Raw genomic sequence first — 230,686 nt, 5'->3', positions numbered from 1 at the left:
CAAGAGGCCCTTGCTGCAGGCCCTTATGCTGCTAAGCGAGAAGAGTTGCGGGCATTATGGGAGCGATACATCAATGGAGAATTCAGTAGCGTTGGATCTTTGTGTCAACCGCCTGAAATGGTCTCTTTGACTAATTTAAGAAATGCCTTTGATAATAATGAACAAAATGTACAAAATGATCTCGAGCAGTGTGCGCCTGCAGCAAGTGTTATTGAAGAGATAGAGGGAAGAGTTAATCTGGCAAAAGAAGAATTAGCGCTTACTTTTAGCACGGTAAATTTTCAAACTCTCGAACTAAGATTTACAACCAAGGCACCGATTAACTGGAATGAAATCGAACTCGAAATTGAATTTGACCCAGCAGTTGATGAAGGAAGTTATTCTATTACTTTCAGAAAAGGTCAATATATCGTGAGAAGCAAGAGTGATAGTATCAACCATCGTATCGAAATGAAGTTTACAAGCGACTATGAAAGACAGCTAATGGAAAGACTGTTATTTCGAATTTCTAACTCTACTTATGGATATCATGTTGTGGATTATTTTGGTGGTGTCAAAGTGTTTACCCGAGATTTTACCGAGTCTCTTATCGGGGCCGACTATAACTATGCACAGGATGAGGCGATTGGTAACACGACCCAGTATCAAGGGAATAATTTTTCCCAATTTCAAATATTGGAGCTAGAGACAAGCCGCGGAACGACCGACTTTACGAGTTTATCATTTTAATATAGTGGTCATTCAGTTTTGAAAAGTCATGTGTATTTCATATAAATGAAACAGGAATCGCTTCTTATGAAGAAGAAGCTTGGAGAAAGCTAGTATGAAAAAAATTGGGTTTATTATATTTCTCAGCATATTCCTTTTTGCCAGTTCTGCGAGTTGTGAGGTTGAAATAGCTCTTAAAGCGAAGTTCGATGGTAGCGTTGTTAAGCTTCGTTGGTATCCTATGGATAAAAACTTAAACTATGAATATAAACTTTACCGCTCTGAAGGAGATAAGACAAAAACTGAACCCGTATTATTGCGTTCCTTAAAGATGGCCTCCTACCAAGAGGCTAAGGAGAAGGTCAGTGATGATGGCTCTTATGCTTTGAAACTCCTCTATCCATTTGAAACTGCGAAAAATGGTCAAGAAAAAAATGCCTACCTCACTCAGATGGAGAATCGACTTAATATGGTTGTCTTTATCTCTATGCAAAAGCCGGAGATAGCTGAACTCATAGGGCAATACTATCTGGATGAGCAGATAGAAAAGGACAAGGTTTATTTCTATACGATAAAGACCTATTCACAAGGCCAGGAAATCTCATCGAGAGAGATCAGAGTTTCTACCAAAAATCCGTATATCCCCACTGGTGTTTGGGGGGTGCAGGCGAATAAGTTTCCATGGGGGGTCGGATTAAAGTGGGAGGGTTACGCTGGATTCTTGGGTTTTAATGTTTTTCGTTCTGAACATTTAAACGGTGAATATAAAAAAATCAATCGCTCTCCGGTACAAGTCCAGGAAGCAGCCAACCCTGATGGAACTGTTGATGTTGCCCCCTATTTTTACACCGATAAAACGGTCAGGGAAGGGGAGATCTACTATTACAAAATTCAGGCATTAGATCTGTTCGGTGACCTTGGCCCTTATTCCGAGGTGGCCATTGGGCAGGTCAAGATAGACCATAAGCCAGCGCCGCCATCACGGCCAGAGCTTGAGATTAGTGAAGATAGCATTAGCTTGTCATGGAACAAGAATGATGGAAAAACCGTGGGCTATAATGTCTATCGGGCTCCCAATTCAGATGGCCCCTATACGCGACTAAATAAAACCATGGTGAATGATACTAGCTATCGAGACGACACCGTAACAGTCGACCACAATTATTTTTACGTGATCACCGCTATTAATGCTGGTGGCTATGAGTCGTTGCGTTCTCTGGCTGTTTTAGGTGTACCTGTGGATGTCACTCCACCACCAATTGTCCAAGAGTTGACGTTTGCTTTAGATCAAGCAACGGTGAATACGACTTGGTCTGAGGTTGTCGCCGATGATTTACTGGGGTACCGCGTCTATCGCACCATGGATCTGACAAATATTGATTGGCAACTGCTGACTCAGGACCCTGTTCCGAAACCAATGTACGCTGATGTGCTGACGAAGAATTTGTCACGTTATCCCTATTATTATCGGATCACCTCGGTTGATACCCACTTTAACGAATCGGCTCCATCCCCTCAGGTGAAGGTGCAACTGCCTGATGTGACGCCACCACGACCTCCATCCATCACCGGATCTTCGGTGCGTGAGGGGCAGGTGGCATTAACCTGGTCACAGGTGCATACCTATGACTTGGCAGGCTTTAATGTCTATCGTGAGGTTGCCGGGCAGCGGGCTAAGATTAATGAAAACAGCTTTGTTCACACCTCTTATGTTGATGCTCAACCGCCTGTGGCTGTTCCTGTTATTTATACCGTTGTTGCTGTTGATGAAAGCGGCAACGAGTCAGACCCTTCCTCCTCCGTGAATCTCAGTGTTCGCGATCACATCAAACCGCAAATTTCGTCGTTCAAAGCCGCGGTGGTCAATGGTGAGGTTATTCTTACCGTGCATTCTAAGGCGACCGATCTCGCCGGATTTGATGTCTTGCGTAGTCATAACAAGCGCGACTTTTTGAAAATCAGCCATGCGCGGATTATGGCAGATAAATTTGTTGATGCGCGGGTCAAGAAGGGGAAGCGATATTTCTACAAAGTTATCTTGTGGGACGAAGCTGCAAATTCCACTGAAAGTACTGTCCGTGTGGTCAGGGTGGCGAAATAGATCTTATTGGGGTTCTGCTAAATCTTCCTCGAGGGGGAGGGTCTTTTTAAGATGATAGTGTTGATTTTTGATGTGTCGCTGCAACGCCTCTATCCTGTCCTGCGGATGGGGGTGTGACGCAAGGATGTAGGGCAGCTTGTTGCCAGCATCTTTTGCCAGGCGGGAAAAGAAATCCGTTGCTCCTCCGGCATGGCCGTAACGTTTGGTGAGCAGATCCAGACCGAATTGATCGGCCGCCGATTCCTGAGCCTGAGAATATCTGACCTGAAAGGAGAGCAGCGCTTTCGAGGCCAGTTCACTGGCAGCGTTGTTTTCACCGAAGAGCAAGGCGGTCGCGACGGCAAGTCCTAAACCGCGTCCAAGGCTGCGCATGTGATCGCGATGGGCGAAATGGCCCAACTCATGAGCCAGCACCATCGCCAGCTCATTCTCCGATTTGACCTGTTGTAATAATCCGGAAAACACCACAATGTTTCCTCCCGGCAGCGCGATGGCATTCACTTCCGGCGTCTCAGACAGAAATATCCTGAATCGGTATTGGCGTAAGGGAGAGTCCAGTGGTAACTGGTCAAGAAGGGGCTGTAGGCGCTGTTGCAGCGCTGCACTTTCTGTGGCAGGGAACTGATTAAGCGCCAGCTTTCCCATCCATGTTTCAATTTTTACCGGCGTTTTTGAAACGGCCCAATCGGCAGTGACCCCAAGGACGATAAAGGTCAAGCCGACCAGTAAAATCAATCCACCAACCAGCCAGAGAAGCTCACTCAGTGGGTGAGATTTGGAGACATTGATATTGTCTTCCAGTTGTATCGGAGTGAATTTCATTATTTGTTCATGACGATAGCAGTTCCATAGGCAATCGCTTCAACGCTGCCGACACTTTTCTTTTTATTGGCACTTCTACCGATGGTCGCAGTTTCCAGGCGCATATTGATGATCATGCTGGCCCCCTGTTTTTTTGCGCTCTCTTTCATCCTCAGAATGGCTTCTCTGCGGGCACGATCAACTAGAGATTCGTAGGATTTGACCCGACCGCCGAAAATGTTGCGCAGAATGGCCAACAGTCGCTTAAAATAATCAATCGAAACGACGACACTTCCAGAGACCAGCGTCGAGTCAGCAACACGTCCGGGAGGGAAGTTCCCTTCAGCGGTGACAACTGCAAGCTTGATCAACTCTTTTTCCCGTTTATTGATTGAGCGATAATGTCGTTTTTCTGCCCACGTCCCAGCAGAATACCCCAAGACTATCAGGATGAGAAAGATGAGCAGATCAAAGTTCTGTAGCAGAATTTCCATTATTGACCTCTATTCAACTCTGACAGCAGTTCCATAGGCAAATAATTCTGCTGCTCCCTGAGCAACAGAAGAGGTGGCAAAGCGAATGTTGACAACCGCATTCGCCCCCATTTGCCGGGCTTGTTCTTCCATCCGTTTCATCGCTTCTTGACGCGAATCCTGAAGGAGTTCAGTGTAGCCCTTGAGTTCACCGCCAACCAGATTTTTTAAGCCAGCCATAAAGTCCCGGCCAAAATGTTTTGCGCGGACGGTACTGCCCTGCACAATGCCGAAATGTTCGACAATTTTCTTGCCGGGAACGGTATTGACGTTGGTCATAATCATCGTATCTGATCCTTTTCATTGAATGGGTAACAAAGCAAATTATTTTAGAATATTATGTTTAGGGTGCGCTAATGTCAATGGTGCTATGAGCTTGATCCCATTATTTGCTACGCATTAAGTTGTTCTTCTATGTCAATGTCGCATATTTCATAAGGTAAGGTTGAGTTTTTTTTATTAGATATGGTTTAAAAGTTGAAATTTACATAGACATTGTTTAATGTTGCAACGTTTTACAAAAACATTGATGTGGAAAATATCTACAGGAGATAAATCGTGTCCAGAATTGAGCAGATGAATAAATCTCTTGCAGATCTGCAAGCGAGTTCCAGCGATATCGAAGCCAGCGCTGTTGTTTCAGTGGATGGTTTGATCATTGCCAGTTCTCTGCCGCAAGGTCTTGAGGAAGAAAGAATTGCAGCCATGAGTGCTGCCTTATTGTCTATGGGGGAGCGGATAGCCGCAGAGTTGAAGCGGGGAGATTTGGATCAGCTCTATGTCAAGGGACAAGAGGGGTACTTTTTAAGCCAATATGCCGGCCCGCATGCAGTCTTGATCGCTATGGCCCGACAGAACGCCAAGCTTGGATTGATTTTTTTCGACCTGAATAAGGCCGCTTCTGAAATCAAAAATTGTCTTGTCTGACCGGTTGAATAGGGAGCGAGCATGCTAACGTTATTTGAAACAGCACAGCATAAGAATGTTTTTGTTGATAATTTAAGCAGCGGTCACATGGTACAGGCTAATCAGCATGTGATCGTTAGTAATGGCATCGGGATGGTTCTTGATCCCGGAGGGCACAAGGTTTATACCAAGCTGTTCTCGATGCTGTCATCGGAGATGGAAATTAGTGCATTGAAGCACATCTTTTTCTCCCACCAGGATCCTGACATTATTGCTTCGACCAACGGTTGGTTGATGGTCACCAATGCCGATGCTTATCTGTCTGAGCTATGGATGCGCTTTATCCCCCATTTTGGTGTTGATGAACTGGTCGTTGAGCGGATTAAACCCATTCCCGATGAGGGGATGATTATCACTGTTGGTGACGTCCCGTTGAAGGTTATTCCTGCCCATTTCTTACATTCGCCGGGGAATTTTCAACTCTATGATCCTGTCGCAAAGATTCTCTATACCGGTGACCTTGGCGCATCTCTGGATATGCCTTATTCCTTTGTGGAAGATTTTGCAGCCCACGTCCCCTATATGGAGGGATTTCACAAGCGTTATATGGCAAATTCAAAGGCGCTAAAAACCTGGGTAAACACCGTCAGACAACTCGATATTGAGATTATAGCTCCTCAACATGGGGCAATGTTTCCCAATAAAGAACTCAGTCAGCGATTTATTGATTGGATCGATGGACTGTCCTGTGGAACTGATTTTCTCCCGGATAAATATGCCATTCCAGCCTGATATTTGTGTGGTCAATCGTTTTATGGGGGAGTCGGGATGATTCATCAGCACGATCTGGGGGGAGCGCTTTTAGAACTGAAAAAATACCGCCGGATTCTCATTGATCATGACTTGCAAATGCGAGGGGAAGTCAATGATGGTTCAGGGCGTGTCTCTATTGAGGGGCAGGGTAATATTTGCGATCTCCTGTGTCAGGAAGATCAAGATAAGTTACGGCGAACAGTTGAGAACCTGAAGAACAATGACGTCGCTTCGTTGACATTAACAACGCTTGCAGAATCTCACTGCGAGATTATAGTCGTGCGGAATGATCAGGACTACGAACTGATTTATTGTGATCTGTCAGAATCTCTGCAGTTTATTGAAAAGTTAGCGACTTTTTATCGCTATTTTCGGAGTACGCCCATTGCGATTGCTATGACCGATTCCGAGGGGCAGATTCTTGAAGTGAATCCGTCGTTTCTTACCTTGTACGGTTATGAGCTCAAAGATGTTCTCGGAGAGAATCCACGTATCCTTAAGTCGGGACGTCATTTCCCGCAACTCTATGAGAGCATGTGGCAGCAGATTGCAGATCCGCAGGTGGGGCACTGGTCCGGCGAGGTGGTTAATCGAGCGAGTGACGGCGGCGAAGTCACCGTCATGCTCTCAATCTCCGCTGTGCGCCACGCCAATGGAACATTACAGGGCTATATTGCCAGCGCATTTAACATTTCCCAACAAAAGCGGTTGGAGCAGCAGCTTAAAAATTATAATAACGAATTGAAAGATTTGAATGCGTTAAAAAGTGAATTGACCGCGATCACCTCTCATGACCTGAAGGCGCCGATCAATGCCATCATCAGCAGGGTCAATCTGGTGAAAGCGAGTTTAGATACCATGACGACTGAGCAGATCTCTGCCCATTTGGACAAGATGGTGAGTGCCGGCCAGAAGATGGGGGAATTCATCAACCAGCTTCTCGACATGGAACGGATAGAAGCGGGCAGGGTCCAATTTGAGACTGAGCGGTTAAATCTGGATGCGGTGCTATATTCGACCGTTGAATTAAACCGACTGACGGCTGCAGACAAGCAGGTTGATATTCACTATCAGCAGGAAGGAACGTTTCTCCCTATCCGGGCGGACCGGATGAAGCTGGAACAGGTGTTTAATAATATTTTGTCCAACGCGATCAACTATTCACCCTCTGGATCATCTATCAGGGTGAGCTGTCGCAAGCTGGATGATGCGATACAGATAGAGATGACTGATCAGGGGCCGGGAATCCCTGCTGAAGAGATCGCAGGAATATTTGATCGCTTTTCTCAGGTTAAGAAGAAGGGGGCCCTGTCCATCCGGGCTCATGGCTCCGGGTTGGGTCTCAATATTGTTCAGAAATATGTTGAGATGCACAACGGTACGGTCGCAGTCCGCAATGGAGAGGATAAAGGCTGCACGTTTACCGTGACGATACAGGGCCGTGGCCAGATCACCTCAAGCGCCGATCTGGCTGCCTTGGTGGTTGATTCCAGAGATCAGATTTGCCCGTATTTAGAAACGGCTCTGAAAAATCGTGATGTCTGTTGTTACGTCTGTAAGACGCCACAGGAGATGCAACGGATTCTCGATAATGAACAGCCAGAGTTGGTCTTTTTTCTTGATAGTAATCCGCAATCAACTTCGGCAGATGATGGAGCCCCTTCTCTCAAGGTGATTTTGAATAACGTTTGTCTTTCCGCAGACAGTGGCCAATATTATCAATCCTTGCAGATGCCGGTACTCGATGTCGAAATCTACAACCTTTTGACTGACGTGATCAGGCATATCAACAGGACAGACGCATGACGGGTTATCGTATTAATATTATTGATGATGATCCCACGACCTATGAGATCCTCAACATCTATCTCAAATCGGCGGGATTTAGGGTTCAGGCAGCTTTTGATGGCCGTGCCGGGTTGGATATGATGCGCAATGCCCCTCCCGATCTGGCCCTTTTGGATATCCAGATGCCGGAACTGAATGGTTTCCAGCTCTTGGAGACGATGCGTCGGGATAACTCTCTTCGCGATATCCCGGTTCTGTTTCTCACCTCTCTTGATCGGACTAACCTGAAGATAAAAGGGTTGGAGCTTGGTGCCGATGATTTCATTGTCAAACCTTTTGAGCGTGCAGAACTCTTCGCGCGGATTAAAGCCGCTTTGCGGCGTAGTGAACGCTATCTGCAAACAGAAAATATTTTGAAGGGCAATCTCGCTGATATCAGCTTAACTGAGCTACTGCAAACTTTGGATATTGGTAAAAAAATTGCCCGGATCAAATTGCCGGAGATGCATGGTGAGGTTGTTGTTGATTCTGGAATACTCGTCGATGCAAGACAGGGACGGTTTTCTGGAGAAGCGGCGATGACAAGGTTACTGTTTCTTGACCGAGGATCTTTCATTGTTGACTTTAGCCGCGTGGCAGAGCCTGACGATGACCAAGCTATCAGTATTCAACATCAAGTTCTTAACTGCCTGACACAGATTGATAAAGCTAAAAATATATTGGCAGCTCTCCCGGGAGAAAATCCCATGATCGACGTGTTCCCCCCAACTCTTTCGGATGCGGGGTTGACCTCTCTGGCGGAATTGTTGCCCTGTGCGCTTAAAGATCTGCTGGTTATGATGCCGGGTGATCTCGTCGTCAATGCAGAAATTTTTGTCAAAGAATTCCGTTGATTTGAAACCAGTGAACCACATTGGAGAATGTTTGTATGGGTAAGATTGTGACAATTGCAAGTCAAAAAGGGGGAACGGCTAAAACGACAACAGCCCTCAACCTGTCCTATAGTCTGAGCTGCTTGGGTGACCGAGTCCTGTTGCTTGACGCCGACCCTCAGGGAGGGATGACGATTGCCACGACTATCAAGGGAAAAACTCCGGCGGGGCTGATTGACTATCTGGCTGGGAGGTGTCAACTAAAAGAGGTCGCTTTCTATACCAAAGAAAAGAAAATGGCGATAATGGGGATTGGGACCGTTGATCCTGATTCCGTTCGTCAACTTGAAGATTGGGCCAGAAAAGCGGTTATTGCTAAAGCGTTAAAGCGTTTTTCCAAACACTTTGATTATATTGTCATCGATGCCCCGACCGGTTTCGGAAGTGTCCCGGTGGCCTTACTGGAAGCCAGTCAGGGAGTCATCCTGACTTCTCAGTGTCAAAGCCTCTCATTGAAGAGCTTGCCGAAAATGTTGGGGGTGATTGATTGGGTGCAGAAGAGCAGCAATCCTGACCTGTCTCTGGAAGGCATCGTTCTGACCATGCGTCATCCAGACAATGAGACCGAGAATGAAATGTTTCAGGAAATCCACAGCGGCTTTCCTGCGGGGCTGTTTTTTTCTGAATATATTGTGTCTGATCCGGTTTTTGAACTGGCCAGTCTGCGCTCTGTTCCCGTTGGAATGTTGTCAGCAGGAAAAGTAGCCGCCCATAATTATCATCAATTGGCAACCGAGTATAAAGAACGAGAGTTGTTACGTTCCCTGTCGAAAGGAGCCGACGATGGCGCTGATTCTGGACTCTTCTGAAATCCGTGAAGCGATCGCCCTGGCATCAGGCTTGACTGCGACTCTGAACCTGCCTGTTGCGACTGATGCAGGTAAAGTCAGGGCCATCACGGTCGCTGATGTTCCGGCGAAGATCGCTCAAAAGACCACTCCCAAACCGAGCGCTGAAATCGATCCTGCTGGCTTAACCTATCGTGGTGACCAACTTGAGCAGGTGCTCCGGAATATGTGCCTGCGGAGTCATTTTGGCGGGGCTGTTGTCACCGATGCTACGGGACTTCCTTTTGCGGTGGTAAATCCTCCTGTATCGATGGAGGCCGTTTCCGCTTTTACTTCGGTGTTGGGGAGTGCGTTGGAACGTGCCGGATCGTTGCTAGGACAGCATGGAGCTGAATATCTGTCGTTAGATATCAATTACGAAGAAAAGATTATTTTGCGACGTTTCTTGATCCACGAGTTGCCCTATTTTTTGTTGGTGATATGCCCGCAAGAGGTAGATGAGCGCAGTGAAATAGAAATCTCTATCGATCAGATTGTCTCAATTCTGGATAAAAAATAAGCGTAATAGCTGGAGAAGAAACAGTGATTGTTGCCGTTGATGATGAACCCATTTATCTGGATCTGTTGGCTGAAACCCTGGTTGCAGAAGGCTATGAAGTTAAAACTTTTATTTCTGCTGTCCCAGCTCTTGAATTTGTTGTCCATACCGATCCACAGCTGATTATTTCTGACATCAATATGCCAAAGATGGATGGCTTTCAGTTCTATCAGGAATATCAACATCGTTTTTCTCACCGCCAGACCCCATTTGTTTTTCTCTCTTCACTTACTGATCCGAAAACGGTCATTAAAGGTTTGAATAGCGGTGTGGACGATTACTTGCAGAAACCTCTTCATCCACAAATTATTAAAGCAAAAGTGCAATCCATTCTAAAGTTGAGGCAAAAATATATCTCTCAGCTTTTTTCTGGGAATCTGGAAAAACTCCCTTTTACCAAAGTTCTTCAGTTTTGTGAGCTCAAAAAACTGACCGGCTGGGTTGATATCTTAGCCGATGGTTATGGTACCAAAATTAATTTTGCCGGTGGTGAATTGCAACTTGATGATTCAAATGAAGATTACGAAAAAGTTTTCGATCTTCACAGCGGACATTTTACCATTAATGTCCAACAAGTTGACTACCACGGTTTGCATACCACGAGCTTTGATTCTTCTGCTGGGGCAGAAGCTATGGCTGTCCAACAAGAAAAACCGATGGGGAAGCTGTCTGGGATTAAAATTCACAAGCGGCTGTTTCAAATTCAGACGGAATCAACAGATGAACAAGATCCTCAGATTGTTTCTATTGTTGTTCTGGACGGTCGGGTTATCTTGAAACGGAGCCACAAAGTTTCGCCTTCCATGGATAAACGGGAACAGGAGAAAATTATTGAGCAGCAACACCAGTCTGTTGAAGAAGAGGTCCGTGGCAAGCTGGATGACCTTCTGCTCAAGTCCACTAAGCCCGGTTTGGGGGGCAAGATGGATTTTCACCAGCTTTATGACGCCGGATATGATCAATACTGTAGCGGCAACTATTCAGAGGCCCTGAAATACTGGGAAAAAGCTGAAAATATGAATGCTGCCGATAAAACTCTTGCGATCAATTTATCCGTTGTCAGGAAAAAACTTTCAGCCAAGGGCTAAGTTGTTGATTGTGTGGGATGGGCTGTTTCCGCGATCCAGAAGAGCGTACCTTGACTGTATCTACAGCATCTAGAATCTGTTTATCTCCTTCTTTTCCCTTTTAGGTTTAAAACCGTCTGCTTCCGGTGGTCACGATAATGGTTCGACAAGCTGTCGGAAAATTTATCGGAAGCTCATTTTGAGATCATAATCTGCTAAAATCAAAGTGAAAGCAAAAACCTGGCGGTGCCAACTGTTATCAGTTCTTATGTGCCCCACATGAAGTATGGCAACACGAAGGTTGTAAAGAGTTTTACTGCAGAGGGTTTAGATGTCTGAATTTATCAATAAAGCAAAAATTGCCGATCTACAGCATGCCAATGCCGCACTCAACGACGAGATAGCCACTTTAAATGATGAGCTGGCGCGGTTGAATGATGAAATTAAGCGACAGGGGGAAGAGCCGTCCGATGAAATTGATCATCTTCGAGAGGTTATCAGCAACTATGAACACTGCGAAAAGGAGTTTAAAGAGCGGGTATTATCATTATCCACCGCCGTGCAGAATAACTCTCTCGAGGGAGATATCGTCAAAGAGTTGCTTGCGGCAATAGACCTGAGTGAAACCGGTAGCATCGAAGCGGCGATCAACCGTCACTTTAAAAATAAGTGGTGGCCTAAAGTCGTCACCGCCTTTCTGTTAGGAATCCTGTCTTCAATTATTTTTTGGATCATTGTTGCTTATTTGGAGAATATCCAGCACTACAATGCCATGCTTAAACAGCTGCTAGGTTGAGCTTTCTGCTCCGTTCCATCGGAAAACCGAGATGGATTTTTTGCTCTGCCTTGCAGTTGGAACCATCTATTTTAAACCTGTGACGCTGCGCACTTTCATCTGATCAGAAAAAACTGTTATGCTCTTTTTTTTCATGCCGTGCAGATTGCTCTGTTGCGGGCTTCAGGTGTTGAGTGATGGGTTATGACGAAAATTTTTCAAGGTCAGGATGAAGATGATGAAAACAATTGGCTTGCTCGGCGGGATGAGTTGGGAATCAACGGTCCTCTATTATCAACTGCTCAATCAGGGGGTGCGGGAGCAGTTAGGCGGTCTCCATTCGGCCAAGATTTTAATGCACAGTGTTGATTTTGCTGAGATTGAACAGTTGCAGGTTAACGGACAATGGCAACAGGCTGGTCTTCAACTCGCGGATGCGGCGCGAGGACTGGAAAAATCTGGGGCAGATATGGTGTTACTCTGTACCAACCTGATGCATAAAGTTGCCCCGGTGATTGCTGCGCAGATCAAGGTGCCATTGCTCCATATTGCCGACGCCACAGGTAGCGTGATTACATCTCAAGGGCTAAAAAATGTGGCGTTGCTGGGGACACGTTACACCATGGAGGAAGATTTCTACCGGCAACGCTTGCTGGATAACTTTGACCTCAATGTCCTTATTCCTGAGGCCGATGAGCGGGATTATATCCATACAACGATTTTCAACGAGCTGTGCCAGGGGATATTTACCTCTGCAACGCGACAGAATTACCTGGCGATCATTGACAAACTGCGGACTCAGGGAGCCGAGGGGGTGATCCTTGGTTGTACTGAAATCCCACTGTTGATTCGCCAGCAAGATACTGACCTGCCGTTGTTTAATACCGCCGCTCTACATGCTCAATTTGCGTTGCAGCAGGTTTTTACTGAGGATGAAAATAACCGTTCTTGAAACCTTTAATTCAGAAAAATGTGGATAAAGATGCCTTGCGTCAGCAGATTATTGCCCAATTAAAAGCTGATTACGCATTGCTTCTGCACGCAGCGAAAAGCTCCCACGCCGCTGCGACCCATGAGGAAAATATCCCTGATAATAAATATGCGACCCTCGGCCTTGAAGCCTCCTACCTTGCGCAAGGGCAGGCGAACCGGGCACAGGAAATTTTGCAGGCCATTCAGACCTTTGAAACGTTGACATTGATTGATTTCGCGGCAGATGCAGCCATCCGTTTGACAGCGCTGGTGCAGTTGGAAGATGACGCAGGGCAAGCACGACTGGTCTTCCTCGGACCTGCTGCCGGTGGATTGCTATTAGATAGTGACGGGGGTGAGGTGATGATCATCACCCCTGCATCACCTCTTGGTCGGGAACTGCTGGGAAAACAGTGTGGTGATCTGGTTGAACTGAACGGTCGCATGACGCGTGAATATGAGATTGTTGCCATCTGCTGAGAGGGCTTGATACCGCAGGATTTTCGGTTCTCCTGATATTGAAGTTAAGTTGTGTTGCTGTCTGAACGTGCTATCTGCGATACGAACCAATATAGATTGCCGAAAGAATCAGCAGGATACCAAAAACTTCGATTCCCTGGGTTGGGCGGTCAAATAAAAGGGTGTCCCAGATCAGAGCAAGGGTCGGTTGTAACAGCAGGATCAACCCGGCGACCGTCGCTGGGATGCGCTGGATTGCCGAAGAGATTAAAGACCAGCCGATGGTGGTACTGATGACGCCAACACCGATCAGGGCGAAGAGGGAACTGCCGCTGGGGATCACAAAGGTTGCGCCATTCAGAGGGGTCACAACGCCAAGAACCAGAGCTCCGGGGATGGCAACCATCAACATTGCCGGAACGCTGTTCACGGAACAGTCATCCATCGATGCTTTGACCAGCAGGATATAGAAGGAATAGAAAATAGCTGTGACCAGCCCGAGAAAAATACCTAATTTATAACCTTCTGCGAGATTGTTCCAATCGACACCTGTGATAAATAATAGTCCACAGAGCGCCATGATGATGGCAAGAATAAACATTTTGGAAATTTTCTGTTTTAAAAACAACCAGGAGAACAGGGCGGTAAAAAAGACTTGAAAATTGCCTAGTAAGGTTGAGAGTCCCGGTCCTACCAGTGCAATGCTACGGTGCCAAGCCATGAAATCTATGGCCAGAAATACTCCACCGAGGGCGAGAAGTAGTCTCGGCCTGAGTGCCATTTTCAAGTTCTCTCCGAGAAAAAACATCAGGATGGTTAAGGATATGGAAGCAAACGTCATCCGGTAAAACCCGGCACTGTCTGGGGGGACGGCTGCAATTTTTATAAAAATGGGGGAAAAGCTGATACAGACGGAACCAAGTAGTAGTTTTAACAGGGGCAATGGTGTCTGGATGGTGTGTGTCACTTTTTCTTAACTCCTCTGTCGTGCCGATTAGCGCGTATCTTTGGGGACCATAGCGGGAGAGTTTCTTTAAGGTGAAATGGCCGCAGACTGTTGTCGCGTAAAATTTGTTATTTGTCCAGTTTATAAACACGACTTTGTCCGCCGTTTGTTAACGGATTTTTCAAGTTTCATCGTTGTTGTGCTGGTGGAGCCTATGGGAGGAAGACGTTAATTCCTTGTTGACCCTTTCAAGGCAAGAGTGTATCAACAGCGCTTACGAAATATCGTCCAATTTTACTTATCTTCTATTGAGCCGCTATGAGCCATTTTAAAAGAAGACAATTCAAGCTGCTACGCACTGAGGCCGGCTTATTACTACCCCTGGCGGCACCGATACTGGCGGCACAGCTGGCGCAGCAAGCCCTTGCCTTTACCGATACGGTGATGGCCGGTCGGGTGAGTACTGCTGACCTTGCTGGTGTTGCCGTGGGTGGCAGTATCTGGGGACCGTTGTTTCTGTTTCTCTATGGCGTCCTGCTGGCGATCACCCCCATGGTTGCACAATTATATGGCGCTGGGAAAATTGCCGAGACGGGACCTCTGGCGCGTCGCGGAGCGCTTGTCTCTATCCCTTTGGTATTGATCATTATCCTGTTGTTACGCAACGCCAGCATTATCTTTTACCCTATGGGAGTTGAACCGCAGGTTGCGGTTATTGCTGCGAACTATCTCAAAGCAATTTCCTGGGGCGTCCCGGCGGTGACGTTGTTTTTTTTATTACGCAACTTGAGTGAAGGTCTCGGGTTAGCACGGCCGAGCATGTTGATTGGCCTTGCCAGCATCCCGGTCAACGTCGTTGGCAATTATCTGTTTATTTATGGAAAATTTGGTTTTCCAGCGATGGGCGGAGTCGGTTGCGGTTGGGCGTCAGCTCTTAGTCTCTGGTTTATGTGTGGCTGCATGTTGCTGACTATCTGGCGAGTCAGACGTTACAATATGACCCACTTTTTCGATCTTGGTAAAAAGTGTGGCGTCGAAGGCGCGGCGCAGTTTATTCGTTTAGGCTTGCCGATTGGTGTCTCCCTGCTGGTCGAAGCCAGTATCTTTGCTCTGATTGCTCTATTTTTGTCTCCCTTGGGAGCCATGACCGTTGCTTCGCATCAGATCACTTTGAACTACTCTTCGCTGATCTTCATGATCCCATTAAGTCTGTCCAGCGCGATCACGATTCGAGTCGGTCACGCTATCGGTCGGCAACGTTTTGACCGGGCTCGACTGGTGAGTGTTGCGGGGATATCATTGAATTCATTGATTGCTCTCTTTACGGCAACATTGACTATGGTTTTTGCCCGGAACATTGCTGAAATATACACACATGACCCGGAGGTCATCGCCATTGCCGTTGGTCTATTGTATCTCAACGCCCTTTATCAGTTCTCCGATGCCTTTCAGGTTGGAGCTGCTGCCGCTCTGCGTGGCTATAAGGATACACGTGTACCGTTGTTGATGGTTGTCGTTGCTTATTGGGTGATTGGGTTGCCGTTGGGGTACAGTTTAGCGCTGACCAATGTTTTCGGTTCGCCCATGGGCGCAAAAGGTTTTTGGCTGAGTCTGCTGATTGGTCTTAGTGTTGCAGCCGTATTGCTGGGGTTGCGGTTGCGTAAGGTTTCCCGCAAGGATGTTATTCTTGCGGAGGGATAACCGGATTGCTGGGCTCATTTGGCGTGGACGGAGATTATCTCATTTTTAAATGCAACGCTGTCGCCAGCGATAATTTTTTTCCGTTTCTGTGTTTCTGTCACTCCATTGACCAGAACCTGACCTTCAGCAATAACGGCTTTTGCCTCACCGCCACTGGAAGCCCATCCTGCAATTTTAAGAATTTTGTAGAGTTCTATGAACTCCCGGTCCTCCAGAATGAATTCTTTCATGCGTCTCTCCTCTGCTGTTGTGGGGAATTCTTCAGTGTCTTGTCGTCCTTGGTGGCGACCCAGACGGCATGCCGATAGCCACCTTTTCCGGGCCTTTCACAGCGGACCAAAAAACCGGCAGCGCGCAGACGGTTTTCAAAGTTAGGATCAGGGTTTTCGCCCCAGATCGAAAAGGTCCCACCGGGTTTGATCGCGGCATAAGAGCGGGCGATGGAACGACTGCCATAAATCGGGTCGTGCTGTGGATCTGTTTGTGGATGCGGCCCCCGGTAGAGATCCAGGATGATGGCATCGAAGTGTGCGGCTGAGGTTTTTCTGATCAGCTCAATGACGTCAATGATTTCGATGTTGACGCGGGGATCGCTTGCCGCTCCGTCGGTCAGCTTGGAGAGGAATTTGAGGCACCACTGACGAATGACCGGATTGAGTTCAGCAACAGTGACTTCCGCCGTATCGGGCAGCGTATCAAGAACAGCACGCAGGGTAATCCCCATCCCCAAACCACCGACCAGAACTTTTGGTTTCGGGTGGTTCCTCAGGTCGTGACAACCGAGTTTTCCGAGAGCGATTTCGGAGCGCTGGGCTTTGCTGTTCATCAAGACCTGAGAGCCGACAGTGATGAGATAATCCCCTTCGCCACGCTGACGCAGTTCGAGAATCCCCTCATCTTCTGTCGTGAATTGATCGAGAACCTGCCAGGGAATAGCCATATTTGCTCCTCAAATCTGAAGGATTGTCCAGAATGGTCGTTGCAATAAACTTGAATTACGGCTGAGCAACCAAATAAGTTGCGGGGTTGCGGCCCCGCTAACCGTTGCGGATTAAAGATTCAGATAGGTCTCGCCCTGATAATGCTCAGCGCGCATTTTAGAAACTTCAGTGCTTTCAAGATATTCGTCAAAAGTCAGCGTCCGGTCAATGAATCCAGCCGGGGTAAATTCGATGATGCGGGTGGCGACGGTCGAAAGAAATTTGTGGTCATGACTGGTAAACAGGATCACTTCCGGAAAAGCCATCAGACCGTTGTTCAAGGCCGTGATTGACTCGAGATCGAGATGATTCGTCGGTTCATCAAAAATCAGCGCGTTCGCCTCGGTGAGCATCATTTTGGAAAGCATGCAGCGCACCTTTTCGCCACCGGAGAGAACCGCCGTTTGCTTTTTTGCTTCGTCGCCGGAGAACAACATCCGCCCCAGAAAGCCACGGGCGAAACTTTCCCCTTCGGTCGGGGCGAACTGCAGCAACCAGTCAACCAAGGTTAGATCCTTTTCGAAATAGCTGCTGTTATCAATCGGGAAAAACGCTGTGGTGATGGTCACACCCCAGCGGAAGCTGCCGCTATCCGGTTTGATGACACCTTCGAGAATCTGAAACAAGGTGGTTTTAGTCAGACTGTCACCACCGATAAAGGCAACCTTGTCTCCCTTGTTAAGGGTCAGGCTGAAATTGTCCAACACTTTGACACCATCGATACTTTTGCTCAGATCTTTAATCTCAAGAATGATGTCTCCACAGGCGCGCTCCGGTTTAAACACCACGAAGGGGTAACGGCGTGAAGACACTGGCATATCTTCGATGGTCAATTTTTCCAACAGTTTTTTCCGTGAAGTGGCCTGCTTGGCTTTGGAGGCATTGGACGAAAAGCGCTGAATAAAGGCTTTCAACTCTTCGGCCTTGTCGCTGGCTTTACGGTTCTCTTCCTGCTTCTGATGCAGGGTTAACTGGCTGGCTTCGTACCAGAAATCGTAATTACCAACATAGACGGTGATTTTGCCAAAATCGATATCGGCGACATGGGTGCAGACCTGATTGAGAAAGTGACGGTCATGGGAGACAACAATCACGGTATTCTGAAACCGGGCGAGGAAGTCTTCCAGCCATTGAATCGATTTCAGATCAAGATGGTTGGTGGGCTCATCAAGGAGCAGGATATCAGGATTACCAAACAGCGCCTGAGCCAACAATACCCGAACCTTTTCACCGCCTTCGAGCTCCTTCATCTGTTTGCTGAGAAGATCGTCACTGATGCCAAGTCCACTGAGTAACACCGCCGCTTCCGATTCGGCTTCGTAGCCGTTCATTTCGGCGAATTCAGCTTCCAGTTCTCCTGAACGGACGCCGTCTTCATCTGTGAACTCTGCCTTGGCGTAAATCGCTTCACGTTCGGCTTTCACTTTGAATAACCGCTCATGTCCCATCATCACCGTGTCGATAACGCTGTGCTCGTCAAAAGCAAAGTGGTCCTGGCGCAACATGGCGATCCGTTCACCCGTTCCGACCGAAATTGTCCCTTTATCGGCCTCTGATTCCTTGGCCAAAATTTTGAGAAAGGTCGATTTTCCCGCTCCATTAGCTCCGATCAGGCCATAACAGTTGCCGGGAACGAACTTGATGTTGACATCTTTAAAGATGGTGCGTTTGCCATAGGCCAGACTAATATTTGTAGCACTGATCATGAGGGAGTCATTTCCTGAAATGAAAATATAAAAATAAAAGACCACAGGAACAAACCCTGTGGCCTTCGCGTAGCGAATCTATAGCATTGATTTCCCGCTCAAGCAATATTTTTCAGTGTCATCTTCTGGGATGAACAAAACGAACCTGAAACAAAACACCGGCTGTTTGTTGCTACAGTGCCTAAAATATTTGTCACGGAGAGACGCTGAGAAGCACGGAGATCGAGAAAAGTCTTATAAACGTTTTGTTTCCAGAGATAGACAAAAGAGAACCCATTTTTACAATTCTTAGCTCCTCTCCGTCTCAGCGTTACCGTTTAATGTTTTTATGAGAATCTTATTTCTGCTTGCTGCAGAAAGAAAAACTCCAAAATTTGTTTCGATTACAGTAAACTCTCCTCCTTGATATCTGTCATTCGACGCTGCCGTCGGCTGATGTTATTTTTTATGAGGACTGGGTTTTATGATCATCGGATTTGCTGGGAAGGCCGCTTCGGGGAAAACAACCGCTGCGAAATATCTTAAAGAGTTGGATGCCAATATCGTCATCCTGCCCATGGCTGTGGTGTTACGGCAGGAAGTTGAAGGTTTTATTCGTCAGGTTGGGGCCGAGGATAATGTGCCACTGATTTATGGCGATCAGGATGATAAGGTTCGGGTTTTTTATGTGGATACGCAAAAAGCGCTGAAACTTTGTCCCTTATGGACTGGATTTGTCACTTTGAACGCAGATATCCAGGATCGACCCGGACAGACCGCTGTCACCGTACGACGGATACTTCAGTGGTGGGGAACCGAATATCGCCGCGCCCAGGACCCTGACTATTGGACCAAGGCGTGGGCGCAAAAATTACAAGAATATGATCTGACGCAGACTCCGATTATTGTTGATGATGTCCGTTTTGTGAACGAACTGGAGATGATTAAAAAACAGGGTGGAATCTTTATCAAAATAGAACGACCGGGGTTCGATGGTGCCAATAATCATAGCAGTGAGAACTCTCTTGACCATTATGACAACTGGAACCTTGTGATTGCCAATGATGGTCGTTTGGAGGACTTTCTGCGCCAGGTGGAAAAACAGATTGTGCCCCTGCTCCATGATGATCTTATGACGACAAGATGATTTTTAGCGTTTTCCCACCGGAGCCATGTACACTGTAAATTCGTCAACCCCATCAACTCCCAGAAGTTGATCCATCAAGTCTTGATTGAACGCCGCGATTGCGCAGGTCCCACAATGGATTGCCTCGCAGGCCAGATAAAGATTCTGACAGATATGCCCCGCATCCAGCAAAATAACCCGGTGAGCTGCGGTGGTGTAGCGCCATTCGGTACGGTAAGGGATTGCGGCCCAGACAAATATGACTGGTGCGGCAGCGGTAAATGCTTGCCCTAATGTTGCTGGTGCGAGTTTCTCTACCAGATCCTCATCTCTCTTCTCCATGACTAACGCATGTTCAAGGGGAAGGTAACGATAGACGCCAACATCCAAACCCTCCACATTGGCAACTAACAGGTAGGTCTCAAACGGGTGGCGGCATCCAGCTGAAGGGACAGTGCGCAGAGCCGTACCTGGAGCCAGCTCCTTTTTTATCCCTTGGGTTGACCAGAGAAGAAAGGCCAGCTCTGCCAGCGTGAGGGGGGCGGAGCTGAAACGGCGCTGACTTTTTCGGTTGCTGATGGCATCCAAAAGGTCGGTACCGTGAAACGGGTTCCATTTTTCATGATTTGGCAGTGGAATTGATACCTGCTCTGGACGGGGAGGCTTCTCGACCGGAGGCGGTTCAACCCCTTGATGTTGGTCTGTGAAGCGAAAATTGATGGTTTGTCGCAATGAATCCTTGAGAAAATCCCGGTGTTCAGCAATTTTATTTTTGTCCATAATCCCTCTCATCTTTTCAGCGAATATAGGTTGATGCTTAAAATAACAGATATTTCTGAAATTTTCTCGACCTTGCCACTATTGTTGTTTCATCTATTCCATCTATACTAACTCTAACTCATGAAAGCATAAAGTTATCCTATGTGTTGCAAAAGGAGTATTCCAGTGAAGAACTTTAACGACAGATTCCGATTGGTGCAGAAAAGACGCTCTCTGTTGGTAGCGATTGCGGTTATCCTGATGTTGGTCTGGCCTTGCATGGCCTTGGCTTTTGACTGGTTAAAGGCGGGGAAAGATCTCTTCTCCGACTCCAGCTCGCAGGAAACAACGGTGAATACTTTGAGTAACAGTGATATTTCTCTGGGATTGCAAGAGGCATTACGGGTCGGAACGGAGCGGGTTGTCAGCCAACTTGGGCAGGTGGACGGTTTCAGCGCTGATGACCTGATCCATATCCCTCTCCCGGAGAACTTGCAAAAAGTTCGGTCTGTTCTGGAAACGGTTGGCATGTCATCGATGATGGATGATCTGGAGTTGAAATTAAATCGTGCAGCGGAACAGGCGACGCCACAGGCCAAAGCCCTTTTCTGGCAGTCGATTGAGGAGATGACCATTGATGATGTTCAGCGCATCTACTCAGGTGCTGAAAATTCAGCGACCCAATACTTTCAGGAGAAAATGAGTCAACCCCTGGCTGCAGCGATGCAGCCGCTGATCTCAAAGAGTATGTCCGAAGTTGGGGCGATCAGCGCCTACGATGCCGCTATTGGGCAGTACCGTTCTATCCCTTTTGTCCCTGATGTGAAGGCTGATTTAACCGCCTATGTGGTCGAAAAGGGGATGGATGGAATCTTTTTTTATCTGGGGAAAGAGGAGGCCGCTATTCGCAAGGATCCAGTGAAGCGAACCACAGAAATTTTGCAGAAAGTCTTCGGTGCAAAGTAACCATTTTTGCTGTGACTGATAATGAATTTTTTGCTACGAACGTCATCACCGTTATTCTCTTCACCGAAAAAGGATGAATATGAAGAATAAGACCATCCGTATTATCGGCGTTCCCATCGATCTGGGACAAAGTCAACGTGGTGTCGATATGGGGCCGAGTGCTCTTCGCTATGCCGGACTGTCGGCACGGCTTAAGTCTCTCGGTTATCAACTGCACGACGAGGGAAACCTTTATGTCCCGGTGCGGGATTCTGTCGCTGAGAAAAATAATGGTGGTTTTCTTGAGGCGGTGCAGCACGTTTGTCAGTCGGTCTATGACGCCGCAACGGAGGCTATTGCCGCTGGCGATATCCCGCTTTTTCTGGGGGGCGATCATTCGTTAGCTATCGGTACCATCGGTGGTGTCTCCGCTCAGGACAGGGTTGGGGTGATCTGGGTGGATGCCCATGGCGATGCAAATTCCCCGGCCACTTCACCTACGGGAAATATCCATGGTATGCCGATCGCGACATTGTTGGGTGAAGGTTATCCCGAGCTGATCAATATCGGTCGTGCAGGGGCAAAATTGTCGGGGCAGGATATCGTTATGATCGGTATCCGTGATCTGGATGGTGCTGAGCGTGACTGGCTTAAGCAGAGCGGTGTTAAGGTTTATACCATGCGCGATCTTGATGAACGGGGGATGGGATCTGTGACTCGCGAAGCTTTGGATTTTCTACACGGGCACACGCGGATTCATGTCAGTCTCGATATGGATGCTCTTGATCCCAATATCGTCCCCGGTGTTGGAACCCCATCTTCTGGAGGTTTAAGTTATCGGGAAGCACAATTGCTGATGGAGATCATTGCTGATAGCGGAAAGTTGACCTCAGCGGATATTGTTGAAATCAATCCGATACTTGACCACGAAAACTGTACCGCGAAGGTTGCTGTTGATCTGGCGGCATCGTTGTTCGGGAAAAGCATTTTTTAGTTTTTGATTCAATCTTCTCATTCCATCGGCACGAACGCATAGCCTTGATTCTGATAACCGATCAAAGAGGTATAGCCGTTGGCGACAACTTTGATATAGGGAAGAAAGTCATCCGTGTCGATTTTGGCCAGAGCTGCGGCGATTGCGCACTGTTCCAAGTTCAGACCCATTTCACTCAGGTGTTTCAGTTGCGTTTCAATCTGTTGTTTTTGCTCATAATCTTCCCGGTCGATATACGTCTCACCTGTGGTCATAAAATTGCTGGCTCCGCCGCGAAACGTCAGCACGAACTTTGGAACTGTTCCTGTCGATTTAAGTTGCTGGTAAGTTTTTTCAACCAATTGTAATCGCAACAGCAGAATATTGGGATTTCCCTGGTTAATGTCGAAAACCGCTTTGGTTGCAGTCAAACCTTGAAGTGCATCATGATTGTTCAGTTCAGCAGCAACAGCAATGTTGAGGGGAGCAAGTAGCAGACAGATGCAGAGGAGCAAACTTTTCATAACGGACTCCTATGGCTAGCAATTGAATTTATGCTTTAAACACCATAAAGTTACTCTAGCTGTATCGGTATCATAAAGACAAGGTTAGCTGCTTATTTCTCTTGTCTTGCTGAAATCATTGTTTCTTTGTGCTCAAGAGCCACTTGATGATTAAATGGGAATTTCGGTTTTTTTGACCACGGTCTTCAGGGCGAAGGACGATTGCACCCGCAGTACTCCAGGAATGCTGGTCAGTTGGTTGTGCAAGCGCATGTAGTCATTGTTATCACGGACGATGATGCGTAAGAGAAAGTCACTGTCGCCTGACATCAGGTAGCACTCCATGACCTCCTTAACTTTGCCAATCTCTTTTTCGAAGAGTTGTAGCTTCTCCTGCTGTTGTCCTTCCAGTGTGACCCTGACAAAGACATTTCCCGGTTTACCGATGGCTGCTTGATCGATAAGCATCACATACTTTTCTATAATTCCGTTTTGTTCAAGCAGACGGACCCGCCGCAAACATGCAGATTCTGAGAGCCTAACCTTTTCTGCGAGCTGGACATAGGTCAACCGGCCATCCTGTTGCAATGCCGAGAGGATTCTTTGATCAATGGCATCCATCTGATATTTTCGTGAAATCCGTGACATAATTGGATAATAGCAACGGAATCATGCAAATAACAGCTTTATATTTTTAATTCTGCAGGAAAATTTATTTTACCTGATGGTATGCTTTTAAAATATAACCATTAACCTGAATCTTGCTGGGAGGCCGCTTATGTTGATCGCAATACCTAAAGAAATTTTAGCTGCTGAAAAACGGGTCGCAGTGACTCCTGAGATCATCAAGAAATATATTGATCTGGGCTTCACGGTTAGTGTCGAAGCCGGAGCAGGCGAAGGGGTCTTTATCTCCGATGACGATTACCGGAATGCTGGTGCGACAATTGAAACTGATGTGGAAAAGCTGTGTGGCCAAGCTGATGTTGTCCTTAAGGTAAAACAACCTATCTTCAACGAGCAGAAGAACAAGCATGAAGTGGATATGTATCCTGATGATAGTATCCTGATTACTTTTCTCCATCCTGCCGCACCGGGCAGTCATGAGATGGTCAGACGGTTACAGAAAAAAAACATCACGGCGTTGACCATGGACGGTATTCCCAGAATCTCCCGTGCCCAAAGAATGGACGCTTTGTCCTCAATGAGCGCAGTGACTGGCTATAAGTCTGTGGTTATGGCTGCCGACACTCTGCCGGTATTTATCCCCATGATCGGTACCGCGATTGGCACGATCAAGCCGGCAACATTTCTGGTGATCGGGGCCGGTGTTGTGGGTTTACAAGCTATCGCTACCGCAAAGCGCCTTGGAGCCGTGGTGAAAGTTCTTGATATCCGAAAAACTGCGACCGTTGAGGGTGACAGTCTGGGAGCGAAAATTATCGACTTTGATATCCCGCAGGAACTCGTCACCGGTCGCGGTGGCTATGCCAAATCCCTGGATCCTGATTGGCTGGCGAAAGAGCAGCAGTTGATTGCCAGTGTCCTCAAGGATATTGATGTGGTTATCCTCAGTGCACTGGTGCCGGGTGAAGTTGCTCCGCTCCTCATTACGGCAGAGATGGTTGCAATGATGAAGCCCGGTTCGGTCATTATTGATGTCTCGGTGGATCAGGGCGGCAACTGCGCGCTGACAGAGCCGGGAACCTTTATGCAGAAGCATGGGGTTAATCTTTGTGGCATTCAGAATATCCCTGGACGAATGGCGGTTCACTCCAGTTGGTTATACGCCAACAATCTCTATTATTTCGTCGAAAACCTCTTTAAGAAGGGGCTTGATAAGCTTGATCTTGACGATGAAATTGTGACCAGTTCTCTGGTCACCTACCAATCGAAAATTGTCCATGAAGGCGCTCTCAAGGCCATGAAGTAACAATCATTTGCGGTGATATGAGTCCCTGGACAGGGACTCATCATCAGGAGGCGTGTCTATGTCGAATCTGCTTTTGATGGTCGTGGTTTTTATCGCCGCTTTTATCCTTGGTTACATCTTGATTTCGCGGATTCCACAACTGTTGCATACTCCTTTAATGTCGATGACCAATGCGATTTCCGCGATCACCCTGTTAGCGGCCCTCATTCTTTTTTCGGTTCCGACGACAGCGGGAGAAAAAATTCTCGGTTCCATCGCTATCATTGCTGCGACCTTTAACGTTGTAGGCGGTTTTGTCATCTCCGATAGGATGCTGAAATTTTTTAAGGAAAAGTAGGCGAGTTCCACTCTGAACGAAGGGATGCATCTCTATGGCATTGGTTCTTGATTTTTCTATTATCGCCGTTCTTTTCATCGGTATCTGGCTGTTTCGTGACCCTGTCGGGGCGAAACGCGGTAACTTGATCGCTGCACTGGCACTGTCTCTGGCTTTTATTCTGGTGCTGTATCGTCATGGTGTGATTGATATTGGCACCGTTGTCGTGTCGTTGCTGGTGGGTGGGGTTGCGGGATTTTACCTCGCCCGGGTTATCAATATGATCCAGGTTCCAGCGATGGTCGCTTTTCAGAATGGTGCTGGCGGTGTTGCCGCATTTTTAGTCTCGTTCGTTGAGTTGACTCGGACCGCTCAGACGTTGAGCCTAGAGAGTCAAATTTCAGGTGTTTTTGGCCTTGCTATCGGAGCCTTGACGTTTAGCGGCAGTATGATCGCCAGTGCCAAGCTCGCTAATAAAATGCGTCAGTCTCCTCAGGTATTGCCGCACCACAACTATTGCGTGTTTGTGAATGGCGCAGCTCTGATCGTTGTCGGCAGCCTCTCGCTGATGGTTCCCAGCCATATTGCCCCTTATCTGTTCATTCTTGAGATCCTGCTTGGTACCTGTTTCGGTATCCTCATTTCGATGCGTATCGGTGGTGCAGACATGCCGGTGTTGATCTCATCTCTCAATGCCACGACTGGGTTGGCTGCTTCTTTGTGCGGCATGGTTATTGAGAATCAACTGCTGATTGCATTCGGCGCGACCGTCGCTGCGTCTGGATCCATCCTGACCTATTTCATGTGTCAGGCGATGAACCGCAATATCGTCAAGGTGATTTTTCCTGACTATCAACCGAAAAGAGCGCCTGCAAACCTCTCTTCGCGGGGAGACACCGAAACCTTTACTGGCGTCGATGATCAAGCCTGGGCGGTTACTGCCATACGGGAAGCACACAAGGTCATTATTGTCCCTGGTTACGGAATGGCGCTGGCGAAGGCGCAGGAAGAGGTGGCGGCTTTAGCCACAGAACTGCTAACGATAGGCAAGGATGTTCACTATGCGATCCACCCTGTCGCTGGGCGTATGCCTGGTCACATGAATGTCCTGTTAGCTGAGGTCGGTGTGGATTATGACATGTTGGTCGAGATGGATCACATCAACCCTGAATTTCATGTCACTGATCTGGTCATTATTGTTGGTGCCTGCGATGTCGTGAATCCTGCGGCAGTAGAACACGAAGGGACCCCGATTTCAGGAATGCCGATTCTCAGGGCCTATGAGGCACAAAAAATCATTTGCTGTAATCTCGATAGCAATCCGGGCTACTCAGGCGTTGACAACTCTCTGTATGGGCAGAACAATGCGGTCTTGCTCGCAGGCGATGCCAAATTAACGGTGCGCTCGCTGCTGAACTCTTTGTCGTCTGCAGAGCCTGCCCCGGTTACGTCTCCTGCTGTCGATGCAGCCGTGACTCCAAACGCAATTGAGGTTCTTACTGCAGCAAGAAGCATCGTAGTTATCCCTGGTTACGGGATGGCGCTGGCGAAAGCGCAGTTCCAGTTAGTAGAATTAGCTACATTATTGGTTCAAGGAGGAGCACAGGTTCGGTATGCCATCCATCCGGTTGCCGGGAGAATGCCCGGACATATGAATGTTTTGTTGGCAGAGGCGAATGTGGATTATGACGACTTACTGGAGATGGACGATGTCAATCCTCTTTTTGCGACAACGGATGTTGCTCTGGTGGTTGGTGCTTGTGACGTGGTGAATCCTGCTGCGATCGAAAGTGAAGGGACGCCTATTTCGGGGATGCCAATTTTACGGGCTCAGGAGGCGAAAAACATTATTGTTTGCAATCTCGATGACAATCCGGGCTATTCAGGGGTTGCGAACCCCCTTTATGACAACAATAAAACCATTCTCCTTTTGGGTGACGCCAAGGAGACCATAACCAATCTGCTGATGGCGTTGCAAAAACAAAGCTGAGGCAAAGGGTTCTTTTCGTTATCTTTGTTTTTGCTGAGTGCGTCTTCACCGGGGACCAGTGAGCCCCTCTCGGTGTGGAGCTCACTGGATTATTCTTGATGTTAAGCCGCAGTTACAGTTTTTTCAGTGCATCCTGGGCGGCAAACATGTAGGTATTATCTGAAGGTTTAGCGGCCAGTTCTGGATGGGTTGCATACTGATATTTTAAAATATCATCAATAGTCGCCCCCATTTGGATCGCAAAAGAGATAAAGTCAACATTAGCTGCAGTGCAATGTCCCTTCCTTAAGACTGAACCTCCAAGTAATTTTCTTGATCCCTTGGCAAACACCAGCTTGGTTTTGATCATACTCACACCATCCATCATTGGGTACATATCCATGACTTCTGATGCGCCAGTAACATAGTCGAGTCCTTCACGTTCTGCCGCTTTGGCGATCAGTCCGGCTGAGCCGAAAGTGTACTCAAAAGCACTGGAAGCATTGGCATTGATGATTCCTGGGAAGACAGTGGGGGTACCAAGGATATTTGCAGCAATGACTTTTGCCATAAACACGGCGTTGGTTCCAAATTCTCCCAGACTCGGGGCCCCGGTGACAAAAGATTTCTTCTCGGCGCAATCACCCGCAGAATAGATATTCTTGACGTTCGTTTCCATGTGTTCGTTGGTTACGATGCCAAACTTGGAGGTTGCGATCCCGGATTTCTCAGCCAAAGCTGTGTTTGGCTTGACACCGACCGAAACAATTACAAAATCGGTCGGCAGAACGTTACCATTATCAAGGACCACTCCAGTGACATCGCCATCACGGCCTTCAAATGCTGTGACCTGAGTGTTGTTGTAGACTTTGACTCCGTTGTCGATGATATGGGCCTCAATCGTTTCGGCAAAATCATCATCCATTGTGGTTTGCAGGACATGAGGTTGCATCTCGACGACAGTGACTTCAATTCCCAGCTTTTTCATCACGACCGCGACTTCAATGCCAATATATCCACCCCCGACAACAACACACTTTTTATATTTTTTGGCAAATCCGCGCATCTGTTCCATGTCGGTTTTTGAACGAACATTGACGATGTTATTCAGATCAATGTTGGGGATCGGCGGGATGATGGGTTGTGAGCCTGTGGCAATGACCAGGTCGTCATAGTTGAATGTCTGGCCTGATCGTGTGGTGACGGATTGTCCGTTTGTATCAATTTTCTGGACGTCATCAAGGACCAGCTTAGCGCCGAAATCGGTGATAAGCTGGTTGGAGATATAAAATTTTTCTGCCGGCTTTTTGTCAGAAATGCCGTAGGGGACAGCGCAGCGATTGACATTGGTTTCTTCATCTTTGATTAAGGTGACGTCAAACTCCTGAGGGGATTTATGCAAAACATGAGTGATCAATCGACCCGCAGGACCACCACCAATAATAACGACCTTTTTCATGAAAGCCTCCGATTAAGTTAGATATATGGATATCTATATACTATACTCACAAATTAACCTGAAGGAAATCATTTTCTGCGGGTTGCAATTTGTTTTGTGGCGGCCTTATTGTGGAAAATTAAAAAGCATCGACATGACTTATGGATCAATTTTACCGAGTGAGGAACGATAGATGAAAAAAACGGCGAGATTAGAAAACTTCCCGATTATGATGTTTGCAATCGTTATGGGGCTGTCTGGGTTGAGCATCGCTTACCAAAAAGCTGCGCACCTTTTTCACTTTACCCGGCTTATCCCAGATTTTCTTGCGGGTCTGACGACAGTGGTGTTTATTGCTATTGCAGTGACCTATCTGAGTAAATTTTTCAAGTATCGGGATGAGGTCAAAAGCGAGTTCACCCACCCGGTTCGAATTAATTTCTTTGCCGCGATTCCGATCTCATTGCTCTTGATGTCGGTGATGTACCATGAGATAAATCTGCCGATTGCTGAGGGCTTATGGTGGGTTGGAATGTTGTTACAGGCTTATCTGACCTTGCATACGATCAGTTTTTGGATTAATAAAAACCTTGAGATTCAGTCATCGAATCCTGCCTGGTTTATCCCTATTGTCGGGAATGTCCTTGTCCCTGTCGGTGGCGTGGATATTGTCAACCGCGACTTCTTAATGTATTTTTTCGCGGTTGGGATATTCTTCTGGATCATTCTGCTGACCATTATCCTGAATCGGATCATTTTTCATAATCTTCTGGCACAGAAGTTTATGCCCACCTTATTCATTTTTATTGCTCCACCGGCGGTAGGGACGATCTCTTATGTTAAATTGACGGGTGAATTTGATCTGTTTGCCAGCTTTCTCTTCAATGTTGGCGTGTTTTTTACCCTGCTGTTGTTATTTATGTACAAAAACTTTATCAAGCTTGAATTTTTTATCTCCTGGTGGGCGTTTACTTTCCCACTCACGGCGATGACCATTGCTGCGATTTTGGCACACCATATGACCGGATCGATGTTTTGTTATTATGTCTCGATCGGATTACTGACGCTAGCAACCTGCGTGGTCATTTTTGTGGCCTACAAGACGGTGTATCACATGTTGAAGAAGGAGATATGTGTGATGGAATAGTCGCCTGTGACTGCACAATGGCCCCGAAATGGCCATTGTGCAGTCACAATATTTTCAGCTGTTAGATCCCGCTGCTTCGGGATAAAACCCACTTGCAAACAATAGCAACTGTCTCGATCTGACTTTTGCGTCGTCAGCAACTTTGTTGCATATACTTTTCACGCAAGAGCCGTTTATTCACCTTGCCAATGCTCGTTTTATCAATCGCCTCGACAAACTTGAATTTTAATAGAATAATTTGCTTTGAAATCATCCCCTTAGCAATAAAACTGCGGATATATTGGACTAAATCCTTTTCGTTGATTTCATAGTCTGGCTTTGTCACAATCAGCGCCAGAGGTTTCTCTCCCCACTTATTATCGGGTAGGCTGATAACCGCAACTTCCCCAATACCAGGATAAGCCGAAAGCAGATCTTCGACGCCAAGTGATGATATCCATTCACCGCCGATTTTGATCACATCCTTGATCCGGTCAGTAATTTTGATGTAATTATGTTTATCTCTGCAGGCAACATCCCCGGTATGGAGATAACCGCCGCGCCAGAGGTTTTCGGAGTTGCGCTGATCCTTCAGATAGCCCTGGCTTAACCAGGGAGCACGCACGACAATTTCCCCGACACTCTGACCATCGACAGGGACATTTTCCATTTTTTCGTCGACAATTTTAATATCAACCAGCGGGATCGGCCGGCCGGTTTTACAGCGGATATCCAGATCTTCGTCGTCGCTCAGATCTGCATCAGTGACGTGTGCAAGGGTCAAGACTGGGCAGGTCTCTGACATGCCATAACCGGAAAAGATGTCAATCCCTTTTTGCATTGCCGCTTTGCACATCGCTTTGGGCAGCGCTGCACCACCAATCAGAATTTTCCAGTTGGACAGGTCCAACTCATTGAACAGCGGGTGGCTCATCAACAGGTGGAGGATTGTCGGAACGCAGTGCGAGAAGGTGACTTTTTCTTTGTCGATCAGTTTGAGCAACATGTCTGGGGTATATTTCCCCGGGTAGACTTGTTTTATCCCCAGTGACGTGGCGATATAGGGAACTCCCCAGGCATGAACATGGAACATGGGGGTGATCGGCATATAGACATCCTGCTGATGGAAGCGGCCGTGATTGACGACGGTCCCCAGAGCAGCCATTCCGGACAGGGTATGCAGCACCAGCTGTCGATGACTGAAATAGACTCCCTTTGGCATTCCGGTTGTCCCCGTGGTGTAAAATGTTGTCGCTCGGGTACTTTCATCGAAATCGGGAAAGTCATAAGAGTCGCTGCTTTCAGCGAGCAGGCTTTCGTATTCCCCGGCAAAGGTGAGCGTTGTTTCAGGTTGCTGCTGACCATCTTGCAGGAGGATATACTCTTTGACTGTATCGATCCGTCCTTTAATCTGTTCCAGTAGCGGGAGGAACTCCTCATTGACGAGGATGAAGTCATCCTCAGCATGGTCAATGGTGTAGAGGATCTGCTCAGGTGAAAGGCGGATGTTGACCGTGTGCAGGACCGCTCCCAACATGGGGATGGCGTAAAAGCACTCCAGATAGCGGTGACTGTCCCAATCCATGACCGCCACAGTATCACCAGATTTTACCCCGATCTCGGTCAGTGCATTCGCCAACTGGCAAACTCGTTGCCTGAATTCTCCATAGGTGAAGCGAGCTTGATCGCGGTAGACAATCTCTTGTTGGGGATCATTGACTGCTGGAGCCTGTAAAAGGTTTTTTATCAGCAGGGGATAGGTATATGCGGACACCGTGCGCTGTATCAGGTTCTCGGACATGAAAGAACTCCTTGGTTATGAAGAAAGATCGGCAGTTAAGAAAAAGAGACTATACGATGACTATGATTTGATGCAAGAATTGTTCTGTCTGCGGACGACTTTCGAGAGATGAATACCGATCAGGAGATGAGATGGATTTACCCGCGCCTTTGTTAGAAGGGACCTTGCTGCGTCGTTACAAGAGATTTTTTACCGATATTGAGTTGGCCGATGGTCGTGTCGTCACTGCGCACACACCCAATACGGGCAGTATGAAACAATGTGCGCTCCCAGGCTCTCGGGTATTAATTTCGCGAGCGGATAATCCGCAACGGAAGCTGAAATATACGTTAGAGCTGATTATGATTTCTGGTCGTTGGGTTGATACCCATACCTTGAGGACCAATCGAGTGGTTGAAGAGGCTTTACGTCATAACCAGATTCAATCGCTGGAAAATTTTCAGGTGCAGCCAGAGTACCGCTTTGGAGAGAGTCGCATTGATTTTTATCTACATCAGGGGGATGTCAATGTTTTGCTTGAAGTTAAAAATGTCACCCTCTGCTGCCAACCCGAAACCGCCTGTTTCCCGGATGCCGTGACCACCCGGGGGCAAAAGCATCTGCGCGAATTACTCTTGGCTAAGCAACAGGGGTGTCGGGCTATTATATTTTTTCTGGTTCAACGCAGCGAAGCGAAGAAATTTTCCCCAGCTGATGCTATTGATCCCGAATATGGCCGACTGTTGCGCGAAGTTGTTGCCGCAGGAGTAGAAGTCTTGGCTTATAAAACCGTCGTCACTCCGAAGGAGAATCGGGTCGGAGAGCCGATTCCGGTTGTATTATGAGGGGCGTATGATTTTGTGAATGAGTTCTTTTCCCCAACATCTCAGAGTCGCAATGGAGAGTCTCTAATCTATGCAGGCAGTTGGTTTAATAACTGAATATAACCCGTTCCATAACGGCCACTTACATCATCTTCGTGAGAGCCTTCGGGTGACCGGTGCTGAGGTTGCTGTTGCGGTCATGAGTGGCCATTTTTTACAGCGCGGGGAGCCTGCTTTGCTGGATAAGTGGGGGAGGGCGGAGATGGCTTTGCGCAGCGGGGTTGATGTGGTCGTCGAGTTACCGCTGCCCTGGGCGTGCAGCAGTGCCCCCGATTTTTCTCGAGGAGGGGTTAAATCGTTAGCCCTTCTCGGTGTCGATAGCCTCTGTTTCGGGAGTGAGTGCGGAGAGATTGAGCCGCTTCAGTATTGTGCCGATTTTCTCCATGATAACGACTCTTTTGTGACCGGGAAAACCTCAGAATTGTTGCGTCAGGGGGTGAACTATCCTCAGGCGAGAGCCCAGGTGCTCACAGAATTATCCGCAGAACTTCTTGATCCCACTGTCATCACTGCGCCCAATAATATTCTCGGGATTGAATACCTGAAAGTTTTAAAAGAGCTGACCAGTACTATTCAGCCCGTGACAATTGCGCGGATTGGTGCTGGATATCACGATGTCGACGCGGGGGTTGACGGTATTGCTAGCGCGACAGGAATCCGCCAGAAGATGCTGGAATCAGAGGCGGTCGATACCCTTCTTCCCCCAACAGTCCAATCAATATTGCATCAAGCGACAGCGCATGGCCGGGTGGTATCGGTCGATAAATATTATCAATTATTATTGGCGCAGATTTTTCGCAGCCCGACAGAGTTGTCCGACTTGTGGTTGGTTGAAAATGGGATAGAGAACCGTCTTTTAACGGTTGCAGAAAATGCGACTTCTTTGGCAGAATTGGTGTCCGGTCTCAAATCCCGACAACTGACCCGTACCCGAATTCAGCGGCTGCTTGTCTCTGTTCTGTTGGGCCTGAAACGGGATATTGTCCCCCCGCTATTAGCTGTTGGGCCGCAATATCTCCACTTGCTGGCCGCCAGCGCCAAAGGGCAGAAATTCCTGGCTTCTCGTCGCAAGCAGAGATCGATCCCGCTGGTCCAGAATTTTTCACGGGTTTATGCAATCCTCAAGCGGCATTATGGTTTTGAGTCGGCAGCCTATCGCCTTGCACTAGAACAATTAAATCTGGAGTTGAAAGCAACGAAACTCTATACGTTGCTGTCCCAGGATTATACGGGGGGCAGCCGCAACCGCGATTTTTATGAGTCACTGAAAATATAAAGACGTGACCGATACACTTGATAAGGAGCTTGAAATGGCAGACACACCGATCACCCGGGACATGAAAATAGAGCAACTGGTCGAATTAAAACCTGACGCCGTCGCTTATCTCTTCCACAAGAAGATCCGCTGTATTCGTTGCGGCGAACCGGTTTGGGATACCATCGAAGAGGCCGCACGGTTAAAAAATTATAGTGATGCCGAAATAGATGAATTGCTCGATGACCTGAATCGCCTCAGTTAAGAATTCTGCTCTGATTCAATGATCAGGTTGGGTAACTCATCACTGTCATCATCTTTTCTGGGGAAATGTGTTTCGAGTAACTCGCCACAGCGCTCAACTGCCTGACAGATGGCGTTGCAACTGTCGCCGGTCTTCAGTCCGTGAATAATCGTATCCACGAGCTCATTCCAGGTGTTTTTAGGAACCTTTGCGTTGATACCGCTGTCAGCGAGTACCTGAACGCGGTGTTCAAACAGTGAGATCAAAATCAGGATACCGGTTTTGTCGCGGGTTTCATGTAAGCCCTGTTCGACAAAGCTGACCAGCGCTTTTTCCTTCACTTCAAGGTCAAATTCTGCTGGATTGATCAGTTTCCGTTTCAGATCAGGAAGGTTGCGGATCAGCAGTTGAAAGACGAAGAAACTGACGATAAACGCGGGTAAAAACCACCAGATTGACTCACCGCCCACAGCCCAGCTGAAAATCAATCCCACCGCTAACGCCAGAGTCCCGGCGCCAATGAGTTCAGCACGAGGGTATTCATAAGACGAGTTGACCAGCATGGGGACAATTTCACCGCTGGTTTTTGTTTCTGCCTTTCTGACGGCTGCTTCTATTTTCTGCTGTTCTTCATGACTGAAGAACTCACTTGCTGATTTCATCTTCATCCTGTCATCCCACTGAGATACGGAGTCTCAGAAAAGTACAATGTTTTTCAAGCCAGACAGAGAATGTGACCGTTTTCTCTGTTTCTCTAGTCTGCGATGGTGAATGTGCTCGGTTTTACCAACCACCGGAAGCACCGCCACCGCCGCCTCCGCCGCCGCCACCAGAAAAACCACCGCCACCAAAACCACCGCCGCCGCCACCCATAAAGGGGCCGCCGATAAAAACGCCACTACGACGACTGCTGCGACGACCACCGATACGGCTAAGAAATGGCCCAAGGAAAAAGAGGAGAAAAAGAAACCCCAGTGGGCTCCCTTTCTTTTTGCTGCTGCTGGCTTTACCCGTTCCTGTGTATTCACCACGGACAGCTTCGGCAATACCGATAACTCCTGCGACGATTCCACCATCAAAGTCCCTCTGTTTGAACTTCGGGGCGATCTCGTTATCAATAATCCGTCCTGCCAGCAGGTCGGTTAAGCGACCTTCCAGACCGTAACCGACTTCGATGCGAATTTTTCTTTCCTCCTTGGCAATAAGGAGCAGGGCGCCATTGTCTTTACCTTTTTGACCAATTTTCCAGTTTTCAAAAACTTTAATAGAATACTCTTCCAAGACTTCACCATCCAAAGTTGGGATGGTGAGGACGGTAATCTGAGTGGAATCGCTCTGCTCAAAATTGCGCAAAAACTCTTCAAGCTTCAGCTTGGTGGTTTGCTCAAGTAGAGCTGCCTTGTCATTGACATAGCCTGTTGGCGCAGGGATGTTCAGTGCGAATGCTGCAGAACAGGTCAACAGAAGAATAAACAGTAAACAGAAAATCTTACGCATTAGAATGTCACCTGAGGAGCGGCTTCAGCACCGGCGTCGGCCTTAAAAGCTTCTTTGCGTTCCAGATGGAGGAGGAAATTATTGGTCAGGCTATTTGGAAAGGTGCGGATCGAGGTGTTGAATATTCTGACCGCATCGTTGTAACGCTGACGAGCGACGTTGATGCGGTTTTCGGTTCCTTCCAACTGGTGCTGTAAGTCGAGGAAGTTTTGATTGGCCTTCAGATCAGGGTAACGCTCAACAACGACCAGTAATCGTGACAACGCTCCAGAAAGTTCACCCTGAGCTTGTTGAAATTGTTGCATTGCTGCTGCGTCACCTAATTTATCGGTAGAGATGTTGGTCTGCCCGACTTTAGCCCGGGCGTTAACAACTTCAGTCAGAGTCTCTTTTTCGTGAGCGGCATAGCCTTTTACTGTTGAGACCAGATTCGGGATGAGATCGGCGCGGCGCTGATAGGTGGCTTCAACATCGCCCCAGGCAGCAAAAACGGTCTCTTCGTTCTTTTGGATGGAGTTATAGCCACAACTGCTGAGTAAAAGACTGCTACAGAGCAAGATAAGCAGGGTGCGAATTCTCATTGTATTCCTCCAGAGGATTAGTTTTATCAATTTTTTGATCCGGGTATTATAACATAAAAAGAAGAAATATAGGTGTCCATCCGCAGAGAGTTCTCTTTGTTTTATGGTCAGGCTTCCGGCGGCTGTAAAGAACGAGGTCTCTTGTCAATCTGTTCAATCGGGTTAATCTCTTTACGACTTCCGGCCCCCAACTCTTTAAACTTGCGGGCCGAAGTTAAGACCCGGCTGTCAAGTGAGCCGATCGCCTTATTGTAACTGTCGACAGCGCGTTCCAGGTTCTTCCCCATCTGAGCAAAATGTTGGTTAAGGGTCGCCAGGCGATCATACATCTCCCGTCCTAACTGGCTGATGGCTTCAGCATTTTCGGTCAGCTGTTCCTGACGCCAGCCGTAGGCTACTGAACGGAGCAGAGCGATCAATGTGGTCGGGGTGGCGAGCAGAACTTTCTGATCTACGCCGGCTTCAATCAATCCCGGATCTTGAGTCAGCGCCGCAGAGAAGAAGGTTTCCCCCGGAAGAAACAGGACGACAAATTCCGGTGTCGGTTGGAACTGTTCCCAGTAGTTTTTTGCTGATAACTTTTGCAGGTGATCATGAATCTGGCGGGCATGATGGGCCAGACAAGCATTGCGTTGTTTGTCATCTGTTGCTTCTAGTGATTCGAGGTAAGCCTGCAGGGGGGCTTTAGAGTCAACGATAATATTGCGTCCGTTGGGGAGTTTGATAATCATATCGGGGCGAAGGCGGCCATGATCGGCTGTTTCCTGTTCCACAAAATCACAATAATTGACCATACCAGCCATTTCGACGACTTTGCGCAACTGAATCTCCCCCCAGCGGCCACGCACGGCGGGAGTCCTCAGGGCACGGACAAGGTTGCCGGTTTCCGATTCAAGCTTAATCTGGCTGTTCAGTAACGACTTCAATTGTTCATCCAAGCGGGCATAAGCGCCGCTGCGGGATTGTTCCAATTGTTCGATCTTGTGATCGACCTTGGTGAGAGACTCTTGCAGCGGCTGAACCAGTTGTCCAATCGCCTGGTGACGTGCGTCCAGATCGCCCTTGGCCTGCTGCTGAAACGATCCGAGAGTGGTCTTGGCCAGATCCAGAAAACTTTGATTGTTGGCTGCCAGCGCTTGTGCTGAAAGAGCCTGAAAGTTCTTTTCTACTTGCTGCCTCGTTTCGTCCAGGAATCTCAGTTTATCAGCATTTGCATGCCGTTCTGCTTCAAGTTGTGCTTCAACCCGGGCGACCTGCTGAAGCAGCTGGTCGCGCTCCACCTGGTCTTTGTGCCGTTCGCGGTGCAGGAGGAGGTGCGCTTGCAAGCGGGCGATTAACCAACCACAAAAGAGGCCAACGATAAGGGTCGCTGCGGGCAGTATCCAGATGTTGTCAGTCAGAGGCACGGTTGTATTCCTTCAATATATTGATAGGCTTCTATTGAGGGTACGATAGCAGAGCGTTACAGAATCGACAAGCGAGATGGTGCACTGGAGGGATAACCTTATTTGAGTTGTTGCGGATCGGAGACTAAAACCAATGGCTAATTTTGATTTTTCTCAACTACGACAACAAACCGAGGAGCGCTTCTCAGTTTTGAAAAACACAGCGATCACTGTTTCGCAGTTGCTTGAAGAATTAAGCACGCTCTGGTCAAGCGCGGAAGTGCAAATTGAACAGCACAAGGATGGAGACCGGAAATTGATCGCTTGTGCTCCGGGGTGTCAATTCTGTTGTGTGGTGAATGTTTCGACCACTTTGCTTGAAGGGATCGCTATCGCCCGGTTTTTGCGTCAATTGGATCCTGCGGTGTTGGCACAAGTCCACTCAAGAGTTGATAAACTCTGGCGTGATGTCCGGGGTCTCAATGATGAAGAACGGTTGCTGGCCCGTTGTAAGTGTGCCTTTCTCGATGATCGGGGCTGGTGTCTTATTTATCCGGTTCGGCCATTGTTTTGCCGCAGCGTCACTTCGACCGATGTCGAGAGTTGCCGCGCTGCAGTCGTCGGACAAGTGTTTGCTGAGGTTAAACCGGTGATGATGCATCAGTTTCAGTTACAGCTGTACAAAACATTATTCGCTGGGGTTGTCGACGGGTTGGAGCAGGCGGGTTTAGATGGCCGCTGTTTTCAGCTGAGTGGTTTGATCCGTTACCTTCTCAATCATCCTGATGACGAACAAGATCTGTTGACCGAATCTTCATTGGATTGGAATAAACTTTATCCGTAGCCGGGGCTTTTGCTGGATTAGTTTTGCATTGCGCTGTTCCGGTCATTTCATCCCTCCACAGTTTTTAGGAGCGGCAAAAAGTCGCGCTGTTACCCGCATCTCTTTGCCGCTCCTTTTTTTAATCAACGGTGTTTCTGACGACCGTGTTCCCTGTCCTGCAAGTTAACCCAGTTTTTTTACAAATTCTGATTTCAATTTCATCGCCCCGATCCCGTCAATTTTGCAGTCGATATCGTGATCACCATCAACCAGACGGATGTTTTTCACTTTTGTCCCCACCTTAACCACCAATGATGATCCCTTGATTTTCAGGTCTTTGATCACGGTGATGGTGTCGCCGTCTTGCAGTGGGTTGCCGTTGGCATCGGTTATGGTTGCTTCTGTCTCTGTTGCTTCTGGCTCCGCGGTCTGCAACCATTCATGGGCGCATTCGGGACAAACATACATCTCTCTGTCTTCATAGGTGTATGCAGATCCACATTCCGGGCAGTTTGGTAGGTTCTTCATCTTTTCCCTTCCTTTTATGTCTATCAAGGCTTGACCTGATCTGGTGTGTGCTTCGGACAATCTTTTTATCAAAACCAATCGCTTGTGTATACCTTTTACGTTCCACTCCGAAAGCTTTTCGAGCAGTTCCTTCGCTTCGGATGGAAATAACTTTATTTTTATTTTAGTAATTGCCTGATTGATATGGTTTCAGTTTGACGCTGGATCAGCATGTTGATCCGTTTAAACAGAGAACCTTGAGGTGACCTAATAGTTATCTATACTGAATTAATAATTCTAATCCACATAAGAAAATCCATTGAAGGAATATCTGATTCCTCGCTGTTTTAAGTATTGATACTTTGAAATTGGCACTTTTTACAGAGATCAAACAACTCAATTTGACTGACGGTAAAACTGTAAACTTACTTTAAGAGGTGTAAGCACTGATATGACAATTACCATGCCGTGGTTACAGCATAAGAATCATAATTAACGACTAAATACCTGAAATTTTCTTCTTTTCCCCTGAATTCATCAAATTAATCATAGTGGCATGCATTCTGCTAATCCTGATAAGTCGAATGCCTTAAGAGGGTGTCGACTTAGATCTTTCAGGCGGTTTTAAGGTCTTTTACGACTATCAGAACAACGTCATTGAATAGGCATTTGTTTATATATCTGTAAGTTTTTGTGACTTATGCGTGATGAATTGTTCTGTCCGATCTCTCTGTCTTAAACGGAGAGATTCTCATTTAAGTCGATCATAAATAAAGGAGAACGTAATGCAGAAAGAAATGGATATGTCAGTGAAGAAGGCAGCAAGTAAAGATGGAGTCGATCGTAGTATCGACTATTGGGTAAGTATTCCTGCAATTCTTATCGTTCTTGGTTTTGCAGGAGCGCTATTTACGAATCCTGAAGGCATGAATATTTTTATGACTGATACCTTCCATTTTATGAACCAGAATTTTGGCTGGATGCTCCTCGTATTTGAGTTTTCCTGTGTTGGGTTGTGTCTTTATTTTGCATTTGGGAAATATGCCAATAAACGCTTTGGTGATGAGAAACCAGATGGCAGCACATTTTCTTTTTATGCAATGCTTTTTGCTTATAGTTCCTCAGCCAGTATTGTCTATTGGGTGTTTATTGAATTTTACTACTATATCTCAGGACCTCCATTTGGAATTACGCCGTTTAGTGAAGAGGCGGTGAAGTGGTCAATGGCTTACCCGGTATTCCACTGGGGTATTCTAGGCTTTTCGTCTTATGCCATTATCGGGATTGCTTTAGCCTTTTTACTTTTTGTTAAGAAAAAAGACACTTCACGGGTTAGCGCTGCGTGTGAAAGTTTGATCGGCGCAAAAAGAGCTAATGGGAAACTTGGTAAAGTCATCGACTGCGTATTTTTAGTGGGCATTATTTTCTCCAATGCAGGCTACTCATTGGCTGTTAGTGTGCCGATCGTTGGAACATTTTTCAGCAAAGTTTTCGGTGTGAAGCATACGCTTTCACTTGATGTTTTAATTTTATTAGTCGTTGTTATTTGTATGGCTATTGCTATGTATACAGGCTTGAAAAAGGGGATGACTCTTATCAGTAACGCAAGGCTATTTATGTTCTTCGGTGTCGCTTTTTTTATCTTTTTAGTCGGAAATACAAGCCAATATTGTAACAATATTGTGGCTTCAACAGCGCTGTGGATACAAAATTTTATTCCTATGAGTTTGAATACCAGTCAGTGGTCACAATCTTGGACGATCTTTTATGCTCTTTTCTTCATTGCTTCTGTTTTGGGTGGTGGGCAATTTTACAGCAAGCTTTGTAAGGGGCGTACCGTCCGCCAATGTGTCCTTGGTATTGTGCTTGCGAGTTCAGCAGGTTGCGCAATCTTTTTCTGGACAATGGGTAATTTTGCCCTTGATACTTATCTTGGTGACCCAGCACAATATAAAGCTCTGGTTGATCAAGATGCTTATTCTGCTATTACCTATGTTATTGACCAACTTCCGTTCTCGAATCTGATTATGATCATTCTCCTGTTCTATGCGTTTGTTTCAGCATGGACTTTTATCCAGAGTGCTGTTTACGGCAATGCTCTAGTATCTCAACCGAATCTTCCGGCTAATGAGGACCCTTCAAAATTCACCCGGCTGTTCTGGTGCGTTGTTACTTGTATCCTGTCGATCGGTTTCCTCTATATTGGCGGAATACAAACAGTTAAGAACGCGATGGTGTGGGCAGGTTACCCCGCATTTGTCATTTCGCTATTAATTATTGGTGCTTTCTTCCGGGATATTAAAACCTATTGGGGTGATGATACAGAATAAGGGTTTGTAAAAAATGAAAAAAGCCCCTGAGATAAATTATTCTTAGGGGCTTTTTTTGTGGTTGTGGGGTTGATAAGAGGAAGGAATGTCGCTCTCAATGAAATGTACGACCATGCTTGATACTGGTTCATAGCATGAAAATCTTGAGAAGTTAGTCCTCGTATCTCTTCTCAGCCTTCAGTATTTCGTTAATAAATTCAAGTTACACGATTAAGGGAAAAGGTGATTTTATGAAAATTCGTCCCTTTCAGCTCAGCGCTTATGAAGCAAATTGCTATCTCATCTCAAATAAAGGGAAAGCTGTTCTTATTGATCCAGGCGACTACTCTATGGAAATCGCCAATATTATAAGAAATGAAGATCTCCAGGTGACACACATCCTGATCACTCATATTCATCTCGATCACTTTTACGCTGCTACTGCATTCTCAAAACTTACTGGGGCAAAAATTTACATTAATCCAGCCGATGGTTATTTGATTAAGGAAGAAGTCGACACATGGAAGGAGTGCATGTATTCACAGTCTTGTGGAATGGTGGATTATGAACCATTTGACCCGGGTATGTATGAGTTCCTTGGTGAAAAGTGTGAAGTGATAGCCACTCCAGGGCATACTCCGGGAAGTTTGACCCTGCACTTTCCCGATCATACCCTTGCTTTCGTAGGGGATGTTATTTTTTCCGGCTCTGTGGGTCGATCCGATTTTAACGGTGGTGATTATGAAACGCTTATGACGACGATAAAGAGTAAGATATTTAAATTTCCACCAGACACAAAACTCTATACAGGCCATGGCCCAGTAACGACAGTTGATTATGAAAGAAGAAATAATTCCTTTGTAAAATAGATTGTCAGAAGTGACTTTACGAAACTGTAAAACTCTTGCTAGCGAAGTGTTACAGGTTGATTTCAAGTGACCCTATATGGCTGTTTTTTTTGGTATGTCCCTTGCTTATTTGTAGAATATCAAAAAAATATGTTCCTATGAGGAGAGAGCCATGGCTGAAAAATTAGGTAAAACAATTGATCAATTTAAGGTAGGAGATACTGCCAGCGTTGTAAGGGAAATCACGCAGAAGACGTTGCACGCATTTGCGGATGCAATTGATGATCATGATCCGATTCATATGGATCCAGAATATGCAAAAACAACAATTTATGGCAAATGCATTGCACACGGTGTTTATCTCGATTGTATGGTTTCTGCGATGCTTTCAAAGCTTGTCGCTGGTGGCATTGATGCAAGACTCAGCATTAAATATACTGCACCGGTTTATGCTGGTGACACTGTGACAGTCACGGGCACAGTCAATGAAATAAATGTTGAAAGAAACAGGCTGTTTATTGGCACTAAGGGTATAAATCAAGATGGAGACGTTGTTGCTGTTGGGGATGCTGTTTGCCTAGCAAGGACAGATAATTGATCGTCGAATCAAATCAAAGACCACTACGCATGTTGTGGTCTTTTTTTATGAGTAGAGGTGAAGGGAATGATGAAAATTGAAAAACAATTTATGTATTGTGACATTGAGAATAAAATAGCTCATTTGGTTTTTAATCGCCCACCACTGAACCTCTTTACCTTAGGTGTCTTTGCAGAATTTAGCGAAATAAGTGAAGATCTTAAAGGGTTGGTCGGTAGGGATGAAGTGCGTGTGGTTGTGTTGTCTTCTGCGGTAGAGAAAGCTTTTTCTGCTGGTGATGATGTCAGGGAAGGGCCAAAAACGTCCGATGAAGCTGTAAAACAGAATGAAATTGCAAGGGCTGCTCTGAAAAAGATGAGTAGCCTGCCTGTCCCAATGATAGCGGCACTCAACGGCTATGTATTGGGTGGTGGAATGGTTCTCGCTTTAACGTGCGACTACGCCATTGCTGCAGATAATACGAAATATGCGTTTCCAGAAATCAATTTTGGAATGTTTCCGAATTGGGGGGGCAACGCTTGTTCTAGGTCAAAGATTTTCAATACCTAAGATCAAAAAGTGGCTTTATACGGGTGAGAGAATTACTTCTGAGGTCGCCAAAGAGTGGGATATCGTTCAGGAAGTAGTGGCTGAGGAAAATTTGCTTTCCAGAGCAATGGAGGTCGCTGGCTCCATTGCTGCGAAAGCTCCTATTGGCGTGCGGTGCTTGAAGGCATTGTTGGATTCAGCTGCAAGTGGAATGACTGAGGATGGAAGTTATCATTTAGAGACAACCTATACACGGTTGACTTTTGATTCAGAAGATACTGCCGAAGGAGTAAGGGCTTTTTCCGAAAAAAGAATCCCAGTGTTTAAGAATAAATAGAATTCGGTTTCCGTTCTGTTTTTGTTGGTATGAAGTGAATGTTAGAGATATTTCATTGGTTGTGCCGCAGTCTGCCTAGACAATCCATTAATTGAAAAAATCTTATGTGTGTCTTTTCCAATATGATTGAAGATTAACTCAATGCCGATCGCCAGTTGCGGGTTGGCATTGAGTTTGTTAGGTGTCCTTGCCTTTTATTTTTCATTTCTTCTCTAATTCTGAACCAATCAGACTCCCACCTGCTTTTATAGAATTATTGGGATGTGAATTGGAACATTTTATGCTGAATGTGATTTCTGTCACTCTAGATGAGTTTGATCATGAGTGGGCCCCCCTTAGCCGGATCATATTGTAACCGTTGTGGGGAGGTGCGATAGAGTCAATTTCAGGAATTTATTATGGATTTGATATTGCAAGTTTGGGGAGGGCTTTTTTACCTTTTAAGTAAAGTTTTTTTTGCGTTAGCTGAAGGGAAAAAATACAATAAAAAACGGCGTCTAAGGATTATAGGCTGGTCTGTTTATATGATGGGGGTTCCTGCTTGGACTGTGTTGTATATTGGGAGCCATAGTTGGATCGCTGCTTCGATCGAGGTTGGCAGTCTCCCTACGATGTACTTAGGACTTTATGCTTCCATAAAGGGACCAGATGCAACAAGTAAGACTTTTTCTCGTGTTATTACGTACTCAACTTATCTCTTCTTAGTTTTCGGTATCTCCTGTAGCCTTTATGATTTTGGCGGTCTTCATTCTTTTTCTCAATTCTTAGAGTTGACCATCTTATTCACCTTTTTTGTTGGTAGTAGTCTATTAGCTAAAGACAATCTCAATGGCTGGGTCTGCTTTATTTTGATGAATGGCAGCATTGCACTGTTGATGATGATTCAGGGCAAGCGTTTGCTGGTATTTCAGCAAATACTATCGCTCTGCTTTGTCGTCTATGGATTTATTGTCGCAGAGAAAATGTCTAAACCTGACGCCTCGAAGCCAAAAAAAGTTTAAATCTAAAGATTGTTGAATGTTGGTCGCCTTCTTTCGGTTTGCGGAAATTAACGAGCAAAAAACACTATTGCTAAACCTACTAAATGATTCTTCAGTGAAACAGCCTATCATTCACTTGCCATCTCATATTTGCTTATCATTTTCTTAACACCTCTTATTTTACTTCAGCTCGACAATTGCTAGTTCTCTATTGTCAATTGTCGCATGCCAGTTTACACGATGATGTCTGTTCTGAAAAAAAATGATTTAAAAACAGCTAGTTGTGATGCTCACGCGCAATGGCACACTGATTGCTAAATAGTGTGTCATGCGAAATTTAAATTCATGGATGGTAACGAAGACTAATCTAAAACAAGAGGTGAAGAAATGAACATTATTGCGTGTATTAAGGTTGTTCCAGAAGAGCAAGATATCGCGGTTTTGCCTAATCAGGAACTGTCATTCGATAAAGCTCAGTGGAAAATTGGTCAATATGATTTGAGCGCTTTGGAAGCTGGGAAGCAATTGGCAAAAGAAACCGGTGGCAGTATGAAGGTCCTGACTATTGGCGGAGACGCATTGAGTAAAACGAAAATCAGGAAAGACATTTTGTCTCGTGGCGCCGATGAATTAAATGTGGTCATAACCGATCAACAGTTTAACGATTCGTTAGTAACTGCAAAAGCCATTGTTAAAGCTGTGAAAACAATGAATGAGTTTGATTTGTTGATTTTTGGAACTGGTTCTTCTGACTTGTATTCTCAACAGGTTGGTAATCAGGTTGGTGCTATCATGGATTTACCAGTTGTCAATGAGATTAATGATATCAACCTCCAAGAAGGAATCATTAGAGTCGAGAGAGTCCTAGAGGGTGAAGTTGAAGTTCTTGAAATTCCCTTGCCTGCCGTAATTTCTGTTACCTCCGAAATTAACGTACCGACAATTCCGGGCATGAGAGACATCATGTCTGCAGGTAAAAAAAAGGTAAATGAATTATCTGTCGATCTCTCAGGAATAGCTGGGAGTACCGAAGTTCTGAACGATTTGGCTCCAGAGCAAAAAGATCGGAAACTGCAAATTGTTAAAGGCGATACCGATGAAATGGTTGATGCCCTTATCCAATTTTTGAACAAATAGGAGGTACATATCATGTCATATGTCAATACGTTTATAATTGCTGATACCGAAATGAGCATTAAAGAGCTTGCGAGTGGTGCATCTAATCTATCCACACAATTTTCTATTATTATATTTGACGAAGAGTTAAAGGATCTGGCGGCTTCATATGGGGCAAAAAACGTTTATGTTTATAGGTGTGATGCGTCAACAATGATCGAAGATTCCGCTAAGATGATTTCTGAAAAACTGCAATCAAATAATGCGGACTTGGTTTTGGTGAATAACTCTGTGCGGGGTAAGTTGTTGGCTGGCAAGCTTGCTGTTTACCTTGATACCTGCGTTGTTTCCGGGATCTCTTCACTTGAAGATAAAACCACTCAAAGAATGGTTTATGGTGGTGCAGCGTTCAGGAGTGAAAAACTTACCAGTAATACAGCTGTTATTACCAGTGGCGCAGGCGTCTTCGAGATTACTGATCCTGCTGTTTCTTCAGTTTCAGATACACATTTTGTTGATGTTGTACCAAGCAACAAAATCAAAAAAATTGAAACTCAGGCTAAGCAAGAAATTGTATCCAATCTCGCTATTGCTAAGAAAGTAGTTGACATGGGGCGTGGATTCAAAGAAGAGGCCGATGTTGAAATGTGCCGTGAACTGGCAACTCTGCTGGGTGCTGATCTGGGTTGTTCCCGCCCTGTGGCTGAAAACAACGGCTGGCTGCCGAAGGCTGTTTATATCGGTATAACCGGTATGATGCTGAAGCCGGAACTTGTCATTTCTCTGGCGACTTCTGGGCAGGTCCAGCATATGGTCGGTATCAATCAGGCAAAAACTATTGTTGCCATCAATAAGGACGAAAACTCCCCTATTTTTAAGTCTTGTGATCTCGGTCTCGTCGGAGATGTTTACGAAATTCTACCTAAGTTGATCGCGAAGCTTAGGTAGCTTCTGGTCTGAAGCTGGCAAAGGGATCACGGACGAAATTTTCTGATTTAACCATAGAGATGTTGTTTCTATGGTTAAATCGGAGTTCACATTTTCAAGTTCAAGCCGAATATATTCCCCTTCCAAATTTGATGCAAATTGGGTCAGCACTTCATTTGAAAGACAGATCGTCAGATTGAATATTCAATTCTTTATTGATTCGTTTGCTCCCATCAGGCTGCGGATTAAAGGGAAAAAAGCAGGTATTATCATGACTGTCAAGATGAACACTAGGGTAGATAAAAAAAATATTGGTGATTTATGGGAAGAGCGTTTCAAACTTGATAAAGATAACCTTTTTATGATCTATGAAACAAGAGAAGGCAGTGTTTCTCAGTTTACCTATGGTGATACCTATACAAATATAATTAAAGCAGCAAATCTTTTTTTGAGCTTGGGGCTTGAAAAGGGGGATCTGGTTGCTGTTCAACTTTATAATAGCCCTGAATTTTTGTATGCTATGTTTGGTCTGATGCGAATTGGAGCGATCATTGTTCCGATGAATGTGCACTATACGAATGTTGAGTGCCGCTATATCATGGACAAGTGTAAGGTCAGTATTCTGCTGACTGAAGAAAAATTTCTAGACTTACACGAAAAAATAGATTGCTCACACCTAAAACATAGAATTTTAGCTCGAAGCGACAGAGAAGTCGATGGTTACTTGAATTTTGCGAAGGAGTTATCGCGACAAACAGACACATTGAAGGAGCATCGTGAATTGCACCCAGGCGATGTCGCAGAAGTATTGTTTACATCAGGTACAACATCAATGCCTAAGGGGGCAACGTTTACTCATTATAACTTGCTTTATGCTGGGGAATTCCACGCGAATCAAATGGCATTAACTTCCGACGATAGATTTTTTACTGTCTTTCCTTGTTTTCATATCGACTGGCAGGCTATTGCCGTGATGCCAATCCTTACTAAGGGTGCTGTCGTGGTTGTGCAGGAGCAATACCACGCGACCAAATTTTGGCAGCAAATTCGTGATTACAAAATCACCATTGCTGAAGCAATCCCCATGATTATAAGAACCTTGATGCTGCAACCGAAAGCGGAAAATGAGCGTAAACATAGCTTACGCTTAATGTACTTTTCACTTTGTATGTCTACCGAGGAAAAGGAATCTTTTGAAAATCGTTACAATGTTAAACTTTTCAATTGTTACGGTTTGACCGAAACAATTGTTTGTAATATCGCAGATGTGTGTACGGGAGAAGCAAGGTGGCCGTCAGTTGGGAAAACATATGATCCATACAAAATAAAAATTGTAGATGATAATAATGATACTTTGCCTGCAACATGTGTTGGTGAAATTTGTCTTAAAGGTGTCAGAGGGGAAAATCTAATATTAGGGTATTATAACGACGAACAGGAAACTTATAAATTGTATGATGATAATGATTGGCTGCATACTGGTGATAAAGGCTTTTTGGATGAGGATGGGTGGCTGTATTTTGTTGATAGGAAAAATAATTTGATTAAGCGCTCAGGGGAAAATATTTCTGCAAGCGAAGTTGAAAATGTTTTAACCTCCCACAGTTTTATTGAGGAGGCGGCTGTTGTCGGTGTTCCGGACCCTATTAGGGAACAGGCAGTAAAAGCTTATGTGAAGTTTTATGAGGGAAAATCCCTTGAGATTGAAGACATTAGGCAGTTTTGCTCCGACAGGCTTGCTTCATTTAAAGTCCCTGAAATTATCGAAATTGTAGAAGACTTTAAGCATACCTGTACTGGGAAGATTCAGAAGAAAAACCTCAAAGGTGAATAGCTTCTGATGGAAATTTAACTAAGAAAACATGCTTATGCTTGTATTTTGTATTTTGTAACGAGTCCATGTAGGTGCTGTCTCGAAACATTAATTGCTCGAGCTGCTTTTGATATGTTGCCACTAAACTCTTTGAGCACATACGTCAAGTACTCAGTGTTAAATTTGTCGTTAAAATCATTAAGCGCCTTTTGATGGATAATCTTGTAATCCCCAATTTCATATTGACTAGGTTTAAGTTGCGGGTGGGGTGATGAGGGAGTGTTTATCCCACCTGACAGCGATTCGCTGATATAATATGGTAAGTGATAGGGCTCAATTAAACGCTCATTCTCATCAATCATATTCGCAGAGTGTTCTATTATGTGACTGAGTTCTCGACAATTGCCCGGAAATTTGTAATTGCTAAAAATATTTAAAGTGGCTTCAGAGCAACCCTCAATAGATAACCCCAACTTGTTGTTCATTAGTTTAATGAAGTGATTTGACAGGAGTTTTATGTCTGTGATTCCTCTCTCACTGAGAGGTGGAATTTGAATTGTGATAACGGCAATACGATAGAATAAGTCTGCTTTTAATTTGCTCTCCTTTATGGCTTTTATTGGATTTGTATTCATCGCGGAAATAACCCGAACATTGACGGGAATAGTCTTGTCGCCACCAACTTTTCTGATTGTTTTGGTTTCTAATACGCGCAAGAGTTTCGCTTGCATTTCAATGCTCAGGGTGTGTAATTCATCTAGGAAGATCGTACCTCCATGAGCTTCTTCAAATAAGCCTTGCTTGTCCACTGCGTCAGTATATGCGCCTTTTGTTGATCCGAACAGAATGCTTTCGAGTAATGTCTCTGGTATAGCAGCACAATTGACTGCAACAAAAGGTTGTGATTTGTCCTTGTAGAAAGAGTGTATACTTTGAGCTATTAGTTCTTTTCCCGTACCCGTCTCACCGACAATTAAGACAGAGGCGTCTGTTTTAGAAATTCTTTGAGCAAGTTTTATTGTTTTTGCCATCTGATCACTGCAACAAATTATATCATCAAAGGTGAATAGCTCATCCCTTCGAGGTTGCGTAATTGCTTTTGTGTTTATAACTTTAATTGTATTTGCTGTATCTATATAGTGAATGGCTCTCTTTACTTCGTCTAAATACTTGTAAATTGCAATGGCACCAATGATTATATTGTTACTTGTTATGGGAAATGAATGGTAAAGAAAACTTAATTCTTTGTTTTTTTTTGCTGATTTGTATTTTAAATGTACGTTTCTGTAAGGTTTTCCTGTGTTTAAAGTATTTAAAAGGATACTTGATTCTAAGGTTAAATCAAAAGCTTCTGTTGTGTGCTTCCCTAATAATTCTTCAGCTGTTGTAGAATCGTAAGTGCAGTTTGAAGAGATATAGGTATAATATCCCTTTTCATCTATAACTTCGAGAAAGTACCCCAAACCAGAAATGCAGTCTAGAAAAGCAAGAGTTTGGCTATTCAATTTAAGTCCTCTGTCTGATTCTTTTAACTTTTCTATGTACATAGTTTTATCATTCGTCCTTTATTCTACATTGAAGCTGTGTGTTGCAGGGCCTTTTAGTCTTCTGTGAGCTCAAAATTTATTATAAAGCAGAGACTTGTTTGCGCCTCAGTTTTTATCATGTCCTACCTACAAGATGCACGCCTTTTTTTTCGTTAGCTACTTCGGTTTGTGAAGCCAATATTGAGGCAAATATTATTGTCGATCTTGGTGTTAACGATGCATGCATCAATATATATTTTATTATTTAGGACAAATCTAAACTGAACAGGAGGAGTTACCATATGGAGCTTAAAGACGTTGTTATAGAGAGACATAGTGTTAGAAGGTATACCGATAAATCTGTTTCTGTTGAAACGATCAAGCAAATTGTTGATCTTGCTAAAAACTCCCCTTCTTGGGCTAATTATCAACCGATTCGTTATAACTGTATATTAAATAAAGAGATAAAAGCCAAACTTTCAGAAACATCTGATTATAATAGGCGTTATTTGGCTCGATCTTCAGCTGTTATTGTTATCAGTGCGGTTTTAAATTTATCAGGTGCCGATAGTTCTGGTACAGTTTATTATCATACGTCTAAAGAATGGACAATGTTCGATGCGGGAATTGCCAGTTACGGTTTTTGTTTAGCTGCTCAAGATGTTGGTGTTGGTTCGGTAATTTTGGGCGATTTTGATGGGACCGCAGTCAGAGAACTGATTGACCTTCCTACAGATGAAGATGTTATTGCACTTATCGCAATAGGTTATCCTGAGAATAATCCGCACGGCCCTGAAAGAAAACCAACGTCTAAACTTTTAAGATTTTTAAAGTAATTCTAGTTTATTCGGGAGAGATTTTTCTTTATTCATTTATGATGATGATTGATCTCTATTTTCAATAGAGATCAATTGATACTCGTAAGCTGCGCGCTTCTGCGTAGATTAGGTTACAGGGGTTGATTTGTCTGATTTATGTATTTTTGCATGAAAAACACCTTTGGTATTAACCAGTGCCTCTTTGAGATAAGAGTTCGTTTTTTTTGCTCTTAAAAGGGGCTAGGGTGTCAATTCTGGGTTGAGTGTGTCGTCTTGCGCTTTACAGATTTTTTCAATACTCATATCTTTTTGTAGATAACAGATCTCTAAATTATTAGCTAACAATGTTAACTCAATATTTTACCACACCCTCATCCTTACCCGTCCCCCAACGACCTGATGGGTAGCTTATTGGTGTCAACCCGAAGTTTTGTTTGAGCCTTATTTAACCCATGGAAAATTGTTGCTTTTTTCGATTGGAATATGTCTTGCTTTTGTTGATTTAACCTTACCTTTGAGGGGCAACAGGAGACGACATGAGTTGTGAGAAAACTACGCAGGTGGTGAATGAGAGTGATAGTGAACCGGAAAAAGAAAAGATTAATTTCCTTTTGGCGGGGGGAAGTGTCATTGCCTTGCTTTCCATTGTTATTTACGCTGCAATTGATCCAGCATTAATGAATGCCCATATGGGTTCAGTCAAGATGTTTATCGCCAGGTATTTTGGTTGGTGGTACATTGGTTTAGATGCTGTTTTTTGCCTTCCTATATTTATTATACCTTTTACTAAATATGGTTCGTTGAAGCTAGGTAAGCCAGATGACAAACCGGAATATTCAATTTTTTCATGGATGACTATGCTTATATGTTGCTCTTTTGCCGTCTCGGTTGTTGTTTGGGCGGTAGCTGAACCTGTGTATCATTGGATGCAACCGCCGCTAGGGGCTGAGGCGGGAACTATGGACGCATTAAGACAGTCGTTCCAGATCACAATTATGCATACGGGGTTGGGTGGCTTCGGCATTTTTGCTGTTGCAGGTGCTTGTATCGGACTTCCGGCTTTCAGGTGTGGTTTGCCTATTAATTACTCTACTGCATTTTATGGTTTGATGGGAGATAAAGCTTATTCAAAAGTTCCAAGCACGATCTTTGAATTGATTGCTATGGTTGTTAACTTTTTAGGTATTTCTACATCCATAGGGCTGGGGCTTATTTCATTACGGTTCGGTATAAATTATTTATTTGGTATTCATTTGGATACAACTCGGATGATCTTTGTGACCTGTCTGATTGGATTGGGGTTTTGCTGGTCTGTTTGGAGGGGACTAGACTCCGGTATCAAAACATTGAGTCATGTAAATGCATATATTGCAATAGCTGTTTTTTGTTATGTTTTGTTTTTAGGACCCACTCGGCATATTTTAGATTGGATGATCCAGATCCCTGGTGAATATTTCGGTAACTTAATATATTTAAGTTTATATACAGATGCGACAGAACAGGCTTTTGATGGTCAGTGGATGGGATGGTGGAAGGTCTTTTATTGGGGGTGGTGGTTTTCATTTGTTCCTTTTGTTGGAGGTTTTTTGGCAAGGATTTCTAAAGGGAGAAGTTTGCGGGAAATGCTTCTTGTTTGTACCTTTGTCCCTGTTTTCACTTGTATCGTTTGGTACACAACCTTTGGAGTCTCCGCTGTTTATACTGAGATGGCAGGCAATGTATCTTTATGGGCAGAGATTCAAAAAGATATTGGTGCTGGTTTTTACGTTATGGTCAGTCAATGGCCACTTGGTTATTTATTTTCAATAGTCACAATGTTTATGCTTTTTGTATTTATGATCACTTCTGCTGACTCAGCGGCTTTCTTTTGTTCAATGCAACTGACAAATGGTTCAGCAGAGCCTTGCCGACTCGTGCGAATGATCGCAGGTTTTTCTATTGTCATTCTCGCTGTAACTCTCATTTTGGTCGGTGGATTGAAAGCTTGTCAAACGGCAGCTGTTGTGGGTGGCTTGCCCATTTCCTTTTTGATGGCTCTTATGCTTATTTCCTTTTGGAAATATTTACATGAAGAGGGTGAACGACTAGGGTTTAAAAAGTACTTTTGAACCCCCAGTCCGCATGTTCTCCGCAGTATTCATGTAAAGGCAGGTACCCTTACAGACAAAATGTCACAATATGGTTAAGATTTGTTACTTTACGACAGCGTGTAATTCAAGGGGTTTTAATGTGAAAGAGAGGAACATTATCAATACCGGAATTATGGTAATGGTGGACAGCGCAGTGCCAACGCCATGAGCATCAGCCAGGGAGCCTAACAATGGTGTGACCCCTCCTCCAATAGAAAAGGCGACGCCAAGGGTCATCCCCGAGGATAAGCCGACATGGTTGGGGATGTATTTTTGCCCCATAACGACGGTTGGCCCATAGGTGAGTAAGAGAAATGCTCCCGTTAGCGCCAGCAATATAGCGGCAAAGTATACATTGTTGGTCAGAATAAAAGCGGGAATAGTTGGAACCAATAGCGTACATCCTGAAACAACAATTGTCTTATACCCAAAACGGTCTGCCAATTTTCCTCCGAGAAAATTTCCTAATATTCCCGCCACTGAGAAGAGGGTGAGTGCCATTCCCCCGGCAAGTTTGGTTTGTTGCAAAACCGTTGTCCAATAAAGTGGGATGAAGGTGAGAAAGGCGTAAAAAATAATTGATTTTCCAACGATGGTTAAAGTGAGTTTGCAGAAGGCTCCCCAATCGTCCTTGTGGTCTGCTCTTGTTTGTATCTTTTGTACTGTTTGGGGCGATTTATTACAGGCTGTTGACTGCCTGAGTTGTGCACGGAATATCAGCGCGACAATTGCAACAGGAACAAACATTACCATTGTACCATTCAGCCCAAAATAAAGAATAGAGGCGGTCATTAACAACGGGCCTAGAGAAAAACCAATGCTACCACCGACACCAAAATAACTCATGGCCGTTGCTTTTTTATGATCACTGTATAGATCGACGTGCCGGGCGGCCTCAGGATGAAAAGCCGCGCTGCCGATTCCACTCATGATGACGGCCAAAAGGATCATAGTATAGTTGGGCGATAGCCCAGTAAGAGCTAGTCCGCCACCGGCCATGATCAGCCCTGAAGGAATAAGCCAACTATTATTAAAACGATCGGCCAGATGGCCCAGCAGCGGCTGAATAACGGTTGAAGTAATGGTGAAAGCAAACATGATTCCCGCAGCAGCACTGTAGGACAGCGTGTGTTTGACAATCAAAAACGGTAAGAGCGCGGGAAGTGCGCCCTGATTAATGTCGTTTGCCAGATGGCTTAAAGATAATAAATTCAGCATGCGATAGTTCATGTCGTAGAATAGCTTTCATTTATGCTTGTCTAAAAAATCACTCTAACAGTTTTTGGTGAGTCCTGTTATCGAAATGAAGCCGAATGGTGTAGAGAAGAAGACAATTGTTGAGCCGGATGATTTTCTTGAACGATTTATGGAAAAGCCACAGAAGGTTCTAGCCAAAGCATTTAATTACCATAAAGGTTTAAGTTGTCCCTATCATCAGCACATCCCCATACAGTTTTTATACGCTTCCGAGGGAGTGATGAAAGTTACAACAGTGACAGGTCTCTGGGTGATTCCGAACCATCCCGCGGTTTGGATTCCGTCGAACACTCTTCATAAGATCGAGGCTGTTGGTGTTCTGGCGATGCGTAATGCATATTTTAAGCCTGATTTTTTTCCGAATTCCCTACCCAATGTTGCGTTGTATCTGTCACCCCTCTATTGAGGGAACTTTTCAAGCATGCGACAGAAATATCTCCCGATTATGCAGAAAACAGTCATGAGTCGAGAGTGATGGACGTTATTATTGATCAGGTTAAGCCTCTGGATACGGCTCCGATACTGCTTCCCCATCCTACGGACAGTCGTCTGCAGAAAATTACCCGGAGCATTGCTGAAAATCCCTGTGATACCCGTACGCTCGAGAGTTGGGCAAAAATAGCAGGACCAACGGAAAGAACCCTGGCCCGACTTTTTCCAAAAGGAACAGGGATGAGTTTTCGGCAATGGCGGCAACAGGCAAGGCTCATTGAGGCTCTTTGTCTCTTGGCGCGGGGGATGCCGGTTCAAGAAGTGGCCATAGATGTTGGGTGTGAAAGTGTAAGTGCCTTTATCCATAAGTTCTGAAAGTCGTTAGGTTGTACTCCGGGTCAATTCTTTGGATCGTAATCTTCTTGGTCATAAAATAGGTTGGTTCGAGTTACCGAAGCCGTTGTCTTGCAGGCATGATGTTGAGCGCTTCACCCTTCTCCTCGTTTTGAAAGTCGAAAACTGACTATCTTTACCAGCTTTCTATCGTTGTCAGTTATAGCCTGGAGCCCCTCCGTGAGCTTTCCTCGCTTACGTTAACGAATGTTCCATGCCGCGCTGACTCCCTTGCCGTAAAAAAATAAATCTTCAGTTTTCTCCTCTGAAAAATCATGACTGCTTTCTCTTTAGGGTTTCGGTCTAAATTGTCAAAGAGGTGTTTACACCTTTTGTGAAACTGTCAACAATGAGACCCATGTGGAATATGTTTTGTTTTTAAATAAACGTCTTATATCAGATGGTTGGGCGTTGGCATTTTAATTGCTCTATGAGTAAGTCGTCTTGATTATTTACAGTAATAAAACATGAAAAAAGGAGAAGCGCGATGTCTGTAAAACTAACTGAAGAACAAAATTTGATTGTTGCAAGTATGAGAGAGTTGATGACTAGGGAAAATTGGGATGATTATTTTAAGGAGTGTGATAACGAGCACAAATTTCCCGAAAGATTTTGCAAAGAATTATCTGAATTGGGCTTGCACCAAATTGTTAATCCTGTTGAATACGGCGGACTTGAAGAAAATGCAATGGTCACATTTGTTGCCGCTTGGGAGGAAGTTCTTCGGCTTGGCGGTAATGCAGCATGCATCTGGTTCTCATCAACTTATCCCGTTATCTTAAGGGAAGGGAATGAGAAGCAGAAAAAAATTGCTTTGGAATTAATGGAAACCGGTTTGACCAAGGTTGGAAACGCGGCTACTGAGCCGGGAGCTGGATCTGACCTAGGGGCTATGCAGACCACGTATACCCGTAAAGACGGTAAGGTTTACCTGAACGGCCAAAAAACGTTTTGTACCGATGCTACTTACAGCGACTACCTGATAGTTACAGCTCTTGATGCGGAAACCAAAACCAAATATACAAACTGGTTTGTTCCGACAAATGCAGAAGGTGTCACTATTGCTGGTCTGGAAAAATTGGGTCTTAAAACTAATAGTGCAGGCGAAATTTACCTGGACAATGTCGAACTAGAAGAAGACGACATGTTAGGGGCTGAAGGTGCAGGGTTTGATATGCAAAAGAACGATTTCAACACGGAACGTGTTGTTTCGGGTCTTTACTGTTATGGCTATGCTCTTTGCGCATTCGAAGATGCTGCCAAATACGCTAACCAACGGGTACAGTTTGGTGAGGCCATCGGACGCCAACAGCTGATTCAATTGAAGCTTGCAAATATGAAAGCCAAGCTCACCAATATGCGCAACATGATCTATGACGGTGCCGAGATGGTGGATGATGGCACCCTAGATAAAGGTTACGCTGCGATGTGTAAATACTACTGCGTTGTTGCTGCTCAGGAAGTTACTGATGACGCACTGCAGATTCTTGCCGGTGTAGGTATCTGCGGTGATCATCGTGCTAGCCGTGCTTGGAGAGACATCCGTGCTTCCCGTATTTCTGGTGGTACCGACGAAATGATGATCCTTACCTTGGGCAGATCCATAGTTAAAGAATACCGGAACAAATAGTTTCAATTTTAAATATCGAGAAGGGGGATTCCTCGTGAATCCCTCAACTTTAAAGGTAGAGCTTAAGAGGTCAGCGCTTTGTGAGAAGTTACTGAAGGGTATGCTCTTCGGTTTGAGGCATGCAGTCTATCATTTTATATAAACTACCAGATTGTCTAAATGGTTACTTATAAAGCGGCAGCTCTAAGTTTTTGCTACCAATTAAAAGGATATTATTATGAAAAATGACGTGAAGGAGTTTTTTGATAATTCTGAGCACAGACCTCCTAAGTTTGGTGTATTGCAAGGCGTAAAGGTTGTTTTCTCTGCTATTGAAGTCGCTGGGCCTCTAGGTCCCCATTTTATGGCTGAATGGGGAGCAGATGTTATTTGGTTGGAGAATGTCAACGGTGGAGATACTAACCGTAACTACCGACCATCAGAGCACGAGCATAGAAATGACCGATCCATGTCGCTCGATATCTTCTCTGAAGACGGAATGGCAGTTTTCAAAAAACTCGTTAAAGAGGCAGATGTTTTTCTTGTCGGTGGCAAGGGGCCCAGTTTCATCCGTAAAGGGATTACGGATGAGTTCCTATGGGCGATCAATCCCAAGCTTGTTATAACCCGTATCTCTGGTTATGGCCAGGAGGACGCAGATCCGAACTATATTGATAGACCTTGTTACGATGGTATTGCCCAAGCGATGTCTGGTTATATGAGCCAAAACGGGACTCCAGAATCGCCGATGCCAGCTTATCCTTATGTTGGTGACTTGTTTACGGCTATGTTTAGTTTGTCTTCAACTCTGGCAGCACTGATCCGGGCCCGTGAAACGGGTAAAGGGGAGAGTGTTGATATTGCCATGACCGAAGTTTTAATGCGCTTGTCGACCTATAATATGGTCGATTACTTGAACGATGGTCGAATGTACCCACGTCCTGGCGCAAAAGATCCTATTCAGGGGGCAACCGGAATTTATAAAACTAAAAATGGCTTTTTGTTCACCAATATTCTCGGTCGAAAGCAGATGAAGACGCTGTTTAATATGATTGGTTGTGAAGAGCTTTACGGTGTCGGTGATTTCAAAGAAGGCTTCTCCTTCATCAATTTGAACTGGGACAAAGCAGATTATGTTGAGTCAAAGGTTGAGGCTTATTTCAAAACTAAAACCAACGAAGAACATATTGAAATTTTCGATTCTATGAAGGTTGCTGCTGCACCAGTATTGTCATTCAAAGATGTTGTCGAGCATCCGCAATATAAAGCACGTGACATGTGGGTTGATTGGGACACGATGACTACGGAAGAAAAATATAAAGGAGTCAATGTGGTTCCTCGGTTCAAGGTCAATCCAACCAAGATTTGGCGTTCGATGCCACATATCGGCTATGACAACGATGTGATCCTAGAAGATTTGGGCTACTCCGAAGAACAAATTAACGAGCTATATCACAAAGGCGTTATTTTCAGGAACGACCGAGATAAATAAAGGGAAAATACCATGGCATATAAATACGAGACTATTAAGTGTGAAGTAAATAATAAGATCGCTTTGGTGACACTGAACTTGCCGAAATACAACATTTTGAATGGTCAGATGTTGCGAGATATCCGCGACGTTATGAACGAACTTAAGCAAGAAGCCGACTTGCGTTGTGCCATTTTTACCGGAGAAGGTGACAGGGCTTTCTGCGCCGGAGCTGATGTTGGAGAGTTTACCGATCCGACTATTGATGATCTGGAAGAGGTCGATGTTTGGGCCAGAGGGATTTTAACCAAACTTGCAAATTTCCCAATTCCAACGATTGCCGCCATTAATGGTTATGCATTGGGTGGCGGGCTTGAACTTGCTCTTGCATGTGATATTAGGGTTGCAAGTGAAACTGCAAAAATGGGGCTGGTTGAAACATCTTTAGGCATGATTGCAGGCTGGGGTGGTTCGCAGCGGATGGTTCGTACTATTGGAGCTGGTCAGGCTAAAAAAATGATGTTTACCGCGGATAAGATCAGTGCAGAAAAAGCTTTGCAGATCGGCTTGGTTCAGGAAGTTTACAAAGCCGAAGAGTTGATCGATCGAACGATGGAAATGGCGCAAAAAATTGCGGCCAATTCTCCTGTTGCCAACCGACTGACAAAGCAAGGTGTTAACTGTTATCTGAATCAGGGGATCAATGACGGTCTGGATTTGGAGCGTATGCTCGACAGGGCTGCTTATGAGTCAGAAGATTCTAAAGAAGGCATGAAGGCTTTTGAAGAAAAACGCACACCTGATTTCAAGAATAAGTAAATAAATGACGCTGCCCTGATAAGGATTGGCTTTCTTTCTGGGCAGTGTTCAAAAGAATAAGAACAATCTGGCCACAGGCCGTTTGCGAGGTGAAATATGTCTGAAGAAAAATTTGACGCGATTATCGTAGGTGCCGGTCTGGCAGGTTCCACCTGCGCGTATTTGTTGGCTCAGGCCGGGTTGGAATGCCTTGTCATTGATCGGGGTAATTTTCCAGGAGCTAAAAATATGACTGGTGGCAGGCTTTATGGTCACAGTCTGGAAAAAATCATACCGAATTTTGCAGAGGAAGCTCCGATCGAACGTTGTATCGTGCATGAAAAGATTTCTTTTATCGATGAAGAACGCTGTACCACTATGGAGCATACGACACCGGTAGCAACTGATCTGGAAAGTCGATCATATACTGTTCTGCGCTCTAAATTTGATCAATGGTTGGCAGAAAAGGCCGAAAATGAGGGAGCAGGTTACATCCCCGGTATTCGGGTCGATGACCTTATCGTTCGTGACGGCAAGGTGTGCGGTATCATTGCTGGTGACGAAGAGATGGAGGCCGACATGGTGATTCTTGCTGATGGCGTTAACTCTATTCTCGGAGAAAAGTTGGGTATGGTCTCTCAAGTAACACCACACCATTGCGCTGTCGGGGTCAAGGAAGTGATCCAGCTGAGCAAGCAACAGATCAATGATCGTTTCGGTTGCTCCGACAATGAAGGAGCTGCCTGGCTCTTTGCTGGTATGCCATCGGCAGGTCAGATGGGTGGAGGTTTCATTTATACCAACGAGGACAGTATCTCGCTTGGTGTTGTATTTGGTTTACATAACGCAGGTACTACCGATAAGAGCGTACCGCAGATGTTGGAGGATTTTAAAAATCACTCAGCAGTCAAGCCTCTCGTCGAAGGAGGGAAGTCTGTTGAGTATTCGGGACATGTTGTTCCCGAGGGTGGCTATGCAATGTTGCCGAAAATGGTTGCTGACGGAGTTATAATTACCGGCGATGCCGCTGGCCTTTGCCTGAACGTCGGTTACACAGTACGTGGCATGGATTTGGCTATAGCTTCTGGGGCAGCCGCTGCAAAGGCCGCAATCAAAGCCAAAGAGGATGGTGATTTCAGTGAGGCAACCTTGTCGACTTACACAACTGAGCTAACGAACAGCTTTGTCATGAAGGATATGAAACTTTACAAAGCTCTGCCGGAATTTCTCGATAATCCACGCATGTTCAATGAGTATCCGACAATGGTCACGGCAATGATGAATGATCTCTTTACAGTCAACGGACCTTCAATGCCGTTGCGCAAAACCTTCTTGCCCCACTTGAAAAAAGTAGGATTTATGAATCTGATCAAAGATGGTGTGAAAGGAGTGAGGTCGATATGAAAAATGTAGTGAATGTCGATGTAAAACTGGGTGTCAATAAGTTTTTTGTAGATGAAAATAATGCCCATATTGAACTGGTTGAGAATCCTGACTCGGTTGAATTTGCCAAATTGATTGCCGCCTGCCCAGCCGGTCTCTATAAAAAAGATGATGATGGCAGTATTCAGTTTGACTATGCTGGTTGCTTGGAGTGCGGAACCTGCCGAGTTCTTTGCGGCAAAACCATACTGCAAAAGTGGGAGTATCCAGTCGGGACTTTCGGGGTCGAGTATCGATTTGGTTGATAAGTATAAAAGTTAAGAGTTATCACTATATTGAAAAACAGCGATCCGTATCTCCAACTATGGTGAAGGTGGCTGTCTTTTACTGCAATCAATCTTTTTGCAGGAAGTGGATGTTTAATCATGTGTAAAAAGTCTAAAAATCCTTGTCGTAATATTGTCTCTTTTCGGGTCACCGATTTGGAGAGGCAAAGTCTTGAGCAACTTTCCCTTGATAGTGGGATGAATGTTTCGACGTTAATGCGTGAGATTGTGGGGACTTTGGAAGGCTCATTCAGCAATGTTTTGCTGAATGAAGGTAAACAGACCAAAATGATGTCCGCTGGAAAATAAACGTATATAAATGGAGTAAGTTATGCCTACCGCCAAGATAGAAGCAGCAATTAAGGATATTCGTGATGGTAAAATGGTTATTCTTTGTGATGATGAGGACCGTGAAAACGAAGGAGACTTAGTGCTGGCTGCAGAATGTGTTACCCCCCACGCAATTAATTTTATGGCGAAAGAGGGTCGAGGTCTGATCTGTCTGACTTTGACAGAAGAGCGAGCGGATCAACTTGATTTGCCTCCGATGGTTTCTAACAACACTGCCTCCTTCGGGACAGCCTTCACTGTTTCCATCGAAGCGCGTGTAGGAGTAACAACAGGAATATCAGCGGCTGACCGTGCTTGCACCATTGCAACCGCTATTGATGAAAATACCACCGCTACTGATTTGGCTCGTCCGGGCCACATTTTTCCGCTGCGAGCTAAAAAAGGCGGTGTTATGGTCCGTACTGGCCAGACCGAAGGGTCTGTTGATCTGGCCCGTTTGGCAGGGTTGAAGCCCGCTGGGGTAATCTGTGAAATTATGAATAACGATGGCACTATGTCTCGCATGCCGCAACTAATGGTTTTCGCAAAAAAACATAATTTGAAAATTGTTACTATTGCCGATCTGATTAGCTATCGGATGCATAAGGAACGCATAGTCCGCTGCGCTGCTGAGACAATCCTGCCAACTTCCTATGGAGGTGATTTTCAACTGAAGGTTTATGAAAATGATGTCGATAACTGCAACCATTTGGCTCTGGTCAAGGGGAATATCAATTCGGAACAACCAGTGCTTGTTCGGGTTCATTCCGAATGTATGACGAGTGATGTTTTTGGTTCACAACGTTGTGATTGTAGCCAACAACTACATGCCGCTATGGCTCGGATTGATGAAGAAGGCACTGGAGTTATCCTTTATATGCGGCAGGAAGGTCGTGGAATCGGACTGGTCAATAAACTAAAGGCTTATTCTCTTCAAGATAATGGCTGTGACACGGTTGAGGCGAACGAGGCTCTGGGCTTTAAAGCTGATTTACGTGACTACGGCATGGGTGCGCAAATACTGGCTGATTTAGGTGTGCGTAAGATTCGCTTGATGACGAATAACCCCAAAAAGATCATTGGGCTGGAGGGTTACGGTCTATCAATTGTTGAGCGGGTTCCGATTGAGATGGATGCTTGTAGTACTAATCTGCACTATCTGAGGACTAAACAAGAAAAACTGGGGCATATATTTGAAAATCTGCAAAAGACAACGAGTAACGTGAGTAAGGTTAGTTAGATAATGACTGAAATTATAGAAGGACAACTTAGGGCTGCTGGACAAAAGTTTGCCATCGTTGTCAGTCGTTTTAATAGTTTTATTTGTGAACGCCTTGTCGAGGGAGCACTTGATACCCTGAGTCGTCATGGTGCTGAAAAAACTAATCTGAAAGTCATCCGCGTTCCTGGTGCGTTCGAAATTCCCCTTGTGGCCAAGAAGTTAGCAGAACAATGCACGTATGATGCTATCATTTGTCTTGGTGCTGTGATCAAAGGAGATACACCACATTTTGACTATGTTTGTGCGGAAGTCGCCAAAGGTATCGCTTCTGTTTCTTTGGAATTAGGTGTGCCGATCTCCTTTGGTGTATTAACCACTAATTCAATTGAGCAGGCGATTGAGCGTGCTGGAACGAAATCGGGCAACAAAGGAGAAGATGCTGCTCTTACTGCAATCGAAATGGTCAACCTTTTGAAGAAGCTTTAGTGCTAAACAAAATTGTTATGAAGTCGCAATAAAATAGAGGTAATAGAATTTCACAATCGATTTTATTTTAGGAATGGTTCTAATATTCAATTTTGCTGGTGATGCTGAAAACTTTATGGAATCAAAAATCAGTATGAAACGGCCCCTAAAAGGCTAATCAAGAAATATTCAGTAGACGGTATTCCCTAATAACGTAAGCCCTTTGGTCAGATGACCAAAGGGCTTTGGGCTTTTTATAGGTGGTATCCTCCGATGAGGATTTGGAATGAATTTATTAATCTAAATAGAAAATCAAAATTTTGTTTCAGAGACCGAGCATTCGTCATGTTTTTTTGGGTTGCAGCCAAAGCAGTGAGCGTCCCGACTGATAATTTCTTCTAAATGCTCTTTATTCATGGATGTCCCTATCTTTTTTTAAAGGATCTCAACCAGTTCAAATTCGTAGGTTAATTCTTCACCGGCCAGGGGGTGATTTGTGTCAAAAGTGATCTCTTCATCGTCCATTTTCACAATTGTCACCATGTAAACTTCATCGTCGTCGCCGGTAACTTCGAGTTCCAGACCAATTTCTGGAGTGATATCATCAGCAAATTCACTGCGATTGATACTGAAAACATTTTCGGCATCGTACTCACCAAAAGCGTCATCGGGGGCGATAACAATACTTTTCTTTTCACCGACACGCATCCCGACTAATGCCTCTTCAATGGGCATGTAAAAATCTCCCTCACCAATCACAAGTTGCAGTGGGCCATGTTCGTGACAGCATTCATCGTCTTGGCATGGATCTGCGTGGGTTGTGTCAATAATGGTTCCGTCTTCCAGCTTACCAATAAAGTGGATGGAGACTTTATCTGCTTCTTTTGCCTGTAGCATTGATTATCCTCTCTTTGTTTAGAAATGAGTTTTCGGTTTTAGCACAAGGACATCATCAATGCACCCGATTTATATCAGCGTAACCAAAACTTCAAGTTGCGGCAGCGTAGGACTTTTCATATCGCAATCGGAGGCAAGGGGAGAGCGTATCGGCAAACTGAGTAGTCGATCCATCGCCTCATAGCAAATTTGGTGATTAGGTCAGATTATTTCTTCGTTCTTTGCCGTTTTTGGGCGTTAATTCAGGTCTGGGGAGAGTCTTCTACAATATAAAAAACGACGTAAAGCTCGATGAAATATCGGTCGCGCCTTACGTCGTTTTTGTTCTACAAGACAGTTTTATTTTATTGGAATATCACTTTGCTGACGGTCACACCTGTTATGCAAGAATTTCATCGATGGTGATATATTTACCAACATTACCTGTCATTTGTTCTACGTCGGTGTTAACAGGCAGTGTCTTTTTCCCTTTATGCCAGTTGGCGGGGCAGACTTCTCCTGTGCTGTAAGCATGCTGCCATGCCTCCAGTTGGCGGATCAATTCCATAACGCTACGGCCAACACTGTCGGCGACAGTTTCTTCTGCCACGACAACACCGTCAGGATTAATAATGAAGCGACCACGCAGGGCGACGCCTTCTTGCTCAATCCAAACCCCAAATTTACGGGCGACATTGCCGGTATTGTCGGCACCCATGGTCAGTTTTAACCCTTCGAGCAAAGGTTCTGTCTCAACAAAACGCTTGTGGCTGAATTTTGTATCTCCTGAAATAGGTACCACGACAACTCCCAGCTCATTCAGTTTGTCAAGTTGTGAATTCATGGCCGCGATCTCAGTTGGGCAGACAAAGGTGAAGTCGGCGGGATAGAAGCAGATGACACCCCACTTGCCTTTGAGTTGTTCACTGGAAATCGTTGTGTAATGACCTGTGGCAGCGTCATAAGCCTCCATTTCAAATTCTGGCATACGCCGCATAACTAAAGTTGAGCCCATTTTCTTTTCCTCCTGTTTTGGTTGGTTTTCGGCAACAATTGGTTCTGTGTCTTCAATAACTTTTGTTGTGTCACATGGCATGACTGGCCTCCTGAATAAGATCTGCTGCTAATGTGTGTGTTGTAAATTCTGCGTTGACTCCTGTTTTGGCAAGTCACGCGGATAAAAGGTGACAATTTGCAAGTCCAGCCAGGTTGACGTCGATCCATCTCTCTGACTGTCTTGATGGAAATCCTTTTTTAGCCCTTTGCAACTTGATTGCTTTTGTGTTGCTGTCTTCTTCTGCTTCTATTTAGCAATGGCTATGCCACTTTTGTTAAAAAATAATATTCATAGTAAAGACAGGCGCTTAGTTCAATGCTCGTTTTGAACGGGTGATCTGTGCCTTGACATTCACCGATATCTCGGTGATAAATAAACGAAATATCGGTGAATGTGGTTTGGTAACGAAATATCGGTTACGGAGAAAATATGGATAGACAGCTTCTTTCCCTGGGGTCAGCTGACAAAATTCTTGGACTGATTCTCACGGCTTTACGGGATCTGGTCGATTACGATCTTGCCGTTATCCTGAAAATAACTGGAGCGAATACTCTGACAGTACAGAAAGCTCTGGGGCCGCTGGTCAATGAACGCATCGAAAGCTTCAGTGTCGATCTGAACCGTCGCAAAGATCTCGCCCATATCCTCCGCTTTGATCAACCTTATTTGTTCGATGAGCATGAGGAGCATGAAGATACCTACGAAGACTTGTTGGCTTTGCCCGAGGATCATTCCTGCCTGGTCGCCCCCTTGTATGTTCAGGATACTCCCATCGGACTTTTGACTCTGGATCATTCGGCTTGCAGTATGTTTTCACCAGCTATCGTCAAATTTATCGGGACTATTTCACGTCTGATTGCCGTGATTATTGCCCAGAATGAGTCCAGTCAGTATCTCGACAGTCTCAGGCGTGATCTGACCCGGGAACGAAATATTTTACTCACTCGGGAGGCTTCTCATTTTCAAAACATGATGGGCAATTCACCGGCTTGGGCACGTGTCGTCGATCAGGTCAAAATTGTCGCTGAATCCGAACTCCCTGTCCTGATTCAGGGGGAGACCGGAACAGGCAAAGAACAGGTGGCGCGCATCATTCACCGACTCAGCCCGCGAAGTGACAAGCCGTTTATTGCTCTGAATTGCTCAGCGTTGAACGCCAGCCTGGCGGAAAGTGAGCTCTTCGGTCATGAGAAGGGTGCGTTCACCACGGCGATTGTCCAACGTAAGGGGCGTTTTGAAATTGCGGACGGGGGCACTTTGTTTCTGGATGAAGTCGCCGATTTGCCTATGGAGATTCAACCTAAGCTTCTGCGTACCTTGCAGGAGGGGACTTTCGAGCGGATCGGCGGTGAGGTCACGCGTTCTTGCGATGTGCGTATCATTGCGGCGAGCCACATGGATTTAAAACAAAGAGTTCAGGACGGGTTGTTTCGCGAAGATCTTTATTACCGACTCGGTGTCTATCCTCTGCTCCTTCCCCCTTTGCGCCAACGGCAGGAAGACATCATCCTTCTTGCCCATCACTTTATTCAGAAAGAGGCTCAAAAGTCGGGCACTGTCCCTGCCGCTATCAGCGAAGAGACGGTTGCGGGGCTACTCAGCTACCCTTGGCCCGGTAACGTGCGTGAACTTCAGAGTGCGATCAGCCGTGCGGTCCTTTTGTCTAAAGGAAATACGATAGAATGTCGTCATCTCGGGCTGAAAGAGACTCCACTCCCTGCAGAGATTTCAGCGCCTGACCGTCCTGTGGCTGCAGGTTCCGAACCACAGACGCCGTTTCCCAGCATGGTCAGTATGGAGAAGAGACACATTGAAGCTGCTCTCATCCGGACTGCGGGTAAAATATACGGCGAGAATGGCGCTGCAGATTTACTCCAAATGAAGCCGACGACCCTGCAGAGTCGCATCAAAAAACTCAATATCAACAGGCAGCAGCTGCTATCAAGTTGACGCGCTGTTTCCAGATTGAATCCGTGATCAGGCACAGGAAGAAGTTAATAACGATATGGAGATGGACAAAGCGATTCATTATGAGGCAGAGATTGTCCGGGATGTGTTTTAAGACCGCCGATCAAAAGAAGGGGATGGATGCTTTTTGCCCCGTGGCCAGTTGTATGGAAGAACCGCTGATTTTTGCTTGAGCTTCAGTTGTCTGCTGCTGACCCTGGCATGGCATTTTTTTATAATCGAAGTCTATACCAGTGGCAGGCAATCCCACCGCGTTGTATACGCTGGCGAAAGATTGGATTGGTTCATGAACCAATCCTGCTTCGGACGTTGCCCGCCGAACCAGATCTGCCCCTGTCCGCTGTGATTGATATCGTCAACCGTTTGCATCAGTTTGTCCCGGTGTGTGTTTTCGGCCGGCAGGTGAAACAGGTTGTACTGTAACTGTCGTGGTGAACAGAAATCCCCCAGCATTACCCCAGCCTTGGCGTAGCGGTAACCTTCTTTCCAGATGGCATCAAACAGCCTGACTGCTAACGCAAGAATGTCGCGGGTGTCAGAGCTGGGCTGAGCCAGTTTTCCTGTGGCAGAGTTGCTGTAGAGGGGATCTGTTTTCATAAATGGGCTGGTGCGGATAAAGACATTAACGGCGCGGGTGTATTGTTTTTCCTCCCGGAGTTTTTCTGCGGCTCTTGCAGCGAATTCACAAACGGTTTCCCGTAATGTTGCGTAGTCGGTAATTTTCTCACCAAAGGAGCGTGAGCAGATGATCTGCTGTTTTGCTGCCGGGCTGTGGTCAAGCTCAATACAAGCTTCGCCGTTGAGTTCCCGAACGGTCCGCTCCATCACCACGGAATAAAGCTTTCTCACCCGTCGGCTGTCCATCTGCGCCAGTTGCAGGGCCGTTGTGATCCCTATCCGCTTTAGTTTTTCTGTATGTTTGCGACCTACACCCCAGACTTCTGCGACGGGGGTGATCTGTAGCAATTTCTTTTGTCGGACGGGGTCGGATAAATCAACGACACCTCCGGTGGCCTGAAACTTTTTAGCAGCGTAGTTGGCGAGTTTCGCTAATGTTTTGGTTGGTGCCATACCAACACAAACTGGAACCCCGACATGTTGGTAGACGGTGGTTTTGATCTGCTGAGCATATTTTTCCAGATGGTTGAATCCCGTCAGGTCAAGAAAAGCTTCATCAATGGAGTAGATTTCCAGCTTTGGAGAAAATTGTTCCAGTGTCTGCATGACCCGGGAAGAGATGTCAGCATATAGCGTATAGTTGGATGAAAAGATCTGTACCTGATGTTGTTTAAGCTGATCGGCCACTTTAAATAAAGGGGTTGCCATCGAAATCCCCAGATCTTTGACCTCCTGAGAACGGGCGACAATGCAGCCATCATTATTGGACAATACGGCAACCGGGCGCTTCTTCAACTCCGGTCGAAACAGCCGTTCGCAGCTACAGTAAAAGTTGTTGCAATCGACCAAGGCAAACGTTGTCATGATTTGTGCAGAGAGTGAATTGAGGTGGTGACGACACCGAAGATTTCCAAATCAGATTCTTCCGGGATCTCTATCGGAGCATGTTGGTTGTTCATTGGTATCAGCCTGACGACAGGGGTCATCTCCAGTTTCTTGACCGTCAGCTCGCCGTTAAACTCAGCAATCACAATGTCGCCATGTTGTGCTGTGAGCGAACGATCCACCACCAGAACGTCACCGGGAAAGATCCCCGCATCAATCATGGAGTCGCCCTGCGCCCGGACAAAATAGGTCGCTGCCGGCTTGTTGATACAGAGTTCATTCAGGTCCAGTTTCCGTTCGCAATAATCCGATGCCGGGCTCGGAAAGCCTGCCGGAACATTATCGAGAAATAATGGGATGTCTAAAGGGGAGAAGCTTCCACTTTTGCCTATTTGTGTGACTGTCATTGGTTGTAACCTCTGTGACTGTTTCTTCTGGTTGTTGATGTTGTATTTGGTTATAATGACAGAAAAAGTCATGAGTTGAAATAACTTCCTTTCTGCATGATTCGGAATTGAGTGGAGGAGCTGGGCTTTAATTTTGTGACGTTGTCCTATAATGATGACTAGAATGGTTTCTTTTATCTTGTCTTTTCTTTGATGATTTATTACCCTTCTGGTCTTCTATTGTACTCAGAGGAGAAACGATGTTGGACGATAATATTAAAGTGAAATCTGCCCTTAACTCTTTAAGAAGCAATGCTCTCAATATCCAATCCTTGCTGGAACTGGCGCAGGATGGAAAAAATGCAGCGGCAATCCTCACCAGAATAACTGACGCAATTGAGAACCATTTTGAACGCGTGCAATCACTACCGCTAGAAATACCCGAAGAGAGCTTGGCTGATCACCAAGAGATTCTGCAACAATTTAAAATGTTTCGTGCCGACTGGGAAGATGGACGAATTTCTGATGCCGAGTATGCTGAAGCTTTGAACCTGAGGTTGTTTAACCATTTCTCAGCTTATTTCCAGACCCTGCTGAACGATTATCTGGGTGATGCCCCGACGCTTCAGTTTAGAGTTTGACCGATGTTTTCTGAGTGTGTAGAGCCGCCTGGGTAATTTTTTCCAGTTCATAGTTTTATTTTTTTATTTCGATGCTATGCTTATTAGCGTTATTGATCGTCGTATCCTTCTAATGTCCGTAGGGCATTCTCCAGAACAAACGTCAGCGACATCAGCAGAGACGGTGGGGAAGGCGACTTGCCTTTCTTGAAGATAACTTTTAGCTTTGTTTTTTGGGGGGGCTCAGTGGATGGTTGTTGTTTTATCTCTCTGTTGCTTCTAGGGAATAATTTTATATTTATATCAATATTAGCCGTTTTAACTGGCTCCTTAGCAGGAAGTAGACGGCGGATATTTATGCCGTTTTTACGCTTGTATGGTCGCCCGTTGCCATTTTCTAGCTGGGGCTATCGTTTTTTTAACTTTTGTTTTGATGTGTGATGAGATGACGGAAGAGAGTCGGAAGAAAAAAGTTTCGCTGAAGGTCATCCTGATCTGCCCCTATGTCGCCCTGGTGATCTGTCTGGCGGTTGCTATCGGGTTGCTTTCATACCGCACTGGCACTCATGCGGTCAAGACGGTTTCCGAGCATTTACTGCAAGAAACGGTCAGCCGGATCAGTCAAGCCGTGGATCGGCATGTGGTTGGATCGGTGGTGGCACTGAAGACAGCATTTCCTGAGGGGTTAGCGGCCCCGACTTCTATCGAGAGCGATTTTGATAATATTTTGACCCGGTTGTGGATTGCGACATCTCTGCATGCGGACCCCAATAATTACGTCTATTATGGCAATGTTGCCGGCCAGGCAATCGGGCTTTATCGCCACTCGGATCAGCTCGGGGAACTCAGAGTCAAATATCGGGCTGAAGATCATCGGAAACGTTTTCAAATTGCCGGACTTGGTGGCGTGCCGCAATTCCAATCGGTTGAAGAGAAACTGTTTGATCCCCGGGTCCGTCCCTGGTTTCAGGTCGCTACAACGACTCAAAAGGATATCTGGACCTCTGTTTATATCGATTTTGGAACTCTGGAGTTGGTTTCAACCCGAGCCCGCAGAGTTCTCGGTGCGGATGGCTCACTAGCTGGCGTTGTCGCGACTGATATGTCGTTACGCTCTCTCAATGAGTTTGTTGGCAGCCTCAATATTTCACCTAACGGACTTGCTTTTATTATTGAGCCGAACGGTGATCTGATTGCATCATCAGTGAGCGCGAACATCAGAACTCTGGAAGACGGTCAAAGGGTTCGCATTAATGCTGCGGATAGCGGTCATCCTCTGTTGAATAGGATCTATCAGCAGCTGCAATTGGAGCTCAGCGAAGGGACCGATAATTTAAGCGTTAAGACGTTCTTTTTTGTGGATGACAAAGGGGAGCGGATCAATGTCGCGTTTGACCTGTTTGAAGATAATGCCGGCCTCAAGTGGATCAATGTTGTGGCTCTACCAGACCGTGATTTTATGGGTGGAATCAGTCAGAATCTTATGCTCACAGTGATGCTCGCGGTTCTGGCAACGATTATTGTGGTGCTGATTGGTTTACGTATCCTTGCTTGGGTGACCACTGATCTCAATACCTTGTCTGTCGCAGTCGATAAAGTGGGCAGTGGGTTTGTCGAAGAGCCGATTACCATCCGTCGCAATGATGAGATCGGGATGCTGGCAAAAAGTTTTCAGGCGATGCAGTATCGATTGCAGACTGATCATTTGACGGGACTTCCGAACCGTTATGCGTTCGAACAGATGCTCAATGCCGCGATTGAAAAAGCAAAAGCCAACCCTGAAAGCGGGAAGTTTGCCGTTTTTTTCGTTGATATCAACGACTTTAAATTGGTGAATGACTGCTACGGTCATGATGCTGGTGACCAGGCCTTGATCGAATTGGCTTTGCGTTTACGCACCCATGTTCGGCAGGAGGATTTTGTTGCCCGTTATGCTGGCGATGAGTTTGTGGTGTTGTTGGCAGGGGTCGAATCCAGATCTGATCTGATCCCGGTTCGTAAAAATCTTGAAGTCGCTCTGGCGCAACCCCTCATATCTTTAGAGAAAACCATCTCAATTGTCAGCGGTGCTATTGGTGAGGCTTACTTCCCTGAGGATGGAGAAACGTCCAAAGATCTTCTGGTCTGTGCTGATAAAAGAATGTATTGCCATAAGGATGAGATTAAACGCCAGCGTAAAATGGATCTGTCACCGGAGTGCAACACAAAGGAGGCCGTAAGACCATAAGATCCGTTTTATGTAAGATTGATTCTCGTATCGGCAATCGTATGCTTTCTTGCATGGGAAAAAAAGAAGCTAGAAGCGTCGCCGAGTCAAACTAAATGAAAAGTATGGAGACAGAGTATGATTTTGCAGAAACATGCCGCGATAGCCGAAGGAATAGAGGCTGTCGAACAAGGTAATACCGCGCTGGCACTGGAGCTATTCAGTCAGGTCAAAACGACCGACATGACACCACTTCTGGCGTCCTATCAAGCTTACTGCTTGGCCTGTGAACAAAAGACCATCCCTAAAGCGATCAATATGGGCCTTAAAGCCCTGCAAGATGATGGCACCCATCCGTTGATCTATTTGAATCTTGGGCGCATTTATTATAGCGCTGGGAACAAGAACAAGGCCTTGGATTTTTACCGGCAGGGATTACGGTATCAAAAACACCCCCTATTGTTGCGGCGCATGGAGATGCTTAACGTGCGGCGAAGACGGCTGTTCCCTTTTCTCAGTCGTGCCAATCCTCTGAATGTTGTCGCTGGAAAAATCCTCGCAAAGATTTTTTAACCCTGCGCCGGAGAGGGGATTCTAGGATTTCAACGATCAATATTTTTCAAACAAGATCAGGAATTTGTCCGCTCTCAATTCAACCAATCCGCACTGCTCAAATCCATGGGGAGTGACGTTGGCGGCTATCGTTTCCGGTGACAGTCGCAAATGTAAAGGATGATCTGCGGGGGCTGATGCATTGCTTTTCTCAATGATGGCCAGTTTTCCCCCCTTTCGCAAACCACGTTGCAGCTCTGAAAAGAGAATCTGCCAACGGTCAGTCAGGCCGGGCATGTGGAGAACCGCGGAGATCATGACAGCGTCAGCCTGCTGGTCTCTGAGGGGGAGTGGCGCTCCGAGGTCAGCAACTTGACAGTGGATGTTAGTAATCGCTTGTGCTGCGATGGTCTGGCGTAGTTGCTCAATCATCCAGGGGTCGCGATCAAGAGCGATAACCGAGCCGGTTTCACCGATGAGCCTGGCTGCCAGAACCGAATACTCCCCCGGACCGCAGCCAGCATCCACAAGGCAACTGCCGACATCGAGTTCAAGTGAACTGAAGATCACCTCTGAATTCAGGGCGCCAAACCTGCAAGGGTCAACTGTGCTGTGAGTGAACGCGTCTGGGGTGGTGTTGACTCTCCATTTCATCTATTCCGATCTCCTTTGGCGGGCACATTATTGTTTCACTTAATTTCTCAGGTGTCACCGCTGGTGTGAGTATAGCGGATTCCGTAAGTTGATGTCGCGATTCTTACCTCTGTGGGACATTTTGCCCCGCTGGGTTATATTGCCCCGCTTATTATTTGCCTAACCTCCCGTTTTGTCTGTGTCTGGGGTTGGCACGCTGTCTGCATTAATGATTGATATAACATTTTTGGGGATGACAGGATGTTATCATTCTGCTTCATCCCGGTTGACCCGTCGCTCTGCTCAGCGCCAGGTGAACTCACAACAAATGACAGGACGCTACCTCCTTCGTCCTTCATGGGGAACCCACAGGGTTCCCCTTTTTTTTATGGTCAATTTTTCGATTGAGATCATCGTGTTGCCAAGGGTTGGGAACCCAGCGGCTTTTGGTGCCCGTAATCTCGGCTATGCCCCGGTGCGAGTTGCAGAGTTTGTCTACACAGCGATTTTTTGCTGGAAACCCCAATCCTGGTTTTTCCTGTGTCAATGGGCTGAAACCATTTTCTTCCCAGTCACAGAAAACACAATAAACCTAACAATAAATATCAAAAACCCCATTCTCTTCACCGGATCTACAAAACATAAAAAAAGTGTTTTTGTTCTCAGAAAAAGATTGAAGAACTATCATCAATACTATATCGTTAGCTTTGGTTAACTATTGTGCCGTTAAAAATCCCTTTTGTTTCCAGTCCTTGTGACGATAGATCAATTGTAACAATCTTTTGTCACCGTTGATTTGTGGAGAAAGTTGATAATCAGCAAAGGAGTTCGCTGTGAAGTTCTGTTTGACATTTAAACACAAAATGATCTTGGTTCTTGTTTTGGCCGTCCTCGGTTTCGTTGTCGTTACCACCCTGGCGATCACTGGCCTGTCGAAGATGAGTGATGCTCTGGTGAATGCGGATTCAGTTGCTCGGTCGATTGGTGAAGCGTCTCAGGTTCAGTTGACGTTGCTTAAAGTTGTTGATGACAGTCGCAACCTCCAACGTGATGGAGTGGCTTCATTCCTCAGGACAATGGATAACCTTTTCGAGGAACATAAAAACAATTTGGACCGAGAAATTGCTGCGATCGAAGGAACTGATCTGGCGAAGGATATTGCCTGGATCAAATCTTCAGGAGCAGAAATACAAAAAAATCTCCATCGTTATGCTGAACTTAAAACCAAGATGGGTTTCAATAATAAAGAAGGTCTATGGCAGACACTGATTAACGAGGGAATGACTCTGAAAAAAGAGATCTTCCTCGGGACGTTCAGTGAAGCGATTTTGAAACTGCAGGTTGAAAGTCAAAATTATGTTATCGAGGGCAATCCCGAAGAGGCGTCAAAGGTCACAGCTGACCTTGAGGCTTTCAAAAAACTTCTTGTTGATAAAAAGATGGATAGTTTTGAAACGAAAAGTGGAAAAACCTTTGCCTCTTTAATTGATCAATTTACCGCTGTATTTAAAACAGTTATAGCGCCGAGAGCAGAGTTACATGCGGTTGAAGCTAACATTGAACATTTGCTTGAAGCCATAAAGCAGCGCAGCGATGTTATGAAAATAAATGGAAATCAACTTCTTGATTCCAGTAGCCAGGAGGCTCTCTCTGCCAAGCAGTCGGCTTTAACAATGATGACTGTCGGTGCCGTTGTGATCGGGGTTTTACTCTGCTTGGTCTTGCTTTGGATCAGTCGCGATTTCTTAAGTTCCTTGAAAAAAGTGATTGGTGTTGTCAACCAGATTTCTGATGGTGATATCTATCTGGACGTAGCAACGGATCGTCAGGACGAGATTGGGATGCTCTTAGGGGCCATGGGGACGATGGTCGCAAAGCTCAAGCAAGTGTGTTCAGCGTTGGAGTCACTGGCTGATGGCGACCTTAGTTTTGAGATCGAAATTGATGAACATAAAAAGGATGAACTGAGGAAAACTTTACTGAAGGTGCGCAATGATTTGAGTTCGATGGTTGGACAACAGATCATGTCCAGCCAACAGATTTCTTCAGGCAGTGTGAACGTCAGCGACTTTTCTCAATCTTTGTCGCAAGGGGCAACAGAATCAGCCGCTTCGCTGGAAGAAATTTCCAGTTCATTGAATGAAATGTCGAACCAGACCAAAATCAATGCTGAACATGCGAACCAGGTCAATGACCTGTCAAGCGAAGCCAAAAATGATGCAGAAGAAGGCAATTCTCACATGGATAGTATGGTTGACGCCATGGCCTCTATCAGCGAAGCGGGTCAGAACATCAATAAAATCATCAAGGTTATTGATGAAATTGCGTTCCAGACAAATCTTCTGGCTTTGAATGCGGCCGTTGAAGCTGCCCGAGCCGGTCAACATGGCAAAGGCTTCGCGGTTGTTGCCGAAGAGGTGCGTAATCTGGCAGCGCGCAGTGCAAAAGCGGCTTCTGAAACCAGTGAGTTGATTGCCGGATCGGTGGAGAAAACTCAGAATGGAGTCAAGATTGCGCATCTCACCGCCAGCTCATTGAAAAAAATCTATGCCGGAGTCTCAAAGGTTTCTGCCCTTGCTGAAGATATCGCCACGGCATCAAACGAACAGGCTAGCGGGATCAGTCAAATCAATCAGGGTCTGGGGCAGATCGATACGGTTATTCAGCAGAATACCTCAACAGCACAAGAAAGTGCCGCATCTGCTGAAGAACTTTCAAGCCAGGCCGCAGAGCTATTGGGTATGCTCCAGCGTTTCAAGTTGGGCGACACAACGCAGGCTACGATCACTTATAAGGGCTAACAGAGGCTCGTAGACTATGACCGATCCATTGATTATTCATAACCTTGCGGGGTCCTTCCTCTACGCAGCTGCTTTGAGGAGCGACAAAAACTTGGGTTGTCAGCCGCACACATTTCCCGTTCTTGATCTCAAATCTTGTAGGAAGGCACTCCCTGTGGAGAATATTGCTAATATTTTGAGAGACTCTCAACCTGTTCCCACCCGACGAGTGGAAACAAGTTGATTGGATAGTGGCCCTGCTCGTGTCGGGGTTTAACCTCCGCTATGGGTGCTGCCCCGACAAGTCAAAGTGCGTTATTTGTCATATCGCTGTTGATAGGGGGTGATCATCAGATTGGTGATAACGTCACCTTCCGGTATGGTGAATTCGTAGTCCAGAAACCGGTCAGAATAATAAACATAATAATAGAAAGTTGTCCCTGACTGGCAGTAACCGATGGGCTCAGGGATGTCTTCTGCTCCTTTGTAGAGATTGTGTGTATCGAGGATCTTATAGGTGCCGGGCGTTAGATCGGGAGTGCTTGTCGTCAGAATATGTTGCGTGGACTCGAAGTATCCGGCGACAGTGGGATTACAGAGGATGATCTGGCCTGTTGGTGCAAGAGGTTCAAGCGTATAGTCTGCAGCGGATAAAGATGTGCCGCAAATCGTGCTCCCCATCCCCCAACATTCCTCAGTTTCGAGATAGGATTGATTAGTTGCGGCATTTTGGAAAAAGATCGCATCTCCTCCGGGATTATAATGTAGCGCGCGCTTGCGGATCCAGACCTCAAACTGGAGCCCGCTTTTATTTTGCAAACTGGAGAACATGTTTTGCATGCGCAACACCGTCGGGGATGGGGTTATCCCGCCGGTTTGCAGCCATTCACTTTCATATGCGCTACAGAGCATGATCTGTTCTACATACGGGCGCACCATTGCTGTTTGCGTATCCATACCGTTTTGTGAGACTTCGTCGGTTCCAAGGTAGAAGGCAAGATGTTGGGATGCGAGGGTTGTGTCATCGTCCGCATGGGCCTTTTCCAAAAGAAGGTTCAGGGCGATGGTTTCATAGTGGAAGAAATATGCCAGCGCTTTTTCCAGTTTGTCATAGTCGCAGGCGAATGTTTTCCCATAGAGATCAATCAGGGCATCCAGCTGATTCTGCGCCCCATTCGGTGTGGCCATATAGTCTTGAATCTCAATCAGGTCTTCGTATAGGCTCAGGTCGGTGAGGGTGGAATAGAGTTCCTGTGCATCTTTTTTGGCCTGCGGACTGGAGAGATCGTCCCGCTGGGTCAAATGGTAAAGCATTGCATTTGCCGCCTTCAAATGGACGATATGCTCATTCATGAAGTCAATGATGGTGTCATATTCACTTACTTGCACTGCGGTCATCAGCGCCGCCAGTTCTGTGTGGAGATCTTGTATCTGTGTTTGCAGACTAATCAGAGCGCTGTTGACCTGCTCTAGCTGGTTGCTGAGAGTTGTAAATCCTGCTGAGATTTCTTCGTCTACCCCCTCATTGTCATCCATTCCTAAAATGTTTTTCAGCGCCCAACCGGCGACTTGCGTTCCGATTTGTTTGCCCGCGCTTTTGGCAAGTTCCGAAGCCATGAACTTTGCCAGCCCTTCTTCGCCAGAGACAGCCATAAGCGGTGTGGGGCAGGACGTCGCAAGACTCCCCGATTGCGAAGCCACATAGATCTCCTCAGCCAACTGTTCGATGTATAGATCCAATCCTCCAGCGTCTTCGGCATCGGCATAAAAATCGGCTTTATCGTACAGATGCGAGTAAAAGTATAGGTCTGTCTCCAGACTCAGTTCCTCCGGTAGATGAAAACAGCTCTGTACCGCGTCGACGGCATTTGCAAAGGAAAAGTCCTGATACTCCTGAAGCTTTGCGCTGAGAGTTGTTGCGGCATTGATCGCGTAAAAAGAGTGCGGGGATGCATCATGGTCATCGACAATAAGTTTCAGTGTGTCGGTGAAGGCGACGCCATCTACAGTGCCATCAGTGACAGTGATAACAAACGCTTGCGGAAGGTCATCGATGCTTATGCTGCACGAACCGGAGCTGTCAGTTGCATTGATCTCCTGATAGAGCAGGGCGCCACTTGAATCATATAACGTCACGGTCGCTCCCTCCACTTGATCCGATGCCGTTGCAATAATACGTACAGATTGGGATGACGACGAGGAACTACCACAACTGGTGCAACTCAAAAGGACAAATATTGAAAAGATCAACAGTGAACGTAGTTTTTTAGCAACATTGTGCATAAGTGGACTCCAGAAGGTAAGAAAACAAGAACATAAAAAGAATTAATTATGTGGAAAGGATTAGCAATTTATAACGGATTGAAGCCTGTTCTGTCAAAGTTTTTGTGTTAACGGCTGACCTTCTTCCGAAATCTGGACAACTGAAAGAAATGAAGGAGTTGCAAGACAAAAATGAGCAAGATGTGTGGTCTCCGGCAAGGGAATCCCATCGCGTTATCAACCGAGAGAGGTCTTAAGAAACCCTTTTTATGACCTGTTTGCACTGCTCCGACATTAACTGCATCAGCCTGAACAAAGCATCACAACGATCCTGAGCAAAATTCCTTTCGAAAAGCTGCAATCGATTTGCCTCAATTTGTTTCGCAATATCAACAACACGGTTTAGCACCAGATGCGGCTTGATTTTGACTTCATCAGCGAAGGCTTGCCATTGCTTTTTTTGAATCAGATTTGGATTGCTTTCGCCCCCTATTTTCATGGCGAGCTTTTCGGTCAAACCATAATGACTATAAATGCGGGTCGAAAGTAGATCGTAAAATGGAGCGAGTACTGGGCCTGCTTCCAGAAGCAATAGGGAAATGTTCTTGGCGTGGGCATCGGAGTTGCCAATCAGGACATTGAAAATCACCCAGTTCAACAGCGACAAGACATCCTTAGCAGCTCGCGTACTGTTGTTGCGAACGAGGCTGAAGCATGCTGCCAAAGAAGGGCCACCTTCCACCTCATATTTGTATTCAGGGAGTACGCCTAACGCCTGGCAAAAATCCTCTTGATGTAAACGCTTAACGGTTGGGCCGTTTTGTACCCGATCATAACGTTTAATGACAAAAACCTTTTCTTTGCCATATCGATAGATGAATGATTCAGGGACATCGAGGCCGATAGTCTTGGCTAAAGCCATGCAAAAAGTTTCATTTTCTACCGTACTGTCAAAATCTTCAATGGGAGGCTTGATGATCGCGTTGCTGGGGACAGAGCCGATTGAAAGATGAAAGTCGTGTTCATCATAATAGATCGGTAATTTTTTCTGGGCACCGGCCAGAGAAAGACGGATTCCTTCTTCCCCCGCCAGAAAAGGTCGTTTAGAAAGTTCTTTGATGATCGTTGCCAGTTCCTCTGTAGATAGTTGGCGATATTCTCCTGTTGTTGTCTTTAACTCTGCGGTTTTTATATCGAGAGAGACAGCACCGGCACAGTCGCCACCGATCCGTTCCAATATCCCATAATCGTTATGGAGTGAGATCCCAAGGTTCCGCGCCAGGACCACTTTAATTTTTTCTTCCGGGAGCAGATTCGCAAAGAACGGGTGTGACAGGTCATCAAGAAATGGATCTTTTTGTAACGGTAGCGACAAAGATAGGGGTAATCTGAAATATTGCAACCAACTGGTGTTATATTGAAAACAAAAGTTTTTGTGCTTATCCAGCCACAGCCGACCGACAAGCCTCCCATCAATTTTGACCTGAAGATGATCTCTCATCGCTCATAATCCGTTGCTGCCCATGTTCGAACCTGGGCATCTAATTCAATACCGAGGCAATTGAGAACCTGCAAAACCTTGTTCAACTGTACACTCTCTTTACCGTTCTCAAGAGCCGAAAGAAAGGCATAGCTGACCCCACAAACGGCTGCCGCATCTTGTAGCGTCAGACCATCCTCTTTGCGTTTTTTTCGAATAGTCAGCCCGAGGTCTCGTGTTGTATCGATTTTCATCATGCCTCCAACGTTATCTACGTTCTTATATTTATAGTGCTAAAGAGGAAAATTCAAGATAAAAATCTATGAACGAATATATTTATAGGAGTGATGTTGTTTAATGCCTGAAATATCTACGATCGTAAATAACGTATTCGGCAGATAATAGGTAGCGGTTTACAGTGGCGTCCGGAAGAAGTCTGACACCTGATTGTTAAAGGGTTTCATCGAAAAATGAAATTGATTCAACGCAGAGCCTACGGATTCAGAAACTTTGAAAATTATCGGTTGCGAGTTAGAGTATTGTGCGGTTAAAACAAAATGAAATTTTGATCAATTTTCATGGCAGGGGAATCGGTCATCCCCTTTCTTTGGTGTAGATCCGGTTTAAGTGGCGGGATATTTGTCCATCCCCTTTCTTTGGTGTAGACCCCAAATTCTTCTGAAATAGCTTTAACCTTCCTTCACGGCGTAAACAAAGTAACCGCTCGGTATTTATTGTAATTTTTCGTCTACCCAGTTTAGGACGGCTCCGGACAAAGAAAAAGCCCCTGAAAAATCAGAGGCTTTATCTTCTTTTGGTACCGAAGGCCGGAATCGAACCGGCACGCCGTGAAGCAACGGTGTTTGAGACCGTCGTGTCTACCAATTCCACCACTTCGGCATGGATGGATGATTATATTGTTCCAGAGCGGTTTGTCAAGTGTCTATCCGTTGTCGGAGTATTTTTATGATAAATTGTTAGAGTGCCTCAGATCTTTTGGCCGAATTGATCTCTGTTCTCACCACATACCGTCAAACACGAAGGATCGAATAGGTGTTGTGATGTAACAGCTCGGCGTTGCAACGATTGATTGCAGAACCTGGCAGGTTTTCTCCTTGGCGTGAAACAGAACTCAAAGCTTTGAAATGAACTTTATTTGTTGGACGAGATTAATAAACGTTTACTGTTTTTGCCTGATCTTGTAAAATTGTATAGTTCGTGATTATGGAGGTGGATAGCCTCATTCTGATGAGGGCTTTCCAAGGAGTTTAACACTGTGAGGAGGTTGGATGCGGATTGCGTTACCGGAACTATTGATCAGCTTGCTGCTTTGCTTGTTTCCCCTGACTGTTGCTTACGGTCAAACATCAGGGATAGTGCTGTCGGCAGAAGAACAACAGTACCTTGAAACTCACAATCCTATCGTTTTTATCAGTCAAAACAGTTATCCGCCGTTTGAATTTAGCAATGATGATGGAATGTCCGATGGCATGACCATTGAGTTGGTCCGTTGGCTTGCGACTGAACTCGGTTTTCGCAGTCGTTTTAGAAATGTGTCCTTCCTCGAAGCTCAACAAGCGGTTTTGTCTGGACAGGCAGATGTTCTTACCAGCTTGTTTTACAGTAAGAAACGGGATCAACAGTTTGATTTTACCCAACCCCTTTTTAATGTCCCCGCCTCTATCTTTGTGTTGGCTGACCGTCCGGATATTGTCCGGCTGGAAGATCTGGATGGTAAACGTGTTGCTATCCAAGCGGGTGATTATGCCGCAGATTTCCTTGATGCCAAGGGAATTGATTTTACTCTGGTTCCAACCCAGAATTTTTCTGAAGCTGCCGATGCCGTTATCGACGGAACCGCTGATTTGCTTATTGGTGATGAACAAATTGTTCTTTATTACCTTTACAGCCATGGCTTGATTGATAAGGTTAAAAAAGTGGGTGTGCCCCTTTACAGCGGGATTAACTGCATGGGGCTCAAGGATGGTGACCGGGTTTTACAATCGATTTTGAATAAAGGGATTTCCCACGCTCGCGACAGCGGAGTATTGGATCGGTTAACGGGTAAATGGCTGGGGACGACTTATCCTACCCGTACGGATTACTGGGGTAAATATTGGCCCTATCTGTTGGCCGTTCTGGGTCTGGTGCTGTTTGTTGTCATCTGGAACCTTCGTTTGCGCCGGGCGGTCGAGTTGAAAACTAGAGATCTGCGCGAAAGTGAACAGAAGTTCAGGACTATTTTTGATCAGTCTTATGAGTTTATCGGATTGATGAAGCCGGACGGGACCGTGCTTGATGTGAATCGGACGGCCCTGAACTTTTCCGGTGAAGATAAAGAGAACCTGTTGAACCTCCCTTTCTGGGAGACTGTCTGGTGGCAACATTCCGAAGCGGCTAGAAAGCAACTGAAAGAAGCAATCCGGCGTGCTGGTGTTGGAGAGATTGTCCAGTTTGAAACCACAAATTACTCTAAGTCCGGAGAAGTCCGTACCCTCGATTGTTCGATCACCCCGCTTTTTAACGAGAAAGGGGAGGTGACGCTCCTGATCCCAGAGGGACGGGATATCAGTGAACGCAAGCAAATGGAAATGCAGCTGCAAGAGAGCAAGGAACGATTCCGTGAACTTATTGAGCAATCTCCCATCGGTCTTGCTTTGTGCACCATGGATGGTGTGTATGTTCAGGTCAGTTCCGCTTTCGCAAACATCCTTGGTCGTAATATTGATGAAACCCTGCAGCTGTCATACTGGGATGTCACCCCTGATGAATATGTTCCGTTGGAACAGCAGCAACTTCAGCAACTAGAGGTTGAGGGGAGATGTGGGCCTTATGAAAAAGAGTATCGTCACAAGGATGGTCATTTTGTTCCGGTCCGTCTGAACTGTATGGTTGTTATGCGGCACGGAGAACCCTTCATCTGGTCCAGTGTCGAAGATATAACCGCCCTTAAAAATGCTGAAAATGAAATGAAAGAGTTGGCTGATCGTTTGCGACAATCTCAGAAAATGGAGGCCATCGGGACTCTGGCAGGGGGCGTTGCCCATGATTTTAACAATATCCTCGCGGCTATTCTGGGTTATACGGAATTGAGCCTGCGCAATCCGAGCTGTGATGACAAATGTAAAAAGAATCTTAAGTATGTCTTGCGAGCCACAGAACGGGCAAAGGAACTGGTCAAGCAGATCCTGATGTTCAGCCGCAAAGGGGAGCAGAACCGAGAAATCATCAAACTGACCAGCGTGGTTGGCGAGAGTATCAAGTTGCTGCAGCAGACCATCCCTTCGACCATCTCCATTCGCGCGGAAATTGATGACAGTACCGGAGTTATTTTAGCCGACTCAACTCAGGTTCAGCAGGTTGTCATGAACCTCTGTACCAATGCCTATCACGCGATGCCGGAGCAGGGTGGAGAAATTCTGATAAGGGTAAAGCCGATAGTGGTTGATAACCTCATGGCTCATAAGTATCCGGGACTATTACCAGGTGAATACGGACAATTGACTATCTCTGATTCTGGCGCCGGAATGTCCCCCGAAGTTTTAACGCGGATATTTGATCCTTTCTACACCACAAAAAAACAAGGCGAGGGGACGGGGATGGGGTTGTCTGTGGTGCATGGAATTGTCCAGAATCATGATGGTTTTATCAGCGTGGAGAGTATTCCGGAAAAAGGGACGACTTTCAATGTCTTCTTTCCTCTGTCAACCAAAGAGGCTGAGCGTAAGGAAGCTGTTGATTCCCATAACGGCTGGCAGGGGACGGAGCATATTCTCCTGATTGACGATGAGAAAATGCTGGTTGAACTGTGGAAGGAAATCCTTGAATATATGGGCTACAGGGTCACGGCGACAACGTCAGCGGTCGCTGCTCTTGCCATGTTTCAAGCGGATCCCGCCAGCTATGACTTAATCGTCACAGATCAGACCATGCCGGAAATGGCCGGCGATGTTCTGACCCAGAAAGCGTTGCAGATCCGTTCCGACCTGCCGGTTATCATTTGTACCGGGCATAGTGCGGTATTAGATGCGGCAAAGGCTATGGAGATCGGAGCGAAAGCCTTATTGATGAAGCCAGTGAATAGCTTAGAATTAAGTCAGGCGGTCCGGGAAGTTTTTGATAAACGCGAATGATGCTGGTTTGATAGGGAACCGTGGCGTTCTAGCCATGACCGATGCACCAATCTAAAAACAATAGATCTTTTATCGATATTTCAACAAAAAAGCACTTAACGAATTAACGCTAAGTGCTTGATTTTTTTGGTGGAGCTACGCGGGATCGAACCGCGGACCTTTTGACTGCCAGTCAAACGCTCTCCCAACTGAGCTACAGCCCCTTAATAGAGTGGGCGATTTATAACAAAACTATGATTAATGTGTCAATCAGAAAAAGGTCGCGAGTTTTTCTCAATCAAAATTTTCCTTGTTAATCTCTATGGTTGTTCATTGATGAAATGCCATGGTAGACTCCTGTGCGAAAAATCTCAAAAATATTTAGAAGCACAAAGGAGAGTCTGTCTATGAGTGGTCGACAGGATTTGCTGCGAACCCTTCCGGCGATCGATCGAATATTACGTGAAGAGTCCATGCAGGATTTGGCTCAACAGTTACCACAAGATATTTTGTCCCAGGCGGTACAGGAATTGATTGCGTCTTTGCGTCAGGAAATTCTGAATACGGGGGAAAGTATCCCTCCAGAACGACTTCACCCGTCGTCGCTTGCAGCTGTTGCTGCAGCTCATTGCCGTAAGTTTCTGCAACCTTCGTTACGTAAAGTGATCAACGCAACAGGGACACTTTTGCATACCAATCTGGGCCGTGCTCCTCTCTCCTTACAATCGATTGAAGCCATCAATGACGTTGCTGTGGGCTATTCCAATCTGGAATTTGAACTTGACAGTGGTAAGCGGGGAGAACGTTTTTCCCATGTCGAAAGTTTATTGCAGCAATTGACAGGTGCTGAAGCGGCGTTGGTTGTTAATAATAATTCTGGAGCGGTTCTTCTTGCTTTAGCAGCGCTCGGGAAAGGGCGGGAAGCCATTGTCTCACGGGGGGAACTGGTTGAAATCGGCGGCGCATTTCGGATTCCTGAGGTAATGGAGGCCGGGGGGGTGATTCTGCGGGAAGTTGGCTCGTCCAATCGGACCCATTTGCGTGATTACCAGCAGGCAATCACCGCAGAAACCGCAATTCTACTGAAAGTTCATACTAGTAATTACCGCATTGTCGGCTTCACGAAGGAGGTGACCGCTCGGGAGTTGCTGCCAGTCGCCCGTGAACATGATTTGATTTTGATGGAGGATCTGGGGAGCGGGTTGTTGCTGGACCTAAGTGGTTATGGCTTGGAACGGGAGCCTACGGTTCCTGAGGTGGTCAAGGCTGGGGTTGATGTGATTACCTTTAGTGGCGACAAATTGCTCGGAGGACCTCAGGCGGGGTTGATTGTCGGCCGTGCTGACTTGATCAAGAAGATTCGTAAACATCCGTTGGCCAGGGCTTTACGGATTGATAAGTTGACCCTTGCAGCCCTTGAATCGACACTGCGACTTTATCTTCAGCCGGAACAAGCCCTGCGGGAACTGCCGGTGTTGAAAATGTTTTCGGCGGATCCAGAGGAGCAGAAGCAACGTTGTCAACGTTTGTATGAGCGACTCAAGGCCGAATCATTGGCTGCGGAGATCGCATTGATAGAGGATGTTTCCCGTGTCGGCGGTGGTGCCATGCCGCTGACGGAATTGACGGATTGGGCGGTTGAAATCAATCCATCAGGGAAACGAACAGCCGAGCTGGCGAAGCGTTTGCGAGCTTTTACTCCGGCGGTTGTGGTCAGGGTCCAGAATGATCGTCTGCTGGTGAATTTACGGGCTGTTTTTGCCGAAGAAGAGGCCGTGTTGACGCAGATCTTAATCACCATTTTAAAAAAAGAGGGTTAATACGTGGCGGCAGAAGGACACTTTATTATTGGCACCGCTGGTCATGTTGACCACGGAAAGTCAGCTCTGATCCGTGCTCTGACCGGGATCGAAACCGATCGTCTGGGAGAAGAAAAAGAGCGCGGGATTTCGATTGAGTTAGGTTTTGCCCCTTTAGATCTCGGGGGTGGACAGGTTGCCGGGGTCGTCGATGTTCCGGGACATGAAAAGTTTATTCCACAAATGCTCAGTGGGATTGCCGGGATTGATCTTGTCTTGTTGGTCATTGACGCCAATGAAGGGGTGATGCCACAGACCCATGAACATTTGCAGATTATGCAACTGTTGCAATTACAGAAGGGGATTCTGGTCCTTTCTAAGTGTGATCTGGTTGAACCTGATTGGCTCGATATTGTCGAGGAAGAAGTTCGTGAGCAGGTTGCGGGAACGTTTTTGGAGAAGGCTCCTTGTTGTCGGGTTTCGTCGGTCACCGGAGAGGGACTATCTGCGTTGATGGATGTTGTCCGGGAACAATTAAGTCATGTCGTTCCTCGCGATTCTGGAGGAGCGGTGCGCTTGCCTGTTGATCGTTGTTTCAGTATCAGTGGCTTTGGCACTGTTGTCACAGGGACTTTGACCAGCGGTCAGATCAAGACCGGTGACACGTTAGAAATTCTCCCTGCGGCTATCCTTGCGCGGGTTCGTGAAGCTCAGGTTCATGATAAGCCGGCGCCAGAAGTCTTTGCCGGACAGCGGGTGGCGCTGAATCTTTCCGGGGTTAATCGTGATCAGATTCCACGCGGCTCGGTTGTCGGTACGCCGGGTTTATTTCGCGCCAGCCAGAGGGTTGATGTCCGGGTGCAACTTCTTGAGGATGCTCCGCGAGCGATCAAGTTTCGCGACCCGGTGCACTTTCATCTCGGTACTGGCCGGAGTGTTGGTCAGGTCGTCCTGCTGGATCGAGACGAGTTAGTGCCCGGAGATGAAGCTCTGGTGCAGATTACCTTGGATCACCCCTTGTTGGTTCATCGGGGCGACCGCTTTATTATCCGCTCCTATTCTCCTATGATCACTATTGGTGGCGGGATGGTTATTGACGCCGAGCCGCAAAAACATAAGCGTTTTCGCGCTGAGGTGACGCAACGGTTACATGACCTTGCCTCGGGCGATCTGGGCTTCTGGTTGCAGAAGTTGGACGAGTTGGAAGTTGCCCGGGTCAAGGATCTGGAAAAACAGACCGGAACCGGACGTCAGCAGCTATTGCAAGGGTTGGAGAAACTTCAAGAGGCGGGGCAGGTTGAGTTATTAGCTGAACAATGGGTGCTTGCTGACAGGGTCAGGAGTTGGAAACAGCAATTCCCGCGGATTGTCGCTGAGTATCAGCAACAGCATCACTTGAGGCATGGAATTCCGCGTGCCACATTGCAAGCGCAGCTATCGAAAAAATTGGCTCCAAAGGGATTTGAAGTGTTGTTGCAGTGGGCCCTTGCTGAGAAGCTGATCGTCCTTAATCGTGATCTGGTGGCGACCCCGGACTGGCAACCGCAACCCACATCTGCAGAGCTAAAAATTCTCAAGCAATTGGACGATTGTTTTCGGGCCGCTGGTTTTCAGGTGAAAAACAACAAAGAAGTTTTGCTCAGTTTGGGCTTTGACGGGCTAGACAGCGAGGCTTATTTTTCCTATCTTGTTCTTGAGGGTTCACTGGTCCGTTTGAACCAGGAAAGTTCTCTGCATATGGACAGTTATCGGCAGGCCGAGCAGCTTCTGGTGACGACCTTTCAACAACAGGAGACGGTGACGCTAGCTGAGTTCAGAGACAAATTGGGCAGTGGCCGTAAGTTGACCCAAGCGATATTGGAATTATTTGATAGTCAAAAATATACCCGCCGAACGGGAGAAAACCGGGTGGCGTGGCAATTGCCCCGTCCGGTGTGATGCTTTTTGGGGATTAAAAATTAAGAAAGGGGATTAATAGATATGACAGTTCGATTGACGTCTCTATCTCGTAGCTCTGGTTGAGCGGCCAAAATAGGTCCAGAGACCCTGACTCAGGTGCTGAGTCAGCTACCACAAATTAATCATCCTGATTTGATATCTCAGGAGATCCCTTTTGCTGATGCCGCTATTTATCGCCTCAATGATTCTGAGGCATTGGTGCAGTCAGTTGATTTCTTCACCCCGGTGGTGGATGATCCCTATATCTACGGGCAAATTGCGGCAGCCAATGCCCTCTCCGATCTGTTTGCCATCGGTTCGAGGCCATTGACGGCGCTCAATCTGGTCTCCTTTCCCGTCGGTTGTCTGGATGCTGATATCCTGGTCAAAATTCTTCAAGGCGGAGCCGAGCGGGTTCATGCCGCTGGAGCGGTCGTCGCGGGCGGTCACTCCATCGAGGATGATGAACCCAAGTATGGTCTCTGCGTGACAGGTATTGTTGACCCGCAGAAGATGGTCACGACCTGTGGCTGTCAGGTTGGGGATCAACTTTATCTAACCAAGCCTTTGGGGACGGGGTTGTTGACCACTGCTTTACGCGGGGAGATCCTCACCGAAACGGATATCGCCGTAGCGATTGCCGGAATGGTGAGTTTGAACAAGGAGGCAGCCGAGGTCATGTTAAAGGTTGGTGTTTCCGCTTGTACTGACATTACCGGATTTGGACTGATCGGGCACGCTTCTGAGATGGCTGAAGCTAGTGGTGTCCGGCTCAAAATTTTCGTCAACGATCTCCCTGCCTATCCGCAAGCTTTAGATATGGCAGAAATGGGGCTGGTTCCGGCCGGATCTCACCGCAACCGGGATTTTTATTCCCCCTGTCTTGATGGTCGTGATGGCTGTGATCCGTTATCGCTTGATTTACTCAGCGATGCGCAAACCTCGGGCGGCCTGTTAATCGCGGTTGCCAAAGGAAAGGTTGATCTCTTTGAGCAGGAGTTGACGGCAGCTGGCCTTCCTGTTTATCGGGTTGGAGAAGTTGTTTCCGGTGCAAGTGGACGGCTCTTGTTGGAGGACCGATGATTCTTGGTCTTGGCCCTTGGGAATTAGCTCTGCTGGCAATCTTGTTCAGTGCCATCTTCGGCTTGAAACAGTTGCCGAAAGCCGCTCGAGAGTTAGGGCGTCTGCATGCTTGGAGTTTGCGACTTAAACAGAAGTTGCCTTGGGTATCACGGTTTTTTTAATCTCTGTCTCTGTCGGTATTCGGTCGGGGGACATGGATATGATGTCTCCCCTCTGAATCCTCGCCGTAGTTGTTCGCTGGGCGGCTTCACACCGGTTGGTGTTTAACTTCTTCGCTACAAACCTTCCATCTGCAAAGAAATCTCTTTGAGTAGCGGACGGTTAATTTCATTATCCGGTGTTTTGGGTAGAAATTTTGTCAGCCTGATTGCGTCAGGTAGGGCGATCTCTCCACTCTCTTCAATGATATGTTCCTTGATCGCCTGCAGTGATTCGTCCTTGTAACTTTCATCTTTGTAAGACTTTAAAACACAGAAGGCCAGTAACATGTAGCCATAAGTCGGGTGATCAATAAAGACGACGGCACACTCTTTAACCCGTTCATGTGAGAGGATCACGGCTTCAATTTCATTGATCTTACGATTCCCTGCTCCAGAACTGAGAGCGATGTCTGAGCGCCCGGTCAAAATATAGCTGCCATCCATATTTCTGATGGCTTCATCGCCGGTAGAATAGTAGTTTTTTCTTTTGAACTTATCCCAGTAGATGGATTGATAGGCCTTGGTGTCGCCGTATAAGTCGCTGCAAAGGGAGGGTAGCGGATTGGTCAAAACCAAAAATCCTGGTTCATCATGACCGGTGATGGTTTCCCCTTTTTTTGTCACCAGGCGGCATTTGACCCCGGGCAGGGGGCGCAACCGGGTATTCTGTTTGCTGCCGACTGTGCCGGGGACGTTAGCCATCAAGCTGCCGCCAGATTCCGTTTGTCCCCAGATATTGACCAACGGGATCTCCCCCTGTTTTGGCAGTGCGTGCAAAACCCAGTTGTAGAGGTCTGCTTTGATTTCACCGCCACCGCAGCCGATAAGTCGCAGAGAATTCGTTGCTTTGGCTTCCTCCCGGCGACTTTTCTTGGCACGCATGACGCTGCGTAGTAGTGCCGGGTTGCTGAACATTCTGGTGATATGAAAGCGCTCCAGAAAATCAAAAAATAAAGAGGTATTTGCATAACTGATGCTCCCCTCATAAATGAACACGGTACTGCCGAGAGAGAGGGGTCCATAGATCCCGTAGGTGTGCCCGGTGATCCAGGCGAGGTCAGCGGTACACCAGAAGATATCACGATCATCCATGTCGAACAGCAGTTCGGTTGTGAACTGTGCCCACATAAGAAAGCCGGCAGTGTTATGGACAACGGCTTTTGCGGTTTTAGTTTTAGACGAGGTGTAGAGCATAAACAGGGGATGATTTGCCGCGCGTACAGTGTCAACTGTGGCCCCGCGAGAGTATTTCTCGTCGGTGATCAGATCCTGATACCAGAGATCCCGTTTCGGGCGCATGTGGACCCGCTCACCGGTGCGTTCGATAACGATGCAATGTTTGATCTGGTGATCGATTTTGTTTAACGCATCATTCACTTTTTCTTTCAGCTTGTGGGATGTCTGCGGGCAACCGTCTGCAGTGACGATGTAGTTGGCCTGACAGTCTTGCAGTCGTTCGGCCAGGGATTCAGAAGAATAGGCCATGTGGTAATTAATATGGATGGCACCAATCTGGGCGCAGGCAAGCATCGTGACAATTGTTTCAGGTAAGTTAGGGGTGAATATGAGGACTTTATCCCCTTTTTTTGCTCCTAGATTGATTAAAGCCATTGCCAGTCGTTCAACTTCATAGGCGAGGGTATGGTAAGTGTAAATCCGTTCACGACCATCAACCCCAATCCACATTAATGCAGCTTTGTTGCGTCTCCGGGTATGGAGATGTTGACCTATGGTGTTTTGCCAGATATCAACCTTACCACCACTAAACCATTGGTAGAAGGGGGCGCGTGAAGAGTCGAGAACCTGTTTATAGGGGGTTTGCCATTGCAGGTATTTTTGTGCCAGGCGATCGACAAGTTCGGTCGTCCCCAGTTGCTGCAGAACTTCATATTCGTCAACTGATATAATTTTACGATCATAGTTACAGACAGGTTCGGACATCAGTCGCTATTCCTTTCGACGTATTTCATCTTGAGCACGGAATAAATCCCCAATGGTTTTGTAGGATGGTGGCAATTCGTCCATGATTTTTACGAAAACTTTAGCCGTTGCGACAACATCTCCGAGCGCTGTATGCCGCTGATCACACTGCACACAGTAGCGCTCCAGCAAGTGCTCCAGAGGTTGATGCTTCTGGTCTTCGTGGGCCATCTGGTAGAGAAACATGGTGTCCAGCCAGACCGTATGGGATATGCCGATGTTGTAGAATTCTTTAAGGTGCCGATGCAACATGCGGATATCAAAGTTGATGTGGTGACCGACGATGACACTATCACCTATAAACTGTAGCAGTTCTGGCAAGACCTCTCCGACCACCGGCTTATCAGCAAACATAGAGTCAACCATGCCATGGAATTCAGTTGATGCCGCAGGGATGGGGATGGGAGGCTTGGTGTAGGCTTCAAACAGTTTGGTGATTTTCCCTTTTTTCAGCTTGACCGCCCCGATATTAATAATGACATCGTTGATCATATCCAGCCCCGTTGTCTCCAGGTCAAGAACACAGAAGCTGGTTTCATGGATACTTTGTTTTAGGGAGGAGCGATCTTCAATTTTGCCGCATGCCTCTATGACATAAGCCAATAATGGGTCTGCTGACTCCTTTTTTTTACCCGTGAAGCCTTTGAGCAGTGATTTTAACATCAGCGTTGTCCCGTAAGTTTACAAACTCCCCGATCGCCCTTTTTTATTTTAGCCGAAAAACTTAGTACGATACCTTGGCAAAAGGTGATTGCGATGTTGCCGCAAGAGCATCAGCCAGGGTGTGGATCCCCTGAGCTTCAAGGAGTGGAATTAATTTCAGCATAATTTCCCCTGTCACGATCGCATCGCCAAGAGCGGTATGGCGACCAATAATGGTCACGTTGAGTCGTTCCGCTAGATCATCCAGAGAGTGAGAGTCCTGATTCGGGTGGACAATGGATGAGAGTAGCAGCGTATCAAGGACAGGGTTCTCAAAAACAATCCCGGTTTTCATTTCCTGTAACTGTAAAAAACGCATATCAAACGCGGCGTTGTGGGCGACCAATACCGAATTTTCAACGAAGGTTTGAAAGTGAGGGAGAACTTTGTCAAGCGTAGGTTGGCCTAACAATAATGCGGGTTGAATTCCGTGGATAGCGACTGATTCACGGGGGACAAATCGTTGCGGATCAATCAATTGGTCAATGACTTCATGATAGAGGAGTTGGCCGTTGACGATCCTGATGGCACCTAGTTGAATGATCTCGTCCCCCTTAGACGGATTCAACCCCGTGGTCTCTGTGTCAAAGACAACATAGGTTAGTTTGCGGAGGGAAATTTGGCTGAACTCCTGCCATTCATCACGTTTGAAGAGGTCAAACTCGTAGGAAATCGGGCGATGTTCGATTTCTGTATGGATTGCCGGGGTAAGGTCTTTATCGCTGCTGGGCAAGACAATGGTGAGTCCAGTACAGAGGCCCTCTGCCGCTTGAATGGGAATGATCTCTCCAGATAGATTGGCGATCGTGTCCTGAAAGTTCAAGGAGTTGCCGTTAGTGTCTGTTGTTAATGGGGTGAGCTGCCAGGTTGTCAGCAACTCAGAGCTGATTTCTTGCCCTGGCCAGGAAATTACCAGTTCCGACACAGATTTTGCGTCACAGGATAGGGTCATTAACAGTTCTGAGACGTTGTAGTGCATCTGCAACAGGCCTGCAAGATGAGATAGCGCCTGAACCATAGAGTAGCTATCGAGTTGTAACCAAGCTCCTGTAGGGGCAATCGGGGTGACTTTCATCGCGAATTGTTTGTTGATGTTGGTGCTGATAATCTCCAGCAGATTGTGAGCGAGGACATTCTCATTCTGGTTTAAAGCCCGCAAATGATGGGCATAGTTGATTTTTGCTTCATTGACATGAGCTTGTAATGACTGGGAAGCCTGGTCGATTCTCTGGCGGTAGCTTTGTAGCTCTTCATGCTCAAGGTTGGGACGGTCGAGAATAGAACTAATCGCGTCACGGATTGCATCGACGTCCTTTTGCTGTTCGTCGATGAGGGATTGTATGAGCAGGTCCCGGCGACTATCTGACTCAATCTGGCGAGTCATGTCTTCAAGGGTGAGGACGAAGCCGGAGATTGTTTGTACCCCCTCCTGCTCGGTAAAGAATGGTGCCATGTTGATCCGCAGGCAGAGAGCAGTGCGCAGGGTGATCATGGCGTTATTGACCATATTTTTGCGACCTGACATGTGACACTTATGCAACATCTCCAGACCATGCACGATGGGATCGCGGTCCAGTATACTGAAAATAGAGCGACCGAGACCAAGAAGTCCACGTGTTGGCGGCGGATCTGATGCTTTTGTCGCATCCCTCTTGAACAGTTCCTGGGCCTGCTGATTGTAGAGCAGGACCTGTCCATCGGTATTGCAGACAATGACCCCATGGGGCAGTTCTGACATCAGGGCGGCAAGGCGGGTCCGTTCTTCATCCAGGGTCATTTGCGCCGTGGCTATTTTGCCGGCGACATCTTTTTGTAGTTCGCTGAAGGCATCTGCCGATTGGTTAATAATATCAGCTAAATATTGAATCTCTTTTGATGAGTTTTTGATCTGGGCCCGATGTTTCGGATTGACGGACGAAATGATTCTGGCACTTTCAGCCAGCTTGAGAATGGGGACAATGTAGTCATTGAATAACAGATTAATCAGCGCCCCAATGATAAAAAAAATGGTGATCGTTCCCAGCAGCGGAAAGGGGGTCAAGGTGCTGAGCATTGCGCTTAATGTTGTTTGCTGAGCCTCGTTGAGGCTGGCCCATGAACCAATGAGGCTGGCGACAATAATACTGACGATAGCGAAGTAGATCGCACCGAGGAAAATCCAGTATTTAAAGCTCGGTTTCATCGTCTTGAAATCCTGTGCTTTGATGTTTGGTTCTAACGATTGTTGGCTTATGCTCTCTAGCTTCTTTATAAAATGACAAACAAAGCAAATATATGCCAATCAGCTAAGGATGGCAAACATTGTTGTATTTTTGCATCATGAGACTTTGGGAACAATAAAAAAGCCGCTGTCCACAGAGGACAACGGCTTTTGAAAAAATATAATTCGAGGCGTTGGAGGGGCTAAGCCGTAAGGCGTTTAAGGGCCTCCAGGTATTTTTCTCCGGTTTTACGGACGATTTCTTCGGGGAGTTTTGGAGCCGGAGCTTGTTTTCCCCAGTCGAGGGTTTCAAGGTAGTCACGTAAAAACTGTTTGTCGAAGCTGGGTTGAGCGCTTCCCGGATGGTATTGATCTTTAGGCCAGAAACGGGATGAATCCGGGGTTAAGGCTTCGTCAATCCAGATGAGTTTATCATCGAGAATACCAAATTCAAACTTGGTGTCAGCAATGATCAAACCTTTTTGATCGGCTAGATCACGGGCCCGCTCATAGATTTTGATGCTGCAATCACGAACCTGTTCGGCAATATCTTTGCCACACAGGTTGATTGTCTCCTCAAAGGAGATGTTCTCATCATGCTGACCCAAATCGGCTTTGGTCGAAGGGGTAAACAGGGTTTTGGGGAGTTTATCACTTTGAACTAAGCCTGCAGGCAAAGGAATGCTGGAAACAGAGCCGTTCTGTTGATACTCTTTCCATCCACTTCCAGAGATATATCCACGAACGATACACTCGACGGGGAGTGGCTTGGCTTTTTTGGTTAACATGCTGCGCCCTTCCAATTGATCCCGATATTGATGGGTGATTGCTGGAAAGTCAGCAACGTCCGTTGAGATCAGATGGTTAGGAATCAGGTCGCTCATTTGTTCGAACCAGAATTTTGAAATCTGGGTCAGAACATAACCCTTTTGTGGAATCCCTTCGTCCATAATAACATCGAAGGCGGAGATGCGGTCGCTGGCAACGATCAACAGGTGTTCTCCCAGATCGTAAATATCTCTGACTTTTCCACGGTTAATCAGGTTGAGTTCTGGGCAGTTGGTTTGGGTGATAATTGGTATCATGATTTGATGCTCCCATCGTTGAAAGAACTTATTAGATCTGGAATCATAATTTCAATTTCTGCTTGTTGCAACAATTGAGATATTTTTTCTGCAACGATCTGCCCCTTTTTCTCTTCAAGTAGCCGATTTTCAAGCTGCATGCGATCGTCATTGTTCAATTCATCAAAATTTGCAATGGTCATGTTTTTCAGGCTGGCAACGAGATATTTGTTATTGATGGTGAAAACCGTCTGCGCGACAGGTTTTTCAGTCGTTAAAGCAAAGGCCTCTTCGGCGAGTTCCTGAGAGGTGCCGATGCGAGGGATGAAGAAACCAAAGCTGCGGCTGAACTCACCTGACTCTTCAACTGTCAGCTTGAGGTCACGAGCTGCTTGGTTCAGACTTTTTTGCGTGGTTGCCTGCTCCAGGAGTTTATCCGCCAACTCTTTGGCCAGCGTTTGTGCTTGTTCGGTGCGATACTCCTGCTCAACGATGGCCTTGACTTCGGCCAGTTCTGGGAGGTGGCTCTCTTTTCGCTCTTTGAGCATAAACAAAAAGACCCCTTGGGTGGTTTGAATCGGCTTAGCGAGTTCACCAGGCTTTAAGGTGAGGGCGGCCTGGCTGATCTCTGCAACATTGCCAATACCATCAATCGGGGTATTGGCAGCGAATAATCCGGTCTCTTTAATCCCCAGATCGTTGTTGGTCGCAGCGGCATCCAGATCTGCAGTTTTGCGATTGATATTGTAGGCGTCCATCGCTTTTTCGTAAGCGAGTTGACGCGATTTCTCCAGCTTTAGCCCTGCTTTCACCTCAGCAATGACATCGACAAAGGGTTTGACTCCCGGCTCAATATAGTCACTGACTTTGGCAATATGAAACCCGAATGGGGTTTGGATGATTCCACTCAGTTGACCTGGCCGTAAGCTGAAGACAGCGTCCTCAAACTCTTTGACCATAACTCCACGGCCGAAAGTTCCCAGATCTCCACCTTGTGCGGCGTTACTTTTATCGTCAGACTGGGTTTTTGCCAGTTGGGTAAAGTCAGCTCCGTCCTGCAACTGCTTGAGCAGTTCATTGGCCAGTTCACGCCTTTTTGCGACGGTCTCTGCATCGGCGTCTTGTGGAACACTTAAGAGAATATGAGCGGCTTTAATCTGTTCTTTGACCTCATACTGGTCCAGGTTTCTGCGATAAAAACGCTGGAGTTCTTCATCATCGGACACATCAACATCATCCTCATAACGGGTGGGATCAAACTGCAGGTAGCGCAGCGATACCTTTTCGGGGATCCTGAAGTTTTCGATATTTTTATCAAAGAACTCTTTTAGGCCATCGGCTGTCACTTTGACTTTAGATTCAACCAGAGCTGGTGTAAGCCAGACGTAATTGAGGTTGACCTTATCATTTTCTTTATGAAACGCAGCTTGAAGTTCTTCCTCGCTCACGGTGGTTCCGGCCTGCAGTTGAGTGCGAACTTTTTGCGTCAGGAGTTGCCGCTCTTGCATCGCTTCAAATTGTTCCGGTTTCATGCGTTGATAACTTAAGACTTCAATGTAACGATCCCGATTGAATTTACCATCGACCTTAAACGCATCATATTGAGCAATAGCCTTGACCAGTTCGTCGCGGGTGACGCTCAGGTTGAGTTCGTCGGCTTGCTGGATGAGAAGGGACTCTTCAATCAATTGCTGTAATGCCTGTTGCGGCAAATTAAGCTGTTTTTCCAGATTGGCGTCGAAATTTCCCTGATAAATATTCTGATAGAGGTTGTAAAGATTACTGTAACTGCTTTGATATGCTTCATAGCTGATCTCATCACCGTTAATACGGGCAGCAATATCTGCACTTTGCGCACCCCTCTGGTCTGACGGTGCAGTGAGCATCGTATAGCCAATAACAAAACTTAGAATGATAATGCCAAAGGCTATCTTGATTAGTACCGATTTTTGTTTTGATCTAACAAATTGAAGCATTTCGATGCGACTCCTCATTATGTTTTTGGTTGATTTGAGACAAAAAACAGGCTCGCATGTTAGACCAGCAATTTACTGAAAAGCAATCATTTTTTGCCCGCTTAACTCTTGCTTAAAAATAGTTGCTTTGCTAGAGTGATCCAGCTTTTGCGGATAACTTCAACTTAATAATTAGCGCTGCGTGCAGCAGTGATAGGACAATTTATGTTTAATGTTTTTAATGCGATATGGGGTATGTTTTCGAATGACCTGGCCATTGATTTAGGGACAGCTAACACCTTGGTTTTTATGAAGGGCAAGGGAGTCGTTGTCAGTGAGCCTTCAGTTGTTGCGGTGAAAACTGGTGCTGCGGGCCAACGCAAAGTGCTTGCGGTTGGTACCGATGCCAAGGAAATGCTGGGACGTACGCCTGGCAGCATTGTTGCTATCCGGCCGATGAAAGATGGGGTCATTGCTGATTTTGACCACACTGAAGAGATGCTCCGTTATTTTATCCGCAAGGTCCATAACCGTAAAAATCTGATCCGTCCCCGGATCGTCATCTGTGTCCCTTCCGGAATCACTCAGGTTGAAAAGCGAGCTGTCCGTGAATCTGCTGAATCGGCCGGGGCCCGTGAAGTTTATCTGATTGAAGAGCCAATGGCTGCGGCTATCGGCGCCGGACTGCCGATCACTGAGGCTTCCGGGAACATGATCGTTGATATCGGTGGGGGGACAACGGAAGTTGCCGTGATCTCTCTGGCCGGAATCGTTTATGCGCAGAGTGTCCGGGTCGGTGGTGATAAGATGGATGAGGCGATCGTCCAGTATATGAAACGGAAATATAATCTCCTGATTGGTGAACGGACCGCTGAAGCTGTAAAGATTGGGATTGGCAACGTCTTTGACACCGGTGAAGAGACCGTTTATATGGATATCAAAGGGCGTGATCTGGTTAGTGGCATTCCCAAAACGATGGAAGTGAACTCCAATGAAATTCGTGAGGCGATGTCAGAGCCGGTCAACACCATTGTAGAAGCGGTCCGAATCTCTTTAGAGCGAACTCCACCAGAATTAGCCGCAGATATCGTTGACAAGGGGATTGTCTTGGCGGGCGGTGGTGCATACTTGAAAAATCTGGATATACTCCTGCGTGAAGAGACCGGTCTGCCAGTGGTTGTGGCCGAAGATCCCCTCTCATGTGTGGTTCTGGGTTCTGGTGCTGTTTTGGATCAACTGGATCTGCTACGGCAGGTTGCTATCTCTTCCTGATCTGCAGAATTATTGACTCACGCAATTGTTGTGTTGTTCTTCAGGGAGGATCGACCGATTCTCCCTTTTTCGCTATATTGACTTGATTGACTTTTCCCTGTCCCAGGAACTGCTGGATGTTATCGCAAATAGTGACGAACAGGATAACCAAAACCCACAGCATTTTAATGTGTTGGTGGTTTTGCGTTGCTATTTCAGTTGGAGATGTCAGTGCGTGAGTTTTTAGGGCGTTATCGTTTTTTGTTGCTGGCAGTGATCCTGCTGCTGGGGACAGTGCTTCTCTATTCTTATAATCTGCGCCAGAAAACTGCGACCACTTTTTTTGAGCGTGCTGTCCTCACTTTTGCGGCCCCTTTTCAGTCCGGTATTGATGACATCGTCGATGCTGTAACGTCGACCTGGAAGAATTATCTTTGGTTGGTCGATGCCCGGCAACGCAACATTGAACTGGGAAAAGAGAATCTTGAATTGCGTGCCCAGTTACAGCAAGTCGAAGAAATTTCTCTACAGAATGAGCGGTTGCGCAAGCTCCTTGCTTTTGTCGATGAGCTTGATCGTTCTGCCTTGCCCGCTCAGGTTATTGGTGAAGATGGAAGTAACTGGGCCCGGACAATTATTATCGACAAAGGGACCCGTTCTGGACTGCGGACCGGTTTCCCTGTTGTCGCTTCCTCCGGAGTGGTCGGCCGCGTTATTAAAACTGCGCCCGATAGTTCACGTGTGTTGTTGGTCTCAGATGCTTCTTCAGCAATAGCGGCTTTGATCCAGAGAACCCGGACCCGTGGCGTTGCACGTGGACAAGGAGAAGACCTGTCAATTGAATATGCCCTACGAGATACCGATATTCAGGTCGGAGATTTACTGGTCACTTCAGGGATGGGGGGAGTATTTCCTAAAGGATTGCCTCTGGGGTTGATTGAATCGGTCACCAAAGACCAGTTTGGTTTGTTTCAGCAAGTGACGGCAACACCAACTGTCGATTTTTCTCATCTTGAAGAAGTTATGGTTATTGTCGGGGAGGATCGATGAGAGGTTTTTTTCTGTTCCTTTTCACCGGTGTTTTGTTTGCCTTACTGCAGAGTAGCGTCCTGCCACTATTTTTTTCACCAAACTGGCGTCCGAATCTGATTCTGATCCTGATCCTGTATCTGGGTTTAAGTGAGAATCTATCCCGAGCGTTGATTGCCGGACTGTTGCTGGGGGCGATTCAAGATAGCTTTTGCGGGGCAACCCTGGGACTGTATCTCTCTGTTTATCTGATTATTATTTTGTTGACGCGGCTGTTGTCTGACCAGCTCAATGTCGAAAGTCCCCCCTTGCTCCTCTTGTTGATCGCTGGCGGCACGCTGCTGCAGAATTTTCTGGTCGGATTTTATCTGACTATTTTTGCGGCAACGGCTCCAGTGTTACATATTCTTCTTGCGGCTATTCCGCAACAGCTCATGGCAAACATGCTTTCTGCCTCGATTTTGTTGACTTTGTTGCTGCGCTTTCAACGCCTGTTTGGCTATCGTTCCGGCCTCGCTGGCCTGATGTACCAGAGTAAACTTCATGGCTCTTAATCTGAACTGGAAAGAACTCCCCGTGGTGCAGAGCCGGTTTCTGTTTTATTCTGCGGCTGCGGCGATGGTGTTTCTCTTGCTGCTCTTACGCCTGTGGTACTTGCAAGTCATCAGTTATGAGGATTTGCAAGAACGATCTGTGCGCAACCGTACTAGGGTTCTCACGCTGGATGCTCCACGCGGACCAATTTATGATCGGCATGGCGAGTTGCTGGTTGATAATCGACCTTCATTTCGAATCTCGGTTATGCGTCAAGATGTTGAAGATTCCTCTGTCTTGTTTGCGCGTTTAGCACCATTATTGGAAGTTGATGTCGCTGAGCTCGAATTGCGCTGGCAACAGGGGAAAAAGTTGCCTATCTATCGTTCGGTTCTCCTGGCAGACGATGTCAGCCGTGAAATTATGGAGAGAGTGCAGGAGCATAGTGTTGATCTGCCCGGGGTGTTGACTGAAGTAAGGCCGGTCAGAGACTATCTTGAGAAGGGATCGGCCGCCCACCTTATTGGCTATCTCGGTGAGATCACTAAAGAAGAGCTGCAAAGTGAAAAATTCAGCCACTATCGCGGTGGCGACTTTGTGGGCAAGACCGCTTTGGAGAAGACCTTTGAGCCCTATCTGCGGGGAGAAAAGGGGCGTCGATTGGTTGAGGTCGACGTTCAGGGGAAGTTGTTCCGCCAACTGAAGGTGGAACCCGCCAGCCCTGGCAATAAAATATACTTGACGATTGATCGTGACCTGCAACGCGCTGCAGATGAAGCCTTTGCCGATCAATCGGGAGCTGCCGTTGCCCTGGATGTTCATACCGGGGAGGTGTTGGCGATGGTGAGTCAGCCAACCTTTAATCCCGCGCTGTTTGCTCAGGGGATCGCTGGGGATGAGTGGGATAAGCTGGCTAAAGATAGCCGCCACCCCTTACAGAATAAAGTGATCGCCGGACAGTATCCACCCGGGTCGACATTCAAAATGATCGTTGCTTTAGCTGCCTTGAAAGCGGGAACTATTGGGATCACCGAAACGGTTGATTGTGATGGCGCTTTTGAAGTTGGTGGTTCACGTTATCGCTGCTGGAAAAAAAGTGGCCATGGTCCAACCGACCTTAAAAAAGCATTGCGCGAAAGCTGTGACGTCTGGTTCTACAGTGTTGGTTTGAGATTGGGGATTGATAAATTATCCGCAGCGGCGAAAGAATTCGGGTTGGGTTCGCCTGTTGGTTATCCTCTCCCTGGAGAGCGTTCTGGAACCATCCCCTCGCAAGAGTGGAAGCAGCGGCGTTACAATAAGCCCTGGTATGCTGGAGAAACGGTCATCGCTGCCATCGGCCAGGGGTTTGTTTTGACCACCCCGATCCAGTTGGCGGTGATGATGGCTGCTATCGCTAATAAGGGGCAGGTTTTGAAGCCTCAAGTTGTGCGACAGGTTGAGGATTGGGATGGTCATCTGTTACTACAAACGGCCCCGGAGATGATTCGTCAGATTGATTATTCGGCCCAAGCCTGGGATGCGGTCAGGGATGGTTTGGTTGCGGTGGTGAATGAACCCCATGGAACCGGTCACGCTGCTCATATCGATACGACTCTGGTGGCTGGAAAGACCGGAACGTCCCAGGTCATCCGGAGGAAATCAGACGAGGAAGAGGAGCTGGATGAAAAAGGGGAAATTCCCTACCGTTTTCGCCCTCATGCCCTGTTTGTCGCGTATGCCCCTGCCGAAAAACCAGAAATTGCTGTCGTCGTTGTTGTTGAGCACGGCCAATCAGGGGGGAGCGCCGCAGGTCCTATTGTGAAGCAGATTATCCAGCGCTATATGGAACTTAAAAGTCAAAAAGCTGAGGGGAAAGGATGATGGATGTTTGATCGACGCCTCGTATCCAACTTTGACTGGGTCTTATTGTTTACCGTGCTTCTTTTGGCCGGAGCTGGCATCATCAACTTGTTTAGCGCCTCTTCCAGTCTCCATTCCATGGCGACACCGCTCTATTTGAAGCAACTCCTCTGGTTGTCGGGTGGCGTGACTATCGCCTTGCTGATTTGTCTGTTTGATTACCGTCATCTGGAACATTTTGCCGTCCACTTTTATGGACTCAGTGTCGGTATGCTGATTTATGTCTTGCTCGTGGGTAAAACGGCTATGGGGGCGGCGCGGTGGATTGATCTCGGGGTGTTTAATGTCCAGCCCGGTGAGGTGATTAAAATCGCGATGATTCTGTTACTGGCGCGAATTTTTGCCAAAACTGCGAATCCCTTAGGTTACAATTTAGTGGAACTTTGGGTGCCCGCTCTGTGGCTGTTTTTGCCCGTTGTCCTGATTCTGAAAGAACCTGATCTTGGCACCGCTGTTATGGTGTTGTTTATCGCTGGGACAATGTTGTTGTTTGCCGGGATTAAACGGGCGACCCTCATTAGTTTAGGAATTATCGGTGTATTGGTTGCGATTGCCGGCTGGTTTGGCCTGCATGACTATCAACGTGCGAGAATCCGCACATTTATGAATCCTGAGGCCGATCCCCTCGGCAGTGGTTATCATATCATCCAATCCAAGATTGCGGTCGGCAGTGGCGGTTTTTGGGGCAAAGGTTTTGTCCAGGGAACTCAGTCACAGTTATCGTTTCTACCTGAGCGGCACACCGATTTTGCTTTTTCAGTGTTTGCTGAAGAGTGGGGATTTGTCGGTAGCTTTACCTTGTTGTTTGTGTACTTGTTCCTGATCGTCTGGGGGCTATATATTGCCAGACGTGCCGCTGACAGGTTTGGTTTGTTTCTCGCCGTAGGGGTTACCGCCATGATTTTCTGGCATATTGTGGTCAACTTGGGGATGGTCATTGGTCTGCTCCCAGTTGTTGGCGTACCGTTGCCCCTGTTTTCCTACGGTGGCACGAGTATGGTGACGACAATGATCGGTGTTGGCTTACTCATGAACGTGAGTATGCGCCGATTTATGTTTTGATCGATGTGGTGACCTGTCCAGGCTATCTGTCTCTACAATATGCATGAACTCAACTACGTGATCGCGGCTGGATAAAGCGGAACTGCCGTGCTGATGTCATGCTTTCCCATTGATGGAGTCGAATGAATCCAAATAATTTTCGTGAATGGCTGACACAGGCTGGTCGTGAAATCGGGGCCCATTCGGTCGCATGCCTGCGGATGGATAACCCGCGACTACGACGTACCATTGCTGACAACAATATTCAGGTGTCTGCTTGGCTACAGAATGAGATGCACGGCGAGATGGAATATCTCGAACGGATGTTTCCTGAGAAGTCCAATCCTTGGAACACTTATCCCTTTGCTAAATCGGTCATTGTTCTCAGCTTCAATAATCTTTGGGGCGATCCTGCAGCAAAGCACCCGTTTCCTGAACCCGCTAAGGATGCGTTACTCGGTTATATTTCCGCTTATGCCAGAGAGGATGATTATCATTTCATCGGGCAGGCCATGCTCTCCAAGTTGACCTCGATGCTGGGTGAGAATATCCGCGCTGCAGCGACGGTTGATACTGCTGCCGTCTATGAACGGTTGTTCGCTACCGTTGCCGGGCTAGGCGTTGTTGGAGGAAACAGCCTTTTGCGGGTATCCGGTTCGGGGAACACGCGGGTCTTTATTGGTTGCCTGTTTGTCGATATCGAACTTCCTGAAGTGATTCATGAAGCCCAAATGCCGTTCGCTTGCGCCACCTGTCATGCTTGTGTGAAGAATTGCCCGACTGGAGCGATTCAGGTCGACCAACCGATTGACGCCCGAAAATGTATCAGCTATTTAACCATCGAAAAAAGGGGACCTCTTTCACAGGCAGAGGGGAGATCGATTGGTCGCTGGCTGTTTGGCTGCGATGGCTGTACGCTGGCCTGCCCCCCCCGCCCCAAGACTGACATGCGGATTCCAATTGATCTTGAATGGTTACTGCAATCATCTGCGGCTGAAATTCGCCGGACCATCAAAGGCAACGCTACTGCCTATGCCGGGGTGACGCAACTGCGTAGGAATGCAGTTGTTATCTTGAAAAATATGGAGACCCGCCGTGCTCAGGAGGTGTTGCGTTGGACGCGAGAAAATAGTGGTAGTGAGTTGATTCGGCAACAGATTGACTTATGGTGAGGCGGCGCTACCCGTCGGTTTTAGCCGTTTGCAGTTGTTCGCAGGGTTCAATCAGTCATTGAGCCAGAAATCATTGTTCTCCAAGGGATCATAAAATCTGATATAGCCCCATTTGTTGATGGGATGCTGCTGTTCGATGGGATCTCCTTCATGGTAGAGACGATCAACTGTCAGAAAGACACCCAGCAATGGTCCATGCTGACGTAGTGCTTGTAATGAATAGGCTGAGCAGGTGGGATACATGGCACAACGCTGACCGTCCACCGGAGAGATGTATTTTTGAAACAGCTGGACGGCTGTTTGCAGGACCGAGGTGGTTGTCTCCTGTCGCACGTCGACCGCTTTTTTGACCTCCCAGGGACCCCAGTCTGCAGTGAAGGCAGTTGTTGTGTTGAGACATAGCAACAGGAAGACTATTGCCCACAGAGGTTTCATTCTGGAGTCTCCTTTGTAGCCTGGTTGCGTAAATAATTCATCCTTTCGGTGATGGTTTTTTCATAGCCGTGGTTGGAAGAGCGATAAAATTGTCTCCCTGAAAGCTGCTCAGGGAGATGGTTTTGTACTGCAAAGCCATCCTGATAGTTGTGGGCATATTTGTACCCCTTGCCATAATCAAGCTGCTTCATCAATGTTGTTGGTGCATTACGGATATGTTTGGGGACCGGTAGCGCCCCTGATTTGCGAACTTCGGCCTGCGCTTCATTAATGCCGACGTAGCTGGCATTGCTTTTGGGGGCGGTTGCCAAATAGGTGACTCCATGAGCTAGGTTGATTCTGGCCTCCGGGAGGCCGACAAAATGGATCGCTTGTTGTACGGCCAAAGCCATTTGCAAGGCGCGTGGGTCGGCGTTGCCAATATCTTCCGAAGCGAAAATCACCATCCTCCGGACGAGAAATAGCGGATCTTCCCCGGCTTCGAGCATGCGTGCCAACCAATACAGGGCGGCATCGGGATCTGAACCACGCATACTCTTGATGAAGGCGGAGATGACGTTGTAGTGCTCATCACCACTTTTATCATACAGGAGAGCTTTTTTCTGCAACGCCTCTTGTGCTGTTGCCAATGAAACCAGATTGTCCTGTACCGTCGCGGCAGCAACCTCCAATGCCCCCAGGGCAATCCGGGCATCTCCTCCCGATTGGGCAGCGAGGAAATTAAGCGCGGCCTCCTCAATTTGCAGCTCCGGTTTGTTTAGTCCTTGCTGGGAGGGGATAGCGCGCTGGATGATCACTTTTAAATCATCCTCATTCAGAGGTTCAAGGGTGAATACCCGCGAACGGGAGAGGAGGGCTGAATTCACTTCAAAACTGGGATTCTCAGTCGTGGCACCAATCAGGGTGATATCCCCGTTTTCGACCGAAGGGAGAAAAGCATCCTGTTGGGCTTTGTTAAAGCGATGGATTTCATCGACAAAGAGAAGAGTTTTTCGCGCATGGTAAATGCGTTGCTGTTTTGCCTCAGCGACAATTTCCCTGACCTCTTTGATGCTCCCGAGGACGGCTGAAAAGAACACGAAGCGGCTTCTGGTGCAATTGGCAATGACCCGGCCCAGTGTGGTTTTTCCGGTGCCTGGAGGTCCCCAGAAGATAATTGATGTCAATTGATCGGTTTCAATCAAGCGCCGTAACAGTTTCCCTTCCCCCAATAGGTGTTGCTGGCCAACAACCTCATTTAATGTTTGGGGTCGTAAGCGCTCTGCCAACGGTGACTGGCTGTTGTTCTGTACAGATTGTTCAAAGAGATCCATGCTCACTCCAGCAATAATATTTCGGCGCAATGTAACACGCAAAATGTGTTCACAACAACTTCCTATGAGATAGACTTTTTCACGGAGTTTGTGATAATGGTCAGCAGTCTTTTTTAACCACTTAACTTACAAGGTCCTTCATTGGTGGATTGATGCTGAAAAAAGTTGGTATTTACGGAAAAAAGAATCACCCGGACGTTGAGATTATCTCAGCTGGTATCTGCAAACGTTTGCAAGCAGAAGGGATCGCGGTTCTTCTCGAAGATAGTTTGGCTGAACAGATAGGGAAGGTCAACGGTTATTCCAGTGAAGAAATTCCGGAACTTGTTGACCTGATTATCGTCCTCGGTGGTGATGGAACTCTCATTTCTGTTGCCCGCTCGGTTGGGCAGAGGAATGTCCCGATTGTCGGCGTCAACCTTGGGCAGCTGGGGTTTTTAACCGAGATCACCCGTGATGAACTTCCTGAGATGCTGGAGCGTTTGATCACGGGAGATTATAACGTTTCTGATCGGATGATGATTGATGCCTTCATCCATCGCGCGGGTAAAGTTATCGGTCAGTATACTGTCGTCAACGATATTGTTATTAACAAGGGGGCTCTAGCCAGGATTATCGATATGGAAACCCATGTCGATGGTCGTTATTTGAGCTGCTATAAAGCAGACGGTCTGATTGTTTCAACCCCGACTGGCTCAACGGGTTACAATCTGGCTGCCGGTGGTCCAATTATCTATCCCGATATCAATAGCTTGCTCATCACTCCTATCTGCCCACATATGTTGACGAACCGTCCCATTATGGTCTGGAGCCGTTCAGTTATTGAGATCGAAGTCAAGTTTGAAGACGATGTGGTGTTCTTCACTGCGGATGGTCAGGTGGGACATAAACTGTTTCCCGGCGACCGGGTTGAAGTCCGCCGATCAGAATCTCGTACTCGACTAGTGAGTAGCCCTAATAAGGATTATTTTGAGATATTACGCACCAAACTGAGCTGGGGAGAGCGTTAATTGTAGCTATGTTGACCGACCTGATCATAAAAAACTTTGCTATTATTGAAAACATGCACGCCACATTTAGCGCTGGTTTCAATGTGTTAACGGGGGAAACAGGTGCGGGCAAATCGATCATTGTTGATGCTGTTAATCTTTTGCTGGGCGGGCGGGCACGCGGCGAGATAATTCGTACCGGAGAAAAAGAAGCATCCGTCGAAGCAATATTTGATCTCAGTGGCGCACCCCATTTGGAAACGAAACTTGTTGCCGCTGGCCTGGAAGATGGTCATGAGCTGTTGGTTCGGAGGATTATTTCACGTTCCGGGAAAAACCGGATCTTTATGAATGGGTCTCCGGTTTCTTTGGCACAATTGCGTGAATTTGTCAGCAGTCTGGTCAACATTTATGGTCAGCATGAACATCAAAACTTACAACGCAACGAAACCCATCTGCAGTTATTGGACAATTTTGCCGGTTTACAGGGACCACTGCAAGATTACCGCTCTGCTTTTGCCACATACCAGCAGCTTAAAAATGACCTGGACCGTTTGGATCTTGCTGAACGGGAGCGACAGCAGCGGCTGGATATGCTCCGATTTCAACAACAGGAGCTTCAGGGGGCCAATCTTCAACCCGATGAGGATGAAGCATTGGAACAGGAGCGGACCCTGTTGCTTCACGCCGGGAAGTTAACGGCTGCGACCTCAAGCGGTTATGAATACCTTTATGCTGGACAAGATGCGGTGTGTGAGCGAATCGCCGTTGTTGCCGGACAACTTGAGAATCTTGAGACCATTGATCCCCACTTGGGTGCTTTGGCGAAATCATTGCAGACCAATCTCTATAGCCTGGAAGATATTGCTTCAGAATTACGAGAATATGCCGAAAAATTGGACTTTGAACCACAACGGCAACAACAGGTTGAGGACCGGCTCGCATTATTGTCTGGCTTGAAGATGAAGTATGCGCCGACGATTTCTGCATTATTTGAATATCTGGACCAGATCACTGCAGAGATGGCTGATTTAACTGATATCGAAGGGCGGCGAGAGCAATTGCAGCGACAATTGGCGGACCAGAACAAGGTGACCCTTGATGCTGGTCAGCGCCTCAGTTTGCAACGACAAAAAGCAGGGCTTAAGCTGACTGAAAAAGTAGAGCAAGAGCTTGCAGATCTGGCGATGGCACGAGCTAACTTTGAGATCCGGTTTTTCCCTTTGGAGGAGCCGTCTCTCGACGGGTTAGAGCGGGGAGAATTCTATTTGGCAGCAAACCCCGGCGAGGAGGCTCAACCACTCGCCAAGATTGCTTCCGGCGGAGAACTGTCACGGATTATGCTGGCCCTTAAACGGAGTATTCCTGAAGGTGATGGGATCAGGACTTTGATCTTTGATGAGGTCGATGCCGGAATCGGTGGTGAAGCGGCAACCGCAGTGGGTGAAAAAATCAGCCGTTTAGGCAAGGATCTGCAAGTGCTTTGTGTGACCCATTTACCGCAAGTCGCTGCGTTTGCAAATCAACACTATCAGGTTGCCAAAGAGGAGAAACATGGTCGGACAACTACAGGTTTGATGCTGTTGACTCCGGAAGCCCGAGTTGCTGAAATGGCGCGGATGCTCAGCGGTTCTCAGGTGAGCGCACAAACATTGGTTCATGCCCGTGAGTTGATTGAGAGTTCTCTGGCGTTGGTGGCCGACTGAGTGGCGATAGCAACGATTCAGCCGCGGCTAAACGACGTGGCGTAATAAAAAGGTTGGGGGAAACCTTAGGGTTGTGTTATTAGTGTAAGGTAATTTTAAAAGCGTTGTCACTATTTATTGGGAGTCAGTTGTTTTGGCAAGACGTTTCTCGCTTATAATCATTCCCGAAGAAAACCGCAAGGTCAGCAGTTTGCGTCTCCACAGTGGGATGGTCAAAGCAGCAATCTGTGGTTGTTGTTTGTCTGTGGGGTTTTCTGTCTTTTTTGCTTACCAATATTTCAATTTCAATATGGATTATGCTGAATTGCAGCAACTTCGACTGTCCAACATCGAACAGCAGCAAACCTTATTATCCCTCACCGCAGATTTAAATAACGTGCAGCAACAAATGAATGACCTTGCAGAATCTGAAGCGCGCGTCAGACAGCTGGCAGCGTTAGAAGCATTGCCTGAAGATGTTCCTGTTGCTATCGGTGGGATTCAAGAATTTGATCCTATGGAAGACGTTGATGCCATTCAACGTCAGATCAACAAACTGCAGGTTGCAATCGAGCTCCGACGTCAAAGTCAGGAGGGTGTCCGCAATCTGTTAAATGATCAGGTTTCGCTCAGTCGTGCCACTCCTAAGGGTTGGCCCACCAAGGGTTGGTTAACATCCTATTTTGGGATGCGTAAGTCACCTTTTTCGGGCAGGCAGGTTATGCATGAGGGGCTGGATATTGCAGCCAATACCGGGACGCCGGTAGTGGCGACAGCCGATGGAATTGTCTCGCGAGTCCGTTATTCTCGTGATTACGGCAAGATGGTTGTTATTGACCATGGTTATGGTTACCGTACTATTTTTGCTCATAATTCGAAAGTCTTGGTGAAGGCTGGGCAGCGTGTCAAGCGGGGTGATATGATTTCTCAGGTTGGTAACACCGGCCGCTCGACGGGTTCGCATCTCCATTATGAGCTACGTTTGAACGGAGTTCCTATTGATCCACGTAAAACCCTTTAATTCTTCCTCTCTATAGTCCTACAACTTCTGATAATTCCAACGTTTTGCCCTTTCTTAAATACTTGTGGGTGCTTCTTTTCCTGTGCTACTATGCCGTCGATTCGTGCCCGCGTAGCTAATGAGTCAGTGGGTTTGTAGCCAGACATTTATAAGTTGACTTTAAATAATCAGCCTTGTCGGTATTTTAGGCCGCAGGGATTTTGGGAGTATTTTTTGTAATGATTGGTAAATTTATTAAGAAAGTAGTTGGCAGTAAAAATGACCGTGATCTTAAAAAAATGCAGCCACTGGTCGAGCAGATTAATTCTCATGAGGCGGAATTTGAGGTTTTAACTGATGAACAATTAAAAGCGAAAACCGAAGAATTTCGCAAACGGTTGGCGGCTGGAGAGGTTCTCGATCAGTTACTGCCCGAGGCTTTTGCTGTCGTTCGTGAGGCCAGCAAGCGAGTTCTTGGGTTACGCCCCTTCAACGTTCAGTTGATTGGCGGGATGGTGCTTAACGGCGGCAAGATCGCGGAAATGAAAACCGGTGAGGGGAAAACGCTGATGGCAACCTTGCCGATATATCTCAATGCTTTGACCGGTAAAGGGGTGCATGTTGTTACCGTCAATGATTACCTCGCCAAGCGTGATGCCGAATGGATGGGGAAACTTTATCGATTTCTTGGTCTGACAGTTGATTGCATTGTCCACGGCTTAAATGATGTGCAGCGTAAAGCTGCTTATGCCGCAGATATTACCTATGGAACAAATAATGAATTTGGCTTCGATTATTTACGCGACAATATGAAGTTTGATCTGGATGAATATGTCCAAAGAGATCTCCATTATGCCATCGTCGATGAGGTCGATTCCATTCTGATTGATGAAGCGAGAACCCCGTTAATTATTTCAGGACCAAGCGAATCTTCCAGCGATCTCTACGAGAAGGTCGACCAGATTATTCCCCACTTGCAAAAAGGTGAGGTTATTGAAGAGCGGGATGGGAAAATCGGTCAGTCGACTAAGCGGCACACGGGTGAATTCACTGTCGATGAAAAAGCGAAGTCAGCAGCTTTGACTGAGGCAGGGGTCTCCAAGGTGGAAAAGCTCCTGCATATCGATAATTTATATGAGCCGCAAAATATTGAGATTCTGCATCATGTGAATCAGGCGTTGAAAGCCCATGCTCTGTTTAAGCGCGACGTAGATTATGTGGTTCAGGATGGCGAGGTGCAGATCGTTGATGAGTTTACCGGACGTTTGATGCCCGGACGGCGCTGGAGTGATGGTTTACATCAGGCTGTTGAAGCCAAAGAGGGGGTGAAGATTGCCAGTGAGAACCAAACGTTGGCGACGATCACTTTCCAGAACTATTTCCGGATGTATGAAAAACTGGCAGGGATGACCGGTACTGCTGAAACTGAAGCTGTTGAATTTAACGAAATTTATGGCCTTGATGTGGTTGTCATTCCAACCAATAGGCCGATGCAGCGGATCGACAAAGCTGATGTGATCTATAAGACCGAAAAAGAAAAGTTTCTTGCCGTGGTTGAAGATATCGTCGCATGCCACAAAAATGATCAGCCGGTCCTGGTTGGGACAATAACGATCGACAAATCTGAAGTTCTTTCCGCCCTGCTTAAAAAACGTGGCATTCCACACAATGTTTTGAACGCTAAGCAACATGAACGTGAGGCTTATATCGTTGCCCAGGCCGGGAGTAAAGGGGCGGTGACAATCGCCACCAATATGGCCGGTCGTGGGACTGATATCGTTCTTGGTGGTAACCCGGAAATGATGGCGCGAGCGGAAGCTGCGGGTGCTGAAGATCCGGAAGCGCGCTTCAATGAACTTCTGCCGCAATTCGTGGAACGCTGCCAGGCCGATCGGCAAGATGTCCTCGATGCCGGTGGCCTTTATATCCTGGGGACGGAACGCCATGAATCCCGGCGGATTGATAATCAGTTGCGTGGCCGTTCAGGCCGCCAGGGCGACCCGGGGAAAAGCCACTTTTATCTCAGCCTCGAAGATGATCTGCTGCGCATTTTTGGTTCCCAGCGGGTTGCATTTGTTATGGATAAGCTGAAAATCCCCGAAGGAGAACCGATTGAGCATGGGATTATCAGCCGGGCGATAGAGAACGCGCAGAAAAAAGTTGAGGGGCATAACTTCGATATTCGTAAGCACCTTATTGAATATGACGACGTCATGAACCGGCAGCGGGATGTTATTTATACGCAGCGGCGTGAGGTTCTTGGTGGAGAACAGCTACAGGATACGTTCAAGGGGATTGTTGCCGATACCGTTGCCGATATGGTTGTGACATTTTGCCCTGATAAAGGGGCCGCAGCGGACTGGGATTTGACTCGACTGAGCAGTGATTTTTTCAATCAGTTCAATTTTACCCCAGATTTAAGCAGTGTCGATCTGGCGCGAACCAGACGTGAGGAACTGGAAGAGTTGCTGATAAATCAGGCAGAACGCCGTCTGCAAGAGAAAGAAGATGAGTTCACCACCCCGGTCATGGGGCAATTGATGCGGATATTATTGCTGCAGACCATTGATTCTCAGTGGAAAGATCATCTGCTTTCAGTCGATTACTTGAAAGAGGGGATCGGTCTGCGAGGTTATGGGCAGAAGAATCCCAAGGAAGAGTACAAGCGGGAAGCTTATGCTTTGTTTATGGAGATGATGGGGCGGGTGCGCGAGGAGGTTCTGCAGAAGATTTTCCGTATCCAGTTAGCGCGTGAGGAAGATGTTGAAAAGCTCGAAGCTCAACGGCAACGGCAGCAGCAGAAAATATCGATGAACCGGGTCGATGAAGAAGAGAAGACAAAGAAACCGACAATTCGTGAAGAGGACAAAATCGGCCGCAATGATCCCTGTCCTTGTGGTAGCGGCAAGAAATATAAGAAATGTTGTGGAAAATAGGAATAAGATAACTCTATGACAGAGAAATCATTAACACCAGCAATTTTATTGATCGATGATGCTCCACTGATTCTGGACCTTTTGGAAGATATCCTTGAGCCTCTGGAATACCCGGTGCTCCGATCAGAATCAGGATCTGGCATCACTAAGATGCTGGATCAGGAAAAAGTTGCTGTGGTTTTTTGTGATGTCTCTTTACCTGATATTCATGGCGTCAATGTGTTGCGGATGATCAAGCAACATACACCAGAAATTCAGGTTATCATGATCTCCGGGCAACAGGATTTTGACGTTGCTCGTCAAGTATTGCGGGAGCGGGCTCTCGACTACTTGGTCAAGCCTTTTTCCCAAGAAGAAGTACTGCAGGCGGCGAAACTCGGCATCAGTTCCTACTTCCAGGCAGTTCATCAAAATGAATCCAGACTTGAAGCGCAGCGGAGAATGGCCGATCTTATTCTCCTTAAAAAGGTTGGGGAAACCGCCAGCTCCGGGAATGGTTTGCAGGAGCTATTTGACCAGATACTGGACTCGATTGTCCATTCTACAGGAGTTGACGTCGCTTCACTGATGCTCCTTAAAGATGATGGGATGCTGCATATTGCTGCTGCTCATGGATTGACTCCAGAGATTGTCGGCTCTGTCAAGGTTGCCTCAGGCGAAGGGATCTCCGGCCATGTCCTTGCTACCGGGGAGGCGGTTCTCGTCCCGAATATCGATCAGGACGGTCGTTTTAAACGGCTTGAGGGTGGTTTACGCTATAAGAATCAATCATTGCTCTCGGTTCCAATTTATGTTCGTGATGAATTTGTCGGGGTGATCAACGTTAACAATAAAAAATCTGGCGAACCTTTTGATTTGGAAGATCAGAACCTTCTGGTGGCGATTGCCAACCAGGTGTCACTGGCGATGGAAAACTTCGAACTGGTTAATAATTTACGCCAGCAAGCCTTGGAGCTTGAGCGGACGAATGAAGATCTGGTTCGGGTCAATAGAGCACGCACCCGTCTGGTTTGTAACCTGTCTCATGAATTGAAAACGCCGTTAACCTCTATTATGGGCTATATCGACCTCTCTCTGACTTTTTTCAACAAACTTTCGGAGGAGGAAGTTAAGGATAATTTGCTGCAGGTGCACGGTGAAGGAAAACGTCTGGAGAGGTTAATTACCGGAATGTTGCGGTTGTTTTCCATCGAATCAGAACGTGAGGTGTGGCGTTGGAAGTCGTTCGGGGTTCCTTGGTCTATTGCAGATTCTTTCCAGTATTTTAACTCCAAAATGAATGAACGAAATCTCGTCGCAGAAATCAATATACAGGATGATTTGCCAGAGATTTATGGTGATCAGGAAAAATTCGGCATGGCTTTTAATTCTCTGATTGATAATGCGGTCAAATTTAATCGGGATGGTGGACGAGTTAAAATTACTGCGACAGTGGAAGAACTTGAAGGTCTGGAGTATGTTCATCTGCAAGTCTTTAATGATGGCCAGACTGTGCCTATTAAGGCCCATGAGACAATCTTTGACTCTTATACTCAGCTCGGGGATATTGATACGGAAAAACCCCACGGCGTCGGGATTGGTCTAGCCTTAGTCAAGGTTGTCGTTGACCGGATGAGGGGAGATATTTTCCTCGAAGAAGTCACTGACGAGGGAACTTGTTTTGGGCTGATGTTGCCGACTGAGAACACTTACAATAGATTGTTGAACTGTTGATAGTTATTCATTCTATTCTAGTTGGTGTTGATATTTAAACGCTTTTACCCTGAACGAATGTGAGCAAGATATGGATCTTATCGATGTCCCTGCCGGGTTCCGTTTCTCCGGAATGGCAAGTGGGATTAAAAAAACGGGAAAACTGGACTTAGGTCTCATTGTTTCTGATTCTCCTGCTAATTGTGCCGGAGTGTTTACCCAAAATAAAGTGGTCGCTGCGCCGTTAATCCTGACGAAACCAAGAATCGCCAAAGGGAAATGTCAAGCGATCCTCGTTAATAGTGGGAACGCGAATGCTTGCACAGGAGCTGAAGGGCTTCGCGTGGCTGAAGCAACCATGGAATTGCTGGCGGGAGAGTTGCAAATTTCAACCGACCTTGTCTCACTTGCTTCTACCGGAGTGATTGGTGAGTTGCTCCCTCTGTCCCCGTTTGTGGATGGCATTTCTGAGCTTGTTGCTGGCTTGTCTGCCGACCACGCTCAGGTTGTTGCAGAAGCGATCATGACGACGGATGCTTTCTCTAAGGTTGCATCAGCAACTGAATATGGAGAGCAAGGTTATAAAGTCCTGGGGATGGCAAAAGGGGCCGGGATGATTCATCCGAATATGGCAACGATGCTCGGTTTTGTTTTAACCGATGCACAGGTGAGCCTAGATTTACTCAATTCGGCGCTCCAACAGGCGGTTAAAAAAAGCTTCAATTCAATTACTGTCGATGGCGATACCTCTACTAACGACATGGTTCTATTACTCGCCAACGGCTCTTCTGATGGCAAACGGATTGAAGCTGATACGCCTGAGGCAGAGATATTCTGTCAGCATCTTGATGAGGTTCTTCTCGACCTTGCGAAAATGATTGTCCGTGATGGTGAAGGGGCGACGAAATTAGTTAAAATTAAGGTTGTTGGCGGTTCAAATGTAGAATCAGCTCGGAAGGTTGCCCGCTCGGTGGCGACATCATCACTGGTGAAAACAGCTTTTTTCGGTGAGGACGCGAATTGGGGCAGAATCATCGCTGCTGTGGGTTATTCTGGCGTTGATGTGAATCCTGATCGAATCGATATCAGCTTTAACCAGGTTCCTGTTGCGGTCAATGGTCTGGCTTGCGGCGGAGAGAGTGAAGCTGAAGCGACCAAGGTGTTGCAACTTGATGAATTTGTTGTCACGATTGATCTGCACCAAGGTGAGGCTGAGGCCAGCTATTATACCTCTGATCTTAGCTATGAATATGTCAAAATAAATTCTGATTATCGGTCATGATGCCTTTAGCTGATGTGAAAAATAGTCGTCAGGATAACAACTTTAAACGGGTTATTCTGATCGTCTTGGATGGTGTTGGTGCCGGAGCATCTCCCGATTCTGGTGATTATGGTGATCAGGACGCTGCGACACTGCAGCATGTTGCTCAGGTTGCTGGTGGTTTGAACTTACCCCATCTAGAACAGCTGGGGCTGGGGCATGTAACGTCAATTGCCGGCGTTACCAAGGTGTCATCTCCCGCTGGTTGTTGGGGGAAAATGGCTGAAAAGAGTGCAGGGAAAGATTCTGTTACCGGCCATTGGGAACTCACTGGTGTCGTTCTTGATCGTCCGTTTGCGGTATTTCCTGATGGCTTTCCCGAAGCAATTATTAATGCTTTTATCGACGAGACAGGGTTGAAACCACTCGGTAATATTGCTTCTAGTGGCACAGATATCCTCATCTCTCTGGGTGAAGAGCATTTGCAAACCGGACGCCCAATTGTTTATACCAGTACCGATTCAGTGTTTCAGATTGCTGCCCACGAAGATGTCGTCTCGCCAGAACGTCTCTATACCATTTGCCGGCAGGCAGAAAAAATTCTTCACCCTTACAATGTTTGCCGGGTCATTGCACGTCCATTCAGGGGGACAGACGCAACCAATTTCTATCGCACTTCAGGGCGCCATGACTTTCCATGCAAACCGAAAAGTCAGACAGTGCTTGAACTATTGAAGAGAAAAGGGTTGAACACCTACGCAATCGGTAAAATTGGAGATCTTTTTGCCGGAGAGGGGATAACACATTCATTATCGACCCGCAACAACCACGAGGGGATGAGCAGGACTCTAACTGCTCTGGATGAAATAAATCGCGGGCTGATCATGACCAACCTGGTAGATTTTGATATGCTGTATGGACACCGTTTAGATAGTGTCGGTTTTGCCACGGCGTTGCAAGAGTTTGATTCCTGGTTGCCGGAGCTATTGGGTAAAATGAAGAGTGATGATTTATTGATCATTACTGCCGATCATGGTTGTGATCCCACAACTTCAGGGACCGACCATAGTCGTGAGTATGTTCCATTGCTCCTTTATTCCGCTGCTATTTCAGTTCCACAGAACTTAGGTATCCGACAGTCTTTTGCTGATGTCGGTGCGACGGTGGCTGATAACTTTCATATTGCTTTACAGACAGGTCAAAGTTTTCTCTCTAACCTTAGATAAGGGGGTTGTGGCATTGAAAAACCTATTTATATCGATAATCCTTGTGTTTATCGGGACAACATTGTCTTTTGCACAAGCGGATAGCCTGCGGGTCGCTGATGGAACGATTACTTCGGCCATTGAGAATCAGTTGCCGGTTGACAGGATTGAATCCTACCGGGCCGATTTTGGTAAATTGTTTTGTTTTACCCGCATAATAGGGGCACAAAAGGATACCGAGGTGACCCACGTTTGGTACTATCAGGATGCCGAGCTGGCACGGGTCACATTGCCCGTTAGATCTTCTGACTGGCGGACTTATTCATCCAAGCGTTTTTTACCTCAGTGGGCAGGTCAATGGAGGGTTGTTATTCTCGATGGTGGCGGAAATGAGATCGCAGCGATACCATTCATGCTGGAGTAGAAAGTATTGTATAAAAAAAGGCGCCCAATAATGGTCGCCTTTTTTTATAGGCAGAACGGTTATTTTTGTTTTTTTTCGGCGCGAGCCCTGGCCAGATTACCGGCAAGGTCACGATCGAAGGCCATTTGCCGACGGCTTTCCGAATAGTTTTTTGATGCCAGCGATTGACTGCGCGGAATGTCAAATTGTTTTCGGTACTCTGAGGCGGTCATTTCGTGAGCTGTTTTTAGATGTCGGGAGAGAGTTTTAAATCCTTTACCACAGATCATGCAGTAGATTTTATCTTTACCGAAAGCTTTTTTTCTGCTGACAGCGGGGGTCTCTTCAATTGTTGTTTCCGTCTCTATTGTTTCCCCTTTTTCTAGAGCCGATAGGGCAGAATGGACTTCGTTTAGTTCTGCAATGAGTTCCTCTTTGGACATAGGGGTTGTTGATGCATGAGCAGCAATAATATCCGCGGCCATTTCCATGATAGTTGTCATACTTATTTTCTCCTGTGAGGATGAATAGTGGAATATGTTACAAGTAACCCCACTTAAATACCTTAACGAAAATTATTCTTAGAATAGAATTTAAGGTAAAGCAACAATAAAAGTAAATAAGTGTCAACCTATTACGCGGTTGAATAACAATCTCATAGTTAAACAAATAGATTTCTAACTCGTAACGGTCAGATTTATTACATAATGATAGGTTCCTTTATGGATATACGAGAGTCATTGGAAGATTCTGAGCGACAATTTCTTTCATCTCATGCTTGCTTAAGTTCAAAAAGTTCTGGAAGGGTGTATCCAGCTAAGAAATGTACAATCAGGACGGTTTTTCAGCATGATAGAGACCGCATTTTACATTGTAAGGCTTTCAGGCGGCTGAAGTATAAAACGCAGGTTTTTCTCTCCCCAGTAGGAGATCATTATCGGACCCGTTTGACACATACACTTGAAGTGTCTCAGGTCGCACGGACTGTCTCGAGGGCGTTACGGTTAAACGAAGATCTTACTGAAGCGATTTCTCTGGGACACGATCTTGGTCACACGCCATTTGGGCATGTTGGTGAGCGGGTGTTGAATGAATTAGTCCCTGGTGGCTTTCACCATGTGCAGCAAAGTTTAAGGGTTGTCGATGTCTTGGAGAAAGAGGGGAAGGGGCTTAACCTAACCTATGAGGTCCGCGATGGTATTTTAAAGCATTCTAAGGGGCAAGGGGGGTTGTTGACCCCTGATGTCCATTCCCGGGCGAAAACATTGGAGGGGCAAGTCGTGAGGCTGGCCGATATTATTGCTTACACCAGTCATGATCTTGATGATGCAATTCGCGGACATGTTATCGAGGCTGCAGATATCCCTAACGATATTTCCAACTTGATCGGATTGCGTCATTCTTGCCGGATCGATCGGATGATCAAAGATTTGATTGGACAATCAATGATTGAGGATGGTTCCCAGATTCGCCTTTCAAGAGAGATGGATGAAGGGATTCGGGCGTTAAGGTCTTGGCTGTTTGAGCATGTGTACCGTGCCGAATCGGTCCAGTCGGAGTTTAATAAGGCTGCTCATCTGGTACGTGAGCTGTTTCATTACTTTTGTGATGATCCAGATGCCTTTCTGCAATATGGAGGGCGACGCTTCCCAGGTGATCCGTTGGAGATCTCTGTCGCTGATTTTATTGCCGGGATGACAGATCGTTTCGCGCTGTCTTTGTATCGAGAATGCTTTTTACCGCAACCATGGAAAAGTATTTGATGTGTAAGAGTTTATTGGAGCTTTATTATAAAACTTGACAGTCTCTAATCTCTATGCTAGCTTTTGAGGCGCTTTCCTTGGAAAATCAAGGGGTTCGATCAGTTTTAGGGAGCATATCATTGATGAGCTGTAACCGGAGACTTGTTTTTCGTTTGGGGAGGATGGGTTTCTTGCTCGAACTGACTGATGTTGTTGAAGTCGTTGATCAAATAAAAAATGACATTGATCCTGGGCGGAGTGACATGCGCCAGGGGATCGTATCGGCATTGAAATTTCGTAAGTCTTGGATTCCTGCCGTTGACCCGGCATTAATTCTGGATATTTCTTCAACTCTGAGGTTACAAGATAAGGTCGCTGTTATTTTACGTGGTTTTGAGGGGAATTGGGCCCTGTTAGTTGATCAGGCCGATGAGTTATTTGCTGCGGAAAGTTTTAAGCCCTGTGAAATCCCATTTCTTTTAAAGACTTCTGCGACGGGATTTTACTCCCAGATTAAATTATTAAATCAGGAACCTGTTATTGTTTTTGAGCCTGAACGCTACTATGGATCGAGTGCTGTTGCCGTATGAAGCGCTATGGTCTTTTCCGGTTCGGGACGCTGAATTATGCACTTTCGCTATTGCAAATTCAAAAGATCAAGCAGGGCTTAGAGGCTTACCCGTTACCCCGTCTACCCGGAGCGGTTGCAGCGGTCTTAGTTGATGATGACCAGTTGGTTCCGTTGCTTGATTTGAGCTGGATACAAAAAGAAGATTTGCGTCACGAAGTGACAAAACAAGGTTACCAGGTCCTTATTGATTCAGAATATGGTACGGTTGCTCTTCCTGCTGAAGTGACTGGCCGGATTGTCTCTGAACAAAAGGGGACCTTGTCAGAGGTTGTGACTGCTAAAGAAAAAGAGTTTGGAACTGTAGCCAAGTTCGTTTATCAACGTATCGAATATAATATTTTGGATATTAATTTTCTAGCCATAGAACTGACCCAAGGTTTTTGGAACAGCCGGTCTGATACTGGTGGTGCGAGGAGGCATCAATGATGAAAAAATTACTGTTGGCCGATGATAGTATTACTATTCAGAAAGTCGTCGGTATTATCTTCTCCACGGAAGAATATCAGCTTGAAATGACTGATAATGGTGACAGTGCTTTCCGTAAAGCTCTGGAAGAGTCTCCTGATCTGGTTCTTGCCGATATATCTATGCCGGGTAAAGATGGTTTTGAGCTCTGTCGCGCGATTAAAAGTGAGCCGAAACTTGCAAATACTTCTGTTTTACTTCTGCCTGGAGCTTTTGACCACTTTGACGAGGTCAAGGCCGGTGAAGTCTGTGCCGATGGTTGGCTGACCAAACCATTTGAATCACAGGCTCTTCTCGATAAAGTTTCTCAACTTCTTGAAGCTGAACCCGTAAGGATGGCTGGTATTGCTCCTGCTCCCGTTGAAGACGCAAAAGAGCAAGACAATATCGAAATTCAGGATCAGGGTGACGTCAATGAGTCGATACTTGGTCTGGATGCTGTTGAAGAGTTGGGGGCCACAGCCGCTGGGGTTGCCGAAGAGTCTCCCGATGATATTTGGGATACTGTCTCTTTTGCAGAAGAAGATCTTCAGAGCCCAGAAGCCCCAATCGGCAGTGATACTGAAGAGGAGGTCTCTTTTGCCGCCGATGTTATGGCTCCAGAAGTTGCAGCTGAAGCCAGTATTGAGGCAAATGAAGAAGTGGCTTTCCCTGCAACCGCAACTGATGCTGACATACATGAAGATCCCGTTGTCCAGCAGGAATCAAGCTTTATTGAAGAACCTCATTCGGAACCAGCTTTTGGTACTGACTTGGGGGTACAACCGGAGGCAGTGACGGATGTCGTTTCAGAAGAACCTCTGGAAGATTTTGAAGCGGTAGATTTCTCAGTTTACAACGAACCCGAGGTGGATCCTCAAGTGGCAGTCGCCGGGGGAGCTGAAGAGTTGTCCTCTTCACCTGCTGAAGAAGACAGTCAGCAGGAGGATCCTCTTGCCGTAGAAGCTGTACGTGATAATGCAGGGGCGGATGCTTTCGCTTCTGTAGAAACCGAAGCTGCTCCAGTTGATTTAGCTGCTGATGATATTGTTGATCAGGGATTTGAAACTGCAGCAGTGACAGATGAACCAGTTGCTTTTACTGCAGAGCCTAAGAGTGAAGATCCGTATCTTGGAGAAGAGTTTGAACCTCTTGAGTTGGCTGACGATTTAGCAGATGAGGACACAGGCATTATCGAGTTGCAGGAAGAAGAACTCGATTCTGCGTTGGCAGATGAAGAAGAGCCCTTTGTTGCAGAGGTGAGCAGCGACAATTCTAGCGAGGAGGATATTCTTGACCTCCAAGAGGATGAGATTGTTGCAGACGAGGTTGTGGTTTCCGAAGTTTGCGTAGCTGAAGAGGTCGAACCCCCTATTGCAGAGGTTCCAGACGTAGAACAAGTTGCTGAGTTAGAGGACGCTGTAGAGGTCGTCGAAGAGGAAGGCTTCTATTTTGATGCCGCTGCGGATGATCAAAGCGATGTCGCTGTGACCGCCGATGTTGTTAGTGCCGTTGCCGCTAATAATTTAGCTCCAGAAGCTGAAGTTTCTGCTACGGAGCATATTGAACAACAATTACGCGAGCTTTCAGAAGAGGAATTAAAAGCGGTTGTCGCCCAGGTCGCTGGACCGATGATTGAGAAAATTGCCAGTGAAATGGTTGAAAAGATCGCATGGGAAGTTGTTCCTGATTTAGCTGAAGCGATGATTAAGGAAGAAATCCGTAAAATTAAAGCAGGTGAATAACGCATAGCTTCATGGGGCTATTGACGGTCCTCCACTACGGGGGGCAGCAGGGAAATCTTGACTTCCTTGCTGCCCCCCTTTATTGTTTCTGCCCAGATGAAATGGGATAAGACTCATCACCCTTTTCTTTGTAATTATTTGTAACAGGTTCAAACTAACTCCATATTTTAACTCCATATTTATTCAAGGATTTACCCGTAATGAAGATAGAACTCAGTAAGGGGTACGACCCCGGCGAAGTTGAAAAAAAATGGTTTGATGTTTGGGAAAAACGGGGCGACTTTCATGCGGATGAAAAGTCTCAGAAACCCCCTTATTCAATTGTCATTCCTCCCCCTAATGTCACGGGTGTGCTGCATATGGGGCACGCACTAAATAATACATTGCAAGATATCCTCTGCCGTTGGAAACGGATGTCTGGTTATGAAGTCCTCTGGATGCCGGGGACAGACCATGCCGGGATCGCAACACAGAATATTGTTGAAAAACAGCTGGCTGCAGAAAATAAGGATCGACATGATTTGGGCCGTGAGGCCTTCATTCAGCGAGTCTGGAAGTGGCGTGAAGAATCCGGTGGCCAGATCATCAATCAGCTAAAACGTCTTGGCGCTTCCTGTGACTGGGAGCGGGAACGTTTTACGATGGACGAAGGGCTGTCTACGGCGGTTCGTGAGGTTTTTGTCAGCCTCTACGATGATGGCTTGATTTACCGGGATAATCGTCTGATTAACTGGTGCCCCCGCTGTCATACTGCCCTGTCTGACCTCGAGGTTGAGCATGAGGACAAAAAGGGGAGTTTGTGGCATTTACGATATCCTGTGATGGGGACAGATCAATATTTGATCGTTGCAACAACGCGACCAGAAACCATGCTGGGGGATACTGCAGTCGCTGTCCATCCAGATGATGAGCGCTATCAACATCTGATCGGGAAGAAGATTTTGTTGCCGCTGATGGGACGAGAAATCCCAATTATAGCTGATGAATATGTTGATATGGAGTTTGGAAGTGGTGCCGTTAAAATTACGCCAGCTCACGATTTTAACGATTTTGAAATCGGCAAGCGACACAATCTTGAATTCATTAATGTGCTTGATGAGTCAGGGTTGATCAACGAGAACGGTGGGTCTTATGTCGGAATGTCAAGCCTCGCCGCGCGGGACAAAGTTGTCGCCGATCTGGATTCACAGGGTTTCGTTGAGAAAATTGAGGATTACACGAATGCTGTTGGTGAATGTTATCGCTGTCGGACCACTATTGAACCGTATATGAGTAAACAGTGGTATGTCGCAGTAAAATCATTGGCCGCTGAAGCCATCAAGGCGGTTGAGTCTGGCGAAACCAAGATCGTTCCACCACAATGGGAGAAGACCTACTATGAATGGATGTACAACATTCAAGACTGGTGTGTCAGTCGGCAAATCTGGTGGGGACATCGTATTCCGGCTTGGTTTTGCGATGATTGTGGAGAGATAACCGTCTCGCGGGAAGATGTCTCTGAATGTAAGCATTGTGGCAGCACTAATTTGCATCAGGAGACGGATGTCCTTGATACCTGGTTCTCCTCTGCTTTGTGGCCGTTTTCTACCATGGGGTGGCCTGAGCAGACACAAACCCTGCAAAAATTTTATCCGACCAGTTGCCTGGTCACCGGGTTTGATATCCTCTTTTTCTGGGTTGCACGAATGATGATGATGGGGACTAAATTTATGCAGCAGGTCCCCTTTAAAGAAGTCTATATCCATGCTCTGGTGCGTGATGCACATGGACAGAAAATGAGTAAGAGCAAGGGCAACGTGATTGATCCGTTGACTATTGTTGATGAGTATGGGGCCGATGCCTTTCGTTATACTCTCTGTGCTTTTGCCGCGATGGGACGAGATATCAAGCTGTCAACAGATCGAATCGGTGGCTATCGGAATTTTGTCAACAAACTCTGGAATGCCAGTCGCTTTACTTTGATGAATCTGGAAGACTTTACCCCAACTGAAATCAGTTTAGCTGATTTACCCTTATCTCATGCCGATCAATGGATTTTGCAACGCTATGGAGTGGCTGCAGAAGAAGTCAATAAGGCTCTTGAAAGTTATAAGTTTAATGATGCGGCCAGCATCCTTTATTCCTTCACTTGGCACGAAGTCTGTGCTTGGTACATTGAATTGAGTAAAGATAATTTGTATGGCGATAACGTTGCGGTTCGCAAATGCACACAGACGGTCTTATTTACTGTCTTGGAGGGTTTATTGCGCATGCTGCATCCAATTTTACCGTTTGTCACTGAAGAGATCTGGCACGCCCTCCCCGGAGAGCGTGGTCATGATTCAATTATGCAGGCGAGTTATCCAACGACAGCGTTGATTGCGACAGATGCCACTATTGTTGCCGACATGGAACGGATTATGGAAGTCATTCGCGCCATCCGGAATGTTCGTGGTGAGCTTGACGTCCCCCCCGGGAAAAGAATTAAAGTGATCCTTGATTGTAAATCTGATTCGGTTGTTCAGGCGATGCTGGCTGGTCAGGACTATATCTGTTCCTTAGCACGAGTCGAAGAGCTTATCGTTGGAGTTGCCGTGGAGCGGCCGAAGCAAGCGTCTACACAAGTTGCTGGAGAGGTTGAAGTCCTGATTTCATTGGCTGATTTAGTTAATGTCGCTGAAGAAGAATCACGTTTGAATAAAGAGATAGAGAAAGTCCAGAAGGATGTCAGCTTTTTTGAGAAGAAATTGGCAAATGAAAAATTTGTTGCCAATGCCCCGGCTCAAGTACTCGAAAAAGATCGAGCAAAATTGCAAGCTGCCAAAGAGAAGATGGGTGTATTACAACAGAGTTTGGAAAAAATATTGGCTCTGAGGTAGATTCTAGCCGAGACCGGAAAAGCTATGACTTTTCCGGTCATTTTAATGGGTATGAAGCGTCTGGACTGCATTTCGCGATAACGGATTAGAAATTCCATATTTATAGATTTTTTTGTTTAATTTTATAGGGATATTTAGTATACAGTATACGATCTATATTTTACTGTGAGTTCTGATAACCCTGTTTTAGAGCTGGAGTTTTGCTTTGACTCCGAAAGGATGTCGAAAATGAGCGGGAGGATAAGTTCGTGGCGGGGTCCGCCAGAGCAACATTACATGGTTCAGTTTCAGGAGGAGAGGCGTGCTGGACCAGAATACCTTACTACCTTTGGTGATTGAATTTGGGAGATAAACCCTGATTGACAATCGTTTCACATTCTCGAGGGATATTTAACTATGAATCTGTTTAAAAGTACTGTGGGAAGAAAGATTCTGATGGCAGTGACCGGATTAATGCTGGTTGGCTTTATAACTGTCCATCTCCTTGGCAACTTGTCGGTCTTTGCTGGTGCCGATGCGATTAATGCCTATGCTAAACATCTGCATGACTTGGGTCCATTGGTCTGGGTATTTCGCCTAGTCATGTTGCTCTTGTTTGCGGTTCACATTACCTTTGGTGTGCAGCTTTATTTAGAAAACCGCGCTGCTACGCCAGACAACTATGCTATTCAAAAAACTTTGGTGACTACGTTTTCAGCTAAAACCATGGTTTTCACGGGTCTGATTATTCTGGCTTTTTTGCTTTATCATCTCCTTCATTTCACTGTGCAGATTACTAACCCAGAAATCTCCGCACAGAACCTGCCATTGGTTGATGGTCACCTGGATGTTTTTACTATGGTGACACTGAGTTTCCAGAAAGTGTTTATCTCCTTGGTTTACATTGTGGCGATGATTGCTTTAACTCTGCACATATTCCACGGTCTTTCCAGTTGGGTGCAGACCTTGGGTCTGAGCACTGGTTCCAGCCAGGATAAAGTGACCTATATTGGCAAAATTGTGGCTATCGCTTACGGACTGGCATATATCGCTATTCCATTACTACTTCTCGCTCGCATTGTGAAATAGGGGGCTTATTGTGATATTAGACGGAAAAGCACCTACAGGTCAGGTAGATACCTCGTGGGATAGATACCGCGAAGAAATGAAGTTGGTCAATCCATCCAACAAAAGAAAGTATAAAATTATTGTTGTCGGCAGTGGCTTGGCCGGCGGCGCTGGGGCAGCAAGCCTTGGTGAACTTGGTTATAATGTCGACTGTTTCTGCTATCAGGATAGCCCTCGCCGGGCGCACAGTATCGCTGCTCAGGGTGGGATCAACGCTGCGAAAAACTATCCTAGCGATGGCGACAGTATCTATCGACTTTTTTATGATACGGTTAAGGGTGGTGACTTTCGCTCCCGTGAAGCCGATGTCTGGCGTCTGGCCCAAGTGTCCAACAACATCATAGATCAATGTGTCGCACAGGGTATTCCATTTGCTCGTGACTATGCTGGTTATCTTGATAATCGCTCTTTCGGTGGTGCTCAAGTTTCACGGACATTTTATGCTCGTGGTCAAACCGGACAGCAATTACTACTTGGCGCTTATTCAGCTCTTTCACGGCAGATTAAAAACAAAACGGTCACCATGCATCCACGGACTGAGATGCTGGATCTGGTTGTTGTTGATGGCGTTGCTAAAGGGATTACCGTCCGTAATCTGATGACTGGTGAAATCGAATCCCATTGGGGCGATGCAGTGATTCTGGCAACCGGTGGTTATGTAAACGTCTTCAATCTTTCCACAAATGCCATGGGCAGTAGTGTTACGGCGATTTGGAAAGCTGTCAAAAAAGGTGCCTATATAGCTAACCCTTGTTACACTCAGATCCATCCGACCTGTATCCCCGTTCACGGTGAGCATCAATCCAAGCTGACTCTAATGTCAGAGTCCTTGCGTAATGATGGTCGTATCTGGGTACCGAAAAATGCCGCTGATTGTGAAAAACACCCCAGTGAGATTCCTGAAGAGGACCGTGATTACTATCTGGAACGTAAGTATCCTTCTTATGGTAACTTGGCTCCACGGGATATTTCATCACGTTCAGCCAAAGAAGCCTGTGATGATGGTCGCGGTGTCGGTGAAGGTAAGCGTGGAGTATTTCTTGATTTTGAAGAAGCTATCAAGCGTGTTGGTAAGAAAACTATCCAAGAGCGTTATGGCAACTTGTTTGATATGTACGAAAAAATCACTGATGAAAACGGTTATGAGCGTCCCATGCGTATCTACCCTGCTCCTCACTATAATATGGGCGGTCTGTGGGTTGATTATGAATGTCAAAGCAATATCCCTGGCCTGTTTGTCCTCGGTGAAGCGAACTTCTCCGTTCATGGTGCGAACCGTCTTGGTGCTTCAGCCCTGATGCAGGGCCTGGCTGATGGATATTTTGTTATTCCTTACACTATTGCTCCATATCTGGCTTCAATCAGAAATCCGGGGGCTGTCAAAGAGGATCACCCCGAATTCAAAAAGTCTGTTGAAGGTGTTGAAACTCAAATTGACAAATTGTTGGCAATCAAAGGCAAGAAAACTGTCAGTGAATTGCACAAACAGCTTGGTAACATTATGTGGGAAAATGTCGGTATGGCACGTAATGATGCCAGCCTGAAGAATGCCCTCAAGCTTATCCCTGAGCTGCGTGATGAGTTCTGGAATAATGTCAACGTGCCAGGAAGTGGCAAAGATCTCAACCAACAATTGGAAAATGCCGGACGCTTGGCAGATTTCCTAGAGTTCGCAGAAGTTCTGACTGAGGATGCGTTGAATCGTGAGGAATCATGCGGTGGTCATTTCCGTACTGAGCATCAGACCGATGAAGGTGAAGCAATGCGTGACGATGAGAATTTCAGTTATGTTGCTGCCTGGGAGTTCAAAGGTGTTGGGGTTAAACCTGAATTACATAAAGAACCTTTGAAATTTGAACGAGTTAAGCTTGCTGTGAGGAGTTATAAATAATGGATCTTACACTGCATGTATGGCGCCAAAAAGGGCCACAAGATAAAGGTAAATTGGAGACCTATCCAGCTAAGAATGTCAGTCCAGACATGTCGTTTCTGGAAATGCTGGATGAGGTTAATGATGGGTTGATTAAATCTGGAAAAGATCCCATTGCGTTTGATCATGATTGTCGTGAAGGTATCTGCGGCATGTGTTCACAGGTCATTAATGGTCGCCCACATGGCAAGCAGGAGAAAACCACCGTTTGTCAATTGCATATGCGCCAGTATAACGATGGTGATGAAATCTTTATCGAGCCATGGAGAGCTAAAGCTTTCCCGATTCAAAAAGATTTGATCGTTGATCGTTCATCACTTGACGTTATTATGCAAGCTGGGGGTTACACATCATGTCACACTGGTGGTGTTGATGATGCTAACGCAATGTTGATTCCTAAGCCCACTGCAGATTATGCTATGGATGCCGCTGAATGTATTGGTTGTGGTGCTTGTATTGCTGCATGTCCAAATAGTTCAGCTATGCTTTTTACCAGTGCTAAGGTTGCTCAATTAGCTGCTTTGCCTCAAGGTAAACCTGAAGCGAGGAAACGTGTTCTTGCTATGACTCAGGCTATTCTTGATGAGGGCTTTGGTAACTGCACTAATCACTATGAATGTGAAGCTGCGTGTCCTAAAGGGATCAGTGTCAAATTTATCGCGAAACTGAACCGTGAATATCTGAAAACTATGATCCCAACATCTACAGATGCATAAATAACGAGTTTCTACATTGTTAATTTGTTATAAAGGGCGGATCATTGTGATCCGCCTTTTTTTTATTTGGAATTTGATAGATGGTGAATTGGTTTAATAAGCTGATCGGGGAAGGCAACAAGACCTGCGATGATGAAGATTATGTTGCCAATAATGCATTACCCTTTTATCTGATTAAAAATAGCGCGTTACTTTGCGACGATCGACTCAAAGTTGTTCATCAGTTTCAGAAAGGTGTTGAGCTCCAGTTGCAGATATTACGCTCAGCACTGAATGCCACCTCTGCCGTCCTTCTCTGGTCTGTTCCTGAGACTGGGGATGTTTCAATCTATGCCCTTTCAAGCCAGCAACGAGATAATATCCGTGGTGTTATCCCCTTTGGAGTTGGAATCCTTGGTGCGTTAAAAGATCGCGATCATATTTCATTGGCTCCATATCGGTCGAGTTCACCAGCGATTCCATATTATTTAGCCCCTCATCCGGTTGGTAGTTTTTATGGCCTGACATTAGGGGATCGTTGCGTTTCGCATAATAAAGCGCGAGATTTTGGGATTTTATGTGTCGATCGTGTCTCCACAGACCAGTGGACTTTGATGCAGCAACAATTAATCTCTGCGACGGGTGAACAAATTTTGCGTTCTTTAGCCCTGTCACGAGATTTGTTGTTTACGGATATTGAACGGCGGACGCTGCAATTAGTTTTTGATGGGTTGAAAACTCTCAATTCTGGATTAGATATGAAATCTGTCTTTCTGGCTGCGAGGCAGGCAGTCGGGTTAATCGTAAGCGCAGATATCTTCGCTATCAGTCTGATTCATGAAGATCATCATCAGTTTTGTTATATTGCTGGGACTGATTTGGAAGATGATTCCGTAGATAAGGATCCGCAGCTGTATGTGTTAGAGGATTCTCTGGTTGGGCAAGTGGTTAAATATCGACGAACGTTGCCAGAAAAACCTTTTCATCGCGGACGTGCTCCTGTGGTTAATGGTTTGAAGCTTTTTGATCGCTACTGCTCGGTCTTGGTTGTCCCACTATTGCAGGATGACAGGCCGGTATCAGGAGTGGTGATTATTGCAGCTAATGACGAAAATTTGATCACCCGAAATACCCGTGAAATGCTGGAAATGGTGGCTGCACAGGTCGCAATCAAAATTGATCTTGCCCGTTCACATGAGCAAATTCAACAACTTGTTGTAACTGATACTCTGACTGGAATTGCCAACCGTCGTGCATTTCAACGTGCCTTTGTTGCCATGTCCGAACGAGCACGGCGGCGTGGAGGGTCTTTTAGCCTCATTATGTGTGATATTGATTATTTTAAGAGGGTGAATGATACCTATGGACATTCTTTTGGAGATGTCGTCATCCAGAAAGTGGCCAAACAACTCAACACGATTGTCAGGACTGGTGATTTGGCAGCCAGAATCGGTGGAGAAGAGTTTGCCGTATTACTTGAAGATACCGCTCTTTCCGGCGCGTATGAAGTCGCTGAACGGTTACGGATTGGAGTGGCGGAGTTACAGTTGTTTTCGCAAGGGGTTAAGGTTCAGGTGAATATTTCAGCAGGGGTTTCAGTTTTTCCGCAAGACACCGATGATCGGGAAAAGCTTTTCAATTTTGCTGATCAGGCTCTCTACCATGCCAAAGAACAGGGTCGAAACAAGACTGTATGCTGGAATGCAAGTCGTTAAGTTTTCTGCATAAGAATAGTGCTGTATTCACTTAATAAACAGTTTTTGATCAGCTTGCACCCAAGTTTCTGATATTTCTGTCTGACATCAAAGTTGTATTCCCACAATATTCCTGAAAGCAACAACAGCGCTCCCGTCTCAGCTTTGTTGACCAGCTGCCCGGCAACATCCAAGAGGATATCCCCATAAATATTAGCGAGAATTAGATTGAAATTTGTCTCCTCGAGTTGTTCTAACGTGCCGCAGACGTGAGTAATATCATTATCGACCTTATTCAGTCGGCAATTTCTTCGACCGCTTATGATGGCAGATTCCTCAATGTCGATGCACCATGCCTGACCTGGATGTAGCAATTGCTTTGCGATTGTTAAGATTGCGGTCCCACTGCCAAGATCGAGACTTTTCTGCGCTTCCTGTAGAGGAAGGTTCTCAAGAATTTCCAGGCAGCTTTGGGTGGTTTCATGCTCACCGGATCCAAAAGCGCCCCTATCCATAACCAGTTTGATCCGGTTGTTTGCGACTGGAAATTCGGCTGCTGGTACGACTGAAAAGCGTTTGCCGATATCAAAAGGGTGGTAACGATCTTTCATGTCAATCCCGGAAGTTGTGGTTATAGGAGGCCGTAGCTTTTAAAAAGCAAAAGGATCACCGTGTAGCTGAAGGCGGACGCCAATGTTGATAACATCACGATTGAACCGGCAAGTTCCGCATCCCCCTTCATCTGCAGTGCCATAATATAAGTTGCTGTTGCAGCAGGAGTTCCTGCAATTAAAATCCCGATGCCCAGATCTGAACCGGAAACATGCATGGGGACAAGGATCAAGAATGTTAATAGTGGCAGTACTGCAAGTTTGATAATGCTGGCGATACCCGCAAGTTTTAGATCTCCCTTGAGTCTTCTCAGGGAGAAGCTCCCACCAATTGCAAGCAGTGCTAAGGGTAACGCTAACCCGGTGGTGATGTCGATAGACCGATCGATTATGACCGGGATTGGCAGTTGCCAGTAGCTCCAGATAATTCCGAGGAATGAAGCAATAATCAGTGGGTTCAGGATCGCTTGTACAACCAAGTTTGGCGTCTTTTTATCATCATGACCATGGTGAGGTAAAAGGAGCGCAAGGATTGCAAATAGGTTGAGAACAGGAACCAGAAATCCCATCAAAACCCCTGCTTTAGTCAGGCCGACGTCTCCGTACGCATTCAGGCATATCGCCAGGCCAATATAGGCCAAATTACCACGAAAAGCACCCTGACTAAAGCTGCCACGTATGGCTGGTGAATACTGACACTTACCACTATAGAAATAGGCGAGGGCGAAGCCTAGCGCCACAACCAGAGTTGATCCGATGACTAAGGGGGCATTAAAAGAGCTGGAAAAGTCAGCTTTACCGATTTTATGAAAAAGGAGCAGCGGCAAAAAGATAACGTAGACCAGCCGGTTGGTTTGTTGGAGAAAGGCTTCATCAAAGAGGCGTAGCTGTTTTAACAGGGTGCCTAGGCCAATAACGATAAAAATAGGAAGGACAATGGTCAGTGTTTCAATAAACGGTTGCATTATGGCTCCAAGCGCAATCAATCCAGATAGTTTAACCCGTCAGGTGCTGCTATCTTGTTGAAATGTATTAATAATTGTTGGCGGAGGATTATCTGTTTGAGATTAGACGTTACTCCAGCTGTTTTTCTGTTACCATCGACACGGGAGTTGCCTTTGTGTAGAATGTTATACGTAACTGGTATTTGAAAAAGTGTCTTCAAAAGGGTGGTTGTTCTTCTACAGAATGCCACAACAATATGAATGAAAGCCACGTTTCACCAGCCCTATAGAAACCAGAAAAACTGTAAAATTATAGCAGATTCCCCGATATATGTTCCACTACCATTTCGAAAAACAATGCCTGACGATTAAAGGTGTGAGTATTATGATGATTCGCCGAATGCTATTTATAATAACCCTTATCGCTTTTGTTTCGACGAGTTGTTTTGCTGCTCAGAGACGGACTCCGGTCGTTGATGCGGTTTCAAAAGCCCGGGAAGCAGTTGTCAATATCCGTACTGAAAAACTGGTTCAACGGCGAAATAGCCGCTTCTTTGGCTTTGGGGATTCAATCTTTGAGCAGTATTTTCGAGATTTGCTACCAGCGCAAAGTTATAAAACTCAATCTCTCGGTTCAGGAGTTATTATTGATGCCGAAGGCCATATCTTAACCAATGCACATGTGGTCGATAAGGCCTCAAAGATTTTTATTGCGCTGTCCGATGATCAACCTGAACTTGAAGCGCAATTAATCGGTAAGGATAACCGTATTGATCTGGCAATTTTAAAAATAGTAGAAGCGGGGGATTACCCCTTTCTGCCTCTAGGTCGATCCGATGATTTATTACTGGGGGAAACCATAATCGCGATTGGTAATCCGCTGGGATTGGGGCACTCGATCACCACAGGCATCATTAGTTCTCTGCAGCGACGCATCCAGATTGACCAGCAGCACTCGGCGGTTTTTATCCAATCGGATGCCTTGATTAATCCCGGAAATTCGGGGGGGCCTCTGATCAACATTAATGGTGAACTCATTGGGATAAATACTGCGATGGCTACGCAGGCTCAGGGGATAGGTTTTGCCATCCCGATTAATACAGCAAAGCGTGTGCTGAGTGATCTGATCAATCATGGCCGAGTGCGTCCTGGGTTTATGGGGCTTCTTGTCGGGGCTGTTAGCCCCACCTATGTTAAATCACATGGTACAGGGGGCGTTTTGATCGAGGAGATCCAAGCAGGGTCGCCCGCCCAAAAGGCCGGCCTCTTGGAGGCAGATGTTATTTTAAAAATTGATGGTGTTGCCGTTGCTTTTCCGGAACAATACTTTTCCTTGCGGCAAACTTATACCCCGGGAGATCGTCTTAAGATCTCCTTGTTGCGTGGAGCAAAACGGTTAACAAAGATTGTTGAGTTAGAATCATTGCCACTAGGTTATGAGTTGTCTTATACTCGGCGGGTTTTTGGTTTTGACCTCTATCAGCGCAGAGATGGGGTCTATATTAATAAGGTTATTGCCGGTTCGGTTGCTGATAAAGTGGGTTTGCAACGGGGTGATCAGATTATTAAAGTCGACAATGTGAGAGTTGCGAACTTAACCGAATATAAACAAGTTATTGAATATCGTCTGGGACGCCGACCGTTGACATTTACTGTTGTCAGGGGCAATGTTGGCTACCGCGTTGAACTCCCGTAAAGGAAATAAAATGAAAATATCTCACGTACTTCATCTTTCCATTGTCTGTCTTCTTACCGCTTTTTTGTTGCTCGGCTGTGATAATTCAAGTTCGGAACAACCTGTACCCAGAGGAGGACTCATCGGCCAGGTAGCACCGGATTTGACCTTGACCAATATGCAAGGGGAGGCGGTCACCCTGTCGCAGTTTAAAGGGAAAGTCGTCATTCTCAATTTTTGGGCGACCTGGTGTCCCCCTTGTCGTGAAGAGATGCCTTCTATGGAGCAACTCCATCGTGATTTGGAAAGCAAAGGGTTAGTTTTGTTAGCAGTCAATGTCGAAGAGAACGGTCAACAGGCCGTGACTCAATTTCTGCAAAAAACACCCTATAGTTTTCCCATATTGTTAGACAGTGAAAGTGTTGCCCAGAATACTTATGGTGTTTTCCGCTACCCAGAAAGCTTTATTATTGATCGCAACGGTGTCGTTGTTGAAAAGATTATTGGCGGGCGCAACTGGTTATCAGGAGCAACTTTCGAACTCATCAATTTTCTTCTAAATGGTTAACAAGGGGTCGTAATTTCTATGGCAATTGGGACTGATGTGACCCTTTGGATTGCGTTTGTAGCAGGATTACTTTCTTTTTTTTCTCCCTGTGTCATGCCGCTGATACCGTCCTATCTGACCTATATCTCCGGGCTATCTTTTGCGCAATTGAACCAGCCTGGTGGCAGCTCCGCAATTCGTTGGACCGTTGTGTTCCATTCATTGGTCTTTATCTCTGGTTTTTCTGCAATATTTATCACTCTCGGTGGTCTCGCAGGGTTTGCTTCAAGCTCCTTTCAGGCTTACCTACTCGATGGCTTGGGCATTATCCAAAAAATCGGTGGTGTGCTAATTTTTTTATTTGGAATTCATTTGAGTGGGTTGTTTCACTTTGGTCTCTTATTAGGAGAAAAACGGATTCAGTTACGCAATAAGCCTGCTGGTTTTATTGGTACTTTTCTCGTTGGTATAGCGTTTGCGGCAGGATGGACCCCTTGTATCGGTCCGATTCTTGGAGCTATTCTGGCGATTGCTGCCGGCAGTACCGGTGGGATCAGTCAAGGAATCCTGTTATTAACCAGCTATTCAGCGGGTTTGGGGGTCCCTTTTTTAATCTCTGGGTTGTTGTTCCATTCATTTCTGAGCTTTTTCGATAGATTTAAAAAATATATCCGTATTGTCGAGATCCTAACCGGAGTCTTGCTGATGGTTGCCGGCGTTTTGTTGTTTTTTGATATGTTTAGCCGGATAGCTACTTTCCTCTATCAGATTTTTCCACCAGCTTTAGGCTGATGCCTTTTTAACCTGCTGATTCCGCAGTTTACCAGTTTCTTCTTGATCTTTCTCAGCTCTTCCTTTAGCTTCTGAATGTCATTTTCAACACTCACTGCGGAGGTGGTCAAGATGGACAATGTCTCTATTTTTAAAGATTATGTACGCCGTCGAGGGTTAAAAAATACCAACCAGAGGATGATGATTCTTGAGGACTTCCTGAACTCAAAATCTCATTATTCTACCGAAGATCTCTATTTAAAACTGCGAAAAAAACATCCTCAGATTGGTTATGCAACAGTCCACCGCACTCTCAAATTATTTGCTGAATGTGGAATTGCTATTGAAGTTGATTTTGGCGATGGGCAGATGCGTTATGAGCCTTCGCATGTTGATCAGCATCATGATCATTTGGTTTGTACCAACTGCGGTCTGATTGTTGAGTTTACGAATCCACAAATCGAGCAACTTCAGCAAGAAGTTGCCGCCAAGTTTAATTTTAAAATTGAAAGGCACCGTCATGAGCTCTACGGCCTATGTTCTAAGTGCTCTGATTCATCTGTGAATCCTTCACAACGTTGATAATTAAAGGTTTACCGTTTTATGCCTGATACGCAAACTTCTGCCCTTAAAGTGGTCCTTGTTGGCAACCCGAACGTTGGTAAAAGTGTGGTTTTTAATGCTCTTACTGGAGCCTACACGACAGTCTCAAATTATCCCGGAACTTCCGTTGAAGTTTCACGTGGCCATTGTTCACTCGTCGGGCAGTCTTATGAAATCCTGGATACTCCAGGGATGTACTCAATGATGCCCATTACTGAAGAGGAACGGGTAGCACGTAAAATTCTGTTAACAGAAGATCCACATGTTGTGATTCATGTCATCGATGCACGCAACCTTGAACGCATGTTGCCCATGACATTGCAATTGATTGAAGCCGATTTGCCGGTGATTCTTGTTGTCAATATTCTGGATGAGGCGGAACGACTCGGGATGCAAATCGATCTCAACCTGTTACAACAAAATCTCGGTATTCCTGTGGTTGGTGCGGTCATGAAACGGAAGATGGGCTTGGATGCATTGCGCCAGACGATCTCTGAATATGCAGTCGTCGCGAATAAGCCTTTTATTTATGCTCAAGATCTGGAGCAGGATATTTGTCAGATTGCCAACTTGATTGGTGGCCGTTATCGTTTAAGTCGGCGTGCAACAAGTCTTTTGTTGATGCAGAAGGATGATGACATCCAGGATTTGATTTCTGTTGAAGAGACAGAAAGTAGCTTCCAGCTGTTGACAGAAGCCACTCGTGAAATTTCTTTTCGTCGAAGGGCCGACCTGAACCTGCAAATCAGCTTAGAGCGGAGAAAAGTGTGTAAACAGGTGCTTCAGGGGGTGGTCACGCAATCACAGGAGGAGACAGAGTCTTTTTCTGAAAAACTTTCCAGTTGGATGATGAATCCGCTGACTGGGGCACCCATTTTACTTTTGGTTGTCTATCTGGGGTTGTATAAGTTTGTCGGTGGTTTTGGAGCGGGAACTCTGGTTGATTTTCTTGAAGGAAATGTTTTTGAAAATTATGTCAATCCACCCATCGTCCATTTAGCTGAAAAATATCTCACGGCGCATTGGTTATTTGAGCTGGTGGTAGGTGAATACGGTGTCTGGACGTTGGGTATTCGTTATGCTGTGGCTTTAGTGTTGCCAATCGTCGGAACTTTTTTTCTGGTATTTTCATTACTGGAGGATACTGGATACTTTCCCCGCCTAGCCCTGTTGGTTGATCGGCTGTTTAAAAAGATTGGACTATCTGGCCGGGCTGTCATTCCCATTGTCCTCGGATTCGGTTGTGATACCATGGCAACTTTGGTGACGCGGACTCTGGAAACAAAACGTGAACGAATTATTGCGACCATGCTTTTAGCTCTAGCTATTCCTTGCAGCGCTCAACTGGGAGTTATCCTGGGTCTCCTCTCTGCAGAACCTCACGCCCTTTTGGTCTGGACGGTGTTCCTGACTTTTCTTTTTCTTTTCATCGGATTTCTGGCGGCGAAGATATTACCCGGGGAGAGTCCGGTCTTTTATATGGAAATCCCTCCACTCAGGCTGCCACAGTTACGGAATGTGATGGTGAAAACCCTAACCCGGATGCAGAGTTACTTTGTCGAAATCCTCCCTTTGTTCTTGTTCGCATCTGTGGTGCTCTGGGCTGGTAAAATGACTGGAACTTTGGATAATGTTATCCATCTATTCTCACCGATTGTCAGAGCTATTGGTCTTCCCGTGGAGGTTACCACCGCCTTTGTCTTCGGTTTTTTTCGTCGTGATTTTGGTGCCGCAGGTCTTTATGATCTCCAGTCTTCCGGTTTATTATCTGTTACCCAATTAACTGTTGCGGCAGTGACTTTAACCTTGTTTGTCCCTTGTGTGGCCCAGTTTTTGGTGATGCTCAAGGAGCGAGGGGTTAAAGTTGCGATGATGATCTTTATTTTTGTGACGATAATGGCATTTTCGTCTGGTTGGTTTCTTAACAAGTTTTTGCTGATGACAGGTCTTTTGGCGTGATTTGTGGTTTTTGTCACAAAAACATTGATGACGTGGTCGGCGTACCTGAAGGACAGGCGAATTGTGGCCAGTGTTTTGGCGGTTGTCGCAAAATTCATTGCCCTTATTGTGGTTATGCTAATCCCGCCCCAGGAAAGTTTTTAGGTCGTTTTTTGTCAAAGAAAGAAAAGGATAAATAGCCATGGCAAGACTTTCACAAAACGCTGAAGAAATACTTGAATCCCTCTGGGTGATGACAGTTGAGGGGGATAATGTCGGTTGTCTCCTGACGAGTCTAAATCTTAATCGTGATACTGAAGAACTTGTGGAATTAATCCAGCGCTCCTATGTCGAAATCAAGGGTGATCGTGTCTATCTCCGCAGAGAAGGTCGTCCAGATGCGCAGATGACCGTGCGTCGACACCGTCTGGCGGAACGCTTAACCATGGATATTCTTGGCATTTCTGGTGATGAAGGCAATGAACAAGCCTGTGAATTTGAACATCTCCTGCGTCAGGGAGTTGATACGAAGTTGTGCACCTTATTGAATCATCCCACGACTTGTCCCCATGGAAACCCCATTCCACCGGGTGAATGTTGCATTAAAGCCCGCCAGCAGGGAGAGCCTGGAATTGTTGCGCTGACAGAGCTGAAGTCCGGAGAGTCCGGAGAAATCGCCTACCTCTCCGCAAGCGACGACAAAAAAATGCAGAAACTCATGAGTATGGGGGTTCTACCAGGGAGTCAGCTTCTTTTGGTGCAAAAATTCCCTAGTTATATTTTTAAAGTCGGACAGTCTCAATTTGCTGTAGATGACACCCTCGCACGGGAAATTCATGTCCGGCGACCCGTTTGAACCCTTTCAGCTTAACGATGGCATCTTCATAACGAAAGATTTCAGGCTTACACCATATTAGGCGCTTGTGGAAGGATTCTTTCATTATGCCCGCCGTCTATCCGTTTATGCCCGTTGCGTCCTCGACGGGGCAAAGCGATTAAAAATTAAAAGAGACGATGGCTCAGTCATGGTCTCTATCCTGTTTTTGTTAGATTGTGTCTGACATTGATGGTTTTGGCCGATAGTACGCATCCCACCTCCAAAATTCCCTGTACATTATCTTGCCAGAGAATCTCTCCAGCTAAAGAATGATTAGCTGAGAAAAATTAAAATACTGTTATTTTAGTGCTGTTTTTGTTAGTTTACCTAGGCGCTATGAATAGTAGCATATCTTAATGTTGAACTTTCTCGGAGGTAGATGATGAGAATACGCAGTAAATTTATTTTGCCGATAACCTGCCTGGTTGTTGTGTCAGTGGTCATTGCTCTTATTGCCGTAAATATGACAGTGAAAGGACTCGTTACTCAACAGGAAGAGTCTTTTGTCAGTTACGCAAATGAGGTTTTGTCCACTACCGCAAAAGCCCGTAAAGAGACCATCTACAGGGGAATTGATGAGTCAGGAAAAGAAGCGCTTGATATGGCTTCAATCTTCTCGGAGATACCGGACGTACAAACGGCTTATCGACTTGCTGGACTGGGAAACATGGATGATGAGAACGATCACGAAATGCAAATGGCACGAGAACAATTGCGCAAAGTGATGGCCCCCTATATTGCTGGATATAAAAAACAAACAGGTAACCCCACATTAAATGTCCATTTCCATACTCCTAACGGACGTAGTTTAGTGCGCTTGTGGCGTGATGGTTGGCAGACAGTGCGAAACGGGAAGAAGATCGATATCTCTGATGATCTTACAACGTTTCGTAAAACCGTATTGTTGATCAATGATGGTGATCATAAGCCTCTCAGCGGTATTGAAATTGGACGAAGTGGATTTGCGATTCGCGGCCTCTCAGCTGTTTCAAATCACTCCGGTGATCATCTTGGATCTTGTGAAGTGTTGGTCTCTTTTGGAGATGTCCTTGAAGCGAATCATGTCAATAATGATTATCAGATAGCCGTGTATATGCTGTCGGATCTATTACCTATTGCCACAAAACTACAGGATCCAAAGAAGAATCCGGTCCTCGATGATAAATATGTTTTCACCTCATCAACTGACAAAAATATCACCGATTCGGTGTTAACATCGGCTCTGCTGGATTCCGGCCGTAACCAAGAAAGTCAGAAAGCCGTCGGTAACCAATTTGTGTCGACCTTCCCCATTACTGATTTTTCAGGAAAGACTGTGGGTGTCGCGGCTCTTGTTTACGATATGTCCAAATTGACGTCCTTAATCGCTGGAGTTCACGAGTCTGGGACAAAAAGTATGAGTTCAATCAACTGGAGTTTCGGAGCTGGTGCATTGGTTCTGGTTATGATTCTGTTCGCAACTATTTTTTATGTGACCCGGATTGTCATCGGACCGTTACAGATGGCAGTAGATGCAGCACAACGGATTGCTTTGGGGGATTTGTCAGAATCTATTGACTATCAAAGCAAAGATGAGGTGGGCGTCTTGTCAGATGCGATCAACAAAATGACCGACAGTTTGAAAATCAAAGCTGAAGAGGCGACTCAGATTGCTCAAGGGAATCTGCAAGTTCAAGTTTTGGTTGCCTCTGATCAGGATACCATGGGGAAAGCCTTTCAGAACATGGTCGTTAATTTGAATGAAGTATTGGGTGAAGTTCACAGGGCCTCTGATCAGATTGATTCCGGCAGTGTACAAGTTTCCGATACAGCGCAGACTCTATCTCAAGGGGCGACTGAATCGGCGGCCTCACTTGAAGAAATCAGTAGCTCAATGAATGAAATCGGCAGTCAAACGCAGCAAAGTGCAGAAAATGCTGGTGCCGCTAGTACCCTTGCAACGGGTGCCCAGGATGCAGCCAGGGCCGGGAGTGAGCGGATGGGTGAGATGGTGGCTGCCATGACTGAAATCAATGTTGCCGGTCAGAATATCAGCAAGATCATCAAGGTTATTGATGAGATCGCTTTTCAGACCAATCTCTTGGCCCTGAATGCTGCGGTTGAGGCCGCCCGTGCCGGTCAACATGGTAAAGGTTTTGCGGTCGTCGCTGAGGAGGTGCGCAACCTTGCTGCCCGTAGCGCTAAGGCTGCTGAAGAAACTGCCCAATTAATTGAAGGATCGGTTGAAAAAACTAAAAATGGAGCTGAAATAGCTGAAAAAACATCAGAAGCTCTGGACGGCATTGTGACTTCAATCACTAAAGTCACGGACCTGGTTGCGGAAATCGCTGTTGCCAGCAATGAGCAAGCTCAGGGTATCTCACAAATCAATCAAGGTTTAGGGCAGATTGATTCCGCGGTGCAACAAAGCACGGCGACCGCAGAAGAATCTGCTGCGTCGGCTGAAGAACTATCAAGTCAATCGGCACACCTTAAGCATATGCTTAGCCGTTTTACCCTCACCGGCATATCTCAAAACGTGTCTCCTGCTCCAAAGGTGAAACCACAATTGAAAACAACACCTGCTGCTGTGCCATCTCATACGACACAATCAGGTTGGGGAGCGATGGAAGTCCCAGCAGGAAAGCTTGAAATTAAGCTGGATGATGATGAGTTTGGCAAATTCTGAACCTTGTCAGTTTAAAAGTAGTTGGGGGTAAAGATTGGCCCCCCTGATAAACTGTTCAATGCCTGTTATAATTGATCCGTATCTGATAATGACTTAATATTGGTGATTATCAGATACGGATTTTTTGTTAAGCTTTCGAAATTCCACTCTAATGTGTTGGTAGGAAAAAATAAAATCGTTTGCCAGGTTTTTGTCTATCGGGGGGTGAGTATGAGCGACACTCGCGGAAAAGAGAATTCTCACAACGGTGCCGACCCAGAGCTTTTTTTTGTTGAAGAGAATTCGCAATATAAATTAAGTTTCAGTTTTGTCAATAATAAGATTGGCTGTCTGGCGCAGTTTGAGATTCTCCTTTCAGAGGCCGAGCTTAACGATATTTCAACTCTGGCTGACCGGATTGGTCCCGGTTCCAAGGCTCTGCTGACCCCTCCTGATCTCATCGGCTTTCTGCAGCAAAATAAGATTAAAGAAACCATTGATTATCCTGCGGTGTACCTGTTTTGTGCAGCAATCGATATGGGTATTGAGCCCGAACCAGCCATTCTAGCGCGAGGGATCGAACCCGTTGCAGGAGCCAATGGCTGGTTTGAATTAACAGTTAAAATCTCTGGTGAAGAGACAGAGTTCAAAGAAGATGAAGAGGGGCATATCGATCTTCGGAACTTAAACGCTTATAGTGAAATTGAAGTCGGACAAAAACTCGGTGTGGTCCATTCTCCCAAGGATGGTGTGACTGGAATGAATGTCTTCGGCCTCCCTGTTGCCGCAGAGCGCGGTAAGCCTTTTAAATTACTCGCGGGAGAAGGTGTCACTCTAAAATATGACAATCGCGCGGCTTTTGCTCAAAAGTCGGGGCGGGCAATATTTGAAAAACAAACCCTATCGGTGGTCGATCAGCTGATTATTCCCGGTGATGTCGATTTGTCGGTGGGCAATATTAATTTTAATGGCTTTGTGGATATTAAAGGCGATGTCCCCGATGCTTTTGATGTCAGGTCAACGAAAGGGATAAAAATCGCTGGTGCGGTCGGTGCCTGTCACATTGAATCGTCGGGTTCCGTAGAGATCTTTAGCATGGCCGGAAAAGAGATCGGGCAGATTATTTGCCATGGTGATCTGTATGTCAATTATCTTAATCAGGTCAAGGTTCAGTGCTATGGTGATGTTTATGTCACTCGAGAGCTACGCAATTCACAGGTTAAATCAACAGGGAAGATTATCGTTGAGCAAGGGGCGATTATTGGTGGTCAGTGTACGGCGATGGAAGGAATCGAAGCAAAAATTCTAGGGACCAGTTCCGGTCAGAAAACCGAGTTAGTCGCGGGGGTGTATTTCCCCGATACTGACCGTTTCGATTACTTACATGATCAGTTGAGAAGTGTAGTTCGACAGATTAAGGCGATCAATAATGCGTTGGAACCGCTCAATCGGCTCCTCCTGAAAAAACAGGGGAATAGCAACACCGTCAGGTTAAGGCTGACTGTACTCAAGGAAAAACTACTCAGGTTACATCAAGAAAAAAACCGCTTTCAAGCTGAAATTGAAGCTTCTAGACCGCAGAAATTCAGTACCAAAAACCCTAAAATCAATGTCACCAAAAAAATTATGGAGGGCGTTTGTATGACCTTGGGTAAGGTCACCGCTGAAAATAAAATTGAACGCACTGGAGCGATTTCAATTATCGAAAATACCCGCGATGGAGAACTTCGTTACCTCCCTTTAAGTCCAATACGGGTCATGGCAAATAATATTGAGGCGGAAATTTTTGCTGAGAGCGATGCAGAATCTGATGGCTGAGTAGCAATCAAGTCAATATTGGTGGACATAGGAGAATAATAATATATAAAAACATTGGGCGATATGTTACTTTTTTTGTTAACTTTTGAGGTTTGTATTTGTTTATTTATCTAGAAGTCAGCAGAGGTTGCTATGACAGGAAAAAAATTATTACTCAAGGCGCTTAAAGATCGCGGAGTTAAATACATCTTTGGCTATACTGGTGGTGCGATTATGCCGGTTTTTGACGAGATGGAGAAGCTTGAAAATTTTACCTTTGTTATGTCCAGGCATGAACAGGGGGCCGCATTTATGGCTCAGGGGGTTTCACGGGCATCATTGTCAACAGGTCATCCGCAGATTGGTGTCTGTATGTCGACATCCGGACCTGGGGCGATGAACCTGGTGACCGGTATTGCTGATGCTCATATGGATTCAATCCCGATGCTGGCGATTACCGGACAGGTTGCAACTGGGGTGATTGCAACAGACGCATTCCAGGAGAGTGATGTCGTCGGGGTGATGATGCCGATCTGTAAACAAACCTACATGCCTTTGTATGCTGATGACATTGAAAAGACCATCCATGAAGGATTCTATGTCGCTACCACCGGACGGGGTGGGCCGGTGGTGATTGATATTCCTAAAGATGTGCAAAATGCACAGGTCAGTCATGACTATCAGTTCGATCCGGTTGCTTTTCGCCCCCATCTTCCTGGCTATTTCTATTCTCCAACTCCCGAGCGTGAACCCTTGCAGCGGGCGATTGAGCTGATCAACAGAAGTGAACGTCCGGTCATGTTCTGTGGTCATGGGGTGATTAACAGTAATGCCGGTCAGTTGCTGCAAAAGTTTGCCGAAAAAGTCAATATCCCTGTGGCGTTTACCTTGCATGGCTTATCGGCAATGCCCGCCGACCACCCTTTGAGCCTGGGGATGATGGGTATGCACGGTACGGTTGAAGCCAACCGAGCTATTCTCGAAGCTGATCTGCTGATTTCTTTTGGTATGCGTTTTGATGACCGGGTGACTGGAAAACTGAACGAATATGCTCAGAATGCAGATGTCATTCATGTTGAAATTGATCCTTCAGAGATTGATAAAAATGTCAGGACCTCAGTGGCAATCAACGCTGATGTCTATCGAACACTGCATGTTTTGCTTGATGACCCGATGGTAACCTTCAAGCCGCGACGACGTTGGTTGGAGACGATTGACGTTTTCCGTAATGTGATGGCAGAAAGTCTTGCCGCTGAAATTGCCCATGGTGTCGGCACTGGTAACAAATTACTGATGAAGACAATTATTCATCAACTCTCAGAGGTCACTCAAGGGCGAGATCTGATTGTGTCAGACGTTGGTCAGCATCAGATGATGGCAGCCCGTTTTTACAATTATCAGACCAATAACAGTTGGTATGCCTCCGGCGGAGCTGGAACCATGGGTTGTTCCTTACCGATGGCCGTCGGTGTCAAACTGGCTCGTCCCGATGAACGGGTCTGGTCGATCAGTGGTGATGGTGGTTTTCAGATGAATGCCCAGGAACTGGGGACCATTATGGAACACAACATCGACGTAAAGATTATTATCCTCAATAACGGTTATCTGGGGATGGTGCGGCAATGGCAGACCTTCTTTTTTGATGGTTGTTATGCGGGTACTCCGATGCAAAGCCCTGATTTTAAGCTTCTAGCTCAGGCATATGGCATTCCCCATCGGAAAGTTGAAAATTTGGAAGATGTGACCCCAGCTTTGCAAGAGGCTATTGATCATCAGGGGCCGATGGTCCTTGAGTTTATTTGTGACCCTACAGAAGTTGTGTTGCCGATGGTCCCTTCAGGGGGCGGATTTGAGGATATGATTGTCAAACATCCGCAAAAAATAGATAAAGACTTGGCCGGAGAGGGGGATGCAGCATGAAAAGACGCGCTATTTTAGCTTTCACACTTGATAACCCCGGAGTATTGAACAAGGTCTCAATGTTGATTCGTAAAAAAATGTATAATGTTGATACCTTAACCGTTTGTCGTTCGCGTATTCCTGGAGTCAGTCGCATGACAATCACTTTAAGAGAAGATGATCAGACCCGTGTCACCCAGATTATCAAGCAACTGGAAAAATTCACTGAGGTTATTTCTGCTAAGGAACTGGACACCGATCATAGCTATTGGCGAGAGGTTGCGATCGTAAAGCTAGAAGTCGATGTCGCCCATCTCCAGGATTTTACCGAACGTTATAACTTTGAAATTTTAGAACAAAAGGGTGAGGATGTTCATATCCTGCAGATTGTCGGTTCAACACGTCGGATTGATGCCTTTCTTGATGAAGTCGGACAAGAGCATATCATTGAGATTGCCAGAACTGGAGTGACAGCGCTGGAAAAATAGAAGTAAGACCTAAAAGGCCTACCTATGAAAAGACGCAGTCGTCAAATTATTGGGGAACGGGGGAAATCAAGCTGGGTGGAACGGACGGCTTCACGGACCATGTTACGAGCTGTGCGGTTCACGGAAGAAGATTTTTCCAAGCCGGTTATTGCGGTGGCGGTTCCTTATACCAACGGCACGCCATGCAACGATCATATTCGAGATTTAGGCGATCTGGTACAGCATGAAATAGAGGCTGCTGGAGGTAAGGCGATTATTTTCGGAACTCCCGTGGTTTCTGATGGAATCTCCATGGGAACCGAGGCGATGAAATATTCGCTGGTCAGTCGTGAAGTGATTGCTGATGCGATTGAATTGATGACTGAAGGTTATCAAGTTGATGGTGTCATGACCCTGTCTGGATGCGACAAAACTATTCCTGCGGCATTAATGCCTATCGCGCGCAATGATCTGGTTGGTTTGACGCTGTATGGTGGCAGTATTTTGCCGGGACAACATGGCAAGCAGGAACTGAATATTGTCAGTGCTTTTGAAGGTATTGGTGCCCATTCGGCCGGAAAAATTGACGCTGAAGAACTGCATGAGATTGAGTGTCGAGCGTGCCCTGGCGCCGGCTCTTGTGGCGGAATGTATACCGCCAATACGATGGCTTCAGCTATAGAAGCGCTAGGGATGAGCATGACAGGTTCTGCATCGAATATGGCGGTTGATCGGAGCAACCATATTTCTGCTGATAAGAGTCAAGATGCCGGAGACAGTGCCCGGGCCCTGATAAAATTACTCCAAAAGGGGACCACCGCTCGGCAGATCATGACCCGTAAAGCTTTTGAAAATGCCTTAACAGTTGCTTGGGCACTGGGGGGATCGACCAATGCGGTTTTGCATCTTTTGGCTTTGGCCAATGAAGCTCATGTGCCTTTGACTCTCAAAGATATTTCAAAAATCACTGCCAAGGTCCCCTTGCTAGGTAATTTTAAACCCTTCGGGCGGTATCTGATGAATGATCTCCATGAGCTTGGTGGTGTGCCGATGGTAATGAAAGTTCTTTTGGATGCGGGTTTTCTTCACGGCGATTGTTTAACCGTGACAGGTCAAACAATTGCCGAGAATTTAGTTTCAGCGCCTGATCTCCCTGCCGACCAGGATGTTTGTTTCCCCATTGACGCTCCCTATGCTCCAGCAGGCCGACATATTCGGATCCTCTATGGCAATCTTGCCCCAGAAGGTTGTGTCCTTAAGCAGAGCGGCAAAGATTTAAACAGCATGAGTGGGCCTGCGCGAGTTTTTGATCGTGAAGAAGAGGCTTTGAGTGCGATTCTGAGTGGTCACATCGTCCCTAAAGATATCATTGTCATTCGTTATGAAGGCCCCAAAGGTGGGCCGGGAATGAGGGAGATGTTGTCCCCGTCAGCTGCACTGATGGGTGCCGGGCTAGGTGAGAGTGTTGCCCTGATTACCGACGGCCGTTTTTCCGGTGGCACTCACGGGATCATGATCGGCCATGTTGCTCCGGAAGCCCAGGCCGGAGGAAATCTAGCTTTGGTCGAGGAGGGGGATTGTATTGAGATCAATCTTGATAAACAAGAACTCAACCTTGTTATCGATGAGCAAGAGTTCGTGCTGCGGCAAAAAAACTGGCAGGAACCACCGCAGCGTTATAACCATGGAGTCTTGGGCAAGTACGCTAAACTTGTCTCTTCGGCATCAAAAGGTGCGGTGACCTCATCCCAGAGTTGATCTCTGAAGCCTGAAACGATATTCAACTGTTGCGCACTCTGTCTCGATGCCATTTTGTCATAGAGTGTTATTGACGGCTGTCTCTTTGTTTTTTCTCCGTGCAGTTGTCGCCGCATCGACCAGATAGAGGATTGAACGATAGGGGATGTTCCCGTGAACTGATAGCCCGATTTCACAAGTCTTACTGGTAGAGTATCCGGCATCACAGCCTTTAACCTGTCGTTTTAAATCCTCTAATGCCGTGGCATTCAATTCTGGATAATTAAATCCCCGATCACCAGCAAAGCCACAGCAATAGATATCCTCTGGAATCACAACCTCAGTCGCGCATGATTGGGCGAGAATTTTGAGCTGCTGATCTAGCCCCATTTTTCGGGAACTACAGGTGATATGCAACGCAACCTTGGCATCAATAGGGGTAAAGTTAAGCTTGTCCAGCAGATAGTCGAGAACAAACTCTATCGGTTCGTAGAGCTTCAACTTGGGATCAAGATTCTCTTTCATCCGCAACAAACAGGGGCTGGTGTCGCAGAGGACAGGGATTTCCCCTTCTGCCGATACTGATAACAGAGCACGGTTTAACTGCTCACTTTTTTCTGCTGCCTGTTTATAGAAGCCTTTGCTTTCAAATGCTTGTCCGCAACAGAGGGCTTCCAGATTTTCAGGGTAGAGGATTTGATAGCCGGCTTTCTTCAAAAGTGATACCGTTTTCTGTGGCAAATCTTCTACTTCTGTTTCTCCGCGGGCGGGACCGCTCATGCAGCGACTGGGACAGGCCGGGAAATATACCACTTGCAACGGGTTCTCAGGATTCACCTTTTCCGGTTGAATTTTCTTCACTCCCGATGGCATCTCCCTATTCCACAGTGGCAATTTGTTTGCAGACAGAGAACGAGCTGTTGATGAAGCTTGCTCCATGAAAGCCGTCCCGGTTAACTGGTGAACTTTGTCAACAGCTACCAGGGTTGTGTTGATCGTTCTAGCAACCCCTTTAAAGTTTCTAGCAACCCAGTCAGCAACCAGGTTGGCCAGCTCACCATTGGCTTCTTCACGCAGTGCCTTGACCATCTTTCCAGTGTCGATTCCGACCGGGCATTTCGTACCACACAAACCATCGGCAGCACAGGTTTCCTGTCCTGGATATTGGTAGGATTTGAGCAGCGCTCCGACTTCACTGGAGGAGGCATTTGCAGTCATCTGACGACTAATTTCACGGCGGCTAACAATCCGTTGCCGGGGAGTAAAAGAGAGGTTGCGTGATGGGCAGACCGGTTCACAGAAACCGCACTCAATGCATTTATCCACCAATTCATGGGTGGCGGGTAATGGCTTCAGGTTCTTGATATGGGCTTCGGCATCTTCATTGATAATGACGCCCGGATTCAGAAGACCATCAGGATCAAATAAAGACTTAATCTGTCGCATGAGCTGATATGCTGCGGTGCCCCATTCTTTCTCTACAAATGGAGCCATATTCCGGCCAGTGCCATGTTCCGCTTTCAGCGATCCGTCATATTTTTCTACGACCATGGTGACAACTTCATCCATAAAGTTGCGATAGCGGATCACTTCGTCTGTAATAGAGAAATCTTGCGTAAAGACAAAGTGCAGATTGCCTTCCAGGGCATGGCCAAAGATGATGGCCTCGTGGTATTGATATTTTTTGAATAGCGATTGCAGATCAAGAGCCGCTGCGGCCAGATGTTGAGCCGGAAAGGCGACATCTTCAATGATAACGGTCTTTCCAGTGTCACGGACAGCTCCAACCGCCGGGAAGAGTCCTTTGCGAATATTCCAATAAACTTTATATTTTAGCGGGTCATCAGTGAATTCAATGGAGCCGATCGTCTTGATTTTAGCCAGCGATGCCTGAATCTGTTGAATTTGTTTTCTGAGTTGACTGGCGCTGTTTGCGCGTGTTTCGACTAACAGTGCAGTGACTGTTTCACCCAGTCCGGCGAGATAGTCCGGCATGCCCGGTTCATGTTCGACTGAAGCCAACCCGGCACGATCCATCAACTCGGCTGCTGCGACAGGTAGCCCATCACGCAGAAGCGGCACAGCGCTACAAGCGGTGGGGACATCGGGGAAGAGAATCAGCGCGCTGGCTTTGTGTTTGTGTTCGATCACGGTTTTGTAGATCACTTCAGAGATAAAACCCAGAGTTCCTTCTGAACCAACCATGAGCTGTTGCATAATGGCGAAGGGATCTTTGAAGTCGATCAAAGCATTCAAGCTGTAGCCAGTGGTGTTTTTAATTTTGTATTTGTAACGGATTCGATCAGTTAGATTCTGATCACTCAACACGTTATGACGCAGTGTGGTCAGACCTTCTAGAATATGTGCATGACTGCGTTTGAATTGCGCGCGACTTGTGTCATCGGCGGTGTCAACAACGGTGCCATCCGCAAGGATCATGCGCAAGCTGTCGAGGGTCTGGTAGCTGTTTTCAGCAACGCCACAGCACATGCCGCTCGCGTTGTTAGCCAGGATTCCGCCAATCTTGGCGCTATCAATTGAGGCGGGGTCAGGGCCGATCTTTTTACCAAATTCGGCAAGAAAGCGATTTGCCTGGCTACCGATAATTCCTGGTTGCAGTTGGATTTTTCGAGCTTTGTCAAAGATCTTATAATTCTGCCAGCCTTTTCCCAGCCGGACGAGAATACTGTCTGTAATCGCTTGACCCGAGAGGCTGGTTCCCGCGGCACGAAATGTGACCGCAAGTTGGCGACGGCTAGCCTCCTGAAGAATAATTTGGACCTCCTCTTCTGTTTCGACATTGACAACAATTTGGGGAATCATGCGGTAAAAACTGGCATCGGTCCCAAAAGCTACCGTCAAGAGTGGATCCGTGATGATATTCTGCTTCGCGATCGATTTAGAAATTGCATCATGAAAGCTCTGGTAATCTTTGGCAAGCATCGATATAACCCTTTGCTGTCTAAAGGAAAACTGTCAGGTCAGATGATTTTAGCAGAAACTTGACAAGAATGGTAATGTTCGTGGCTGTAAAAAAAGCTGTCCTGTTAGAGCGACAGCTTGAAGGATTTTATCAGTGTGAGTTGAGACCAAAGAGCCAGGGGTTGGCCAGACGATGAGAATCTTCGTAAGCGGTGATTTTGTCAACTTTTTCCAAAGTCAAACCGATATCGTCCAAGCCATTTAAGAGGCAGTGTCGACGAAAAGGGTCGACTTCAAAGCTGTACATTTTGCCGTTGGGCGAGGTCAGTGAAGTCGTTTCCAGGTTGACCTCGATTTTATAACCGGGTTGATCCATGACTGCGGTGAAAAGTTCATCAATGTTGTCCGTATCAAGGACGATGGGTAAGATCCCGTTTTTGAAACAGTTGTTATAAAATATATCCGCAAAGCTGGGAGCAATGATGACTCTGAAGCCGTAATCAAGCAGTGCCCAGGGAGCATGCTCACGAGAAGACCCACAACCAAAATTATCACGCGCCAGTAAAATTTGTGCGCCCTGATAACGGGGGTGATTGAGAATGAAATCGGGATTCAAGGGGCGGTCAGAACAGTCCATGTCTGGTTCCCCATGATCGAGATAACGCCATTCGTCAAAAAGATAGGGGCCAAAGCCTGTTCTTTTAATGGATTTCAAGAATTGTTTTGGGATGATAGCATCTGTATCAATGTTGGATCGGTCGAGAGGAGCAACCAATCCTGTGAGTTGAGTGAACTTTTCCATTACATCACCTCCAGTTGGCGAACGTCGACAAAATGGCCCGTGACTGCTGCTGCTGCAGCCATGGCAGGGCTGACCAAATGAGTGCGGCCTCCTTGACCTTGACGGCCCTCAAAGTTACGGTTTGATGTCGAGGCGCAACGTTCTTCCGGATCAAGACGATCATTGTTCATGGCAAGACACATGGAGCAACCCGGTTCCCGCCATTCGAATCCCGCAGCGATAAAAATTTTGTCCAGACCTTCTGCTTCTGCCTGTTTTTTGACCAATCCTGAGCCAGGGACAACTAAAGCCAATTTGATATTCTTTGCCAGCTTCCGTCCTTTCGCTATCGATGCCGCGGCACGCAAGTCTTCAATACGGCCATTGGTGCAGGAGCCAATGAAGACTTTATCGGGATAGATATCTGTCATCAGAGTCCCGGGAGTTAATCCCATGTAGGTGAGAGCCGCTTGAAACCCCTCTTGTTTCATCTTTTGTGCTTCGGCCGCAGGGTCTGGGACTTTGCCATCAATGGAGACGACCATTTCGGGTGATGTTCCCCAAGTGACTTGAGGCTGCAAGTCGCGTGCATCAATCTGAACTGTCTGGTCAAATCTGGCACCTGGATCACTGTGTAATTGTTTCCAAGAGTCGACAGCTTGATCCCAAAGAGCACCTGTTGGAGCAAATGGACGCCCTTTAATATAATCGATGGTGGTTTGATCGACTCCCATGATCCCTGCCCGTGCTCCAGCTTCGATCGCCATGTTGCAGATAGTCATACGTCCTTCCATGGATAGGCTACGGATGGTCGAGCCGCCAAATTCGATGGTGTAGCCGGTTCCCCCAGCGGTGCCGATGCGACCAATAATAGCCAGAACGATATCTTTTGCTGTTAATCCAGGAGGTAGATCACCATTGACCTCTATCAGCATTGCCTTGGACTTTTTTTGAATCAGGCATTGGGTTGCTAGCACGTGTTCCACTTCGGATGTTCCGATACCAAAGGCCAGTGCTCCAAAGGCACCATGGGTCGCGGTGTGTGAATCACCGCAGACAATAGTCATGCCGGGGAGGGTGGCTCCTTGTTCCGGGCCGATCACGTGGACGATTCCTTGACGTGGATCGTTCATCGTGAACTCAGTAATCCCAAACTCCTGACAATTGTTATCGAGGGTTTCAACCTGAAGACGGGAGATGGGGTCAGCGATCTCTTGGCTGCGGTCATCAGTGGGCACATTATGATCTGGCACAGCAAGGTTCGCATCAATCCTCCAGGGTTTACGGTCCGCCAAACGGAGTCCTTCAAAAGCCTGAGGTGAGGTGACCTCATGTAACAGCTGACGGTCAATATAGAGCAGGCAGGTCCCGTTTTTATCTTGATCAACGATATGATTGTCCCAGAGCTTGTCATAAAGGGTCTTGTCCATGTTGTACTCCTGTTTGTAGTGTTCACATATTGTAAACCAATTTCTATTATTTTGTCTCGGGGAGAAACGAAATTAAGTCATTTTCAATGGCTATCCAAGGGATTATCCTGCCTGCAAGCTACTTGCCTTCTCTCTATTCTTTTGTTAAAAAGAGAAGTTATTTTAAAAATAATCTAGGAGAGATTAGAATTATGGGATTAATGAGTGGAAAACGGGGTGTTATTTTTGGGGTAGCGAATGAAAAAAGCATTGCTTGGGGGGTTGCCAAGCAGTTGCGTGCTGCGGGTGCCGACTTGGCATTTACCTATCTCAATGAAGCATTAGAGAAACGGGTACGACCTTTGGCTGAAAGTGTCGATTCTTCAATTATCCTCCCTTGTGATGTGCAGAATGAAGAGGAAATAGTCGCAGTTTTTAGCGAGTTAGAGAAGCAATGGGGGAAAATTGATTTTGTCGTTCATGCTCTGGCTTTTGCAAACCGGGAAGACTTGAAGCGCCCCTTCAGTCAAACCAGTCGCGATGGTTTCCGTCTGGCACTGGATGTCAGCGCTTATTCACTTGTCTCTATGACCCGCTGTGCCCTCCCTGTTTTGAAAGAGGGCGGGAGCATCGTCACCATGACCTATCTTGGATCGGTACGTGCAGTCCCTGCGTATAATGTGATGGGTGTGGCGAAAGCGGCTTTGGAGTCCTCCGTCCGTTATCTGGCTGCGGAGTTAGGTGAAAAAGGAATTCGGGTCAATGCTATTTCTGCAGGTCCGATTAAGACCTTGGCTGCTGCAGGTATTGCCGATTTTAAGAGAAAGCTCAGTGTTGCAGAAGAACGGGCTCCTTTGAAGCGTCTGGTCAATCAAGATGAGGTTGGTAAGGCTGCGCTCTATATGTTGTCTGATCTTTCATCTGGGGTTACCGGTGAAATTCATTATGTCGATGCCGGATTCAATATTGCTGCGGGTTAACAAAGTTGGGGACGACTCTTTATCCAGCCTGCTTGATATGAAAAGATAGAATGAAGAAGGGACAAAGTCATGCTTGGTTTGTCCCTTCTTTGTGTTTTAGGATGCTTTAATGATTGAAGGGAAAACAGGTGGTTTAAAGGCCAGCCAAATTAAATCTCTGGAGCGAATTTTGCGGCGTAAAATTGCTGTAACAGAGATGATTTCTGTCGAGTTGGCCCGTTACCTCACCGAACTATCCAGAGAATTACAACGTCAACTGGGGCTGATTATCGACCGTCGTGGCGTTATTCACAGCGTTATTGTCGGTGATGATCGGGAGATTGTCATTCCTGACCTATCCCGCTATAGCTTGGGCCGCAGTGGTTTGCGGGGCCTGCGCTGTGTCCACACACACTTAAAGCAAGAACCCTTAAGTCGTGACGATTTAACCGATCTGGAGCTATTGCGTTTAGACGCGATGGCCATTATCGGCGTCGGTGAAGATGGTTTGCCTACCCATTTTTCCTATGCGCACTTGCTGCCAACAAAGAGAAAATCTCAAATTGAAATCGTTGACAACAAAGACTTTTACCGTTTTGAACTTGATTTTTCGGCGTTCATCCATGCGTTGGATCAGGAGATGGAGCGCGTCTCTGCCGAAACATTTGATCTTGCAGACGGGCGGGAGAGGGCACTGCTTATTTCCGTTGGGCAAGGGAGTCGGCAGCAGGTTGAAGATTCCATGGCTGAATTGGATGAACTGGCGAAAACAGCAAATCTGGTTGTTATTGACAAGGTGATTCAACGCCCGCGTAAATTGAATCCCCGCTTTCTTGTCGGTGAGGGGAAGTTACGGGACATTATCATCCGGGCGCTCCAACAACGTGCGACATTGCTGGTGTTTGATCAAGATTTATCGCCGAATCAAGTCCGATCCATTTCTGAAATCACCGAAATGAAGGTTATTGATCGCAGTCAGTTAATATTGGACATTTTTGCCAAGCGGGCTCAGTCCAGAGATGGAAAAGTGCAGGTTGAACTGGCGCAATTAAAATATATCCTGCCGCGCTTGTCAGGAAAAGGGACGGCTATGTCGCGTCTCATGGGGGGGATCGGCGGGAGAGGCCCCGGTGAAACCAAGTTAGAGACCGACCGTCGAAGAATTCGTGACAAAATTAGGCGTTTAGAAAAACAGCTTGATTCCCTTGGGCGTGGTCGTGTGCAGAGACGCCAGAAAAGGATTCGTGCCGGGTTGCCGATCGTCTCTATCGTCGGTTACACCAATGCAGGAAAATCGACTTTGCTCAATGCGTTGACCCAAAGTGATGTGCTGACCGAAGATCTGCTGTTTGCGACCCTCGATACGGCCACCAGACGGCTCCGTTTTCCTCTCGACAGAGAGGTGATCATTACTGATACTGTCGGCTTTATCCGCGATCTGCCACCAAGCCTGATTGGAGCATTTAAAGCAACATTGGAAGAGCTCGAAGATGCTGACTTGTTGCTCCATCTGGTTGACCTCTCTAATCCCCGGTTTGATGAGCAGATTAAGTCAGTTGATAAAATTCTTGATTCTCTGGATCTTGGCATTCACCAGCGGCTCTTGGTTTTTAATAAGATTGATCATGTCTCAGCAGACGATTTACCCCATTTTTGCCGCCGTTATCATGCTATCGCCGTTTCAGCGTTGAAACGTGACAGCTTTGGTCCTTTGTTAGCTGAAATGCAACAAAGGTTTTGGCCTGAAGAAGAGATCTCTATGCTGTAGTCATGTTGATGGCCTTGACTTAATATGATCTTTTCGCTACCTTGCCATTAGTTTGAATTAATTTTTATAGTTGTAAAGTTGTCTGGAGCCCTAAATGAAAAAATGGTTTGCATATCTCTTGTTGTTTTTTTGCTTTGGTTGTCAGCCTTCGACCCAGATGCTGGGGAACCTTTCCAATAAGCAAGTGACAGTAGAAAAACCACAGGAAGTTGTTGCCGTTGTTCCTGTTCATGTGCCGAATCCAGCGCCAGTCTCAGAAAAATATGAGTTATCTGGTCCCGATTTTCTGCCAGAGCCAATCACCGATTATTTACAAGTCAATACCCCTCTCCCATATTTTGGTGACTTTCCTTTAGCGACACATCCTCGGGTTGATAAGTTGATTCAAAGGTATAGTGGCGCCAACAAGAGAACCTTTGCTCACTGGCTTGAAAGGGCAAGTCGCTATGTACCCAAAATCCAACTTGTTTTTGCTGACGAGGGGATTCCCCTCGATTTAGCCTATTTGGCGATGATTGAATCAGGGTTCAACGTGCGGGCTTATAGTTGGGCTCATGCTGCTGGGCCTTGGCAGTTTATTGAGAGTACTGGACAGCTCTATGGCTTGCAGAATGATTGGTGGCAAGACGGACGCTTAGATCTGGAAAAATCAACACGAGCAGCGGCTAAGCATCTAAAATATTTGTATAAACGCTTTGATGGTGATTGGTTTTTGGCGGTCGCTGCCTATAATGCCGGCGGCGGGAAAGTGCGCAGATCGATTAAAAAGAGCGGCAGTCGTGACTTCTGGGTGTTAACAGAAGGAGCTGTGTTGCGGGAAGAGACCAAAAATTATTTACCCAAATTATTGGCGGCGCTTTATATTGTTAAGGACCCGTATGCTTATGGTTTCACAGATTTGAAATTAAGCCCACCTCTTGAATATGAAACCGTTACTCTGGAAACAAGCACTGATCTTGAAATAATTGCTGAATTTTGTGGCATAACCTATGCCGAATTGAAAGAACTGAATCCTGAATTAAAGCGCTGGTGTACCCCCCCAGGAGTGAAAAATTATCAACTCAGAGTGCCGTTTGGAAGCGCAACACAAGTACGATCAGCTTACGCTCAGCTTCCTGAAGACCAGCGCGCCAGTTACCATCGACATCAAATTAAATCGGGGGACACCTTGCAGGTTCTGGCGCGTAAATATCATATTCGTGTCGATGACATTATTGCATTGAATAATATTAGTAACCCCAGAGCTTTGCAAATTGGTCAAAACTTGATCTTGCCACTGAAACAAGGTTACACAGACCTCCCCAAAAATTCATTGCAGGACAGTTATGTCCGCAGTCGCCGTAAAATTTATAAAGTACGTAAGGGCGACAGCCTGTGGTCAATCGCTCAAAAAAATAATGTCACTCAGAAAGAATTGCGTATCTGGAATAAGCTGGGTTGGAGTAACCTGCTCCGTCCAGGCCAGATTCTTGTCGTGTCCAAGTCCGGGGCACGTACTGTCGCAAAAACACAAACGCAGCAGGGGCCATCCCGGAAAATGATCTACCATGTTGTTCCTGGTGATACTCTTTGGGATATTGGTCGGCAATTTAATATTGCAACAGAACAAATTCTGCGTTGGAATGAACTCTCTCAAGAGCACATTCTCCGTCCAGGACAAAAACTGACCTTAATGGTGTCAGCCAGTTAATACCAACCGCGACGATTCTCAATAATATTGAAAGATGAATGCTCTGTTTGTTTTGACATTTTCGACGCAGATTGATAAGGTTCAGCGCTTGAATATGGCGTTTTCGATCTTATCTGCTGCCTATCTGTAAAAGGATTGTCTCAATGCTTAATATCTTGATTTCACTTGCTTGTTCTGCCCTTACAGCCGCTTTGATGGTGCGCTTTGTCACTCCCAATCAGTGGATAATTATGGTTGTCTCTGCGGTCGTGTTTGCGGTCGTGTTCATTTTGATTACTCGAATCGTCATGAAAAAAGTTGGTGCGTTGATGGAGGTTGCTCAAAAGGACATGATGGCCAATCGGAGTGATAAAGCCATAACCGAACTGAAAAGCGGGATGAAATATGGTCCGTGGCAAATCTATGTCAAGCAGCAGATCAATTCGCAAATTGGAACTATTCATTACCTCAAGCGTGAGTTTAAAGAGGCGACCCCCTTTCTGGAAAAGGGTTTTGTCCGTAACTGGGTCAGCACCTCCATGTTGGCTGTTACTTATATGAAGAAAAACAAACCGACGAAAATGGTTGAAACGTTCGGTAAAGCTGTTTCCGGGAATCGCAAAGAACCCATGGTCTATGCTGTCTACGCTTTTTGTATGGATCGTATTGGTGAGCGGACTAAAGCCATCGAAATTTTGAAAAAAGGTATTGCTAAAACCAGCGATGAAAGATTACAGGAGAATATGGCTCTGCTGGAGGCCGGCAAGAAAATGAAGATGAAAGGCTTTGGAGATATGTGGTATCAGTTCCATCTGGAAAAGCAGGGGGCAATTATTAAGAAGCAGACCAAAGCTATGACTGGGCGACGCAAACAAGTTTTACGCTGAGAGTGACGCATGGCTAAAAAAAGAACCAAAGTTAAATCGAAAAAACGTGAATATAATAGCGACCCCTTTAGTGATCTGAAGGGGTTTGTTTTTTCTGCTCCAGAAATAAATAAAACGGAAATTCCTGAAAAAAAACAGTCATCGACAGAGGTTATTGGAACTTTTTCTGACGAGATGGAGATGCTGGGAGTAAAAAAACTCAACATGGATACTGACTCTGAAAATGAACCCTTTGCCGATTCTTCCGAAAGCTCAACGCCTCTGCATTCAGAGCCGGTGACAGATGAAGAGATCTTTTTGACTGCGATGAGTGAATTAACCGTCAGCTTTCGCGATAACCTTCCTGACCATGATTTACAGCCTACGGCGGAACAACGCCGGATAAAACAGCTTAAGCGGGGGAAGTTGTCTCCTGAAGCCTCTTTGGATCTACATGGTTGTCAACGCTCTGAAGTGGTTCAAAAGTTAACGCTCTTTCTCAAAGATTCCCTACACCAAGGTCGGCAGACTGTTTTGGTTATTACTGGAAAAGGATTGCACTCCGAGAGCGGTACAGCTGTTTTGCGTGATGAAGTTGAGCATTTTTTGTCTTCTGGGGGAAAAAAATATGTCGTTGAATGGACAAGGTCGCCAAAACAATATGGTGGAGAAGGGGCCATTGTTTTATTTTTGCGAAAAAAGGTGAAAATGTAGCTCATTTGTAAACTTATTCTTCGTGGGGACGTTGTAGTTATCAAATAGACGCGTTACTAAACCCAAACGAAGGAGAAAAAAATGAGAAGCGTTCTAAAAATGTCCTTGCTCGTATGGCCTGTCATGCTGTTGTTTGTGTTGACCCCGGTTGCATTTGATTTCTCATCAGGGCACCTGTCCTCAAGTATTGCTTTTGCTCAAAATGGCAATGGTGGTGGCAATGGTGGTGGCAATGGTGGTGGCAATGGTGGTGGCAATGGTGGTGGCAATGGTGGTGGCAATGGCGGTGGCAATGGCGGTGGATCTGCCGATGGCAGTTGTGACGGAACGGGAATAGGGATGCAGAGTGGAAGCTCTGCTGAGGTCCAAGGTCTGCAAACACAATCATTGAGTCAGACTCAATCGCAAATCAGAACTCAAGCTCGAGTACAAAATCAGAATCAACTTGAGCCAGCTGTTGATGACGATCAGGACCAAGTTCAGGACCAAGTTCAGGATCCAACGACACATGTAGATACAACAGTAGAGGCTGTTAGTGCTTTATAGTTACAACGAATAAATTCATGATTTTACCGTACGGTACGATTAAATGCCGTACGGCAATTTTATTCTCGCCATCGGACCTTTCTCTGATCGAAAAAAGTTTCACCTCTTTAGATTGTATTCTGCAAAAATGTTATAAAACAATGACTCTCTCCCCGGTAAAGATGGTATCTTTTGCGACATTCTCATTCTGCTTTCTTGACTCACATAGTGTGTTAGCCTATATTTCAAATACATATGATAAGTGCCAGTACCAAATTCGCTAAGTCTTTATGTTAGCGAGGAATTAATGGCTATTAGAATTACAGGAGAAAAAATAGCGATGATTTATGCAGATAATACTCTCTCAATAGGTCGAACCCCCTTAGTCAGATTGAATAAAATCATCGGCTCTGGCAGAGCTCAAGTCTATGGGAAGATTGAAGGTCGTAACCCCGCGTATTCGGTCAAGTGTCGTATTGGTGTTTCAATGATTCAAGACGCGCTACAAAAAGGAACTCTGAAGCCGGGCATGGAAATTGTGGAGCCAACCAGCGGTAACACCGGTATCGCTCTGGCTTTTGTGGCCGCTGCCAAGGGGATACCTTTAACCTTAACGATGCCTGAGACGATGAGCTTAGAGCGCCGTAAAGTCCTCAAAGCCTTTGGAGCTAAATTGATTCTGACCTCTGGCGGTAAAGGGATGGCGGGAGCGGTTCATGAAGCTGAACAAATGGCAGAAGAGTACCCTGAGCGTTATTTGCTGCTTCACCAATTTAAAAATCCGGCAAACCCTGAGATTCACGCTAAAACGACTGGGCCTGAAATCTGGGAAGATACGGATGGCAACGTTGATGTTCTTGTGGCTGGAGTTGGCACTGGCGGAACCATAAGCGGAATTTCAAAGTTTATAAAAGAAGAAAAAAATAAAGCCCTGATGACGGTTGCTGTGGAGCCAGAAGATAGCCCAGTCATCAGTCAACATCTAGCCGGAGAAATGCTCCAACCCGGTCCACACAAAATTCAGGGGATAGGTGCTGGGTTCATCCCGGAGACCCTTGATCTAGCTCTGGTTGATCATGTGGAATTGGTCAGCAATGATGAGGCTTACGAATATGCCAGGCGCTTAGCCCGAGAAGAGGGAATCTTATCGGGTATTTCGAGTGGTGCTGCTGCTGCGGTAGCCGCCAGATTATCTAAACAACCTGAATTAGCAGGGAAGAATATTGTTGTTATCCTGCCAGATTCAGGTGAACGCTATCTAAGTAGTGATTTATTTATTTGAGCTAAAGGGGTTGTTCTTCATCATCAAATCAGAAAGTCGAGGATTTCACGCGTCATCTGGTGTTGACGGCCCTGCTTTCATGGATCATAATCTTGCCTTTGAAAATCCATTCTAATTTATAAATAGTCTCAAATTTCTCTGAAATTTTGATTCGTTGGCAAATATGCTATTCTCAATATCCTGTATAGGACGTTGTCTGAGTTGATTATAGGGATTATAAATGGACGAACAACAAGCAAGTGTGAAATCTGGCAACTCTTCAGATCGTGTTGATCTTGACAGTGTTTTAACCCGGGCACTTCTGTGCCTGGATGGCATGGAAGGTGATTACGCTGAGGAACGAACAGAAATCGAATCCATTCAGCAACGGTTGTTAGCAGGGAAGTTCCGGCTTGCTGTCCTCGGTCAGTTTAAACGCGGGAAAAGTACTTTTTTGAATGCTTTGCTTGGGGAAGAACTGTTGCCAACAGACATCCTGCCAGCGACTGCAATTCCAACCTATATCAACGCTGCAGAAGATATTACTATCCAGGTGGTTTTTAATTCAGCAACTGAACCGGTAAATTTTGTCCCTTCATCTGGACAGACAGTTGGTGATTTTTTAACTGAATTTGTGACTGAAAAAGGTAATCCTGAAAATTATCGTAATGTTGCCCAGGTTGATATTGGTCATTCTGCTGATATTCTCAAGCAAGGGATTGTGTTAATAGACACTCCGGGAATCGGTTCAACTCATAAGCACAATACCGACGTGGCTTATCAAGTGCTTCCTCAGTGCGATGCAGCGATCTTTCTGGTCTCGGTCGACCCACCAATTACGGCAATAGAGCTCGATTATCTCAAAGAGATCAAACAATATCTGCCGCGGACGTTTTTTTTGCTCAATAAGATCGATTATCTTGATGATAAAGAGAAAGATGCTTCTTTAACGTTTTTGGCGAATCAGTTAGCTCCCCTATGCGACGGTGCTCCTTTGGTGCTACCAATCTCGGCACGCTTGGGACTGACTGCTCGCTTAGCGGGCGATTTCAAAGGCTGGCAAACCAGTGGGATGGAACAAGTTGAGAGGAATTTAATCGATTTTTTTGCGCGGGAGAAACAACAGATTCTGCAAGCATCCTTGCAACGTCGTACCAGCGATCAGCTCAATAATATCAATATGCAGCAGCAACTATCTTTAAAAGCTCTGATGTTGCCAGAAGAGGAACTGAAGCAGCGTATCACGCAGTTTCGTCAATCTTTACCCGATGTAGAACGGGAGAAACAAGCCGCCAGCGACGTTTTGTCTGGTGATTTAAAGCGGGTTGTCGCACGTTTGAATCAGGAAGTTGAAGCCGTACGATCTCAAGCTAAACAGAAGATTATCAGCCAGCTGGATCAGCTTATTCAGTCTGTTGCCGATACGGAAGAGCTTGAGCGTTTGGTCCGGGAAATGCTGGCGCAAGAGCTTCCAATTTTTTTCTCACCAGCGATGCGCAAAGTGGCTGAAGTGATTCAAGTAGAGGCGACAGAGTTGTTGGCTTTGCATCAACAACGTAGTCAACGCATAGTCGAGCAAGTCAGGAGGATTGCTGCAGAGCTGTTTGATATCCCTTATCATGCTCCAAGTGTCAGCCGTTCCTACACAAAATTTGAGATTTCGGGTTGGAGCCATGACCTTTTTATTTCTGACATGGACCCATTAGGGCAGAAATTATCGCGCAAATTTTTAACCCAGAAATATCGCCGGAAAAGAACCGTGAAGAGGTTACGGGAAGAGGGTTTAAAATTGCTCAATCAGAATGTTGAGCAGATTAACTGGGCTCTACGCCGCGGGTTGGACGAAAACTTTTGCCAGTTTGGGGTAGAGTTATCTGAGCAACTGGGGAGAACCATCACCGCAACGCGTAAAGCAATGGAAGTCGCCTTGCAAAAAAGTGAATCAAGTGCTCACGAAACCGCGAGTCGTGAGATTAAGCTCAAGCAAGCTCAGGCAGAAATCCAGAAGCTTCGTGGTGAACTGGGAGAATAAGAATCTCAGAAACTTAAACAATAAAAAGCCCGATTTCCATTTGGATTTCGGGCTTTTTATTGTTCAACAGGGGGTTCAACCGAGATATTCCGGGAACATAATACCAATTTAAAAAACTTGTAGGAACAGAACGATTTCGTTAACCTATCGATCACTTGTCACCATATCTAAAATGATGTCAATTCAGAGGGGGGTGATGGTACGTTTTGTTCGTCTGGTTATTCCTACCTATCAACATCACATCACTCAACGTGGTGTTCGCTCTATGGACATCTCTGCTTTATTTATCCGCTGCTTAAATATTTGGATGAAGGTTTTAGTGTCAGGTCAGTATTGACCCAATAAAAGGCCCCGAATCCAATTGGAATCCGGGGCTATGCTTTAATCAACCGGGGTGTCAACTTCCACTGTCTTTTTCTTGGATGGAGCCCGGCGTTTGCGTGGTTTTGGTTGCGGTTTTTCTTCTGTTGCTGTGGGTTTTTCTGGTTCAGTGCTGGTTGTCGTTTCAGCCTCGACAACTTTTATTGTTGTTCTCCGAGGCCGTCGTTTGGGTTTTTCTACCTCAACGGGTTTGTCCTCAGAAGTAGCCTCTGTGGTGTCTGGACCCGTTTCTGCTGCTTTCTTGGTGGTTCTTCTGCGACGAGGCTTCGGTTTTTCTTCGGTCACGTCTTCTGCTTTTGCTGGGACAGCTTCTGCTTCGTTATCTGCTTTTTTGACTGTCTTTCTAGGGCTGCGACGTGGTTTCGGTTTTTGCTCTATAGGGGCAGTTTCTGTGGTTGCTGACTCGTTCTTCGTCACAACCGGTGTTGTTTCTTGTGAATCATTATCTGCTTTGGATATTTCAGGCGAGTCAGTCGCGGTAGTCGCTGCTTTTTTGGTTGTTCTGCGTGGCCGGCGCTTTGGTTTTTGTTCAACTGGAGCAGAGACCGGGGCTGTTTGCAGCGTTGTGTCAGTGACTTCTGCTGTTATTGCTGTGACCTCTTCAACTTTGACCTGTTGATCTGAAGGAGAAGTTGCTGCGGATGTGTTTGTTTCAGCAGGTTCAACGGGTTTTTTTCTGCTGCGTCTGCGTGGTCGTGATTTCGGTTTTTCTTCCACCGCTTTTTCACTTTGTTGCTGTTGACTCTCTTCCTGTTTTAAATCGGTGCTCTGGGTATTTGTGGTCACCTTGGTTTCTGTCGCAGGTGTTTCTGCCGTTGTTACCAGTTCCTTTGGTGCCCCTCCCGTTTGTTCTGAGTTATTTTGTTCTTGTTGATCCTGACTGCTGGAAGCCGGTTTTTTACGGCGACGGCGACGGCGTTTTTTGGGTTTATCGATGACGACTTCGTTGTCGTCATGGTTGGTCGTTTCACTTGGTGGCTCAGCAATAAGATCTTCTTGAGACTCTTGTTCTCCAAGTTGAGCTGCTGCCAGGGCATTTTCAATTTGATTATCATGGGAAACCGGCATGATCTCGCTTGACGGCGCTGCTTCTGCTTCCCGTTTATGAATTTTCAGGACTAAGTCACCAGGGAGAAGGTCTGATTGCCCCAACAGGGAAATTTTTAAATTCAGTTGTCGTTCCAACTCGGTGATTGTCGCTCGTTTCTGGTTAAGCAAGTAATTTGCAACTTCAGTAGGAACATTTGCTTCAATATGACCAATCTGTCCTTTAGCGGCAGCGGTATGTGCTTGGCGTAGAAAGGATACCGCCTGAGCTTCGACACTTTTTATCTTGCCGATCCCTTTACAGTGTGGACACTCAAGGTAAGCTCCAACACTTAACACCGGTTTCAGGCGTTGTCGACTTAATTCCAAAAGCCCGAATTGACTGATTCTTCCCACCGAAACTTTGGCTTTATCATCTTTTAATGCACGACGCATCTGTTGTTCAATTTCACGAATGTTTTTGCGATCGCGCATATCGATGTAGTCGATGACAATTAAGCCACCAAGATCTCGCAACCGTAGTTGTCTTCCGATCTCAGTCGCTGCTTCCATGTTGGTTTTAAACGCTGTGGCTTCGATCCCACTTTCACCAGACATTTTCCCGGAATTGACATCGATAGCCACCAGAGCTTCTGTCTGATCAATAACAATTGAACCACCGGAAGGTAGAGGTGCCTGGTTTTTGGCGAGACCTTCAATTTGTTCTTCTATCTGATAACGTGAAAAGATCGGGCGCCGTTCGCGATGCCGTTTAACCAGGTATTTCAGCTCGGGCATAACCAGCGAAAAGAAATCTCTGGTGTCTTGGAAAACCTTGGGATCATCAACAAGAACTTCATCCATCTCAGTACTGAAGTAATCTCTGATTGAACGAATTGCCAGATTTGATTCCTGATAGAGTTGTGCTGGAGCTTTGATCTGATCTTTGCGCGCGACGATCCCCTCAAACAAGCGAACCAGGTAGTCAAAGTCACGTTTTAATTCCTCTTTGTCTTTTCCGATCCCGGCTGTACGAACGATGTAACCCATCTGTTCTGGTAGCTCAAGTTCAGCCATAGTCTTTTTCAGACTTCTGCGCTCAGAATCAACACTGATTTTACGGGAGACTCCCTTCGTCGTACTATCGGGCATCAAGACCATATAGCGACCGGGAATAGACAGAAATGTCGTTAACGCTGCACCTTTGTTGCCACGCTCTTCTTTGACGATTTGCACCAGGATTTCTTGACCGCGTTGGAGAATCTCAGCGATCCTTGGGCGGCTTTTCGTGTCATCTCGCGGCGGATAAATTCCTGGGTGAACTTCGCCGATCTGTAAAAAACCGAGCTTTTCTGCACCATAATCAACAAAAGCAGCCTGAAGTCCGGTTTCAACCCGGATAACGACTGCTTTATAAATGTTTCCTTTGCTTTGTTCTTGTCCCGCGATCTCAATATCAAGTTCGCTTAAAATTCCATCAACGACTATCGCGACTCGGTTTTCTTCCGGGTGCGATGCGTTAATCAGCATCTTCTTGCTCATTTTATAAACCTTTCTGTCCGCGTTCGTGTCGCGGTTCAAGCCGGTTTCTTTATCAGAGACCTCTCCGCTGCAAGCGGGGTCAATAAAGTGTCCGGTCTAATGACGTACTAACAACCTCTATATCTACTCTTTTAAATATGGAGGTATTGAATTCTATAAAGGTATTGACTTTGCAGGTCTCAACGCTGATAAGGCGGAGACGCATACATTACAACTGAATCTTCGAAGTATACCAGATATTGTTCATAGTAGATATCGTTAATCAGCAGGCGCCCTATATTTTTCACGCTTACAGCGAAACTTGTTAGAAAATTAGCCAATAAACTATTTTTTATCTGATATTGGTTATAATTAAAATAAACGCTGTTCGCTTGTTTTACATCGTCAAGATCGCAAAGGAGGCGTCTATGGGATTTAATCAATTATGGTCATTACAGCAAGAAGAAAAACTTAAGGCATGGCATCAAGTGCAATTAGTCGCAGATCAGAGACATCCCGCCCCGTGTTTTACTATTACGCGGGAATTTGGTTGTGAGGCCTATGCCTTGGCTGAAGAGTTGATTAAACGCCTCAACGCCCAGGTCGCGGGAGAACCTTGGGTTGTTGTTGGGCAGCAGATTATTGATGAGGTTGCCAGAATTTCGGGATATTCAGTTGAGCAGATACAAAAATCACAAGACACACCGTCTTCTCTTAAAGCTATCTTTTCTATGTTTTTGGACAGTAGCCGGGCTGAAGAGACGGAGGTTTTTACCCATATGCGGGAAGTCATCCGCAGTTTCGCCAAGCGTGGTCAATGTGTTCTTGTGGGACGGGGGAGTGTTCTCGTTACCCAGGATTTATCCAATTGCATTAATCTGAGGCTGGTTGCGCCACTTGAATTTCGTGTGCAAAAGATTATGAAATCACAACAGCTCAACAAGACGGAAGCGGCTAAGTATATTGCTTCTCATCAACAGCAGCGGGATGACTTTATCCGCCGTTTTGCTAAAGGCAATATTGCCGATCCGCTACTTTATCATCTGCTCATAAATAACGCCCATCTGGGGGTGAAGAAAATCGCTGAGTTGGTGGAAGAATATATGGTTCGTTATGTAAATTAGTCCCCCTGGTATTGCCGTTTCATCCTTGTGGATTTTTTTGAGGCTCCCATGAATTATGGAGCCTCTTTTTTTATCGGCTCTTTTGGTTGCCGCGATGTTGTGCTATAAGACCAAGTTCCGATTGTTGGTAACCTGCAGATTCAAAAACCTAGACTCATATTCATTCTCCGCGAGATTGTGACCATGCTGCAACTGAAAAATATTGATAAGTTTTTTGCTGACAGAAGAATTTTTGCAGCAATAGACTGGCATATCCGTCCTACTGACAGAATTGGTCTCTGTGGTGAAAACGGAGCGGGTAAATCAACACTTCTTAAGTTGTTGGCGGGGTTAGTCGAAAGCGATGGTGGGGTGCTGCAGATTGCTAAGGGGACAACCTTTGGGTATTTGCCGCAGGACGGCTTGGAACACAAGGGAAGTTCCTTGTTTATCGAAACTCAGAGTGCCTTGGCGGATTTGCAACAGATGGAATCTACGTTGCGTCAGTTGGAAAGTACGATAGCAGAGTCAGCAGATGCTGAGGAATTGGAGCGCTACGCAGAGTTACAGCAGTTATTTGAACAGCGTGGCGGCTATCAGATGGAGTCTGAGGTTGGTCGGGTTCTTCATGGCCTTGGATTTAGTACTGAAGACTTTAATAAGCCTTGTGACAATTTTTCAGGTGGCTGGCAGATGCGCATTGCCTTAGCCAAGTTGCTCCTGCAAAAGCCCAATCTGTTGTTGCTGGATGAGCCGACAAATCATCTTGACCTGCCGGCACGGGATTGGCTTGAAGAGTATCTGTTGAGTTACCCATATGCCATCGTGCTGGTTTCTCATGACCGTTTTTTTCTCGATTCGGTTGTCTCCCGCATTGTTGAAATCTGGAACGGCCAATTGACAACCTATCCGGGGAATTATAGCCGTTACATTCAAGCCAGAGATGAAAGGATCATGGCTTTGAAGGCGGCCAAGCAACAGCAGGATGAGGAGATCGCCAAGATTGAAGCCTTTATCAGTCGGTTTCGTTATCAGGCCAACAAGGCATCACAGGTACAGAGCCGGGTTAAGCAGTTAGAGAAGATTGAACGGATATCTCTCCCTCCGCAGAGGAAAAAAATCGCTTTCAGTTTTCCCACCCCTCCAAAGGGTGGACGGATCATCGTCGGTTTGCAGCGGGCGTCGCAACATTATGGCTCTCTTAAAGTTTTACAGCATGTCGATGTTCAGGTGGAACAGGGGGAACGACTTGCACTGGTAGGACCGAACGGTGCGGGGAAGTCGACTTTAATGCGTCTGCTTGCCGGAGTTGAAGCACCTGTTTCTGGGGAAAGACTGGAAGGTCATAATATGCAGCAAGCGTATTTTGCTCAGAATCAGGCGGATGAACTGAATCCAGAACGCAATGTATATACCGAAATAATGGCTGAGTCGCCAGTCGCAATGGTGCCAAAACTGCGTAATATTCTGGGTTCCTTTCTCTTTTCAGGTGATGATATTGAAAAATCGGTTAAGGTGCTGTCTGGTGGCGAACGTAATCGTTTAGCGTTGGCAAAATTACTCCTGCGTCCGGCAAACCTGCTGCTGCTGGATGAGCCTACGAACCACCTTGATTTACAATCCAAAGAAATTTTGCTTGATTCATTGAAGAAGTATCAGGGGACAATTATTTTTGTTTCCCATGATCGTTACTTTGTTGATGCGTTGGCCACCCGGATACTAGAGGTCGGTCATGGCCAGGTTGAATCCTATCTTGGTAATTATGAAGATTTTCTCCGCGCAAAACAATTGCTGGGGGACTCTAGTCACAGCAGCCAGCGGGTCGAACAACATAGCGCTAAAACAGACGAAGACGATTCATCAACCGATAAACAAAGTAGAATTCAGGCCCACTCTGAGCGTAAGGAGCAACAACGCCGAGAGCAGAAGCAGAAAAAAGAACTCACGAAAATAGAAAATAAGATTGAAACTTTAGAGCAGCAGCTTGTAAAATTGGAACAATTAATGGCCGATCCGTTGACCTATCAGGATCAAGACCACTGGCGACAGGTCAGCGCCGATTATGCTAAGTTAAAGGACAGTTTGGATAATTGGTATCAACAATGGGAAAAATTGCAAGTATGATTGTCTGAATATTGCGTCTCTTGATTGTTGGCTGGAGTTGTAAAAAATGATATTTTTGCCGCGTGGCATCCCAGTAAGGCAGAAAGTTAATCCTGCACGAATCAATCTCCCTGAAGCTATGGAAAAGTTGCGGAAAGGGGACTTTACAGGCTATCTCCGGTTTGACGCCACTCAGGGATCAGGGGTTATCCTGTTCCAGGGGGGACAATTAATCAGTGCGGTCTTTGCCGGGACAGATGGGGAAAAGTGTTTGATTGCGTATGATGCGATCGCAAAAGTCTTTGAAATTTCGATTTTGGGTAACGCTGTCTTGAATATCTACCGGCTATCGCCGGATCTTGTGTTGTGTTTTCATGCTCTTCTCCATGGTCGTTACTTGCAAAAGGGAGAGGATTTAAACCATTTTGACGTAGGGTCGCTGCTAGAAAACATCAAAAACGAGGGTCTTACCGCCTGTCTAAGAGTTTATGCGGAAGACAAGACGGCGCTTATTTTTTATGATCAGGGCTATGCCTTGGGTTTTTGTTTTGATGGCAGGCTTGAGATGGAAGCCTCAGCCGATATTGAAAGATCTGTCGCTCTGTTACCTGGGGCTCGATTGGATGTATTAGAGATTCGTAGTGCTGATGAAATTGTTCTGGCGGATCTGATGGGTTCTGCAGACTTGGGACCTATCTGGCAACGCACTCGTAAGCTCCTCATGGAAGAGAGACGTAAACGTGAAGAAACAGCTATCCGTTCTCAAGAGCAGGACCAGTCGAGTCGGCGTCAACATACGTTAGCGGTTTTTAAAACCATCGCGGCGAATCATATTGGTAAGTTTGGTGTATCCCAGGTTGAAAAAGCCTTTGCGGCAGTGAGCGCAGAGATGACCTCTGCAGATTTAGAAAAATTCTACCTTGATCTTCAACATCTTGCCCGGTTAGTCGCAGGGCAAACGAAAATCTCAACAATGATTGCAGAAATGAAAAAGCAACATGAGCATGACCGCTGATTGGTAACGGATAGAACGGTTAGAAACAGTATTTGATGTTTTACCGTTTTTCTGCTCCAAGCCTGGATAAAATGCTGTTTATTCTTGACCACTTCGGTGCTTTGAATTATATCTAGCAGCTCTATAAATCATTGTTTATTTATCCAACCATAAAAAACAGGAGGCACACGCATGAAAAAAATAACAGTTTTAATATCAACATTAACTCTTGCTCTCAGCATGATCACGGTTGGTTTTGCTGCTGATACCATTAAGCTTGGTGTCGCTGGTCCCCACAGTGGTGACCTTGCTCCCTACGGAATCCCTGCGATGAAAGCGGCTCAGTTGGTTGTCAAGCAAGTCAATGCTAACGGTGGCATTCTTGGGAAGCAAGTTGAATTGTTAATTCAAGATGATCAATGTAAACCTGAAATTGCGACGAATACAGCAACAAAATTGGTCACTGATGGCGCTGATGTTGTTCTTGGACATATTTGTTCCGGAGCGACCAAAGCTGCTCTCGGTATCTACAAAGATGCAAAAATTCCTGTTATGTCTCCTTCCGCAACAAATCCACCATTAACCCAAAGTGGTGATTATCCAAACTTCTTCAGAACCATAGCTTCTGATGATATGCAGGCTAAATTAGCTGTGGATTTTGCGATCAATACTCTTGGTGTTAAAAAAGTTGCCGTGATTCATGACAAAGGTGATTATGGCAAAGGATTTGCCGACTTTGCCAAGCAATATCTGGACGAATCAGGAAAAGTTGAAGTTGTCCTGTTCGAAGGTATTACCCCTGGCGCGATGGATTACTCTTCTATCGTCCAGAAAGTCCGCAGAAACAAAGCTGAAGCTCTGATTTTTGGTGGTTATCACCCTGAAGCTTCCAAACTGGTATCACAAATGAGCCGTAAACGTCTAAAAACAGTCTTTATTTCTGACGACGGAGTTAAAGATGACAGCTTCCTCAAGGTTGCTGGTGATGCTGCAAATGGCGCTTATATGACCGGACCTCGGGACCTTTCGAAAATTGCTCTCAATGCCGCCGCAACTGCAGAGTTCCAAGCTGAATATGGTGCAGAACCTGGCGCTTTCTTCCAAGAAGGTTATTCTGCCGCTCTGGCATTACTGAACGCTATTGAAAAAGCCGGTTCCACTGATTACGAAGCGGTAACTAACGCCTTACGTACGGAGTATGTTGAGACTCCAGTGGGTAAAATTAAATTTGATAGCAAAGGTGACGCTGAAGGTGTTGGTTTCTCGGTTTATACCGTTGAAAATGGTGCTTTCAAAGAACTTCAATAGAAGATTGTCCGACGGACAGCGTTAGTATCGTTTCTTGTGCGCTGCTTTCTGATCCCTCAGGGGGCTGGTATGCTTTGCCAGTCCCCTGAAATTTTGTTGTAGCAGGACGATCTTTTAATCCCCAGTCATAAATCGTCCCTTTCATTGATTAATTTTTGCGAGACTCACATCCTATGGAATATTTTCTAGAACTTTTCTTTGGTGGCTTAACCCGGGGAAGTATCTATGCCTTGATTGCTCTGGGTTATACGATGGTCTACGGCATCATCCAATTGATTAACTTTGCCCATGGTGAAATTTACATGATTGGCGCCTTTGTCGCCTTGATTGTTGCGGGTGTCTGTACGATTTATGGACTCAGTGGTATTTCTATTCTGATTCTGGCTGCGATCATTGCGGTGATTTATGCCAGTGCTTACGGATATACCTTGGAAAAAGTTGCTTATCGTCCACTGCGGGGAGCACCACGTTTATCTCCTTTAATCAGTGCGATTGGTATGTCAATTTTCCTGCAGAATTATGTCCTGCTGGCTCAGACCCCAGACTTTCTCCCTTTTCCCCGTTTAATCCCCGATTTTGCCTTTATGGAGCCCGTCGCCCATATCATTGGTTCCCCTGAACTGGTGATTCTGGTGACCACAATGGTGACGATGATTCTCCTGACCTTGTTGATTAAAAAAACCAAAGTCGGCAAGGCAATGCGGGCGACCCAACAAGATATGGATATGGCGCGTCTGGTTGGTGTTAATGTCGACCGGATTATTTCCCTGACATTTATTATCGGCTCAGCCTTAGCTGCTATTGGTGGTGTTCTGGTGGCTTCGTATATCGGTCAGGTCAACTTTTATATTGGTTTTCTTGCTGGTGTTAAGGCTTTCACCGCAGCGGTTCTGGGAGGTATTGGCTCAATTCCTGGTGCAGTACTCGGAGGACTGGTTCTTGGCTGGGCTGAAAGCTTTGCTGCCGGTTATATCTCCAGTGATTATGAAGATGTTTTCACTTTTGGACTGCTCGTTCTTATCCTAACCTTGCGACCTGCCGGAATTCTAGGCAAGGCGCGTAAGCAAAAAGTATAAAGGGGAAGGATATGTTACAAAATTTAAAACAATCATTAATCGTTTCACTCTGGTTTGTCTTCTTGACATTTCCACTCATGGTTATTCGGGTGAATACCATGGACCAAGTCGTTGTTTGGCGCTGGATGAATATGCTCTGGGTGGCATTGGCAAGCTTTATTCTCTCCTATCTGTGGCGCTATATGCTGACGCGGCAACAAATGCGTAAAGCGGTAGCCGAAGAAGGGGGAGAAACCCGTAGTAAGTTGCAGTTGCTTCTTGAGGATATGTCATTTCGTTATAAAGCAATGGGTGTTCTGCTGCTTGCCGCGCTGATATTCCCACAGGTCTTTGATACTTACCAAAGCACCATTATGATTTCAGCGCTCATCTATGTCGTTTTAGGACTGGGTTTGAATATCAGTGTTGGTTTGGCGGGATTATTGGATCTTGGCTATGTTGCGTTCTTTGGCGTTGGCGCATATTCCTACGCTCTTTTGAATCACCACTTTGACCTTGGTTTCTGGATAACATTGCCGATTGGTGGCATTATAGGTTGTCTCTTCGGTGTCGTACTGGGGTTCCCGATTCTCCGTTTACGAGGCGATTATCTGGCTATAGTGACCTTGGGTTTCGGGATGATCTTTAAGGTTGTCATGGAAAACTGGAGCAGCTTGTCGTTTGGACCCAGTGGTATCGCCAATATCGACAAGCCAAGTTTCTTTGGAATGGACTTGAGCTTGGCTGATTCGACCATCTATATCTATTACATTATGATTGCTTTGGTGATCTTTACAATCCTCGTCACCAACCGTCTGAAGAATAGCCGGATTGGGCGTGCCTGGATTGCCATGCGCGAAGATGAGATTGCTTGTGTCGCCATGGGGATTGATATGGCTCGGACTAAGCTGTCTGCGTACGCTCTTGGCGCATTCTGGGCTGGGATGGTCGGTGTTCTGTTTGCGTCAAAGACAACTTTTATTAATCCCGCCAGTTTTACTTTTATGGAGTCAGCGATCATTCTGTCGATTGTTGTTCTCGGTGGCATGGGTTCTATCCTTGGGGTTATTCTTGGGGCGTTTATACTGATTCTCCTGCCTGAATATATGCGCGCATTCTCTGAATATCGGATGCTCGCATTTGGTGCAGCGATGGTGATTATGATGATCTTCCGTCCGCAGGGAATTATCAGTAATCTGCGACAGACTTACCAATATAAAGGTTTGAAGGGTAAAACGAACAATGGCTGATAAAAAACATAAGTTATTGGAAGTTAAGGGGTTGACGATGGACTTCGGCGGCCTACGGGCAGTCGACAGTGTCTCACTTGAAGTTCACGAAGGTGAAATTGCGGCATTGATCGGCCCCAATGGAGCTGGCAAGACCACCTTTTTTAACTGTGTCACCGGAATATATAATCCCACTAAAGGGGATATTCTTTTGCACCCTAAGGGTTTAGAGACGCGGCGTTTAAACGGCTTGAAACCAAATAAAGTTACCGAGATGGGCTTAGCGAGAACGTTTCAGAATATTCGCCTGTTCCCAGATATGACGGTTCTTGAAAATGTTATGATTGGACGCCATTGTCGCACCAAGGCTGGAATTTTCAGGGCAATTCTCAGGGACAAAGGGGTTCGTGAAGAAGAGCAGCTTATCGTCGAATCAAGTTACCAACTGCTTGAAAAAGTAGGTCTTGAAGACTTTGCTAACGAATTTTCCAAGAATCTCCCTTATGGAGCACAGAGGCGCTTAGAGATTGCCAGAGCGATGGCAACGGACCCATTCTTATTGTTATTAGATGAACCCGCAGCAGGGATGAACCCGCAGGAAACCGCTGACTTGGATCAGTTGATCCGTAAGATCAGTGAAGAAGAGAAGATCGCTATTCTGTTAATTGAGCATGATATGAAGTTAGTTATGCATATTTCTAATCCCATTTATGTGATGGAATACGGTAAGAAAATCGCCGAAGGGAGTCCTCAGGAAATCAAAGACAATCCAAAAGTTGTTGAGGCTTATCTGGGAGAAGAGACCGATGCTTAAATTACAGAATATCCAGACCTATTATGGCAATATTCAAGCGCTCAAAGACGTGACTATCGAGATCAAAGAGGGTGAGATCGTCGCCCTTATCGGTGCAAACGGCGCAGGGAAAACCACAACTCTGATGTCGATTTGTGGCATCACTCCACCCCGTTCAGGGGAGATATTGTTGGATGGTGATTCGCTTAAAGGGGTCTCGGCTGATAAGATTGTACAACGAGGGATTGTCCAGGTGCCTGAAGGACGGAGAATTTTTCCTGACTTGACAGTTCTTGAAAATCTCGAAATGGGTGCGTTTCTGCGTACAAATAAGAGCTTGATCCAGCAGGATTTAAATTATGTCATGACCCTTTTTCCAATACTGGAAAGCCGCCGTCATCAACTTGGTGGCACCCTCTCCGGTGGTGAGCAACAAATGTTGGCAATTTCCCGGGCGCTTATGGCTCGTCCTCGGGTCTTGCTGCTTGATGAACCTTCCTTGGGGCTGGCCCCGCTGATAATTAAGCAAATATTTGAAATTATTCGTAAGATAAACAAGGAAAGTAATACAACGATCTTCCTGGTCGAGCAAAATGCGAATCAAGCATTAAAGTTAGCTGACCGTGGTTATGTTATGGAAAATGGACGTATCACTCTTGTCGATTCAGCGGATAAACTGCTCGCGAATGATGATGTCCGTAAAGCATATTTAGGCATGTAAGAACTTTATTTGACCTTGACCTATATAGCGCCCTTTGGGGGCGCTTTTTGTTTCAACTTCATACCTGTGTCATCTCCTGGTAGAGCTTTGCGTAAGCAGGGGTTTTATAGTACTATTCAGTAACCCTTTCATTTAACGGAGACGGAAGATAGGTGAGAAATCTATTTTCAACCGTAACCAAAAAGGTAATCATTGGTTACTTAGTCATTGTTCTATTTAGCTTGTTGGCAGTAGGTTATGCATTATCCAAGCTACATCAGCAAACACGAGATACCGAAAATCTGGTTAATGTTGAATTTCGCACATTTGAACTCGCCCGTGATTTGCAACAGAACTTACTAGCGCAGGAAAACATTGAAAAGCAACTATTGATTCTGCGTGACCCGGCCATCAGTGAGTTGCGGATCAATCGGAATAATGAATTTACCCGCTCTCTCCTCGGCCTCAACCGTTTTCAGTCCACTCCTGAGGTTCAAGATTTAATCAAGTTGTTGCAGAACTACCGCCAGGCTGTAAGTCAATTAACCGCGGTGTTGTATCAAGAGGATTGGCCCGAAGCACAGCAACTCTCCACTGAGAAAACTGTCCCCCTACGGGTTCAATTGATTGGTTCTCTAGCTGAATTCAGACAGAACCAACAACAGAAGATTAACACCGAACTCGCTCGGCTTCCTGAGCATACACAAGCGGCTTTTCAAATGACAGTGATCCTCAGTTTATTGGGGATTTGTCTCTCCGCACCTGTCTCTCTTGCGGTTATTTTGAATATCCACCGCTCCGTCAAAGAGTTAAAAAAAGCGACCCATAAAATTTCAGCGGGGAGATTTGATCACTATCCCGAAATTTCAGGCAATGATGAGTTTGCCCAGTTAGCCAATGATTTTACCCTGATGGGACAGAAGCTCACTGAACTTGAACAATTGCATCTGGATGCTAATCCGTTGACTTTGTTGCCGGGTAATCTGGCCATTGATCGCGAAATTGAAATGCGTATCAGCAACAATCAGCCTTTCTCCCATCTGTATATTGATCTGGATAATTTCAAAGTGTACAGCGACCGCTACGGTTATAAGGCGGGCAGTGATGTCCTCGCGAAAGTGGGAGAGTTGCTGAAACAGGTTGTCGGTGAGTATGGCAGTGCGCAAGATTTGGTGGGACATATTGGTGGTGATGATTATGTGGTCCTGTGCAGTATTAAGACCGGAGAACTCTTAGCGCAGAAAATTATCGACGGATTTACCGCGGTAGTCCCCTCATTTTACAATGCTGAAGATCGTGAAACTGGATCTTTCGCTGGCGAAGATCGTTATGGTGTCAAACGGACATTTCCGTTGATGACGATCTCAATAGCTGTGATATCATCAGATCGTTATGAATATCCCTCTCGTCTGGCGATTAGTCAGGACTGTGCCAGAGTTAAGGAATACCTGAAAATACAGGAAGGAAGTAACTATATGCTGGAAAGACGAAAGTGACTGTGAAAAATTTTTCTATTCTGCTGGTTGCCACTTTTCTATGTAGTTGTGCCTATTTATATCCGCAACCAAAGCAGGTTTTATTACCGGATCAGCAAAGTTTTATCTTGGCGTTTGATGAATTTCAGACAGCGCACAGCTTGGAACCTCTGCAGAAAGTCGTGGTGGATTTTCCTGGCAGCGTTTGGGCTGCCCGCGCCGAAACAATTATTTTTTCTTCGCAAGAGCTTGAGCAGCAAAAAGCCCTAAATGGAGAACTCAGGGAAACGGTACAGCAACAGGCACTTGAAATTGAACAATTGGATGCCCAGAATCAACAATTGACAGAAAAGTTGGAACAATTCAAAAGTCTATTGATTCAAACGGAGCAACATCTGCAATAATCTTTCAGAGTGCCTGCATCGTTGGAACTCGCATCAGCCTTTTGCCCGCGTATATTGTGCCGGCCAGGAGACATCATCTTTGAGAACCTGTGCGGCATGTAGCGGCCAGTATGGATCACGTAAAAGCTCTCGACCAAGTAATACCGCGTCCGCAAGTCCGGTTGCGATCACTTGTTCAGCCTGAGCAGGAGTGGTGATCATACCCACCGCAGCGGTTTTAATTTTTAGCTTATTTTTTATCGCTGTCGCCATTGGTGTTTGGAATCCTGGCCCAACAGGTATGACTGCATCAGCAACCAACCCGCCAGATGAACAATCGATCAGATCAATGCCAAGTTTTTTCAACCGTCGGCAGAATACCAGTGACTGCGCCAAATCCCAACCCCCTTCCACCCAGTCTGTTGTCGAAATTCTCATAAACACCGGTAATTTCTCTGGCCAGTTTTTACGGACGGTTGCAGCAATACGTAGTGGAAAACGCATTCGGTTTTCCAATGAGCCGCCGAATTCATCCGTTCTACAGTTACTTAATGGCGACAAAAACTGATGTAACAAGTATCCGTGGGCCGCATGTAATTCGACGACTTGAAACCCAGCTTGCATGGAGCGGCACGTCGCTTTCGCAAATTGATCGTCGATCTGGTCCAGATCTTCAACTGTAGCTACTCTGGGTGTCTGAAAGCTGGTTGTAAAAGGTATCGGACTGGGAGCCACTGATTGCCAGCCTCGATTCTGTGAGTTCAGCGGCGCTCCTCCCAACCAGGGAGCAGCGACTGATGCTTTGCGTCCAGCGTGAGCCAGTTGAATCCCGGCAATAGAGCCTTGCGCTTTGATAAAATCAACCATTGGCATAAAAGCTTCAGCATGGTCATCACTCCAGATACCGAGGTCTTCTGGACTAATTCGACCATCAGGAGTCACAGCGGTCGCTTCAGTAATCACAAGCCCACTCTTACCAACTGCACGACTGCCATAATGGACCAGATGCCAATCATCTGGTCTCCCGTTTAAACTTGAATATTGACACATCGGGGAGACGAAAATTCGATTTGGAATCACGAGCTGCCGCAGTTTTAAAGGTGAAAATAACTGGCTCATATGCTGCTCCTTTACCCTGAGATTATTGTCTTTTTAAGACTATTGAAGTTGCGGATTTATATCTACCAGAAAATAAAATATGAAGTGGTTTTATTTGCTAATGATGTCAGTGCAACTCCTTGAAAAACAGTCAAAAGGAGATATTATTAAAAGGTCAAGTGTGATTGACGACAGAAGCTTTCCGATGTGTTCTGACGGATCGAATACGGGCGGTCCGTTAGGTGGTGATCATCCCGTGTCGAGCAAAGGAGAAGTGCTATGAAATTGGCAAAATGGGATCCGTTTAGAGAGATGGAATCAATGCTGGATCCGTATTCCCGATCGTTGGATTGGCCTTTTCGTGGAGGTCGTGATCTGAACATGAAAGGATCCGATTGGGTTCCACGTGCTGATATCAGTGAGACGGATGAAAATTTCAACGTCAAAGTTGAAGTGCCCGGGATCAAACGCGAGGATGTCAAGATCAGCCTGGAGAATCACGTACTGAATATCAGTGGTGAAAACAAGCAGGAGAAGGAAGAAAAAGGGAAAAAATTTCATCGCGTTGAACGCTACTATGGACAGTTCAACCGGAGTTTTTCTCTTCCGGAAAATGTCGATGAAGAGAAAATTGAAGCTGCATTCAATGATGGCCTGCTCACTTTGACGATTCCTAAGACCGAAGTTCAAAAACCTAAGGCAATCGAAATCAAGGTGAAATAAGGCGCAAATGAATTTTTAAATCTGTGATTCATTGAGAAAATAAGGCAGGGATTAACCCCTGCCTTTTCTTTATATCGATCTGGATTTTTTCGGTTCGGTGCTTGCCGTCAGGAACCGTATTCGTGGAAACGATTGAACATTGATCGTGAGGTTATGGTTCTTCTTCGGGAGAGACGAGAATGAAGGCTTCACTGACTTGTGGGTCGATTTTACATGGGCGTCCAGTATCAGCTTTAACGTAAACCCAATCGGTTTCGGCACGAGCCAAAACAGAACGATCCTTTGGATTAATAAAACGGTAGCGACGAAGTGAACTTGCACGCTTTAAGCTGCACACCCAGGTCTGTATTTCAATTTCATCCCCGGCAAACGCAGGCTTTAAATAATCGATGTTATGGGAACGGACAATCCAGCTGCTGTTAAGGCGATGATAAAGTTCGTTTGTGCAACCTTGAGCATCGGAGTGCATCGTGGCTACATCCTGCATCCACTGAACATAAGCGACATTATTGACGTGACCGTTTTCATCATTGGCTTCACTGGGGATAATAAAGCTGTAACTAAAAATTTTAGGCATAATCTTTCCTCGTTTATCTTTGACTCATTTTACGCCTGCTGAGGCAGGTAATCGGCTCGAACTGGGGAGAAGACTTCAATGGCGACGCTATCTTCCAGGACAACGCGTGATGTTCCATGTTTCCGGCGATACACCAACTATCACCGGGCCAAACCGGAAATGTTTCAGCACCAATGGTTAAATCTATCCGGCCAGACACTAAGTATCCGGTTTGCTCTTGAGGGTGACTGTGACAGGGGAGTAGGGCCCCTTTTTGCATCTGGAATTCGACCATTAATGTCTTCTCGCCATGGACCAGAGTCTTCATGGTAATTTTATCGACCGCCGGCTTGTATCCATCCGAGGAATTTTTCCGAAACATGTTCAACCTCCCAATCTTCAATATGGTCATGAGTAAAAACGTTTTGTCGGGTTCTGTCCAGAAAAATAAGGTGATTTTTTAAAGAGTGATGGCTCACTGGGGACGGAGCTTTATCCCGTCCCCAGTGGGTCTAGCGGAGGAGCGCCGAACTGATGACGATACGTTGGATTTCGTTGGTACCTTCATAGATCTGGGTGATTTTGGCATCGCGAAACATCCGCTCTACCGGAAAATCACGCGTAAATCCGTAGCCACCAAAAATTTGTATGACGTCTGTTGTGACCTGCATGGCAACATCGGATGCGTACATCTTGGCCATCGCTGATTCTTTTCCGAAGGACTGTTTATTAGATGCCTTATAAGCTGATTGATAGATCAGGAGCCGGGCTGCTTCAATCTGGGTTGCCATATCGGCGATTTTGAACTGTAGTGCCTGAAAAGCACTCAATGGTTTATTAAACTGAGTCCGCTCTTTCATGTACTGGACCGCTGCATCGAACGCGCCCTGAGCAATCCCGAGGGCTTGAGCAGCAATGCCGATTCGTCCACCATCAAGAGTCATCATTCCCAGTTTGAACCCTTCATTCTCAGTGCCGAGCAGGTTTTCCTCTGGAATCTTGCAATTTTCAAAAACCAGTTCCCGAGTTGATGAAGCGCGGATGCCGAGTTTTGATTCTTTTTTTCCAAAGCTGAATCCGGGCGTATCTTTTTCGACAATGTAAGCGCTGATACCATGATGTTTCCGGGCTTCCTTATCGCTACGGGCAAAAACGATATAGGTGTCCGCATCTCCACCATTGGTGGTGAAAATTTTGCTGCCGTTCAGAATCCACTGTTTGCCGTCACGGGTTGCGGTGGTTTTGGTTCCCCCGGCATCTGAGCCTGCAGAACTCTCTGTTAAGGCAAAAGCTCCGAGTTTGTCCCCTGCAGCCAAAGGTTTCAGATAACGTTGCTTTTGTTCTTCAGTGCCAAATTCATAAATTGGATTCGCTCCCAGAGAGAGATGTGCGGAGAGGGTGACTCCGGTCGAAGCACAGACACGGGACAGTTCTTCTACTGCAATGGCATAACTGATGTAATCGGCTTCAGCTCCACCATATTTTTCTGGGAAAACGATACCGGTGAGACCCAGTTCAGCAAGACGATCAAACATGATGGTCCGATCAAAATATTCGCTTTCATCCCTTTCCTGAATCCCGGGGCTGATCTCTTTTTCGGCAAATTCACGCACCATCTGCCGCATTACTTTATGTTCATCGGTTAGATCAAAATGCATGTTGTCCTCCTTGACTCAAATGTTCATTACCGGGCTGTTGTCATGGATAAATAAATTATTCGCCGGTGAATTTTGCTGGCCGTTTATCAAGAAAAGCCTGCATCCCTTCTTTCTGGTCGGTGGTGGCAAAACAGAGTCCAAAAAGCTCTGCTTCATATTGATTGGCACGATCAAGGTCAAGTTCCAGACCGTTGCGTATCGCTTCTTTAGCCAGCTGCACGCAATAGGGACCATTGCTGATAATCGTCGCCGCCATATTTTTAGCGGTATCAAGTAACTGTTCAAGGGGGACAATTTTATTCGCCAAACCGATACGATATGCTTCAGCAGCATCAATCATGTTCCCGGTCAGAATCAGTTCCAGAGCACGTCCTTTTCCGATCAATCTGGCCAGCCGTTGGGTTCCGCCGAATCCTGGAATTACGCCAAGACCGACTTCTGGCTGTCCAAAGCGGGCATTTTCTGAGACGATGCGGAGGTCACATCCGAGCGCCAATTCACATCCGCCCCCCAATGCAAAACCATTAACTGCGGCGATCACTGGCTTTGTACATGCCTCAATATGACGCATAACCTGATGGCCAAGTTTGGCAAATTGTCGTGCTTCTAAGGTTGTCAGAGCTTGCATGGCAGCAATATCAGCACCGGCGACAAAGGCTTTTTCACCATAACCGGTGACAATAATGACTGCGACTGCGTTGTTTTCGGCCAGACCGATGAATGCATCCCGCAACTCCAGCAATGTTTCTCCATTAAGAGCGTTCATGACTTCAGGGCGGCACAGGGTGACAACTGCCAGTTTGTCCTCAATTTCAATCTGCAAGTTTTTATACGACATAGGGATACTCCAAATAATGGAAACAGTGTTTTGTTAATAGATTACGTTAACGTAAGCGATGGCGGCTATTGGGTCAAGAAAATTATCAAGCGGGGAGGGGAATTTGTTCAGTTTGAAGTGTATTTGGTCTGGGGGATCCGGGAGTAAAATATCTATTGACTCCCGGACGGGTAGGTTAATTGTTGAGCTGTGATACTTGTTCGTTCAGGGTCCAGAAATCGTACAGATATCCTAAACCAAAAATCCCGCCGGTAAAAAGGTAGATAATACCGGTGATCCACTTCCCCAGATACATTCGATGGAATCCAAATAGGCCGAGGAAAGTGAGGAGGACCCAAGCAACAGTGTAGTCATAAGGGCCCCTGGCAAAGCGCATGTTGGCATCACGATCCATTGCCGGAATTAAAAACAGATCGATAATCCAGCCAATACCCAAGAGACCCAGGGTGAGAAAATACACTGTTCCTGAAAGAGGCTTACCGTAGTAAAAACGATGCGAACCGGTGAAGCCGAAGATCCAGAGGATATAGCCAATGGCTTTTTGATGGGTTGCATTTTCGTCGTACATAAATCTGCTCCTTATACGCCATTTATTCAGGTTCGATTCCTAAGGCAACCAGATAACGGGACACCATATTGTAGGTTGCAATGACACCTATCAGTTCGACTAAGTTCTGATCGCTTTTTAACTCTGCCTTGACCGTATGCATAGTCGCTTCACTGACCTGTACGGATTGCGTCATTTCGATACTCAGCTGAATCACCGCCAGTTCAGTGGTGTCGAAAAGAGAACTTTGTCGGGTGGATGACGAGATTCTCTGCAGCGCATCCAGTTGAGCTCTGGTTCCGCCTGCTTTTAAGAATTCTGGTGAATGTTGAATCAATTCGTACTCGGCACGGTTGAGTATTGCTACGATACAGATTGCCAGTTCACGCAACTTAGGGGGGAGATTCAGGTCGTTTCTGACCGTGCCAAGAAAGCCGTTCCAGCCGGTGGCAAAAGCAGGACTGTGGAGAAGCATACGGTCAAGGTTCAGTAATGCTCCTCCACGACGTGAGCGGATTGAAGCAACCAGTTCACGGGGATCTTGAATATCTATGGGGGTGTAGGGGATGACAGGCATGAAAAGTTATTCCTTATGAAAATCATAGCAGTGGATTGACAATGTCTGCACCGTTAAATGAATTGTTTTAGAGTTTCAGGGTTTATCCCCACCGAGGCAGCGGATGCCAGCAATTCGTCCCAAGTGTTGGAGTCAACAGGGATTCCTGTTTGCAACCGATTAGACATGCTGCGACGTTCCGGTTCTCCAGCCAGCATAATGTCTTCATCCGCATCGGAGGACTGCGGCGAATCAAGGATATATTTAATGAGTGCATCCATTTCATGATGGAGATAATCCTGATCGACCAGTCGTTTAGGATCAATGATGATAGTCATCATGTTGTTGATGATACTGCCATCTTTGGGATGTTCAGGTTGAATCGTATTGCCACCGCTTAACGCTCCGGCTAAAAGTTCACAGAAAAAGGCGATCCCAAACCCTTTATGGCGTCCAAACGGCTTCAGAGCCCCTGTCGGTTGATGAAATAAAACTGACGGATCATTCGAAGGGTTTCCGTAACCATCGAGTACCGCCCCCTCGGGGGTGTCTTTCCCCGAATTCATAGCGACTCTGGCTTTCCCCAGGGCGATCTTGCTGGTTGCCATGTCAAGGAGGATTTCGGGATTTTTCTCGGTACCCGGCATTGCAAAACAGATCGGATTTGTCAGCAACCTTGCGTCAGCACCATTGTAGACAGCAACCACTGGAGGGTGATTAGTGACATTGACAAAGTGCAGTGAAAGCACCCCCGCAGCAATACTTTGTTCACCGTAAGTGCCGACGCGACCGATATGATGAGCATGACGCAACGCCATGAGGACCAGTCCGGTTTCCTGACAACGATTTATTGCCTGTTCCATCGCTTCACGAGCGACCCTTTGGCCGTATCCACGCTGGCCATCAAAAACCATGATGGTTCCAGAATCACTGACCGCTTTGACCGAGGTATTGGGAATTAACAACCCGTTGCCAATTGAGCGCAGGTATGTTGGTAACATGCCGACACCATGGCTGTCATGACCTGTGAGGTTGGCGCGTAAGAGGTGGTCGGCAACGATCTGTGCCTCCTCAGGGGAACTTCCTGCAGCGGTGATAATTTTCAACATGATCTGGTGGAGATTTTGATGCTTAATAAACATAATGAACCCATCCTTTAGAACTATTGTCTTGCTGATCTTATTCCTATTTTATGGTGGTGACAGAACGACGAGGTCAGGACTGCCGATAGATACAGAGAAAGATTACCCCTTTGAAGTGATAACTGCAATAAGTCTGATGTGACATTGATGGCGTGGCATTCAATTATTCTTGTTTTGAATGCATATTTAACATTTATCGCCGCCGCTTGGGTGGGCGTTGAATAAAGGCAAAAACCTGTTACAGTATTAATAGTTACTTAATTTAAGTTCAGGGCTGTTGCAATGCTCTAACTCTGGTTCTATCCCGTGGAGGGAAAATGAACTTGCGCTTGCAAGAAATAATTGCGGTGGATGACCTGCGTGAGTTGATGCTGTTTTTTCATGAAGCGGCAGGGATCTCTGTCGGGGTGATGGATGAGAAGCAGAACTGGCTGGTCACTATCGGTTGGCAACATATCTGTACCGATTTTCATCGGGTCAACCCCACAAGTCGCAAGAACTGTTTGTTAAGTGAACAGCGAATTAGTGAATATCTAAACACGAAAGAGTACCTCTCTTATCCGTGTCCGAACGGGTTGGTTGAAGTGGCTATCCCCATTCTGCTGCATGAGACCCTCATCGGGTTCTTTTTTCTGGGACAATTTTTGTATCAGCCCCCCGATATTGACTACTTCCGCCGCCAAGCGATTGCCTATGGTTATGATGTGGAAGCCTATTTACAGGCATTGAAGAAAATTCCTGTCGTCTCCAAGCAAAGAGTAGATCATCTGATGCGGTTTTTTTCCCTCTTTTTTGATTTGTTGACACGTTTAGGAGCGGAAAATCAAAAACGTCTCCATGCTGAAAGTGAAATACAAAAGGCCAAGGAAGAACTGGAGGTTCGGGTTGAGGAGCGCACCCGTGACCTGAACCGGGCTCTCCTTGAGGTCGGCGATCTTGCTTTCCAGTTAAATACCAGTCTGCAGCAGATTGAATCCCTGGCCGTCACCGATTCTCTGACAAATACCTATAACCGGCGTAAGTTTGACGAGGTTGTGGCTGTGGAACATGGTCATGGCAGTAGTGAGAAGGCTCCATTTTCGCTGATTATGTTGGATATTGACTACTTTAAGAAGGTTAATGACCGATTTGGCCATAGTGCCGGTGACGATGTTCTTAAGCATCTGTGTCATTTGATCCGGGGGGTGATTCGGCAGGGGGACTTATTGATCCGTTGGGGAGGCGAAGAGTTCATGTTGCTTTTGCCGACAACCGAGATTGCCGAAGCGGAACATTTTGCAGAGCGTATTCGTGTGGATGTCGAGGCTGAAAAATTCTCGACAGTTGGTCACATTACGATCAGCCTCGGAGTTGCTGAATTTCAGAAAGATGACAGTGTTGATGCCTTACTCAAGCGCGTCGATAACGCCCTCTATCAAGCTAAGCAAGGGGGCCGTAATCGGGTTGTCAAATGTGTTGGGGGGTGATTGCGCAGGGCCCAATATCTGTATCGGGGAGGGAGTCACTTTTAACACGGGCCAACCGGTGAATCAACGTTTGTTGCGGATGGTGTATCCGGCGGAAAAATACTACCGATATAGCCCGGAGGTGAGACCCCCTTCCGGGCTTTATCGGTTTGTTTGTAGTTCCCGTCTTATTATTCTTTCTCCGCTACAGCTTTAAACGGCACCAGCAGAATCTGAATACGCCGGTTCAAGGCCCGTCCTTCGGCATCATCGTTGCTGGCGACGGGTTGATATTCTCCGTAGCCGGCAGCAATAATCCGCTCACCTGGGAGCCCAACCTTATCTTGCAGGAAGTGAACAACGCTGGTCGCTCTGGCGGTTGAAAGCTCCCAGTTGGAGGGGAAGCGCTCTTTCAAACGTTCACTGATCTGAACATTATCCGTGTGCCCCGCAACTTGCAATGCTTTATCCGGGAATTTGCTCAAAACATCGCCCAGACTCTGGAGCACCTTCAACCCCTCTTTTTTGATGGTGGTTTTACCTGAATCAAAGAGGATTTTGTTGAGAAGATTAACTGACAATTGCCCTTCCAGATTAGAAATTGTCAGTTCTCCCCGTTTAATCTCTTCTTCCAGCGCACCGACGAGCTGATTATAAGTATTTTTAACTTTTGCCAGCCGGGCTTCACGGGCGATCTTCTCTTTTTCAAGAGCTCTGTTTAATTCTTCAATGGTGGCCAATAGCTGATCGTTTGTTTGTTGCATATCGGTGAGTTGCGCATGCATGGCATCGATCTGTTGCTGATGCAGGGTCAGGTCCCCCTCCTGCCGCTCCTGAGTGGCGTAGGCGGCTAACAGGTCTCGCTGCAGTTTGGAGTTTTGTTGCAGCGCTTCGACTAATCGACCATTGAGGTTAGAGAGGTCATTCTGGAGCTCTTGTTTGTCGTGACGTAGTTCATCGTTCGCGACCGTTAAGGTCGTGACATCGCGAGTCAGTAAATCTGTTTCATTCACTTTTTGCTGATAGGTATTTTTACTGACGCAGGCACCTAGGACCAGAGGGAGCCCAAGCAGTAAAACGAGCAAAAAACTTTTCATTTGCTTCTCCTTTTTTAGATGGTGATCGCAGGCTTATTATTAAAGAGTTATTTTTACCACAAGTTGTGGAAATGTAAAGGGGATTTGCACCATTAAGGCAGGTGTTTTCAGTTGCGGGGGGAATAACCGATATGCTATAAATTGGTTTCATTTTATCCAATCAAGCTAATATTTTTACTGGGTTCAACCTCTTCTGGAGTTCTCACAGATGCAGTTTGAAATTGAAAGAATTGTACGTACAGCACTCATCGAAGATATCGGTCTTGGTGATGTGACGACGGAAGCGACCGTGTTATTTGATACTGTCGCCCGTGCCGACCTAGTCGCTAAAGAAGATTTTACTCTGGCTGGTCTCGATGTCGCTGCTGCGGTTTTTCGTGCCCTCAATGCCGACGTCAAATTTGAGAAACTCTTTGCTGATGGCCACCCTGTCCGCAAGGGAGAGGTCATTGCCTGGTTGCGAGGCAAGGCCTCTGTGTTGTTGCAGGGAGAGCGGGTCGCTCTGAACTTGCTACAGCGGATGTGCGGCATCGCCAGCCTGACCGCCCGGTATGTCGCCGAGGTGCAAGGGACTGGAGCTCAAATCGTCGATACCCGGAAGACGGTGCCGGGGTTGCGCGCGATTGATAAGTATTCTGTCCGGATGGGGGGCGGGCGTAACCATCGCATCGGACTGTTTGACAGTGTCTTGATAAAAGAAAACCATATTGCTGCTGCTGGCGGTATTGGTGCGGCGATTGAGCGGGCAAAACAAAATCTTTCCCATACCCTCAAAATTGAAGTTGAAACCCGTGATTTAGAAGAGGTGCAAGAGGCATTAACTGCCGGGGCTGATGTCATTATGCTTGACAATATGAGCTTGGAACAGATGCGACAGGGGGTCGATCTGATTGCCGGAGGAGCTCTGGTTGAGGCTTCGGGTGGAATTAACCTAGAATCTGTGCGTGATATTGCTGAGACAGGAGTTGATATTATTTCTGTGGGGGCATTAACGCATTCAGTGAAGGCGGCAGATATTTCAATGTTGCTTCGCTGATGCTAACGTCACAGCATCGTCACTTTTGAGTGACTGTTTTCGACGACTGGAAACCTGGTGGCATCATACGGAAAAATTCTTAGTTTGTTACGTACTTCTTCCGCTGGCTATATTTCAGGGCAGGAAATCAGTAACCAGCTCCATGTTTCTAGGGCGGCTGTGTGGAAACAGATCAAGGTGTTGCGTGAGCTGGGTTTTGAGGTTGAGTCCAAACATTCGCAAGGTTATCGCTTGCTCTCTTCCCCCGATATTTTGCTGGCGGCCGAAATTGAAAACGAGTTGAATTGTTCGTTGATCGGTCGGTCTGTTGTCTCTTTCCCGGTTATAGATTCCACCAATGTTCAGGCGAGGCGGCTAGCTGATGAGGGTGCGCTTGAGGGGACGGTGGTCGTCGCAGATCAGCAAAGTGCTGGTCGAGGTCGCCTGGGACGGCGTTGGGAATCACCTTTCGGTGTGAATCTCTACTGTTCAATTATTTTACGTCCTGATATTCCCGTTCAACAAGCTCCTCAATTAACGTTCCTTTCTGCTGTTGCCGTCGCTGAAACTTTAAATGAAATTTGTAACTTAACGGCTGAAGTTAAATGGCCAAATGACATTCTTGTAAACGGTGCTAAAATTTCCGGGTTGCTCAATGAGATGAGTGCCGAAACAGAACAGATCCATTTTGTTATTCTCGGCGTTGGTATCAATCTGAACATGGCTGCGGATCAATTCCCTCGGGAACTTAACTATCCGGTCACGTCGGTACTTCTTGCGACGGAGGAAAAGGTTGATCGGCTACTGTTCCTGCGGACATTTCTACAACGTTTAGACGCCTGTTATGCCGAATTATTAACCCAAGGATTTGCTCCGGTTCGCCGTCGTTGGGAGTCTCTGTGCAATGTTATAAATCGACAAGTTGATGTTGATCTCGGGGCTGAAGTTCTTCGTGGTACTGTTGTTGGTCTTGACCCTGAAGGGGCCCTGCGGTTGCAACTGGAAAATGGGGAAATCAAGAAAATTCTGGCCGGTGATGTCCGCCCGGTCATAACATGAAGCAGGAGTAACAAGTCACATGCTGTTGGTTATCGATGTTGGAAATAGTAATACGGTCCTGGGGATCTATGCTGGGCTGGATCTGGTCAAAGACTGGCGGGTTGGGACCGATAAGTATCGGACCGTTGATGAGTATGCGATGTTGATTAACGATTTATTTTCTTTATCAGGGTTGCGATTTGCCGATCTGAGTGATGTGATTGTTTCAAGTGTTGTGCCGCCGATGTTAGATACCATCGAGGGTCTGTGCCAGAAATATTTTCAGTTGACCCCGTATGTCGTCGGGCCGGGGATGAAAACCGGTATGCCGATTCAATATGACAATCCACGCGAGGTTGGTGCCGATCGCATTGTCAACGCTATTGCCGCTTTTGAAAAACATCAGTGCGGGTTGATTGCGGTCGACTTTGGTACTGCGACGACCTTTGATGTGATCTCTCCTGAGGGTTGTTACCAAGGAGGGGCGATCGCTCCAGGGGTGCGCATCTCGGCCGATGCCCTGTTTGAGCGGGCAAGTAAGCTCCCTCGGGTTGGGTTTTCACAGCCCGAACAGATTATCGCTAAAAACACTGTAGCCAGTATGCAGGCGGGAATATTTTTTGGCTATGTCGGTCTGGTCGAAGGCATTGTCAACCGGATGAAAAAAGAACTCTCTGCACAAACCATGGTGATTGCAACAGGAGGTTTGGCAGAACCAATTGCCAAAGCGACCCGTTGTATTGATCAGGTTGACCCTTTTTTAACTTTGGAAGGATTAAGAATACTCTACGAAAGGAACCGGAATTAACCTTCAGACCCTGTTATTAGGACGTGTTGACGTCTCTGAAATGGAGGGCTGCTGTTGCGGATATCCGTAGCAGGCTTTTTCTTGAAAAGGAGCGATTCATGGGTAAGTACGACACCGATAAACTGAGAAATCTTGGAATTGTGGCACATAACAGTGCCGGTAAAACTTCTTTAGTTGAAGCTATCTTATTCAATACCGGGATGACCGATACTCTGGGTCAGGTGGATAATGGCACATCTTCTATGGACTTTGAAGAAGAAGAGATTAAGCGTAAAGCGACGCTCAGTGCCAGTTTGAATCACTGCCTTTGGGATAACCATAGTCTGCATATCGTTGATACTCCAGGTGTCAGTAACTTTCTGCATGATACCCGTCGTTGCCTGCGTGTCCTTGGTGGTGCTGTGGTGATTGTTTCTGCCATTTCCGGGGTCAAGTCACAAACGATACAGATCTGGAATTGGTGTGATGCTTTTGAGGTTCCACGGATTGCCTTTGTCAACAAGATGGATAAAGAACGTGCGAACTTTCTTAAAGCTGTCGATGATATGGAGAAATCCCTTGGTGCCCGTGCCGTCGTTGTAACCATGCCCATAGGTGCCGAAGAGAACTTCAAGGGGATTATTGATCTGGTCCGTATGAAGGCAAAAATCTATAAGTTTGACGGCAAAGGAACATACGACGAAGTTGAGATTCCAGCCGAATATCAAGATGAAGCTGATCGTTTGCGGGAGCAATTGCTGGAAGCGGTTGCTGAAGCGGATGATACCTTGATGGAAAAATATCTTGACGGGGAGTCTCTCAGTGAACAAGAGATCCTGTCTGGGTTACGTGAAGGAACGTTGACCGGAGTCTTTACCGTAGTGTTGTGTGGCAGTGCGACGGAAAATATTGGTGTGCGCCAGTTGCTTAACTATGTTGTGGCCTGTCTGCCATCACCTGTTGATAAAGGGACTCAGATTGGTGTCAATCCGTCCACTGAGGAACCTGTGGAGCGGCATCCCTGTGAAGATGAGCCTTTTTCTGCCATGGTGTTTAAAACGATCAATGATCCTTATGCGGGTAAGTTGTCATTGATGCGGCTCTATTCGGGGACCCTGTCTGGGGATTCCGTTGTCTATAATCCCAATAAGGATGAAAAGGAACGGATCAGCAATATCTTTAAACTTGAAGGGAAAAAACAGACACCGATTGATCTGGCCGTTGCTGGAGATATTATCGCAGTCCCCAAACTCAAAGTGACCTCGACGGGGGACACTCTTTGCGATGTTAAAAATCAGGTTATGTATGAACCCCTCGTGCCGCTTAAACCGGTGATCTCTTTTGCTCTGGAAGGGAAGAGTTCAGGAGATGAAGATAAGGTCTATACGGGGCTGCAACGACTGATGGAAGAAGATCCCACCTTACGGATAACGCGAGATAAAGAAACCAAGGAGATGGTTCTGTCAGGAATGGGGCAAATCCACCTGGAAGTTGCGGTGGAACGACTCAAGCGGAAGTACGGAGCCGACGTTATTTTAAAAGAACCCAAGGTTCCTTACCGTGAAACCATCAAGCTGTCGACTCAGGTACAAGGTAAGCATAAGAAACAATCTGGTGGTAAAGGACAATTCGGAGATGTCTGGATCGAAGTGAAGCCTCTCCCACGCGGCAGTGGTTATGAGTTTGTCGATAAGGTTGTCGGTGGAGTGATCCCGCGAAATTATATCCCTGCCGTCGATAAGGGAATTATCGAGGCGATGAAGACCGGACCGCTGACAAAGAATCAAGTTGTCGATGTGCAGATCACCCTTTATGACGGTTCTCACCACTCGGTTGACTCCTCTGAGATGGCTTTTAAAATAGCCGGATCAATCGCATTTAAAAAGGCTATGGAGGTTTGTAAGCCGGTCCTTCTGGAGCCGATAATGGCAATGGATATTACTGTGCCAGATGATTGCATGGGGGACGTTATCGGGGACCTGAACTCCAGACGTGGTAAAGTTGTTGGTGTCGAACCGCAGGCAAACAGTCAGGTGATTCGCGCCGAAGTGCCAATGGCTGAGGTTCTCAGATACGCTCCTGAACTCCGTTCGATGACTTCTGACCGGGGGATGTTTTCTATGGAGTTCAGTAAGTACGAAGAAGTGCCAACCCACCAAACTGCAAAAATTCTTGAAGAGATGGAAAAAGAATAAATAATCTCCAGAGCACCACTGTAAGTCGGTGCTCTGGTCTTCGTTTTATACAGGAGTCTGGACTATGGTAGCGGATGGGCAGGATGTCTCAACATCGGACAACAAATCGGCTGCGGCGCAAGCTCAGGAGAAGAATGAAAGTCTGGAGTCCCTTCTTCTCGATAATCTAGACCATGTTCCGGTTGTAGAGCATATTAGTGTTCGGGAAGTCAGGGCTGTTGGGAGTCAGAATCGGGGATATTTAAGTCTGCTGCTTGGTTTATTATTTTGTATTTTTGTTTTTGGGGCGGGATATTATTACCTGTTTGTGTCGCGCTCTCAGGAGCCTCAATCTGAGCCAAAGCTCCTCTATAATTCACCTAAAATTCCGGTTCCTGTCCGTCCTGAAGCAGTTCTTCCTGTTGGCATACCGGTTGAAGATCCTGCTGTGAGTGATGCACAGCAAGAGACGACGCCAGTCGCGGACTCAACCGCTATGAATGATTTGCCGCTGTTTACTGTCATCGTTGGCCCGCTGCTCAATACTCATGAGCTGGAACAGGCAATCAGACAACTGCAGGAATTAGGTTTGAAACCGGAAGAAAAAAAAGGGCGTGGGGAGGTGCCGATGATTCGCCTTCTGGATGGAATTTACCCTCCTGAGGAAGCCCGTCAACGTCTCGCTGAGTTACGGAAAGTGGTTGAATCAGCATTTATTTTGCCCTCTGGTAACGGCATGGCTGTCTATGCGGGCTCATTTCACCAACAAGAGCGTGCGCAGCGATTGCAGGCGGATTTGGCAGCGAAAAACATCAACGTATCATTTGCTGATAGCTTGATTCCAATGGACGGTACCATGCTGCTTGCGCTTCAGGCTGATGAAGCTACTGCCCGTGAAGTTGCGACGCATATCTCCAGTTATGGACTGCAAACACAGGTTTTAAAGAAGAATTGAGGTCGATTTGACGGGTAAGAAAAAAAATACGTCAACAGTTCAGATTGTCATTCCAGCTGAAGTTGCCAAGATTATGAGTAAGTGGGGTGGGCATAATGTCCGTTTGGCCGCTGCTCGTGGTGCGTTACCAATGTCAGGACATCATCTGGTGACGGTTCTGTTTGTTTTCTATAATGGTGAGAATAAAGAACTTAAAGAAGAGTCTTTAAGTACTTTACAAATGTTACCGGCACAGATTTTATTAGGCGCCCTCAGTCAACCCGAACTCCATCCTGCCATCATTGATTTCATTGTCAGGCTGCGTTATCAGGACTCTGTCGTTATGCAGGCGGCGTTGGCACACCGGATGATAGGAATCAAAACCCTTCTGTTTCTTGCGGAGAACAGTTCTGGTGATGTCTTGGATATGTTGGCACACAATGATGAAAATCTGCGTAAGACAGACTCTCTGCGAACCGCAATCATCAATAATGTCCATGCAGATAAAGCCACAAAGCAGCGGCTTGGCTGGGTTGAACCAGAGCCGGAACCTGAACCGGAACCTGAACCGGAGCCTGATGAGGAAAAGGGTTCTGTGTCCGAGGCGGATTCTGAAGAAGATGCTGAGACCAACTCAGACGAAGATCTCGAAGAGGAGTCTCTTACTAAGTATCAGGAGCTGCAGGAGATGTCAGTTGCTGATAAAATTAAAATGGCTTTGACCGGGGACAAAGAGTGGCGCACGTTACTCATCCGTGAATCGAATAAACAGGTCAATACAGCGGTCTTGAATAACCCCCGAATTTCTGAAGGGGAAGTTATTGCTGTCGCAAAAAATCGCAGTAGTAGCGATGAGCTGATTCGGATTATTTTGTTGAATCGTGATTGGGTCAAACTCTATGAGATGAAAAAGGCGTTAGTCGTCCATCCGAGAACCCCATTGCAGACGGCGATGCGCTACATGACTTTTTTGTCCGAAAAAGATATTCGAGAACTGTCCAAAAGCCGAGAGGTCGGGCAGGCCATTGTCAATAATGCCAGGCGGATGTTGATTGCCAAAAAACGGTAATAACATGAAGGAGAGGTTATGGAAACAAAACCTTATCAAGTTGGAATCCTGACCCTTTCTGATAAAGGGGCTTGTGGTGAGCGTGAAGATGAAAGTGGTCCTCTGTTGAAGGAGATGGTTTCAGGCATAGGCAAGGTCTTACGCTATCAGATTATTGCTGATGATCAGGATAAGATCATGATGATGTTGAGCAGTTGGGTCGATGATCTTGGCTTAGATTTGATTTTAACGACAGGCGGGACGGGACTCAGTCCGCGTGACGTGACTCCTCAGGCGACACTGGCAGTAATTGACTATCAGGTTCCAGGTATGGCAGAAGCGATGCGGGCTGCAAGTATGAAAATAACTGACCGGGCAATGCTTTCACGTGCCATCGTCGGGGTCCGACACCAGACATTGATTGTTAACCTTCCGGGGAGTCCAAGGTCGGTCAAGGAGAACTTTGAGGTGTTGTTACCCGTTTTGCAACATGCTCTGGATAAATTGACCGGAGATACCACTGACTGCGCCCTGAGTTAATCTCTATCTTTTTTGTTTGTGGGTTTTAACTATTTGAAATCATTAGATAAGGAAACGAGCTCAAGAGTATTTAGGAGGCTGTAAACAATTGCTGTGGATAGCGCTGTGTATAACTAACAAATTACCGAATTGAGGCCCCAAGTTTCCCTACTTTTTCCTCTTTGCATAAAAAATGAGCAGTTTTTCTGGACCTGATTTGGTCTTGATCTGGGCCGTTTTCTGTCGCCAGAAGGCAGGGGATTAAGAGAGATCCTACCCGCTGTTGTGCCAGCAGATCTAGGTTGAAATTGGGTCAAATGTTTAAAAAAACATTGAGCCGTTGTCTATTTGTATTGTCTTTATTTGTGCTCAAGACCTCTCAGTGCCCGTTTAACCCGTGCAAGGAGACGGATCGGATTGACGGGTTTGGCGATAAAATCAAAGAATCCCATTTCAAGAAGTTTATATTCATCTTCCGCTGCGGTTTTTGCAGACAGAGCAATGACAGGGATGTCGTCAATCTCCCCGTTGGCCTGTAATGCTTTAAACATTTCAATGCCATTCATCCGTGGCATGACGACATCGGTGATAATGAGATGAGGATGTAGTTGGGAAGCAATCTTGAGACCTTCTGCACCATTTGGGGCTGTAAAAATCGTGAACCCTTCTCTTTTCAGTGCTGCTTCTGCTGCATGCAGTACTATCTCTTGACTATCGACCAGCAGGATGTTGACAGAAGTATCATTTTGGGTTGCAGGAACCTCAGTTAAGTAGTGTTTCTTTATTGCCGATTTGATCTCATCGGGAGTTGCGACACAAGGTGAGATGCGCATTGCCAGCTTAAAGGCCAAATCACTTTGAAGAGACATGTCCAATGGATTTGACATGGCCAGGTAAAGAGTCTTTTTTTCGACCTTTAAAGGGAAGACCAGATGAGTCAGAGCCGTTTCTGTATCGATCTTATCCAGAACTTGCTGAGAAAATCGGTGCCGGGTAAAATTTTTGACATAGGGGAAGTTGAATTGAGTCGAAAGGGCTTTTGCGATATCCTCTTCGAGGATGACTTGCATATCTTCAAGAATTTTTCCCAAGGGCTTTCTAGACCCTTTTTGCCGGAGGAGCGCTTGTTCTAATTGGTCTTGAGAGATAACATCACCCTCAAGCAATATTTCCCCCATTTTTTTTCTAGCCATGAATCTGCCCTTTAGATGTTAATTGAAAATTGATAATAATATATTCTAACATTGTTGGTATAGTCACATTGTGTTTGAGTTTTGTCAATAAGTAATGATTTTCTACAGGTAGCTATATATGCTGATAACTCAATACCGAGGATGGATCATCCTGAACCTTATTCTGGAAACCGGATAACGCACCTGAGTTTTAAATATGCACGAATATACTAGCCATTTTTACAATCTGGAGGGAATCTCAAGACGTTGTTGATTCGGCTTAGAATCTCGACAGCACCAGCAGCAAAAGAATAATGTGGCGCTTGAATTTGTGGTTCACGTGGGTTAATCCTGATAACTCTGGTTTTTTGTTTATGCCCTAGGTTCTCGCTGAGGTGGCGGATGGTCGGAATCGCTGATCCTGCCCCTATTTCAATAACAACCATAGGGACATTCTTGTTCAGATATATGAACTCGTTAAAGTGTCTTTCTTGCCTGTCTGAACGCTTGGAAACCCAGGAGTAATCACCAAACATCAGAATGTTGGGTCTTGCTATCCGTTGACATCGTGGGCACTTGGGAACATCCCTTGAGCGCATGGTGGACTCATCAATAGTGAAACTACCGTCATTTATCCAGATGTTACCTGTACACGGAGCGGTGCATTGCAGATAATGGATTGAGCCATGAACCTCAAAAATCTGATCGTCTGCAAAGCCTGCCTTTTGGAATTGCCCATCCACGTTGGATGTGACGACAAAGGCGTTGTGTCCAAATTTTGTGATCCACTCCTGTAGAATTCTGAAGCCTGCGTGAGGGACCGTATCCCGGTAGATATTGGTGCGATGGCCATAGAATCCCCAACCAAAATGAGGGTCGGTCTCAAAATGATCTGGATTCGCAGCTTGCACAAAACTAAGTCCGAGCTGTGCATACATCGGGTAGGCATTCCAGAAACCCTGATCGCCACGAAAGTCTGGTAATCCAGAGTCAATACCCATTCCCGCACCCGCGGTAATGATCATCGCTTTGGCGTTGCGGATAGTCTCTGCTGCTGCTTGAATTTGTGATTCATCCATGATGCTTAGATGGCGACAGAGACAAGGGTTGGATTAAGGACGCTGATAAGATCTCTGGGGGCTAGTTCAACCAGAAGCCCGCGCCGGCCGCCGTTGATGGAGAGTTTTTCCAAATCAGCGATGGTCTCCTCCATATATACAGGGAGCTGCTGGCGCGTGCCAAAAGGGGAGATGCCGCCGGTTTGATAACCTGTTAATGCATCCGCTTTCTCTTTGGTACAAGGGGTGATTTTTTTGACGTTTAACTGCCTTGCCAGGTGTTTCAAAGAAACTTCACAATCACCATGCATGAGGATAATAAGGGGGTGTTGTTGATCATCTTCCATGATCAAGGTCTTGATCACCTGATGTTCATCAATATGTAATTCACGTGCACTCGCTCGAGTGCCGCCCTTGTCTTCATATTTATAAGGTTTCGGGGTGAATTTCACCTTATGTTTTTTTAATAGCCTGATCGCCTGAGTTGCTGGGACTTTGTCTCTTGCCATCTCCTCTTCCTTTTAATTGATCAGCCAGGAGGCAGGAATAAATGCAATGCTGACAACCGTAATCAGGACGCAAACAATGGCAATGGTCTTAAAAAGCTTCTCTGTCTTGCGTTGATCACGAATATTGATAGGCATAAACCAGCCAAGCGCCGCACCTGCGATTGCACCTCCAAGGTGGGCGGCATTATCAGCACCAACAATAATCCCGAAAACAAATGCCATCAGAGCCCATTGTAGCATGAAATTGCGTCGTTGTAGACCAATGCCGCCTCCGACACGGTGATAATAGCTGATAGAAAATCCAATCAAGCCAAAGATTGCCCCGGATGCACCAACGACGACAGTGACAGGATGCCAGAATAGACCAGCCACAGTGGCGATAATCGTTGCAAAAGTATAAACGGTGAACAGACGATGCCAGCCAAGTTCAGCCTCCAGAAGGGGACCAACCTGGTAAAGAACAACCATATTAAATCCCACGTGAATCAGACCACCGTGAGTAAATGCATAGGTGATACAACGCCACCATTCACTGTGGTCCAGAACCAACGGCCAATATTGTGCCCCCCAATGAACCAACAATCGTGGTGGAGGGTTCATGATGGCCTGCATGCCGAGGCCAAGAATTGTGCCGTGTAAAACCATCAGGGTGAAAAGGATGAGATTGGCATAGATGAGGGTTTGAACAAGGGTATTCCCCTGCAGAGATGATTTTAGAAAAAATTGTTGTCGGCGATATGAGCCACTCAAGACGGTATCTCCTGTTAAATGAGCTGATTAGAATAGGTTCTTTAACCAACCCAGAGCCACAAAGGTTCCGATGGATGAGCCGATGGATGAAAATAGAAAGACGAGTAGAACTCTGGCTAATCGATTTTGCCACCAGCCCTTGAATGTCATCAAATCCTCGCCAACATGTTCCATGTCGCGGACAGTGGGTGCTGCAACAAAGGATTGTACCAGGCCGGTCACAAAGCCAGCACCAATCGTTGGATTGAGTGATGTGATCGGCGCTGCGACAAAAGCGCTGAGCACAGTTGCGGGGTGACCCAAGGCTAATAATGTCCCCAACGCAGAGAAAAGACCATTAGCGAGGATCCAGGCCGTTGCGACGTTGGCCAGCTGGTCTCGATTACCAAAAAAAAATCCGCCGATAAACAAGATAATGACAATCCCCGGAATCAGCCAGGGGATGAGTTTAGAGAAAGTTGTTTTTGGTGGAACGATGGATATATCCGCGATCGTCTCAGGGCTGATCTCTTCCCCTTGTAATAAACGCATGATTCCGGGTAGATGTGCCGCACCTACAACCGCAAGAACCCTCTCTCCGGGTGCATTACGGATGTGATAGGCCATGTAGGTGTCCCGCTCATCAACCAGGATTTGTTTGACCGAAGGTAATAATTTTCCCATCTCATCGAGCATGCTTGACAAGGTATCGCTTTCGCGGAGTTTTGCCAGCTCCTGCTCATCTAATTCCTGTTTTTCGAACATACTGCCAAACAGTGATGCGACGACCTTCATCTTATTCCAAAAACCGGTTTTTCTCCAGACACGCAGAAGTGTGGTGCGGATGTTACGATCAACCAGTTCGACGATCATGCCCCGTTCTTCTGCTGTTTGGGCTGCCGCCGCCAACTCAGCACCCGGTTTGACTCCTGTATGTAGGCCCATCCGTTTTTGGTACGAGGACAGTGCTAGATTGGTGAGCAGAAAGGGGATCTGCTTCTTTTTGATCACTTCTTTAAGGTTGAGTGATTCCCACCCTTTCTTGTTAATCAGCGATTGGTAACGTTGTCTATCAAGTTCGACACAGACTGTATCTGGAACGACTTCGTCAATTGTACGGATGACGGTATCAACCGAATCTTGTGAGATGTGAGCGGTACCAACGAGAATAATGATCTTATCATCAACCTGTAGCTGCTTATAATCACCGCTGTTTTCCGGTAACTCTGCCAATTTTTCCCTCCGTAGGGTAAAAGAAAATAAAGTTTGAAAGTAGCACAGCAAATTGATTTCTAGCTACCGTTTTGGTGAATATAATAAAAGAGTCCAGCTTTTGCCGGACTCATACTTATGCTGGTAAAACTCTCCACCACTTCCGTGGGCCATTGGCCTCACATCGAGTGTCAATGAGGTGGGTTCGGCTGTAAATCCATCAGGCTCCCCACTGAAAATGTGGGTTTGCACACCGGATTCCTAAGACGATCCCGAAGGTTTTGCTATTCCGAGTGGACGTTCTGGCCTCACCTGAAGGGTAGAGAGTCAACCTTATATATCGTCAGTATATGAAATTTTTTAGGTCCGGTCAGTAAAATTAATGCAAATGATTTCAGTTCTTGAAATTATGCAAAATGGTGCTATTGTTACTGGATAGGTAATATTTGAGAGGTGTATCACGCACAACGTTATAACCCTTATAAAAGGAGAGCAAAAATGCCCAATCGTTTAGAAGTTTACAAATGTGAAATCTGCGGGAATATAGTTGAAGTGACCCACGAAGGTGCCGGAGCATTGGTTTGCTGTGGTAAGAATATGGTCCAAATGACAGAAAATACTACCGATGCCGCAACGGAGAAACATGTCCCCGTGATTACAATGGCAAATGGTACTGTCACTGTCAAAGTTGGTGATGTCGCTCACCCGATGATAGCCGAACACTACATTGAGTGGATTGAAATTTTGGTAGATGACAAAGTTTACCGTCAATATCTGCAAGCTGGTGAACCTGCTGAAGCAACATTCAATGTCTCGGCAACAGCGGTTACAGCCCGTGCATACTGTAACCTCCATGGGCTCTGGGCTGCAAAAGCCTGATATCTATTTATGCATGTTGGTAAAAAGTGGGTTGCCTATTTGGGCAACCCATTTTTTTTGTCAACGGTTTACCTGTCAAACCGTTTTACCTGATGTAAGATATTGAAAATAATCATTCCATTCTAGTCATTTTAGTCACTAGATGAAGGGTCAATAGATATTAAATGGAATTTTTTTTTAAATCCATAGAGCGTCAAGCTTATCGAATGGCTCTTTTTGCCTGCAGTAATCAGGACGATGCTCTTGATCTTGTTCAGGATTCCATGTGTAAGTTTGTCGCTAAATATCGGGACAAGCCGGAAGAAGAGTGGAAGGTTCTTTTTTACAAAATCCTGCAAAATAAAATCCGTGACTTTTATCGTAAGCAGTCTGTTCGTTCTCGGTGGCGAATGTGGCTGAAGAGAGATTTTGAAGACGCTGATGCTGAGCCGTTGGAACAGTTTCCTGACCCTGTGAACCGAACTCCAGAACATGAAACTGCAAACCAGCAAATGTTCACTTATTTACAGCAAGAGTTGAAAAAGCTGTCTTTGAAACAACAGCAAGTGTTTCTACTGCGTGCATGGGAAGGCTTGAGCGTTGGTGAAACTGCCTTGGCCATGAAATGTTCTGAGGGGACTATCAAAACTCACTATTTCAGGGCGACAGAGAAGCTGAAGAAAAAACTTGGGGAGCATTGGCTATGAATGATAAGAATAATAAGTTTCAGGAAAATATTTGTAAAGTCTTAGACCATTCTCTTAATGATTTAGGTGTAGGCATTGATACCAAGTTAGGTCGTCTGAAGTATCGGGCATTATCCTCTGTTGAATCTGAAAAACACTGGAGACCATTTTGGGGCAGCGTCTTTATGGCTGCATCTTTACTCTTTATTGTGCTATTTAACTTTCCTCAGGGACATCGGGGACCATTGACTTCACCCGATTTCACTGATTTGGACCTATTAACAGCTGAGGAATCTCTTGAATTTTATGCTGAAGATATTGAATTTTATGAGTGGCTTTCAGAAATCATGGAAAGTGATCCTACGCTTATTGATGAAGCTGTTCCTGTGCCTGCTAATACTCATTCCCAACTCCCTGATGGCTGGAGAGGGGGAAGAAAAAAACTTGCCCAGTCTGGAATTGATCGAGTTTCTTGGAACATTCGAGGATGAAGATGAAGGTTGGATCAATCCCTTTCAGCTCTTATCCATGGATGACGCAAACTTGGAGAGCGCTCAAACAGAGGTAACAGATGAAGAATAAATTTCTTTTGCACGCGAAACAATTGTTTGCATTCTTGTTGATTTTCTTGTTACTGACTTCTTCGTTATGGGCAAGTGGTTTTTCAGAATTGAATCAGCAACAACAAGAATTGCTAGGGAGCTATGTTAATAGTTGGGATGACTTATCTGCTGACAAGCAACAGCGACTTCTGAAAGGGGTGGATAAGTGGCTATCAATGACTCCGACTCAACAGACACAAGCCAGACAACAATTGGAAATGTGGAAAAACTTATCTCCACGGCAACAACAAAAAGCTAAGAGCAGGTTTGAGCTTTTCAATCAATTGTCCGCAGATAAAAAGAGACAGTTACGTGCAGTTCAATACCAATTTCATCGTTTGCCTGCGAAGACTAAAGCACAAATCAAAGCTGAATGGCAAAAAATGTCAGCCGAACAGAAATTGAATTTTAGACGCGCTTTAGAGATATCAAAATCTAGTCAACAGCAACAATCAAATTCCAACTCAGGTGATTCAGGTGATTCAGGTGGCTCAGGTGGTGGACGTTAGTTGGTTTGTTGCATTGTAAGTTAACGGGGCTCCGATGTTTTGGAGCCCCGTTTTTATTTACGAACTTAAGATGTCTCTATAAAATAGCTTTTAGATACTCTTTGGTTATGGTTTGCCTCTGTATTGCGAGTTTTTTCGGATCAATTTCAACAAACTTTTCATCAGGTGTGACCTTAAAGAGAGGCTGACCTTTCTTAACGATAGTGCCGTCGCCACCCTCAATGATAATTTTATCAATTGTTCCGGCAAAGGGCGCTGGAACCTTGTTAAACATTTTCATGACTTCCAGAATAAACAGAGGTTGCCCTTTGTCAAAGTGCATTCCTTCCGTGACAAAGGGAGGTAATCCTGGTGCTTCCTGCGCATAATACATCCCGCCTCCCGGAGTGACAACTTCATCAGCTTTAGTCGCTGGAGGTGGCACTAGAACTTTCTTCATTGCCGCCTGTAGTTCCGCATCATGAAGATATTCAGGGATTGTCACCTCAAGGTTCTCTTCAACTTTAAAATCATAGAAATTGGTTTTTTCAGCGATCATACAAAGCAGGCCAAGAAGTTCATTGCCGATCTCATAGCCGACATGAGCTTCTTGGATTTTTGCCCAGGTGTCTGCGTCATAGCCTCCCTGTGGAGTGTCGTTGAGGAGGATGTCATTGAGCTGGATATAGTCTTTTTTGCTGATCGCAAACTTTTCTTGTAGCTCGGCATAAAAGGCTAGGGCATCGTTGAGCAAATCCCGGTCATGGGTCCAAATGATCTCTGTTGACGGGGCTTGGTCTCTCCAGGTCATATGGAGATATTCGTAGGTTTCTTCAAGGATGATTAACGGATTGCAGATCCAGACTATGCGGTTATTTTCAAATTTGAATTTGGTTCGATTGAGACTTAACCATCCTGACAGTAAATGGGGATCATTTAGGAGAATTTCGATGGGGCGAGTTAATAATGTTCCTTTGCGATCGAGGGTCTCAGAAACTGCATTTGCCGCCTCAGGATTCCCCGCGTAGAGTTTGGCGTAGTTCTTTTTCATGACCATAAAGGCATAGACAATTTCTATCTTTTGCGCCTCTTCCTTGAGCTTTCCAACTAGTGTCAGGTAAGGGACAACAAAGCGGGTGGTTGGCTTCGCCATGATATTGTTGCCAATAAACCAGTTGACCAGACCATAGTGGAATTCTAGATTGGTTGCCAGATTGCTGCCACGAAGGACCGTGCTACGCAACACTTCTGATAGCTTATGGTAGCTGCTTTCGCGGTCTTCACCTTTGGTCAAGAGCAGCGCTATGTTGGAATCATAGGCACCAGCAAGGTGGTAGTTCATAAAGTGGTTAGTGTCGGGGTTTAATGTGCAAATCCCCTGATCATCGCGAATTTCGCCTTCAATCGGTTTTGACCAGTAATGGATGTATCCCCCGGCACTCGGTGATAAGGAACAGTCTGTTGCGTTCAGGCGTGCTTCAGCTCCGGCACCAAAGCGTGGAATCCGTACTGGACGTGGGAGCCGTTGTTTGTGTTGTGCCAGCAAGGCCATCGCTTCGACCAACGATTCAACGATGAAAAAATCATTCTCATCTTCTGGGTTTACGAACTTGAGACTGTAAACCAGCTCGGTCACCCGGTGTTCAACCTGAATTCGAGTGTTGACTTCCATGAAATAGTGGCGATTGCCGTCAACGATGCATTCAAAGGTCGATGCCGAATCAAGACCGACGGCTTCACCAAAGCGTTCGGATTCAGCTTCCATCCGTTTCAGGACTTCAAGATCCGCTTCCAGCGCCTGCTGTTGTTCTTTCAGTTTTGCTTGCTTCGCTTTTTCTATCTCCCGTTGCAGACCTTCTTGGGTCACTGATGTTTCCAGTAGTTTTTGTTCGTGCATCTGCAATGAACAATCACGCCCACCTAAAGCAATACTCCATTGACCGTTTCCGAGTAGCTGGATCTCATTATGGCGTGTTTGTTCGATATTGAGTTCGATCAAAATATTTTTGTTGTCACCGATGCCGTTGGTTTTAACCTCGTTTAAGATCTCTCGCACGAGTCCAGGGGCATCTGCTGCAGCTTCGTGTATCTGTTTGTCTGAGGGATTCTTTGAGGTCAATAAAGAGGCTCCAAGAATGCGTTGTCCTTTTCCTCCTCCGCCGCCGATCGCTTTGAGGCGAATGCGTGCTCCAGGGTAATTTCTGAACATCTCGGCACACTCTTGTTCGATTTGAACACAGAGTTCTTCAATGGAAAAAAGATCAATTCCTTTGTCGTATGAGGCAAAGAGGATCATGTCCGCAAGATCTTCCAGAGGAATTTTCTTGTTGTTGAGGACTTTTTTGTCAATCTTCAGATCTTCAGCTTTTGCTAAGGCCACTAACTGATCAAAGGTTTTATGCTTTTTGAGTAAGGTTCGGGCGGTGACATTATCAATGCCTGGAGTGACAGAAACATTAACCTGGAGAGCTGTCCGCTTGGCTTCATCTTTTTTACCAGCTGCCTGCTGAGTGCGAGAGCACGGGCCGATAAAGAGTAGGCCGGCGTTTTCCAGAGCAGCAACAAATTCATCATCTTCGGCCATGAATCCGTAGCCGGAAAAGACTGCGTTGTAGCCGTTGTCGAGAGCGATATCAATGATTTGTTGGATTCGTTCAAGCCGCTCTTCTTTTGAAGCACCACTATAGTCAGGAACCCTGTGGACACGGCGAGTATCGGTTAATTGTCGCAACTCTGGAGAAAGAGCATTGGGGTAAACAATCGAATCTTTTTCAGAAAGTAAGATGCCGAAATGAGTGATCCCCATCTCCGTGTAAACATCCATCGCCTCTTTGCGGATAGGGCCGCGGCAAACAATCAGTGGACAAAGGTCCTCACAGGAGAAAGAGCGCACCCACGCTGATGGGGATTGTCCTAGACGGCGGTCTTTATGGATCAAAGGATTATTGTTATAGAAGTCTGTTTTCTGGGTCATAGTTTTAATCTCCACTTTCTATGTGGTTGAAAATATAAATGTAATATATTTCAGTCCTCAACAATTAATGGAATTCACGCTGTACACTTTGCCATGCTGATGGCTTGTAGTGACGCAAGAAGAAGTTGAGGTTTTCGCCAAGGACCTTACGCAGGTCTGTTGGCATGACCAGTGAGGAGATCGAGCCCAGGGCCAGACCTTCTTTGGGGTTCATTAACTCTTTTTCATAGCGTTGGTTCAGGGCTGCTTCTTCTAGTTTCAGCCATTCAGCGGCTTCCTTTTCGGCGTCTTTTTTTGCATCGAGACCATCCATCCCTGCTTTCGTCCGTTCCAGAATATTCGCTGCTATGCGCTGTTTAACCGCTCCACGTACCTTACGCAGTTCAGATTTATAGACAAATTCTTTTCCTGCTGGGCCCATAACGGCAAGGCGGGTTGTTGGTAGAGCGAGAACCAGATCAGCCCCTGTTGGGTAATTATTATAAGAAGCGTAGGCGCCGCCGTAGGCATTGCGGAGTATCAACAGAATTCTCGGGGTCCGGACATCAACAATTGAATCTAGCATCGTCCGCCCAGCTTGGACGATGCCACGCGCTTCCTGTTCTCGGCCCGGCAAGAAACCGGTCGTATCCTCCATGAAAATCAGAGGAATATTGTAGATGTTACAGAAGCGGACGAAGCGGGCAATCTTTACTGCAGAATCACAATCAATTTGCCCTGAGGAAACCGCAGAATTGTTAGCGACAAAGCCGACAACGTTGCCCCCTAAGCGACCAAAAGCGGTGATGGCTTCACGAGCCCGGGTTGGTTGCATCTCAAAATAATCGCCGTGGTCACAGATTTGCTGGATGATGATGGAGACATCAAAGGGGGTATTAAATCCCGTCGGAGAATTGAATGCTTTTTTCAGCAAAGTGTTGATTTCCCACGTCTTGCGATCAATGGGATCACTTGTTTCCAGGAAGGGGGCCATTGTATGGTTGTTGTCGGGAATATAGCTGATAAGACGGACTGCTGTCCGCAGCGCTGCAGTTTCATCAGCGACCGTCAGATCGGTCACACCTGTCGCGGCATGCACCTTTGGCCCACCTAAGTCCTCTGGCGTGATGTCCTCACCCAGAACCGATTTAACAACACCGGGGCCGGTTAAGCCGAAGAAAGTTTCTTCGGGTTGGATGACAAAACTTCCCTGCCTCGGCAGGTAGGAACCGCCACCAGCGTTGAATCCGAACATGCACATCACCGTTGGGACCACTCCACTGATCTTACGCAGAGCGGTAAAAGCCTCAGCATAACCGTCGAGTCCACCAACACCCGCAGGGACAAACGCCCCGGCAGAGTCATTCATGCCGATCAGCGGAATCCCTTTTTCCCCAGCCATGTACATCAGTCGGGCCAGTTTTTGACCATTGGTCGCATCGATTGAACCAGCGCGAACAGTGAAGTCATGACCGTAAAGGGCGACATCGCGACCGCCAATATTCAAAATTCCTGTTACCAGTGATGCACCGTCTAAATTCTTTCCCCAGTTCTGGAACAGAATGTTCGGGTCATTATCCGTGAGAACTTTAATCCGTTCCCAAACCGTCATTCGTTTTTTGAAGTGTTGCTTTTCAATCTGGCCAACCGCCACCGATTTGATGGGTCGTTGGGTCAGTTCATAGCCTTCCTTCATGACCTCTTCGTAAGCACCAGTCTTCCCTGCGATTTCGCCCGGAATGTTAAACTCAACTTCTTCCGCTGTTGCGAGAGGATTTTGCAATGAGGGCTTAATTTTGGTTTTTGACATATGGGCATCCCTTTACAAAAAAAATTAAATTTTATCCGACCTGTCGGTGTTAGTGGCTTTGGCCGGACGAGCTTCAAATCTGAACTAAACTTAAGTGACGTTAAAGCTTGATTAAAAGTAGATAGAGCATAACTAAAACGCTGGTTTACTAACGCAAACAAACAAAAAATAGGCTATATTGTCAAGTGAAATTTTATTTAGGGTAAAAAATATTACTAAAAGTTAAGTAGGTATGGCGGTAAATACAACATTTGTCCTTTATTTGCGTTTTGTTTGTGAACTCTTCGTTGCCTCGCGTTTTGATGAATGATTTGTGGTGTAATATAAAGTTGTTTGTTAGTAAAATGGCTGGTTCTCTTTGATTGTAAGTCAAAAGAGCAAGGTCGCGGGGTTGCGGCCCCGCTCGACGCCTGACTTTTTTGTCGTGCCACAAAAAAGTCAGCAAAAAAGGGCACCCGACCTCCTTGCCCTGCGAGTTCCCTCCATTTCACAGCTGCTTTGAGGAGCGGCAAAAACTCGGGCTGTCGCCCTCAAACATTTGCCGCTCTAATCTCAAACCAGCTGCTCCATTGCGGCTGCGTCACACGGGAATTGACGACAAAACGTCTACTCTTCCCCCCCCCTGATCCCCGCGCTGGAGCGGAGCAAACCGGCGATGAAATAAGCGAGGAATGTTTGAGGGGCTGCAAGTCCCGAGTTTTGCGAGCGCATCGCTGGTTTGTGTAGTGGAAGGAACCTGCCTTGGCAGGCGCGGGGATTGGGGTGACCTCTTTTGGTGACTTTTCTATGTCGTGATAGAAAAGCCACTCGTCTGGCGGGACGAGACCCGCTGGTTTTCTTTGATTAGAACTCAACTGCTCCATTCCGACGACATCAAACAGAAGGGGGAAAATCTACAGTTGAAGTAAAAACGAACAGAAGAATAGTCTCCATAGCAAAAAATCGGTAAGATGTCTTTCGAATACAGTGAAACGCGCTCGATCAACATTTAGCGACACCATACGAGCCCAGTGTTGATCATAACTTCCCCTTTGCCAGAAGAGTTTGACGGATTCCCATGTTTGCCGATTTTTTAAATTTTGAGACAACCTTCCCGACAGAGCTGCTTGATTTTTCAGAGTGGCACAAGGGGATTAAGTACTTTGGATTCTGGGCGATTGAAATATCAGATCCGGCTTGCCAGGATAAAATCAGAGCGTATCAGGAGTACCTCTCCGGTAAATTACATCCCTGTTATAGGCGTCAACCGCATATGACTTTGGTCACGTCAGGCTTGCTTGCTGATCATCATTTCCATCAAGATTTAATGACACAGCAGGTCGACCAGATAGAGAAAAACCATTTTGAATCCTTTTCTTTACAGTTGTCTGGGTGTAATAGCTTTGCTGCTTGTCCTTATCTTTCAGTTCGTGACCCTCTGGGGAAATTGGATTCCATCCGTGCATGTTTGAATCAAATCTCAGCCGAATATGACACGGATCGCTACACTCCACACGTCACTCTGGGATTCTATAATAAAGCCTATAAAACAGCCGCTATGGTAAAGAAATTTTCTGCACTCAGCTCAAATGATATTGAGTTTACAGCCAATGAACTGGTCTTCGCTCAATATGAAACCAGAGATCTTCAAGGTCCCTATCAAGTTCTTCATCGCATTAAGTTAGACAGTTCTTGAGTCGAATTGTTATCACTCTAACGAGGCCGTGTCTTACCTTTTTTGCGTTGATTTCTTATGTCTGTGTTTTTTTCGTACGATTGTCTCAAAGAGAATGCCTGAATCTTTTTCTCGCCCACAAAGCTTCAATGCTTCAAGTATGTTCGGTCGGTTTTCTGGTAGATGCCAAAGTAAAAGAGCCTTTTGCAGACGCCTCTCTTTTGTTGTACGTGGAATGTGGATTTTCTGTCCGCTGAATGGATCTTTGCCCGTATGGTAGATGCAAGTGGAGAGGCTTCCCGGTGTGGGGGTGAAATCCTGAACCTGTTCAACTTTAAGTTGGTGTTTCTTCAGGTAGAGGGCGACATCGATCATGTCATTGACCGTACAGCCCGGGTGGCTGCTGATCAGGTAGGGGACAATCCCCTGGCGTAATCCGAGTTCACGACTTTTTTGGCGGAATTGATCAAGAAAGTTGGTGAATACGCTGGCGCCAGGTTTGCGCATGACCTGGGTAACTTTGTCGCTGGTTGATTCGGGGGCAACTTTGAGTAAGCCACCAACATGATGCTGGATGAGGTCTGTAAAGTAATGTTTCTGCATTGGTAGTAGGTCGTAACGAATCCCTGAAGCAACAAAAGTATGTTTCACCTTTTTGTGTTGACGTATCTTTTTGAGTAGTCTGGTTGCGGGTTGGTCATCGGTGATCAGATTTTTGCACACATCGGGGAACAGACAGCTTGCCCGTTTGCAACTTTTCTCCACCATGGGATGGCTACAATGCAGACCGTACATGTTGGCTGTCGGGCCGCCGACGTCGCTAATGGTGCCGCGAAAATCGTCTTGTGAACAGATAGTGTCAATTTCCCGTAGGATCGAGCGTTCAGAACGGGATTGAATAATTTTGCCTTGATGATGGGTGATAGCACAAAAGGCGCAGCCACCAAAACAGCCGCGATGACTGGTGACAGAGGTGCGGATCTGCTCAAAAGCGGGGATCTCCTGGCTATAACTGGGGTGGGGATGACGCTGAAAGGGCAGATCGTAGGTTTGATCCAGCTTTTCGGTTGAAAGTGGCAACGATGGCGGATTGATAATAACAGTTCGGATGCCATGTTGTTGCGCCAGTGGTTTGGCAGAAAAGGGATTGACCTGTTCACTGGCGAGCTTAAAAGCCAGATTGTAGGCATCGGGCGATTCAGAGACTAGCTCAAATGACGGGAGGGGGAGGGGATTGTCTTGCGGCTCTTTGGTGACAAAAGCTGTCCCTCTAATATCTTGTAAAGTGTCAATCGATTCACCTGCTTTTAAGCGTTGCGCGATTTCCAGCAGTGATGTCTCCGCCATACCATAAAGAAGTAAATCCGCCTTGCTATCAACCAGAATAGATCTTCTGACTTTGTCGGACCAGTAGTCGTAATGTGCCAACCGTCGCAAGCTGGCTTCAATCCCGCCTATGACCGTTGGTAAGCCTTTGAATGCCCCTTTGACCGCGGCGGTATAGGCGATGACGGCTCGATTAGGTCGCTTACCTGCGACTCCGCCGGGGGTGTAGGCGTCATTGTGTCGAAGTTTTTTGGCCGCTGTATAGTGATTCACCATTGAGTCCATGGCTCCGGCTGCGATGGCTGCAAATAGGCGTGGCCGTCCCATTACGGTGAACGCTTCAGGGGTTTTCCAGTCGGGCTGCGCGAGGATACCAACACGAAAGCCATAACTCTCCAGAAGTCGAGCTAATAGTGCTGTTCCGAAAGCTGGATGATCAATGTATGCATCTCCGCTGATAAACAGGATATCTAACTCTTGCCATCCCTTTGCCACCATTTCTGCGCGACAGGTTGGTAAGAAAGTTGTCATATTTAATTTCTGTTTTTGTGGCATAGGTAAACAGTCAGTTGAGGAAAATTCTAATTTGATTACGTTGATCGTTTAACCTTCGTCTCCTGCAATGCAAGCTCCGTAGTTATCGCAATAAGAGTGGCTTATCCGACCTTTTTAGTCAACATTATTTTTAACATCTTTTTATAAATGATCAACAATTACAAATCTTTAGAAAATTGAATATATCATACTTGCTGGTATAATTGTCCTTGACTCTTATTTGATGTTGGGTGTAAATATCACCGCAATGGTTATATATATGAGGCCTGTTTTGCATACGTTATTGGTGCTGAGATAATGATTAAAAATGTTTTTAATTTTTACTACGACGGTTTTCGCTCGATGGTTGTTGGGCGGACACTGTGGAAAATCATCCTCATAAAGTTGTTCATCATGTTTGCTATTCTTAAACTTTTCTTTTTTCCTGATTTCCTGGCAACAAACTTTGATACGGATGCGGAACGAGCAGATCATGTGTTGAATAATCTGACTCAACCTGCATCGAGTACTCAGTAAATATTTTTTGGGGTAACCCTGACCACAACAATAAGGATAGGAGGTAGAACGTGATTGAACAGGTCGATTTGACTATGGTGAACTGGGCGAGAGCCACGTTTGCTTTAACCGCCATGTATCATTGGCTTTTTGTGCCTTTGACGCTTGGCCTCTCTTTCCTCTGCGCATTTTTCGAATCTATTTATGTGAAAACCGGGGATGAGCAGTGGAGGAGATTAACCCGTTTCTGGATGACTTTATTTGGTATTAACTTTGCTATCGGGGTTGCGACCGGTATCATTCTGGAGTTTGAATTTGGCACCAACTGGTCAAATTATTCCTGGATGGTTGGCGATATTTTTGGCGCTCCACTGGCGATCGAAGGGATTGCAGCATTTTTCCTTGAAGCGACTTTTTTTGCTGTTATGTTTTTCGGTTGGAATCGGGTTTCAAAAAAAGCTCACCTGTTTGCGACCTGGATGGTGGCCGTTGGCTCCAATCTTTCCGCTGTCTGGATTCTGATCGCCAACGGCTGGATGCAACATCCGGTCGGAATGAAATTCAATCCGGATTTGGCACGTTTTGAGATGGTTGATTTTGGCGCTCTGGTCTTCTCTCCTGTCGCAATCAGTCACTTTGTCCATGTCACCAGTTCTGGCTTTTTGTATGCGTCATTGTTTGTTGTTGCGGTTTCCAGTTGGTATTTGCTGAGAAAACGGCACCTTCTGTTTGCGAAGCGTTCTTTGACGGTTGCCTGTACCTTTGGTTTGCTCGCCTCTCTGTTTGTGGCTTACACGGGTGATGAGCATGCTTACCACGCTGCTAATGTCCAGCCGATGAAGTTAGCCGCGATGGAAGGACTTTACGATGGCGAGCGCTCTGCCGGGTTGGTTGCAGCCGGTTTATTGAATATGAGTAAGGCTCCCGGGGATGATGAGGATTCCTTTATTTTTCAAGTCAAGGTCCCCATGGTTTTGTCATTGTTAGCTAACCGTGAAATTAATAGCTTTGTCCCCGGCATCAATGATCTGGTTTATGGTAACGAAGCTGAAAACGTTATGGGGGTCGAAGAGAAAATGGTGCGTGGCAAACTCGCCGTTGCGGGACTTGGCGACTACAAAGCGGCCAAGACCTCTGGCGATCAACTTGCCGCAGGTAAGGCGCTGTCTCTGTTTGACGAAAATAGTGACTATCTTGGTTATGGATATTTGGACTACGCTGAACAAGCAGTCCCCTATGTGCCGATTATTTTCTATGCTTTTAGAGTCATGGTGGGATTGGGGACATTCTTTATCCTCGTTTTTATGGTTTATCTCTACTTTCTGTATAAAGATCAGTTGCTGAAGCAACCGTTGTTATTGAAGCTTGGGATGTTCACTTTCTTCCTTGGTCTTATCGCTCAACAAGCAGGTTGGATTGTCACGGAAGTCGGACGGCAACCTTGGGCCATTCAGGGTTTACTGCCTGTCACCGTCGCCAGATCTAACCTTGATTCTGGAACCGTCGAAGTGACCTTCTTTATGTTCCTTATTCTGTTTTCTGCTTTGCTGATCGCCGAGCTCAAAATAATGGCCAAGCAAATTTCTATTGGTCCGGAAGGAGATTGATTATGTTTGGCAGTTTAGACTTATCTGTTTTGCAACAATTATGGTGGTTTATTACGACACTGGTCGGGTCCTTGTTCGTGTTCTTGACCTTTGTCCAGGGTGGTCAAACCCTCCTTTCAACTCTCGGTCTGACAGAAGATGAGAAGGTTCTGGTGGTGAACTCTCTGGGGCGTAAATGGGAACTCACATTTACCACTCTGGTCCTTTTTGGTGGGGCTCTTTTTGCGGCCTTTCCACTGTTTTATGCCACTAGCTTTGGTGGGGCTTACTGGGTCTGGATTCTGATTTTGTTTACCTTTATCATTCAGGCCGTCAGCTATGAATATCGCCGTAAACCCAATAATTTTCTTGGCAAAGGGATTTTTGACGCTTTTTTGTTTGTCAATGGCTCCGTTGGTATTCTGCTGATCGGTGCCGCCGTTGGCACCTTTTTTACTGGTTCTAATTTTACCCTGAATGAATACAACCTGGTGCAGTGGCAGCATGTTCTGCGTGGCTTGGAAGCGGCCTTCAGTTTTTTTAATCTCAGCTTTGGATTGTTCATGGTCTTTTTGGCGAGAACCTTGGGGGCCTTGTATCTAACCAACAATCTTGATCACGAAAGTCTCGTTGCAAAGTTGAAAATATCTTCTTTTAATAATCTTCTTTGTGCACTCCCTTTTCTCATTTATGTGTTGATCCGTCTTGTGATGATGGATGGTTACGCGGTGAATCCGGTTGATAACACTGTGACTCTGGAAGCAAATAAGTATTTTTATAACTTGATCCAGATGCCCCTGAACCTGATTCTGCTTCTAGCCGGTCTTGTGTTAGTTGTCTATGGCGTGACTCTGAACCGTTTTACTGCATCTGTGCGAGGTATTTGGCCAGCAGGTTTAGGGACTGTGATGACGTGTCTGGCGATATTCTTTGTCGCCGGTTATAACAACACCGCTTTTTATCCATCTAAAATTGATTTGGCGAGTAGCCTGACGATCTATAATGCTTCAAGTAGCCATTATACGTTGACGGTGATGAGTTATGTCGCGTTGCTGGTTCCCGTTGTCCTTGCCTATATTATTTGGTTCTGGAGACAGATGGACAGCAAGAAATTGACGCTAGAAGAGTTAGTAACTGATAAGAAAAGCTATTAAACAGGAGTAAATTATGATTCCGTTATTTTTATGGTTGATTCTCATTGTTGCATCTTACGTTGGTTCTCTTAAATTATTGAGTAAGTGGAATCTATTGTAGTCAGGTGAGAAGAGTCTTTATCGGTTAAAGGGCCTCGCTTCTTGTGTTGCGAGGCCCTTTTTTATGCTTTGTCAAAAAAGGTCTAGCAACCGCTACAGCCACTACTTGAACAGCTACTTCCTGTTACCGGAGCAATGGAAAAGCCTTGCCCATAGGTATTACTGATGAAGTCAATCTGGTTCTCTTTGGTGTGAGGAAGAACGGTGTTGTCAATGAGGATCTCTATTTCGTTAATGGTATAAATTTTTTCATCACTTTTTAACTCATCCAGAGTCAAGCCCAAGCTGGGGCCACCTCAGCCAAAGCCTTCAAATACGACGCGTAGATACTTTCCGGAATGCTCTTTCATCAGTTCTTTTAATTTGTCACGTGCAGTGTCTGTAATCGATAACATCTTTACTACTCTCCTTTGTCCTTTTACTATGAGTTATAAGGTTCATCTGAATGTGATAACCTTTTGGATAGAGACTCTATCCTTTTGTTAACCTCAGGTAAATCCGCTACCAGCTGGGGCGCTACAGGTACCACCACCGCTAGAAGAGGCTGCTGAAGTTAAAGAAACGGATCGGGTTGCGATTTTTCCACACGCAGGGCAAGGGACTTGCGCGACGGGCTTTCGTTGGATTTTTTCAACTGTTTGTCCGCAATGTTCACAACGGTATTCATAGATTGGCATAACATTGACCTCCACCTGAGTTGATCTAATACATTCGAATAATCATATATTGTTTTGTCACTGGAGACAAGGGGGCTGCGATCTTTGTGGGAGCTTTCTATCTTATTTTGTCAACAAACGAAAGTGGGAAAACAATAATCTTGCGTATTTGCCCTGAACAATTGATTATGGAGGTGTTTTAGTGGCATTTCAGCTCATGTAATCTAATAAACAACCAATGTCAGGATGCCTTATGCCCATTCGTATTGCCTGTAATCATGTCACCAGCTATAAGTTTGACCGTCCGGTATCATTATCCCCCCACATTTTAAGGCTACGGCCAGCACCTCACTGCCGTACCCCGATCCATGCTTATTCTTTGAAGGTTCTCCCTGAGACTCACTTTTTGAACTGGCAGCAGGATGCTTTTGGTAACTATGTGGCGCGGTTGGTTTTTCCTGAAAAGACCGATGTGTTGCGTTTTGAAGTTGAAGTCATTGCTGATATGACCGTCTATAATCCGTTTGACTTCTTTATCGAAGAATCTGCGGAGAAATACCCTTTCAACTATAGCAAGCTCGAATATACAGAACTTGCTCCTTACTTACAGAAGGTTGTGACCGGGCCCCATTTGCAAAAATGGTTAGAGCGGATTGATCGTAGTGAAGTTCTCACTATCGACTTTCTCGTCGAGGTCAATCGTCAAGTGCAGGAGACAGTCAATTATTCTGTGCGGATGGAGGCGGGGGTGCAGAGTTGCGAAACGACCTTGCAGCGGCAGATTGGTTCCTGTCGTGATTCTGCTTGGTTGCTGGTACAGATCTTCAGACATTTAGGCATTGCGGCGAGATTTGTCAGCGGTTATCTGGTGCAATTGACGGCCGATGAGAAAGCCCTTGATGGTCCCTCTGGACCTGAAGCCGACTTTACCGATCTACATGCCTGGACCGAAGTCTATATCCCCGGTGCCGGTTGGATAGGTCTTGATCCGACCTCTGGTTTGCTGGCCAGCGAAGGCCATATTCCATTGGCTTGTACGCCCCATCCCACCAGCGCAGCACCAGTGACTGGCGGGATGGATCTGTGTGAAGTTGAGTTTGAGCACAGTAATACGGTGACCCGCATTCACGAAGACCCACGGGTCACCAAGCCCTATAGTGATGACCAGTGGGCGTTGATTAATGCTCTCGGACAGCAGGTCGATGAAGATCTGCTCGCTGACGATGTCCGCCTGACTATGGGCGGCGAACCAACCTTTGTCTCCATTGACGATATGGAAAGCGAGCAATGGAATACCAGTGCTGATGGACCGCATAAGCGAGAATTGGCTTATAATTTGACGCTGCGTCTGCGTGACACCTTTACTACCGGTGGCTTGCTACACTTTGGCCAGGGGAAGTGGTATCCGGGAGAGCCTTTACCGCGTTGGGCCAATAGTTGCTTCTGGCGTAAAGACAAAGAGCCGATCTGGCACAACCCTGAGTTGTTAGCCGATATTAACAAAGATTATCACGTTGACCATCAGGACGCTGAGAAGTTTGCTAACCGTTTGGTTGAACATCTGGCGATCAATCAAGAATATCTCGTCCCTGGTTATGAGGATACCCTCTACTGGTTGTGGAAAGAGGGCACAGTTCCTGCCAATGTCGACCCGCTAAAAGCTAATCTTAAAGATTCTTCGGAACGTCGCACCCTGGCACAGGTTCTGGAAAAAGGGCTCGGTGATCCGGTGGGATATGCTCTGCCGTTAAAATGGGATCCAGAGAGAGAGGGTTGGAGCAGTAGTCACTGGGAATTCAGGCGTGAGCAGATGTTTTTGATTCCGGGTGATTCCGGTATGGGGTTACGTTTGCCGTTGGATTCTCTCCCTTGGGTCGCACCGGAGAAGCGCGAACCATTCTTTCAACAGAATCAGTTTCAACCGTTGCCACCACTGGAAAACTACCGAGGTCTCTGGTCTGGTCGGTTAATTTCAGAGCAACAACCAGAGCTTGAAAAGGCTGCTTACGAAGAGGAGCAGCAGGTTGAGGTTACGCACACCGCTCTCTGTGTCGAAGCGCGACAGGGGCGGTTGTATATCTTCATGCCTCCACTGAGTTCTTTGGAAGAATATCTGCATCTGATCAGTATTCTGGAACTTACCGCAGAAGAACTTAGTCTCCCCGTGGTGATTGAAGGCTATGAGCCTCCCAGAGATTGGCGCATCGAACGTTTTTCTGTCACTCCGGATCCGGGGGTAATTGAGGTCAATATTCATCCGGTTGGCAGTTGGCAGGAGATTGTTGATAATACCGTACGTTTATACGAAGATGCGCGGCAATGTCGTCTCGGGACAGAGAAGTTTATGCTTGATGGACGCCACACCGGGACCGGAGGTGGTAATCATATCACCCTTGGTGGGGCAACCCCGGCTGACAGTCCGATGCTGCGTCGCCCAGATTTACTGCGTAGTTTGGTGACCTTCTGGCAACATCATCCTGGACTTTCTTATTTGTTTTCCGGGATGTTTATGGGGCCAACCAGTCAGGCGCCGCGCATAGATGAAGCCCGCGATGATTCTCTATATGAACTCGAAATTGCTTTTCAACAGATGCCGGAAGGGGAGGTCGCTGCCCCCTGGTTGGTTGATCGATTGATGCGCAATCTTCTGATTGATGTGACCGGCAACACCCATCGTTCTGAGTTCTGTATTGATAAACTCTATTCACCGGACAGCTCTACCGGACGTCTCGGGATCGTGGAGTTGCGGGCCTTTGAAATGCCGCCCCACGCGCGGATGAGTCTGGTACAAAATTTGTTGTTGCGGACCCTGATTGCCTGGTTCTGGAAAGAGCCGTATAAACATGACCTGATCCGCTGGGGAACGGCATTACATGACCGTTTCTTGCTGCCTCACTATGTGCGGCAGGATATCAAAGATGTTATTGCTGCGCTGCAGACAGCGGGATACCCGTTTCAGGCAGACTGGTTTGATCCGTTTTTCGAATTCCGTTTTCCCCGCTATGGAACTGTCCAGATTGAAGGTATTGAGCTGGAATTGCGCTTTGCAATCGAGCCTTGGCATGTCCTTGGTGAAGAGGTCACTAGTCAGGGGACAGCACGTTACGTTGATTCTTCTGTGGAACGGTTACAATTACATGTTACCGGATTGACAGAAGGGCGACATGTCATTACTTGTAATGGCCGCCGTTTACCGCTGCACAATACTGGTCGCAACGATGAGTTTGTCGCCGGCGTTCGCTATAAGGCCTGGCAGCCCCCTTCTGCGCTTCACCCAACGATCAAATCTGATTCTCCTCTGGTCTTTGATATTATCGACACTTGGAACGGCCATTCGATTGGTGGTTGTACCTATCATGTTGCCCATCCCGGAGGACGAAGTTACGAAGACTTTCCGGTCAATGCGATCACTGCTGAGTCACGCCGGGTCTCTTTATTTCGAGATACGGAACACACCCAAGGCTTACTTCAGCCACAACCTGAATTCAAACGTCTTGGTAAATTCTTCCCTGAGGGAACAGTGCCAGGACCTATGGCGCCGCCAATTGAAGAGTACAATGTGGAATTTCCCTATACTCTTGATCTGCGTCGCCAGCGTCAATAACAATTTTGATTTGCATGCCTGACCGGTTCAGGACAGTGGGATATAAGTGTGAGTATAAAGTTTGAACAGCGTCAAAGTCAGGGGATCGGCTCTCAAGCCTATGCAAGGGAACTGAGTCAAGATGGGGAAAGCTCCTCTCTTCAAGGAACGCTGCCACGGCATGAACAACAACTCATGCAAACGCTGCAAAAGCTGGGCACTAAAAAGTTAGCCAGTCGGCGCAAAGAAGCGCAACGACTATTGCGTGAAAATGGCGCAACTCATAATTTTTTTGGTCCCACGGATGATTCACACTCCTGGCAGTTTGATCCCATCCCTCTGGTGATCGGGAGTGAGGAATGGACGCGGGTTGAAGCGGGCCTTATTCAGCGGGCACAACTTCTAAATCTGATTCTTGCAGATGTTTATGGTCCACAGACACTGATCAAGAAGGGGCTGTTGCCGCCAGAATTGATTTATGCGCACAAAGGGTTCCTCTGGCCATGTGTCGGACTCCCAACGTCGGGTGGACGCCATATGAATCTCTATTCGGCCAACCTTGCTCAAGGAAAAGATGGCCGTTTCTGGGTGCTTGAGGATCATGCCCAACCGCCCTATGGTTCAGGTTACGCGGTTGAAAATAGGATCGTAATGACGCGAAGTTTTCCGCGCCTGTTTCAGGATTTCCAAGTCCACCGTTTGGCTATGTACTTTCGGGCTTTAAAGAATCAATTAAGTCTCTTGGCGCGCAATAATCAGGCTGATCCACGTATTGTGGTGCTGACCCCTGGCCCTGAACATCGACTCTATTTTGAACATGCTTATCTCGCTTCTTACCTTGGTTACCCCTTGGTTCAAGGGGGCGATCTGATCGTACGTGATGGGTGTGTCTGGTTGAAATCGGTGGGCGGACTGCGGCAGATTGATGTGCTGCTGCATCGACTTGAGGATGAACTCTGTGATCCTCTGGAACTGCGTGGTGATTCACTCTTCGGTGTCCCCGGATTGTTGGAAGTGGTGCGTCGTGGCAACGTTGTGACCGCCAATTCGATTGGCTGTGGGGTGATTAAAAATCCTGCATTGCTGGCATTTTTACCTGGAATTTCCAGGTATTTTCTCGGCGAAGAGTTGCTCTTGCCATCGGTCGCGACCTGGTGGTGTGGGCAACCACGGGAACGTAGGTTTGTTCTGGATAATATCAATGAGCTGATTATCAAGCCCATCTATCCGATTCCCGGCTTTCCTGAAATGATTCCGGGACGATTGGATAAAGGGCAAATCTGTGTGTGGAGAGATAGAATCCTCGCTAATCCCCATCTGTATGTGGGGCAAGAGATGTCCAGCTTATCGATGGTTCCGGCTTTCGTGACGGATAAGGTTGAGCAACGCCCCTGTGTTCTAAGCACCTATCTGACGGCTCATGAGCAATCCTATATTGCCATGTCCGGAGGGTTGTCACGTATTAACGAGAATGAAGGCAGCCTGTTGGTGGTCAAGGATGGTGGTTGGAGTAAGGATACCTGGGTGTTGACGCCAGAACTGGACAAGCAGGTGAATCTCTGGCTCGAAGCTCAACCGGATCAGTTCATCGAAGCGCGGACTAAATCTTTGCCGAGTCGTACGGCAGAAAACCTGTTCTGGGCCGGGCGTTATTCTGAACGATCCGAGGCTACGGCGCGGTTGTTCCGGTCGATTCTGGTCAAACTTAGAGAATATAAAGAGTTTCGTGACCCCGATGATCAGCTGGGCTTAAATAATTTGTTACAGGCCCTGACCCATGTCACTTCATCCTATCCTGGATTTGTCGGTGCCGGTGCAGAGACAAAACTGGCTGATCCCCGGGTGGAACTGATGTCTCTTGCCAGTGATAGTGGGCGATCGGGGAGCTTGCGTTCTTCGTTGCGGGGATTCGGTTATTCAGCTTATACGGTCCGGGATATCCTCCCTGAAGACGCCTGGCGGATTGTCGATAATATTCAGCAGAACTGGAATCCGAAGTTTTCAGTCAGCTTGATTGGAAGTGGACGGTTGCAAGAAAGTGTCAACCAGCTGCTACTGCAATTGTCAGCCTTCAGTGGTCTTAATAACGACAATATGGCCCGCGAAACCGACTGGCGGATGTTGAAAATCGGCCGCAGTTTGGAACGAGCGCTGGCACTTATCGCCTTATTACGGGCGACGTTGGTTCCTTATTACAAGCCATCAATGCAAGCGCAAATATTCGAAACGGTGCTTTCAACCTGTAACAGCCTTATCACTTATCGCCGCCGTTATCGCTCATTTATGCAATTACCGACGATCCTTGAGTTACTGTTGTTGGATGAAAATTATCCCCGGGCTCTGAAGTGCCAGTTGACCCAGCTCTCTCAGCTGGTGGTTGCGTTACCGCACGATCAACCCTCTGAACGGGCGCTGGACGATGAGAGGCTGATCAATGAGGCGTTGGCAGAGCTCAACACCATTGATCCAAAAAAACTTGCACAGTCTGCGGATGATGGTCAGAGCTATCCATTTTTGGATACTTTCCTCAGCGCGCAGAAAAAACAACTGGAAAAACTGTCAGAGACTCTGATCCAGCTCTATTTCAGTCCGTCTCAAGTTCCGCAACGGTTGGGTTCTGTGCAGCAGGAAAAAGCATCATGAATTTTCGTGTTAAACATGCGACTCAATATACTTACAGCGAACCGGTCTCACTCTGCCGGAACGAAGCCTGTTTGTTGATCCGGGAGACCCCGTGGCAACACTGTATCTCCAGTGAGTTACAGATTGATCCTGCCCCTTCGGATCTCCGTCAGCGGCTGGATCCGTTCGGTAACCGAATCAACCATTTTGCCATCCAGCATCCGCACAATAAGCTCGTTGTTACAGCACTCAGTGAGGTTTCGGTGTGTTCAAATCCAAATATTTTAGTTTCCGCAAACCAATTTTCTTGGGAGACAACAAAAGCACGATTGCATCGTGAATGGAGCGAAGAGGTCTTTGCAGCCCTGCCGTTTCTTTACGATTCACCTTTTGCACAGCGCTCTCCCCAGTTGGAGGCTTATGCGCGGACGTCGTTTCCGCCTGACCGTCCACTCGGAGAGGCTACATTTGATTTGATGCAACGCATTTATCATGAGTTTAAATATGATCCTGGCTTTAGCACAATTTCCACACCTCTCTCTAAGGTATTGTCAGAACGGCGTGGCGTCTGTCAGGATTTTGCCCATCTTGGAGTGGCCTGTTTACGGTCAATAGGACTGGCTGCTCGATACGTTAGTGGTTATATTGAGACTCTCCCACCGGCTGGACAAGAGCGGTTGGTGGGGGCCGATGCTTCACATGCATGGTTTTCTGTCTATGTTGCTGATCTCGGCTGGGTCGATTTTGATCCGACCAACAATAAACTCCTTTCAGATCAACATATCACCGTTGCCTGGGGACGAGACTTCTCCGATGTTTCCCCTTTGCGAGGTGTGGCACTCGGAGGTGGGAAACATAAAGTTTCTGTCTCCGTGGATGTCGCCCGGCAGCCCGCTGGTCTTGTTGGTTGACTAAGTTGAAGATAGCCTGATAGCCATAAAAACTATAAGGAAAGGATTCTCTGATGAAATTTGATGGTTACAACACCGAAGGGTTTTACGATGAGCTATTTGATCCCCAGGGGAAGCCCCGTTCGGGGGCTGATCTCCTCATTGAGAGGATCAACGCGTTGCCGGAGGCCGAGCTCCAAAGGCGTCAAAAAGCCGCAGAAAGTTCTCTTCTGAACCTTGGCATCACCTTCAATGTTTATGGTAACGATTCGCAAACAGAAAAGATCTTTCCTTTCGATATGGTGCCGCGCATCATTCAGGCAGAAGAGTGGCAAACCCTTGAGCCGGGATTAAAGCAGCGGATCAAAGCCCTGAACTGTTTTATTGATGATGTTTACAATGAACAGAAGATTCTCAAAGATAAGATTATCCCCGCCGATCTGGTCCTCTCAGCTGACGGTTTCCGTAAACCCTGTATTGGCCTGAAGCCCCCTGGTGGTATCTGGTGCCATATCACCGGCACCGATCTTGTCCGTGGCGGAGATGGGGAATTCTATGTCCTCGAGGATAATTTGCGTTGCCCTTCGGGGGTCTCCTATGTTTTGGAAAACCGTCTGTTGATGAAACGGATATTCCCGATGGTTTTTGATGCCTGCAGCGTCCAGCCGGTGAATGAATATCCGAACCGTTTGCTGGACATGCTCCAAGAAATTGCTCCGCTGGGTGTCCGCTCGCCAATGGTGGTGGTCTGGACTCCGGGAATGTATAATTCCGCCTATTTTGAACATAGCTTTTTGGCGCAGCAAATGGGGGTTCCGTTGGTTGAAGGGAGTGACTTGGTGGTCCATCGCGGTGAAGTGATGATGCGGACGACCAAAGGTCTGGAACGGGTGGATGTCATTTATCGGCGGATCGATGATGACTTTATGGATCCCAAGGTTTTCCGGTCAGATTCTATGCTCGGGGTTCCGGGATTAATGGAAGCTTACCGACGCGGGAAAGTTGCCTTGGCGAACGCTCCCGGTACTGGCGTTGCAGATGACAAAGCTGTATACGCCTACGTCCCTGATATTATTCGTTACTACCTTAACGAAGAGCCCATCATCAAGAACGTCAAGACCTTTGCCTGCTGGCGTGAAGATGAGCGTAAATATGTGTTAGAGAATTTGGATAAGTTGGTAGTGAAGGCGGTTAATGAATCCGGTGGTTACGGGATGCTGGTTGGCCCCCATTCTACAAAAGCAGAGCAGGAAGAGTTTGCCAAGCGGATCAAAGCTAGTCCGCGAACCTATATTGCCCAGCCGACACTTGATTTGTCGCGGGTTCCAGTGATGGTTGAGGATCACTTTGAAGGTCGCCATGTCGATTTACGCCCTTATATCCTTTATGGCAGCAGCGATATCTACGTCATGCCCGGGGGCTTGACCCGGGTGGCCTTGAAAAAGGGATCTCTGGTGGTCAATTCTTCGCAGGGTGGTGGGAGTAAAGATACTTGGGTCCTGAATGCTGAAGGGGGACGATCACCTGAATCACCTATGCCAAAAGAGGAGGGATTATAATGTTAAGTCGCGTTGCAAGCTCTATCTACTGGCTGAATCGTTACAGCGAACGGGCAGAAAATGTCGCTCGGTTTATTGATGCCAATTATCAGATGGCTCTGGATCTCCCCGAGAGTACCAGCAGCCAGTGGCAGCCTTTGATTAATACTACGGGAGATCATGAGTTATTTGAAAAACTCTATGGTGAGGTGACCCGGGAGAAGGCTATTGAGTTTCTGGTTTTTGATCGGAATAATCCCAATTCAATTCATTCTTGTGTGCGTGCTGCGCGCGAAAACGCCCGTTCTGTCCGCGAGTATATCAGCTCGGAGATGTGGGAACAGCTCAACACCTTTTATCTGATGATTAACAGTGCTGCTAAAGAAGATTCGCTGGACCTGCCACATCAGTTTTTTGCCGACATTATGACTGCAAGTCATACTTTTATCGGTATTACCGACTCCACTATGAATCATGGTGAAGGTTGGCACTTCGGTCGTTTGGGACGTTTGCTGGAGCGGGCAGACAAAACCCTGCGGATTCTTGACGTCAAATACTTTATCCTGCTCCCATCAGTCGATTATGTCGGTAGCCCGTACGACAATATCCTCTGGGGGGCTCTGCTCCGTTCAGGCAGTGCGTTTGAAATGTATCGTAAACGCCATGGTCGGATTGATCCGAAAAAAATTGTCGATTTCCTACTGCTAGATCTCCATTTTCCCCGTGCGGTTCACTACTGTCTGGATGCTGCTATGAGTTCCTTGCAGCATATTACCGGTGGCCGACGTGGCACTTATTCAAACAAGGCTGAACAGGTATTGGGTCGCCTCCTTGCCGACTTTGATTTTGCCTCTTTGGAAGAGATCTTCGAGCAGGGGTTACATGAGTATCTGGTTAAAACTGAGGCCGAAATTCTTGACGTTGGAATCTCGATCCGTGAAGTTTTTTTCACTCCGCAGATCGCTGATCATGATAGTGCCACGGTGATGAGAGCCCTCGAATAACAGAGAATAGGAATTGCAGAGATGCCATGGATTAAGGCTGGTTGCAGGCTTGATTTCTTTATGGAAACGGCTACCCCTCTAGTGCTGATGTTACGGCCACGGAGTAATGCGGAACAATGGGTCGCCCGGGAGTCCTATACTCTGAATCCCCATGTGACTGTCACCGAGTTTTCAGATACCTACGGTAATCTCTGTCAACGCTTAATCGCACCGTTGGGGGCTTTTTCTATCACCACATCGGCAGAAGTTAAGACCACCGATGTCATTATTGCGGGACCAGGGGCACCTCTGGTTGAGGTTCAGCGATTGCCCGAGCAGGCTCTTGTTTATCTGCTGCCGAGCCGTTACTGCGAATCCGACCGCTTTGGTGAGCTAGCCTGGGGCCTCGTTGCCGAGGTGCAGCCGGGTTACGATCAGGTGGCGACGATTGATTCGTGGATCCGGAACACCATCCGCTACACTCCAGGTTCAAGCAATGTCCCCATCTCAGCCAGTGAAGTCAATTCGAGAGGGGAAGGGGTCTGCCGCGATCTGGCTCATCTGGGAATCGCTTTATGCCGGAGTATCTGTATCCCAGCACGTTTAGTTGTCGGCTATCTTGTCGGTTTACAACCGATGGACCTACACGCCTGGTTTGAAGCGTTTGTCGGAGGTCGTTGGTATACGTTTGATCCAACCCAGAATCAACTCTGTAATGGCCGGATTGCGATTGCGTATGGTCGTGATGCTGCAGACGTCGCAATTTTTCATCAATTTGGTGCTGGCGATGTGTTAACCAATTTAGCGGTACAGGTTGAGTGGCTCCAGAACGCACCATGATTCAGCTTTTTGGATTTTTTGGAGTAAGGTTTTGATGCCAGTGACGGAGAGAGGATACAAGGGAGACGCATATGAATTATGCTGAGGCATTTTGTGAAGTTGAAACCGAACTGCAAACGATCAAAAACACCGGGAAGATTGCCACTTATATTCCCGAATTAAGTCATGTCGATCCACGTCAGTTTGGTGCCCATCTGACCACAATCAACAAGGAACACTATTCTCTTGGAGATTCTCAGACCAAGTTCTCAATTCAAAGTATTTTTAAAGTGTTGGCTTTGACATTGGCCCGTGGATTTGATGAAGATCATCTCTGGAACCGCGTCGGGGTGGAACCGTCGGGGTCACCATTTAATTCTCTGGTACAGTTAGAGTATGAGCAAGGAATCCCACGTAACCCGTTGATCAATGCTGGAGCGATGGTTGTTTGCGATGTTCTTCTCAATCATCTGCCCAATCCGCGGCAAGATTTTATCAAATTTGTCAGAGGTCTAGCGGGTGATACCGATATAGATTATTGCTCCAGAGTGGCTACCTCAGAAAGACTGACCGGGCATAAGAATGCGGCAATGATCAACCTGATTAAGTCTTATGGAAATATAACTCACGACATTGATAAGGTGTTAGATTTTTACTGTGACCTCTGCTCCATTGAGATGAGTTGTAAACAGTTGGCTCAAGCATTTTTATATCTGGCTACAGATGGGGTCAATCCTATCAATGGAGAGATGGTGATCAGTGCCAGAAAATCCAAGCGGATCAACGCAATTATGCAACTTTGTGGCTTCTATGACGAGGCTGGGGAGTTCGCTTTCAAGGTTGGCTTGCCGGGAAAAAGTGGGGTTGGAGGAGGAATTGTCGCGGTTCATCCCGATAAATACAGTATTGCTGTCTGGAGTCCGCCTCTGAATGCGAAGGGAAACTCTTTCATGGGGATGAAATTTCTCGAACTATTTACCACCCGAACAGAGTCCTCGATTTTTTGACTCTCATGGCTTTCAATAGAGTGAAATTGATAAAATCTTTTCCTTACCTCACCCATAACCAAGGAGCCCGGCTATGACACGCGATGACATCATGAAAATTATTGAAGAAAAAAACGTGAACTTTTTTCGTTTACAGTTTGTCGATATCTTCGGATTTATGAAGAATGTTGCTATCCCGCGTAGTCAGATTAAGAAAGCCCTTGATGGACAGATGATGTTTGATGGCTCTTCGATTGATGGGTTTGTCCGCATAAATGAGTCGGACATGTACTTGAAACCGGACTACAACAGTTTTTTGGTTCTCCCCTGGAGAAAAAGAGACGGAATCAATGCTGCGCGGATTATTTGTGATGTTTACAGAGCGGATGGGACACCGTTTATTGGTTGTCCGCGAGTCAATTTGAAGCGTGTTCTGGCCGAGGCTAAAGAGCTTGGTTATACGATGAACGTTGGAACGGAGTGCGAATTTTTTCTGTTCCAACAAGACGAACAAGGAAAAATGAAAATCGAAACCAATGATGTCGCGGGATATTTTGATGTCGACCCCGAAGATACCGGCATCGGTTGTCGACGTGAAATTATTGAAACCCTCGAAGCGATGAATTTCGAGATCGAAGCATCCCATCATGAAGTGGCTGAAGGACAGCACGAGATTAACTTCAAGTATGCCGATGCCCTGACCGCAGCCGATAACACTTTGACCTTTAAATGGGTGGTCCGCTCAATTGCCGCTAAACATGGCTTCCACGCTACTTTTATGCCCAAACCCGTTTTTGGTATCAACGGTTCCGGGATGCATACTAATCAGTCGTTGTTCTCCCTTGACGGGGAGAACGCCTTTTTCGATGAAAATGGCCCGCTCAAACTCAGTGAGACGGCTTATCATTATATCGCTGGTATTCTCAAAAATGCCCGGGGCTTTACTGCGGTTACGAACCCTTTGGTGAATTCTTATAAGCGGTTGGTGCCGGGCTATGAAGCGCCAGTTTATGTCGCCTGGTCAGCATCAAATCGCTCTGCTCTGGTGCGTATTCCCGCATCTCGTGGTCTTGGGACCAGAACCGAGATACGCAGTCCAGATCCTTCATGCAATCCTTATCTTGCTTTAGCCATGATGCTACAAGCAGGGCTTGACGGGGTGAAAAACAAGTTGGTTGCTCCAGAATCGGTCAATGTAGATATTTTCCATATGACCCCCGCAGAAAAGCAGACTGCCGGTATTGACAGTCTTCCCGGTAGTTTGGAAGAAGCCCTTGTCGCACTCAAACAGAGCCCGATCTCTAAAGAAGCACTGGGTGAGCACATTTTAAATAAATACATCGAGGGGAAGACGCAGGAATGGAATTCCTATCGGACCGCCGTAACTGACTGGGAAACCAATAATTATATTAAGAAGTACTGATTTTTCTCCCTTGATCTTATCTCCATCGCCCACGATTGTTAACTCGTGGGCGATTTTTGTTTCAGGCTGAAATTGGCGCAGCTGTGCAGCGCAAAAATCAATACCGAGATCTCCTTTCAAGAAAAAATTATAAATAATTGTTTCCTCAATCAGAAGGGTGAATTAAACTAAGGAAACAACGTTCTATTTTTCTAGTGGAGGAATTAACGATGGCAGAGCTGATTTTAACCCGCAAAGAGAACCGTATCGGATTTATTACCTTAAATCGACCGGAGGCAATGAACACCTTTATCCCTGAGTTTGCTGATCAACTCGATCAGGCTCTCTGGGCAATGGAGAAAGATGATGATGTTAGAGTCATTGTCATTAATGCTGCAGGCAAGAACTTCTGTACCGGAATATCTCTGGACCAATTCAAAAACAAGACCCATCAGCAATACCGGAAATTTTTATATGGGATTGATGCCTTTTACCACACGCTGGACATGTTGAATAAACCGACTATTGCCTCAGTGCAGGGGTTTGCCTTGGCGAACGGGGCAGGTCTTTCGTTCGCTTGTGATCTGACTGTTGCCGCAGAATCCGCCACCTTTGGGACGACTGCCATTAATGTCGGGTTGATTTGTCTGGGGCCTGCCGCACCGATGGCAAAGATTATTGGCAAAAAGAAGACGATGGAGATGGTTTTAACCGGGGACATGATTGGTGCAGCAGAAGCTGAGCGGCTTGGTCTCGTCAACAAGGTGGTTGCGGATGCGGATCTGACGGCTGAGACCCTCAAACTGGCAGAAAAACTGGTTTCTAAGAGCCCGATTGCTTTGCGTATCGGTAAAGAAGGGCTGAAGCGGCTTCAAGATGTTCCATATCATCAAGGGTTGGATAGTATGGATGATCTATTTGCAACCCTGTGTGCGACCAAAGATGCAGAAGAAGGGGTACAGGCTTTTCTGGATAAACGCAAACCTGATTGGAAGGAATGTTAAAAATATCTGTATTTTTAAAGAACTGATTTTCCCGAAAAGCCCCCGTTTTCATTTGCGAAATCGGGGGCTTTTTTGAGATTACAAAAACAGCTTGTAGGCTGAATCATCGGTCTCCTCAATGTAGTGATATCCAAGATTGTCGAGGAATGACTTGAGTTTCTTCTCATTCTTGTCTGGAATCTCCAGACCGATCAGGACGCGCCCAAACTCTCCACCTTGGCTGCGGTAGTGAAAGAGAGAGATATTCCAGTCTTCCCCCATATCAGCTAAAAACCGGATCAGCGCTCCGGGACGTTCCGGGAACCAGAAGCGGAAAAGCCGTTCGCGGGTTGCTTCAGCAGAGCGACCTCCAATCATATAGCGGAGGTGGGTTTTTGCCAGTTCGTTATTGCTCAGATCAATGGTTTTGTAACCGGCCTTATTCAACCGGTTGGCAAAATTATTGCGAATATCTCCGTTACCGATTGATACCCCGATAAAAAGTTGCGCCTGGGTCCGATCGGATAAGCGGTAATTGAATTCGGTGATATTGGTTTTATTGAGGATATGTTGACAGAAATAGCGTAATGCGCCCGGTTCTTCAGGGATGGTAACGGCAAATAATGATTCGCTCCCTTCGCCGGCTTGTGTCCGTTCGGAGACATAACGCAAACGTTCAAAGTTCATATTTGCGCCGGAATTAATCGTGACTAAGGTTTGTCCTGTCACCTTGTATTTCTGTATATATTGTTTTAAGCCCGCCATGCCCAAGGCCCCGGCTGGTTCAACGATCGATCGAGTTGCCTGATAGATCGTCTTGATAGCGCTACAAAGTTCATCGGTATTAACGCGGATGATTTCATCCACATGTTGACGGCATAAATCAAAAGTGAGTTTGCCAACCTGTTGCACTGCGACCCCGTCAGCAAAAATACCAACGGATGGTAAGATGACCCGTTTGTTAGCTTGTAACGATTGATACATGGCATCACTGTCATTTGGTTCTACCCCGATGACTTTAACTTGTGGCGACAAGGCTTTTAAGTAAGCGCCAATGCCCGAAATGAGGCCACCACCTCCAACCGGAACAAAGACTGCGTCAAGTTTTCCAGAGCTCTGCCGCAATAATTCGTCTGCGACGGTCCCTTGGCCAGCAATCACCAGCTTGTCATCAAAAGGGTGAATATAGGTCATGCCTGTTTCCGCGAGAATCGCTTTACAACGTTCGGCTGCTTCTGAATAGTTGTCTCCATGAAGCACAATTTTTGCACCGAAAGCCTTCACAGCGTCAATTTTGATCTGCGGTGTTGTTGCCGGCATCACAATCAAAGCTTTTAGACCGAGCTTTTGAGCTGAGAAAGCGACCCCTTGGGCGTGATTTCCCGCAGAAGCGGCAATGACCCCTTTATTCTTTTCTGCTTCTGAGAGTTGGGCAATCTTGTTGTAAGCTCCCCGTAATTTGAAGGAAAAAACCGGCTGGAGGTCCTCACGTTTGAGGAACACTCGGTTCTTAAGTTCGGTGGATAAGTTAACGGCCTCTTCAAGCGGGGTTTCAATTGCGGCTTCATAAACTTTGGACGTGAGGATGTGGCGAATCATCTCTTGCATAATAATAGATTTCATTCCTTGTTATTAACGAGAAAAATAAGCGCTAAAACTCCGCTTATTGGTTAAAAAATAACTTTACTTTGATGCCTGCCAATAAATGATATACTTCCTGTCATGAAAAAGCTGCATGTTTTTAACTACTGGGATCGTTCGCAGGCGTCGCTGATTCAAGAAATCCTGGCTAACGAAGGGATTCAGTGCATCCTCAAAAATGATCAATTGTCTTCTGCTTTGGGGGAGATCCCTTTTATTGAATGTCAACCAGAGCTCTGGGTGATTGATGATGAGGTCTTTCCGCGAGCACAAATGTTTTTACAATCCTGGCTACAGAATGATATCACTCCTGGTGATTCTTGGATATGCCCTGCCTGTGGAGAACGTTGTGATGCCCAGTTTGGAGCCTGTTGGGCCTGTGGGGTTTTACGTGAGGAATGATTTGACCTTGTCATGGCGTTCATCCCGCAGAGCTTTTTTCTGCCCCACTTCTTGACCAGACGTTGTCCATTTTATTAGGATATAGCGAACCTTGATTTTTTTACTCTCATTCCTTAAAGGTTTTTTTATGCGGATTATTGTTGACCAGACTCTCTGTTGCGGTCACGCAGCATGTGTCAAAATCTGTCCAGAAAATGCAATCAGTCTCATTGCCGGTAAAGCGACTATCGATGCCTCCAAATGTACTGTTGATGGTCTTTGCATCCCTGCTTGTCCCCATGGTGCTATCGAGTATGACGATGATTATGCCGGTGGTGTCGGTTGTGGTTTTTAATTTGAATTCCCCCTTGTAGTTTTTAAAAGACTGGATTTTTGGCATGATACTCTCTGGTAAAGAAATAGAAAATCGCATTGGTGGCGATATTGTCATTGATCCCTACGATAAAAACCGCATCAATCCCAACAGTTATAATCTCTCTTTGCATGACGAACTGATTATTTACAGTGAACCTTTGCTGGATATGAAGCGAGACAACCCCTACCAAAAAATCCAGATACCAAAGGAAGGTTTGGTGCTAGAGCCAAATCGTCTCTACCTTGGCAGAACTGTCGAGTTTACAGAGACAAAAGGGTTGGTTCCCATGCTGGAAGGTCGGTCTTCTATTGGGCGTTTAGGCCTTTTTGTTCATGTGACAGCTGGATTTGGTGATGTCGGCTTTAGAGGTTTCTGGACCCTGGAAATTTTTTGTGTCCAACCTATTCGTATCTATGCCGGAGTTGAGATTTGCCAGATCTATTACCACAGCATCGAAGGGGACTATGAAAACTATACCTGCGGTAAATATCAGGGCAATCTGGGGATTCAGACCAGTCTATTATTTAAAGATTATGAAGCTTGAATTTTATAGAATTGTTGTTCAGGAAGACGTTTTTACAAGAGAGAAATGATAGCCTGACCTCTTGATGGCTCAATCGGTTTGTTGAGTCCAGTTAGATTGTTGATACAGTTTTCCATCGTTTTTGCTCAAGGGGGTCGGACGGTTATATGTCACAGGTAAGTTTGTTTCGGCGGTTTATCAATCGCTATTTAATTGACGGGCTGAGCGGAATGGCCCTTGGTCTGTTCTCAACCCTCATTGTTGGTCTCATCATTAAACAGATCGGGGCGGGGATTGGCGGCTCTCTTGGTACCATGTTACTGCAGATCGGTAGCATCGCTCTGGTCACAACTGGAGCAGGCATTGGAGTGGGGGTCGCTCACAAACTTAAAGCCCCCAGTCTGATCGTCTACGCTTCGGCGGTGACGGGAATGTTTGGAGCCTATGCGGGCAAGATTCTTAGTGGCAGCGTTCTGCTGGGGCCCGCTGTACATCTGGTGGGACCCGGCGAGCCACTGGGGGCGTTTATCGCCACTTTGGTCGGTATTGAGATGGGGCGGTTGATCTTTGGCAGGACTCCCCTCGATATTGTCATTACGCCTATGGTCACTCTGATCAGTGGTGGGCTGGTGGCTATCTATATTGGCCCGGCGATCGCAACCTTTATGACCTATCTGGGGGATATTATCCTGTTTGCCACCCAGCAGCGCCCCTTGAGTATGGGCATTATTGTCTCGGTATTTATGGGAATCTTTCTCACTCTGCCGATCAGTTCGGCCGCTATTTCTATTATTTTAGGGCTCAAAGGGTTGGCGGCAGGAGCCGCAACCGCTGGCTGTGCTGCACAGATGGTGGGTTTTGCTGTCGCCAGTTACCGCGAAAACAAGCTCAATGGATTGCTAGCTCAAGGGCTGGGAACCTCCATGCTGCAGATGCCAAATATTGTCAGAAATCCACGCATATGGATCCCTGCTATCGTCGCCAGTGCTATCACTGGACCGATTGCCACCGTGCTCTTTGGGATGGAAAATAACCCTAGCGGAGGCGGAATGGGCACCGCTGGCCTCGTCGGTCAAATTATGACTTGGAACACCATGATTACCTCAGCGAACCCAGGGATTCTTGTTGTCAAAATTGCCCTTATCCATTTTCTTTTGCCGGCGCTAATCGCTTTTGCCGTCTCCGAGTGGTTACGCCGCATTGGCTGGATAAAGTATGGTGATATGAAGTTAGACCAGTGACAACATACGGGGCAGCTCCTGCATATTCTCATATAGACTATGAAGGCAAGATTAGTGTTAAGTCCACAAGTATGCTCTGTTCAATCTCCTTATTATTTGCACATTTCAAGTACAGTTTCTGCACATTTGCCCTATAGAGTTTCGATAAGCGTCATTGCGCACCTAATTAATTTTAGGGGAAACTTATCAAACTCTTGGAGGCATCTATGTTCAATCTACACCTGTTTCACAGTATGAAGCCGTTTACTCATGCGCTGCGCTATCCTGTCCTTCTCATGATATTTTGTTCGCTGGTGTTGCTCTGTGGATGCGGAAGCAGTGATAGCGATAGCACCGTGGATGATGACGTAACGACAACTGTTGAGACCGATGATAGTGATTTTGAGACCCCTGATTGGACCGATGCTACCCATAGCAAAGGAGCCGATCCCGATTTTGCGGAGGTATTTAACGTGGGTGTCGCTGCGGAAGATGTTGAGGTTAAGCGTTTAGATTTTGTCGTCACCTCAGCACGCTGGCAGAGTATGCTCGACGATATGACTACAAAGTATGGAACCTTCGGCCAACACTCAACGAGCGTGCAAGATACGGATGAGGATCCGATTTTTGTCCCCGCTGATATCTATTATAACGATATCCAGTGGTATCGGGTGGGCATCCGCTTCAAGGGCAACTCTTCGCTACAGACAAGCTGGCAACAGGGCATTCTTAAGCTGCCTTTCAAGCTGGATTTTGATGAATTTGAAGATGATTATCCCCAAATCGACAACCAACGTTTTTATGGCTTCAAAAAATTAAGCTTAAAAAACAACTATAATGACGAGTCTTTGATGCGCGAGCAGGTGGCTGCTGATGTATTCAGAGATGCCGGAGTCGCGGTGTCGCATACGGCCTTCTATGCTCTGTATATAGATCACGGCGATGGCCCCGAATATTTTGGTCTTTACACTCTAGTTGAAGAGGTGGACGACACCGTTATCGATACACAATTTACCAGTGACAAGGGTAATCTGTATAAACCTGAAGATGGCGCGGCAACCTTTGTCGAGGATGAGTACGACAGCATTGCCGAATATTTTGAGAAGAAAACTAACGAAGACGATGAGGACTGGTCTGACATCGAGGATATGTTTATCGCCTTGCATGACGATACTAGTTCTGCGGCAACTTGGCGGGCCAATCTTGAAGCTACTTTCGATGTTGACGCTTTCCTCAAATATCTGGCGGTCAACGGTATCATTCAAAACTGGGATACCTATGGGTTAATGGCGCACAACTACTATCTCTACAACGATCCCGACACAGCTAAACTGGTCTGGATTCCTTGGGACAATAACGAAGCTCTGCAGGATGGCAATATGGGCGGTGCCCTAGATCTTGATTTCGCTAACCTTAACTCCGCTAGTTGGCCGCTTATTGCACAATTGTATGCGGATGATGTCTATAGAGAGCGCTACGATGGGTATCTGCAAGATGTCATTGATGATGCGTTTGCAACCGCTAAAATTCAAGCGACCTATGATTACTATGCTGAGCTGATAGAGGACTATGCAATTGCGGAACGGACTGGATATAGCTTTTTAGAGAGTACCAGTGATTTTTACAACGCTATTAACATACTCAAAGCGCATGCGCACAGTCGGGCTAGTGCGGTTAGCGCTTATCTCGATTAGATACGGCAGCTATCCCTCGGTATCACCGGGGGATAGCTGCAGCTAAATATGGCTTCGAGAGCACTAGCTATTTTCTATTTTCTGCAGATCCTGCTGGCGCATAAACTCCTCAAGCTCACCAGACGAGAAATTCCGGGGACATAATACCAATTTAAAGAACTTGCAATGGAAAAATGAATTCGTTAGGCTGATAGCCACTAACCAATAACATGGATGACACCGATCCGGAGGGGGATTGATGGCACGTTTTGCTCGTCTGGTTATTCTTACCTATCCACATCACATCACTCAACGTGGTGTCCGCTCTATGGACATCTTTTCTGACGATCAAGACCGACTCACTTATTTGCAAGTGATGGCCGAGCATGCTGAACTCTCAGGCGTGACCTTCCTGGCCTGGTGTCTGATGACCAACCATGTTCACCTCATTGCTGTCCCTGAAAACGAAAATTCTCTGGCACGCTCCATCGGAGAAGCTCACCGCCGTTACACACGTATGAAAAATTTCACAGAAGG

General features: G+C 46.4%; 200 protein-coding genes, 2 tRNA genes, 1 other RNA gene and 1 pseudogene (1 of these 204 cut by a window edge). 140 read left to right on the top strand and 64 right to left on the bottom strand.

Features of this window, described 5'->3' with window-relative positions:
• Together BLU87_RS12560 and BLU87_RS12555 are read left to right on the top strand one after the other, a co-directional pair.
• Nucleotides 1-729, top strand: the 3' end of a protein-coding gene (locus BLU87_RS12560) for a translocation/assembly module TamB domain-containing protein (RefSeq protein ID WP_092349080.1). It extends 10,176 nt beyond the left edge of the window; 729 of the gene's 10,905 nt are visible here — the last part of the coding sequence; the start codon falls outside the window, past its left edge; its stop codon occupies nucleotides 727-729.
• 94 nt (nucleotides 730-823) lie between these two features.
• Nucleotides 824-2,809: a fibronectin type III domain-containing protein gene (locus BLU87_RS12555; protein ID WP_092349077.1), complete on the top strand. Its 1,986-nt coding sequence runs from the start codon at nucleotides 824-826 to the stop codon at nucleotides 2,807-2,809.
• A gap of 3 nt (nucleotides 2,810-2,812) precedes the next feature.
• Here the strand turns inward: BLU87_RS12555 and BLU87_RS12550 are convergent, their stop codons facing one another.
• The 3 genes from BLU87_RS12550 to BLU87_RS12540 are packed head-to-tail and all read right to left on the bottom strand — an operon-like array spanning nucleotide 2,813 to nucleotide 4,428.
• Nucleotides 2,813-3,631 carry a M48 family metallopeptidase gene (locus BLU87_RS12550; RefSeq protein ID WP_092349074.1) on the bottom strand — a complete coding sequence of 273 codons (819 nt, stop codon included), beginning with the start codon at nucleotides 3,629-3,631 and terminating at the stop codon, nucleotides 2,813-2,815.
• The gene (locus tag BLU87_RS12545) at nucleotides 3,631-4,104 is read right to left on the bottom strand and encodes a YbjQ family protein (RefSeq protein WP_092349071.1); all 474 of its coding nucleotides are present in this window, start codon (nucleotides 4,102-4,104) and stop codon (nucleotides 3,631-3,633) included. Before BLU87_RS12545 ends, BLU87_RS12550 begins: the two co-directional genes overlap by 1 nt.
• 9 nt (nucleotides 4,105-4,113) lie before the next feature.
• Nucleotides 4,114-4,428 carry a YbjQ family protein gene (locus BLU87_RS12540; protein ID WP_092349068.1) on the bottom strand — a complete coding sequence of 105 codons (315 nt, stop codon included), beginning with the start codon at nucleotides 4,426-4,428 and terminating at the stop codon, nucleotides 4,114-4,116.
• A 270-nt stretch (nucleotides 4,429-4,698) separates the two neighbouring features.
• On the opposite strand from BLU87_RS12540, the gene BLU87_RS12535 reads away from it, so the two are divergent.
• From BLU87_RS12535 to BLU87_RS12490, 10 genes are all read left to right on the top strand, one after another.
• Entirely contained in the window at nucleotides 4,699-5,070 is a 372-nt protein-coding gene (locus BLU87_RS12535) for a roadblock/LC7 domain-containing protein (RefSeq protein ID WP_342743675.1), read from the top strand.
• Between the two features lie 21 nt (nucleotides 5,071-5,091).
• The gene (locus BLU87_RS12530; RefSeq protein WP_092349065.1) at nucleotides 5,092-5,841 is read left to right on the top strand and encodes an oxygen-binding di-iron domain-containing protein; all 750 of its coding nucleotides are present in this window, start codon (nucleotides 5,092-5,094) and stop codon (nucleotides 5,839-5,841) included.
• Between the two features lie 36 nt (nucleotides 5,842-5,877).
• Nucleotides 5,878-7,668: a PAS domain-containing sensor histidine kinase gene (locus tag BLU87_RS12525; RefSeq protein WP_092349062.1), complete on the top strand. Its 1,791-nt coding sequence runs from the start codon at nucleotides 5,878-5,880 to the stop codon at nucleotides 7,666-7,668.
• Nucleotides 7,665-8,543 (top strand): response regulator, encoded by an 879-nt coding sequence (locus BLU87_RS12520; RefSeq protein ID WP_092349059.1) that lies wholly within the window; start codon nucleotides 7,665-7,667, stop codon nucleotides 8,541-8,543. The genes BLU87_RS12525 and BLU87_RS12520 overlap by 4 nt, the downstream gene beginning before the upstream one ends.
• A gap of 35 nt (nucleotides 8,544-8,578) precedes the next feature.
• Nucleotides 8,579-9,391 carry a ParA family protein gene (locus tag BLU87_RS12515; protein ID WP_092349057.1) on the top strand — a complete coding sequence of 271 codons (813 nt, stop codon included), beginning with the start codon at nucleotides 8,579-8,581 and terminating at the stop codon, nucleotides 9,389-9,391.
• Complete coding sequence (locus BLU87_RS12510; protein ID WP_092349054.1) at nucleotides 9,366-9,929, top strand: hypothetical protein; 564 nt, start codon at nucleotides 9,366-9,368, stop codon at nucleotides 9,927-9,929. Before BLU87_RS12515 ends, BLU87_RS12510 begins: the two co-directional genes overlap by 26 nt.
• A gap of 23 nt (nucleotides 9,930-9,952) precedes the next feature.
• Entirely contained in the window at nucleotides 9,953-11,056 is a 1,104-nt protein-coding gene (locus tag BLU87_RS12505) for a response regulator (protein WP_175498380.1), read from the top strand.
• Nucleotides 11,057-11,366: 310 nt separating this feature from the next.
• Nucleotides 11,367-11,831 carry a hypothetical protein gene (locus tag BLU87_RS12500; protein WP_092349047.1) on the top strand — a complete coding sequence of 155 codons (465 nt, stop codon included), beginning with the start codon at nucleotides 11,367-11,369 and terminating at the stop codon, nucleotides 11,829-11,831.
• 217 nt (nucleotides 11,832-12,048) lie between these two features.
• Nucleotides 12,049-12,762 carry an aspartate/glutamate racemase family protein gene (locus BLU87_RS12495; RefSeq protein ID WP_092349044.1) on the top strand — a complete coding sequence of 238 codons (714 nt, stop codon included), beginning with the start codon at nucleotides 12,049-12,051 and terminating at the stop codon, nucleotides 12,760-12,762.
• Entirely contained in the window at nucleotides 12,759-13,262 is a 504-nt protein-coding gene (locus BLU87_RS12490; protein WP_245706488.1) for a GreA/GreB family elongation factor, read from the top strand. Before BLU87_RS12495 ends, BLU87_RS12490 begins: the two co-directional genes overlap by 4 nt.
• A gap of 70 nt (nucleotides 13,263-13,332) precedes the next feature.
• Here the strand turns inward: BLU87_RS12490 and BLU87_RS12485 are convergent, their stop codons facing one another.
• Nucleotides 13,333-14,208, bottom strand: coding sequence for a DMT family transporter (locus BLU87_RS12485; RefSeq protein ID WP_092349041.1), 876 nt, complete (start codon nucleotides 14,206-14,208; stop codon nucleotides 13,333-13,335).
• A gap of 297 nt (nucleotides 14,209-14,505) precedes the next feature.
• Here BLU87_RS12485 and BLU87_RS12480 point away from each other — a divergent pair, with 297 nt between their 5' ends.
• Nucleotides 14,506-15,888: an MATE family efflux transporter gene (locus BLU87_RS12480; protein WP_092349038.1), complete on the top strand. Its 1,383-nt coding sequence runs from the start codon at nucleotides 14,506-14,508 to the stop codon at nucleotides 15,886-15,888.
• A gap of 14 nt (nucleotides 15,889-15,902) precedes the next feature.
• Here the strand turns inward: BLU87_RS12480 and BLU87_RS12475 are convergent, their stop codons facing one another.
• The 3 genes from BLU87_RS12475 to BLU87_RS12465 form a co-directional block, all read right to left on the bottom strand.
• On the bottom strand, nucleotides 15,903-16,118 hold the full coding sequence (locus BLU87_RS12475; protein WP_092349035.1) for an RNA-binding S4 domain-containing protein: 216 nt from the start codon (nucleotides 16,116-16,118) through the stop codon (nucleotides 15,903-15,905).
• On the bottom strand, nucleotides 16,115-16,828 hold the full coding sequence (locus BLU87_RS12470; protein WP_092349032.1) for a spermidine synthase: 714 nt from the start codon (nucleotides 16,826-16,828) through the stop codon (nucleotides 16,115-16,117). The genes BLU87_RS12475 and BLU87_RS12470 overlap by 4 nt, the downstream gene beginning before the upstream one ends.
• Nucleotides 16,829-16,939: 111 nt before the next feature.
• Nucleotides 16,940-18,574, bottom strand: a complete 1,635-nt coding sequence (locus BLU87_RS12465) for an ABC-F family ATP-binding cassette domain-containing protein (RefSeq protein ID WP_092349030.1) — start codon at nucleotides 18,572-18,574, stop codon at nucleotides 16,940-16,942.
• A 463-nt stretch (nucleotides 18,575-19,037) separates the two neighbouring features.
• On the opposite strand from BLU87_RS12465, the gene BLU87_RS12460 reads away from it, so the two are divergent.
• A complete protein-coding gene (locus tag BLU87_RS12460) occupies nucleotides 19,038-19,700 on the top strand; it encodes a deoxynucleotide monophosphate kinase family protein (RefSeq protein ID WP_092349027.1) in 663 nt (220 codons plus the stop codon).
• Nucleotides 19,701-19,703: 3 nt separating this feature from the next.
• On the opposite strand, the gene BLU87_RS12455 is transcribed toward BLU87_RS12460, so the two are convergent.
• The gene (locus BLU87_RS12455) at nucleotides 19,704-20,459 is read right to left on the bottom strand and encodes a SagB/ThcOx family dehydrogenase (RefSeq protein ID WP_092349024.1); all 756 of its coding nucleotides are present in this window, start codon (nucleotides 20,457-20,459) and stop codon (nucleotides 19,704-19,706) included.
• Nucleotides 20,460-20,624: 165 nt separating this feature from the next.
• Here BLU87_RS12455 and BLU87_RS12450 point away from each other — a divergent pair, with 165 nt between their 5' ends.
• Nucleotides 20,625-21,404: a DUF4197 domain-containing protein gene (locus BLU87_RS12450; RefSeq protein ID WP_175498379.1), complete on the top strand. Its 780-nt coding sequence runs from the start codon at nucleotides 20,625-20,627 to the stop codon at nucleotides 21,402-21,404.
• Nucleotides 21,405-21,483: 79 nt separating this feature from the next.
• Nucleotides 21,484-22,377 carry an arginase gene (gene rocF / locus BLU87_RS12445; RefSeq protein WP_092349018.1) on the top strand — a complete coding sequence of 298 codons (894 nt, stop codon included), beginning with the start codon at nucleotides 21,484-21,486 and terminating at the stop codon, nucleotides 22,375-22,377.
• A 17-nt stretch (nucleotides 22,378-22,394) separates the two neighbouring features.
• Here the strand turns inward: rocF and BLU87_RS12440 are convergent, their stop codons facing one another.
• Nucleotides 22,395-22,880, bottom strand: a complete 486-nt coding sequence (locus BLU87_RS12440; protein ID WP_092349015.1) for a DsrE family protein — start codon at nucleotides 22,878-22,880, stop codon at nucleotides 22,395-22,397.
• Between the two features lie 150 nt (nucleotides 22,881-23,030).
• Nucleotides 23,031-23,480, bottom strand: a complete 450-nt coding sequence (locus BLU87_RS12435; RefSeq protein ID WP_245706486.1) for an Lrp/AsnC family transcriptional regulator — start codon at nucleotides 23,478-23,480, stop codon at nucleotides 23,031-23,033.
• A 157-nt stretch (nucleotides 23,481-23,637) separates the two neighbouring features.
• Here BLU87_RS12435 and BLU87_RS12430 point away from each other — a divergent pair, with 157 nt between their 5' ends.
• From BLU87_RS12430 to BLU87_RS12420, 3 genes are read left to right on the top strand one after another with little or no spacing between them, the layout of a single operon-like run.
• Entirely contained in the window at nucleotides 23,638-24,792 is a 1,155-nt protein-coding gene (locus BLU87_RS12430; protein ID WP_092349009.1) for an NAD(P) transhydrogenase subunit alpha, read from the top strand.
• A 58-nt stretch (nucleotides 24,793-24,850) separates the two neighbouring features.
• Nucleotides 24,851-25,129 carry an NAD(P) transhydrogenase subunit alpha part 2 gene (locus BLU87_RS12425; protein ID WP_092349006.1) on the top strand — a complete coding sequence of 93 codons (279 nt, stop codon included), beginning with the start codon at nucleotides 24,851-24,853 and terminating at the stop codon, nucleotides 25,127-25,129.
• A gap of 34 nt (nucleotides 25,130-25,163) precedes the next feature.
• Nucleotides 25,164-27,098 (top strand): NAD(P)(+) transhydrogenase (Re/Si-specific) subunit beta, encoded by a 1,935-nt coding sequence (locus tag BLU87_RS12420; RefSeq protein ID WP_092349003.1) that lies wholly within the window; start codon nucleotides 25,164-25,166, stop codon nucleotides 27,096-27,098.
• Between the two features lie 112 nt (nucleotides 27,099-27,210).
• Here BLU87_RS12420 and BLU87_RS12415 read toward each other — a convergent pair whose 3' ends face one another.
• Nucleotides 27,211-28,536 (bottom strand): FAD-dependent oxidoreductase, encoded by a 1,326-nt coding sequence (locus tag BLU87_RS12415; protein ID WP_092349000.1) that lies wholly within the window; start codon nucleotides 28,534-28,536, stop codon nucleotides 27,211-27,213.
• Between the two features lie 172 nt (nucleotides 28,537-28,708).
• Here BLU87_RS12415 and BLU87_RS12410 point away from each other — a divergent pair, with 172 nt between their 5' ends.
• Nucleotides 28,709-29,662 carry an SLAC1 anion channel family protein gene (locus tag BLU87_RS12410; RefSeq protein ID WP_092348997.1) on the top strand — a complete coding sequence of 318 codons (954 nt, stop codon included), beginning with the start codon at nucleotides 28,709-28,711 and terminating at the stop codon, nucleotides 29,660-29,662.
• A 133-nt stretch (nucleotides 29,663-29,795) separates the two neighbouring features.
• Here BLU87_RS12410 and BLU87_RS12405 read toward each other — a convergent pair whose 3' ends face one another.
• On the bottom strand, nucleotides 29,796-31,442 hold the full coding sequence (locus tag BLU87_RS12405) for a fatty acid--CoA ligase (RefSeq protein WP_092348994.1): 1,647 nt from the start codon (nucleotides 31,440-31,442) through the stop codon (nucleotides 29,796-29,798).
• 131 nt (nucleotides 31,443-31,573) lie between these two features.
• Here BLU87_RS12405 and sfsA point away from each other — a divergent pair, with 131 nt between their 5' ends.
• The 3 genes from sfsA (at nucleotide 31,574) to BLU87_RS12390 (ending at nucleotide 33,825) form a co-directional block, all read left to right on the top strand.
• Entirely contained in the window at nucleotides 31,574-32,266 is a 693-nt protein-coding gene (gene sfsA / locus BLU87_RS12400) for a DNA/RNA nuclease SfsA (RefSeq protein ID WP_092348991.1), read from the top strand.
• Between the two features lie 70 nt (nucleotides 32,267-32,336).
• Entirely contained in the window at nucleotides 32,337-33,581 is a 1,245-nt protein-coding gene (locus BLU87_RS12395; RefSeq protein ID WP_092348988.1) for a nucleotidyltransferase, read from the top strand.
• A 34-nt stretch (nucleotides 33,582-33,615) separates the two neighbouring features.
• Nucleotides 33,616-33,825, top strand: a complete 210-nt coding sequence (locus tag BLU87_RS12390) for a DUF1858 domain-containing protein (RefSeq protein WP_092348985.1) — start codon at nucleotides 33,616-33,618, stop codon at nucleotides 33,823-33,825.
• Here BLU87_RS12390 and BLU87_RS12385 read toward each other — a convergent pair.
• From BLU87_RS12385 to BLU87_RS12370, 4 genes are all read right to left on the bottom strand, one after another.
• Nucleotides 33,822-34,472: a TPM domain-containing protein gene (locus tag BLU87_RS12385; RefSeq protein WP_245706484.1), complete on the bottom strand. Its 651-nt coding sequence runs from the start codon at nucleotides 34,470-34,472 to the stop codon at nucleotides 33,822-33,824. The two genes, BLU87_RS12390 and BLU87_RS12385, sit on opposite strands and share 4 nt — an antisense overlap.
• 115 nt (nucleotides 34,473-34,587) lie before the next feature.
• Entirely contained in the window at nucleotides 34,588-35,301 is a 714-nt protein-coding gene (locus BLU87_RS12380; protein WP_092348979.1) for a TPM domain-containing protein, read from the bottom strand.
• Complete coding sequence (locus BLU87_RS12375) at nucleotides 35,301-35,882, bottom strand: LemA family protein (RefSeq protein ID WP_092348976.1); 582 nt, start codon at nucleotides 35,880-35,882, stop codon at nucleotides 35,301-35,303. The genes BLU87_RS12380 and BLU87_RS12375 overlap by 1 nt, the downstream gene beginning before the upstream one ends.
• 107 nt (nucleotides 35,883-35,989) lie before the next feature.
• A complete protein-coding gene (locus BLU87_RS12370; RefSeq protein ID WP_175498378.1) occupies nucleotides 35,990-37,288 on the bottom strand; it encodes a DNA recombination protein RmuC in 1,299 nt (432 codons plus the stop codon).
• 133 nt (nucleotides 37,289-37,421) lie between these two features.
• On the opposite strand from BLU87_RS12370, the gene BLU87_RS12365 reads away from it, so the two are divergent.
• Entirely contained in the window at nucleotides 37,422-38,111 is a 690-nt protein-coding gene (locus BLU87_RS12365; protein WP_092348973.1) for a YkgJ family cysteine cluster protein, read from the top strand.
• A gap of 162 nt (nucleotides 38,112-38,273) precedes the next feature.
• On the opposite strand, the gene BLU87_RS12360 is transcribed toward BLU87_RS12365, so the two are convergent.
• Nucleotides 38,274-38,618: a zinc ribbon domain-containing protein YjdM gene (locus tag BLU87_RS12360; RefSeq protein ID WP_092348970.1), complete on the bottom strand. Its 345-nt coding sequence runs from the start codon at nucleotides 38,616-38,618 to the stop codon at nucleotides 38,274-38,276.
• Between the two features lie 764 nt (nucleotides 38,619-39,382).
• Between BLU87_RS12360 and BLU87_RS12355 the strand changes: the two genes are divergently transcribed.
• From BLU87_RS12355 to caiC, 9 genes are all read left to right on the top strand, one after another.
• Nucleotides 39,383-40,927, top strand: coding sequence for a BCCT family transporter (locus BLU87_RS12355; protein WP_092348967.1), 1,545 nt, complete (start codon nucleotides 39,383-39,385; stop codon nucleotides 40,925-40,927).
• A gap of 230 nt (nucleotides 40,928-41,157) precedes the next feature.
• The gene (locus tag BLU87_RS12350) at nucleotides 41,158-41,775 is read left to right on the top strand and encodes an MBL fold metallo-hydrolase (protein ID WP_092348964.1); all 618 of its coding nucleotides are present in this window, start codon (nucleotides 41,158-41,160) and stop codon (nucleotides 41,773-41,775) included.
• A gap of 151 nt (nucleotides 41,776-41,926) precedes the next feature.
• Nucleotides 41,927-42,352: a MaoC family dehydratase gene (locus BLU87_RS12345; RefSeq protein WP_092348961.1), complete on the top strand. Its 426-nt coding sequence runs from the start codon at nucleotides 41,927-41,929 to the stop codon at nucleotides 42,350-42,352.
• A gap of 66 nt (nucleotides 42,353-42,418) precedes the next feature.
• A complete protein-coding gene (locus tag BLU87_RS12340; RefSeq protein ID WP_092348958.1) occupies nucleotides 42,419-42,901 on the top strand; it encodes an enoyl-CoA hydratase/isomerase family protein in 483 nt (160 codons plus the stop codon).
• A complete protein-coding gene (locus BLU87_RS12335) occupies nucleotides 42,819-43,217 on the top strand; it encodes an enoyl-CoA hydratase/isomerase family protein (protein WP_092348955.1) in 399 nt (132 codons plus the stop codon). The genes BLU87_RS12340 and BLU87_RS12335 overlap by 83 nt, the downstream gene beginning before the upstream one ends.
• A gap of 398 nt (nucleotides 43,218-43,615) precedes the next feature.
• Nucleotides 43,616-44,218, top strand: a complete 603-nt coding sequence (locus BLU87_RS12330; protein ID WP_092348952.1) for a hypothetical protein — start codon at nucleotides 43,616-43,618, stop codon at nucleotides 44,216-44,218.
• 366 nt (nucleotides 44,219-44,584) lie between these two features.
• A complete protein-coding gene (fixA, locus tag BLU87_RS12325) occupies nucleotides 44,585-45,334 on the top strand; it encodes a putative electron transfer flavoprotein FixA (RefSeq protein ID WP_092348949.1) in 750 nt (249 codons plus the stop codon).
• A 12-nt stretch (nucleotides 45,335-45,346) separates the two neighbouring features.
• Nucleotides 45,347-46,261 carry an electron transfer flavoprotein subunit alpha/FixB family protein gene (locus BLU87_RS12320; RefSeq protein ID WP_092348946.1) on the top strand — a complete coding sequence of 305 codons (915 nt, stop codon included), beginning with the start codon at nucleotides 45,347-45,349 and terminating at the stop codon, nucleotides 46,259-46,261.
• Nucleotides 46,262-46,331: 70 nt separating this feature from the next.
• Nucleotides 46,332-48,074 (top strand): crotonobetaine/carnitine-CoA ligase, encoded by a 1,743-nt coding sequence (gene caiC, locus BLU87_RS12315; RefSeq protein WP_217637509.1) that lies wholly within the window; start codon nucleotides 46,332-46,334, stop codon nucleotides 48,072-48,074.
• A gap of 32 nt (nucleotides 48,075-48,106) precedes the next feature.
• On the opposite strand, the gene BLU87_RS12310 is transcribed toward caiC, so the two are convergent.
• Nucleotides 48,107-49,600, bottom strand: coding sequence for a sigma-54 interaction domain-containing protein (locus BLU87_RS12310; protein WP_092348943.1), 1,494 nt, complete (start codon nucleotides 49,598-49,600; stop codon nucleotides 48,107-48,109).
• 281 nt (nucleotides 49,601-49,881) lie between these two features.
• Between BLU87_RS12310 and BLU87_RS12305 the strand changes: the two genes are divergently transcribed.
• Both BLU87_RS12305 and BLU87_RS12300 read left to right on the top strand, forming a co-directional pair.
• Entirely contained in the window at nucleotides 49,882-50,415 is a 534-nt protein-coding gene (locus BLU87_RS12305) for a nitroreductase family protein (RefSeq protein WP_092348940.1), read from the top strand.
• A 518-nt stretch (nucleotides 50,416-50,933) separates the two neighbouring features.
• Nucleotides 50,934-52,505: a BCCT family transporter gene (locus BLU87_RS12300; protein WP_092348937.1), complete on the top strand. Its 1,572-nt coding sequence runs from the start codon at nucleotides 50,934-50,936 to the stop codon at nucleotides 52,503-52,505.
• A gap of 84 nt (nucleotides 52,506-52,589) precedes the next feature.
• Here BLU87_RS12300 and BLU87_RS12295 read toward each other — a convergent pair whose 3' ends face one another.
• A complete protein-coding gene (locus BLU87_RS12295; RefSeq protein WP_175498377.1) occupies nucleotides 52,590-53,744 on the bottom strand; it encodes an MFS transporter in 1,155 nt (384 codons plus the stop codon).
• Between the two features lie 67 nt (nucleotides 53,745-53,811).
• Here BLU87_RS12295 and BLU87_RS12290 point away from each other — a divergent pair, with 67 nt between their 5' ends.
• From BLU87_RS12290 to ribH, 10 genes are all read left to right on the top strand, one after another.
• Entirely contained in the window at nucleotides 53,812-54,189 is a 378-nt protein-coding gene (locus tag BLU87_RS12290) for an AraC family ligand binding domain-containing protein (protein WP_139167556.1), read from the top strand.
• A gap of 68 nt (nucleotides 54,190-54,257) precedes the next feature.
• Entirely contained in the window at nucleotides 54,258-54,590 is a 333-nt protein-coding gene (locus BLU87_RS12285; RefSeq protein ID WP_092348929.1) for a helix-turn-helix domain-containing protein, read from the top strand.
• A gap of 505 nt (nucleotides 54,591-55,095) precedes the next feature.
• Nucleotides 55,096-56,238 carry an acyl-CoA dehydrogenase family protein gene (locus tag BLU87_RS12280; RefSeq protein WP_092348926.1) on the top strand — a complete coding sequence of 381 codons (1,143 nt, stop codon included), beginning with the start codon at nucleotides 55,096-55,098 and terminating at the stop codon, nucleotides 56,236-56,238.
• 217 nt (nucleotides 56,239-56,455) lie between these two features.
• Nucleotides 56,456-57,709 (top strand): L-carnitine CoA-transferase, encoded by a 1,254-nt coding sequence (gene caiB / locus BLU87_RS12275; RefSeq protein ID WP_092348923.1) that lies wholly within the window; start codon nucleotides 56,456-56,458, stop codon nucleotides 57,707-57,709.
• Between the two features lie 12 nt (nucleotides 57,710-57,721).
• Nucleotides 57,722-58,507: an enoyl-CoA hydratase/isomerase family protein gene (locus BLU87_RS12270; protein ID WP_092348920.1), complete on the top strand. Its 786-nt coding sequence runs from the start codon at nucleotides 57,722-57,724 to the stop codon at nucleotides 58,505-58,507.
• 96 nt (nucleotides 58,508-58,603) lie between these two features.
• On the top strand, nucleotides 58,604-59,890 hold the full coding sequence (locus BLU87_RS12265) for an FAD-dependent oxidoreductase (RefSeq protein WP_092348917.1): 1,287 nt from the start codon (nucleotides 58,604-58,606) through the stop codon (nucleotides 59,888-59,890).
• Nucleotides 59,887-60,174, top strand: a complete 288-nt coding sequence (locus BLU87_RS12260; protein ID WP_092348914.1) for a ferredoxin family protein — start codon at nucleotides 59,887-59,889, stop codon at nucleotides 60,172-60,174. The genes BLU87_RS12265 and BLU87_RS12260 overlap by 4 nt, the downstream gene beginning before the upstream one ends.
• A gap of 120 nt (nucleotides 60,175-60,294) precedes the next feature.
• Nucleotides 60,295-60,504 carry a hypothetical protein gene (locus BLU87_RS12255; RefSeq protein WP_092348911.1) on the top strand — a complete coding sequence of 70 codons (210 nt, stop codon included), beginning with the start codon at nucleotides 60,295-60,297 and terminating at the stop codon, nucleotides 60,502-60,504.
• A 22-nt stretch (nucleotides 60,505-60,526) separates the two neighbouring features.
• Nucleotides 60,527-61,765: a bifunctional 3,4-dihydroxy-2-butanone-4-phosphate synthase/GTP cyclohydrolase II gene (locus BLU87_RS12250; RefSeq protein WP_092348908.1), complete on the top strand. Its 1,239-nt coding sequence runs from the start codon at nucleotides 60,527-60,529 to the stop codon at nucleotides 61,763-61,765.
• Nucleotides 61,766-61,768: 3 nt separating this feature from the next.
• Nucleotides 61,769-62,233 carry a 6,7-dimethyl-8-ribityllumazine synthase gene (gene ribH, locus BLU87_RS12245; RefSeq protein WP_092348904.1) on the top strand — a complete coding sequence of 155 codons (465 nt, stop codon included), beginning with the start codon at nucleotides 61,769-61,771 and terminating at the stop codon, nucleotides 62,231-62,233.
• A 414-nt stretch (nucleotides 62,234-62,647) separates the two neighbouring features.
• Here the strand turns inward: ribH and BLU87_RS12240 are convergent, their stop codons facing one another.
• Nucleotides 62,648-63,109: an FKBP-type peptidyl-prolyl cis-trans isomerase gene (locus BLU87_RS12240; RefSeq protein WP_092348901.1), complete on the bottom strand. Its 462-nt coding sequence runs from the start codon at nucleotides 63,107-63,109 to the stop codon at nucleotides 62,648-62,650.
• Nucleotides 63,110-63,488: 379 nt separating this feature from the next.
• Entirely contained in the window at nucleotides 63,489-64,184 is a 696-nt protein-coding gene (locus BLU87_RS12235) for a peroxiredoxin (protein WP_092348898.1), read from the bottom strand.
• A gap of 390 nt (nucleotides 64,185-64,574) precedes the next feature.
• Between BLU87_RS12235 and BLU87_RS12230 the strand changes: the two genes are divergently transcribed.
• The gene (locus BLU87_RS12230) at nucleotides 64,575-66,095 is read left to right on the top strand and encodes a sigma-54-dependent Fis family transcriptional regulator (protein WP_092348895.1); all 1,521 of its coding nucleotides are present in this window, start codon (nucleotides 64,575-64,577) and stop codon (nucleotides 66,093-66,095) included.
• Between the two features lie 243 nt (nucleotides 66,096-66,338).
• On the opposite strand, the gene umuC is transcribed toward BLU87_RS12230, so the two are convergent.
• Nucleotides 66,339-67,595, bottom strand: a complete 1,257-nt coding sequence (gene umuC / locus BLU87_RS12225; RefSeq protein WP_092348892.1) for a translesion error-prone DNA polymerase V subunit UmuC — start codon at nucleotides 67,593-67,595, stop codon at nucleotides 66,339-66,341.
• Complete coding sequence (umuD, locus tag BLU87_RS12220) at nucleotides 67,592-68,023, bottom strand: translesion error-prone DNA polymerase V autoproteolytic subunit (protein WP_092349166.1); 432 nt, start codon at nucleotides 68,021-68,023, stop codon at nucleotides 67,592-67,594. Before umuD ends, umuC begins: the two co-directional genes overlap by 4 nt.
• Nucleotides 68,024-68,262: 239 nt before the next feature.
• Between umuD and BLU87_RS12215 the strand changes: the two genes are divergently transcribed.
• From BLU87_RS12215 to BLU87_RS12205, 3 genes are all read left to right on the top strand, one after another.
• On the top strand, nucleotides 68,263-68,643 hold the full coding sequence (locus BLU87_RS12215) for a hypothetical protein (protein WP_092348889.1): 381 nt from the start codon (nucleotides 68,263-68,265) through the stop codon (nucleotides 68,641-68,643).
• Between the two features lie 424 nt (nucleotides 68,644-69,067).
• Nucleotides 69,068-70,849 (top strand): sensor domain-containing diguanylate cyclase, encoded by a 1,782-nt coding sequence (locus BLU87_RS12210; protein ID WP_092349163.1) that lies wholly within the window; start codon nucleotides 69,068-69,070, stop codon nucleotides 70,847-70,849.
• Nucleotides 70,850-70,966: 117 nt separating this feature from the next.
• On the top strand, nucleotides 70,967-71,401 hold the full coding sequence (locus tag BLU87_RS12205) for a tetratricopeptide repeat protein (RefSeq protein ID WP_092348886.1): 435 nt from the start codon (nucleotides 70,967-70,969) through the stop codon (nucleotides 71,399-71,401).
• Nucleotides 71,402-71,437: 36 nt separating this feature from the next.
• Here BLU87_RS12205 and BLU87_RS12200 read toward each other — a convergent pair whose 3' ends face one another.
• Nucleotides 71,438-72,034: a class I SAM-dependent methyltransferase gene (locus BLU87_RS12200; protein WP_092348883.1), complete on the bottom strand. Its 597-nt coding sequence runs from the start codon at nucleotides 72,032-72,034 to the stop codon at nucleotides 71,438-71,440.
• An 812-nt stretch (nucleotides 72,035-72,846) separates the two neighbouring features.
• Here BLU87_RS12200 and BLU87_RS12190 point away from each other — a divergent pair.
• Nucleotides 72,847-74,814 carry a methyl-accepting chemotaxis protein gene (locus BLU87_RS12190; RefSeq protein ID WP_217637508.1) on the top strand — a complete coding sequence of 656 codons (1,968 nt, stop codon included), beginning with the start codon at nucleotides 72,847-72,849 and terminating at the stop codon, nucleotides 74,812-74,814.
• Between the two features lie 294 nt (nucleotides 74,815-75,108).
• On the opposite strand, the gene BLU87_RS12185 is transcribed toward BLU87_RS12190, so the two are convergent.
• The 3 genes from BLU87_RS12185 to BLU87_RS12175 all read right to left on the bottom strand — a co-directional run bounded on the left by BLU87_RS12185 (nucleotide 75,109) and on the right by BLU87_RS12175 (nucleotide 78,792).
• Nucleotides 75,109-77,076: a hypothetical protein gene (locus BLU87_RS12185; RefSeq protein WP_092348877.1), complete on the bottom strand. Its 1,968-nt coding sequence runs from the start codon at nucleotides 77,074-77,076 to the stop codon at nucleotides 75,109-75,111.
• Nucleotides 77,077-77,308: 232 nt separating this feature from the next.
• Nucleotides 77,309-78,556 carry a type II toxin-antitoxin system HipA family toxin gene (locus BLU87_RS12180; protein ID WP_092348874.1) on the bottom strand — a complete coding sequence of 416 codons (1,248 nt, stop codon included), beginning with the start codon at nucleotides 78,554-78,556 and terminating at the stop codon, nucleotides 77,309-77,311.
• Nucleotides 78,553-78,792 carry a helix-turn-helix domain-containing protein gene (locus BLU87_RS12175; RefSeq protein WP_245706482.1) on the bottom strand — a complete coding sequence of 80 codons (240 nt, stop codon included), beginning with the start codon at nucleotides 78,790-78,792 and terminating at the stop codon, nucleotides 78,553-78,555. Before BLU87_RS12175 ends, BLU87_RS12180 begins: the two co-directional genes overlap by 4 nt.
• Before the next feature lie 189 nt (nucleotides 78,793-78,981).
• Between BLU87_RS12175 and BLU87_RS12170 the strand changes: the two are divergent.
• Nucleotides 78,982-79,086 (top strand): annotated as a pseudogene (locus BLU87_RS12170) (transposase); the annotation flags it as partial.
• A 264-nt stretch (nucleotides 79,087-79,350) separates the two neighbouring features.
• Here BLU87_RS12170 and BLU87_RS12165 read toward each other — a convergent pair.
• Nucleotides 79,351-79,435: transfer RNA gene (locus tag BLU87_RS12165), tRNA-Leu, on the bottom strand.
• A gap of 389 nt (nucleotides 79,436-79,824) precedes the next feature.
• On the opposite strand from BLU87_RS12165, the gene BLU87_RS12160 reads away from it, so the two are divergent.
• The gene (locus BLU87_RS12160; protein WP_092348868.1) at nucleotides 79,825-82,668 is read left to right on the top strand and encodes a PAS domain S-box protein; all 2,844 of its coding nucleotides are present in this window, start codon (nucleotides 79,825-79,827) and stop codon (nucleotides 82,666-82,668) included.
• 127 nt (nucleotides 82,669-82,795) lie between these two features.
• Here the strand turns inward: BLU87_RS12160 and BLU87_RS12155 are convergent.
• Nucleotides 82,796-82,871: transfer RNA gene (locus BLU87_RS12155), tRNA-Ala, on the bottom strand.
• 183 nt (nucleotides 82,872-83,054) lie between these two features.
• On the opposite strand from BLU87_RS12155, the gene selA reads away from it, so the two are divergent.
• From selA to BLU87_RS17125, 4 genes are read left to right on the top strand one after another with little or no spacing between them, the layout of a single operon-like run.
• Entirely contained in the window at nucleotides 83,055-84,467 is a 1,413-nt protein-coding gene (gene selA, locus BLU87_RS12150; RefSeq protein WP_092348865.1) for an L-seryl-tRNA(Sec) selenium transferase, read from the top strand.
• Between the two features lie 3 nt (nucleotides 84,468-84,470).
• The gene (gene selB / locus BLU87_RS12145) at nucleotides 84,471-86,384 is read left to right on the top strand and encodes a selenocysteine-specific translation elongation factor (RefSeq protein WP_092348862.1); all 1,914 of its coding nucleotides are present in this window, start codon (nucleotides 84,471-84,473) and stop codon (nucleotides 86,382-86,384) included.
• A 42-nt stretch (nucleotides 86,385-86,426) separates the two neighbouring features.
• Nucleotides 86,427-87,467 (top strand): selenide, water dikinase SelD, encoded by a 1,041-nt coding sequence (gene selD, locus BLU87_RS12140; protein ID WP_092348859.1) that lies wholly within the window; start codon nucleotides 86,427-86,429, stop codon nucleotides 87,465-87,467.
• Nucleotides 87,464-87,628, top strand: coding sequence for a twin-arginine translocase TatA/TatE family subunit (locus BLU87_RS17125; RefSeq protein ID WP_139167554.1), 165 nt, complete (start codon nucleotides 87,464-87,466; stop codon nucleotides 87,626-87,628). The genes selD and BLU87_RS17125 overlap by 4 nt, the downstream gene beginning before the upstream one ends.
• A gap of 114 nt (nucleotides 87,629-87,742) precedes the next feature.
• Here the strand turns inward: BLU87_RS17125 and BLU87_RS12135 are convergent, their stop codons facing one another.
• The 5 genes from BLU87_RS12135 to BLU87_RS12115 form a co-directional block, all read right to left on the bottom strand.
• A complete protein-coding gene (locus BLU87_RS12135; protein WP_092348856.1) occupies nucleotides 87,743-89,608 on the bottom strand; it encodes an AMP-binding protein in 1,866 nt (621 codons plus the stop codon).
• 6 nt (nucleotides 89,609-89,614) lie between these two features.
• Nucleotides 89,615-90,310 carry a 3'-5' exonuclease gene (locus BLU87_RS12130; RefSeq protein ID WP_092348853.1) on the bottom strand — a complete coding sequence of 232 codons (696 nt, stop codon included), beginning with the start codon at nucleotides 90,308-90,310 and terminating at the stop codon, nucleotides 89,615-89,617.
• 61 nt (nucleotides 90,311-90,371) lie between these two features.
• Nucleotides 90,372-92,531: a 3'-5' exonuclease gene (locus tag BLU87_RS12125; protein WP_092348850.1), complete on the bottom strand. Its 2,160-nt coding sequence runs from the start codon at nucleotides 92,529-92,531 to the stop codon at nucleotides 90,372-90,374.
• A gap of 221 nt (nucleotides 92,532-92,752) precedes the next feature.
• The gene (locus tag BLU87_RS12120) at nucleotides 92,753-93,634 is read right to left on the bottom strand and encodes a phosphoribosylaminoimidazolesuccinocarboxamide synthase (RefSeq protein ID WP_092348848.1); all 882 of its coding nucleotides are present in this window, start codon (nucleotides 93,632-93,634) and stop codon (nucleotides 92,753-92,755) included.
• Complete coding sequence (locus BLU87_RS12115; protein WP_175498376.1) at nucleotides 93,631-95,589, bottom strand: SurA N-terminal domain-containing protein; 1,959 nt, start codon at nucleotides 95,587-95,589, stop codon at nucleotides 93,631-93,633. Before BLU87_RS12115 ends, BLU87_RS12120 begins: the two co-directional genes overlap by 4 nt.
• A 204-nt stretch (nucleotides 95,590-95,793) precedes the next feature.
• Here BLU87_RS12115 and BLU87_RS12110 point away from each other — a divergent pair, with 204 nt between their 5' ends.
• The 6 genes from BLU87_RS12110 to BLU87_RS12085 all read left to right on the top strand — a co-directional run bounded on the left by BLU87_RS12110 (nucleotide 95,794) and on the right by BLU87_RS12085 (nucleotide 102,497).
• Nucleotides 95,794-96,840 (top strand): rod shape-determining protein, encoded by a 1,047-nt coding sequence (locus BLU87_RS12110; RefSeq protein WP_092348842.1) that lies wholly within the window; start codon nucleotides 95,794-95,796, stop codon nucleotides 96,838-96,840.
• 210 nt (nucleotides 96,841-97,050) lie between these two features.
• Nucleotides 97,051-97,869 carry a rod shape-determining protein MreC gene (gene mreC, locus BLU87_RS12105; protein ID WP_092348839.1) on the top strand — a complete coding sequence of 273 codons (819 nt, stop codon included), beginning with the start codon at nucleotides 97,051-97,053 and terminating at the stop codon, nucleotides 97,867-97,869.
• Complete coding sequence (mreD, locus tag BLU87_RS12100) at nucleotides 97,866-98,402, top strand: rod shape-determining protein MreD (protein WP_092348836.1); 537 nt, start codon at nucleotides 97,866-97,868, stop codon at nucleotides 98,400-98,402. The genes mreC and mreD overlap by 4 nt, the downstream gene beginning before the upstream one ends.
• Nucleotides 98,392-100,245: a penicillin-binding protein 2 gene (gene mrdA, locus BLU87_RS12095; RefSeq protein ID WP_092348833.1), complete on the top strand. Its 1,854-nt coding sequence runs from the start codon at nucleotides 98,392-98,394 to the stop codon at nucleotides 100,243-100,245. The genes mreD and mrdA overlap by 11 nt, the downstream gene beginning before the upstream one ends.
• A gap of 3 nt (nucleotides 100,246-100,248) precedes the next feature.
• Entirely contained in the window at nucleotides 100,249-101,346 is a 1,098-nt protein-coding gene (gene rodA, locus BLU87_RS12090; RefSeq protein ID WP_092348830.1) for a rod shape-determining protein RodA, read from the top strand.
• 122 nt (nucleotides 101,347-101,468) lie between these two features.
• On the top strand, nucleotides 101,469-102,497 hold the full coding sequence (locus BLU87_RS12085; RefSeq protein ID WP_092348828.1) for an epoxyqueuosine reductase: 1,029 nt from the start codon (nucleotides 101,469-101,471) through the stop codon (nucleotides 102,495-102,497).
• 51 nt (nucleotides 102,498-102,548) lie between these two features.
• On the opposite strand, the gene yidD is transcribed toward BLU87_RS12085, so the two are convergent.
• Together yidD and BLU87_RS12075 are read right to left on the bottom strand one after the other, a co-directional pair.
• The gene (yidD, locus tag BLU87_RS12080; RefSeq protein ID WP_092348826.1) at nucleotides 102,549-102,932 is read right to left on the bottom strand and encodes a membrane protein insertion efficiency factor YidD; all 384 of its coding nucleotides are present in this window, start codon (nucleotides 102,930-102,932) and stop codon (nucleotides 102,549-102,551) included.
• Nucleotides 102,929-104,245 carry a replication-associated recombination protein A gene (locus BLU87_RS12075; protein ID WP_092348823.1) on the bottom strand — a complete coding sequence of 439 codons (1,317 nt, stop codon included), beginning with the start codon at nucleotides 104,243-104,245 and terminating at the stop codon, nucleotides 102,929-102,931. Before BLU87_RS12075 ends, yidD begins: the two co-directional genes overlap by 4 nt.
• A 155-nt stretch (nucleotides 104,246-104,400) precedes the next feature.
• Between BLU87_RS12075 and BLU87_RS12070 the strand changes: the two genes are divergently transcribed.
• The 8 genes from BLU87_RS12070 to BLU87_RS12035 all read left to right on the top strand — a co-directional run bounded on the left by BLU87_RS12070 (nucleotide 104,401) and on the right by BLU87_RS12035 (nucleotide 115,437).
• Nucleotides 104,401-105,255: an NAD(+)/NADH kinase gene (locus tag BLU87_RS12070; protein ID WP_092349157.1), complete on the top strand. Its 855-nt coding sequence runs from the start codon at nucleotides 104,401-104,403 to the stop codon at nucleotides 105,253-105,255.
• Nucleotides 105,256-105,263: 8 nt separating this feature from the next.
• Entirely contained in the window at nucleotides 105,264-106,940 is a 1,677-nt protein-coding gene (gene recN, locus BLU87_RS12065) for a DNA repair protein RecN (protein ID WP_092348820.1), read from the top strand.
• Between the two features lie 133 nt (nucleotides 106,941-107,073).
• Nucleotides 107,074-107,940 (top strand): M23 family metallopeptidase, encoded by an 867-nt coding sequence (locus BLU87_RS12060; RefSeq protein WP_217637506.1) that lies wholly within the window; start codon nucleotides 107,074-107,076, stop codon nucleotides 107,938-107,940.
• 218 nt (nucleotides 107,941-108,158) lie between these two features.
• A complete protein-coding gene (secA, locus tag BLU87_RS12055) occupies nucleotides 108,159-110,855 on the top strand; it encodes a preprotein translocase subunit SecA (RefSeq protein ID WP_092348817.1) in 2,697 nt (898 codons plus the stop codon).
• 15 nt (nucleotides 110,856-110,870) lie between these two features.
• The gene (locus tag BLU87_RS12050) at nucleotides 110,871-112,568 is read left to right on the top strand and encodes a response regulator (RefSeq protein ID WP_092348815.1); all 1,698 of its coding nucleotides are present in this window, start codon (nucleotides 110,871-110,873) and stop codon (nucleotides 112,566-112,568) included.
• A 70-nt stretch (nucleotides 112,569-112,638) separates the two neighbouring features.
• Nucleotides 112,639-113,829, top strand: a complete 1,191-nt coding sequence (gene argJ / locus BLU87_RS12045; protein WP_092348811.1) for a bifunctional glutamate N-acetyltransferase/amino-acid acetyltransferase ArgJ — start codon at nucleotides 112,639-112,641, stop codon at nucleotides 113,827-113,829.
• Nucleotides 113,826-115,034: a phosphopentomutase gene (locus tag BLU87_RS12040; protein WP_245706481.1), complete on the top strand. Its 1,209-nt coding sequence runs from the start codon at nucleotides 113,826-113,828 to the stop codon at nucleotides 115,032-115,034. The genes argJ and BLU87_RS12040 overlap by 4 nt, the downstream gene beginning before the upstream one ends.
• A gap of 13 nt (nucleotides 115,035-115,047) precedes the next feature.
• A complete protein-coding gene (locus tag BLU87_RS12035) occupies nucleotides 115,048-115,437 on the top strand; it encodes a DUF2914 domain-containing protein (RefSeq protein WP_425429688.1) in 390 nt (129 codons plus the stop codon).
• Nucleotides 115,438-115,496: 59 nt separating this feature from the next.
• Here the strand turns inward: BLU87_RS12035 and BLU87_RS12030 are convergent, their stop codons facing one another.
• A complete protein-coding gene (locus tag BLU87_RS12030; RefSeq protein WP_092348805.1) occupies nucleotides 115,497-115,919 on the bottom strand; it encodes a Ros/MucR family transcriptional regulator in 423 nt (140 codons plus the stop codon).
• Nucleotides 115,920-116,123: 204 nt separating this feature from the next.
• Between BLU87_RS12030 and BLU87_RS12025 the strand changes: the two genes are divergently transcribed.
• From BLU87_RS12025 to BLU87_RS11985, 9 genes are all read left to right on the top strand, one after another.
• Nucleotides 116,124-117,179: a deoxyguanosinetriphosphate triphosphohydrolase gene (locus BLU87_RS12025; RefSeq protein ID WP_342743674.1), complete on the top strand. Its 1,056-nt coding sequence runs from the start codon at nucleotides 116,124-116,126 to the stop codon at nucleotides 117,177-117,179.
• Nucleotides 117,180-117,232: 53 nt separating this feature from the next.
• The gene (locus BLU87_RS12020; RefSeq protein ID WP_092348799.1) at nucleotides 117,233-117,748 is read left to right on the top strand and encodes a chemotaxis protein CheW; all 516 of its coding nucleotides are present in this window, start codon (nucleotides 117,233-117,235) and stop codon (nucleotides 117,746-117,748) included.
• Nucleotides 117,745-118,215 (top strand): chemotaxis protein CheW, encoded by a 471-nt coding sequence (locus BLU87_RS12015; RefSeq protein ID WP_092348797.1) that lies wholly within the window; start codon nucleotides 117,745-117,747, stop codon nucleotides 118,213-118,215. Before BLU87_RS12020 ends, BLU87_RS12015 begins: the two co-directional genes overlap by 4 nt.
• The gene (locus BLU87_RS12010) at nucleotides 118,212-119,978 is read left to right on the top strand and encodes a response regulator transcription factor (protein ID WP_092348794.1); all 1,767 of its coding nucleotides are present in this window, start codon (nucleotides 118,212-118,214) and stop codon (nucleotides 119,976-119,978) included. The genes BLU87_RS12015 and BLU87_RS12010 overlap by 4 nt, the downstream gene beginning before the upstream one ends.
• A 200-nt stretch (nucleotides 119,979-120,178) precedes the next feature.
• On the top strand, nucleotides 120,179-122,836 hold the full coding sequence (locus BLU87_RS12005; protein ID WP_092348791.1) for a valine--tRNA ligase: 2,658 nt from the start codon (nucleotides 120,179-120,181) through the stop codon (nucleotides 122,834-122,836).
• A 396-nt stretch (nucleotides 122,837-123,232) separates the two neighbouring features.
• Nucleotides 123,233-123,904 (top strand): succinate dehydrogenase cytochrome b subunit, encoded by a 672-nt coding sequence (locus BLU87_RS12000; RefSeq protein ID WP_092348788.1) that lies wholly within the window; start codon nucleotides 123,233-123,235, stop codon nucleotides 123,902-123,904.
• Between the two features lie 10 nt (nucleotides 123,905-123,914).
• Nucleotides 123,915-125,834 carry a fumarate reductase/succinate dehydrogenase flavoprotein subunit gene (locus BLU87_RS11995; protein ID WP_092348785.1) on the top strand — a complete coding sequence of 640 codons (1,920 nt, stop codon included), beginning with the start codon at nucleotides 123,915-123,917 and terminating at the stop codon, nucleotides 125,832-125,834.
• The gene (locus BLU87_RS11990) at nucleotides 125,834-126,589 is read left to right on the top strand and encodes a succinate dehydrogenase/fumarate reductase iron-sulfur subunit (protein WP_092348782.1); all 756 of its coding nucleotides are present in this window, start codon (nucleotides 125,834-125,836) and stop codon (nucleotides 126,587-126,589) included. Before BLU87_RS11995 ends, BLU87_RS11990 begins: the two co-directional genes overlap by 1 nt.
• An 80-nt stretch (nucleotides 126,590-126,669) precedes the next feature.
• Nucleotides 126,670-128,283, top strand: coding sequence for a sensor domain-containing diguanylate cyclase (locus BLU87_RS11985; RefSeq protein ID WP_092348779.1), 1,614 nt, complete (start codon nucleotides 126,670-126,672; stop codon nucleotides 128,281-128,283).
• Here the strand turns inward: BLU87_RS11985 and BLU87_RS11980 are convergent.
• Nucleotides 128,280-128,873 carry a 50S ribosomal protein L11 methyltransferase gene (locus BLU87_RS11980; protein WP_092348775.1) on the bottom strand — a complete coding sequence of 198 codons (594 nt, stop codon included), beginning with the start codon at nucleotides 128,871-128,873 and terminating at the stop codon, nucleotides 128,280-128,282. The two genes, BLU87_RS11985 and BLU87_RS11980, sit on opposite strands and share 4 nt — an antisense overlap.
• Before the next feature lie 20 nt (nucleotides 128,874-128,893).
• On the bottom strand, nucleotides 128,894-129,838 hold the full coding sequence (locus BLU87_RS11975) for an AEC family transporter (RefSeq protein ID WP_092348772.1): 945 nt from the start codon (nucleotides 129,836-129,838) through the stop codon (nucleotides 128,894-128,896).
• A gap of 364 nt (nucleotides 129,839-130,202) precedes the next feature.
• On the opposite strand from BLU87_RS11975, the gene BLU87_RS11970 reads away from it, so the two are divergent.
• The 11 genes from BLU87_RS11970 to ilvD all read left to right on the top strand — a co-directional run bounded on the left by BLU87_RS11970 (nucleotide 130,203) and on the right by ilvD (nucleotide 144,796).
• A complete protein-coding gene (locus BLU87_RS11970; RefSeq protein ID WP_175498374.1) occupies nucleotides 130,203-131,513 on the top strand; it encodes a trypsin-like peptidase domain-containing protein in 1,311 nt (436 codons plus the stop codon).
• A gap of 10 nt (nucleotides 131,514-131,523) precedes the next feature.
• A complete protein-coding gene (locus BLU87_RS11965; protein WP_175498373.1) occupies nucleotides 131,524-132,060 on the top strand; it encodes a TlpA disulfide reductase family protein in 537 nt (178 codons plus the stop codon).
• 18 nt (nucleotides 132,061-132,078) lie between these two features.
• Nucleotides 132,079-132,831 carry a cytochrome c biogenesis CcdA family protein gene (locus BLU87_RS11960; protein ID WP_092348764.1) on the top strand — a complete coding sequence of 251 codons (753 nt, stop codon included), beginning with the start codon at nucleotides 132,079-132,081 and terminating at the stop codon, nucleotides 132,829-132,831.
• 111 nt (nucleotides 132,832-132,942) lie between these two features.
• A complete protein-coding gene (locus BLU87_RS11955; RefSeq protein ID WP_092348761.1) occupies nucleotides 132,943-133,392 on the top strand; it encodes a Fur family transcriptional regulator in 450 nt (149 codons plus the stop codon).
• 21 nt (nucleotides 133,393-133,413) lie between these two features.
• Nucleotides 133,414-135,372: a ferrous iron transport protein B gene (feoB, locus tag BLU87_RS11950; RefSeq protein ID WP_092348758.1), complete on the top strand. Its 1,959-nt coding sequence runs from the start codon at nucleotides 133,414-133,416 to the stop codon at nucleotides 135,370-135,372.
• A gap of 181 nt (nucleotides 135,373-135,553) precedes the next feature.
• Nucleotides 135,554-136,207: a metal-dependent transcriptional regulator gene (locus BLU87_RS11940; RefSeq protein ID WP_092348752.1), complete on the top strand. Its 654-nt coding sequence runs from the start codon at nucleotides 135,554-135,556 to the stop codon at nucleotides 136,205-136,207.
• A 400-nt stretch (nucleotides 136,208-136,607) separates the two neighbouring features.
• The gene (locus BLU87_RS17345) at nucleotides 136,608-138,896 is read left to right on the top strand and encodes a methyl-accepting chemotaxis protein (RefSeq protein ID WP_217637505.1); all 2,289 of its coding nucleotides are present in this window, start codon (nucleotides 136,608-136,610) and stop codon (nucleotides 138,894-138,896) included.
• A 210-nt stretch (nucleotides 138,897-139,106) separates the two neighbouring features.
• A complete protein-coding gene (locus BLU87_RS11930) occupies nucleotides 139,107-140,693 on the top strand; it encodes a flagellar assembly protein A (RefSeq protein ID WP_092348749.1) in 1,587 nt (528 codons plus the stop codon).
• 132 nt (nucleotides 140,694-140,825) lie between these two features.
• Entirely contained in the window at nucleotides 140,826-142,592 is a 1,767-nt protein-coding gene (gene ilvB, locus BLU87_RS11925; protein WP_092348746.1) for a biosynthetic-type acetolactate synthase large subunit, read from the top strand.
• Nucleotides 142,589-143,059: an acetolactate synthase small subunit gene (gene ilvN, locus BLU87_RS11920; RefSeq protein ID WP_092348743.1), complete on the top strand. Its 471-nt coding sequence runs from the start codon at nucleotides 142,589-142,591 to the stop codon at nucleotides 143,057-143,059. The genes ilvB and ilvN overlap by 4 nt, the downstream gene beginning before the upstream one ends.
• A 24-nt stretch (nucleotides 143,060-143,083) precedes the next feature.
• Nucleotides 143,084-144,796, top strand: a complete 1,713-nt coding sequence (gene ilvD / locus BLU87_RS11915) for a dihydroxy-acid dehydratase (RefSeq protein WP_092348740.1) — start codon at nucleotides 143,084-143,086, stop codon at nucleotides 144,794-144,796.
• Between the two features lie 57 nt (nucleotides 144,797-144,853).
• Here the strand turns inward: ilvD and BLU87_RS11910 are convergent, their stop codons facing one another.
• The 3 genes from BLU87_RS11910 to leuC all read right to left on the bottom strand — a co-directional run bounded on the left by BLU87_RS11910 (nucleotide 144,854) and on the right by leuC (nucleotide 149,908).
• Nucleotides 144,854-147,718, bottom strand: coding sequence for an FAD-binding and (Fe-S)-binding domain-containing protein (locus BLU87_RS11910; protein WP_092348737.1), 2,865 nt, complete (start codon nucleotides 147,716-147,718; stop codon nucleotides 144,854-144,856).
• A gap of 130 nt (nucleotides 147,719-147,848) precedes the next feature.
• Nucleotides 147,849-148,499: a 3-isopropylmalate dehydratase small subunit gene (gene leuD, locus BLU87_RS11905; RefSeq protein WP_092348734.1), complete on the bottom strand. Its 651-nt coding sequence runs from the start codon at nucleotides 148,497-148,499 to the stop codon at nucleotides 147,849-147,851.
• Nucleotides 148,499-149,908, bottom strand: coding sequence for a 3-isopropylmalate dehydratase large subunit (leuC, locus tag BLU87_RS11900; protein WP_092348731.1), 1,410 nt, complete (start codon nucleotides 149,906-149,908; stop codon nucleotides 148,499-148,501). The genes leuD and leuC overlap by 1 nt, the downstream gene beginning before the upstream one ends.
• 191 nt (nucleotides 149,909-150,099) lie before the next feature.
• Between leuC and BLU87_RS11895 the strand changes: the two genes are divergently transcribed.
• The 8 genes from BLU87_RS11895 to BLU87_RS11860 all read left to right on the top strand — a co-directional run bounded on the left by BLU87_RS11895 (nucleotide 150,100) and on the right by BLU87_RS11860 (nucleotide 159,681).
• On the top strand, nucleotides 150,100-150,867 hold the full coding sequence (locus tag BLU87_RS11895; RefSeq protein ID WP_092349145.1) for an enoyl-ACP reductase FabI: 768 nt from the start codon (nucleotides 150,100-150,102) through the stop codon (nucleotides 150,865-150,867).
• A 109-nt stretch (nucleotides 150,868-150,976) separates the two neighbouring features.
• Nucleotides 150,977-152,614 (top strand): GTPase HflX, encoded by a 1,638-nt coding sequence (gene hflX / locus BLU87_RS11890; protein ID WP_092348728.1) that lies wholly within the window; start codon nucleotides 150,977-150,979, stop codon nucleotides 152,612-152,614.
• 94 nt (nucleotides 152,615-152,708) lie between these two features.
• Nucleotides 152,709-154,304, top strand: a complete 1,596-nt coding sequence (locus BLU87_RS11885) for a LysM peptidoglycan-binding domain-containing protein (protein ID WP_092348725.1) — start codon at nucleotides 152,709-152,711, stop codon at nucleotides 154,302-154,304.
• A 143-nt stretch (nucleotides 154,305-154,447) separates the two neighbouring features.
• Nucleotides 154,448-155,170: a tetratricopeptide repeat protein gene (locus BLU87_RS11880; protein WP_092348722.1), complete on the top strand. Its 723-nt coding sequence runs from the start codon at nucleotides 154,448-154,450 to the stop codon at nucleotides 155,168-155,170.
• Nucleotides 155,171-155,179: 9 nt separating this feature from the next.
• Nucleotides 155,180-155,863: a Smr/MutS family protein gene (locus BLU87_RS11875; RefSeq protein ID WP_092348720.1), complete on the top strand. Its 684-nt coding sequence runs from the start codon at nucleotides 155,180-155,182 to the stop codon at nucleotides 155,861-155,863.
• 81 nt (nucleotides 155,864-155,944) lie between these two features.
• Complete coding sequence (locus BLU87_RS17340; protein ID WP_175498372.1) at nucleotides 155,945-156,409, top strand: hypothetical protein; 465 nt, start codon at nucleotides 155,945-155,947, stop codon at nucleotides 156,407-156,409.
• Nucleotides 156,410-156,695: 286 nt separating this feature from the next.
• Nucleotides 156,696-157,670 carry a cysteine synthase A gene (gene cysK / locus BLU87_RS11865; protein WP_175498371.1) on the top strand — a complete coding sequence of 325 codons (975 nt, stop codon included), beginning with the start codon at nucleotides 156,696-156,698 and terminating at the stop codon, nucleotides 157,668-157,670.
• 220 nt (nucleotides 157,671-157,890) lie between these two features.
• Nucleotides 157,891-159,681 (top strand): dynamin family protein, encoded by a 1,791-nt coding sequence (locus tag BLU87_RS11860; RefSeq protein ID WP_092348711.1) that lies wholly within the window; start codon nucleotides 157,891-157,893, stop codon nucleotides 159,679-159,681.
• Between the two features lie 381 nt (nucleotides 159,682-160,062).
• On the opposite strand, the gene BLU87_RS11855 is transcribed toward BLU87_RS11860, so the two are convergent.
• Nucleotides 160,063-162,630 carry an Rne/Rng family ribonuclease gene (locus BLU87_RS11855; protein WP_092348708.1) on the bottom strand — a complete coding sequence of 856 codons (2,568 nt, stop codon included), beginning with the start codon at nucleotides 162,628-162,630 and terminating at the stop codon, nucleotides 160,063-160,065.
• Between the two features lie 407 nt (nucleotides 162,631-163,037).
• Here BLU87_RS11855 and BLU87_RS11850 point away from each other — a divergent pair, with 407 nt between their 5' ends.
• The 10 genes from BLU87_RS11850 (at nucleotide 163,038) to BLU87_RS11805 (ending at nucleotide 173,773) form a co-directional block, all read left to right on the top strand.
• The gene (locus BLU87_RS11850; protein WP_092348705.1) at nucleotides 163,038-163,733 is read left to right on the top strand and encodes a cytidylate kinase-like family protein; all 696 of its coding nucleotides are present in this window, start codon (nucleotides 163,038-163,040) and stop codon (nucleotides 163,731-163,733) included.
• Nucleotides 163,734-163,916: 183 nt separating this feature from the next.
• Nucleotides 163,917-165,836: an ABC-F family ATP-binding cassette domain-containing protein gene (locus BLU87_RS11845; protein ID WP_092348702.1), complete on the top strand. Its 1,920-nt coding sequence runs from the start codon at nucleotides 163,917-163,919 to the stop codon at nucleotides 165,834-165,836.
• A gap of 46 nt (nucleotides 165,837-165,882) precedes the next feature.
• A complete protein-coding gene (locus tag BLU87_RS11840; protein ID WP_092348699.1) occupies nucleotides 165,883-166,830 on the top strand; it encodes a hypothetical protein in 948 nt (315 codons plus the stop codon).
• Nucleotides 166,831-167,001: 171 nt separating this feature from the next.
• Complete coding sequence (locus BLU87_RS11835) at nucleotides 167,002-168,117, top strand: branched-chain amino acid ABC transporter substrate-binding protein (RefSeq protein WP_092348696.1); 1,116 nt, start codon at nucleotides 167,002-167,004, stop codon at nucleotides 168,115-168,117.
• A 173-nt stretch (nucleotides 168,118-168,290) separates the two neighbouring features.
• Complete coding sequence (locus tag BLU87_RS11830; protein ID WP_092348693.1) at nucleotides 168,291-169,193, top strand: branched-chain amino acid ABC transporter permease; 903 nt, start codon at nucleotides 168,291-168,293, stop codon at nucleotides 169,191-169,193.
• Nucleotides 169,194-169,204: 11 nt separating this feature from the next.
• Nucleotides 169,205-170,422, top strand: coding sequence for a high-affinity branched-chain amino acid ABC transporter permease LivM (gene livM / locus BLU87_RS11825; protein WP_092348689.1), 1,218 nt, complete (start codon nucleotides 169,205-169,207; stop codon nucleotides 170,420-170,422).
• Complete coding sequence (locus BLU87_RS11820) at nucleotides 170,415-171,215, top strand: ABC transporter ATP-binding protein (RefSeq protein WP_092348686.1); 801 nt, start codon at nucleotides 170,415-170,417, stop codon at nucleotides 171,213-171,215. Before livM ends, BLU87_RS11820 begins: the two co-directional genes overlap by 8 nt.
• Nucleotides 171,208-171,915: an ABC transporter ATP-binding protein gene (locus BLU87_RS11815; protein ID WP_092348683.1), complete on the top strand. Its 708-nt coding sequence runs from the start codon at nucleotides 171,208-171,210 to the stop codon at nucleotides 171,913-171,915. The genes BLU87_RS11820 and BLU87_RS11815 overlap by 8 nt, the downstream gene beginning before the upstream one ends.
• Nucleotides 171,916-172,067: 152 nt before the next feature.
• On the top strand, nucleotides 172,068-173,390 hold the full coding sequence (locus tag BLU87_RS11810; protein ID WP_092348680.1) for a GGDEF domain-containing protein: 1,323 nt from the start codon (nucleotides 172,068-172,070) through the stop codon (nucleotides 173,388-173,390).
• Complete coding sequence (locus BLU87_RS11805; RefSeq protein WP_092348676.1) at nucleotides 173,387-173,773, top strand: hypothetical protein; 387 nt, start codon at nucleotides 173,387-173,389, stop codon at nucleotides 173,771-173,773. Before BLU87_RS11810 ends, BLU87_RS11805 begins: the two co-directional genes overlap by 4 nt.
• Before the next feature lie 33 nt (nucleotides 173,774-173,806).
• Here BLU87_RS11805 and BLU87_RS11800 read toward each other — a convergent pair whose 3' ends face one another.
• Complete coding sequence (locus BLU87_RS11800; protein WP_092348674.1) at nucleotides 173,807-174,871, bottom strand: NADH:flavin oxidoreductase/NADH oxidase; 1,065 nt, start codon at nucleotides 174,869-174,871, stop codon at nucleotides 173,807-173,809.
• 258 nt (nucleotides 174,872-175,129) lie between these two features.
• On the opposite strand from BLU87_RS11800, the gene BLU87_RS11795 reads away from it, so the two are divergent.
• Nucleotides 175,130-175,573, top strand: a complete 444-nt coding sequence (locus BLU87_RS11795) for an Hsp20/alpha crystallin family protein (RefSeq protein ID WP_092348671.1) — start codon at nucleotides 175,130-175,132, stop codon at nucleotides 175,571-175,573.
• Nucleotides 175,574-175,724: 151 nt separating this feature from the next.
• On the opposite strand, the gene BLU87_RS11790 is transcribed toward BLU87_RS11795, so the two are convergent.
• From BLU87_RS11790 to BLU87_RS11760, 7 genes are all read right to left on the bottom strand, one after another.
• The gene (locus BLU87_RS11790; protein WP_092348668.1) at nucleotides 175,725-176,150 is read right to left on the bottom strand and encodes an acyl-CoA thioesterase; all 426 of its coding nucleotides are present in this window, start codon (nucleotides 176,148-176,150) and stop codon (nucleotides 175,725-175,727) included.
• Nucleotides 176,151-176,163: 13 nt separating this feature from the next.
• The gene (locus BLU87_RS11785; RefSeq protein WP_245706477.1) at nucleotides 176,164-176,511 is read right to left on the bottom strand and encodes a cupin domain-containing protein; all 348 of its coding nucleotides are present in this window, start codon (nucleotides 176,509-176,511) and stop codon (nucleotides 176,164-176,166) included.
• Between the two features lie 130 nt (nucleotides 176,512-176,641).
• A complete protein-coding gene (locus BLU87_RS11780) occupies nucleotides 176,642-177,787 on the bottom strand; it encodes an acyl-CoA dehydrogenase (RefSeq protein WP_092348665.1) in 1,146 nt (381 codons plus the stop codon).
• A gap of 55 nt (nucleotides 177,788-177,842) precedes the next feature.
• Nucleotides 177,843-178,625 (bottom strand): enoyl-CoA hydratase-related protein, encoded by a 783-nt coding sequence (locus tag BLU87_RS11775; RefSeq protein ID WP_092348662.1) that lies wholly within the window; start codon nucleotides 178,623-178,625, stop codon nucleotides 177,843-177,845.
• Between the two features lie 175 nt (nucleotides 178,626-178,800).
• Nucleotides 178,801-179,193 (bottom strand): NINE protein, encoded by a 393-nt coding sequence (locus tag BLU87_RS11770; protein WP_092348659.1) that lies wholly within the window; start codon nucleotides 179,191-179,193, stop codon nucleotides 178,801-178,803.
• Between the two features lie 22 nt (nucleotides 179,194-179,215).
• Entirely contained in the window at nucleotides 179,216-179,749 is a 534-nt protein-coding gene (locus BLU87_RS11765; RefSeq protein WP_092348656.1) for a carboxymuconolactone decarboxylase family protein, read from the bottom strand.
• 53 nt (nucleotides 179,750-179,802) lie between these two features.
• Nucleotides 179,803-180,870 carry a malate/lactate/ureidoglycolate dehydrogenase gene (locus BLU87_RS11760; protein WP_092348652.1) on the bottom strand — a complete coding sequence of 356 codons (1,068 nt, stop codon included), beginning with the start codon at nucleotides 180,868-180,870 and terminating at the stop codon, nucleotides 179,803-179,805.
• Between the two features lie 317 nt (nucleotides 180,871-181,187).
• Between BLU87_RS11760 and BLU87_RS11755 the strand changes: the two genes are divergently transcribed.
• Nucleotides 181,188-182,336 carry a diguanylate cyclase gene (locus BLU87_RS11755; protein ID WP_092348649.1) on the top strand — a complete coding sequence of 383 codons (1,149 nt, stop codon included), beginning with the start codon at nucleotides 181,188-181,190 and terminating at the stop codon, nucleotides 182,334-182,336.
• Between the two features lie 170 nt (nucleotides 182,337-182,506).
• Here BLU87_RS11755 and BLU87_RS11750 read toward each other — a convergent pair whose 3' ends face one another.
• Nucleotides 182,507-183,412, bottom strand: coding sequence for an OmpA/MotB family protein (locus BLU87_RS11750; protein WP_092348646.1), 906 nt, complete (start codon nucleotides 183,410-183,412; stop codon nucleotides 182,507-182,509).
• A 208-nt stretch (nucleotides 183,413-183,620) separates the two neighbouring features.
• Between BLU87_RS11750 and nadC the strand changes: the two genes are divergently transcribed.
• The 7 genes from nadC (at nucleotide 183,621) to BLU87_RS11715 (ending at nucleotide 190,948) form a co-directional block, all read left to right on the top strand.
• Entirely contained in the window at nucleotides 183,621-184,448 is an 828-nt protein-coding gene (gene nadC / locus BLU87_RS11745) for a carboxylating nicotinate-nucleotide diphosphorylase (RefSeq protein WP_092348643.1), read from the top strand.
• Nucleotides 184,449-184,505: 57 nt separating this feature from the next.
• Nucleotides 184,506-185,486 (top strand): biotin--[acetyl-CoA-carboxylase] ligase, encoded by a 981-nt coding sequence (locus tag BLU87_RS11740; protein WP_092348640.1) that lies wholly within the window; start codon nucleotides 184,506-184,508, stop codon nucleotides 185,484-185,486.
• A 19-nt stretch (nucleotides 185,487-185,505) separates the two neighbouring features.
• Nucleotides 185,506-186,273, top strand: a complete 768-nt coding sequence (locus tag BLU87_RS11735; protein WP_092348637.1) for a type III pantothenate kinase — start codon at nucleotides 185,506-185,508, stop codon at nucleotides 186,271-186,273.
• A 98-nt stretch (nucleotides 186,274-186,371) separates the two neighbouring features.
• Nucleotides 186,372-188,447, top strand: a complete 2,076-nt coding sequence (gene fusA, locus BLU87_RS11730; protein WP_092348635.1) for an elongation factor G — start codon at nucleotides 186,372-186,374, stop codon at nucleotides 188,445-188,447.
• Between the two features lie 64 nt (nucleotides 188,448-188,511).
• A complete protein-coding gene (locus BLU87_RS11725) occupies nucleotides 188,512-189,381 on the top strand; it encodes an SPOR domain-containing protein (RefSeq protein WP_092348632.1) in 870 nt (289 codons plus the stop codon).
• A gap of 7 nt (nucleotides 189,382-189,388) precedes the next feature.
• Complete coding sequence (locus BLU87_RS11720) at nucleotides 189,389-190,429, top strand: hypothetical protein (RefSeq protein ID WP_092348629.1); 1,041 nt, start codon at nucleotides 189,389-189,391, stop codon at nucleotides 190,427-190,429.
• 18 nt (nucleotides 190,430-190,447) lie between these two features.
• The gene (locus tag BLU87_RS11715) at nucleotides 190,448-190,948 is read left to right on the top strand and encodes a MogA/MoaB family molybdenum cofactor biosynthesis protein (RefSeq protein ID WP_092348626.1); all 501 of its coding nucleotides are present in this window, start codon (nucleotides 190,448-190,450) and stop codon (nucleotides 190,946-190,948) included.
• A 338-nt stretch (nucleotides 190,949-191,286) separates the two neighbouring features.
• Here BLU87_RS11715 and BLU87_RS11710 read toward each other — a convergent pair whose 3' ends face one another.
• The 6 genes from BLU87_RS11710 to ssrS form a co-directional block, all read right to left on the bottom strand.
• Nucleotides 191,287-192,120 carry a response regulator gene (locus BLU87_RS11710; RefSeq protein WP_092348623.1) on the bottom strand — a complete coding sequence of 278 codons (834 nt, stop codon included), beginning with the start codon at nucleotides 192,118-192,120 and terminating at the stop codon, nucleotides 191,287-191,289.
• Nucleotides 192,121-192,329: 209 nt separating this feature from the next.
• The gene (locus tag BLU87_RS11705; RefSeq protein WP_092348620.1) at nucleotides 192,330-193,178 is read right to left on the bottom strand and encodes an SIR2 family NAD-dependent protein deacylase; all 849 of its coding nucleotides are present in this window, start codon (nucleotides 193,176-193,178) and stop codon (nucleotides 192,330-192,332) included.
• A 5-nt stretch (nucleotides 193,179-193,183) separates the two neighbouring features.
• Nucleotides 193,184-193,666, bottom strand: a complete 483-nt coding sequence (ybaK, locus tag BLU87_RS11700; RefSeq protein WP_092348616.1) for a Cys-tRNA(Pro) deacylase — start codon at nucleotides 193,664-193,666, stop codon at nucleotides 193,184-193,186.
• 12 nt (nucleotides 193,667-193,678) lie between these two features.
• Entirely contained in the window at nucleotides 193,679-194,416 is a 738-nt protein-coding gene (locus tag BLU87_RS11695; protein WP_092348613.1) for a rhomboid family intramembrane serine protease, read from the bottom strand.
• Nucleotides 194,417-194,443: 27 nt separating this feature from the next.
• Nucleotides 194,444-195,628 (bottom strand): TraB/GumN family protein, encoded by a 1,185-nt coding sequence (locus BLU87_RS11690; RefSeq protein WP_092348610.1) that lies wholly within the window; start codon nucleotides 195,626-195,628, stop codon nucleotides 194,444-194,446.
• A gap of 126 nt (nucleotides 195,629-195,754) precedes the next feature.
• Nucleotides 195,755-195,936, bottom strand: a non-coding RNA gene (gene ssrS / locus BLU87_RS11685) — 6S RNA.
• A 169-nt stretch (nucleotides 195,937-196,105) separates the two neighbouring features.
• Here ssrS and BLU87_RS11680 point away from each other — a divergent pair.
• From BLU87_RS11680 to BLU87_RS11665, 4 genes are all read left to right on the top strand, one after another.
• Complete coding sequence (locus BLU87_RS11680; RefSeq protein WP_092348607.1) at nucleotides 196,106-196,486, top strand: desulfoferrodoxin; 381 nt, start codon at nucleotides 196,106-196,108, stop codon at nucleotides 196,484-196,486.
• 164 nt (nucleotides 196,487-196,650) lie between these two features.
• The gene (locus BLU87_RS11675; RefSeq protein ID WP_092348604.1) at nucleotides 196,651-197,172 is read left to right on the top strand and encodes an RNA polymerase sigma factor; all 522 of its coding nucleotides are present in this window, start codon (nucleotides 196,651-196,653) and stop codon (nucleotides 197,170-197,172) included.
• Nucleotides 197,169-197,642, top strand: coding sequence for a hypothetical protein (locus BLU87_RS11670; protein ID WP_092348601.1), 474 nt, complete (start codon nucleotides 197,169-197,171; stop codon nucleotides 197,640-197,642). Before BLU87_RS11675 ends, BLU87_RS11670 begins: the two co-directional genes overlap by 4 nt.
• Before the next feature lie 80 nt (nucleotides 197,643-197,722).
• On the top strand, nucleotides 197,723-198,262 hold the full coding sequence (locus tag BLU87_RS11665; RefSeq protein ID WP_092348598.1) for a DUF3106 domain-containing protein: 540 nt from the start codon (nucleotides 197,723-197,725) through the stop codon (nucleotides 198,260-198,262).
• 76 nt (nucleotides 198,263-198,338) lie between these two features.
• On the opposite strand, the gene BLU87_RS11660 is transcribed toward BLU87_RS11665, so the two are convergent.
• The gene (locus BLU87_RS11660; RefSeq protein ID WP_092348595.1) at nucleotides 198,339-201,215 is read right to left on the bottom strand and encodes a biotin/lipoyl-containing protein; all 2,877 of its coding nucleotides are present in this window, start codon (nucleotides 201,213-201,215) and stop codon (nucleotides 198,339-198,341) included.
• Between the two features lie 64 nt (nucleotides 201,216-201,279).
• Nucleotides 201,280-203,004, bottom strand: a complete 1,725-nt coding sequence (locus tag BLU87_RS11655) for an acyl-CoA carboxylase subunit beta (RefSeq protein WP_092348592.1) — start codon at nucleotides 203,002-203,004, stop codon at nucleotides 201,280-201,282.
• 1,057 nt (nucleotides 203,005-204,061) lie between these two features.
• Here BLU87_RS11655 and BLU87_RS11650 point away from each other — a divergent pair.
• A complete protein-coding gene (locus tag BLU87_RS11650; protein ID WP_092348589.1) occupies nucleotides 204,062-204,679 on the top strand; it encodes a 2'-5' RNA ligase family protein in 618 nt (205 codons plus the stop codon).
• Between the two features lie 33 nt (nucleotides 204,680-204,712).
• Here BLU87_RS11650 and BLU87_RS11645 read toward each other — a convergent pair whose 3' ends face one another.
• The gene (locus BLU87_RS11645) at nucleotides 204,713-206,515 is read right to left on the bottom strand and encodes a YgiQ family radical SAM protein (protein WP_245706475.1); all 1,803 of its coding nucleotides are present in this window, start codon (nucleotides 206,513-206,515) and stop codon (nucleotides 204,713-204,715) included.
• A 321-nt stretch (nucleotides 206,516-206,836) separates the two neighbouring features.
• On the opposite strand from BLU87_RS11645, the gene BLU87_RS11640 reads away from it, so the two are divergent.
• Genes BLU87_RS11640 through cydB form a run of 3 tightly spaced genes read left to right on the top strand, consistent with a single transcriptional unit; the run spans nucleotide 206,837 to nucleotide 209,774 of the window.
• A complete protein-coding gene (locus BLU87_RS11640) occupies nucleotides 206,837-207,055 on the top strand; it encodes a DUF4492 domain-containing protein (RefSeq protein WP_092348583.1) in 219 nt (72 codons plus the stop codon).
• Between the two features lie 50 nt (nucleotides 207,056-207,105).
• The gene (locus BLU87_RS11635; RefSeq protein ID WP_217637504.1) at nucleotides 207,106-208,641 is read left to right on the top strand and encodes a cytochrome ubiquinol oxidase subunit I; all 1,536 of its coding nucleotides are present in this window, start codon (nucleotides 207,106-207,108) and stop codon (nucleotides 208,639-208,641) included.
• Nucleotides 208,642-208,643: 2 nt separating this feature from the next.
• Nucleotides 208,644-209,774 carry a cytochrome d ubiquinol oxidase subunit II gene (gene cydB, locus BLU87_RS11630; protein WP_092348580.1) on the top strand — a complete coding sequence of 377 codons (1,131 nt, stop codon included), beginning with the start codon at nucleotides 208,644-208,646 and terminating at the stop codon, nucleotides 209,772-209,774.
• Between the two features lie 182 nt (nucleotides 209,775-209,956).
• Here the strand turns inward: cydB and BLU87_RS17875 are convergent, their stop codons facing one another.
• Together BLU87_RS17875 and BLU87_RS11620 are read right to left on the bottom strand one after the other, a co-directional pair.
• Entirely contained in the window at nucleotides 209,957-210,268 is a 312-nt protein-coding gene (locus BLU87_RS17875) for a HesB-like selenoprotein (protein ID WP_332925388.1), read from the bottom strand.
• A 93-nt stretch (nucleotides 210,269-210,361) separates the two neighbouring features.
• Nucleotides 210,362-210,550: an FmdB family zinc ribbon protein gene (locus BLU87_RS11620; protein WP_092348574.1), complete on the bottom strand. Its 189-nt coding sequence runs from the start codon at nucleotides 210,548-210,550 to the stop codon at nucleotides 210,362-210,364.
• 232 nt (nucleotides 210,551-210,782) lie between these two features.
• Here BLU87_RS11620 and BLU87_RS11615 point away from each other — a divergent pair, with 232 nt between their 5' ends.
• The 9 genes from BLU87_RS11615 to BLU87_RS11575 all read left to right on the top strand — a co-directional run bounded on the left by BLU87_RS11615 (nucleotide 210,783) and on the right by BLU87_RS11575 (nucleotide 224,356).
• Nucleotides 210,783-214,133, top strand: coding sequence for a transglutaminase family protein (locus BLU87_RS11615; protein ID WP_092348571.1), 3,351 nt, complete (start codon nucleotides 210,783-210,785; stop codon nucleotides 214,131-214,133).
• A 48-nt stretch (nucleotides 214,134-214,181) separates the two neighbouring features.
• Complete coding sequence (locus BLU87_RS11610; protein ID WP_245706473.1) at nucleotides 214,182-216,755, top strand: circularly permuted type 2 ATP-grasp protein; 2,574 nt, start codon at nucleotides 214,182-214,184, stop codon at nucleotides 216,753-216,755.
• Nucleotides 216,752-217,645 carry a transglutaminase family protein gene (locus BLU87_RS11605; protein WP_092348568.1) on the top strand — a complete coding sequence of 298 codons (894 nt, stop codon included), beginning with the start codon at nucleotides 216,752-216,754 and terminating at the stop codon, nucleotides 217,643-217,645. The genes BLU87_RS11610 and BLU87_RS11605 overlap by 4 nt, the downstream gene beginning before the upstream one ends.
• Nucleotides 217,646-217,698: 53 nt before the next feature.
• Nucleotides 217,699-219,183: a circularly permuted type 2 ATP-grasp protein gene (locus tag BLU87_RS11600; protein WP_092348566.1), complete on the top strand. Its 1,485-nt coding sequence runs from the start codon at nucleotides 217,699-217,701 to the stop codon at nucleotides 219,181-219,183.
• Nucleotides 219,183-220,166, top strand: coding sequence for an alpha-E domain-containing protein (locus BLU87_RS11595; RefSeq protein ID WP_092348563.1), 984 nt, complete (start codon nucleotides 219,183-219,185; stop codon nucleotides 220,164-220,166). The genes BLU87_RS11600 and BLU87_RS11595 overlap by 1 nt, the downstream gene beginning before the upstream one ends.
• 21 nt (nucleotides 220,167-220,187) lie before the next feature.
• Complete coding sequence (locus tag BLU87_RS11590) at nucleotides 220,188-220,985, top strand: transglutaminase-like domain-containing protein (protein ID WP_092348560.1); 798 nt, start codon at nucleotides 220,188-220,190, stop codon at nucleotides 220,983-220,985.
• 71 nt (nucleotides 220,986-221,056) lie between these two features.
• Entirely contained in the window at nucleotides 221,057-221,971 is a 915-nt protein-coding gene (locus tag BLU87_RS11585; RefSeq protein WP_092348557.1) for a glutaminase, read from the top strand.
• Between the two features lie 73 nt (nucleotides 221,972-222,044).
• Entirely contained in the window at nucleotides 222,045-223,373 is a 1,329-nt protein-coding gene (gene glnA / locus BLU87_RS11580) for a type I glutamate--ammonia ligase (protein ID WP_092348554.1), read from the top strand.
• A 209-nt stretch (nucleotides 223,374-223,582) separates the two neighbouring features.
• Entirely contained in the window at nucleotides 223,583-224,356 is a 774-nt protein-coding gene (locus BLU87_RS11575; protein WP_092348551.1) for an enoyl-CoA hydratase/isomerase family protein, read from the top strand.
• Between the two features lie 78 nt (nucleotides 224,357-224,434).
• Here BLU87_RS11575 and ilvA read toward each other — a convergent pair whose 3' ends face one another.
• Nucleotides 224,435-225,943: a threonine ammonia-lyase, biosynthetic gene (ilvA, locus tag BLU87_RS11570; RefSeq protein WP_092348548.1), complete on the bottom strand. Its 1,509-nt coding sequence runs from the start codon at nucleotides 225,941-225,943 to the stop codon at nucleotides 224,435-224,437.
• A 114-nt stretch (nucleotides 225,944-226,057) separates the two neighbouring features.
• Between ilvA and BLU87_RS11565 the strand changes: the two genes are divergently transcribed.
• From BLU87_RS11565 to BLU87_RS11540, 6 genes are all read left to right on the top strand, one after another.
• Nucleotides 226,058-226,378 (top strand): putative signal transducing protein, encoded by a 321-nt coding sequence (locus BLU87_RS11565; RefSeq protein WP_092348545.1) that lies wholly within the window; start codon nucleotides 226,058-226,060, stop codon nucleotides 226,376-226,378.
• A 91-nt stretch (nucleotides 226,379-226,469) separates the two neighbouring features.
• Complete coding sequence (locus BLU87_RS11560) at nucleotides 226,470-226,712, top strand: ferredoxin family protein (RefSeq protein WP_092348542.1); 243 nt, start codon at nucleotides 226,470-226,472, stop codon at nucleotides 226,710-226,712.
• A 43-nt stretch (nucleotides 226,713-226,755) separates the two neighbouring features.
• A complete protein-coding gene (gene dcd / locus BLU87_RS11555) occupies nucleotides 226,756-227,277 on the top strand; it encodes a dCTP deaminase (RefSeq protein ID WP_092348539.1) in 522 nt (173 codons plus the stop codon).
• A 146-nt stretch (nucleotides 227,278-227,423) separates the two neighbouring features.
• On the top strand, nucleotides 227,424-228,497 hold the full coding sequence (locus BLU87_RS11550; protein ID WP_175498370.1) for a PTS sugar transporter subunit IIC: 1,074 nt from the start codon (nucleotides 227,424-227,426) through the stop codon (nucleotides 228,495-228,497).
• Nucleotides 228,498-228,703: 206 nt separating this feature from the next.
• Nucleotides 228,704-230,170 (top strand): CotH kinase family protein, encoded by a 1,467-nt coding sequence (locus BLU87_RS11545; protein ID WP_092348536.1) that lies wholly within the window; start codon nucleotides 228,704-228,706, stop codon nucleotides 230,168-230,170.
• Between the two features lie 238 nt (nucleotides 230,171-230,408).
• Nucleotides 230,409-230,686: transposase (locus tag BLU87_RS11540; RefSeq protein ID WP_175498369.1), on the top strand; the 278-nt coding region annotated here is incomplete at its 3' end.

It is taken from the genome of Desulfuromusa kysingii (genome assembly GCF_900107645.1).
Classification (GTDB): domain Bacteria; phylum Desulfobacterota; class Desulfuromonadia; order Desulfuromonadales; family Geopsychrobacteraceae; genus Desulfuromusa; species Desulfuromusa kysingii.
The sequence above is the reverse complement of the archived record's forward strand: the minus strand, read 5'-3'. Positions and strand labels throughout refer to the sequence as shown.

Bases quoted from the DNA above. Each gene is read 5' to 3' on its own strand.
- BLU87_RS12555 (WP_092349077.1), top strand. From the start codon at position 824: ATGAAAAAAATTGGGTTTATTATATTTCTCAGCATATTCCTTTTTGCC.
- BLU87_RS12550 (WP_092349074.1), bottom strand. From the start codon at position 3,631: ATGAAATTCACTCCGATACAACTGGAAGACAATATCAATGTCTCCAAA.
- BLU87_RS12545 (WP_092349071.1), bottom strand. From the start codon at position 4,104: ATGGAAATTCTGCTACAGAACTTTGATCTGCTCATCTTTCTCATCCTG.
- BLU87_RS12540 (WP_092349068.1), bottom strand. From the start codon at position 4,428: ATGATTATGACCAACGTCAATACCGTTCCCGGCAAGAAAATTGTCGAA.
- BLU87_RS12530 (WP_092349065.1), top strand. From the start codon at position 5,092: ATGCTAACGTTATTTGAAACAGCACAGCATAAGAATGTTTTTGTTGAT.
- BLU87_RS12525 (WP_092349062.1), top strand. From the start codon at position 5,878: ATGATTCATCAGCACGATCTGGGGGGAGCGCTTTTAGAACTGAAAAAA.
- BLU87_RS12520 (WP_092349059.1), top strand. From the start codon at position 7,665: ATGACGGGTTATCGTATTAATATTATTGATGATGATCCCACGACCTAT.
- BLU87_RS12515 (WP_092349057.1), top strand. From the start codon at position 8,579: ATGGGTAAGATTGTGACAATTGCAAGTCAAAAAGGGGGAACGGCTAAA.
- BLU87_RS12510 (WP_092349054.1), top strand. From the start codon at position 9,366: ATGGCGCTGATTCTGGACTCTTCTGAAATCCGTGAAGCGATCGCCCTG.
- BLU87_RS12500 (WP_092349047.1), top strand. From the start codon at position 11,367: ATGTCTGAATTTATCAATAAAGCAAAAATTGCCGATCTACAGCATGCC.
- BLU87_RS12495 (WP_092349044.1), top strand. From the start codon at position 12,049: ATGAAAACAATTGGCTTGCTCGGCGGGATGAGTTGGGAATCAACGGTC.
- BLU87_RS12480 (WP_092349038.1), top strand. From the start codon at position 14,506: ATGAGCCATTTTAAAAGAAGACAATTCAAGCTGCTACGCACTGAGGCC.
- BLU87_RS12475 (WP_092349035.1), bottom strand. From the start codon at position 16,118: ATGAAAGAATTCATTCTGGAGGACCGGGAGTTCATAGAACTCTACAAA.
- BLU87_RS12470 (WP_092349032.1), bottom strand. From the start codon at position 16,828: ATGGCTATTCCCTGGCAGGTTCTCGATCAATTCACGACAGAAGATGAG.
- BLU87_RS12465 (WP_092349030.1), bottom strand. From the start codon at position 18,574: ATGATCAGTGCTACAAATATTAGTCTGGCCTATGGCAAACGCACCATC.
- BLU87_RS12460 (WP_092349027.1), top strand. From the start codon at position 19,038: ATGATCATCGGATTTGCTGGGAAGGCCGCTTCGGGGAAAACAACCGCT.
- BLU87_RS12455 (WP_092349024.1), bottom strand. From the start codon at position 20,459: ATGGACAAAAATAAAATTGCTGAACACCGGGATTTTCTCAAGGATTCA.
- rocF (WP_092349018.1), top strand. From the start codon at position 21,484: ATGAAGAATAAGACCATCCGTATTATCGGCGTTCCCATCGATCTGGGA.
- BLU87_RS12440 (WP_092349015.1), bottom strand. From the start codon at position 22,880: ATGAAAAGTTTGCTCCTCTGCATCTGTCTGCTACTTGCTCCCCTCAAC.
- BLU87_RS12435 (WP_245706486.1), bottom strand. From the start codon at position 23,480: ATGGATGCCATTGATCAAAGAATCCTCTCGGCATTGCAACAGGATGGC.
- BLU87_RS12430 (WP_092349009.1), top strand. From the start codon at position 23,638: ATGTTGATCGCAATACCTAAAGAAATTTTAGCTGCTGAAAAACGGGTC.
- BLU87_RS12425 (WP_092349006.1), top strand. From the start codon at position 24,851: ATGTCGAATCTGCTTTTGATGGTCGTGGTTTTTATCGCCGCTTTTATC.
- BLU87_RS12420 (WP_092349003.1), top strand. From the start codon at position 25,164: ATGGCATTGGTTCTTGATTTTTCTATTATCGCCGTTCTTTTCATCGGT.
- BLU87_RS12415 (WP_092349000.1), bottom strand. From the start codon at position 28,536: ATGAAAAAGGTCGTTATTATTGGTGGTGGTCCTGCGGGTCGATTGATC.
- BLU87_RS12410 (WP_092348997.1), top strand. From the start codon at position 28,709: ATGAAAAAAACGGCGAGATTAGAAAACTTCCCGATTATGATGTTTGCA.
- BLU87_RS12405 (WP_092348994.1), bottom strand. From the start codon at position 31,442: ATGTCCGAGAACCTGATACAGCGCACGGTGTCCGCATATACCTATCCC.
- sfsA (WP_092348991.1), top strand. From the start codon at position 31,574: ATGGATTTACCCGCGCCTTTGTTAGAAGGGACCTTGCTGCGTCGTTAC.
- BLU87_RS12395 (WP_092348988.1), top strand. From the start codon at position 32,337: ATGCAGGCAGTTGGTTTAATAACTGAATATAACCCGTTCCATAACGGC.
- BLU87_RS12390 (WP_092348985.1), top strand. From the start codon at position 33,616: ATGGCAGACACACCGATCACCCGGGACATGAAAATAGAGCAACTGGTC.
- BLU87_RS12385 (WP_245706484.1), bottom strand. From the start codon at position 34,472: ATGAAGATGAAATCAGCAAGTGAGTTCTTCAGTCATGAAGAACAGCAG.
- BLU87_RS12380 (WP_092348979.1), bottom strand. From the start codon at position 35,301: ATGCGTAAGATTTTCTGTTTACTGTTTATTCTTCTGTTGACCTGTTCT.
- BLU87_RS12375 (WP_092348976.1), bottom strand. From the start codon at position 35,882: ATGAGAATTCGCACCCTGCTTATCTTGCTCTGTAGCAGTCTTTTACTC.
- BLU87_RS12365 (WP_092348973.1), top strand. From the start codon at position 37,422: ATGGCTAATTTTGATTTTTCTCAACTACGACAACAAACCGAGGAGCGC.
- BLU87_RS12360 (WP_092348970.1), bottom strand. From the start codon at position 38,618: ATGAAGAACCTACCAAACTGCCCGGAATGTGGATCTGCATACACCTAT.
- BLU87_RS12355 (WP_092348967.1), top strand. From the start codon at position 39,383: ATGCAGAAAGAAATGGATATGTCAGTGAAGAAGGCAGCAAGTAAAGAT.
- BLU87_RS12350 (WP_092348964.1), top strand. From the start codon at position 41,158: ATGAAAATTCGTCCCTTTCAGCTCAGCGCTTATGAAGCAAATTGCTAT.
- BLU87_RS12345 (WP_092348961.1), top strand. From the start codon at position 41,927: ATGGCTGAAAAATTAGGTAAAACAATTGATCAATTTAAGGTAGGAGAT.
- BLU87_RS12340 (WP_092348958.1), top strand. From the start codon at position 42,419: ATGATGAAAATTGAAAAACAATTTATGTATTGTGACATTGAGAATAAA.
- BLU87_RS12335 (WP_092348955.1), top strand. From the start codon at position 42,819: ATGCGTTTCCAGAAATCAATTTTGGAATGTTTCCGAATTGGGGGGGCA.
- BLU87_RS12330 (WP_092348952.1), top strand. From the start codon at position 43,616: ATGGATTTGATATTGCAAGTTTGGGGAGGGCTTTTTTACCTTTTAAGT.
- fixA (WP_092348949.1), top strand. From the start codon at position 44,585: ATGAACATTATTGCGTGTATTAAGGTTGTTCCAGAAGAGCAAGATATC.
- BLU87_RS12320 (WP_092348946.1), top strand. From the start codon at position 45,347: ATGTCATATGTCAATACGTTTATAATTGCTGATACCGAAATGAGCATT.
- caiC (WP_217637509.1), top strand. From the start codon at position 46,332: ATGGTTAAATCGGAGTTCACATTTTCAAGTTCAAGCCGAATATATTCC.
- BLU87_RS12310 (WP_092348943.1), bottom strand. From the start codon at position 49,600: ATGTACATAGAAAAGTTAAAAGAATCAGACAGAGGACTTAAATTGAAT.
- BLU87_RS12305 (WP_092348940.1), top strand. From the start codon at position 49,882: ATGGAGCTTAAAGACGTTGTTATAGAGAGACATAGTGTTAGAAGGTAT.
- BLU87_RS12300 (WP_092348937.1), top strand. From the start codon at position 50,934: ATGAGTTGTGAGAAAACTACGCAGGTGGTGAATGAGAGTGATAGTGAA.
- BLU87_RS12295 (WP_175498377.1), bottom strand. From the start codon at position 53,744: ATGCTGAATTTATTATCTTTAAGCCATCTGGCAAACGACATTAATCAG.
- BLU87_RS12285 (WP_092348929.1), top strand. From the start codon at position 54,258: ATGGACGTTATTATTGATCAGGTTAAGCCTCTGGATACGGCTCCGATA.
- BLU87_RS12280 (WP_092348926.1), top strand. From the start codon at position 55,096: ATGTCTGTAAAACTAACTGAAGAACAAAATTTGATTGTTGCAAGTATG.
- caiB (WP_092348923.1), top strand. From the start codon at position 56,456: ATGAAAAATGACGTGAAGGAGTTTTTTGATAATTCTGAGCACAGACCT.
- BLU87_RS12270 (WP_092348920.1), top strand. From the start codon at position 57,722: ATGGCATATAAATACGAGACTATTAAGTGTGAAGTAAATAATAAGATC.
- BLU87_RS12265 (WP_092348917.1), top strand. From the start codon at position 58,604: ATGTCTGAAGAAAAATTTGACGCGATTATCGTAGGTGCCGGTCTGGCA.
- BLU87_RS12260 (WP_092348914.1), top strand. From the start codon at position 59,887: ATGAAAAATGTAGTGAATGTCGATGTAAAACTGGGTGTCAATAAGTTT.
- BLU87_RS12255 (WP_092348911.1), top strand. From the start codon at position 60,295: ATGTGTAAAAAGTCTAAAAATCCTTGTCGTAATATTGTCTCTTTTCGG.
- BLU87_RS12250 (WP_092348908.1), top strand. From the start codon at position 60,527: ATGCCTACCGCCAAGATAGAAGCAGCAATTAAGGATATTCGTGATGGT.
- ribH (WP_092348904.1), top strand. From the start codon at position 61,769: ATGACTGAAATTATAGAAGGACAACTTAGGGCTGCTGGACAAAAGTTT.
- BLU87_RS12240 (WP_092348901.1), bottom strand. From the start codon at position 63,109: ATGCTACAGGCAAAAGAAGCAGATAAAGTCTCCATCCACTTTATTGGT.
- BLU87_RS12235 (WP_092348898.1), bottom strand. From the start codon at position 64,184: ATGCCATGTGACACAACAAAAGTTATTGAAGACACAGAACCAATTGTT.
- BLU87_RS12230 (WP_092348895.1), top strand. From the start codon at position 64,575: ATGGATAGACAGCTTCTTTCCCTGGGGTCAGCTGACAAAATTCTTGGA.
- umuC (WP_092348892.1), bottom strand. From the start codon at position 67,595: ATGACAACGTTTGCCTTGGTCGATTGCAACAACTTTTACTGTAGCTGC.
- umuD (WP_092349166.1), bottom strand. From the start codon at position 68,023: ATGACAGTCACACAAATAGGCAAAAGTGGAAGCTTCTCCCCTTTAGAC.
- BLU87_RS12215 (WP_092348889.1), top strand. From the start codon at position 68,263: ATGTTGGACGATAATATTAAAGTGAAATCTGCCCTTAACTCTTTAAGA.
- BLU87_RS12210 (WP_092349163.1), top strand. From the start codon at position 69,068: ATGACGGAAGAGAGTCGGAAGAAAAAAGTTTCGCTGAAGGTCATCCTG.
- BLU87_RS12205 (WP_092348886.1), top strand. From the start codon at position 70,967: ATGATTTTGCAGAAACATGCCGCGATAGCCGAAGGAATAGAGGCTGTC.
- BLU87_RS12200 (WP_092348883.1), bottom strand. From the start codon at position 72,034: ATGAAATGGAGAGTCAACACCACCCCAGACGCGTTCACTCACAGCACA.
- BLU87_RS12185 (WP_092348877.1), bottom strand. From the start codon at position 77,076: ATGCACAATGTTGCTAAAAAACTACGTTCACTGTTGATCTTTTCAATA.
- BLU87_RS12180 (WP_092348874.1), bottom strand. From the start codon at position 78,556: ATGAGAGATCATCTTCAGGTCAAAATTGATGGGAGGCTTGTCGGTCGG.
- BLU87_RS12175 (WP_245706482.1), bottom strand. From the start codon at position 78,792: ATGATGAAAATCGATACAACACGAGACCTCGGGCTGACTATTCGAAAA.
- BLU87_RS12160 (WP_092348868.1), top strand. From the start codon at position 79,825: ATGCGGATTGCGTTACCGGAACTATTGATCAGCTTGCTGCTTTGCTTG.
- selA (WP_092348865.1), top strand. From the start codon at position 83,055: ATGAGTGGTCGACAGGATTTGCTGCGAACCCTTCCGGCGATCGATCGA.
- BLU87_RS17125 (WP_139167554.1), top strand. From the start codon at position 87,464: ATGATTCTTGGTCTTGGCCCTTGGGAATTAGCTCTGCTGGCAATCTTG.
- BLU87_RS12135 (WP_092348856.1), bottom strand. From the start codon at position 89,608: ATGTCCGAACCTGTCTGTAACTATGATCGTAAAATTATATCAGTTGAC.
- BLU87_RS12130 (WP_092348853.1), bottom strand. From the start codon at position 90,310: ATGTTAAAATCACTGCTCAAAGGCTTCACGGGTAAAAAAAAGGAGTCA.
- BLU87_RS12125 (WP_092348850.1), bottom strand. From the start codon at position 92,531: ATGAAACCGAGCTTTAAATACTGGATTTTCCTCGGTGCGATCTACTTC.
- BLU87_RS12120 (WP_092348848.1), bottom strand. From the start codon at position 93,634: ATGATACCAATTATCACCCAAACCAACTGCCCAGAACTCAACCTGATT.
- BLU87_RS12115 (WP_175498376.1), bottom strand. From the start codon at position 95,589: ATGCTTCAATTTGTTAGATCAAAACAAAAATCGGTACTAATCAAGATA.
- BLU87_RS12110 (WP_092348842.1), top strand. From the start codon at position 95,794: ATGTTTAATGTTTTTAATGCGATATGGGGTATGTTTTCGAATGACCTG.
- mreD (WP_092348836.1), top strand. From the start codon at position 97,866: ATGAGAGGTTTTTTTCTGTTCCTTTTCACCGGTGTTTTGTTTGCCTTA.
- mrdA (WP_092348833.1), top strand. From the start codon at position 98,392: ATGGCTCTTAATCTGAACTGGAAAGAACTCCCCGTGGTGCAGAGCCGG.
- rodA (WP_092348830.1), top strand. From the start codon at position 100,249: ATGTTTGATCGACGCCTCGTATCCAACTTTGACTGGGTCTTATTGTTT.
- BLU87_RS12085 (WP_092348828.1), top strand. From the start codon at position 101,469: ATGAATCCAAATAATTTTCGTGAATGGCTGACACAGGCTGGTCGTGAA.
- yidD (WP_092348826.1), bottom strand. From the start codon at position 102,932: ATGAAACCTCTGTGGGCAATAGTCTTCCTGTTGCTATGTCTCAACACA.
- BLU87_RS12075 (WP_092348823.1), bottom strand. From the start codon at position 104,245: ATGGATCTCTTTGAACAATCTGTACAGAACAACAGCCAGTCACCGTTG.
- recN (WP_092348820.1), top strand. From the start codon at position 105,264: ATGTTGACCGACCTGATCATAAAAAACTTTGCTATTATTGAAAACATG.
- secA (WP_092348817.1), top strand. From the start codon at position 108,159: ATGATTGGTAAATTTATTAAGAAAGTAGTTGGCAGTAAAAATGACCGT.
- BLU87_RS12050 (WP_092348815.1), top strand. From the start codon at position 110,871: ATGACAGAGAAATCATTAACACCAGCAATTTTATTGATCGATGATGCT.
- argJ (WP_092348811.1), top strand. From the start codon at position 112,639: ATGGATCTTATCGATGTCCCTGCCGGGTTCCGTTTCTCCGGAATGGCA.
- BLU87_RS12040 (WP_245706481.1), top strand. From the start codon at position 113,826: ATGATGCCTTTAGCTGATGTGAAAAATAGTCGTCAGGATAACAACTTT.
- BLU87_RS12030 (WP_092348805.1), bottom strand. From the start codon at position 115,919: ATGACAACTATCATGGAAATGGCCGCGGATATTATTGCTGCTCATGCA.
- BLU87_RS12025 (WP_342743674.1), top strand. From the start codon at position 116,124: ATGATAGGTTCCTTTATGGATATACGAGAGTCATTGGAAGATTCTGAG.
- BLU87_RS12020 (WP_092348799.1), top strand. From the start codon at position 117,233: ATGCTAGCTTTTGAGGCGCTTTCCTTGGAAAATCAAGGGGTTCGATCA.
- BLU87_RS12015 (WP_092348797.1), top strand. From the start codon at position 117,745: ATGAAGCGCTATGGTCTTTTCCGGTTCGGGACGCTGAATTATGCACTT.
- BLU87_RS12010 (WP_092348794.1), top strand. From the start codon at position 118,212: ATGATGAAAAAATTACTGTTGGCCGATGATAGTATTACTATTCAGAAA.
- BLU87_RS12005 (WP_092348791.1), top strand. From the start codon at position 120,179: ATGAAGATAGAACTCAGTAAGGGGTACGACCCCGGCGAAGTTGAAAAA.
- BLU87_RS12000 (WP_092348788.1), top strand. From the start codon at position 123,233: ATGAATCTGTTTAAAAGTACTGTGGGAAGAAAGATTCTGATGGCAGTG.
- BLU87_RS11990 (WP_092348782.1), top strand. From the start codon at position 125,834: ATGGATCTTACACTGCATGTATGGCGCCAAAAAGGGCCACAAGATAAA.
- BLU87_RS11985 (WP_092348779.1), top strand. From the start codon at position 126,670: ATGGTGAATTGGTTTAATAAGCTGATCGGGGAAGGCAACAAGACCTGC.
- BLU87_RS11980 (WP_092348775.1), bottom strand. From the start codon at position 128,873: ATGAAAGATCGTTACCACCCTTTTGATATCGGCAAACGCTTTTCAGTC.
- BLU87_RS11975 (WP_092348772.1), bottom strand. From the start codon at position 129,838: ATGCAACCGTTTATTGAAACACTGACCATTGTCCTTCCTATTTTTATC.
- BLU87_RS11970 (WP_175498374.1), top strand. From the start codon at position 130,203: ATGATGATTCGCCGAATGCTATTTATAATAACCCTTATCGCTTTTGTT.
- BLU87_RS11965 (WP_175498373.1), top strand. From the start codon at position 131,524: ATGAAAATATCTCACGTACTTCATCTTTCCATTGTCTGTCTTCTTACC.
- BLU87_RS11960 (WP_092348764.1), top strand. From the start codon at position 132,079: ATGGCAATTGGGACTGATGTGACCCTTTGGATTGCGTTTGTAGCAGGA.
- BLU87_RS11955 (WP_092348761.1), top strand. From the start codon at position 132,943: ATGGACAATGTCTCTATTTTTAAAGATTATGTACGCCGTCGAGGGTTA.
- feoB (WP_092348758.1), top strand. From the start codon at position 133,414: ATGCCTGATACGCAAACTTCTGCCCTTAAAGTGGTCCTTGTTGGCAAC.
- BLU87_RS11940 (WP_092348752.1), top strand. From the start codon at position 135,554: ATGGCAAGACTTTCACAAAACGCTGAAGAAATACTTGAATCCCTCTGG.
- BLU87_RS17345 (WP_217637505.1), top strand. From the start codon at position 136,608: ATGATGAGAATACGCAGTAAATTTATTTTGCCGATAACCTGCCTGGTT.
- BLU87_RS11930 (WP_092348749.1), top strand. From the start codon at position 139,107: ATGAGCGACACTCGCGGAAAAGAGAATTCTCACAACGGTGCCGACCCA.
- ilvB (WP_092348746.1), top strand. From the start codon at position 140,826: ATGACAGGAAAAAAATTATTACTCAAGGCGCTTAAAGATCGCGGAGTT.
- ilvN (WP_092348743.1), top strand. From the start codon at position 142,589: ATGAAAAGACGCGCTATTTTAGCTTTCACACTTGATAACCCCGGAGTA.
- ilvD (WP_092348740.1), top strand. From the start codon at position 143,084: ATGAAAAGACGCAGTCGTCAAATTATTGGGGAACGGGGGAAATCAAGC.
- BLU87_RS11910 (WP_092348737.1), bottom strand. From the start codon at position 147,718: ATGCTTGCCAAAGATTACCAGAGCTTTCATGATGCAATTTCTAAATCG.
- leuD (WP_092348734.1), bottom strand. From the start codon at position 148,499: ATGGAAAAGTTCACTCAACTCACAGGATTGGTTGCTCCTCTCGACCGA.
- leuC (WP_092348731.1), bottom strand. From the start codon at position 149,908: ATGGACAAGACCCTTTATGACAAGCTCTGGGACAATCATATCGTTGAT.
- BLU87_RS11895 (WP_092349145.1), top strand. From the start codon at position 150,100: ATGGGATTAATGAGTGGAAAACGGGGTGTTATTTTTGGGGTAGCGAAT.
- hflX (WP_092348728.1), top strand. From the start codon at position 150,977: ATGATTGAAGGGAAAACAGGTGGTTTAAAGGCCAGCCAAATTAAATCT.
- BLU87_RS11885 (WP_092348725.1), top strand. From the start codon at position 152,709: ATGAAAAAATGGTTTGCATATCTCTTGTTGTTTTTTTGCTTTGGTTGT.
- BLU87_RS11880 (WP_092348722.1), top strand. From the start codon at position 154,448: ATGCTTAATATCTTGATTTCACTTGCTTGTTCTGCCCTTACAGCCGCT.
- BLU87_RS11875 (WP_092348720.1), top strand. From the start codon at position 155,180: ATGGCTAAAAAAAGAACCAAAGTTAAATCGAAAAAACGTGAATATAAT.
- BLU87_RS17340 (WP_175498372.1), top strand. From the start codon at position 155,945: ATGAGAAGCGTTCTAAAAATGTCCTTGCTCGTATGGCCTGTCATGCTG.
- cysK (WP_175498371.1), top strand. From the start codon at position 156,696: ATGGCTATTAGAATTACAGGAGAAAAAATAGCGATGATTTATGCAGAT.
- BLU87_RS11860 (WP_092348711.1), top strand. From the start codon at position 157,891: ATGGACGAACAACAAGCAAGTGTGAAATCTGGCAACTCTTCAGATCGT.
- BLU87_RS11855 (WP_092348708.1), bottom strand. From the start codon at position 162,630: ATGAGCAAGAAGATGCTGATTAACGCATCGCACCCGGAAGAAAACCGA.
- BLU87_RS11850 (WP_092348705.1), top strand. From the start codon at position 163,038: ATGGGATTTAATCAATTATGGTCATTACAGCAAGAAGAAAAACTTAAG.
- BLU87_RS11845 (WP_092348702.1), top strand. From the start codon at position 163,917: ATGCTGCAACTGAAAAATATTGATAAGTTTTTTGCTGACAGAAGAATT.
- BLU87_RS11840 (WP_092348699.1), top strand. From the start codon at position 165,883: ATGATATTTTTGCCGCGTGGCATCCCAGTAAGGCAGAAAGTTAATCCT.
- BLU87_RS11835 (WP_092348696.1), top strand. From the start codon at position 167,002: ATGAAAAAAATAACAGTTTTAATATCAACATTAACTCTTGCTCTCAGC.
- BLU87_RS11830 (WP_092348693.1), top strand. From the start codon at position 168,291: ATGGAATATTTTCTAGAACTTTTCTTTGGTGGCTTAACCCGGGGAAGT.
- livM (WP_092348689.1), top strand. From the start codon at position 169,205: ATGTTACAAAATTTAAAACAATCATTAATCGTTTCACTCTGGTTTGTC.
- BLU87_RS11820 (WP_092348686.1), top strand. From the start codon at position 170,415: ATGGCTGATAAAAAACATAAGTTATTGGAAGTTAAGGGGTTGACGATG.
- BLU87_RS11815 (WP_092348683.1), top strand. From the start codon at position 171,208: ATGCTTAAATTACAGAATATCCAGACCTATTATGGCAATATTCAAGCG.
- BLU87_RS11800 (WP_092348674.1), bottom strand. From the start codon at position 174,871: ATGAGCCAGTTATTTTCACCTTTAAAACTGCGGCAGCTCGTGATTCCA.
- BLU87_RS11795 (WP_092348671.1), top strand. From the start codon at position 175,130: ATGAAATTGGCAAAATGGGATCCGTTTAGAGAGATGGAATCAATGCTG.
- BLU87_RS11790 (WP_092348668.1), bottom strand. From the start codon at position 176,150: ATGCCTAAAATTTTTAGTTACAGCTTTATTATCCCCAGTGAAGCCAAT.
- BLU87_RS11785 (WP_245706477.1), bottom strand. From the start codon at position 176,511: ATGTTTCGGAAAAATTCCTCGGATGGATACAAGCCGGCGGTCGATAAA.
- BLU87_RS11780 (WP_092348665.1), bottom strand. From the start codon at position 177,787: ATGCATTTTGATCTAACCGATGAACATAAAGTAATGCGGCAGATGGTG.
- BLU87_RS11775 (WP_092348662.1), bottom strand. From the start codon at position 178,625: ATGTCGTATAAAAACTTGCAGATTGAAATTGAGGACAAACTGGCAGTT.
- BLU87_RS11770 (WP_092348659.1), bottom strand. From the start codon at position 179,193: ATGTACGACGAAAATGCAACCCATCAAAAAGCCATTGGCTATATCCTC.
- BLU87_RS11765 (WP_092348656.1), bottom strand. From the start codon at position 179,749: ATGCCTGTCATCCCCTACACCCCCATAGATATTCAAGATCCCCGTGAA.
- BLU87_RS11760 (WP_092348652.1), bottom strand. From the start codon at position 180,870: ATGTTTATTAAGCATCAAAATCTCCACCAGATCATGTTGAAAATTATC.
- BLU87_RS11755 (WP_092348649.1), top strand. From the start codon at position 181,188: ATGAACTTGCGCTTGCAAGAAATAATTGCGGTGGATGACCTGCGTGAG.
- BLU87_RS11750 (WP_092348646.1), bottom strand. From the start codon at position 183,412: ATGAAAAGTTTTTTGCTCGTTTTACTGCTTGGGCTCCCTCTGGTCCTA.
- nadC (WP_092348643.1), top strand. From the start codon at position 183,621: ATGCAGTTTGAAATTGAAAGAATTGTACGTACAGCACTCATCGAAGAT.
- BLU87_RS11735 (WP_092348637.1), top strand. From the start codon at position 185,506: ATGCTGTTGGTTATCGATGTTGGAAATAGTAATACGGTCCTGGGGATC.
- fusA (WP_092348635.1), top strand. From the start codon at position 186,372: ATGGGTAAGTACGACACCGATAAACTGAGAAATCTTGGAATTGTGGCA.
- BLU87_RS11725 (WP_092348632.1), top strand. From the start codon at position 188,512: ATGGTAGCGGATGGGCAGGATGTCTCAACATCGGACAACAAATCGGCT.
- BLU87_RS11715 (WP_092348626.1), top strand. From the start codon at position 190,448: ATGGAAACAAAACCTTATCAAGTTGGAATCCTGACCCTTTCTGATAAA.
- BLU87_RS11710 (WP_092348623.1), bottom strand. From the start codon at position 192,120: ATGGCTAGAAAAAAAATGGGGGAAATATTGCTTGAGGGTGATGTTATC.
- BLU87_RS11705 (WP_092348620.1), bottom strand. From the start codon at position 193,178: ATGGATGAATCACAAATTCAAGCAGCAGCAGAGACTATCCGCAACGCC.
- ybaK (WP_092348616.1), bottom strand. From the start codon at position 193,666: ATGGCAAGAGACAAAGTCCCAGCAACTCAGGCGATCAGGCTATTAAAA.
- BLU87_RS11680 (WP_092348607.1), top strand. From the start codon at position 196,106: ATGCCCAATCGTTTAGAAGTTTACAAATGTGAAATCTGCGGGAATATA.
- BLU87_RS11675 (WP_092348604.1), top strand. From the start codon at position 196,651: ATGGAATTTTTTTTTAAATCCATAGAGCGTCAAGCTTATCGAATGGCT.
- BLU87_RS11670 (WP_092348601.1), top strand. From the start codon at position 197,169: ATGAATGATAAGAATAATAAGTTTCAGGAAAATATTTGTAAAGTCTTA.
- BLU87_RS11665 (WP_092348598.1), top strand. From the start codon at position 197,723: ATGAAGAATAAATTTCTTTTGCACGCGAAACAATTGTTTGCATTCTTG.
- BLU87_RS11660 (WP_092348595.1), bottom strand. From the start codon at position 201,215: ATGACCCAGAAAACAGACTTCTATAACAATAATCCTTTGATCCATAAA.
- BLU87_RS11655 (WP_092348592.1), bottom strand. From the start codon at position 203,004: ATGTCAAAAACCAAAATTAAGCCCTCATTGCAAAATCCTCTCGCAACA.
- BLU87_RS11650 (WP_092348589.1), top strand. From the start codon at position 204,062: ATGTTTGCCGATTTTTTAAATTTTGAGACAACCTTCCCGACAGAGCTG.
- BLU87_RS11645 (WP_245706475.1), bottom strand. From the start codon at position 206,515: ATGACAACTTTCTTACCAACCTGTCGCGCAGAAATGGTGGCAAAGGGA.
- BLU87_RS11640 (WP_092348583.1), top strand. From the start codon at position 206,837: ATGATTAAAAATGTTTTTAATTTTTACTACGACGGTTTTCGCTCGATG.
- cydB (WP_092348580.1), top strand. From the start codon at position 208,644: ATGTTTGGCAGTTTAGACTTATCTGTTTTGCAACAATTATGGTGGTTT.
- BLU87_RS11620 (WP_092348574.1), bottom strand. From the start codon at position 210,550: ATGCCAATCTATGAATACCGTTGTGAACATTGCGGACAAACAGTTGAA.
- BLU87_RS11615 (WP_092348571.1), top strand. From the start codon at position 210,783: ATGCCCATTCGTATTGCCTGTAATCATGTCACCAGCTATAAGTTTGAC.
- BLU87_RS11605 (WP_092348568.1), top strand. From the start codon at position 216,752: ATGAATTTTCGTGTTAAACATGCGACTCAATATACTTACAGCGAACCG.
- BLU87_RS11600 (WP_092348566.1), top strand. From the start codon at position 217,699: ATGAAATTTGATGGTTACAACACCGAAGGGTTTTACGATGAGCTATTT.
- BLU87_RS11595 (WP_092348563.1), top strand. From the start codon at position 219,183: ATGTTAAGTCGCGTTGCAAGCTCTATCTACTGGCTGAATCGTTACAGC.
- BLU87_RS11590 (WP_092348560.1), top strand. From the start codon at position 220,188: ATGCCATGGATTAAGGCTGGTTGCAGGCTTGATTTCTTTATGGAAACG.
- BLU87_RS11585 (WP_092348557.1), top strand. From the start codon at position 221,057: ATGAATTATGCTGAGGCATTTTGTGAAGTTGAAACCGAACTGCAAACG.
- glnA (WP_092348554.1), top strand. From the start codon at position 222,045: ATGACACGCGATGACATCATGAAAATTATTGAAGAAAAAAACGTGAAC.
- BLU87_RS11575 (WP_092348551.1), top strand. From the start codon at position 223,583: ATGGCAGAGCTGATTTTAACCCGCAAAGAGAACCGTATCGGATTTATT.
- ilvA (WP_092348548.1), bottom strand. From the start codon at position 225,943: ATGCAAGAGATGATTCGCCACATCCTCACGTCCAAAGTTTATGAAGCC.
- BLU87_RS11565 (WP_092348545.1), top strand. From the start codon at position 226,058: ATGAAAAAGCTGCATGTTTTTAACTACTGGGATCGTTCGCAGGCGTCG.
- dcd (WP_092348539.1), top strand. From the start codon at position 226,756: ATGATACTCTCTGGTAAAGAAATAGAAAATCGCATTGGTGGCGATATT.
- BLU87_RS11550 (WP_175498370.1), top strand. From the start codon at position 227,424: ATGTCACAGGTAAGTTTGTTTCGGCGGTTTATCAATCGCTATTTAATT.
- BLU87_RS11545 (WP_092348536.1), top strand. From the start codon at position 228,704: ATGTTCAATCTACACCTGTTTCACAGTATGAAGCCGTTTACTCATGCG.